Genomic DNA, 213704 nt, shown 5'->3' with positions numbered 1-213704 from the left:
TGAATGGGCTTCCAACGCTTTCCGATAAGAACGGAATAACGGCGACGGCATCGTACGTTGCGCCAAGAAACGTCATCCAGCCACGTACAGGAAGCCCTGCGCGGCAAGGTCGGCCTTTAAGCCCGTCTGCGCGCCGCCAATATTGGGCGCACCCGGACCACCCAGCTTCGATTGGTAGGTCAGCAGTTGCGTAAAGCCGTACAAACCTGGCGGAGGTGCCGCTGCGGCAGCTCCCACTGCTCCGGGATCTCCGAATTCATGTGCATGCGAACTGCTCGTGATTGCCGAAGCCTTCAGCAAGCCTGCGACTACCGACTTTGTATTTTGCGTTCATGTATTTCCATCCCCTCTATGACCGCGTGGTCGGTAGGTCCGCCAACGCTACGTGGTTGTTTGTTGAAGCAATTGGATTGGAGAGCAATTCAGTTCACGTATCAACTCGCTGGGGCAGAGCTATTCTTTAAAACTCTGCGAAGAGTTAGAAAAGAAACATGGATACAAGAATTTGTATTCTAGATACTACTTTGCATTAACTAGAGTTACATGAGTCAGTTCGAGCGTGCGCTTGCGACGGCCGTAGACACACACCAGGTCCAGGCTCGCTCATGAACTCACAATGCCGGCGCTCTCAAATGCCTTGCGGATTTTTTCGACCGTATCGAAGTGTGCACAAATCGGTCCGCCTAATCCCTCGAGGCGCCTTATGGTCGAGATCGCTACACCAGCGTTGCATGCGTCTTCGGCGGCTTCTCGCCGGACTCGCTTGCGGGCCGTATCGAAGGCTGCGGGTCGAAGGTCGTCATCACGGCGGATGAGGGACTGCGCGGCGGTCGCAAAGTTGCATTGAAGTCCAATGTGGACGAAGCCATCGAAAAGTCCGGCGACGCCGTCAAGTCGCTGATCGTCGTCAAGCGCACCGGCGGAAACGTTGCGTGGAACGCCGGCCGCGACGTCTGGTATCACGAGGAGACAGCCAAGGCGTCCGCGCATTGCCTGCCCGCGGAGATGAAGGCGGAGGACCCGCTGTTCATCCTCTACACCTCGGGCTCGACCGGCGCTCCCAAGGGAGTTGTGCATGCGACGGGCGGCTATCTCGTGTTCGCCTCGATGACGCATCAATACGTCTTCGATTATCACGACGGCGACATCTACTGGTGCACCGCCGATGTCGGCTGGGTCACCGGCCACAGCTATATTTTCTACGGGCCGCTGGCGAAGGCGCGACCACGCTGATGTTCGAGGGCGTGCCGAACTACCCGGATAACTCCCGCTTCTGGAACGTCATCGACAAGCACAAGGTCAACATCTTCTACACCGCGCCGACCGCGATCCGCGCGCTGATGCAGTCGGGCGACGAGCCCGTGAAGAAAGACATCGCGCGCAAGCTTGCGCCTGCTCGGCTCGGTCGGCGAGCCCATCAATCCCGAAGCCTAGGAATGGTATCACCGCGTCGTCGGCGAGGGGCGATGCCCCATTGTCGACACCTGGTGGCAGACCGAGACCGGCGGCATCCTGATCACGCCCTTGCCCGGCGCGACCAAGCTCAAGCCGGGCTCGGCGACGCGGCCGTTCTTCGGCGTGGTCCCCGAGATCGTCGATGCCGAGGGCAAGACGCTGGACGGCGCGACCGAAGGCAATCTGTGCATCGCCAAATCCTGGCCGGGCCAGATGCGCACGGTCTATGGCGACCACGCCCGTTTCGAGCAGACCTATTTCTCGACCTACAAGGGCAAGTACTTCACCGGCAACGGCTGCCGGCGCGACGCCGACGGCTATTACTGGATCACCGGCCGCGTCGACGACGTCATCAACGTCTCCGGCCACCGCATGGGCACCGCCGAAGTCGAGAGCGCGCTGGTGGCACATGAGAAGGTGTCGGAAGCGGCCGCCGTCGGCTTCCCGCACGACATCAAGGGTCAGGGCATCTACGCCTATGTCACTTTGATGCAGGGCCAGGGGCGAGCGAAGCGTTGCGCAAGGAGCTCGTCGCCTGGGTGCGCAAGGACATAGGCCCGATCGCCTCGCCCGACCTGATCCAGTTCGCGCCGGGCCTGCCGAAAACCCGCTCCGGCAAGATCATGCGCCGCATCTTGCGCAAGATCGCCGAAGACGAGCCGGGCAGCCTCGGCGATACCTCGACGCTCGCCGATCCCGCTGTCGTCGACGATCTCGTCAAGAACCGGCAGAACAGGAAGAGCGGGCCGGCTTAATCGGCGACGAACATCGGTGCGATTGTGATCCGGCATGCGCCACTGACCCGCGCAGCCATTCGAAGCCGACTTGACGGAGGAATGATGAGGCTTGTTGTCCTAGGACCACCTGGCGCCGGTAAGGGAACGCAGGCGGGCAGGCTGTCTCAAACACTCGGGATCCCACAGCTCTCCACTGGTGACATGCTGCGCGCAGCCGTATCTGAGGGAACCGCGATCGGGCGACACGTGGCGGAGATCATGGAGCGGCGACCTCGTCCCGGATGGTCTCGTGGTCCGGCTGATCGCCGAGCGCATTACAAAGCCTGACGCGCAGCGTGGTTTCGTCCTGGACGGATTTCCGCGCACGGTGCCCAAGCTGAAAGTCTTGACCATCTCCTAAAGGGTCAGGAATTGAGCCACGTCCTCGAGTTGAAGGTCTGCGAGAAGCACTTGCTGGATCGGATCCTGGGACGAGCCATGCAGGCCCGCGAAAGTGGGAAGGCGGTGCGGGCCGACGACAATGATGAGGCGCTCAGCGCGCGTCTGACAGCGTACGCGAACGAGATCAGGCTGCTGACCGACTATTACGCTGCCAAGGGATTGCTCAGAACGGTCGACGCGTCGCAGCCAGTTGATCATGTTACGGCGGCGCTTGTTCGAGTAATTGAGTGAGCGAAGTTGCCGCAACCCGGGGCGACAAATCTCCGGATAAGTTCAAGCAGGTCGGGCGCGGAGCTCTCTCACAGGCGCCGACCATCTGGTGTTGACGGCGGACGGGAGCGGGGTGAATTTCCAGGTGACGGTGCCGAAGATCCTGGTGAGCAACCCGGACGGACTTGCCGCGATGGCCTATCTCAAACGCGACATGGCGATCCTGGCGATAGCGGTCGAGAGTGGTCCGATCATACCAAGCGGTTGGCTGCGCGCGTTCCGGACCTTGACATCTTTTCGCATGGTCTGGTCGAGCGTGAAAACGGTAGCTGGGAGATCACTGCGAAGGGGCGAGCCGTGTCATAGAGGCCCGTCCTGGCATCGATCCGGCGGAGCCCGTTCAAGACTGTCGGATCCACTGCCGTAGCTTATACGGCAAACGGGACGATTCAGCTGCTCGCTATGGTTTTATTTCCGTTTGCAACGCTTGAACAAGGCATGCGCTCATTCCGCGGAACGCGTGTTATCCTCAAGCTGCGCAATGACCCAATCTGCAAAGGCTCGTACCGCAGATCTCTGTCGACTGGCGCGCGGGTAGATTAGACGGTGACCGACGTAGCGGATGTCGTTTGCGCGCCCTGCCAAAGGAGCGACCAATCGTCCGTTCGCCAGCTCGCGTTCAGCAAGAAGCGTTGATTCCAGCGCCACTCCCAATCCCTCTGCAGCCGTCGCGATCGCGAGAAAGCTGCGATCGAACCTCATGCCGTGGAGCGCAGGTGCTTCCAATCCGTTCGCAGTGAACCATTGGTGCCACTGAACCTGCTTCACGTCAGAGCGGATCAGCGTCTGATCGAGGAGATCGGCAGGCTTCCTGATCGATTTCGCGAGGGTAGGCGAGCAGAGCGGGGTGACCGTCTCCTCCGGGAGCGGAACAACCTCCACACCCTCCGCGCGCGGCGGACCGTAAACAATGTCGATATCAAAATCATCGTTGCTGAAGCGAGCGTAATCCGTGCTCGCAGCTAGGCGGACTTCGAGCTTCGGATAAGCGGCGAGAAACTGTGCAAGTCGCGGGGCAAGCCATTGCGCGGCAAAGCTCGGCGCGGAATGGACGCGCACCAATTGCGGCCCGCGCGCGGCGACTTCCTCGAGACCGCGGCGGAGCTGATCGAACGCCGCTCCGGTATGGCGCATCAGGTTTTCGCCGGCCGGCGTGAGCCGTACGGATCGCGCGCTCCGCTCAAACAATACCGTCCGAAGCGTGTCCTCCAGCTTGCGGATGGCATGACTGACCGCACTCGGTGTCAGGTGAAGCTCATTCGCCGCATCGCGAAACGATCCTGTGCGAGCAGCAGCTTCAAAGGCGCGAATTGCCGATATCGGGACGTTTGACAGCATCCCATAAGTGAACCAGATTCATCCATCCGTGACAACTGTGCGTTTGTCTGTTGCCCGTCCGCGGTGCATTCCTAGCCTTGCCAAGGAAAAACAAGGAGTGGAGGGAACTGATGCTGCTCAGCGGTAAGACGGCTATCATTTCGGGCGCAGCCTCGCCCCGCGGCATCGGGCTTGCCACGGCGCGCCGGTTCGCTACCGAGGGCGCGCGGGTTGCCATTCTCGATATCGATGCTGCAGCTGCAGCGGGTGCAGCGAGCACTCTTGGTACAGAGCATATCGGGCTGCCGTGCGACGTCGCTGACAAGTCATCATGCGAGCGGGCGGTCGCTCGCGTAGTGGAAGCATTCGGCGGCATTGACATCTTGATCAACAATGCCGGCATCACCCAGCCCGTCAAGCTTTTGGAGATTTCGGCGGCCGACTGGGATCGCATTCAGGACGTCAATCTGAAAGGGGTTCTTTTCCTCTCCCAGGCCGTGATCCCGCATATGCGTGCACGGAAGTCTGGATCAATCGCGTGTATGTCGTCCGTCTCGGCTCAGCGCGGCGGCGGAATCTTTGGAGGACCGCACTATTCGGCTGCGAAGGCAGGCGTGCTGGGTCTCGCCAAGGCGATGGCGCGCGAGTTCGGCCCCGACGGCATCCGCGTCAATTGCGTCACGCCCGGTCTGATCGGCACCGATATCACCGCCGGGAAGCTGACGGACGAAATGAGGGCGAAAATCCTGGAAGGCATTCCGCTCAATCGTCTCGGCACGGCAGAAGATGTCGCCGGCATCTACACTTTCCTGGCTTCGGATCTCTCCGCCTACGTCACTGGCGCCGTGATCGACGTCAATGGCGGCATGCTGATCCACTGAGGCGGAACAAGGTCCAGATCGATGGAAACCTCTACCAAGACGCTAACTAATACGCCGACGCTCGCGGATCGGGCCTACAACGTTCGACGCAATGCGTTGCGCATGGGGGAGGTTCAGGGCCAGGGCTATATCGCACAGGCGCTGGACATCTCTGACGTTCTCGCCGTGGCTTACTTTCACGCGATGCGCTACCGTCCTGAAGATCCATCATGGGAGGGGCGGGACCGCTTTCTGCTCTCCAACGGGCATTATGCCATTGCGCTCTATGCGGCTTTGATCGAGGCAGGAATCGTCCCCGAGGAAGAACTCGAAACCTATGGCAGCGATGAAAGCCGTCTGCCGATGTCGGGCATGGCCTCCTATACGCCGGGAATGGAAATCTCGGGCGGCTCGCTCGGGCTTGGGCTCAGCATCGCTGTCGGCATGGGCCTCGGCCTCAAGCGCAAGAAATCCGACGCGCGAGTTTATACGCTGTTCTCGGACGGCGAGTTGGACGAAGGCTCCGTCTGGGAAGCCATCCAGTCGGCGGGCCACTACAAGCTCGACAATCTGATCGGCATTGTCGATGTCAATAACCAGCAGGCGGACGGCCCGTCGACGCAGGTGATGGCGTTCGAACCGCTGGTCGACAAGCTTGAGGCCTTCGGCTGGTTCGTGCAGCGGATCGACGGCAACGATCTCCATGCCGTGATTGCCGCATTCGATGCCGCCAAGTCCCATCCTGAGCCCAAGCCGCGGATGATCATCGCCGACACGCTGATGGGCAAGGGCGTTCCCTTCCTCGAGCAGCGCGAAAAGAACCATTTCATCCGCGTCGAGCAGCACGAATGGCAGCTCGCGCTGGCCGCGCTGGAAGCCGGGAGGCAGGCATGAAGACCGTCAGATCAGCGCCCCTGCCGGGCAAGCCGCGCCTGACCACCTCAGCCATGATCGCCTCGATCGCGGCCGAGGGACAGAAAACGAAGCCAGCGCCGTTTGGCCATGCGCTGGTCGAGCTCGCGCGCAGCCGTCCCGATGTGGTCGGCATGACGGCCGATCTCGGCAAATACACCGACCTGCACATCTTTGCGAAGGAATTTCCGGACCGCTATTACCAGATGGGCATGGCGGAGCAGCTTCTGTTCGGCGCCGCTTCAGGCCTTGCTGCCGAAGGTTTCATGCCGTTCGCGACCACTTACGCCGTGTTCGCATCCCGCCGTGCCTACGATTTCATACATCAGACGATTGCGGAGGAAGACCGCAACGTGAAGATCGTGTGCGCATTGCCCGGCCTGACCTCTGGCTATGGCCCGAGCCATCAAGCCGCGGAGGATCTCGCGCTCTTTCGCGCCATGCCGAACATGACTGTCATCGACCCATGCGATGCGCATGAAATCGAGCAGCTGGTGCCTGCGATCGCGGCGCATGAGGGGCCCGTCTACATGCGCCTTCTGCGTGGTCAGGTGCCGGTGGTGCTGGACGAGTACGACTACAAGTTCGAGCTTGGCAAAGCCAAGCTGATCCGTGACGGGAAGGACGTTCTGATCATCTCATCCGGCATCATGACCATGCGTGCGCTCGAGGCATTGCAAACTCTGAAGAACGACTGTGTCGATGCTGCGGTACTCCACGTTCCGACCATCAAGCCGCTCGACGCCGAGACGATATTGCGTGAAGCCGGCAAGTCAGGCCGCCTGGCCGTCGTTGCCGAAAACCACACGATGATTGGCGGTCTCGGCGAGGCGGTCGCCGCACTCCTGATGCGTTCAGGCGTCCATCCGCCTTTCCGCCAGATTGGATTGCCGGACGAATTTCTTGACGCCGGCGCACTTCCGACACTGCACGACCGCTACGGCATTTCCACTGCCGAAGTCGCAAGGCAGATCAAGCAGTGGCTTTAGCGCACAGGCACTAAGCACCAGTCAGGCCAAATCCGAGTGAAAAGTTGCGACCGCTGCATGTTGCGGCGGACGAGCGATGGCTGTTGCGCAAACGCGGGCGGTCGAAGAGCCCGGACAGCTGAAAACCAGCAGCGGCTCATGCAGCCGGCACAACGTTAATACAGGATCAGGAGGAAAACATGACTGTTTCGAAGCCCGGAAGCATCAGCCGCCGTTCGCTCTTGATGGCGGCTACGGCCGTACCTCTCTGCGGGATTCTGACCCGCCCGGCATCCGCCGCAGAGTTCGTGTACAAGTTCGCGACAGGACAGGATCCGACGCATCCGGTGAATATCCGGGCGCAGGAAGCGATCGACCGCATCAAGGAAGCGACCAGCGGCCGGTTGGAAATCAGGTTGTTTCCAGCCAACCAGCTCGGCTCCGACACCGAGCTCATGACGCAAGTCCGCAGCGGCGGCGTCGAGTTCTTCAATCAATCCTCTTCGATCCTTGCCACCCTGGTGCCTAGCGCCGGCATCGTGAACACGGGCTTCGCTTTTGCCGAGTACGGCAGCGTGTGGAAGGCGATGGACGGCGATCTCGGCACTTACATTCGGGCGCAGATTGCGAAGACGCCGATCATGGCGGTCTCGAAGGCCTGGGACAACGGCTTCCGCCAGGTGACGTCGTCGGGTCGCGAGGTGCGGGCGCCGGATGATCTGAAGAATTTCCAGATCCGCGTTCCGCCCGCGCCGCTGCTGACCTCGCTTTTCAAGGCGCTCGGCGCCGGGCCGACGCCGATCAATTTCAACGAGGTCTATTCCGCGTTGCAGACCAAGGTCGTCGACGGCCAGGAGAATCCGTTGCCGATCATCGCAACCGCGCGTCTCTATGAAGTGCAGAGCACGTGCAGTCTGACCGGACATGTCTGGGACGGCTACTGGATCCTCGGCAACAAGCGGGCCTTCGAGCGCCTGCCCAAGGACGTGCAGGAGATCGTGACACGCGAGCTCGACCGCTCTGCCCTTGATCAGCGCGCCGACATCGCCAAGCTCAGCCAGTCCCTGCGCACCGATCTCGCGGCCAAGGGCCTCAAATTCATCGACGTCGATCGTGCCGCCTTCCGCCAGGCCTTGTCCAAAACTAGCTTTTATGCCGACTGGAAGGGCAAGTTTGGCGAGGAGGCATGGTCGCAGCTCGAAAAAGCCGCGGGCCAGCTATCATGACCAGCATGAGTCATACGCCGCATGTCGATGCCGGTGCGGCGGCCGGCAAGTCTCAAGCGGCCTCGCGGAGCTGGGTGGTGACGGCGAACACCGTGCTCGGCCATGTCGTCGCCGTCCCGGCGGCACTGCTCGTGCTGGCGGAGATCGCGGTGTTGTCCGCGGCGATCGTGGGCAGATACGTATTCCGCTCGCCGATCGTCTGGTCCGACGAACTCGCCGGCATTCTCTTCCTATGGCTTGCGATGCTCGGATCGGTGATTGCGTTCCAGCGCGGCGAGCACATGCGGATGACCGCGGTCGTCGGCGTTCTCAGTATGGAAGCTCGTGCATTCCTGGATGTCGTCGCGGCCGCGGCATCGCTGGCGTTCCTCGTCCTCGTCGTCTGGCCGGCCTATGAGTTCGCCGCCGACGAGGCATTCGTCACGACGCCGGCACTCGAGATCGTCAACAGTTGGCGTGCGGCGGCCTTGCCAATCGGGATCGCGCTGATGCTGATCGCAGCGGTCCTCCGGCTTATTCGAATCGCGAGCCTGCGCAGCTTGCTGGGTTCCCTGGCGATCGTCGCCGGCATTATCGGGACTTTCGTTCTGCTGGGGCCGGTCTTGAAGCCGCTCGGCAATCTGAACCTTTTGATCTTCTTCGTCTTCGTGGTCGGCGCGATGGTCTTTGCGGCCGTACCGATCGCGTTCGCATTCGGCCTTGCTACCGTCGGCTATCTCGCCCTGACAACCAGCACGCCCGACGTGGTGATGATCGGGCGCATGGACGAAGGCATGAGCCACTTGATCCTGCTCGCCGTGCCGCTGTTCGTCTTTCTCGGTCTGCTGATCGAAATGACGGGAATGGCGCGCGCAATGGTCAGCTTCCTGGCTAGCCTGCTCGGCCACGTTCGGGGCGGACTGCACTATGTGCTGGTGGGAGCGATGTATCTGGTCTCGGGCATCTCGGGCTCCAAGGCTGCGGATATGGCGGCGGTAGCTCCGGTATTATTTCCCGAGATGCGGCAGCGCGGGGCCAAGCCGGGCGATCTCGTGGCGCTCCTGGCCGCGACCGGCGCCCAGACCGAAACAATCCCACCCTCACTCGTCCTGATTACGATTGGCTCGGTGACAGGTGTGTCGATCTCAGCGCTGTTCACCGGCGGGTTGCTTCCGGGTGTGGTGCTCGCAGTCATGCTCGCGGCCGTAGTGTGGGGGCGATACCGCCGCGAGGACCTGTCTCACGTCAGAAGAGCGACAGGGCGGGAGATCGGCCGCGCCTTCGTCATCGCGATGCCGGCCCTCGCCCTGCCATTCGTGATCCGGACGGCTGTCGTCGAGGGCGTCGCGACCGCAACGGAGGTTTCGACGATTGGCATCCTATATTCGACCTGCGCGGGCCTCTTCATCTACCGCCAGTTCGACTGGCGCCGCATCTATCCGATGTTGGTCGAAACGGCTTCGCTGTCGGGAGCAATCCTGCTCATCATTGGCGCCGCCACCGGGATGGCCTGGGCGCTGACCCAGTCGGGATTTTCTGCCTCTCTTGCCAAGTTCATGACTAGCCTTCCCGGCGGCGTCCCCGTCTTCCTGGCTGTCACGATCGCGACGTTCGTAATCCTGGGCAGCGTCTTGGAAGGTATTCCGGCCATCGTTCTGTTTGGCCCGCTGCTGTTCCCGATCGCGCGGCAGGTCGGGGTGCACGATGTCCACTACGCAATGGTGGTCGTCCTCGCCATGGGCATCGGTCTGTTCGCGCCGCCATTCGGGGTCGGTTACTACGCAGCCTGTGCCATCAGCCGCATCAACCCGGATGAGGGCATGAAGCCCATCGTCGGCTACATGATCGCGCTTCTGATTGGAACACTTGTCGTCGCCGCCGTGCCCTGGCTATCGATAGGTTATATTTAATGAATAGGCGACAATCCTCCGGAGCCCACTCGCGCCTCGGCCCTGCAGCTTCTCACGGTGCGGCTTCTCTGCAATCGTAACTCTCTGCCACGCTGCTATTGCCTCCGACATAATGTGGGTAGTTGGGATAGCGGCACATCGGACGGGAGGCCTTCAGCGCAAAGGGCGGCGTAGCCCCCTTAACGGTTTGGATCAACGCGTCGGCCGGAGCGATGCCGTCGCTGGCCCAATGGTCGAGTGGCTCAAGCAAATCGACCATGGTGGGGATCGCGACGCCATCCGGTACGGTGGCGCCATTGCCGGTGTGGGTCGAGCCAGGCGAAAGATAAAGGCGCGCCGAGGCATCGACTGTGGTCCGACCGAGTTTAGTCACGACTGACTGGAAATAGTTGATACCCGCAAGTGGGCTCTGCGCGAGGTCGGCCAAGTTCTCTCGCATGATCAGCTTGCCGCCATGGGCAAAGAACGCAGACAGATCAGGATCGGTGGAATCGAGCAACTTCGAGACCTCCTCGAGGCGGGCGCGAAACCTTTCCGGGCGATAGCTTCGCACATCGAATTTTTCGTCCCGCGCGACCACGAAACGCAGAGCGTTCGCGGCATAGATCCACTGTTGCGAAGCCGTGACCACGTCAAGTGGCTCGGTTGGCGGCGCAGTGCCGACCACCCAGCGCGCCATGGTCGATCGGTCGGGGTCGGGTGTTGTCTCGTTGCCATAGAGCCATTGCGGATAGATGGTGATGCTGTTCGCCATCGCGAACGGGAAGGGGTGCGGTGTATGAACCGCCTGGATGGAGGCGATCTGCGGGTCCGACAGGCAGTTGTCGCCCTTATCCATTCCATCAGGGCAGCGCAATGCCACGAGATTCACCTTGGGCTGGCAGGCGAATGCATTGCTGACGATACCATCGCGAAGGCCGTCAAGCTCGTCGCAAGCCTTCATCACGAACTTTGCCAGCATTTCGGTCTTCGCTGGATTGAGCCAGCCCCCCTCGAACTGCGGCAGCACGTGCGGGATGTAGGACTGGAAGAGCATCGACAACTGCACCACCGGCACGACACTGACGACGCCGTCATAGTCGGCCGGGAAGCGCTGAGCCATGGTGAGTCCTTCGCGGCCACCCTCGGATCCGCCGAAATAGTAGATCCGCACCGGCCGCCTGCGATAAAGCGCTTGGCTCAGCACGACGGCCACATCGCGCACCTTCTTGTAGGATGCATAAGCATAGTTGGTTAGCATTTCGTCGTTGAGCGCGAACTTGCCGATCGAGTCGCGAGGAAAGCTCGAAGATTGATGGCCGGAATCGGTGCCGACCGTCGCATAGCCACGCGCAAGCGGCAGGATGTCGTCGGGCGCAGCATCGCGGAGGGGCGCCAGACCGGTGATGAGGCTGCCATTGTAGCCGCCGCCCCCATATTGCACCAACTTACCGTTCCAGGCTGCCGGCAGGTTAAGCTCGAAGTTGATCAATTGGGCCGTCGGGTCAACCGGGGCTATGGTGCCCAGTACTTTGCAGAAATCGGGTGTCTTCGCCTGCGCTGCTGCTGGCACGAAGCTTACAGAGGCGACGACGGCATTCCCGCTGGGAAGCCCGATCAATGTGGCAGGAATGGTCCGATCGGCAAGTCCTTTGCAGCCGTCCTGAAAGGACTCGCCGGCGACCGAGCGTCCGCCGGCCAGGAGCACAATCATCGCGCCAAGCGCCAGACCGAAAGCGGGGGGCGATCGGAGCCGCCTTGCTTGAGCAGAGAGGCCATTGTTTCTGCAGATCATGATTTCACTTCCTAGCGATGTTTCTGTTGCGCAGAGCCGGGACGCACGCATGACTTGTCCCGCGAAGACACCGAGCTGTCAAATGTCTGATACGGACGCAGGATGGTTTTTGTCGAAACGCTCAACGCTTGGCAGCCACGGCGAATCAAACTCTTGACACCGCACCGTGACGATCGTGCTGCAGGCGCTGGCACGGCGCGTGGCTCGCATCAAGCCCGCAGGTGAGGCTACACCACATCTGAACAATACCTTGAGAGGATGGAAGACGCTGCCCGCCCGGCTCATCGCGCGTAACCGATTAGCCGTCACATCAGGACATAACTTCCGCGTGCTTTCGTGAATATCACTTCCTCGCAACTGTAGCGACGGACTGATCGACTTTGCTAGCGGCCGCTGCCCCCGCACACGTCGAGCGGTATTCCGGATATCAAGTCGATCGGGCGCCGGCGTATGGTGTTGGTGTCAGCCGCGCACGCGCCCGATCTGTGTCAGACGTCGCTCAGAGAGCGCCTTTTCTGCTGCCTGGCAAATGCGATTGCTCAGCGTTCCGATGCCCTCGATTTCGACTTTGCATATGTCACCGGCTTCGAGAAACAGGGGTGGATTGCGTGTGGCGCCAATGCCAGCGGGGGTGCCGGTTGCAATCAGATCACCAGGTTCAAGCGTCATCGTGGACGACAGATCTGCAATGATGCGAGCGACGTCAAATATGAGGTCTCCAGGGCTTCGATCTTGCACGACTTCACCATTGACGCGGGTAGCGATCCGCAAATCCTTGGCCCCCAACTCATCCGCAGTCGCAACGACCGGGCCGACCGGGCCGGTCCCACCGAAATTCGATAGTCCACTGAGGGGTACGCAACTGGAAGTCCCGGTAGCTCAGGTCGTGGAACGCCGAGTAGCCGAATACGTAATCGAGTGCCGTCTCTCTACAGAGGCATTTCGGACTTGCCTGCCGACGACAACGATCAGTTCGCCTTCGTGGCGGAGCTTGCTCGAGAGTGGACTGAGGGGAAACGCCTGGTTGTGCGAGGCTAAGGAAGCGGCGGTCGGCAGAAATACCACTGGATGCTCCGGTACGGGAGCGCCGGTCTCCTTCGCGCGACCATGAGTAATTCAAGCCAAGACACAAGATTTTAGAAGGCCTTTCAATGGGCAGCCGATAGATCTGCTAAAAGGAAAGACGGGCAGCGCGCCGCCCACTGCGGCCGCGACGACCATGGGCGAACTCATCAAAAAGGGTGATCGAGCCGGCGCTGTGGCGGTCTCGAAGTTGCGGTTCGACGTCAATGCACAGCGCCTTCCGCAGCCGACGATATCTGGGCCGAACGAGGTGCCGAGGGAGCCAGGGCCAACAGTGTTTGCCGGTTCAGACCGGGACGTTGCGGACTTCGCGGCGAACAGCAATGGAGCGCACAAGGCAATCGCGGTCGAGGATCTGGATCGATGCAGCGAAATAGGCCAAATACATTCTCGAATTCAGACCGCTTCCCGAAGGGCATTTACATTGAAAACCAGGACATCAGGAACAGCGTGGCGGCATGCCAATGTTGGCCGCCTGCTCAACAACGCCGTGCGGCGCTTCGAAGGCCGCGTGCTCGAATTGATGGGCGAGCGGGGCCATGGCGAGACGCGCATCGCTCACGTCAGCCTGACCCGCAATCTCGACGTGGAGGGGACACGCCTCACCGAACTTGCCCGCCGCGCCTCCATGAGCAAGCAGGCGATGGGCGAACTGGTGGATCAGTGCGCCGAGCTCGGTCTCGTCGATCGTATCGCCGACCCCACGGACCGGCGCGCGCGCATCGTCATGTTTACACCGGCCGGGCGCAAATGGCTGGATGCCTTTCGCGATGCCGTCGATATTGCCGAGCAGGAGATGCGCGCCGAGCTTGGCAAGGCCGCAATGGACGCGATCCTGAAGGGCTTGGCGGCCTATGGCGAAAGCTTCGATACGCTCGATGAGCCCGATTAGTCAGGCTGCTTGACGACTTAGTCAGGTTACCTTACCATGCAGGATAATGCTGGTAGGGAGAAGCGTCTTGGAAACACGTCTGACGGCCGCGGTGCTCATCGTCGGCGGAGGGCCATGCGGGCTGATGCTGGCCAACGAGCTTGGCCGGCGCGGCGTCACCGCGATCCTGATCGATGAAAAGCCGGGGACCGCGTTCAATCCGCAAGCCAATGCGACGCAGGCGCGCTCGATGGAGCACTACCGGCGGCTGGGTTTTGCCGAGGAGGTCAGGCGCGAAGGGTTGCCGGCCGATTATCCGACGGACGTCGCGTATTTCACGCGCTACACAGGCTACGAGCTGGCGCGCTTTGCATTGCCGTCATCCTCGCGCGCGGGCGAGCTTATCAAGGGCATGTCGGGCTCCTGGAGCGCAGCGGAGCTGCCGCACCGGGTCTCGCAGAAATATGTCGAGGCGGTGCTGAGGCGTCACGCTGAACGGCTTCCCGGCATCAAGCTCAACTACGGCCACCGGCTGGTCAGCTACGTCGAAAGCGATGACGGCATCGTCGGCGATATCGAGTGTCTCGACGACGGCGGCCGCTTTCAGGTTCGCGCCGACTTCCTCGTCGGCGCCGACGGACCGCGCTCAATGGTGCGGCAGTCGCTCGGCATCGTCTACGGCGGCGAGACCGGCACGCAGCGCGATTTCATGGGCGGCCGCATGTTGGCCGTCTATCTCCGCTCGCCGGAGTTCTACGCAAGCGTCCCCCATGCCAAGGCGTGGATGTACAATTGCTTCAACGGCGACCGCCGCGCCTTCATGGCGTCCGTGAACGGGCAGGACGAATTCGCCTTTCACACCCAGCTCCGGCCCGGCGAAGACGAGAGCGCGATCACGGGCAACGAGGCCAAAGCCGCGTTCCAGCGCGCCTGCGGCGCGCCGATCCCGTGCGAGGTCCTGTCCTTCTTGACCTGGACCGCAGGTCACGCGCTGGTCGCGAACGGGATGCAGCGGGGCAGGGTGTTCCTCGGCGGCGACGCCGCGCATCTGTTCACGCCGACCGGCGGGCTCGGGTACAACACCGCGATCGAGGATGCAGTCAATCTCGGCTGGAAGCTTGCCAGCGTGGTGAAGGGCGCGAGCCCTGTCTCGCTGCTCGACAGCTACGAAATCGAGCGGCGCCCGGTGGCGCTGCGCAATACCGACTATGCCCGGCGCTTTGCGGACTCGCTCGGTCTCTTCGCACCTGCGCCGGAGATCGAGGATGCCACGGACGAGGGCAGCGAGGCGCGACGGATCGCCGGCGCTTATCTCGAGCAGCATGCCCGTGCCGAGTTCAACATCCCTGGCGTCACCTTCGGCGGGCGCTACGATGGCTCGCCGATCATCGTCTCGGATGGTAGCCGGCCGCCGGCGGATGCCGCGAATGTCTACGTGCCCAGCGCTTGTCCCGGCGGTCGCGCGCCGCACGCCTGGCTGGACGACGGCGTGTCTCTGTACGACCTGTTCGGATTCGAATGGACGCTGCTCCAATTCGGCGAAGGCGCCTCGGCGCGCGCGGCGGTCGCGGATGCCGTCCGCAACCTCGGCATCGACGTGAAGCTCGTCACGCTGCCGGCGTCCTTGCGCGACCTCTATGAGGCGGACCTCGTCCTGATACGTCCGGATCAGATCGTTGCGTGGCGCGGTAGCGCGTCTCAAGCGGGAACGATCGGACACGTCCTTGCCCGCGCGCTCGGGCGTAGCGCAAGCAAGGTCGCCCGACTGGCAAGCTGATCGGTTTTGCGCATCCAATCTGCGGACGCGCGGCAATAACAACAAGACGACAATAACACCGGAGGAGGAAACATGACCACTGGAGCATTCGAGGACTACGACGACGATCGTGCAGCCGCCCTCCGCGCCGGGCAGACGGCCGGCAGCCGCCGGCGCATCCTGATCGCTGGCACCATCGGCACCGCCATCGAATGGTACGACTTCTTCATTTATGGCCTTATCGCGCCGCTGGTGTTTGACCAGCTGTTCTTTCCGAAGTTCGACCAGCTCACGGCGAGCATTGCAGTCTTCGCGACGTTCGCCGTCGGATTTCTGGCGCGTCCGCTCGGCGGGCTGGTGTTCGGCCATTTCGGAGATCGCCTGGGCCGCAAATCGGTCCTCTTGTGTACGCTGCTCCTGATGGGGATCGCGACGATGTCGATCGGGCTGCTGCCGACCTACGCCGTCGCCGGCGTGGCCGCGACCATCGCGCTGGTCTTGCTGCGCTTCCTCCAGGGCTTTGCGCTCGGCGGCGAGTCGACCGCGGCGATCCTGATGGCGATCGAGACCGCGCCCGGCCACCGACGCGGCCTCTCCGCCGCTGTGATCCAGGCCGCAGGCCCTGTCGGCGTTGTGCTCGCCTCGTTTGCGGCACTCGCGATCTCGCGGCTGCCGCAGGCAGACCTCTTGTCATGGGGCTGGCGCGTTCCGTTCCTGATCAGCGCAGTGTTGGTGGCGCTCGGCGTCTACATGCGCTGGCGCATCGAGGAAAGCACGACGTTCCGCGAGGCGGAGGAGACTGCATCGGTGCCGGCCGTCGAGGCGTTGCGCGGGCACTGGCGGCCGATCCTGATCGTGTTCTTCGCCGAGATGGCCCAGACCTCCTACTTTTACCTCACCGCCATCTTCACCATTTCCTTTGCGACGCGCCAGCTCGGCGTCCAGAAGGACGTGATCACGCAGGCCGTGCTGCTCGCCAATCTGGTCGGACTGGTTGCCATGCCACTCATCGGCGCCTGGTCCGATCGGATCGGACGCAAACGCCTGTTCCTGGCGGGCGTCGTGCTCGCGGCCGCCTCGATGTTCGCGTTCTACGGCGTCGTTGCAAGCCGCGAAACGCTGCTAGTGACGAGCGCGGTGATCCTTGCCGCGGGCATCATCCATCCGCTGATGTTCGGCACCGAAGGAAGCTATTTCCCCGAGCTGTTTCCGACCCGGATCCGCTTCACCGGCGTTTCGATCGGCAAGCAGCTCGGCACGGTGCTCGGCGGCGGCATCGCGCCGCTGGTCGCCACCAGCCTGTTCGCGCAGACGGGCTCCACTTACGCGATCACGGGCTACTACGTTGCTCTCGCATTCGCGGCGGTGATCGCGCTTGGTTTCGCGCAGGAAACCAGCAAATCGCGGCTACTCGGCTGAGCCGGGCCAACTTTCAGGGAGATTATCATGGACGTCAGTCTTCTCATCAACGGCCAGGATCGGGCCGCTTCCGGTGGCAAGGTGTTCGAGCGGCGCAACCCGCTGTCGCAGGAGGTTGCCAGCCGCGCGGCTGCCGCGGCGGTGATCGATGCCGACGCCGCAGTGGCCGCGGCCGCGGCCGCCTTCACCGCGTGGTCGGCGCTCGGCCCGAACGCGAGGCGCGCGCTGCTGTCGAAGGCGGCAGATGCGCTCGATGCAAAGCGTGATGCCTTCATCAAGATCATGATGGCGGAGATCGGCACGACGGAGGTCTGGTCGGCCTTCAATGTCAAACTTGCCTCCGGCATGCTGCGCGAGGCAGCGTCGTTGACGACGCAGATCGCAGGCGAGGTGATCCCGTCCGACAAGCCCGGCTGTCTCGCAATGTCCGTCCGCCAGCCGGCCGGCGTGTGCCTCGGCATCGCGCCATGGAACGCTCCGATCATCCTCGGCGTCCGCGCCGTCGCGACGCCGCTCGCCTGCGGCAACACGGTGGTGCTCAAAGCCTCCGAAATCTGCCCGGGAACGCACCGGCTGGTCGGCGAAGTGTTCAGGGATGCAGGCTTCCCGCCCGGCGTCGTCAACGTCGTGACCAATGCACCGACCGATGCTCCCGCCTTGGTCGAACGCCTCATTGCCAATCCTGCCGTGCGGCGGATCAACTTCACCGGCTCGACCCGCGTCGGCCGTGTCATCGCTGAGCTCGGCGGACGCCATCTCAAGCCGGTGCTGCTCGAGCTCGGCGGCAAGGCGCCCTTGGTGGTGCTCGACGATGCCGATCTCGACGCGGCGGTCGCGGCTGTGGCGTTTGGCGCCTTCATCAACCAGGGCCAGGTCTGCATGTCGACCGAGCGCGTGATCGTGGACGAGGCAGTGGCCGCGTCCTTCGTCGAGAAACTTGCCAAGAAGGCGAGCGCGCTTCCCGCCGGCGATCCGCGCTCGGGTCCGGTCGTCGTCGGCTCGATGATCGACGAAGCGCCGGCCAAGCATGTCGTCGCGCTGATCGACGACGCCATCGGCAAGGGTGCCATCAAGCTCGCGGGCGGCGAGCGCAAAGGGACGGTCGTCCCGGCAACCGTGCTGGATCGTGTCGCGCCCGGCATGCGCATCTACACCGAGGAAAGCTTTGGCCCCGTCGTCTCGGTGATCCGCGCGAACGGCGTCGACGAGGCCGTGCGGCTCGCCAACGACACCGAATACGGTCTGTCGGCCGCCGTGTTCGGCCGCGACGTCGCCCGCGCGTTGACGGTGGCGCAGCGCATAGAAAGCGGGATTTGCCACGTCAATGGCCCGACCGTGCATGACGAGGCGCAGATGCCGTTCGGCGGCGTGAAGGGCTCCGGCTATGGCCGCTTTGGCGGCCAGGCCGGCATCGCCGAGTTCACCGACCTACGCTGGATCACCATCGAGACGCAGCCTCAGCACTATCCGTTCTAAGGGCTTGAGAAGCGAAGTACCCAAAGGAAACTCCCAATGAATTCCAAAGTCCTGACGGTTCGGGAAGCCACCCTCGGTGTGCTTCGCTCCTTCGGCGTCGATCGCGTCTTCGGCAATCCCGGCTCGACGGAGCTCGCTTTTCTCGGCGACTGGCCCGATGACATCGACTACGTGCTCGGCTTGCAGGAAGGCTGCGTCGTCGGCATGGCTGATGGCTACGCGCAGGCGACGGGCCGGCCGGCTTTCGTCAATCTGCACTCGGCGGCCGGGCTGGGCCATGCACTCGGCAATCTCTTCACGGCGTTCCGTAACAAGACCCCATTGGTCGTGACAGCGGGGCAGCAGGCGCGCAGCCTGCTGCGAATGCGGCCTTATCTGTTTGCCGAGGATGCCGAGCAGTTTCCAAAGCCCTACGTGAAATGGAGCGCGGAGCCAGCGCGCGCCGAGGATGTCCCCGCGGCGATTGCGCAGGCCTTTCTCGTCGCCATACAGCATCCGCGCGGTCCGACCTTCGTGTCCGTCCCGTCGGATGACTGGGCGGGGCCTGCTGTCGCTCCGCCGGTGCGCCACATCGCGACCGAATTTGCGCCCGACGCGGCGGCGATCGTTCGGCTCGGTGCTGCCATCGCCGCAGCCAAGAGACCTGTCTTCGTCGTCGGGCCCGACATCGACCGCAACGGCTGTGTCGAGGCGATGGTCGCGGTCGCCGAGCGGGCGAGGGCGGCTGTGTGGGCAAGCCCGATGTCGAGCCGCTCCAGCTTTCCGGAATTGCATCCGCAGTTCGCGGGCTTCCTTCCGGCGGCCCCGGGAGGGCTCGCCCGCGCCTTGCGCGGTGCCGACCTCATCGTCGTGGTCGGCGCACCCGTGTTCACCTTCCATATCGAAGGACAATGCGAATTGCTCGATGACGGAACGCCGGTCTGGCAGATCACCGACGATCCGACCGAAGCTGCGGCGGCGGCGGTCGGCGATACCATCATCAGCACGCTCCCAAATGCGCTCGCGGCACTTCAGTCGGCACTGCCCGAAGTCGCAGGGCGCGAGGCGCCGGCCGCGCGGGCATTGCCTGCCGTGCCTGCGGCGCAGAATCCGATTCCGCCGGCCTATGCGCTGAGCCGGTTGTCGGCGCTGATGCCGCCCGATGCGATCGTGGTCGAGGAGACGCCGTCGCATCGTCCCGCCATTCAACAATTTCTGCCTATGCGCGGCGCGGACAGCTTTTACACCATGGCGAGCGGCGGGCTTGGCTACAGCCTGCCGGCCTCCGTCGGCGTTGCCTTGGCGAAGCCGGGGCGCCGCATCGTCTGCCTGATTGGTGATGGATCGGCGATGTACTGCATCCAGGCGATCTGGACCGCTGCGCAACGCGGCCTGCCCATCACCTTCGTGGTGATGAACAATTCTGGCTATGGCGCAATGCGTGCATTCAGCCAGATCATGCAAGCCCATCGACCGCCTGGGATCGACCTGCCCGGGCTCGATTTCGTCGCTCTCGCTAGAGGACTTGGTTGTTCCGGAAAGCGCGTCACACTGGTCGAGCATCTTGAGGTGACGCTCAACGAGGCTCTCACGGCAAAGGGACCAACGCTCCTTGATATCGTCGTCCACGGTGCCACAATTGACCTCTTTAGCTATGGACCCGCAAACTGAACAGGAGTATCGCACCATCTTCGCCGAGGGGTTGATCCTACCGGGTGGCACCCTTGCGGATTGCCTTTGGCAAGTTATACTAAGATATTGAATTCGTTCGCGCATAACATAGATTATGGAATATATTCCTATTTCCCGAAAGCTGAAATTCGCCCTCGAACTCGGTTTCTTATGACGCAGCCGCTTGTCTTCGCCGGATAGCGTCGCGTCGGCTTCGTTTCCGGATGCGTCGAACCGGCGCGATCGACGGCATCGGTGACGGCGTCGTGGCTGGCGTCGGCTCATCGACCGGGCGGACATCAGGCAGCTCCGTTGCTCGGGCGGGTGCGGGCCGGGCCTCCATAGTCTCGAGAACCGCACGTCCCTTGTCAGTGATACGCCAGCCGCCGTTCATCCGCTCGATAAGACCTTGGGAGAAGATGTCCAGGTCAGGCACGCGGGCTGCCAATCGCTTCGTGCGTTCGGCCCAGTCCCGTCCGCTGGTCGCCAGAATCGCCATATCGCGCTTGATGTCCTCCATGGCGGCGAACCCGTCTGGATAGCTGACCAGCACCTTGAGAACCGTCACCTGGAAGTTCACTGCCCACCCGACCCCGGCTTCCGCGAACTTACTTCCGCTACATCTTAGGGGCATTCGAGACCCCCTGTCGACTCATGACATCCATCCGCTGGTTTGTCTCGGAGATGCGGGTTACGTGGTGATGGCTTAGACTCCAGCGCGGAACGGTCATGCCCGGCGTCGGGAATTTGGTTACCTCAGCCAATGATCGACCGACTGGTCCTCACGCAGGCAGGACCGATAATACGGATTCCGTGGAAAACTCGTCGGCCTGACCGCTGATTCACGAGCCGGATGTGGACATTGAGTGCCTCGACATCGCAATCGCGCGCGGATGGTGTTGAATCCGGCCGCTCCGATGACAGGGGAAGTTCATGAGTTTCAAAGCAACTGCCGCCGGCGCTTCGCACGAGCCGACCCTGCATTGCCCCAACTGCAATCACGAGATCCGGCTGACCGAGTCGCTGGCCGCTCCCCTCCTCGCTGAAACGCGTCGGCGCTTTCAACAGCAACTGGCCAGCAAAGATGCCGAGATGGAGCGCAAGGCCGAGGCGCTGCGGCTGGAACGCGAGCAGGTAGCGAAGGACCGCGAGCAAATCGAAGACCAGGTTGCGAAGCGATTGACTGCCGAACGCGCCCAGCTGGCCGCGACCGAAAGCAAGAAGGCGCGGGAGGCGGCCGCGGCCGAGCTACAGGCGAAAGAAGCGGAAGCTGCGGAGCTGCGAGCCACCCTACTCTCCAACAACACGATGCTTGCTGAGGCCCAAAAGCAGCAGGCCGAACTGATGCGGCAGCAGCGAGCGCTCGAAGAGGAAAAGCGCGAGCTCGACCTGACGATAGAGAAGCGCGTGCAGGCCTCGATCACTGAGATCCAGATCAAGGCCAGGCAGGAAGCCGACGAGGCTGCGCGCTTGCGCGTTGCCGAAAAGGACCAGACCATCGAGTCGATGACACGCACGATTGAGGAACTTAAGCGCAAGGCCGAACAGGGATCACAGCAATCTCAGGGAGAGGTTCTCGAACTTGAGCTTGAAGAGCTTCTGCGCGGGCGCTTTCCGACCGATTCGATTGAGCCAGTTGCCAAAGGTGAGCTCGGCGCGGACGTTATTCAACAGGTGAATGGCGCTATCGGCCAATCTGCCGGCATCATCCTTTGGGAAACCAAGCGCACCAAGGCATGGAGTGACGGCTGGCTCGCCAAATTGCGTGACGACGAGCGTCGTTCCGGCGCCGACGTCGCTCTGATCATCTCCCATGCGCTGCCGAAACATATCGAGCAATTTGACCTGGTCGACGGTGTATGGGTAGCTCATCCGCGCTGCGCTGTGCCGGTCGCCGTGGCGCTCCGCCAAGCTCTGATCGATGTGAGCAGCTCGCGCCTCGTGCAGCAGGGTCAGCAAACCAAGATGGAGCAGGTTTATCACTACCTGACCGGCACGAAGTTCCGGCAGCGGGTCGAAGCTGTCGTTGAGAAATTCAACGATATGCGCGACGATTTGGACAGGGAGCGCAAGTTCATGGGCCGGCAATGGGCCAAGCGTGAAACCCAGATCCTGGCCGTCGTCGAGTCGACGGTCGGCATGGTCGGCGATCTTCAGGCGATCGCCGGCAAGGCCATGCCGGAGATACCGAGCCTCGAAGTGCCGCGGCTAGAGTCCTTGGCGGAGTCTGAGCGGAGAGCGAGCTAATAGTTGGCAACGCCGATGCCCGTCCCTGGCCCCTAAGGCAGCTGGGGGAACGCGACGATTGCGTCCGCGATCCTAAGGTTCGATCCCGCGCTCACACGAGCCGCAGGCGCCGCTCCTAAACCGGCGCTCCTGATCGGTCGATGAACCTCGATCGCTTCGGCCATCGGCGCTTGCAGCTGGTCGGCCTAGTCAGGTTGCTACGATACCGTCGTTCGAAAACCTAGTGAAGCGGAGCGGTCCATTCCTTCAGGAGTCTCGCATGGGCTACTGAAGCCGGATGCGCCTACCGGTCGGGCACCGCCTCTTGCGGTTTGTCGGCCTGAACGGACGTCTGCAACTAAGCGGGCGCGACCTTTTTGCACCCTGCCCTGACGGTTGAGTAACAGCCACGCATGGCGCACACATCGCCAGGCATGTATCAGTCGCCGGGATCGCTCATCCTACCGCAAGACAAACAGATCACGCCGTTCGATGGGACATTCTGCCCGCAGGACGGACAGATCCAACTTGCGTCTCCGGATGTCGACGTGATGCCGGCTCGACCGCTCGGCGCTCTTACAGTGACAAGATGCCCCCACTTTTCGACCACTTCCCAACCCGGTGCAATCTGCATATACACGTCCGGCTCTGCAGCCGCGCTCTTTCTGACGAGGGCAGGCAGCGAAGCGAAAAGCTCGATGATGTCCGACTCGGTGATATCACCCCTCTGCACGGCAGCCTCAACCTTCGCCAATAGTTTTTCCTTCTTCTCGTCAGCGACGATCGCATTCGCGGTGTGTCGCGCAAGGCTGGCCTTTAGGCGAACCGACGAGATAATAAGGATTAGGGCCGGCGAAGGCTCAAAGACCTGGTTCGACTTCAGCCGGTTACAACCTAGGGCAGGAGGGAACCAAGTTCTCCAGACCCGAAAAATCGAAATCGGCTGGCAGGGAATATCGATTGACGATCATCTTGTGCGCTTCGTCCGAAGCCACAGCGTCAAGCGGAATCAAATGGTCGACTTGAACGTCCTTAAACAGCAGCTGCTCGGAGCACCACGTGCAGCAGCCATGTGACGCTTTCCAGAGTCCAAAGCGTTCCGGGCGAGATAGCTGCTTTCGTGGAGTCATTTGGCTGTATCAATTTCTTCAAATCGTTAGAACGGCGCAATAGTACGACCATCCAGACCATTGGTCAGGCGGTGTCCGCCCCCGCACTGCCGAGACTCTCGATTATCTCTCTGATCGGGAGGACCTTCTCGAAAACTTTCTCGAACGCCTCATAGAGCGCTTTGCTCCAGTGCTCGCTGTCCTTGGCGTCAAGAAACTCGATCAAGGGACCGATTCGAGAATGGCCTTGCGGCGGTCTTCCAGCTCGCGCAGGTACACCAGGCGCTCCTCCAGGGTGCGCAATTGCGCGTCGTCGAGCGCACCGGTCGCTTCCTTGCGGTAGCGCGCGATGAAGGGAACCGTGGCACCGCCGTCGAGCAGCGTCACCGCCGCCTCGACCTGCTCCGCCCGCACCCCAAGCTCCTGCGCAATTTTCTGGTTGATGTTTGCCACGCGAGACTTCCTCTCTATTCCAAGCACGCGACGCAGACCGAAATCCGGCCGCGGGACGCCGCTTATGGACCATGCGGGGTTGATTCATCAAGGGACTGCGACAGACCGTCGACAAGGGATTTTTTTGTACGTTTATCGAAGGGGTCCGCCTGATAGTGGAAGACCGCGTTGCGAAACCGACGAAGCCGACTTTCGTAATCGTTCGCTCCCAGCAGCGCATCTATGGCTTCCTCTTTCAGCTCGAGCGGGCGATACCCCTCGATCACGACGTAGAAAAGCCCATAGAAAACGGCCATCGTCTGTATCTGGGACCATTTCTGCGCTTCCGCAAGATTTCCAGGTTCATGCGGGACTTCACGGCATCGGCGGTAATCCAGTGTTTGTGAAGAGAAGCTATCGGGAGGCTCACCGTCTTGCGATCATTGCCGTCGGTCGTCATGTGGTGGGCTCTCTCCGGGAACGAACTGGCGCAGGCTATTGAACTCCAACGGCTACCACTAGTTGCAGCTCCATGGTAGGCTCTTCGCGGCAGCGGGAGGTAAGGCTTGCGAATCGTTCGCGTCCAGATAGTCAACTTTAGAGGGATCAAGCAGCTCTTATGGCATCCAGCGCCTGGCACCAATTGTTTAGTCGGGCCGGGCGATTCGGGGAAAACTACCGTTCTCGATGCCATCGAGCTAGCGTTTGCACCGCGCAACGGGGTCACCTTTGACGACACCGATTTCTACGCCGTTGACCCAAAGGCCAATCCAGTCGCCATCACGGTTACGATCGGAGATTTGCCCACTGAATTCCTGAAAGAGGACCGGTACGGGCATTACTTGAGGGGCTGGGACGAGGCCGGGAAGAAACTCGACGACGAGCCTGACGAAGGACATGAGCTTGAGCATGTGCTTTCGGTGAAGCTCACCGTCGATCAATCCCTGGAGGGGGACTGGGCGCTTTTCAATCAGCGGGTTGAACAAGGCGAGCAGAGTACTCGCGCTTTGGCGTTTCAAGACCGACAGGACATCGCCCCGAGCCGGCTGGGCCCCTACGCGGACCGTCATCTGGCCTGGGGCCGGCAGTCCGTGCTCAACCGAATAACCAAGGGGCCTGCGGCATCCCGTGGACTTATGGCAGAAGCGGGCCGTGTCGCGCGGCAGGAGTTCTCAAAGGACTCGAAAACTCTCTTCGCGGAGACGATTGGCGAGGTGAAGCGCGTGGCGCAACTGCTGGGCGTGCCGGTCGGCGATGCCCTGCATGCGATGCTCGATGTTCAAGCTATGGGGCTGTCGGGTGGCGGCATCTCGCTGCACGATGGGAATCTGCCGCTTCGCCGGCTCGGCGTGGGATCATCACGGCTGTTCACAGCAGCGTTGCAGGATTACGTCAGAGCGAAGGCATCAGTGGCACTGATCGATGAGGTCGAACACGGGCTTGAGCCTCATCGCATATCCAGGCTGCTGCGGCAGTTGAAGAAGGAAAAAGCTGACGGTCAGACAAAGGCCCAGGTGTTTATGACAACGCATTCCCCGGTAGTCCTGCAGGAATTGAGCGTTGAGGAGCTAAACGTCGTCAGGCGCGATTCCGAGACTGGCTTTGTGACTATCGTGCCTGCCAGCAAGCCCTATCCAGGGTTGGATGTTCAAAGCCAACCGCGAGCCAATCCGCAGGCCTATCTGGCGCCAACCATTTTGGTTTGCGAAGGCAAGACGGAGGTCGGGCTGGTTCGAGGGCTTGATGACTTCTGGGTCGAAAAAGGGCTCTTGCCCTTTTCAACAGCCGGCGTCGTGCCGATTTCGGGTGGCGGAGTGGACAAGGCACCGCCGATCGCGGGCTATTTCCGGTCACTCGGCTATCGGGTAGGTCTGTTACTGGATAGCGACTGCGAGCCGCGTGATACAGCGATCTTAAACAAACTCACCTCTGCTGGTGCGAAGATCTTCCGTTGGGCGCCAGGTCACGCGACCGAAGATCACCTTTTTCGGGATCTGCCGGACAAGGCCGTGGTTGCACTCATTAAAGCGGCTGCAGCGCTCCAGGAAAGCGAGCAGTCGTTTCTTGACCGTCTTGCCAAGAGGTACTCCAAAAAGCCATTTAAAACGGTCTCGGACGTTGAGAAAATTGCGTCAGACGTCGACCTTCGCATCGCCCTGGGTGAACTTACGAAATTACGAACGAAGGGCAAATCAGATGGACGCGAGCGCGGATGGTTTAAGGACATTAGCCATGCTGAGTGGATCGGGCGCAAACATGTCGGGCCTCATCTCGGCGAGCTAAAGGGCAAGTTTCCTGAAACGATCGCCGAAATCCGCGCTTGGGTAGATCGTGAGCAATGAGCTTATCGTCGAGAGGGTTCTGAGTTCGAGGCTCGGATCCGTAGTTGCGCCTGCCGGCTGCGGCAAGACGGATTGCATTGCCGACGTGGTGAAAGCCGCAGGTGGCCCAGCCAAATGCCTCGTTCTTACCCATACGCTGGCAGGCGTCGATTCTCTGCGTCAGCGTATGAAGGAGAAAGGCGTCCGCGTCCGTCAAACGGATCTGGAGACGATTGCCGGTTGGTCATTGAGATTTGCGGCAGCATTCCCCAAGAGATCCGGCCTCGCAACGCGAGAGCCTCGCGGAGACGAATGGCCGGCCGTCTACGCGGCTGCCACTCGTCTTATTCAGGGCGGTTTCGTCACAGGCGTTCTGAAGGCGTCGTATCAACGGGTGCTCGTGGACGAATATCAAGACTGCACCGTCGAACAACACGCCTTGATTCTTGCCTTATCTCAATATCTGCCGACTTGCGTATTCGGAGACCCGCTGCAGGCCATCTTCGGTTTCCGCAACGAGCAGCTGGCCGATTGGAAAACCGTCATCACTGACTTTCCACCGATCGGCGCGCTCAACGAGCCGTGGCGGTGGACACGAGTGAAGAACAAAACGCTCGGATGTTGGCTCATCGGCATCCGGGACCATCTGGAGAAGCTCAACCGCGTCGACCTGGCCGCCGCGCCGACGTGCGTATCGCGCATCGCACCTCAGTCGTCAAACAAGAGAGACGTGCTTAAGGCGAACATGTCCGCGGGGCGGTCCGTCAAACTCCGCGGAGCGGAGACGCTGATCGTCATTGGCGACAAGGCAAGCGAGGTTATCCGGGGATCGCTGGCTGCCCAATTGAAATGCTCCGCAATCGAACCGGTGGCCTGTCAGACCCTGGGCAGCTTTCTTGAGCAGCTCCAAGTCTGCACGGCAGAAGATCGGCTGACTGCGGTGCTTAACCTGGCAGCCAGCGCCATGTCCGGCTTGGCGAGGGTCGGCTTTGAGCGCCGCGTGATCCGCATCGCCGGAGGATGGAAGCCAAGGAACAAACTCACCGAGGCGGAGCGCGCGGCACTCAATCTCCTGGCATCGGACAAACTCTCGCATGTGCTCAGCCTGCTGGAGTGCCTGCGCCGGCAGCCTGGTGTCACCTCATTCCGGAGGGAACTGCTGTCAGCCGTGCAGAACACCCTCAGGCTAGTGGTCAACGGTGAGCATTCATCTCTCGAAGATGCGGCCTGGCACGTTCAGAACAAGATGCGGCATGCCGGGCGGCGGCTGGCGCAGCGATCCGTCGGCAGCACACTGCTGGTGAAGGGGCTGCAGTTCGATCACGCCATCATCGTTGCGCCGGAGAAGCTCAACCGTAACGATCTTTACGTGGCGCTCACCCGAGCCTCGCGGACGATTACGATCGTCTCACCAACGCCATTGCTCACAGCGAGAGTTAGCAGGCCTGCCGGCAGCAAAAAGGCGCGCTGAGCGGGCCGGATTATTAGAAACTATTGTTGGCCTGCAGCTTGTGGCGGCGCGTAAGAGTCTGGCCGCTTAAAAAGCGTTACGCCATCCGGCCCCGTGGCCGTTTCAGGCAGGAGACATTTCGCCAGCCGGCCTTGGGTGATCTCGAACAGCGGCTTGAGGTCGCGGGCATGTCCCTTGCGGCCAGGCGGCGCAATGACATTGACCGACTTTTTTGGGAAATGCTCGCTAACGGTGCGAATGGCCGGCGCCAGATCGGAGTCTGCGCTGATGATCAGTGCGCGCTCGTAGGCGTTCAGGAAGGCGTCGGCAACCAGCTGAACAGCAATCGCGACGTCGGTTTCCTTTTCTTCGTGGGCGATCCACGTTGCGCCACAGCTGGCACAGCGCCGATGCTTTTCCTTGAAATGGCCGACGATGCATTCCACACCGGCATGCTGGAGCGCAGCAACGTACTGCCTGTGCCGACCTACCGCGCCATATTTCCAGGTGGCGTAGGCCGTGAAGTACTTCACTGCCACGAGCGTTTCATTTTCGCCGCAAATGCCGGCGGCGAGAGCCTTCAAATCAAGCCACTTGAGGTGGGGTTTTCCGAGTTCATCGATGGCATGGTAAAGGTTGAAACCGTCGACATAGGCAATTACTGGGCGCATCTGGGTACATTACTGCAAAAATAAAAAGGCCGGAACCGGTTAAGGTGTCCGACCTGTCCACCCGGATATACCGAGGTGGGAGAGAATAAGTTTTATATAGGGCGAATCGCCCTATATGTCAACCTGAAAGTGAACTAACGGTTCCCGTCCACGGCAGCCAAGCCTCTGAAATATAGGTCGGATTCGTCCTTTCCCCAACACCAGCTGGGCCGCAAAATCGTAAACCCGATTCTGAGCAGGCACCAAGGATGCGCGCATGTTCAATGATGAATGGAAGTCGCACTGTGTCCAGATCGGCGAATGCGCCACGGCGATCTTCGCAGCAGCCGACCTCAAGATCACGCCGAAGGGATTCGCTGATCCGTCGTTCCTTGCTTTGGCGCTGCTGGCCCGGACTGCATCTAATCTCAAGGCAGCGCTGATCCTGCTCGATGCCAGGCAGATTGTGGAGGCCCGCACGATCACACGGTGTTGCCTGGAAAACCTGTACTGGGTCGTCGGGCTCGCAGAGGACGGCGACAAGTTCGTCAAGCAAATGCGGGACGATGAGCTGAGCCACAGGCGGGCCATCGGCCAGGCTATCTTCGCGGGCGACTACACCCTCGATCAGCAGGTTGAACAGCGCCTGCGCGACCAAATGCGCGACCTGAACCGGAACGGCTTTGTCACGAAGATGCTCAGCCCCAAGAGCGTGGCTAGCATTCGAGAGGATTTCAAGCAGACCTACATCTTCTATTCGCAGCTGTCTTCGGACTCCGCGCATCCATCGGTGTCCGCGCTTAATCGCTATGTCGTTTCCCGCAATCATCCGGAAGGGCCGGGGTTCGACACTGAGCCCGTGGTCCGGCCCGCGGAAATCGAGGAAACCTATGAGTACCTGTCGATGGCCGCGCTGGGAGTCTGCGTGGCCGTCAATCAAATTATCGGTGGCACGTCCGGCGGCCAAAAGCTTAACGCGGTTGCCGAACAGCACACAGCTCTCTCCAACCGTTCAAGGGCGGGAAAAGACGCCGGCAAGGCAGAGGGCAACGAAGTCAGCGATACCCTCGCTTGAGCTTGCGCGCCCCAATGCGAAATCAGTGCAATCTCCGCTAGGCCACGCGTGGCATGCATTTCGGTTCGTACAGTCCCGCCGCGGCCGATGCGCCCCCACTCTCGTACAAGCGAGCACTAAAACCGCGCCATGTTGCGGCGAACATTGACACAGTGAGCATGTCATACGACCTCCTTTCCTTCTTTTTCTTTTCGCAAGGCACGCTAGGCGGTCGACGCGCTGCACCCGAGAAGCGCGCCAATCTCGCAGACTGCGCCCCTCACCTTGCAGATCCCGCGCATGCGCGATCTGTTGCTGGCTGAGCTTGAACTTGGGCCCGAAGCTCCGGCCTAAAGCTCGCGCACGCCCCCTAGCCCTCTCTCGTCCTCGCCAGGATGAAATCGCGCTCAAGCTGGGCGAAAGCCGAAAGCATCCTCAGCATGGTTGCGGCTTGCGGCGAGTTCGTGGTGGCCCACGGCTCGGTCAGGAATTCGAATGTTGCGCCCCTCGCCTCGACCTCGTGCACGAGAAGGTCGCGCGATGAACGCGCAAGGCGGTCGATCCGCGTCACGGCCAGCACATCGCCGCTATAGAGTGCCGCGATGACACGGGCGAGCTGTGGCCGGTCGGCCCTCACCCCGCTCATCATTTCACTGAAGACCTTGACAAGCCCGCGGCCCTTACAGCGTCAACTTGCCCAGCGTGATCTTGCTCGGTGGCAGAGACGCGCGCAAAGCCGTATTTCAACACTGCCAATTTGCAACAGACTTATGCAACGATCAAAGCCGTTGCGAAGACTGATGACTACCAGTGTTAGATTTATTTTGCGTAATGCAACACGACGACCGCACACAACTCATCTGGTCCTTCGCTCTTGACCGCTCTATATTGATACTGCATCGGAATGGCGACCCAGATGGGTGACGCAAAGTCAAAAAGCAGGAAGTTGGCTACGCTCTTGGCGAGTGAAACGCGGTGCATCTATTGCGCAAACAAGCCAACCACGGTTGAACACATGCCGCCCATTGGCATGTTCAAGGGGCGTTCGCGACCGAACGGAATGGAGTTTGCTGCTTGCGAGGATTGCAACAAGGGCACCTCGGGTGCCGACATCGTCGCCGCCTTCTATGCGCGCCTGAGTCAGTCAGATAACCCCGGAATGCTGGACGAGGCCATCGGCCTCAGGCGCAAGATGACGATGGTCGCGCCCGGTGTTTCAGAAGAGTTTAATGGCCCCAGCTACCGACAATGGCAAAGAACTCCATCGGGGCTTTTCCGCGAGATGACCGCGACTCGCGTAGATGGACCACTCACGAAGTCTGATCTAACCGCCTTCTCGGCAAAGCTGGCTATGGCACTCTATCGGGAGCACATTGGTGTGCCGCTGCCGTTGGATGGCGGCGTACGGGTCGCCTATTTTCTGAATGCAGGCCTTTCCCAGAAGGCCGGCGACGGTATGCTCAGCAAGCTTCCCCTCCCTGGCACGCTGCGCCAAGGCAGGTTCGTGGTGCCTGATCAGTTCGCCTACCGCTACAATTACGATGGCAAATCAATAATTGCCGGCTTAGCAGGGTTTAATTCCAACCTGCATATCCTGATGATCGCCACTTCGAACCCGGTTTTTTATGACTTCCCTATCGCCAAGGGACATCTGCAGTTAGTTCGGCCGGGAGAGCTGAGAGGCCTGTTACCTCGAACTGTAACTACGAGCGCAGCCACGGAGCAGCCTGCGGTCCACGGGCCGATCATTCGCTAGCTGCTCATTCGCTAGCTGCCTGGAAATCTCCAGCGGAGACCTGCAATCACGTCCATACCCTGATAATGGCGGCGGCATGAGCCGAGCCACGACGAGCCCGGGAGGCGGCCAGTCAATGGCCGCCTGTTAATTGCACCGAGTCGTCTCCGAATAGCTTATTTTCGTTAGTCTTGTACAGACGATTTTCGTCTATTATATTCCTAACGAATATGATCAACGGAGCCGTCTATGGAGAAGCCCATCATCGTACCGGCGCAGATTCGCGCGGCACGCGCCATGTTGGAATGGTCGCAGGAAGAGCTGGCCGAGAAGTCCGGGGTCAGCCTCAGCACCGTTCGGGATGTCGAAAGCCAGCGGCGACCGCTCGATACATCCGCGGCCGCCGAAATCCATCGCGCCCTTGAGAACGCCGGCCTGATCTTCATCCCAGGCGCGGCCAACGCTGGGCCCGGTGTCAGGCTGGTCGCCGGTCGGCCGCAGGTGATTCGGCCGCCCACGGTCATGACCATGTGGGATGGCCTGCCCTTTACCGTCGAATGGCAGGGCAAGGCCGTCACCGTCTATCTGTCGCAGGAGGCAATCGACGATCTGGGCCGCTTTCGCGAAAAGCGGCCCAACGCCGACTATCTCAAGGTCTTCGAGAAGTATCGTGGCGGTATCTTGGACGATGTGGCCAGGGCGCTTGCAGCAGGTAAGGCCACTGACAAGGGCCTGCGTCTGACCGGCGGCGACATCTCGGCGCTTGAGTGAGGGGCGCCAAGATTGCCCGCAGAATTTGCGGCGCGTTGCTGGGTCAGCCGATGTGGTGAGATTGGCCTCCCTTGATTCTCCTGAGGCCACCATGCCAACCAAAATCTTCCGGATCATCGAAGGCGAGGCCGAAGGGCCGCTGGCGATGCGGGTGTTTCTCATCTTCGCCCTCGCCGCCCTCGGGTTTACGGTCTGGGGCTTGCGGTCGCGATCAATGGATACGTTTTGTCGGCTCCGGCGCTCTCCCGTCTAGGCCAACTCGGCGTATTACATCGTTAGTAATTTATTCAGCAATTGGGCGTAGCGTTTCAGCCCATGAGCAAACCAGTCATTTCCTTCCGCCTTTCCGAAAGCGAACTGCAGACCCTCGATGAGGCCTGCCGTCGCTTTAGCGAAAGCCGTTCACAGGTGGTCACCCGGGCAATCAAGTCCCTTCTGACCGAATACGTGGAGCGCGACGGCAAGCTGATCCGACAGCCGTACTGGATGCCGAACATGGACGGGAAGTTCAATGCGAGTTGATCCCAACCGGCTAATCCTCGTGCTTGCTGTTATCGTCCTCGCCGGCATGGCAGGTGCATGGAACTACCGGCTTGAAATCGGCAAGGAAGGCCTGAAGTTTGAGACCAATACGGCAAGGGCTGCTCCTCGCCAGATAGACTAAAACCTATCGCCTAGGGCTACTGGCAGAATTGGCAGCCGGTATCGGAAGTTTTGAGGCGAGATCGCCCGCAAACATATGGCAGGCGAACGCAAATTCCTGGAATTCTGCGGCCTCGAACTGCACTTTTTAGCCAAGAGCATATGAGCGCGTACGCGTTTCGCGTTTGACCATGTCGGGACGCTCATATCGGTCGATAATAGCTCCGGCTTGCAGTTCGACCTCGGCACCTTCTTTATCGAGGTAGAACATCTTCAGCCGAGGCAGCATTAGATTCAGATGGCCGCTGGCATCGATGTCAGGCTTTCCAACGACACCTGCGCGGTGTTCGAGGCAGTTGCGAACCTTCTGAAACGATTTGAAATCGTCATCAAAGGTCATTGGAGACTTCAAGCCAGTATTGATCTCGGCCAGCAATGCCGGGAATGGTACGAGCGAAGCCTGCCAAGAAGCCGCGCAAGGCGTCGGCCGGCAGAAAGAGATGCTAATGCCGATCGAGGGTAAGAAGCAGACGAAGGAAGCGGCGGCCAAGCCGCAGCGGAAGTCGGCCTAGGTGACTGGCTTCGGCGGTTTGGCGGGGCGCTCGCCGCCAGAAATCTAAACCGCGCGGCGAAGCGCTCTCAAGCCGCCCTCGTCAACTGGTTGTCAACGACTAGAAAATATGATTCGAGGCTCTTCTTTGAGGGCAAGGAATGAAGCTGTTTACCGCCGGATATGAGGGCAGCACGCCGAACGATCTGTTCGCTTGCCTCCAACAGAGCGGCGTCAAGCTGCTGATCGACGTCCGGAATGTCCCGATCTCTCGGAAGCGAGGCTTCTCTAAGACGGCGCTGGCGGCAGGCTTGGCATCCGTTGGGATTGATTACCTGCACCTCAAGGGGCTTGGCGATCCCAAGCCAGGCCGGGTCGCTGCTCATGAAGGTCGATACACCGACTTTCGTAAGATCTTTGGTGCCCACATGCGAACTAGTGCGGCGCAGCAAGCGCTAGCTACAGCTGTATCAAGCGCCTCTCTCAATCTTGCCTGTTTACTTTGCTTCGAGCGTGATCATACAAATTGTCATCGGAGCATTGTGGTCGAATCGATGGTCGGCCTAAAGTCTTTTTCAGTAGTGCATTTGAAGCCCAGCGCTCCGTCTGACTCTATCATGGCGAAGGAGCACATTTTCCCTCGTGCCGGAGCAGTTGCCCACAGCGGGTGAAGCGGAAGCAGTCATCATCGTCAAGGCAGCGCCGCAGGTCGGCCGCCGACACGGAGAGACTGTGTGCTGTGCCGGCATCGACATTTACGGAAATTGGCTTCGGCTTTATCCGGTAGCTTTTAGGACTCTCGATCATTCGCGCCGATTCGGCAGATGGGATCTCATCCGTTTTAAGTGGCGGCTTCCGAAGGATGACCACCGCTTGGAGAGCCGCCGAATTGACCAAGACTCGATCGAAATTGTCGGGGCACTCAAGCCATCCGAGCGGAGCAAGTTTCTGAGCAAGGCGATAGTGACCAGCCTTAACAGCGAACGTCAAGCGCGAAGAAGTTTTGCGCTGCTTAAGCCGCTTGAAGTGAATTCATTTCGCTATGAGAAGAAGAGCAAGAGCGATATCGACGAAGAGAAGGAGACGTTCGATGCTATACGCGCTCAGACTGATCTATTCTCGAAGCACGTCGTTCGCACTTACACTCCCTGCCCGTATCTCTTCAAATACCGGTACCGAACGGACGACGGTGTTCGCGAAGGTACCTGCCAGGACTGGGAGATAGAAGCCACCTTCCATAAGTGGTCGCGCCGCTACGGCGAGGCCAAAGCTCTTGCTGAAATGCAGCGCGTCTTTGGAAAGGAGTATCCGTCCAATGGCATGCTTCTCGCGATGGGCACACACTCACTACATCCCGATACATGGCTCATCAATGGCGTGGTGCGCCAAGACGACATATCACAGCATTCGTTGTTCTAGGTTCGCCGGCTACTCAGCCCTTGAGTCCTTGGTTAAAGCGGGAGTTCAATCCCCTTCAAATCCATAATCGGTGATCTTGAGACTTGTAACGTTATCGCGCACAACGCTCTCCACGTCTTCTGGAAACCCATCGGGTGTCTCGGCATCGATGTCTAGGGTCAATGTAACCTTGGTACCGCGGACGCGATCTAATTCGCTCAAAATGGATTGCGCAATATTGCTGACCTGCGGGGTCGGGCGATTAGGATCGAGCACGATCTTGGCGTAGAAGCGCCGAGGGCGAGTAGCGCGGGGAGTGCCTGCCGGCAGCGGCTGAGAGACGAAAGGCTGACCTGGACCATTCGCCCCGCCAGTATTGATTGGCTGTGGACCAGTCTGAGGCAGCTGCTTGGCCAATTGTGCATCCGCGACCTCACGGCGGACCAGCACAGCATCCGAATTCACATCGATGCTAACCAGCTGGGCGAGCTTTAGGCCGACATACTCCCCCTTGGCCTCATCGAACCGGTCCGCAATGGCGTACTTGGCGTCCGACCGTGCCAATGCCTCGCTGATCGCTTTCGCAAGCACCTGCGGTTCGCGCAGCTTTGAGAGATAGGTAAACTGAGCAAACCAGTCGCGTAGTTGGCGGACCGCGACGTGGGATTGGCTCGGCTGCCACACCTTGCTCAGGTCGTTGTCCAATACGCCGAGATGCGCGGCTATAAGCCCATCGTCTTCACACTTCTTCCACGTTAGTTGGGCCAACGGCGCCGGGTCGCTGCCGCGGTTTGTCAGCGCAACTAGTTCCAGATCAAAACCGCGAGCGACGTAGGCACTCCCGGGTTGAGGCTCTTGTGGCAACATCAAATGCTTCCACCCACGACGTACTGAATTCAGGGCTGCGGCCTCTTGCTCAGTGAACTTCTTTTTCGCATCATCCTCTTGCGCAGGAGGTAATTGCAAGATCCCCCGGGCGTCCCGCAGAATAGATGCCCAAGCAAGCTTCTTCCGCACGACGCTTTGGATGTCTTCAAGAGCCGCTTGATCTGCCGCCAGGAACACTAGCCGATTTCGGTTGCGACGCTGGCCGGGGCCTTTGTGCTCAACAATGTCTGCCGCGACGGTCATCGCCGGGCTATCTTGGTCGCGTCCGCGGTGCCAGGCCGACGGCGGAAGCAGAACTAGGGCCGTCTCGTAGGCGTCGTCGATGCCAAGAGGATCGTCGGGAGCCCCATGAACACGCAAGAAGCCCGTGCCTTTGTACCGCTCCTCTGCGCGGATCAACGCAACGATTTCTGTTTCAACATCGGGGCCCGCTAATCCCTTGGCACGGTCTTCCGCTTCCTGATTGAGGGAGGCGATGGGGGAGAACCAGTAGTTCTCGCCCGCGCTATAGAGGTAGGCTGCGTTCTCACCGAGCCGTCGAAGTGCCTCCGAGAACTGGGAAGGCTGCTCGCCCGGGATAGCGCAGGCTAGCCGGAGACGGGCAACCTCCATCCCCCTATTGGTCGATCCGTGTGGTGACGTACCCATAAATAGTGCGGTCGCGGCGCGGGTCACGGCCTTGTTCTTACCAATTGCTGGAGAGCGCGCCTCGATCTGCGCTGGCTTCGACAGATCACCGGCAACTTCCTTCGAGATCACCGCATCGTATCCTGTTGGAAGCGGCACGAGTGCGTTGGCGCGCACCTTATCGTCGGTCAGCGGCACGTCGCCTGGCAGGATCATAGGTGCCGCATGGCCGTCCCGCCAAAGTCGGTAAACGATCTGCGCCATCATTTTAAGAACGCCACGAGTCCTCTGAAACTTTTCAAGCCCACCCCAATCACCTTGCAAAATCAGAAACAGCTCGGGATGAACTGGGTACGCCGCGTTGAGCTGAGCTTCATAGGCCCTGTCACGCACGCCACTCGGGAACTCGCCCGCATTGTTCTTGTAGTAGTTCGCGAACGCCTTAACGGCTTGCTCACGGGCCTTCTCACCTTCAGGATCCAGTTCCTGAAACAGTCGGCGGCGGATGATCTCAAACGTCTCGGTGCCTTGCGCTGGCGCCCAAGCGGACTGCACACGACCGAAAACCTTTTCGAGAGCTAACAGGGCCTCGCGACCACGCTGATTGCCTACCTCCGCAGCACTTTCTGGCAGCGAGGCAACGACCAACACGCCCGGTACTGCACTTGCTGCCTCAGTTAGTGATTGCAAGAACGAAACAAAGCCGTCGTAAGGAATACCATCGAGATTTCGCGCATAGGCAACTACCTCGTCGAGGAGAATGAGGCACGGCGCCGCTAACTTCAAGATTCCAATCATTGCCTCGGAGCCGGGATTGGTTCTCGCCTCATCTGAGGACCTGATGGTCTCATAGGCTTTCCAGCCTCCAAGCTTTACCGCGATCAGGCCCCAAAGACATTTGACAGTCCGCGCGCCCTCCACAATGAAAGGCTGATTGGCGCCGGCAGCCGTGCCGACAAACACGACTGGCTTGGAGCGCATCGGCAAGGTTGCCACCGCTGCATCCTTGAATATGTCAGCAAGACCAGGAAGCGTCTCGGGGCTTTTGGCGTTCGCAAGATGGTAGAGCGCCAGCATGGTGTGCGTCTTGCCTCCGCCAAACGAGGTCTGCAGCCCGATTACAGGATCGCCGCCCTTTCCGGCCAACCGCTCGATTGCGCTCTGAAGTACCTTCCGTAATCCACCCGTGATGTAAGTTATGCGATAAAATTCGCGTGGATCTCGATAGGTCTCAGCCCCCTCTCCGCGGCTCACGGTTGACAGGTCCGCAGCGAACTCAGCTTCCTGGAACCGCGCAGCCATTACGTCGGCATGAGGCGGAGCCACATCCCGCCAGGGCTTCCAGGCGTACTTGCTATCGCCGAGATCTAGCGTCTGTTGTTGGTGGATCGCGACCGTCTTGGCGGCAACCTCAGTCGTGACGCCCATAGCATTGGCCATCGCCTTGGTCTGGTCGTCGAGTAACGCCTTGATGCCCACGGCAGACTTCGGCTCGATAGCTTCGACGACGGCCTGGATTGAGCGGAGATAGGATATTGCGTCGGTGTCCGAAATTGTGCCACTAGCGTGCGCCATATCATTGCGGGCGGCGAGGGCAAGCGAGACGTGATTGCGTACAATCGGCTTGAATCCATCACGGAATGCGTGCTGCCAATTGTCGACCATAGTCTTCAAAAGCGCGTAAGCGTCGAGCGGCTTCGAAGCGTCAGTGCCGGCGGCCATAGATAGGTTCTGCTGCCAATTGCCACGGTAGGCCTCGCGCATACGCTTCTCTACATAGGGCTGCAGCACCTTAGTTAATAGGAGAAGAGCTTGGTTGATGCGTTGGTTCGAAGCAAAGCCGTTCATCGTGTTTCCCCCCAGATCACGCAGAGAAGAGATCGCGGCGGGCGCCGGTCTCGGCTAATTCAGCGGCGCGCTTCTCGATCACATCCCATTCCTGGTGAAGCTGGTTGTAGACACGGCCTTCGGCCGCCCACTGCTTTTGCTCGCAAATATCATAAAGGCGACGAGCCAGCGTATGCGCAGGGTCAGCCAAAGCCCCTAGTTTGTTGTAGAGCGCAGCCGCAGCGTCGATTCCCCCGGCTTCGGCAGTTAACCGCTTGATAAGATGTTGGCAGGCTTCCCAGACTGTAGCGCGGGTGTCTTTAGCTGGGTCCCAATCGTCCGGAAGTTCATTGCGCCTGATGAGGCGGGCGTGGCCACCTGTAGCCTCAAAAAAGCCAGCGTTCTTGACGCCATCCAGCGAAACGTTGACAGCATTAGTCATGTTGATTGCTTCGCCGGACTTACCCTTTTCAAAGCCCTTTGCGGCGAACCAATCAAGGGCGAAGCGCGTTTCGCTGTCATAGTCAGCATCGCTGTGGGAGGTGATCTCCTCGCGCACCTGATTGATAAGCTTTAAAGCATCCTTGACGAGCATGGGTGCGCCATCAGTGCCGAGCACGTTCGCATAACGAGTGAAAATTCCGATACCCGGACCGATAGCGGCCTGCTGAATGTCGGTCGGGCCTACACCAGTGTGTCGGATTTCAGCGAGGGCCATCGGCATCTCACGACGCAGCGAGCGGAGAAAGTCTGCCCGAGTTATCGTTGATGCATTTTTCTCGCGACGGCGGCAAACCAAGACGATGGAGGACGCTAGGGCATTTGCGTCACTTGCAACAGCTCGTCCCTCACTTTCGCTTCGCACGGGCCAGGTACCGTCGATCACTATTCCAGCGTCAGTCACGGCTTGGAGAAAGCTAGCCCATCCGGCAGAGGTTAGTGCGCCCTCTCCAGCCTCTTGTTGCTTATAGGCGTAGTAAATTGCAGCCGGCCAGCAGTCCATGGCAGAGGAAAATCCCTGCAACGTCTTGCTCATACCAGCCATAAAATGGTGTTCTGCCGCTTCCTTATCGTCATGGCGATAGGCTGAAGCAACCAGTTCGTCCGCTTTCGGCGTGAGAACGCGGCGGAAAAGGTTCGGATGCAAACTCGAAAGCGATCTCCTCAGCCATACATAAAAGAAATCGGACAGATCTGCGTATGCTACGTTATCGTAATAGGGTGGGTCGGTAGAAAACACGGTTCCTTGCTCAAAGGAATTCAGCTGCGCGTCCCGCGTGCTCACGGTGGCAGGGAAGCGCGCGTAAGAAGCCTCCACGCAATCTGCAATTGCCTTTGCACACGTGAGGATGGAGGAGCTGGATTGACCGAATGGATTGCCTTCCGCGAAATCCCATGTCATCGCCAATGCCTGCTGAGACATGCTTTGGCCCATCGCATTGTCCTTGGGCAACCATCTGTTGAGGGAAGACCCGTAAAAGACCATTCGGCTCACGACCAAACCAAGGTAGGTCGCAACGGCGTCGGCGTAAGCTACGGGGCCCCGGCCATCGTCCGCGAGACTGCGATGATCGCTCGCATTAGGGTCTGTACCTAATTAGCGATCTCTGATTCCTTCGCACCAAGTTGATTCGGGATGGGGGACTTCGGTGCGCAAAGGGCTGTTCTGGCTGAACGACAAGCAGTGGGCTCAGATCGAGCCGCATCTGCCAACGAACCAGACCGGCCCGGCGCGCGATGACGATCGACGCATCATCAGCGGTATCATTCACATGCTTCAGTGCGGCGCACGCTGGCGCGATTGCCCGCCCGACTATGGTCCTTACACGACGATCTACAATCGTTTCAATCGCTGGGCTAAGCGCGGACATTGGCAGGCGATCTTTGAAGCGCTCGCCCGCTGCGGCAAGGATGGCGTGACCTTGTCCATCGACTCCACCTCGATCAAGGCGCATCGCTCGGCGAGCGGTGGAAAAGGGGGGAGCATGAACAGGCGATCGGACGCTCGCGCGGTGGGCGGACCACGAAAATCCACGCGCTGAGCGACCCTGATTGCAGACCTTGCGCATTTCATCTCACTCCGGGACAAGACGCAGATATTGCCGCAGGGCCGGCCCTTTTGAAACTCGCGCCGCCCATGTCTGCCCTCATTGGGGACAAAGGCTACGATGGCGACGGCTTTCGCGCCGAAATCGCCAATCGCGGCGCAAAGCCCGTCATTCCAAACAAATCCAACAGGGTGACCCTCCACACCTTCAGCAAACGCGCCTACAAAGGGCGCAATGTTATCGAGCGCTGTTTCTGCCGGCTCAAGGATTTCAGGCGTGTCGCAACTCGCTACGACAAACTTGCCAGGAACTTCTTGGCTGCCGTGCACCTCGCCGCCATCGTCGCCTATTGGATCAATTGAGTCTGAACCCTAGGACCGGACCAGTCCTTTCGCGCAGCCGCCTCAACATTCTTTCGCACCTCTGGAATGAGGTCTGAGAACGTTGCGAGCGCGATTAGCTGGCGCGATGTAAAATAGTCTGCAAACGTCTTGAATTTGAAGCGGCGGCCTTGAGCATTGCTGGCGAATGTACCGCGGCATTCGTGCGTGGGGAGGTTCATCACGTCACTCTGGTCAGCGACCAACTTTCTTGCCACTTCTGCCGCGACCACTTGATCAAGCGTCGGCGGAAGATAGACGCGACCTCTCCCGCGCTCGGCAACCACCGCCATGAGGCGTTCCGACATTCGTCCTGCCTGCGCCTCTGCGTCAATATACTCGCCAATAATCGGTGCACCGGTTAGCAGGCAAGTGAAGGTCGCCCTCCCGGCCTTCGTACCCTTTTTTGCCTTTTCGATATCGGCCTTGCTCGGCTTCTCCTCGATCTCGAAGTGCCAACGCATCCCGCTGTGATCGACTACAGGCCTAACGATCACTTCCTTGCCCGCTTTCGATGACAGCAAGAAGGTCGAGGCGAGTGGAACATCGATGCCTTGGGCACGCGGATCAGGGCTTCGCACAGTGCGTGTCCACAGCCATGCAGTTACTATTCCCTGTCTATCTCCACTCACCTGAACTTCAGGATAAAGGTGCCCGATCTTCGCCTCGGCTTGCTCGCGCATCCAGCGCCCATAATATCGTATATCTTCCGCGAGCCCTTGCGCGCGTTCCCAATGCCGCAAGTGGTCGACCTCGGGGTTAGCTGCTTTGCGATTTGCGAACTTTGGCGGAAATTCGATGAGCGCTTTGCCGATTAGCACCGCGACAGGGTTCAAGTCCGAACTGTTCACTCTTAGGCCGAGGCGCTGAGCTTCCAGCGGAATCGAGCCAGCACCAGAGAAAGGATCGCAGACCGGCGGCGCATACTGCTGAACGTAGTCTACAATTCGCTGCGGCCCTATCTCTGCAAGAGGGGGCAATTTGTCGTTTCGTGCCCGGGCGACAGATCGAGCAATCTCATATCGAGCTTCGGTCAAAACCGTCTCGTTGAGCGAATTATCCCAACTGATCAATCTCTCGATCAACTTATGGAGCCGATCCCGCTCAGCCAGCCTCTCCTCGGCCGTCGGAAACTCGTCAATACAGCTGTCCGGGTCATCAACAAGTTGCGAAAAGAGAACGGCGCGGCAAAGAGCAATTGGTCTTTGGGCCCAATACTTATGGATTGCGGTCGGAAATCCCTTGGGGGCTTTCTGCTTACGACGCAGAGCCTCTTTGTTAATCGCCTCCAGGGGAATAGAGACCTCGATCAGTTTTTTTCGAGCTTGGGTCATTTGTTCGCCTGGATTTAAGCTGAGCGGCAATATCAGGTTCGAGGCTCATACGACGGACGGACGCTTATGTCGCACCCTTTTCTGAAGGGGCCGGGCGTTCGTGAGCACGATCGAGGGCGCCAACCATCTGAAAACGTTAACTCCTGCCATCTGGGAAGAATATGGTGTTTCTGTTCTGCTGCTGCATAGTCGGCGCGTGTGGCAATCGGCTGTCTACTGTCGACAACGTTGGCCGTTCCGACTTCGAGCCCGAGACCCTTGCGGATGAGCGCGATCTCGCCGCGAATATTGCATTGTTTGTTGCATCACCCGAGTTTTGCGATTCCTCAAAATCACTGTGATCCAAGACTCGTCTACAAGCGGCTTCATACCTACTTCCCGTTTGAGATGATCAGCATGGCGCCGTTCCCCGCCTTACGAGCTTATCGAGGGGGAAGATCGTGGCGCACGCGTCCTGGGTCGGCGCGCTGTCGAAGGGCCTGCGTACATAGACCGGCTGGTTCGCGAACCCGCTCACGGAGATAGGCACTATCGCCAAGACGAAATGCTCCTCGGCGTTCAGGGCCACAATCATCTCGTTAGTTGTGACCGTAATGGTCTCACCGCCCTCTATGCGGCCCTTGACCTCGATGAAGTGCAAATGCCCGCTTTTGGGATCGCGGCTCTCAATGTCGAAGCCCACTTTGGCGGCCGACACGTCGCGCGGTTCGCGCCCGAGGGCGCGCTCTGCGGCAAACACCGCCTGCATGGCCAGCCGCTCCACTTCAGCCCTCGCAATTTCATCCTCGGCGAAACCATTTGGCGCTAGACCAGATTTGGATCGCAGGAGGCCTATCGGTATCACCAAGGCGGCGCCTTTCACTTGCGGCGGCAGTGCCTGAATGTCGCGCTCCTCGACGAGCTGGCGCAGGCGCCGGTCTAATCGTTCTGTGAGCGTTTGCGCATAAACCCTGGCGTTGCCGGAGTTGAGCCGCCCGCCCTTTCCAGCCTGCTCTTTCAGCGCCAATTCCTCGGCCCGGCCATCCCAGTAATTGATCTCACGCTTGAGCCGAGCCCTTACCTCACCTTCAACTCGATCGATCTCTGCGAGCCTGCGTTCACGCGTATCATTAAGGTGCTGCGGCACGAGATTGGCTATGGCAAAGTGCATCGCCATTTTCTCGACGTCGCCCTTCAACCACTCGGCTTCGACCAGCTTGCTTGCGGCATTGGTCTCATCAGGCTGGAGGGGACGAAAGTCCAGATAGGGAGCAGGACCAGCATCCAAAGCGTGGCCTTGCTCATCGAGCATAACGAACTGCATTTTGCGCGACACCACGCTCGGCTGGCCATTTCGGCCCGGCCGCCCATCGCGGATAGTATGCTCCAGTGTCACCAGCACGCGAGCGCTGGCGCGGCCCTCATCGGCTTCATCCACCAAGATGGCGCCACGCTTTAGGACATCGCCCGCCTCTTCCAACGTGACGGCGATGGTCACGTCCAGGAGACCTTGCCCTGGGGTGATGATGGCCGCCTGCGGCTTGTGAGTGTCGCGATATGCCTTATCAAAACAAACGCGTTCGTAACGTTCTGCGATAGGGACCACGCCACCAGCGAAGCGATCCCGGTCGCGGAGACGCCCTGGCACACGCGTTATCTCATAACGCCCGGTCTCGCGCCGTCTGATCTGCCCGCCGAGCCGCACGAATGCCTTTTCAAAGAATGCGCGAATGTAATGGGGTTGAAGGCGCCGGGACGCCGCGCGCTCCATCTTTTCCCTAATTTCCATGACTGTGCGCGGGTCGAGCCCCTCGGAGGTGAGTTTCCGCTCGCGAATCAGCGTCTCAATCTTGTCTCTGTCGACGACGCCATCCACAGCTGTAAACAAGCGCTGCTTGTGCTTGGGATCGTCACCATAAAGCACGGCCTCCATGAGCAGCTCTCGAAGGGGTTTGCCTTCGAAGAGTTCCCCGAGGACATCATAGACGCTATCGCGCCCCCCCAGGGCCTCACGCGCCCGCTCCAGCTTCTCAAGCAGCCGGGCGTAAACCTCACCTTCCCTTGTGTCGGCAGAAACGAGATTCCAGAGATGACAGACTTCCGTTTGGCCGATGCGGTGGATGCGTCCGAAGCGTTGTTCCAGGCGGTTCGGGTTCCAAGGCAGGTCGTAGTTGACCATAAGATGTGCGCCGCGCTGCAGATTTACGCCCTCGCCGGCCGCATCGTTTGCAATGAGAATCCGCACCTCTGGATCATCGTTGAATGCCGCAATATTGGCCTTCCGCACGTCACGTGGCACGCCGCCGTGGATGACGACTACTGCCTCGGATTTGCCGGTACGTTGCCTGATCTTGTCCGCCAGGTATTCGAGCGTGTCGCGTGGTTCGGTGAAGATCAGCAGCTTACGACGTTGACCGGTCGCCTCGTCCACCATCGGTGATTTATCGAGGATTTCGCCAAGTTGACGCCATTTGGCATCCTCTCCCGACTTCCTCAATTGGTTAGCAAGCTTTTCGAGGTCACGAAGGATAAACAACTCGGCCTCAAGCTCGGGAATGGTCTGTGCCGCAGTTGCACGATCCGCAATCTGCTGTTCGGCATCCTCCAACTCGGCACCACCGACCTCGTCGAGATCAGAATCCTCGTCATCATCAAACAGGGATGAGAGTTGCTCCTGTTTCTGAAGCCGGCCTCCCCTCGCGATGATGCGCTCCTCTGCCAACCTAGCTTCGAGCCGTTCGCGGCGGCGAAGAAGTGAGCGATAGATCGCCGCGGGAGATGACGCGAGCCGGCGCTGCAAAATCTGCAAAGCAAAGCCAACGTTGTTCTTCCGCTTGTCATCACCAAGATTGTTGAGGTTGCGCATCTCATTGCGCACATATTGAGTGACCGCGGCATAAAGCTGAGTTTCGAGTCCAGAGAGCTGATACTGGATAGTAGAGGCCCTCCGCTCCGGGAAGAGCGGCGAACCGTCGAATTTTCTTAGCTCTTCCTTGGTGAGGCGACGCATGAGATCTGATACGTCGACCTTGCGGGCACCCTCGCGCGGCCGTCCTTCGAAGCGGTCAGCATCGAGAAGACCCATGAAGAGCTGAAAGTCCGCGTCACTGCCATTGTGAGGTGTCGCAGACATCAGAAGGAAATGGCGCGTATGACCGCCGACCAATTGTCCGAGTCGGTAGCGTTTCGTGTATTTTACCTCGTTGCCAAACAGGCTCGCCGCCATACGATGCGCCTCGTCACAGATGACGAGATCCCAATCTGGCGCGGCCTGCAATTTTGCCTGAAGCGTCTCCGAGCGTGCGGCCATGTCCAGCCGCATGATGAGGCGATTGCGCTCGACGAACGGGTTCCCGGTCACTGAGGTCTCAACCTGCTCGCGTGAGACTATATCGAAGGTGAGATCGAACTTTTCTTTTAGCTCATCCTGCCACTGCTCGACTAAGCTGCCTGGCGCGATGATGAGGCAGCGTTCCAGGTCCCCACGAATGATCAATTCCTTGATCAAAAGGCCGGCCATGATGGTCTTGCCGGCGCCGGGATCGTCGGCGAGCAAAAACCGCAGTGGCTGTCGAGGCAGCATCTCACCGTACACGGCTGTAATCTGATGCGGTAGCGGCTCGATGCGCGAACTATGGACCGCTAGATAAGGATCAAACAGGTGCGCTAACCGGATGCGCTGGGCCTCAGATGCGATCCGATAACTATCTCCGTCTCCATCGAAGCTGAATGCCCGGCTTGCCTGAACCAGCTCAAGCCGCGTTTCGGCCTCCCGAAACAGCACGATTTCAGCCGGCCCATCGGGCCCGCGATAAACGACGTTCAGAGCGTCAGAACCGATCCACTCGGTACGAACAATCTCCACGAGGGAAGCGCCCGCTAGGCCGCGCACTTTCGCGCCTGCAATAACTTGATTCAAGGAAAGCATGGAAAGCGGCTATCACATCTTTCGCGGTAAAAACAGCAATGGTATCTAAACGCTTTGCCCCACAATTTTCTGGGCAAAGGCGCCACCGAAGGTTGCTTGTTCCAAATGCAATCACTAATTTCGAGTCGTTGGTAGCCGTTTCTTACCCGAGACGACCTCCAGACGGTGATCTGTCAGTTGCCCAGCGGGACGCGCGTCAGCGTGGCAGCCGCGAAGCTCCACCTGCCAGCACAAGCGTCCATGACGCTGCGTTGGCGTGACAGAGCAACGGAGGGACCGATGCCCAGGGTGCATAAAAGTAAGAGCAGGGCTGAGGGCCTTTACGACGGGGCGGCGAAGGGCCGGAAACGGAAAACCGGCACCGTGTGTTCGCGATTTGTTCTCATCGCGAGCCTGGCGGCGATGGCGTGTCTGCAGGTCCGGCTTGACCTCCAGACGGTCATCTGTCAGGGGCCCAGCGGGTCGCGCGTCAGCGTGGCAGCCGCGAAGCTCCACCTGCCAGCACAAGCGTCCATGACGCTGCGTTGGCGTCCCGTTCAATCAGGCTTAGGTGCACCCACATAGTCTCGACCCTAGGCCTGGGAGAACGATGTCCGCCTCAACGCCGAGCCGCATCCTTTCGAAATCAAAGCTGATGCACGCGTGGCGGCTGTCACCGGACAGTACGTCCAAAGCTGGCGCCCCCGGAGTGGATGGCATCACTGCAGCCCAATTTGCGACCCGACTCGAAACCAACATCGCCTCTCTCGCAAGAACGATCCGTGATCGACAGTATGGTCCATCGAAGTTGAGAGGAATGGCGATACCGAAATCAACGTCTAACGAAAAGAGACTGATCTGCATTCCAACGATCAAGGATCGGATCGTTCAACGAGCGCTCGTGAAGCATTTCACCGCGGGAAAGAAACTCCCGATCTACAACTCTTCGTCTTACGGCTTCATCGAAGGGCGCGGCACGAAGGCGGCCATTACTCGGGCACTTGAACTTAGATCGCAATTTGGATGGTGCCTCAAGACAGATATAGAAAGCTTTTTCGATCGTATTCCTCGTGGCCCTCTCAAGGACAAGATAGACCGCACTCTGCCTCGTAGTAGCGTCGCGCCTTTGGTCAAGAAGTTTATCGACTGCGAAATACGCGAGGAAAGTCGTTTACGCCCGATTCTCAAGACGCGTGGTATTAGGCCAGGCGTTGGCCTTCGCCAAGGAATGCCGCTCTCTCCGATTCTAGCCAATCTAATCTTGTCGCCGTTCGACAACGATGTCCAATCCGTGAAGATGGAGATGATACGGTACGCTGACGACATCTTGCTCTTCTATGAGACAGAGCAGAAAGCTAGGGACGGGCTCAAGTTCATAACGGATCGTTTGAGTCGCCTCGGATTCTCGATACCCGAGCTGTCCGATCGATCGAAGACCCGTCTCATCGGACCGCAACAACCCGTCGATTTCTTAGGGCGCCAAATAGTATTTCTCACCTCCGAGCAGCGATTTGTCTCCAAGATCTCAAGAGGGCACATTGCGAAGATCAGAGCGGACCTTGAAGACCAATTCAACTTTGAAACCAGAGCCAAAGAGGGGAGTGACTTTCAGGAAACAGTAGTTGATCTCTCAAGATCCGTTTCTGCGTATCTCGGAGCATATCGAGACGCGTACAACTTTCCTGCGCTGCAATCAGAACTGAGCTTTTGTACCCGGAAGATCATGGAAGGCATCTATGAAGACGTGTTTGGGAAATCGATTCTAGACAACGTAACGGAGCGGGGCAGAACTTTCCTCGGAATCGGAAGCCTGGATCAGGTGGAGGCATCGAGCGATTTCGATGACACGGCGACCGATGAAATCTGTTCAGCTCAGGAGGCGTCAGGCGCTTCGCGGTAGTAAGTTGGTGCAGCGACCTGAGTTTCAGGAGGAGATGGAAAGGAATTTCTCCATGGAAGAGGACAGCCTGACTCCAGGTGATTTTTACGAAGGTGTTTTGCTTGAAACGTGCAGGGACGAAAACCGGTCAATCACACGTCCGCGCGTTCGTCCGTTAGAATATTTCCCAAGCTGGATGCGCGTGGAGTTTCCGCGAACTTTACGTGAGAAATACCCTATTGGTACGCGATTTCGAGCCGACGTGACCGTTGGACAAAAGCACTGGAGCAACGGCGTCGCCAAGGGGCCGCCCTATCTGGCTGCAAGGCCATCGTCCATCGTGCGCGACACAAGCTACACGCCGGAAGTAAAGCTAATCGCCGTGCCCAAACCGGGCACGATCAGTGGTCGGGCGCATGACTACGAACTAGTGGCGATTGATCAGTCGTCCGCACCAAGCATTCTAGAACTTCGTGAACAAGCGTACGAAATGGCGGATATGTCGCCGCCTCAAGCGCGGCGCGAGGCATGGCAAAGGACCCGAAGCGCGATCATCGCCCAATACGCGCTTTGTCGATCACGTGGCAATTGTGAAGCATGTAATCACCCAGCTCCATTCATGCGTCGCAACGATCAGCCTTATCTCGAAGTCCATCACATTCGTGCGCTCGCGGAACGAGGCGCAGATCATCCTCTAAACGTGGCCGCTGTCTGCCCAAACTGCCACAGCCGGGTTACGCATGGGAAAGACGCAGAAGATTACAATGCTTTGATTGCGCAGAACATCAAAGAAATCGAGGCGAGATTTCAGAGTGAGGTCTAGGTCAGAATGGGAGCAATGCTAGCGGCTCTGCCGAAAGTCGATCTGACGATTTTCTGCAACTTTGCTATTGGAACTCGCCGAAGCGGCGCCTCAGCGATGTTTTTCGAGGCGCTTCGATAGCTGCCGGTGATCAGATCGAGCTTGAACAATATCTGACTCTCCGGAGTCCAATTATCTTGTCCGCTCATCGTCTTCCTTGTGGCCGCGGGGGTCGGCATCGAGCCCCTGCTCCGAACTGCGGCGCCGGCCTGGGGTGAGCTGCGCAAGCTCATTCTTCAACGCATGGCGTCGGGTTTCAACAGCAGGCATGTCGTCGACGAATTGCCGGATCTGTCGCGCTAGCGCGTGATCCGCTGCCACTCCAGAGCGCTGCAGCTCGGCGGCATAGCCGAGATATCGCCGCCGGATCGCATCCTGACGTGACTTAATCTGTTCGTCCCAAGGGTGTTTGGCAGCCCTGCCGCCCCTCACCTCCGAAAGCACCTCCTTGCGGGCGAGCCGATCGACATCGGGCGTGATCTTTCGCTTGCGCATAGCGAGGACTGCCCCGCGGTCGGCCTTTCGAACCCGTCCGCGGGTTCGCCGCGGTGTTGCCTCGGCCGCGATCCCGCGAAGCCGGAGTTCGCCGGCGAACCGCTCCCGCCAGGCCTGAAGATCCGCCTTACGGGGGTTGAGGCGCTTGCCGTCGTGGCCGAGGGACCGAACGGTCAAGTGCACATGGGGATGCTTGTCGTCGAGGTGCTGGACAAAGACGTAGTCGTGATTGTAGCCAAACGTTTCGATGGCAAATGCCCGGGCTGAATCCTTGACGGCGACAGCATCGGTGCCAGCCGGCATCGACAGAATGATATTGACCGAAAGCGACCCATCACGGCGGCGCTTGTCGTCGAGACCGGCATCATCCTCCCAGCGTTGCTGCAGATCTTTCAATCCGGAACGACCCGCCAGCGTCGCGCCCTGCTCTGTTTCCCCATCGAGCTCGCCGTTTCGCGTGATGTATGCGAGGTGCGACTTGAGATGCGCCACACCCTTGGTGCGACCGGTGATCTTGACCATCACCTCTGGTGCTCGGCGTACGATACGTTCGAGCTTTGCACGCATCGCCGGCGTAAGGCGGCCCGGAGCGGCCGGGTCGGGGACATCCCACTCGGCCCGCCGTGGACGCCGATTGGGCGTTTCCCAGACATACGAGATCGGGGGAAGTTCGGAGGCCAGGTCGGTCGGCCGCGGCGGGCGCCGGCTCATCGCCGTCCATCCCAGTAGTCGGCGTTGCCGTGCAGCGCATTACGTAGTCGCGCGAGCTCTGTTTCAATGACCAATTTGGCCTCTTGAATTGCGGATAGATCCGGCTCAACCGCCCTGCCCTGCAGCACACTGGTGTTTGCGGCCCGCGCGATCTGGTTGATGTTGCCGCCGATCCGGTTGAGCTCGCGAACAATCGCGCGAAGCGCGTCATACTCGTTCGGAGAATGCTGCACTGGCGACCCCAAACGCGAACGCACCAGGGCGACGATCCAGCCGGTCCGCGTCATGCCGCGCTGATGCGAGACTTCAGCCAGCTGTCGCATCTCGCTCTCGCGAAATCGTACCGTCACTTTTTCCGGCCGTCCGACCGGCAACGCCAAGATGCGCGGCGCTGGTGTAGCCAGGGCCTCAGCAATGAGGCGCCGCAGCAGCGCGGATTTGCCGCCTTGGGTAGCCGCAAAAGCTGAGAACTCCGCCGCGACTTCGTCGGAGACGCGAAGCGAGATCAGAGCCATGCAGTCCGATCCCAATCGCGATGTAATACATCGCTGGCGCGAAGCCTATCCTGCACTAGAGAGCAAAAATTTTTGCTCCTAGATGTTGGTTCAAACCAACGCTCTCCGCATTCAGCGCTCGTCAACGTAAAGTGATCAAGGGCCCCTACCCCCAGCTCGCGGCGCTCTCTTGGCGGAGTAGGTCTTGCGAATACCGATACGCCTGTAAGCGAGGAAACGAAGGCACTAAATGATACCGGCACTGTGGACCGCGACTTTCCAGCAGCCTGCGGCCTCTCTCCGGCGCTATGGGGAGCGCGTTCGGCCTTCGGCTGCTGCGCTAACGCGCCATCCTTCGGATCGGAAAGTCGCTCCGCCGGCGCACACCGGTAGTCTGCCGCCCCGGCGGCGAAAGTGTCGAACCAGTTCATCTCGACAGGATCTCCTCGATTGTAAGTGCCGATGTCGGAAATTCTTCTTCGTTGTCCGCACCATCGACCAACACCACGGCGTGACGGGAACCCTGAGTCGCGGGTCGATCGACAACAAGCTGCCCGGTTCGATCCTGATACCGAACCCTGATTGCCAGCGACGCTGCCGGTTTCGATTGTGAAACGACGCGAGCTTTTGGCGGTTGATCCTCGGTTGCTGAATCTCGCTCTTTCACATTCACAGCGTTGCGCGGGAGCACTGCTTCCGGGAGGGGATCGGAGTTTTCGGATCGAGGTCGCTCAACCGGAAATTCGTTCCGGGGATTGGCGCGGCCGCCCTGCCCGCGAACGTCCCGGGCCAGCTGTCGAGCCTGTGCGTCGGTAAAGCTGTCCTGCGTCGCGCATCGCCGTTCGATCTCGTCGGGGTGCGTGCGCCAGGCCTGATAGAGTTCATAAAGAGCACGGATCGAACTGCCCTCAAGTCGCGCCCGAAGGAAGTCTGGCATGCTTTGGACCGAGGCGTAGCGTGACACCCAGTCTTTTGGCTTGCCGAGCTTGCGCGAGATCTCCGCCTGGGTATCGCCGGCGCCCAATCGGTCTGCGATGAACCTCGCGATCTCAGGCGCACGCAAATCATCCCGCTGGATGTTCTCGATCATCTGAGCGTATCGGTCGGGCAAATCGAGGTCTTGAATGAACGCGGGTATTTCACGCAAGCCCGCGCGCTGCGCTGCGCGGCACCGACGCGCGCCCATGGCGATGACGTAGCGTCCATCTTCACTAGAACGGCGAAGCACAATGGGTTGCAGCACGCCATGTTCGGCAATCGATTGGGAGAGCTCCTCCAATTCCTGTTCGCTGAAGGTGCGGCGTGGTTGATCCGGATCCTCGTCAATGCAATCAATCGCGACCAAGAGGGGGCGCCCGGCTGCTGCGCCAGGGTTTGCCGCGACGTCGACGAGCTCCTTGAAGCTGAGATCAAGCGTCATTCGTGGTCTCCTGATCGAGCCGTTCCACGATCTTGGCGAGAACGGCACGGATTTCCCGACCGGCTTCCTGCGCCGAGCGACGCTTCAAGCTCCACACCGGCACCCGTTCCGCGACGGCTTCGGCATAGCCGTCCCGTGCAACGATCTGGCCTGGGAACACGTACTTGCCCGCTTCGCGCAACAACTGCTCCAAGTGTGTTCGTTGACGCGGCGACTTGGTATTAAAGTTCGACGGCAGCAGACCGAGGAATCGCGTGTCCTGACGACCGTAGCGTCGTTGCACACCGATCACGGTCTGCATCAGGGCTTTGACGCCCTTTACGGAATAATCTTCCAGGTAAATCGGCGCCAACACATGCGAGGCGGCGACCAGGCAGGCGACGCTGCGAAGGCCAAGCGATGGCGGGGTGTCGATCACACAAACATCGAACCGGTCGGCGGCCTCAGTGAGATTCTGCTGCAGGGTCATAACGGCTGCAGCATTGCCGCGATCGATATCTGTCAAAGAGCTGTCGGCCGGCGCCAGTGTGATGCCGTTGTTTTCCGCAGCGACAAACCGGGTCGCCGGCTTGAACAGGTCGGCCGCCGAAATCGACCCTGTATGCTGCTTGAGCGTGTCGGTCGCGTTGCCCTGCGCATCAACATCGATCATCAGAACCCGGCGGCCCGCTTCCGCCATGAACCAGGCCAGATGCACGGCAAGCGTCGTCTTGCCGACGCCGCCCTTCTGGTTGTTGATGACGATCGTGTTCACCGGGTCGACCTCGGTGCAACCATCTGCGCCGGTTTCATCCATGTTTCTCCAGACCTTGCTTCGCCTGCCGGCTCGGTCCTGATTTGACCGGCCTCTTCATCCAGGGTGTTGGTTTGAACCAACGCCCACTGCGAACCAGCACGCGGCAGAATCCTGAAAGCCAGGCACAAAATCCCCTGCCAGAAGAGTCAGGTAGGACGAGCCACATAGGAAAGAGGCGCTCAGTCGAAATGAGTTCGCATCGATTGGGCAGGCGCGCACCGGAGTTGAAGCAAGACAACGAAAACCAAATGCGTGTGGCCCCTACGTGTTGGTTCAAACCAACACGTTCTGAGGCAGCGCTACCTCGCATCTCTGTATAGTGTGGGAAGACGAGACGGAGCCGACGCCTACCAAACCCGGACGGCGGTTAGAACTGCGCGGCGCCCTCGGGCGCAAATACGGCATCAACCTGCTGATGCTCTACCAGTTGATCGGCAAGATGCGCGAAGCCGATGGCGGCGGCGGTGCGACGAGCAAATGTTCGAAAGTGGCGTCCTGGATCTCGTTCTGGATCTCGTTCTCGGCGACCAACGATCCCGAGACAGCGGCCCATATCTCGAAGCGCTGCGGCGACACGACCGTGGAGGTCGATCAGCTCAGCCAGTCCTCGCAAATGTCGGCTTCGTCGCGGACACGATCGAAGCAACTCGCTCGCCGCCCGCTGATCAGGCCGCACGAAGCAGCGCATGCGACCTACGAACAGATCATCTTCACGGCCGGCAATCCGCCGCTGCGATGCGGTCGCGCCGTCTTGTTCCGGCGCGCCGACATTCAGGACTGCGTCGGTGAAAACAGGTTCTACCGGAAACAAGGCTCCGGGACTTGATTGACGATCGAGAGATGTGTCGACGGCCTGCGAGAGGATCGTCACGCGCATGCGCGGAGACCGGGTGCGGGCTCCGGGAGCGCCGCGTTGGCGGCGCGAGTAGAGCCGTCCCCGAAGGGGCTCGCCCCATGCCCTCAGAGCGGTTAGCGCGAGGAAGATGGTTCCGGGAAATTGGCGCGCAGGTACTCGGTCGCCGCCTCCGCCGTCGCGAACGAAGCGAGTTCCAGCATCTCCTCGTCGGGCCGCTGCGGCTGCCGGACCACCGTGACCCGGCCTTCGTCAAGACAGGTACGGGGCTGCTCGCGGAACCGCAGCCATTCGGCCTGCTTGGCTTCGGCCAACGCGCAGGCAGTATCGTAGTCATCCGCAATGCCAAGATGGGTCGAGCGGTCCCATGCTCCGCCGTTCAGGCACCGAACCTCGATGCGACCATCCGGACGGGTGAGGCCGTAGGACGATCCCACCACTGATCGAGCTGTGCCTTGCTCCGCGCTTCGTTCGGCGTCGCGTCAAAGGCCTTGGGCAGTTTCGGGTCGAGTGGAATCCGGCTCGGCATGGCGTCCTCTGATCCGAAGGAAAATGCCAGAGAACGGGCCAGAATGGGAGCTGAATCTGGCCGGGCCGACACGCCAAATGGCTCATGCTCGTCGTCGGCGCCGCTACAACAGCCCCGCATCGAGGGATCGCGCGTGCACCTGCAATCGACCTATCAGGAAAATGAATCAATCGCGCTTGTTCGATTCAACAATCCAATTGGACACAGATTCCAGATGACGGGAGAATCGCTGCATGCCTCAGCTTCCGCCGGACCCTGTCTATCTTCGTCGTGTCGACGCAGCCCGCAATATGCGGCGGTTCTATCTGCTGTCCTTGCAGCCAACCCTGTTCGGCGGCGTGGCGGTGGTCCGCAACTGGGGCCGGATCGGCACGAGCGGTCAGACAATGATGCAAACCTTCGACGACAGCGCGAGAGCCGGCGAGGCGTTTGACCGGCTCGAGCGAACAAAGCGACGCCGGGGCTATGCCCCCGCGGTAGAAAACCGCTGATCGGCGGGCGATGCGTCGCCGGACGTGGTTGGCTGGTTGCGTTGCCGGATCAGCTCGGCGAGTTGCGCTTCGAGCGCCTTGCGCTCCGCGAGACTGAACAGGCAGTCGCGCAGCTCGGCGCGCAGTTCCTCGATAACGTCGACCGTCATGACCTTCTCTCCGTTCGAAGGAAAGAAGGCCCCGCCTCGCGGCGGAGCCCTCTTGGGAGGCTCAGTCCCGGTTCGGCCGGGACCAGATCAGTTGGAGGCCCTCCACACCCTCGACTTCGGTCAGGGTAGCGTAGATCGGAGCGGGGAAGCTCGGATCGTCCAGCTTGACGGAGAGGTAGTCGCGCTCGGTGTCCTTGGCGATCTTCTGCCAGGCCGCACCCAACTCGACGTTACCCGAGTAGATGCGGAAGTGCGGTCCCTTGTCGGAAGGATTATCGACGCGGATCAGCTTGGCCTTGACGTTGAGGTTGAGCGTCTTGATCGCGCCGGAGAAGCCATTGCCCGTGGAGGTGAAGGTGCCGATGGTAGCCATTGTCTCATTCCGTTGGTTTTATCGGGCCGCGCCCATCGCGACCTCGATGGCGGTCGTGAGACCGGAGGCGATCGACCCGCACCTGAAAGGCCGAAACGAAGTGGAGGGCGGCCGGCAGCGACTTTCTTGTCTCGCGAGGAATGGCGCGCAGCGCCAGGGGAAGAAAGTCGAGGACGGCCGTTGCGGGGACAAGATCGAGGGCCCGCACAGCGGGACCGTCCTTCGGTCAGACCAGCCGTAATCGAGGACGCAGATGGGCTGCCCGTCGTGAAAACAGTTGGAATGAAGACAGGCCCTCGGCAACATCACATCGCGCGGTCACGAGCACGGGCGACAAGATCCGATTGTCCTGACGAGGCCGGCTGAAGACCGCATCTCCTGCGTAAAGGGTCCGGGGAGCAGCAGATGCGAGTCGGAGTTCGCCGCCGCCGCAAGGTCGACAAACACCTACCGACGAACTTGGCATGCCCGGACATCCTGCGTCTGCTGCATCGATGCTGCGATCTTCGATGAGGGCAACAGCGTCCACGATCCGGCCGGAGCATCACGGACGCTGCCTCCGCAAGTTTGCGCCGAGAGGCCGCGCGCGCTCGGTTGGCGCGCGGACGGAGTGCGTGACCCAAACTGGACTAAAACGGACTCGAAGCACCGTGCCACCGAATGTGGCGATCACGCTGCGCCCGGGGAGCAGACCCCACACTGCTTTCGCACTCGTTCGGCCATAGGTCGAGGCGCCCGACGGTCAACAGCCCTCGGGAGGATCCGGCCTCGTCCCACGGCGCGCAGGAGCGATGCCGAAAGACCTGGCCGCTGACACCGCAGCGCCCGAGCGAAGCGCACGATCGGCATCAACAGCGTCGGTCCCGGCGTCGGGATGTTGATCGCAGATTTGACGCTGGCGCGCGGAAACGTGCAACCGATGGACGCACTCTTCAGCGGGATCGGATAAGGCCTCTCGGGCCGAACGACATCGCTGCGCGGCCGGAAGCCAATCCAGCCAGGTCCACCCATGGCTCACGCTCGTCGCTTTTCGTGGCGCTGGGAGTTGATCTGCGACATCAGGATCGGACCAAGAGAAAACTCTCCGACCTCCGCTTTCCGCGTCAGCCCGCGCAAGTAGCCGCCAGCTGATCTGATCGTGGTGCCACGCTGCAGGATGCAGGCGACGACGACCGCCGCTTGCATTTCACCCAGGACGGTTTGCGCCTCCTCCCAGGCGCTCGGGCTGATCCCCAGCATTGATCTCACAACGGCCGCGGTGGCGAGGAAATCGCGCCAGTTCGAAATCCCACCCTTCGCATAGTCGACGATGTCAGGGCATGCACCGAGGACCATTCCCAACGGATACGAACCCTCGGCGACTCGCGACGGTTGAGGTTTAGGCTCAGCTCCCGCCGCCCTGCCTTCTCGAAGGCTAGGTTCAAGATCAATTAAGGCATCGGTATTTGAATTCTGTATGTGGCGCTCAGAATGGGACTCATTGGCGCTCGGATTCTTGGATTTGATGTGCGCTTCCAGAAGATTGAGCACCTCGTCAGCAAGTTGAGACAGCTCGTCGGCGATTGGCTCAAGCTCCTGGCGCGTCGCGGTGCGTGGAATCTGAGCTACCATTGCACGGAAGGCGGCATGCACCTCCTGCCAATCAGCAGGCCCCTGCCCTGCCCTTCGCGTCGGGACACCTTCCTCGATGCCGGTTGCGATCATCTTCGCAATGTCGCGCCGGCACAGCGTGATCCGCTCACGCACGAGCTTGAGCGCGCGGGCTTCTGCTTCGATATCGGCCGCCAGGCTCTCGAACTCTTCCGCGCGCACGACGAGCGGTGACAAATCGAAGCCGAAGGCGAGCTCGATTTCACCGGCATCGTCCTTCCGCGCATAGCGCTTGCCATTTGGGCTGTCGCGCCGAACGATCAGTCCAGCGTCGACCAGGACAGCGAGATGACGCCGCAGCGTCGACGCCGGCATGCCGTGCGCCCGCCGACTGAGCTGATTGTTTGACGGGAAGACGATCAGATCATCCTCTCCTGTCAGCGCAGTCTCAGGATGGAAGGTCAGGAGCGCGTTTAGCACCGACAGCGATCGCTCCGACACGCCAAGGCGCGGCCGTGCCGTGCAGATGGCGTGGAAGATCTTCCATTTGTGGACGATCTTTTCGGGAGGGCGTTCTGTTGCGACCATCTGGCTTGCCACATGGGCAAGCGTCAACGATCGCCGCCCAAAAGGCGTCGTTGGAGAGTGTGACTGCATGTCTTTGCCTCAGCTGGGCAAAGGAAACCTGCTCGCCGAAACGACGATTAAATCGCGTAGAAACTCTTGACTGCGATTCGCGAAAGTGATTCTCTGTCAGTCGCCAAACTTGAAGAGAAGGGCTTCCGGAACTCCGTTTCGGGGGCCTTTTTCTTTTGCCTGGTCTGCTCCTGGTTCGTGTTTACGGGACGAGGCCGTCAGGCCTCGGTGGTTTCCTGACCACTGCTCGTCTTGGTAAAGGCGTCGAACAGGGCCGGAAGTTGGTCGACAAGAAATGCGGCAAATGTCGCCGAGACATTCTTGTCCAGGGTAACCTTCAATTCGCGCTCGGCCTGACGCACGTGCGCAATCTTGTCGCCGGATACGGAGAAGACCGGCTTCTCTTCCGATGGCTTCGATGTCCCCGCGGAAGATGGACGGCTTGCCGCTGTGAATGCTGCAAGAAACCGGGCGTCGGTTTCTCGCTCTGCAAATTTCGGTTCAGCCATCGCCGCTCTGACGCGTTTGAGTGCTGCGGCATCCTTGACCAGCTCGGCGAATGACTGCCAGCGACCGCGGCCGACTTTCGGAGCCTTCCCGATTGCTTGAACAACATCGGTTGGAACCGACCGGGCCACGGCAAGAAGCTTCGAAGCCTCCGCTCGATCGATCGACAACGCATCTTGCACGATTGACCGGCTATGCCCGGCATCTTCGATATGCATCGCGAAGGTGGCGCGCTCAATGAAACTCAGATCTTCGCGTGGTGCGTTCTCGAGCCCTTGCGCCACGACAAGCGCTTCATCCGATAGCGATCGCACGATCGCTTTGACGGGAATACCCAACTCCCGCGTAGCGCGGACGCGGCGATGACCATAAGCGCTCTGGTATCGCCCTTTTACTTCAGGATGCTCCCGAACGAGAACGGGCACTTCTTGGCCGCGCTGTGAGATCGACTGCTTAAGTGCATCGAACGAGCTATCGTCCTGATCGCGAAAGCGATCCGCCAGCGGCGACGGATCGATAAGGGAGGGGTCGATTTCAAGGATCATCGCCCCGGATGCGATCTTGTCGCGCAGCTCCTCGTTCTCTTTTTCGACTCCGGAAAAAGTGTCTTTCAACGAGCGCACCGAACCCGAGGAGACCCGCGGCAGGGCAGCAGGCATGTTGTCAGCTGACAACGCGGGTGACTGCGGCGCCGTGAAAAGGCTCTTGATCGTGTCAGTACGTTTGCTCATCGACCCCACACCTTCTTAAGAAGTTGCGCGATTTCGGCATTGACCGCGTCGACCGATTCCAATGCCCGGTCGTAGGCGCCCCGCCCTACGGCGCCGCGCTCCAGCTCATAAAGTGATTGCTTGGTGAGACCAGCATTGGCGATCGCGGTCGATTTCCACACAGTGGCCTGGAGCACGTCCGATCCAAACAGGGTCCGGAGGAGAGCCACGATTTGAGCTTCGGGCACATCGTTAGGATCGTGACGCGTGATGACATACCGGATGAAATCGTGATCGAGGCGCCCACCCGCTTCCTCGATGACGGACATGAGGTCCGACGTCATCAGGAGAAATTGGCTCATTGATGCGACATCGACCATCTGAGGATGGATGGTCACGAGCATCGCGGTCGCCGCGTTCAGCGCGCCCATGGTCAAGTAACCAAGTTGAGGTGGGCAGTCGATGACGACGACGTCGTAATCGTCGGCGACCTGGTCGATGGCGCTGGCGACACGGCGAAAGAACAGGTCGTGTCCGCGTTCACGCCGCTCGACCATTGCTCGGGGCGTGGTGTGCTCGAACTCCATGAGCTCGAGATTGCCTGGCACAAGACCGATCCCGTCAAAGTAGGTCGGCCGAACCACCTCACGCATTGGCCGCCGGTGCTCGTCATACCGTATGGCGCCGTAGAGGGTTTCGTTCGCGGCGATGTCGAACTCGGGTTGGTACCCGAACATTGCGGACAACGAAGCTTGCGGATCGAGGTCAATCGCGAGGACCCGAAAGCCGGCAAGGGCGAGGTATTGCGACAGATACAATGCCGTCGTTGTCTTGGCGGAGCCGCCTTTGAAGTTTGCGACGGTGATGATTTGGAGCTTGTCGCCTGGGCGCCGGCGCGGCAGAAATTCTAGTGCTTCTCGGGGCCGCGCGGTCGCTAGATACTCGCGCAACTCATGAATTTGACCCAGAGTATAGGATCGCCGCCCCCCGGTTCCTGTCGCTGGGGTCGGCCCAAGTCCGTCGAGGGAGAGCTGCCGAAGGTACCCATCGGAGACGCCCGCAATCCGCGCGACCTCCCCTGAGGTGAACGACCGGAGCGATTTGCTTGCCGAAGGCGGGAATAGTGTCGTCGCGAGCGAGCGAAGCTGGCCCGAAAGAATGCCGGCATGCCGAGAGATCCGCGCAGACGCAGTCTCGCTCATCGTAACCGAAACTTCCGCTAAGATCGCCATTTGCCTTCTCAAGACGGTTTCTGCGCGTCAGACGCCTAATCTCCGTCTGGAGAGATGGCCACGATTCTATGATTTGAGCAAGAAATAAAGGGTTAACGAGTTCTTAACGCTGGGTGGCGTGCGTAACGGCGAGGTGCAGCTTTTTGGGCGCGCCGCCCTGTTGTTGTCAGCTGACAACGAGGGCCCCGGCCAGCAGAACGAGCCTCTACTATAGCGCGATTCGGCGAGGCTGCGCGTCCACAAGCGTCATTCAGTACGATGCCAGCCGCTGCTCCGATCAGTGTTGCTATCGTGCGGATGCGCCGGGGCGTCTTTCCATGCGCGTCCCCCCTCGCTTCTGGGGTCGCGTCAGCGGGCACGGGCGCTTGACGAGCAGTCGATTCATGCAGCGCGCCGGGGATCTCTGTATTCCCCGTTTCCCAGCAAGCCGTTGCCCCGGCGGATCGCTTTCCTCGCAAGATTCTGTGGTCTCGCACCCCAATTCCCAGGACCGGCGGCTCCCCGAAAAGCACCCTCCCCGTCTCGTTGAAGCGCCGGGGCCGTGGCGAGCGAAGGGGTTTTGCGGTGTTGGCTCGCTAGGTCCAGCAGCGCACCGGCCGTTCGCAGTGTGGACCGACGAGCCCACTGCGGCACTTCGCTGGGCCGCGGCTCGCCAGGGCAACAAGCAAGCCCGCACGGTAGCGGGTCTCCGCCAATCAGCCGAACGAACAAGCACAGAGTAATCGACTCAGTGCATTCCGGGTCGCAGTTCCCGGACCACCAGCCGCAAGACCCGACCACCCACCTGGCGCGGCGCGGGCGCCTCATCATCGGCTGCACCTGCGATCTGTTTCGTTAAAGGAAGCCAATGCGCAGTCAGGTTAGCACCTTAACCGGCACGGTCGTGGGCGGTTCGAGCCTGGGGCCGCATCCGATCTCGACGCCAGGCCCCCAGATAAACCATCGCGAGCCTTAGTTCGAGGCGAGCGCGCAGCATCGGATCGCTTCCTGGACGAACGTTTCGATAGCACGGGGAGGGTAGTCCATCGGGACGCCGCGCAGATTGTTGTCAGCTGACAACAATCTTCTTAGTCCAGACCTGCGCACCGGATGGCGGCGTCGCGGTCGGGCAGGCGGAGCTCCGCCGGACCTTGGGTGACCACGGCCGGCATCGAGGTCGAGCCATGACCGTGGGTCGTCGGGAAGGACCAGCCGAAGAGCTGGCTGAGCTCGCGCTTCGATCCCGCCCCTCAGGAAGTTGATCCAAAGGATCCAGTGTCGGAACGGCACTCCGTCGGCACACAGCATGACGGCTTTACAATCCAAACTCGCGAGTTTGCATGAACGCCGAATGAAGCCGATTGGACGGAAAGTCGCCTCGCGCTGCCGTCTTAGGTAGCCCACCGACCCTAGAGAATTGTTGTCAGCTGACAACAGGAGCCTGGGCCTATCAAGGAAATGGATGTTGTCAGCTGACAACAATCATGCCTGCGGCCGCCGACGCGCTTCTTTGCAGCCCTCGCGCACTGATGAATTCGGGAGCTGGGACGAGGTCATCCTTCGGCCGGAGTCCGGTAGAGGTTATGGCGTGTGGTCTTGATCGGAAACAGCAACCAGAATGGCTGGTAGGTCGCATTCATAGATCGCTAACCATAGGAAATCTACGGCCAGCGTGCTCTTTAGGACCCTCTTCATGGCGGGAATATCCCGGCCTTCACGCCGTGTATCCGGAATGTTATACAAGGATACACGATACGCGCTAGAGGAACGCCCCATGGCCTTCCATATCAAGAATCCGGAGACCGACGCGCTGGCCCGCAGGGTCGCGGCGCTGAAGAAAATCGGACTGACCGAGGCCGTGCACACGGCACTCGCCCATGAACTTGAGCGCGAGCAGGGCAAGCCGTCATTAGTCGATCTGGGCGTCCAGTTTTGTCGCGATTTGAAGGCAAAGGGCAATCCGCAGAGCGGCAAGCCTGCTGACAAGGCGTTCCGCGACAGCCTGTACGAGGATTCCTGATGTTCATTGACGCTTCGGCGCTCACCGCGATGCTGACCGACGAAGACGAGGCGCGCGAGTTGCTGGCGCGCGTGCAGCAAAGCACAACCCGGCTGACTTCGCCGCTGGCCGTGTGGGAGGCGGCGATTGCCATAGCCCGCGTGCTAGATCTGCCGATCGCCGCGGCAGCCGAAGCGGTCGAGAGTTATCTCGCGCTGATCGAAATCAAAATGGTGAACGTTGCGCCCGAAACAGCCCGCATCGCGCTCGAAGCATACGACCGCTACGGCAAGGGTCGGCACCCTGCACGGCTCAATTTTGGGGACTGTTTCGCCTACGCCTGCGCCCGCCATCTCGGTGAACCGCTGATGTTCAAGGGCGCCGATTTTCCGCAGACCGACATCGAGGCGGCCTGACAAGCGCTACTATCGAAGCGAGCCTGAGCGTGGCAGAAGCAATGAACGTTGATTCGCGGCGAAGCCACCGGACCTGCGCTGGGAAACCAGCCCGATAGCCGTGACGACAGTCGACTTGGCCGACGAGGACATCTGAGCGCGGACGGCGGCCGACGGCGTCCGGAAGAGGGCAGGGGAGCTGACCAGCGGCGCACCTTTCTCGGCGATTTGGCGCCGACCGGTGCTAGCCTGGCTTGAGGTCGCCAGAACAACTCGTTGATTTGCGAGCGGACGGTCCGCAACTGACGTCGCTATGACGGAAGCGAAAGCCATGTTAGCTTCCGTTTCGCTGGTTCCCATTAAGGTTATCAGGACCTTGCTGCCCACCTATAAAATCCCCGATCCGCTGCCCTGGGCCAAGCTCGCCGGGCCGCTCGCCGCCGCCGAGGATGCCGTGGCCCGCTTCGACGAGCGGCTGGCCAAAAGCCCAATCCGCGACGGCGCAATCAGCCGGACACACTTCACCGATGCCTGCGCCAGTTTGTGGCTGGACGGCGAACTTGTCCACCTGGAAGACCTCGTGCTCCACGACGCCGGCATGGACGTCCGCGCTCCCACCCATGAGCTGACCCGCGCCCATGCCGTGCTGCGCGCCCGTCGGCGCATCGCCGAGGCGAAGCCCGATTGGGCGCTGTCGGCTCCGGGACTCTCCAACCTCCGCGGACGGGGCGAGCGAGAGCAGGAGACGAGCAACCGGAAGGAAGGTGAGGGAGTGTTTGAGATCGACGAGGCCCCCGAGCGGGAGGAGGTGGGTCTCGAATTGCCCCTCGGTGTCCTCGAGACCGCCCCCCATCTGGCCGCCGCTTTCGACGCGGTCGACGCAGCGAACGCCAGGGCGGAACGCAGGCTTGCCGACGAGACTCGGTTTCGGCCGGAGCGGGATTCTCTCATCTACGATCCCGACTGGGATGAGGAGGAACGCCTCGATCACTGGCGCGATGTGGTCGACCAGACTCGCGGCTTGCCGCCGACCCTGGCGGGGGCGATTGCCGCCGACGCCTGGGGTGCGATCGAACCGCTCGAGCACACGCCTTGGCTCGGCCGCCTGCTCGCCGCGGCATTGTTGAGGGACCGCGGCAAAACGCGATCGCATCTGCCGTGCCTGCATGCTGGGCTGAAAAGCATTCCGCGTGAGCGCCGGCGGCCACGCGACGCCGCAGCGCGTTTGGTCGTGCAACTCGAGGCCATGGCGGCCGCCGCCGAGTCTGGCCGCAAGGATCACGACCGCTGGCTGATGACCAGAAACTTGCTCGCCCGAAAACTCGCCGGCCGTCGCGCCACTTCAAAACTGCCGGCTCTCCTCGACTACGTGCTGACGAGGCCGATCGTCTCGGCGGGCATGATCGCGGCGGAACTCGGGATCACTCCCCGTGCTGCCCAAAACCTGGTCGCCGAGCTCGGCCTGCGCGAGGCAACCGGGCGGGGACGCTACCGGGCGTGGGGCGTCCTGTAGAGGCGAAAGTCCGTGCTGTGAACGCTCGGCAGAAAGGCCGCCTCGTCCAGATGAAAAAGGCACCCACAAAAATGCCGCGCGGTTGAAATCCAGCGCAGCGGCCGTCTCCAGCGCCCGCGGGTGTGACGAAAGCTCCGGTCACGCTCGAGACGCTGACCAAGGCCTTTATTCGGCCGGCACGCACGCGAAACGAAGGCTTGAAGATTTAGTTTGATCGTCCTTATCGTAGCCGACCTACGATATAAGCAATAAATCGAAACTTGCCCGTCCAGCTGGTGGCACGATACTGTACGGAGCCGCCTCAATCGTCGTTTGTAAGTTCGTCGGGCCACATCTGCGCGCCATGGAGCACGCGCAAGATGCGAACGGTATCGCCGTCGACCAGGTACGCCGCGACATAAGATGTACGCGGAATGACCAACTCGCGCGTCCCAGCGACACGCCCCGGCCGACCGCTATCCGGAAAGTCGAGCAGACGCCGCGCGGCATTGGCAATCTGTTCGTCGACATGAACCGCGGCACGAGGATTCTCGGCCTCGATGTAGCTGAAAATGCCGTCGCGATCGGACAACGCGAAGCGCGACCAGACCAGTTTCACCGTTTCTGCTCCGGCGATTTTCGAAGCGCAGCGGCACGACGTTGAGCGAAATGCGTTTCCACCTCGGAATCATCGATATCGGGCCGGGTGTCGGCCAGCGCCTGGCGCACCTTCTCACGAAACCAGGTATCGTAAGCTTGGCTGTTGCTCACGAGCTCCAGCGGAAGCATTCCTTCATTGGCCGTGCGCGTCAGCAGGATCCGCACGGCGTCGGATACCGTGAGACCCATATTTTCCAGAACGGCAGTGGCCTTTTCCTTCACGTCCGCATCGATGCGGGTTTGGACCAAGGCATTCGAAGCCATAGCGATCTCCATATTCGTAGCTAGATGTAATACATTTGAATGACATGCACCAGAGACTATCACGGCTCCGTGAGCCGAGGCTGTGACAGCGGGCAGGGGCCAGGACGGCCTACAGCTCATCTGCACCTCGGTGGCATAGATCGGAGCCGGCCCAAAACCTCGTCGCCGAGCTCGGCTTGCGCGAGGCGACGGGGAGAGGTGACGGTGCCGTGAGGGCTCCGCACTCAACGCGCTGTCGCCCTGCGGGGCCGCGGCGAGTCCGAGGCGGGGAGTGAGGCATCCTTTAGGGCGCAGTCAGTGCGGTTCTCCGCCATGAAGCAGGTGGCGATAGCCGTGCTCGGCCATCCAGCGAGCACGCGCCAGATGGGTTTCCCAGGCGCGGCGCGCCCGGTCAGGCTCACGGTGAGGATCAATGTGCAGCACGATCCGCGATACGTCTTTCCAGTCAGCGCCGTCCGCGGCAGCGTGGAGCAGACGGAGATAAGTGATCAGGTGCTGCTCATCATAGCCGGTCGCGATCGGCGTGGTCGGCGCGTCATCGGCGACATCAGGATCGAGAAGTAGCTTCTGCATCATGTATTCGCCCGAAGGTTTGCCTGCGGAGACTAGGAGCGTTCATGTCGTCGTGAATAGACCCGAATTGCGCACCACGTGGTGCTTGATCGGCGTCACCGATCACAGTGCTGGCCGAACGCGATGGTGCTGACCTCGGTGAATGGGCGACACGACATTGCACGGAGCTCGGAGGGCTAGTCTCGCCCAGGTGACGCGCTCACCTGGGGCCGTTGTGGGGTGATCCCAGTGAAGTATCGGTCCAACGCTCCCAAGCCTTGGGAGCAAGACGGCAGCAACCACCTTGTCGTCGGAATAAGCGGGCTGGCCTGCCGAACCACCACGAGCCAGTGCGCGGGATGCGCCGTTCCACGTCGCCCCATATGGCCAAGCAGCGCTTTTAGCCTCGCAAACAACGCAATTCCCGGAACTTTGCGTCACGCAGCGGAACCTGGGCCGCCTGCAGTAAAACTACGGGCGTCACCTTCGATGGTCGTGGGAGCCAGATCGCGCTAAATAGCGGGGTGGGGGGTCTTCTCACGGGTCGAACATGACGACGATGCAACCCTTCCGATCGCCCAAAGCCCTGATGGCCGGCGCACGAGATGCCTGGCATCGGCTGTTCGAGCATTCTCCGATCCCGATACTTCTGCTCACGCCGGACCTGAAGATCGTTGATGCCAACGACAGCTATCTTCGAGACGTCTTCCGCTCACGGGACACGCTTGCCGGTTTGGACATGTTCGAGGCATTTCCCGACAACCCGCATCTCGCACGCGCAGACGGGGTGAGCAACCTGGCTGCATCATTCGGGAAGGTGCTTCGCGAAAAGCGCGGGCAGGTGATGCCTCTGCAACGGTATGACATCCGACCTGACGGACGGCCTTGGCAGGTACGTTATTGGCATCCCAAAAACTGGCCGGTCCTTGATGACGCGGGATCAATCGTTGGGGTGGTCCATCATGTGACCGACGCCACCGCCTCGGTCCTGGCAAGAAAGTCTCTGCGAGCCGATCCGGCTGCTTTCCCCTCGGACGCGCTCTTGCGATCCGCAGACCAGGCTATTTTCGAAGCGCGAGAGGCCGTCAGGGAAACGCGAGAGGCAATTTTGACGTCGCGCGCCCTGCTTGAGGAGAGCTTGCCGCCCGCCACTCCAAAAGCCGACGGACTGCGCAGCGGGAGCACCGAGTAGCAAGCTATGCTCACCTACTCCAAGGAACGCGTCGAGGTTCAAAGCGTGCTCAATTCTGCGCTTACCGAAGCTCTGCGACTGAGCGAGGCCGAGCTCGGTAACGTCCAGCTGATGGATTGGGATGCGGGATGCCTGGAAATCGCTTCTCAACGCGGTTTCGGCGATGAGTTTCTGACTTTTTTCAAGAAGGTCACAATTGATGGCGGTTCGGCATGTGCCCGCGCACTTCGAGGTCGCGAGCCCATCATCGTCGAGGATGTGTTGTCGGATTTTGCATTTACGTCTTGCCGGACCATCGCGTGCAGCGCCGGTTTTCGCGCGGTTCAATCGACGCCGATGGTTTCGAGCAGCGGGGCCTTCATCGGAATCCTCTCGACCCACTTTCAGTCGCCGCATAGGCCGAGCGATCCGACAATGGCAGCCCTGAAAGAATTGGCAGGTTCAACCGCGAACGCCATTGTCCGCGGCCGGTCCAAGATGAATGACGTCAAGACCACGATCGAGCGAAGCATTGAGAGAATGGAAGAGTCCTATCGGCTTCTGGCGTTGACGGATCGGACGACAAGATAGCGGGCGTCCCACGCCAACTTCGCGGCCGTCACCGATTGTCGAGGATGGACCAACTCCCGCGCCCCTAGCGCTCGGTCGATGACCGTGGGGTCGCGACGGCGCGGACTAGCGCAAATTTTTGCGGTGCATCTTAACCTTCGTGAATCCGAGAGCGCGCGGTGCCGGTTATCTTCTGCCTCCACCGACTGAGGGGCAATGTCCGATGTTCGACGCCCAGACTACCGCGCTGCTGCGCGCGGTCCTCGACGATGTCTGTCAAACCGTATCGCGCTACGAAACGAGCGCCCGGACGCACGTCGCCGCAAAGATCCTCGAAGCGGCCAGGCAGGGTGAAGCGACACCCGATAGTTTGATGCAGGTCGGCCGCAGGGCGCTCAGCGAGGCCCCCACGATGTGGCGGTGAGGGGTTTTGATCGCCGAGCTTCGCAGAGAGCCTCCAGCCTGTCGCCATGATGGGGAGAGAGCCGCCGGTTGCTGACGTCAGGAATGGCAAATTCGTCGTGGGCGCACCACCTCGACAATAGGCGTCCAACGGGACGGGGAGGTGTAATGTCGACAATCGCAAAGCTGCTTGCGCGGAAGCAGGCGCTCATGGAGCGGCTGGAGAGCGATCCCGGACCGAACGAGCGCGAGGAAATCGAACGGCTGCTCGCCCAGGTCGACACCGCGCTCAGCTTGCTTCAACCGGGAGATGCCGCCGCGCCGAGTTAGGGGTGATATCGGCCCTCCGTTCAAAGCGCGCTTAGATCGTCCGGCACCTCGCCGAACTTCCGGATCAGCTTGGCGTCGCTGAAGTCGCCGCTCGCCGGGTCTCCCGTCCGCGAAAACGCGATGGCGCCGACGTGTCCGGGCTTGCGAGCCAGGGCTTCGGCCTTCATCACCGCGGCGTTCGGGTTGAAGCATTCCACGGCTTCCCCTGCTGCGAGGCCGTCGTCGGCGAGGACGAACGGCAGCGCGACGTAGTAGGTCACCTCACTCATGTCTCTCATCCTTGCCGATGGCCCGATCGGCGGCGAGATCAAGATCATCCTCGGCGGGTGCTGCAGGTTCGAGGGCTGCGGGCGCGCCACATGTTCTTTGTTTGTTCCTAAGGAGTCAATGGGGTCGTCGGCAGACTCCGTTGGCGCCCGCGGGTCGCGCGTGAAATCTCCGCCCCGGAAGCGTCCGCGTGTCGGAACCCGGTCGCCTCGTTCGTCTTGAATCAGGCCCGCCCCAACGGAGTTCTGCGTACCATGGCCCCGCGCGCCAACTGGAAAGGCTTCCTCAGACTGTCCCTGGTCACCTGTCCGGTGGCGCTCTATCCGGCGACGTCCGAGTCCGAGAAGATCTCCTTCAACCAGCTGAATAGGGCAACCGGCCATCGCATCAAATACCTGAAGGTGGACGCCGACACCGGCGACGAGGTGCCCAACGAGGACATCGTCAAGGGCTACCAACTCGAAAAGGACCAGTTCATCGAGGTGACGAAGGACGAGCTCGAGGAGATCGCGCTGGAGTCCACGCGCACGATCGAGATCGACGAGTTCGTCGACAGGTCCGACATCGATCCGCGCTACCTGATCCGCCCCTACTACCTGCGTCCGGACGGCAAGGTCGGGCACGACGCCTTCGCGGTCATCCGCGAGACCATCCGGGAGATGGACAAGGTCGCGATCGGCCGAGTCGTGCTGACCAACCGCGAGCACATCATCGCGCTCGAACCGCTGGACAAGGGCCTCGTCGGCACCCTGCTGCGCTACCCCTACGAAGTGCGCAGCGAGCAGGAGTATTTCGACGAGATCCAGAACGTCAAAGTCACGAAAGACATGCTCGATCTCGCCAAGCATATCGTCAATCAGAAGGCCGGCTCATTCGACCCCGAGAAGTTCGAGGATCACTATGAGACCGCGCTGATCGACCTCATCAACCAGAAGCGCTCCGGCAAGCCCATCGTGCCGAAGGAGCGGCCCGCATCGACCAACGTCGTCGACCTGATGGAGGCGCTGCGCCGATCGGTCGGCAAGGAGGCGGCGCCGGCGAAGGCGAGCAAGCCAGCCAAGAAGCCGCGCAAGGCATCCAGCGGTCAGAAGGAGATGCTGATGCCGCTCGAGGGCAAGAAGCCCAAGGAAGCCGCCGCCAAGAAACCGGCAGCGCGGCAGCAGCGGAAGTCCGCGTGATCCAGCGTCCGCCACGCCAGATCTTGCGCTTCAGTGGGCGACCTCGCGCAGCAGCGCTGTCGGATAGAAGGGCTTTGAGAAGAACGTGACGCCCTCGGGGAGCGCCGATGCGGGAGGTTGGCCGGAAATAACCACGACGCGCATCTGGGAATCGCCCGAACGCGCGACGCGGGCGAGCTCCAGGCCGTCGACCTTGCCGGCCAGGTTGACGTCGCTGACGAGCATAGATGGATGGCGCATCTTGAGGGCCAACAGCGCGGTTTCGGCATCCTCGCATTGGATCACGTCGAAACCGCTTTCCTCGAGAAGCAATCATCTCGCGTTGAATTTCGTCGTCTTCAACCACCAGCGCGGTGGCGCGGAAAGGCTTCAACTGACCCATGCTGACCTCCCGGGTTTTAACTTAGGTTAAGTCCGGTGGGGTTGCCGGGGTTCGGCCGGGCGCCCGAAAAAGTGGACCGGTTCCGACCCGGAACTCGGATGCAGCCGGAACGTATGCCCAGAAAGCTGAAGACCTAACAAACCTCGCTGGACTTCTACGATCCCGCGGATCGCGGCGCCCTCGATGAACGCGGCGTTGGAAGCGCGGGACGTCGGCAACTCCCTAAGGACCGAAGGCGCCGGTCCAAACTCGACGAGATTCTTGAGGCGCTTTGCGCGCTGGATGGAGGACCGCGGCATCCCATCCGGCGGCGAGCGGATGCGGCTCCGAAGGATGCGCTGCGACCTGAAAGGAGTACATCGAGGGCACCGCCCACGTCTTGATTTTTCGATCCGTGATCCCTTTTATTTTTTCTTACGGACGCCATTGCGCACGGAGTAGCGACCCATGCCCAACAGAGCACCTCACAGTCCCCCCGATGTTTCGGATCTACACGGTCACGCAGGAGGATACCGAAACGCTGGCACGAGCCCGCGAAACCCTGAGGCGATCGATGCAAATCCTTCGCGAAAGTCGAAATACGACGAGTCGCCGCGGCTACCGGAAGCCATCGCCGCCTGCTTTTGACGGGGAGCGCGAATCCAGGGAGCCGACCGCGGTTTTAAGTTGAAAGGCCCGATCGATCTGCCGATAGTTCGTCCATCACTGGCCAAGACCCGGCCCTAGGCGCCAGTGGCTGAGAGACGACGCGCGCTCCCGCCTGGTGCAAGGGGACCGCGATGGCTCGGCTCAGCACTCAAACACAGGTACTGCTCGATCGCGTCGACAAGGCAATCGCAGTATCGGAACTTATTCTGTCGGAAAGAGCGCGTCTGCGATCTGCCAGCCAAAGAATGGCTGCGGTAATCGATTGGGAAACGGGCGGTCTCGGACGCTCATCAACCACGGCGAGGTGGCGTGATGAGTAGGGCCTGTCGCGTCCTGATCGTCGAGGACGAGTATTTCCTTGCGACTGATCTGGAAGAAGCGCTCCGATCGGAAGGCGCGGAGATCGTCGGTCCGATCTGCGAGTTCTCGCAAGCACTCGCTCAGGTTAGCAAAGACGGCTTCGACGCGGCAGTGATCGACATCAACTTGCGCGGTCAATCGGCTTATCCGATCGCCGACAAGCTGATCGAGCAGCGAATTCCGTTCGTTTTCGCCACAGGCTATAACCGAGAGGTTCTTCCTGATCGGTATTGGGAAGTGAAACGATTTGAAAAGCCCTATGACGCGTCCGCTATCGCAAACCATATCGTGCGATTGTATTGCCAGCGGCAAAGCGCATCAGACAAACACAGCACACCGGTAATCGCGAACCGTCAGCAGCAGCCCGCCGTTGAGCACTTCTGGAGGCGACTCGGTTCGCTCCCGCGCTCAGACGCTGAGAGCGTCATTTAACCTACGTTGTTGCCGAGAGCCGCGGACACTTGCAGCATTTCGGGCAACCTGGCCAGCCGCCCTGGCCCGGGCCATGCAAGGGTTTCTCCCCCGGACTGGGACCTTTGCGCCGCTCAAAAGGTGCTCTGGTGAAAAAGAGACGGCGGTTCAAACAGACGACATCACTGCAGACCCGCTTGAACCAGGAAGCCGTTAGGCTGAAGCGGAAGGCGCGCGGCATGCGGCCGGGGAAGGAGCGCAGCATCCTCATTGGCAAGGCGCGGCAGATGGAGGAAGCGGCGCAGATCGCGGACTTCCTTGCTGTGCAGCAGACGAGCGCTGGGGGCTAAGCCCGCTCCGGAGCGCACTCCGGGCAGGTGTCGCCGATCGAATTTAGGACATCGTCCACCTCGGCGGCGGCTTCGCCCGGAGAGATGCCCGGCGGCGGGTCTCGGCGGGCGATGTCGAACGCTCGCTCGCGCGCGTGCGGGTCGGCGCTGTCCTGCATCCAGCCGTGCGCCTCGCATTCTCGGATGGCGCCGGTCTCTTGCAGCACGTTAATCGCCCAGCCGCGCAGCGTGCGGACCCGCGGTCTTTCCTTCGTCATCAGCATCGAGATCGCTCCCGTCGGCGGGCGAATCTTTCAGCCGCCCGCGTCGTTCCAAGCGGTTAGCACAGGGCAGGGATTCGCAATCGGGAGCACTGGCGCTTGTCCACCTGTTCCGTCCTGCCGTTGACCCGAACGCGCCTAGCCGTCCGCTTCGCCCGGTGCCGGGGGCGCGCACGGCGCCTGCGGGGGCGCGAGCTCTTCGGCGCGCTCGATGATCTGCTGCCGTAGCCGCGGGTCGTCGATCCGAAAGAAGGCGCGCAACAGCCTCAACGCCTGGACATCCAAGAAGCCGGCCGATCTGAATACCTCGTCGTCCACCACTCACCCGCGCGCTTTGCCCCTTCGGCATAGTAATTCGGTCGCAGGCGGAAAAGGCGGCACGGCGATCAATTTGTTGGTGCGCGACATGCCGCAGCTGTCGATGGATCTCTATCTTGTGCTTTGCCATCGCGCCCGAATGGGTCGCTACTGGGCGTACCGCACGTGGATCAGCCTCCGGGCGCCTACGGGCGAAGGCCCCGCCTCGCGGCGGGGCCACCTGCGCGGCGTCTCAGTCGCGGCTCGGGCGAGACCAGATGAGCGAGAAGCCTTCCTCGCCTTCGACCTCGACCAGCGTCGCGTAGATCGGGGCCGGGAAGCTCGGGTCGTCCAGCTTGACCGAGTGGTACTCGCGGCCTGTGTCCTGGGACTTCTTCTTCCACATGGCGCCGAACTCGATGTTTGCGCCCGCGAAGATGCGGTAGTCCGGGGCCTTGTCCGAAGTGCGTTCGGCCGGAACGATCTTGGTCTTGACGGTGCCCAGAGCGAGGGTCTTGACGGTGCCGACGAAGCCGTTGCCGTTGACGGTGAAGTTGCCGATGGTAGCCATGTTCGCGTCCTCTTTCGTTCTCGGGCCGCGACCATCGCGACCTCGATGGCTGTCGTTGACCGGAGGCGATCGGGCCGCACCCGAAGGGCCGCCACGCAGTAGAGGGCGGCCAGGGCGAGGCTTTCTTGTCTCGCGAGGAATGGGCGCGCAGCGACCAGGGGAAGAAAGCCGAGAACGGCCGTTGCGGTCTTTTTGATCGAGGCGGAGCGCAGCGACGACGGCCTTCGGTTAGACATGCCAAATCGAGGACGCATCGGGCGCGACAGGCCGAACGATGAGGATACGACTGAGCGACACGCAAGCCACACCGCACGACGACGGGCGCATTGGTGAAAGACACTCGCGCGCGCCGCGTAAGCTTTCGTATAGTCCGGCGGACGCAGTAACAACCACGGACTGTCGCATCGTGGATGACATCGCCCTTCTGCAGCTTCGGAAAGACGCTGGCCCAGAAGCAGACGGGCATCTCGGAAGCCAGAAGGATCCGCCCGGCGCATCTCGCCTACGTCTCAGGATGGGGGGAAGCACCGCCTCTCCGGTCACCAGCACACGCATGACGATGCACATAAGAAAGGCCCCGCCGTGAGGCGAGGCCTTCGTCATTTTCTAGAAAGGTGAACGATGAACGCAAGCAGCCGAGGCGCGGATCGTTGCGCCTCATGCCGCTTGGTCAATCTCGGCTGGCTTGGGTTGAAGATCGTGCAGATAGGTGACTGCCCGCTGAGCGTGGGCGGCGGCGGAGAAGATGAAGCGCTTCTCGTTTGACAGCACCTCCAACCACGACGCAAGATAACTTGCGTGATCGGCGCGCGGCTCGAGTTCGGGCACGATACCGAGATCCGCACTGAGGAAACAGGCGCCAAGTTCGGCGACCAACTCTTCGCGGGCGCGCTCGCTCCGATCTTTGGTGTAGCGGCTGAGATCGCGATTGACGCGATGCGCCGGCGCAGTCCAATGCACGCATTCGTGCGCGAGCGTGGCGGCGTAGCTCTCCGCGTCACGGAAGCTCTCGAATGGCGGCATCTGGATCAGATCGAGCGCCGGCGAGAAAAATGCCTTGTCGCCGCCATGTCGGATAGTTGCGCCCGTATTGGCGAAGAATCCGTCCACATGCGCAATGCGCTGCCCCGGCGCGATGCTTGGCGCCGGGCGCCCGTAATACTGATCCGGCAAGTCGTCGATCTGATCGACGCAAAATACCGTATAGGCACGCAGGAACGGAACGGTCCGTTCGACGTCGTCGCCACGCTCATCCGTCTCGGTCTTGGTGAACTTGTTGGCATAGACGACCATCGTCCCGCTCTCACCCTTACGAACGTGACCGCCGAGTTCGAGCGCCTGCTTGAAGGTCATCCAGATCGGTGACGTGAAGCCGCGCGCGACGGCTTCCGACCACAGCAGCACGACGTTGATGCCCTGATAGGGCATGCCGTTGTGGCGCAGCGGCCGCGTGATCCGCCCAGCGGCGTTGGCCGCATTCCATGGCTTAACCCACGGACGTACGCCGCGCTCAAGATCCGCGACGATGCGATCGGTGACCCGGGCATAGATGTCGGCGCGGGGTTTCGTTTCCTTACCTGGCATGATCCTAGTCTCCGCTGAAGACCGCGCCCATCGCGGCCCGTCACGGCGGTCCGCTGCGAAGGCCTACGGGGTCGCGCATCCGGTGGCGCTAATGGTCTGAGTGGCGACAGAGACGCCGGACCGGAACGTCAGTGGAGGACGGCAAAGCCGTTGCGCTGCCACGCGGGCCGGAGCATCGACCGAACGCCGCTACGGGCCGCGAGGGGCAGTCCAACCCGATCGATTTCTCTTTGCTCGTTTGCGCGGTCGCGCCGTGCGACATGAAAAAAGGCCGGCCCGCAGGGACCGGCCGGCATTGAATTGTGAAAGAGAATGGCGGGGCCGAAGCCCCGCCGGCGGCATCAGTCGAACGCCGACATCTGTGCCTTGGCCGCGTTCCGGCCGACGGTGTCGGTGGTGTTGTCGACGGGACGCTCGAAAGGCTTCCAGGTCTCGCCGACGACTTTTTCGTAGGCGGCAACAGCGCCCTCGGCGGCCATGCGAAGCGCGTGAGACTGCACGCCCATGTCGGCGGCGAATTCACGCTTGCGCTGTGCCTGGCTATCGAAGCCGACCGGACCATCGAGGTCCTCATCGCGGCCGTCGTTGGCGAGCTTGGCGGTCGCATCTCGCGCTTCGGTGACTGCGCGGGTGTAGAACTGGCCAGCGCCGTGCGCGGAGCCGACATAAGCGCCGACGATCCGTTGAAGGTGAATCTGCATCGCGCGTTCACCCAGGCCGTCCTTGAGCGCGTCGGCGGTTTCGATGATGAGCCGCTCATGCAGATCGCGGATGCCGTCGCTATCCAGGATCGCAAGACCGAAGCTTTCGGAGATGCGCTGCGCCTGTGCCGCGTCGGGGCAGGCGAGCCGGACCATTTCGAGAGTCGTGCCCTTGCGAAGCGGGATGACTCGGGCGCTGGCGCGAGAGGAACGAGCAGATTTGGTCATTGGTGAATTCCTTATCTGGTTTCGCCGTCGGTTCGATCCGGCCCCTGCCGGACCTCCCTTCGGGTGCGGTCGCCGAGCGCCGCCGGGATGAGGGCCGCTTCAAGGTCCGGGGACCGCCAGGCGAGCGAGGTCCGGCTGCGGACAAGCAGGGTCCAGCTTGCTGGGGCCATGCGCCGGACGCGGCCGGGCCTTGCCGAGATCGGCAGTCTCCGGTCGCTTGCGACTTGGCCTTGAAGCGGACCGCCGGGGGCGCAGACCGCAGCAAACCCGAGGGGAGAGCCGACAGGGTCCGGGCCGGGTTGGCGAAACCTTGGAAAGGTTCGAGCCAGCAGATCGTCAGTTTCGCGCCGTGCTCGAGACGTTCGTCTGAGCGAGCCACAAGGTCGGCTTCGGCCCCGCTAGGCCGCAGCGTCATGGCGCTTGCGCGGACGACAGTCGGCTGGACTGCGACATTCGTCCTTGCACTCCGGGTCGTCACGAGCGGAGCGAGACTCCGGCGCGCATCGAGCCCGCAGCGTCTCGATCGCGGCATCCTGCCGGGCGAGCTTGCGCGACAGCGCGTCGATCTCCGGCTGGCGCTCGGCGGTGATCGCCGCAAGGTTCGAACGATAGCGTTCGAGGAAAGCGCCCGGGTCAGGCGGCTTGCCGCGACGGTATCCGGACCGCTTGCAGCCAAGCCGCGGGATCAGTGCCGTCATGCGGCGGATGATCTGCCGGTCGATCATGTCGAGCTGGCGCTGCGTCTGGCGACGCGCCTCCTCCATGCGCGAAAGCTCGGTGAGGCGTTCGGGGGAAGCCTTCATGGCGACGTCCTTCCCTGCCAACCGATGAAGCTCGATGGTCCGGAATAGACGGGGTGGCGGATCTCATCGACGACGAAGCCAAAGCGGCCAGTCCGGTACTCGTTGGACGGGACGAGGAAACGTCGCTCCTCGGTGCCCGCGCCGCGGCGGCCGCCCGGCGTGGCGACGACTTCAACAAAGCCCGGCTGCTGATCAGACGTGATCGCCGACACGACGATCCAGTTATTGGCGTGCTCCTTCTCGAAAGCGCGCCGATCCTTCTCACGGGATTCGCCGGGCTGGAGCACAGTCCCGAAGATCGCCTCCCACGCATCGGGCCAGCTATCCTTGATCGTGCGCTCGGCGCAGCGTCGCTCGTAGCCGGTGAACAGATGCGGGAAGGTGATCGCCACCATCGCCCAGGCCGCGTCTTCCTCATACCAGCCGTCCTGCGCGCACAGTACAGGGGCGACCTTGCGATTGCGCTCGGCCGAGAGATGGAAGCCGCCGTGGCCCGCCGTCGAATGGCGGACAACGCCTTCCGCATAGACGGTTGCACCCTGCGACGGTCCCCATGGCGTGTTCGCATTGGAACCGGTGTCGCGACGGCCGAGCGCACGCTTCTCGCGCTGATGCTCGGCGTTCTCCACGACCTTTGTCCGGAAGGCCGCCTCGTCGGCGAGCCCGCCGGAATGACCGTAGAAGTCAGAGCGCTTCCATTCGGCAATCGGCCGGTTGATGCGCCAGCCGGTCGCAAGATAATGGCGGCCGTCGCGTCCCGGCAGCATGGCGAACACCGTGTCGCCGACGCGAGCGACGAGATCGCCGTCGCCGTTGCGGCCGAACTCGACCTCTGGAAATCCAGAATCCGAGTCCGACTCGGTGGTGAGGGGGGAGGGCGTAGTCATTCGGCCGTCCTCCCCTCCATGACGTCGGCTGCCGGCGCATCGGCGCTCACCTCGTCGAGAACCGCATCCGGATAGCCGTGACTTTGCAGCCAGCATTCGGCGTCGGTGCGGCTGCTGGCGAGATAGACGAGTTCGGCGTCCTCGCCGGGTCGGCTGAGCACGCGAACGGCACCGACCCTCGGGCGTTCGGTCACGACGAATCCCAGGTCGCTGTCGACCGAGAAGGTCCGGTGGACGCGAAGCACCACGACACCGCCGCCGGCATAGTCGCCGGCGTGCAGGGTGATGGTGGCGCCGGTGACGGTGTTGCCGACGCGGCGTCCTGCCTCCTTGCGGATCAGCCGGCCGCCGCTGTTTCGGTGTTCCCAGGCCGCGAGCTTCCTGCGGTGCCGCTCCGGTGGCCGCCGCGTGCCGTCGGAAAACCGTATGATCGCGCCGAGCGGGGCGAGGTCGTAGATCAATTGGGCGGACATGGGTGTCCTCCTGTTCAAGGGTGTTGGAAACGAAGCCGCCGCCGGCTGGGCCGGCGGCGGGCTGTCATTCGGATTGTCGATGGAGGCCAGGCTATTCAGCCGCCTCACGGAACGCCTGGTCACCTAAGGCTTCGCCGCTGTCCTCGTCGCCAGCGTCCGGGTCTCCGAGCTGGTCGTCGGCCTCATCGGCGGCGGTGACGGCGTTCTTCGCCAGCCAGGCCAGCAGGTTGACCTTGTCCGGAGCGAACAGCGCTGCCGGATAGACGAAGCGGCCTTCCCTAAAGTGCTCGACCAACGCGGCGCGGGTGTCCTTCACCTTTTGGCGCGGGAGAACCGAAGCGTCCTTGCACGAGCCTTCGAGCGCGGTGCGCGACAGGCACGACAGGAAGTCGTCGGTGCCCATATTCGGCAGGAAGCTGTCCGCGCCAACCACCTCGCCGGCGACGCGCGCAACGATGCCGCTGTCGGTGCGATTTTCTCGGCACGAGAGAACCTCAACGAGGATCGAGCGCGCCGCAACGCGCAGTGTGTCCATATCGAGCACAAGCTTGCCATCCTGATCGAACAGCGTTGCGGCATGGCGCGCAATGCGCCGGTTGCCGTAATAGGTGCCGCCGCTACCGGAATCGACCGAGACGTTCTGGCCGGCGAAGGCGAGGATCAACAGCGCCATCAGCGCGTCATCCTCGACGGGCGCGCGCGCCAGTGCCTCATGGAGAGCATCCGTTCGGAAGTCGCCGATGATCTCGACGCCCTTGCGCGTCACATCGGGACGTGGCTTCGAGACCTCAGTGCTCTCGTCGGCAACGTCTGTGCCGGCCGCCGTGCCCTTGTCCTTCGACTTCTTCGCCGCAGGCATGCGGTAATGCACGCTCGAGACCCGGCCGTCACGGTCGAGATACATCGCCGTGCAATCCGACTTCGACGGTTTGCCGTAGACGCGCTCCGCCTTCGGCGGCAGCTTGACCTCGCCCCAGTTCGTCGTCTCGGCGATGACGCCCTTCTTCGGCAGGTTGTTCGCCATCCACTCCTGCTGCGCGCCGAGGAACGCCTCGACATCCGTGGTGTAGCGGCTATCCTCGTCCGCCGGCGCGAACAAGTCCTCGACCCACTGGATGCCATAGGCCTGGGCGAGGTCGTCACCGAAGCTGGCGTGACGAGCGTACATGCGGGCCTTGGTCAGGGCCTGCGCCACGCTCCCCCACGACACCTGCGGATCCGCCTTGGAGGGCTTGTGCTTCTTCCAGACCTCCTTCTGCTCATCGAGCGACGCCGAGGCGATGGTACGAAGCTGACGTTCGTCTGGCATGTCGCCCTTGGCCATGTGATCGAGCATGATCGGCAGCACGTTTGCGAGCAGGCGGAGCTTCCTGATCTGCCGGACGGGCAGGGTTAATGCGACGCCGATTGCCTCTTCGGTCCAGCCGAGCGCGACGAGGCGTTCGATCGCGCGCCACTGGTCGACGGGATTGAGCGCTTCACGCGCGATGTTCTCGATCATCGAGCGCATCGCACCGTTGTCGTTCGCCGCCTCGTCAACGAGGACATCGATCTCCTCGAGGCCGGCGGCGATCGCCTGCTTCACGCGGCGATGACCGGCGTTGATGACATAGCCGTTGCCGCCGCCCGTCTCTGGCGTGATGACGGGCGGCTGGACGATGCCGACGGCCTTGATTGTCGCAAGCAGCAGGGCGTCGGCCTGCGGCGTCGACTTCGTCTGGCGCGTGCGGTCGGGATTTTCGTTCAGCGCACGCGGATCAATCTTGATGAGTTGCATGGGATTTCTCCTGTTCGGGTTCGCGGACCCCGCCTTGCGGGTCCTTCCTTGTCTTCTTCCCGAAGACACCCCCCGATCCCGCGGAGCGGTCGGGCCGGCACAACTGCGGCCGAGCATCCCTGCCAGGCCGGACAAGCAGGGCTAACAGCCCTGCGAAGGACGACGGGCTGGGATCGCGCAGGCGGCGGTTGAGCGTCAGCGCTGCCGGCCTGGCCGATCTGCGAGCGGGGTTTCCCTTCCTCCCTCTTCACGCTGCGATTGCGCTCCCGCCCGCGCCCTCCATATCCGTCGCAAGGGCATTCTCGACCTCCGCCAACTGCCGCCGCTTCTCGGCGAGATCGGCTGCGAATGCGAATTCACCGTCCTCGCGCGACCGGTACGAGGCGAGCCGGCGACGTGCGTCGGCGAGACGCTGGCTATAGCGCTCCCGCTCGCCCTCGAAATCGTCGAGCACGTGCTCAAGGCGGGAAATGGCGCCGAGCGGAGTCACCGTGACGGGCAACTCGATCTCATGCTGTTCCCCGGTGCGGATCAGCGAGGTGCTGTAGCGATAGCCGTCGCGGCCGTAACGCTCGCCTGAGTACGCGAGGTCGAACCCGCCGATCGAGGCGATGATGGTCTCGCCCTCCTGCTGGAGCTGGACGAGGGTCAGGATTTCCTTCATCAGGGCGCGGCCGGCCTCCTTGCGCTCGACATAGCGCTTGCCGGCCATCGTCGCGGCGAAGGCGTCGCCGGCGGTCGGAACAAGGCGCTCGATATCCTTGCCGACCTCCGCGATCCGCCGCGTGCAGAACTCGATGTCGCGTTCCGCGTCTCGGATCTGCCGACGGACGGCGTGCTGGTCGTCGATATGCGCCGCGCGCAGACGCTCGAGCCGGGCAATGTCGGCTTCGAGCCCAGCCTTTAGCATCAGCCGCTGGTCGCCGCTCGCGATCGCCTTGGCCATCGCGAACTGGTTGGCCTGGCCTTCGCCGAGGTCCTCGAGCCGTCGGATCGAGGTGTCGCCGGAGAGCGCCGCGGCGATGAAGCGAGCCTTGCGCTCGTTGTTCTGCCACATGCTCGCGTCGAGCGAGCCTTCGGTCGCATAGGCGAAGATGTCGATGGTCTCGTGCTGGTTGCCCTGGCGCTCGATCCGGCCCTCGCGCTGCGCGATCTGCGACGGCAGCCACGGCACGTCGAGATGATGGAGGGCCTTCAGGCGAAGCTGCGCGTTGACGCCCGTCCCCATTGTTTCTGAGGAGCCGATCAGGAAACGGACCTTGCCGGCGCGTACGTCACCGAACAGACGCTGCTTGGCCTCGGACTTCCTAAAGTCCTGCATGTAGGCGATCTCGGACGGGGGCACGCCCATGCGGACGAGCTCGTCTCTGATCCAGCGATAGGCCGAAAAGCCGCGCGTCTTCTCGACGCTGATCGTTCCGAGGTCGGAAAAGATCATCTGCGCGGCACCCGGCAGCTCATACGGCCTGCCGTCGGCGCGCACGTAACTGTTGTCTGACGTCTCCCTCCAGATGCGGAAGGCGTTGCTGACGAGAAGATTCAGCTTGTTGTTCGGCTCGTTGTCGCTGTCCGGATCGACCAGGCGTAGGTCAATCGCCGCATGTCGTCCGTCGGTGATGACCGAGAGCAAAATATCGTCACCCGGCTCCGGCGGCCGGTCGCGCGTCTCGATCGCCTTGATCCGCGCGTCGAGCAGTGCCTGGTAGCGCTTGAACGCCGGCGTCGGCTTGGCCGTCACGATCTGGCGCTTGCCCGTCGAGATCGCCGGAACCCTCACGTACTGCCGCAGATCCGCCGGCATCACCACGTCGGCGAAGGACCGGAACATGGCGATCAATTCAGGGACGTTCACGAAGGTGGCGAAGCGTGTGACCGGCTTGTACCTGCCGGAGGGCTGGAGCTCGAGTTCTGTCGAGACGTCGCCGAAGGTCGAGGCCCAGGCGTCGAACTCGTGGAGCTTGCGGTCCAGAAGTGCGCCGTACCCGAGATAGCGCTGCACCGAGAACATCTCGCCAAGGGTGTTGGTAATCGGCGTGCCGGAGGCGAGCACCAGCGCCCGCCCGGGGTTCTTGGTCTCGACGAAGCGCGATTTCACATAGAGGTCCCAGGCGCGCTGTGAGCCGTTGGGATCGACTCCCTTCAGCGTCGACATATTGGTCGCGAAGGATAGTTTGCGGAACTCCTGCGCCTCGTCAACGATGATCTGGTCGACGCCGATCTCGGAGATCGTCAGGAGATCGTCCTTGCGGGTGGCCAGCGCCTCCAGCCGTTCCTTCAATCCCTCCTTCAGGCGCTCGAGGCGCTTGCGCGAGACGCGGTCGTCGCTCTCGACCTTGGTGAGCAGCGTCTCATAGAGCTCAAGCTCGTCCTGGATCATCTGCTGCTCGAAGGCGGACGGCACGCCGATGAAGCGGAAGGCCGAATGGGTGATGATGATCGCATCCCACGTCGCGGTCGCGGCGCGCGACAGGAAGCGATGCCGCTTGTCCTTGGTGAAGTTGGTCTCGTCGGCGACGAGGATGCGGGCACCGGGATAGAGCGCCAGGAACTCGCGCGCCGCCTGCGCCAGGCAATGGCCGGGAACGACAAGCATGGCCTTGGCGATCAGGCCGAGCCGGCGCTGTTCCATGATCGCGGCCGCCATCGTCATCGTCTTGCCGGCGCCGACGGCATGGGCAAGGTAGGTCGCGCCCGAGGCGATGATGCGCCAGATGCCGCGCTTTTGATGTTCGTAGAGAACGAAGGCGCCCGAGGCGCCCGGCAATTTCAGATGCGATCCGTCGAAGGCGCGCGGCACGATGTTATTGAAGCGGTCGTTGTAGACCCGCGCCAGTCGGTCGGTCCGATCCGGATCGGACCAGATCCAGTTCTGAAAGGCGGTCTTGATCCTGAAGAGCTTCTCTTTCGCCGCCTCGGTGTCGACGACGTTGAGGACCCGGCGTTCGCTGTCCCCGTCCTTGATGGTGTCGAAGATCTGCGGGACGGAGGAGTTGAGCGCATCAGAGAGAAGCTGCCCGGCGTGCCGCCGCTCCGTGCCCCATTCCGACGTGCCGGCGGCCATCCAGCCGAGCTGCCGGGCCTCTACGGTCCACGACGCCAGTTCCGGCATGTGGTGAATCCTGATCTCCGCGCCCATCGTTTCCTTGACGAAGGCGACGATGTCGGCAACGGGAATCCACGGCGCGCCAAGGCGTGCGGTGATGTCCGAGGGCCGGAGGTCGGCAGGCTGCACATCCCGCAGGGCGGTCACGTTGCGCGCATAGGTCGGGTCGAGCGCAGCCGCCGCTTCCGCAACCTTCAGCTTGTCGCGCACAGCACCCGACAGATAGGCGTCGGCGGTCTGCCACGAGCCGCCGCTGGGATCACGGAAGATGGCGCTGCCGAGCTCGGCGATGGCGTCGTCGGCGTCACGGTGCACAAGCTCCGCGATGTGGTCGGGGTCGAAATGGCCGCGCTCGTTGAGAACGACGGCCAGCGCGTCGGCGGCGCTGGTGATGACGGGCGGCGCCGGTGGAGCGATCACCCGCTCGGTGAAGATCGGACCCGGCTTCGCCGTATCCGACTCGAGGTCGTAGTCTTCGATCGAGGCCACCAGCCAACAGTCCGGATCGTCCAGGAATGGCTGGAGGTTCGGCCTGCGGTGCGTTTCGCGGACCTCACCGGTCTCGCCGTCCTCGGCGGTCGACACGATGGTCGTGTTGATCGGCCCGAAGGTGCGCACGAAGTTCGACCAGACGATGCGCAGCCTGACCTGCGCGTCCTTCCACGGCCGGTCGAGCTCCTGACACTTCAGCACGTCGCGGACCGCGTCGCGGATCGGGATCAGCTTCTGGATGATCCGGGCGTGCTTCTCCGGAACACCATCGGCACTGCGGCCCTTGCGCAACCTGACGGCGACTGGCCGGCCGTCAAGGATCTGCATCAAGCCATGACGGCTATCGAGCAGATAGCTGCCCTCGCGCGCCGTAAGGCTCGCCGAGCTCTCCGCCTTCGCCGGCACGGCCTCGCATTCGTCGTCAGGGTTGATCGCCTCCGGTTCGCCATCGTAGATCGCGACCGGAAGGAGGCCGATCGCATCGTCCAGCGCGGTCGCGAGGTCCTCGCCGTCACTCGGCACACAGGTGTAGGTCTCACCGAACGGGCCGGAGGTCAGCGCGTGCGCGCCGAGCACAAGGTGGCGATGGCACGCGAACCAGCGGTTGGCGCGGATTGCGCCCTCGTCCTCGGTCGCCGGGCATACTTCCTCCAGGTCGAGCCAGGACAGGTCGCCTTCGGGCTCGCCGTGCTTGCGCCGCCGGAAGAACAGGATGTCGACCACGACGTCGGTGCCGGCACCGGCGCGGAAGCTGCCTTCAGGCAGACGTATGGCACTGAGGAGATCGGCGTGCTTCGCGATCAGCGCGCGCGCCGAGCCATCCGCCTTGTCCATCGTGCCGTGCGACGTGACGAAGGCGGCGAGCCCGCCCGGCTTCAGCAGCTTGATCGCCTTGACGATGAAATAGTCGTGGAGCCGCAGACCGAGCGAGCGCAGCGCGCGGTCCGAGCGGACGGTGCGATCGGAGAAGGGCGGATTGCCGATCACGAGGTCGAACCGTGCCGGCAGCTCGGTGCGCGCGAAATCACCGGTGACGATCTGCGCCCGGGGCTGCAATAGCCGCGCGATGCGCGCCGTGACGGGATCGAGCTCGACGCCGGTGACGTGGGAGACCCCGCGCAGGACCTGCGGCATCAGCGCCGGAAACAAGCCGGAGCCGATGCCGGGCTCAAGCACGCGGCCGCCGCACCAGCCGAGGCGCAGCAAACCCGCCCACATCGCCTGGACGATGAACTCTGGCGTGAAATGGGCATACTGGGTGCAGCGTGCCAGCGAAGCGTAGTCAGCCTCATCGACCGCATCCTGCAGATCGGCCCCGATCTCGTCCCAGCCCTTCGCGAATTCGGTTTCGCCCGGTCGGCGGAGGACGCCATTGGCGAGCTCTGAGGCGCCGAAGCCGGTAAAGCGGATCAGTTGCCGCTGCTCCTCCACTGTCGCGGGGCGCTCCTCGGCCTCGATCTGTGCGGCGAGCCGAACTGCGGCGATGCTGTCGCGGGCGCGCTGCTTCCAGCCCCTTGCGAGTCCGCGCTCGCCGGAAAGATAGAAATTGTCGCCGCGCTTGCCGGGACCGTCATTGGAGCGCTGCGCCGATTCGATCGGCGGCCTTACCGAGGCCGGCGTGGACGGCGGCGGATCATCCTCATGATGGTCGTCACCGCCGAAATCGGAAGCGAAGGCCGTGACGCCAAGGCCGAGGCTGGATGAAAGGGCGGTATTGCCGAAGAGGTCGAGGGTGAAAGGATCGTCATGCGCCATGGGAATGTTCTCCAGTTGGGCGCGCGCCGCCGTCTGCCGGCGCGGGCTGCGACGGACGGCACGGCGTTGCGGGAGTTGATGAGTGGGGCCGGCGCCGAGCCGGGTGCTGAAATGCGACGCCCGGCGCGAGGCTGGGCTGCCGCGGGGCGGGCAGGGGAGGTCGGGCTAGGCCGCAACCGTCTCCGGCAGATGGCGGAACTGCACCGGCAGCTTGGCCGCGATCTCTGCCTCGGTGAGGTCGTCGAGCAGCTTCAGGACTGTGCCGCTCTGGCCGGCATAGACGAGCACGGTGCGGCGGCCGCGAATGGCCTGCGGCCAGCGCTCGCCGGCATAGCCGCGATAATCGTCATGCGTGCTCGACCAGATGTGCTCGAGCCGCTCGTCGCGCGTCATCGCGCGCAGGGGCCGTGACTCGCGCTCGATGATCGCAGCCTTCATGCGCTCCGGCGACAGTCGATCGGAAAGATCGCAATAGCCATGGAACCAGCGCCGCTTTCCGTCGATGGCAAGGGCGAAGAAGATGCTGGTGACGCTGCCCGTCATGAATTCGCGCATCGCGAACATGTCAGCGCGCATGAACAGCGGCGGCAGGATCTCGAGCATGTAGTCGTGCTCCCGATCGTTGATCTCGAACCACTCGCCGGCGAAGAGATGTTGACCTTCACCTTCGGCCATCGCCGGGTCACCACGATGGCGGTTGAACAAGCGGTGCATTTCGTGGCGCGTCGCAACGCCCTCGAAGACTTTGCGGATACTGGGGGAGGTGTGCATGGGCGGCTCCTCTTGGCCTGGCCGGACTGACAGCGCGAGCGATCCGCCTGATCCCTTCGTCACTTCAGTCCTTCATCACACCTCCTCGCCGGCCGCATCGACGGTCCGGCGGGTCAAGGGCCGCGGAACGCGGGCGAAGCTTCCCCTTGACGCGCCGGCCGGGCGTGCGGCAGCGCTTCATTCCCATTTCATTTTCCCTCCCTCATTGTTCGATCACCTTTTCCTTTCGCTTAACGCCGAGGGATCAGGGACCCCAGTCATCAGCTGCCAGGGCACTGCGCCACCTAGCCTGCGTGGCGCTCTCGTGAGCCACTTCGAGAGGAAGCCGTCAGCCTCTTAGATCCTCATTCCAATCGCCTGCGCACGGCCGCAATCGGGCGTACCCCGCACTGGCATCCGCGGCGATGGCACGAACACGATCGGCGTAGATGTCGCCTTGCCGATTGTTGTCGGTTGCTGCCACAAGCCAAGCGTTGGCGCGCTTGGCCAGGCCGCGGATAGCGCCATCGGTCGCGGGCGACCAACCGCCTCCGGTGCTGACATAAAGGGTATCGGTGCGCAGGTCCTCGATAGCGGCGAGGCTCATCGCATCGATGGCCGCCTCGGTGATGCAGATCCGCTCGGCCTCCTCCGACCCGAACCGAAACAGCTCCTTGCCGCCGTCCGTAGCGAAGCCCCGCCATGCCGGTCCGCGCTCCTCCCAACCCGTGAGCGCTCCAATGGAATCGTTATGCGCCGCCCACATGCTGCCTTGGGGGCCCTCTCGCAACCGGTCGCAAGCGACCGCCTGCTTCACGATGTCGGCTGGTAGTCCGCGCTCGCCGGTGAGATAGCGCCACGCCGGCGAGCCGGGGTGCGGCCCGACGCGATATCCCCACCGCTCTACAATGGACCCAAGGGCCTTGGGCCTTGCCGGGCGCTGCCACGCAGGTGCAGCCGGAACGAAACCAACCACGTCAGCAACACGGTCACACGCCTGGACAAAACCGTCGGCGCCGAGGTGTTCGGCAAGCGAAAACACGTCCCCTTTTGCTGGCGACAACGGATCGAACCAGCCGCGGCCTTGGTGAATGACGATGATGATGTTGCTGTCGCGTCGAAATTTGATCGCGCGCCGGGTGCTTTCCTTGAGATCGACCTTCCAGCCGTGTTTCTCCAGCAGGGCTGCGCAGCCAACCTTTTCGCGGAGCTCTTCGATTTCTCTCTTGTCCATGTCTGCTCCGGCGTCGCGCAGGCGACGTCCGGCCCCTTCTTTTGTTGGTCTCACTGTTCCTGGCCTTGCGGCACATCCCCGACCGGCCGCGAAGCCTGCCGGGCGCAAGGGCGCGCGGACAAGCTGTCGGATTTGTCAGATAGCTGGGCGCGGCGTAGCTTCCCTTGCAGCCGGCATGGCGCCAGCGGCAGCCGGTCACCCGGCTCAATGAGCCGGGCACCACGGGTCGTATTCATGGACGATGGCGTCCAGATCGCCGTCGTACTCGCTGGAGACCATCACACCGAATTCGTTCTCAGTCTGGAAAAGGATGACAGGCACCATGAGCGTGTGGGCCAGATCGAAGGCGTGGTTCTGAGCGAGGGTGAGATTGTGCGACATGAAGGGCTCCCGTCTTGCGGCGGGGACCATCCCCGCTCGACAGGCGCCGACGTGTTCGGGGGCGGCTGCGGTCACCTCGTAGGCGAAGCCGAAGAGGTCGCACGCTTGCGTAGCGAACCCCTTGTGGGTTGATCGTGGAAGGCCGCACCAGAACCAAGGAAAGCCCATTCGAGAGCGGGTTGGTCCTTCACCGAAAGCATGTGAGCCGAAAGGCACATGGTTCGGCCCGCGGATGCAGTGTCGGCCTGATTGACTGCGAGAACAGACGCCGTCGTTTTGTCTGGAGCGAACTTGATTTGACCGCCTGGAGGTTGCTCCGCGGACGTTTCGGCTGCCGTTCGATGTCATCGAGGCCAAAGGCATCGCTTGCGTTTCAGGTCCGACGCTCACATGCGGGGTTCCGGTAGATTCGGCAGTTGGCTCGTTCGGGACTCGGGCCGTTTCGCGTCAGGGATGGCAGCCCGCCAGGGGGAAGACCCGCCTGCGGGGCTTCAGCGCAGCCAACAGCCCGGCCCGCAGGGCGACGCCACCTCCGTCGTAGTCAGAGGCGCACAACAGCCGATCTATTTCCCGAGACCGGTCGTTAAGCACCCTCAATGGCTTTCATCACCGGCATTAAACTTCTGAATCGAGAGGCCTGATCGATTCGATAAATTAATTGGACGGTGCTTTCGACAGTTGCGATTTTTGGGCATGTCTGAACTCACGGTGCCATACCTCGTGCTCCAACGGTGCGATCCGGCCTGCAACATGGCCAGGTTCTATGTCCTCACGATCGAACCGACTCTGTTCGGTGATACGGCGTTGGTGCGCGAATGGGGGCGTCTCGGCCAACGCGGCTGCCGGCGGATGGATCTGTTTGCCGGAAGGGTCCAGGCTGTCGAAGCGCTCGAGACTTGGCTCATCCGTAAAAAGCGCCGTGGTTATATTCCAAAGAACCCCGCGCCTTGAATGCAACCGCCTGATCTAGGCCGTGCGCCTGCCCCCAGAGATGTCCGCTTCTCCACCGATGGCAGCGCAAAAGTCGAGCTTATCTGACTTCCGGGTTGGGCCACAACCGACATGCTGTTTGTCACTTTTGTTTCGCCATTGGCTTTGCGAGCTCACGGGCGCTGTCGATGACGAGCTGCACAACCGGGCTGACGGTGCGGTCTTTGATCGTGAGCATCCCGTTCGGTCGACGGTCCGCCGGCAGTTCAATGGACAAGACCTTGAGCGCCGCCTCCCTGGCGAGAAATTTCAGTGTGGAAGCCGGGAAAACCGTGATGAACCGCCCCGTCTCTAGCAAGCTTACCCGCATATGGGGGGCATCGGTGACGACCGTCGCCTGAGGATACGCGAGCCCTCGGGTAAGAAAGGCTTGCGTAATGATGGAGCCGATCACGCTCTCCCGCGGCGGAAGCACCCAACGCTCCTCCGCCAGATCGGAGAGCTGGATATTGCGCCGGCGCGTCAATGGATTATTTGCGCCCGCTGTGATGACGTAGCGATCTTCAAAAAGAAACTCGAAATGCAGCCGCTCATCGGCAATCGGGCCGCGACTCCGCACGAACGACAGATCGACTTTGCGTTCGTTCAAGTCGCGATGCAGCGCGTCGATGTAGCCGGTCACGAGCTCAAATCTGATCCGCGGATGACGCCGCGAGAGCCGGTCTATGAGCGCGGAAACGAAGCTCGCCGCCAGATCAGCTGTGCTTCCAATCCGCACCTCTCCGGCGGTGGGGTCGGCCAGAAATTCGATGCTCTTCACACCCCGCCGCAGCTCGTCGAAGGCGGCGGCACCGCAATCGATCAGGGCGCGGCCGCACGCGGTCGGCTCGATTCCGCGCCGGTGGCGATCCAGCAGGCGGACGCCGAACGCCCGCTCGAGCTCCGCGATCGATCGCGAAATGTTGGGCTGGGTGGTGTTGAGCAGGACTGCCGCCTTGCCCATGCTGCCGGCCTGAACTACCGCCATCAGCACGTGGAGATCCTGCAGCTTCATTCGCTTTCCGATGCGATCGCTCATCTGCATGCGAGTACCCATATCCATTTCGAGATGGTCTCATCAGACAATAGCCTTATGCGGTTATGACAGCATCAACTATTCTCCACCGTTGAAGAGAGCCAGCGTGGGCATAGGTTCGACGGAGCAAAGCCCGTGACTTCCTCCCGACGTCAATTTTTACGCTTCGCAGCGGGGATAGCCGCACCGCCGCTGCTGTCGGGCCCGGCATACGCCGACGCCTATCCCTCTCGGCCGGTCCGGATCATGGTCGGCTTCGCCGCCGGCGGCCCAAACGACATTCTCGCGCGTCTGGTCGCAGATTGGTGGTCGGAGCGGCTCGGCCAGCAATTCATCGTCGAGAACCGGCCCGGGGCAGGAAGCAATCTCGCCACCGACGCTGTCGTGCGCGCGCGTCCCGACGGCTACACGCTGCTGCTGGTTGGTTCACCGAACGCGATCAATGCCACGCTCTATGAAAATCTCGATTTCAATTTCCTGCGCGATATCGCGCCGGTCGCGGGCCTGACCCGTGGCGCCCTGGTGATGGTGATCCACCCATCGGTTCCTGCCTATAAAATTCCGGAGTTCATCGCCTATGCCAAGGCCAATCCGGGGAAACTCTCCTACGGTTCGGGAGGCGTGGGCGGGATCACCCACATCGCCGCGGAATTGTTCAAGCAGGCCGCCGGCGGGCTCGATCTTCAGCATGTGCCCTATCGAGGCGTGGCGCCCGCCATCACGGATCTGCTCGGTGGGCAGGTGCAGGTCGTCTTTGTCAATGTGGCGCCGTCGATCGGTTACATCGAGAGCGGCAAGCTGCGCGCGCTCGGGCTGACGACGGCGATGCGATCCGAGGCATTGCCGGATGTGCCAGCGATCGGCGAATCCGTGCGCGGCTACGAGGCCAGCTCAGTGTTCGGCATCGGCGCGCCGAAAGGCACCCCTGGCGCGATCATCGACAGGCTCAACAAGGAGGCCAACACCGCTCTGGCCGATGCGGGGTTCAGGATGCGCCTGCGCGGCCTCGACGCGACCGGACTGGGCGGCTCGCCCGCCGATTTCGGCAAGCTGATGGCCGATGAAACCGAGAAGTGGGCCAAAGTGATCAGCCTCGCGAAGATCCGACCGGAATAGCGGGGCAAAGTTTTACATGCAGGGGACATTCAGCAAGATTTGTGCGAAGCAAGGCGGCGCGTTCGATTGCTATCTGGTCGTGCCCGGGACTGAAAAGCAGGTGGCTTCAATCGTGCTTGCCTCTGCTATTCACGGCGTGGATACCGACATGATCGCCATCGCCGACGAGCTGGCGGCATACGGGGTCATCGTCGCAGTGCCGGATCTGTTCTGGCGTTCGGTCGCCGGACCGCTGCCTCGGAACGACCCGCGTGCGGCCGAGCGCGCGCAGCCGCGCCTCGAGCAAATCAAGGCCGGCGAAGACGATATGATCGACACATTGAGACACCTCGGCACGATCCCGCAATTCAACGGCCGGGCGGTGGTCATGGGATTTTGCTACGGCGGTCCGTATGCGATCCTCGGGCCGAAGCGACTTGGCTACGCCGCTGGCATCTGTTGCCACGCGTCCCAGATGCTCGACTATCTTCACGAGCTTGGCGGGCTTCGCGAGCAAGTCTGCTTCATTTGGGGCGACGAGGACAATCGCGCACCAACCGAGGTGCTGCAGGCGTATCGTGATGCAACGGCGCGCATGGAGAACGTCGAAGTGCACATCTTGCCCGGGATACGCCACGGCTACATGATGCGGACAAGTCCCTCCTTCGACCGGGTAGCATATGATTTTTCAATGAGGCGCGCCTGTGAGATTCTTCAACGTCTCCAGTCGCCGTCCGAGGCTCGTAACTTTTAATTGCCCGGCTATCCTGTGCATGGTCGGAACCCGACTTGCCATTCACGGGGAACAGCATGGCGCTCTCGTTGCCTTATTGATTGCTTTCTGTTGTTATTTTCCGTCCGGACCTGTGTTTGCGGACGACACATCGAAGCAACTGGTCGGGAGCTGGAAGTTGACCTCTTGGACCATTCAAATTGTCGGCGGCGACGCCACCGAACCGTTTGGTCCTAACCCGAAAGCCAGGGCGCTCTTCACGCCGGACGGATTTGCGGCCTTCATGATCGTTGGAGCGAACCGGAAGCCTGCAACAAATGACGAGGAAGCAGCGGTGCTGCTCAGGTCGTTGCTTGTTTACACCGGCAAATTCACCATCGACGGAGACAAGTTCACGACCAAGGTAGACATATCGGGCAACGAACTCCTTACCGGGCTGGATCAGGTGAGATTTTTCAAGTTGGAAGGTAACCGGATGAGCCTCCGAACGGCTGAACAAGTCAGCTCCGTTGGCACCTATCAGGGCAAGAAAGTCGTCGGCACTCTGACCTGGGAACGCGAACCCTAACCGTTTAGTCGCATTCCTTGCCGCTGACGGAGCCACCAACACGGAATGTCGCCTTTGGGTCGATTCCGTTGAAAAAAGCAGCAGTTGCGACTCAGAGATAGCGGTGATTCAGTCTGTCTAATCGGCAGGACTGAAGATCATGATGGGACATCGGCAAGTCGAACAGGCTGCTTTGTTCTACGAGTTTTCGCTCGAGAGGCACGTGCCTTCCGACCACTTGATTCGCTCGATCGATAGATTTGTCGATCTTGAACAGATTAGGCAGGACCTGGCGCCCTTCTACAGTACGATCGGCCGGCCTTCGATCGATCCCGAGCTGATGATACGGATGCTCTTGATCGGCTATTGCTTCGGTATCCGATCGGAGCGACGTCTATGCGATGAGGTTCACCTCAATTTGGCCTACCGGTGGTTCTGCCGGCTCGGCCTAGACGGTGCGGTGCCGGATCACTCGACGTTCTCCAAGAACAGGCATGGTCGGTTCCGAGAAAGCGATCTGTTCCGTCGCGTGTTCGAGAATGTCTTGCGACGTTGTATCGAGGAGCGGCTGGTCGGCGGTGAAGGATTCGCCGTCGACGCGAGCCTGATCAAGGCCGACGCCAATCGGCAAAAGGGGATTGAAGGCGACAAGGGACTCCCGCCGGAGGCGGCAGGCCGAGCGGTTAATGAGTATCTAGCTGTGCTCGATGATGCCGCTTTCGGTGCAGCGACGGAGGTCACGCCGAAGTTCGTATCGCCTGCCGATCCAGCGGCGCGCTGGACGGGCGCGCACGGCGGTCAAGCCTTCTTCGCCTACTCGACAAACTATCTGGTCGACGTTGAGAATGCGATCATCGTCGATGTCGAGGCAACCACCGCGATCCGGCAGGCGGAGGTGTTGGCTGCCAAACGGATGATTGAGCGCTCGCTCGAACGGTTCGACCTGTATCCCACCCGGCTCCTCGGTGACAGCGGCTATGCCTCGGCCGAGATGCTCGGCTGGCTGGTTTACGAGCACGGGGTCGAGCCGCACGTGACGGTGTTCGACAACTCGGCCCGCGCGGACGGGACCTTCTCGCGCGAGGACTTCACCTATGACCACACCGGCGACGTCTATACCTGCCCCGGCGGCAAGATGCTGACCACAACCGGAACACTGGTGAATGATGGCGCAACGATGCTCTACCGGGCGAGCAAGCACGATTGCACCGACTGCGCCTTGAAGGCTCGCTGCTGCCCTAAGGACTCGGTCCGCAAAGTGTCTCGCTCGATCTACGAGGGCGCTCGCGACATGGCGCGCGAAGATAGCACGATCATGGGAGGGGCGTACTTCACGCCGATTGCGCAAGAAGATCGAGATGCTGTTTGCGCACCTCAAGCGCATTCTCAAGCTCGACCGTTTGCGATTACGAGGTCCAAACGGCGCACGCGACGAGTTCACTCTCGCAGCCACCGCACAGAACCTTCGCAAGATGGCCAAGCTGATCGCGATGCCTGTCGCTAGGCCACCATAGGACCACTCGATCTCATCTCGCTTCAACGATTATAACGGAATACTGCCGGCCTTTTTCAACGGAATCGGTCAAAACCGGTCGTGCTCTGTAACAGCGGAATAGTTCTGCTTCGCTCTAGTCAACGGACTCCGCGAGTTTGTCGCTACATGGCCCAGCATCCTGCGGGATCCCTCGGTGTTGAAACTTCCCAACCGGAAAGCTGTTTTCCGCATTACGGGAGCAATCCCAGCCGAAACGCGAGCGCCACGGCGTGCGGGAGGGTTGATGCAGCAAGATTTTGCCTGGCATTGTCGAGATGAAACTTTACTCCTCGCGGCTTGATCCCAAGAAGCTCCGCTACATCCTGCATTGTCTTGCCGTCAGAAATCCAACCGAGACACTGCCGCTCGCGCTGAGTCAGCACGCATTCCTGATGCCCGACCGGGATCGGGCGTCCCATTCTGGCGGCGCTTACATGTGCATGGTACGTGTGCCCTACCATCTCCAACATGTCCCGCGAGGTCTCGATGAAACGATCGAGTCCAAGGCTGCGCTCGTCCACCGCAAGCGTAAACGCCGTGAACCGATTTTGGCTCGAGGGAATACGGATCGTCAGGCCGGTTCTGATCTTGAAGCTGAGTGCATCGTCAAACAGACGGCGCTCTTTCGGTGATCTGGCGCTCCGCGCCTCACGTCCATCCCAGAAGAAGACCCGGCTTGTATTTCGCGGCTCCTGAAGAACGGGATCGATGTTGTGATACCCTTCCCGAAAATAATGGCTCGTCCAACTCTTTGGATAGGATGAGATCAGATTGGGTCCATTCCCGCGGTGGCCAAAATAGGCGAACCAACGGAAGCCCAATGCATGCGCGGTCCGTTCCGCGACGCGCCGAAAATCATCTTCCGTATGGGCCGAGTGAAGACAATCGACGAATTCATCGTATGCTCTTTTGACATCTTTCATTGCGCCACTTCAGTCACTTCTTAAGTTCCCACAACGCGAACAATCTAACGATTCGCGCTTCACGTGCAGGCCGTATTGTGACGTTGCGGCAGCTTTGCGGCACGAACAATTCAAAAAACGGTCCGTCAGAGCTACAGCAGCAACCACGAGCATAAAGACAGAGGAGAAACAGCTTCTGACTTGTAGCCCAAAGCAACAATTTTTCTCGATCTACATATGCGAAGGAATTCTATTCCTTGCGCTGTCAGATTTGCGCATCACGAATTTATAGAGTTTCCAAAGTGCGCGCAGATAGCCGCGCCTTGCGAAAACGGTTCGTGACCCAACAGATCCATAGCGCCCTGTCAGAACTGGCAGCGCAACGCCGTGACCGTGACTGCTTTCTTGATCTCGAAGCTGTGATTCGTAAGTTTGAGGTTAAGAATGAAGGTCATTGTGCGTACTCGTGCGGCACTCCTGCACGACTCCGAACTGACAATGGGAATGCATCGCCTGCGAGGGCGCGTCTTCAAGGATCGGCTCGATTGGGACGTGTCCGTTTCCAACGGATTGGAGATCGATCAGTACGACACGTTCAAGCCGACTTATCTCCTGGCACTTGAGCAGAACAACGTTGTGGGTTGTGTTCGCCTGTTGCCCACCACAGGGCGCAACATGCTCGCGGATACGTTCCCGGTGTTGCTGGATGGCAACGCGGCGCCGAAGGCGACCAGGATCTGGGAGAGCTCGCGCTTTTGCGTTGACACCAAGAGTGTGGCGGCAACCGCAGAGAATGGTCTGCGCAAAGCGACGTTCCTGCTGTTCGCAGCAATGATTGAATGGGGTCAGCACCGCGACCTTCAGGCCGTCGCAACCGTCACCGATCTGCGCATGGAACGCATCCTGCGCCGGGCCGGATGGCATCTCGATCGCCTGGGCACGCCTCGTCAAATCGGGCCGACGAAAGCGGTCGCTGGCTTGCTGCCGATCACTAAGGAGGCTCTCGGCGCAATCCGAGCGGCCGGGCAGATTTCTGGGTGTGCAATTGACGCGCCATCGAGCCTGGCGATCGCGGCCTAACATCGAACCTCCTCAGCTCCCGACAAAAAGGCTCTCACCATGGATCCCGCTGCATTCGCGGCTCTGGTCGAACGATGCGCCCCGACCGCAATGGCTCGGCCCCTGACGGCCATCGTGCGGCAGGCGAGCTCGTTCGAGCCGCTGCTCATCACGATTGAAGGGCGCAAGCCGATTCCGATTCAGGCGACTGATCGTGACGAAGCCATCCAGCTCGCGACCGAAGCCATCGCCTCGGGCCAGCAGGTCCGAACTGGTCTCGCTCAACTTGATGCCAAGGAAACAAGGAAGGCAGGACTGACGGCTAGTACCACGTTCGATGCGTGCCAGCACATCGCTGGCCTTGGCAGATTGTTCGATGCGCGGCTGCAAGTGGCAAGCATAAAAAGCGCAGACCGCGAGCAGGCGATTGCCGAGGTTATCGCGAGCTTCGCGGCCAAGGCTCCCAGCCAAGCGCCCGAATCTCGCACCCAACCGATGCCGTCTGCCGATGGTGATCGCCCTATCGGCAATACGACAATCAATCCATCCGCATCCGCAGCCGGCGAGCACCCGCGCTGGGACGTTTATCGCTCGGGACTAGGCACATCAGCCTTTGTTTACGAACGATGAGAACGGCCGTCTTTTCCTCTCAACACAATAGGCGGTCCGGGCCAGCGCCCCGGCTGCATCGCCGATCGGAGCCGTACCATGACTTCTCCTCTTAAACACTCCGCTGCCCTGCTTTGCATGGGGGCCGTTCTCAGCATCGCCTTGGTTGAGCCGGCGCTGGCGCAGACCGCGAACATCGAAGGCGTGCTGCAGAACATCGTCAACATGCTGACCGGCAACGTCGCTCGGCTACTGGCGACGCTGGCGGTCATCATTGTCGGCATCGCCTGGATGTTCGGCTATCTCGATCTGCGCAAGGCGGCCTACGTCGTGCTCGGCGTCGCCATCACTTTCGGCGCCTCCGAGGTGGTCTCGACGTTAACCGGAGGTCACTGATGAGCGAGGCCGCGCGTCTCACGGAGGACACCTTGTTCCTCGCCTGCACGCGTCCCGCCATGGTCGCCGGCGTCACCATGGAAGCCATGGCGCTCAACGTGATGTTCTCCTGCATCCTGTTCTTGGCAGCCGGGAGCATCGTCTACGGCCTGGTCGCGATTCCGATCCATGGACTTTGCCGCATCATCTGCCGGCACGATCCCAACATGTTCCGGATTCTGCTCGCCTGGATCGAAACCCGAGGCCGCGCGCGCAACGCCGCATTCTGGGGCGGCTCATCCTGCACGCCGCTCAAACTCCTGCGGCGATATCGAACAAGGGACCTCGGTTATGCGTAACAGGGCGCTGAAAACCCGGGAGATCGAGCCCGACGTCTACCTGCCGTTCGGCCGGCATGTCACCAACACGGTGATCAGTCTCACGACCCGAGCCCTGATGACGGTGATCCGGATTGACGGCACCTCGTTCGAGACCGCCGAGACCTCGGATCTGAACGATCTGCACGGCAAGCTGAACCTCACCCTGCGCAATGTTGCAGATCCGCAACTGGCGCTCTGGAGTCACGTGGTGCGCCGCCGGACGTCGGTCTGTCCCGACGGCACCTTCCGGTCGACTTTCGCAGCCGCGCTTGACGCACAATATCGAGAGCGGCTTTGCAAGGAAGCGCTGTTTCGCAACGATCTCTATCTGACCCTGGTTTGTCACCCCGGCCGTGCGGCAACAGATACGGCGGCTGCGTTCTTTCGGCGGCTCAGCCGAAGCACCTCAGATTCTGCCGAGGCCGACAGCGCCGCCCTGAAGCGGCTTGACGACGCAACGCGAGACATCGTTGCGGCCCTCGACCGTTACGGCGCCCGGGCAGTCGGATTGGTCGAGCGCGAGGGCATCACCTTCTCAGAACCGATGGAGTTGCTCCACGCTCTCACCTCTGGGGAATGGATGCCGATGCCGTTGCCGCAAGGACCGATCGGTCCCACGCTCTATTCCAACCGTGTCATCTTCGGCCGCGAAGCGCTCGAGATCCGCGGCGCCGGCGGATCGCGGTTCGCTGGCATGTTCGGCCTGAAGGAATATCCGGCATCCACCAAACCTGGCCTGTTGAACGCGCTGCTTTCCGCGCCGTTTGAGCTCATCGTCACGCAATCATTCGCGTTTTTGGCGAAGGCGGACGCCAAGACGGTCCTGACGCGGAAGCAGAACCAGCTGGTCTCGGCCCAGGATCCGGCCGCCTCACAGATCGACGAGCTCTCTGACGCGCTCGACGACCTCGAATCCAACCGTTTCGTGCTTGGAGACCATCACCTTTCGCTCCTGGTCTACGCCGATACGCCGTCCCAGCTGCAGGACCACATGAGCGTGGCGCGGCGCTCGCTCGCCGAAGCGGGTGCGGTGGTCGCCCGGGAAGACCTCGGACTTGAAGCAGCTTATTGGGCGCAGCTTCCTGGGCTCTTCAAATACCGGGCGCGCACTGGCGCGATCAACTCGCGAAATTTCGCGGCATTCTCTCCGTTCCACACCTATCCCACAGGGAAGCCTGCGGGCAACCATTGGGGTCCGGCCGTTGCGATGCTCAAGACCGCGTCCGGCTCGCCCTTCTACTTTTCATTTCATCATGGCGACCTCGGCAACACCTTCATCTGCGGCCCCTCAGGGTCGGGTAAAACCGTCGTGCAGAACTTCCTGCTGTCACAGGCGGAGCGGTTAGGCGCGTCCTACGTCTTCTTCGACAAAGACCGTGGCGCGGAGATCTTCGTGCGCGCCCTCGGTGGCGCATATTTAACTCTCAACAACGGTGCCCCGACCGGATGCGCGCCGCTCAAGGCGCTGGAGCTGACGCCAGCGAACCTGTCTTTCCTGGGTCAACTTGTTCGGAAACTCGTCACGCCGGACGACCGCCCACTGACCGTGGTCGAGGAGGAACGGATCGATTCCGGACTGCGAGCGCTCGGTCAGTTGCAGCAATCGGAGCGTTCATTTGGGACATTGCGGGCTTTTCTTGGACAGCAGGACCGCGAGGGGATTGGCGCGCGGCTGGAGCGATGGTGCCGGGGCGCTCCGTTCGGCTGGGTGCTCGATGGCGATCAGGACGCCATCGGCTTAGAGGCCGCGTTCATCGGTTTCGACATGACCGATCTCCTGGATCATCCCACGGTGCGCACGCCGCTGATGATGTATCTGTTCCATCGCGTGGAGCGGCTGATCGACGGACGACGCCTGATTATCGACATCGACGAGTTCTGGAAGGCGCTTGGAGACGAGGCGTTTCGTGATCTCGCCAACAACAAGCTCAAGACCATCCGCAAGCAGAACGGTGTCATGGTGTTCGGCACGCAGTCACCACGCGACGCGTTGGCATCGCCAATCGCGCACACCATTGTCGAACAGTGCCCGACCCAGATCTTCCTGCCGAATGCGCGGGGCACGCGCTCGGACTATGTCGACGGCTTCCATCTGACCGACACGGAATTCCGCCTGATCAAGGAGGAGCTCGCGCCCGAAAGCCGGCGCTTTCTGGTCAAACAGGGGCACAACTCGGTGGTGGCGGAACTTGATCTCCGCGGTTTCGACGACGCGCTCGCCGTCTTGTCGGGACGCACCGAAACCGTCGAGCTGCTCGACCGCGTCCGCAAGCAGGTCGGCGACGACCCTGCACAATGGCTGCCGGTGTTTCACGCGGAGCGGAGGAAAATCCCATGACAATCCAGCGTGGGCCGGCGGCGCTCGCCTGCCTGTCAGTCATCGCCCTACTGACGGCCTCACCCGCCGGGGCGGAGATCGTGTTCGACCCAAGCGTCTATGCGCGGCAGTTTGAGCAGCTGACGGAGCTGAAGAAACAGGTCGACACCCTGACATCACAGCTCAAGGTCGCACAGGATCAATTAAGCCAGGCCAAGCAGCTCTACGACAGTTTCAATAAGCGGACAAACGTCAACGACATCGGCGCGCTCCTGAACACGCCACAGTTCCGGAAAGTCCTGCCCCAACAGTTCTCGGACATCGAACGTCTTGTTGCAGGGCAGGGCGGCGGCAACTTCGCCGATGCTATCAATCACTATCTTTCGCAGAACCGCGCGTATTCCGGCAACAGCGGCAACTCCTACTACCAGAGCGAACTCGACCGGATCGCCCGACAGACTGGTGCGAAGCATTCCCTCGGCCAAGCCGTATACGACACCGCCTCGCAGCGGATTGATGCGCTCGAGGAGCTCCGGGCTCGCATAAGCTCAGCGACCGACGCCAAGGAGGTGCTCGATCTCTCGGCCCGGCTGCAGGCCGAACAGGCGCTCCTGCAGAACGATGTGCTCCGAATGCAGGGGCTGGCGATGATCCAGCAGGCCCGCACAGATATGGATGGGCAGCGGGAGCGGGAGAGACGGCGACAACTGGTCGACGAAATGAAGGCGGCCCTGCAATGAAGTCGAGGCTTGCCATTGTTTTCCTCACCGTGGCCGCCGCGTGTCTTACAGGCTGCAACGATGCCAACAAGAGTCAAGAAGCCAAAACCGTCGGCTGGTTCTTGGATCATCGGGATGAGCTTTCGATAGCTCTCAAAACGTGTCGCGACAATCCGGGCGAGCGCGGGAAAACACCCGACTGCATCAACGCCAATGAAGCCCGCAAGAAGGCCTTCGTCAAAGAGATGAAGGACGCCCTGAAGTAAGGACCGCCACGATGACCATAAACGTCTTCGACAGCTTCCTGAAGGAGTTCGAGCACCCGATCACGGCATTCGTGTCGACTTCGGTCTCGAACCTCGCCTCTTACATCGACGGTCCACTTCGCACCGCCGTCACGCTCTATGTCATCCTCTACGGTTTTGCGGTAATGCGCGGCGCGATCTCCGAGCCGATCATGGAGTTTGCCTGGCGCGCCATGCGTATCGTGGTCGTGGTATTGCTAGCAACGAATTCCAGCGCATTTCAGCAATACGTCACAAGCCTGTTCTTCGACTCTTTGCCGAAAGAAATCGGCAATGCGTTAGCGGGCTCAGGATTGAATACCAGTTCGGGAGCGCCCTTCGATCAACTTCTCTCCAAAGGAATCGATGTCGCCAATAAGATCTACGATCAAGCGGGAATAACCGATGTGGCGCCGGCACTGATTGCGGGCATTCTCCTCGTTTTTGTGGCGGTTGGTTCTTTCTTACAGTTCGCTATTCTTCTCTATGCCAAGGTTGGTCTAGGCGTTGTCATCGCGCTCGGCCCGATCTTCATTGCCTTGGGACTGTTTGAGGCAACGCGCCCCTTTACCGAAGCCTGGCTTCGGCAGCTCGCGAACTTCGTGATCCTGCTGGTCCTTGTTGTCGCGCTGGTCGGGTTGATGCTGTCCACTGTCAGCGGCTTCATCGACAGGTTTGGCACCAACGCAGGCACGGCGGGCGAGATGGTGGTTGCCGCGGTCGCCATCAGTGCGGTGCTGGGTCTCTCGGGATACATCTCGCTTCAATTGCCGATCATCGCAGGTGGTCTCGCCGGGGGCGGGGCATCGCTTGCAAGCCGACTTGTCACCAGCCCGATGATTGCCAACGCCACGGCCGCTGCTGGCGGCGCCTATGCCGGCGCTCGCTGGTCGGCCGGCCGCGGCCTCGCCGCACTCAGAGCCAGCCGTCAAGGCGGCAGCATGCGGCGCGCTCAATCCCAGGGGACTTCGACAACGTAAGCAAAGATCGCCGGCATCAGGCGACGATAGAGACAGGGGCATCAGAACGATGTGGCGTCGACTATTCATTATTTGTGTCATCGCATGGCAGCTTGGCGGCTGCGCCAACTGGTCAAAGGGGCCGCCGTCCTGTGATGGCCTGGCTCGGCGGCCGCTCAATCGTTCGCTCTGGGATTGGGAGTCCAGTGCGCCTCCAGCGCCACCTGAGCCGCAAGCTTCGCCGTCTGCACCCCTCATCCGGAAGCGTGAGGGCAACTCGGTAGCAACTCCGACCCATCTCGCCGCATTCGGCCGCTGGGACAACATTGCAGCCTCGTATCGCGCCTGCGGCAAGGAGGCGTGAGATGGTCGGGCATGACGATCTGAAGAGCTATTTCGAGAATGCGCGGCGGTGGGAACAGGATCTGTTGCTCTCGGCCCATCGCTCGCGGCGAACAGCCTGGGCGGTTGCCGCGGGCGCCTGCATCTTGGCGGTCGCCTCAGTCGGTGCGGTCGCAGCGCTGGCGCCGCTGAAAACCGTCGAGCCGTTCGTCATTCGTGTCGACAATGCCACCGGCATTGTCGACACCGTCTCGGCCCTTAATTCGACTCCGGCCCGCTACGACGAAGCCGTCACCAAGTATTTCCTTGGACGCTACGTCCGCGCGCGTGAAGGTTACAGCTATCCGGAGGCGGAAACGAATTTTCGGACGATTTCGTTACTTTCGGGGCAGGGCGAGCAGGCGCGCTTCGCTGCCTGGTACCGCGGGTCCAATCCCGAAAGCCCGCAAGTCGTTCAGGGCCGCTTCGGGGTTGCCACGGTCCGGATCAAAGCGATCTCTCTCCTAGCCGACAATGTGGCGTCTGTGCGGTTCATGAAAGAGAGCCGCAAGGGCGAGGAAACCCATGTGACCCACTGGGTCTCGACCCTAACGTTCACTTACGCCAACGCACCGATGTCATCCGCCGACCGTCTGATCAATCCGCTCGGCTTCTTGGTTTCGGAATATCGCGCCGATCCGGAGGTCGTGCCATGAAACGTTTCGCGCTTCTGATCACATTCGCTCTCGGATTTGCGGCACCCGTGCTGGCGCTACAGCAGCCCGTGCCCGGTCAACACGATGCGCGCGTGCGCACTGTGACCTATGACCCGGCCAATGTAGTCCGCCTCAACGGCGTCATTCGTGCCTCAACCCAGGTCGTGTTTGCGGATGACGAGGAAATCGCGCACGTCGCGATTGGTGACGCAATCGCATGGGAGGTTGCACCTGCAGGTTCAATCCTGTTCCTCAAGCCCCGCGAAAAACATCCACCGACCAATCTGCAGGTCGTCACGACCCGCCCCGATGGACGCAAACGCTCCTATCAATTCGAGCTGTCGATCGCCGAGATGACGCTGGCCGACAGTTACTTCGTCGTCCGCTTTGCCTATCCTGGCGACGAGATCGAGCGTCGGCGTGTTGAGGCGGCCGCTCGGGGCGCCGAGCGGGAAGGAGCGCTGATCGATCAGACCTTTGACCTGCATCATGCGTATGGCGCGCGCAACTGGCGCTTTTCGGCACAAGGCTCGATCGACCTCGAACCCGAAGCCGTCTTCGATGACGGCAAAGAAACGACCTTTCGCTTCGCAGGCAATCGCGAGATCCCGGCGATCTACCTGATCAACTCGGACGGCTCGGAAAGTCTGGTGCCCAAGGATGTCCGCGGTGAGCTGGTGGTGGTTCACGCCACGGCTCGCGAGTTTCGGCTTCGCAAGGGCGACATCGTCCTCTGCATCTTCAACGAAGCGTTCGATGCTGTCGGCGTCAATCCCGGCACCAACACCACAAGCCCCTCGGTCGAGCGGCGGGCGAAGAGATCATCTCCAACCCTTAAGGCACGATGAGGCGGGTGCAACATGACCGAGCTTGAACATGAGACGCTTGCCGGCGAGCGCGGAATTACTCCGGTGGGGGGAAGGGACAGCAGTCGAACGGCGATGCTCAAGCGCGGCTTCGGCGCGCTCGCGCTCACCGCATTCGCCTTCCTGATTATCTGGGGAACCTGGAAGAGCGACAAGCCCGTCAGCGAGTCCGCCCGCAAGCTCATGATCCGCCAGGCCGCGGCCTTCGAGCCCGTCGCGGAAACACCCGCCGCGCCGGTCACCACCGCATCCATTCCGGTCGCACCTATCTCAGCCGCACCGACGGCGCCTGCGCCCGTGACGGACCAGATGCTGGAAAGCGCGCGGCGCGCGCCTGTGCTGGCCTACAACCGGCCAGTGACATCGGGACGTCCGTCCCGCGACGTCCCGACTGGAGGAGTGCCTGTTGATCCCTACGAGTTTGGGCGGGCCGAGCCACGCAACGAGCTTGCCGACAAGCTCAAACCCACGCCCATCGAGGGCGTGCGGGCAGCGCGGCTGCCCAATCGCAATCTTCTGGTCACACAGGGCACGTCGATTCCGTGCGTCCTCGAGACCGCGATGTCGTCGGATGTGGCCGGCTTCGTCTCCTGCGTCGTGCTGCGCGACGTGATGTCGGATTCCGGCAACGTTGTGCTCATGGAAAAGGGTACGCAAGTGGTCGGCGAGTATCGTGGCAATGTCCGGCGCGGTTCCAAACGGATGTTCGTTCTATGGACTCGCGCCAAAACTCCGACAGGTGTCATCGTGGCGCTGGCCTCGCCCGCCACGGATGCGCTCGGCCGGGCGGGGTTCGATGGCGACATCGACACGCACTTGTGGGAGCGCTTCGGCTCGGCGCTATTGCTGTCAATCGTCGGCGATGCCTCTTCGATCGGACGCCAGCAGCTGCAAGACGGATCGATCCAGATCAACAACACGGCTGGCGCGACGAACACCGCCGCCGGCATTGCCGTCGAGCAATCCATCAACATCCCGCCAACGCTGAGCAAGAATCAGGGCGAGCTCGTGAACATCTTTGTCGCGCGCGACCTCGATTTCTCGTCGGTCTACCGGCTCAAACGGATCGAAAGCCGCACCCAGATTCTCGACCGCACCCTCCCGGGAGGCCTCGTCGGACCGGCAATGGTGACGAAATGACCACGGCCGCGTCGATCGAGCGGGACGGTGGTCGGCTGGTGCTGGCGCGCTACCTCGAGCCACTGGCGCCATACCTGGCAGACGACACCCTCACTGAAATCGTCGTCAACCGCCCGGGCGAGATTTTGGTGGAAGGGCCCGGCGGTTGGACCAGGCATGAAGCCGCTGCCCTCACGCAAACGTACCTCTCACATCTAGCAACCGCGGCCGCCAGTCACACCCGTCAGGACATCGGCCCGGAATACCCGATGGTCTCGACAAGCCTACTCGGCGAGGAGCGCTGCCAGATCGTCGTTCCGCCAGCCGTGCCTGTTGGCACGATCAGCCTCACAATCCGTAAACCCTCGACATTGACTATGAACCTGGACGCTCTTGAGCAGGTAAAGCTGTTCGATGAGGTCCGCTCCGCCAGTGACGAGCTGGACGCTGACGAGCATCGACTGCTCGCTCTGAAAGAAGCCGGCCAATGGCGCGAGTTCCTTGAGCTTGCGGTGCGCACCCGCCGCAACATCCTGATCTCGGGGGCGACGGGTTCCGGCAAGACCACTCTGTCTAAGGCACTGATTGCGGCGATCCCGGCGCATGAGCGGCTGATCACCATTGAAGACACCGCCGAGCTGGTCATCCCGCATCAGAATTGCGTCCGGCTGCTCTATGCCAAGGACGGGCAGGGTATGGCCAAAATCGGCCCTCGCGAACTCCTCGAGTCGTCCTTGCGCATGCGGCCCGACCGCATCCTGCTGCAGGAGCTTCGCGACGGCACCGCCTTCTTTTATCTCCGGAATGTGAATTCGGGGCACCCGGGATCGATCACGACCGTTCACGCGGACAGCGCCCGCCTTGCCTTCGAGCAAATGACACTGCTGGTCAAGGAGAGCGCGGAGGGACGGGACCTCCATCGCGACGACATCCGTTCGCTCTTGCTGCACTTAGTCGACGTCGTCGTCCAAATGCAGAAGCGTAACGGCCGCTACCGCATCTCGGAAATCTACTATGACCCCGTTCGCAAACGCGACCACGCCCGTTAAGGCAGCCCGGAGCACGGCGCTTGCGCTTTTGGCCGGTGCAGTCTTCCTGCTGGTCGCCTCGAACGTTCTGCTGCTCGGGCTCAGACTTCACGATGGCGGCTTTCACTGGTCGGAGATCGCCACGGGCTGGCCGCGCTATGGCGCTGACCCACGCTTCGACCGCTGGCTGACACTGTCGACCCTCGCCGGCTTGATTGTCGTCTTTGGTCTGCTCGGCGCCATTCTCCGACAGCGTCCGCTTCCCCTTCACGGCAAAGCCCGTTTCGCAACCGAGCGCGAGATCAAGGCTGCCGGCCTGCGATCGAAGGAGGGTCTGCTGCTCGGCCGCAAAGATGGACAAATGCTTTGCTTCGGCGGATCGGAACACGTCCTCCTCTACGCCCCAACCCGCGCCGGGAAGGGCGTTGGCTATGTCATTCCTAACCTGCTCAATTGGCCGGATTCGGTTGTTGCCCTCGATGTCAAGAAAGAGAACTGGGATCGTTCGGCAGGCTTTCGCGCTGGGCACGGCCAGGAGGTCCATCTCTTCGACCCGCTCGACGAGAACGGTCGCACCGCGCGTTACAATCCCCTGGGCTATGTGCGCAGCGATCCCGCCGACCTCTATGACGATCTGCAGCGCATCGCGGTGATGTTGTTTCCGGCCGAGAGCCGCGGCGATCCGTTCTGGTTCGAGGCGGCACGTTCGGCCTTCGTAGCGATTGGCGGTTTTGTCGCGGAAACGCCGGGCCTACCACTGACGATCGGTGAGATCCTGCGCCAGCTGTCAGCGACTCAGGATCTCAAAGCTCATTTCGACAAGACCATCGCCGAGCGCAAGATGGGTTCTTCCCCGCTATCGCGGCACTGCATCACGGCGCTGATCGATTTTCTCGCTGCCTCCGAGAATACGTTGAACTCGGTCCGCAAGACTGTGACGGCCCGCCTTGGCCTCTGGCTCAATCCCCGCATTGATGCCGCAACCTCGGCCAATGACTTCGATCTGCGGCAGCTGAGGCAGCAGCCCATGTCGATCTATCTCGGCGTGACGCCCGACAATCTCGATCGCATGGCGCCGCTCCTGAATCTGTTCTTCCAGCAGGTGGTCGACCTCAACACCCGCGAACTACCCGAACAAAACCCCAAACTCGCTCGCAAGGTGCTGCTCTTGCTGGACGAATTTCCGGCGCTGGGCAACGTCAATGTGCTGGCGAAATCGGTCGCCTTCGTCGCCGGGTACGGCATTCGCCTCCTCACTGTCGTCCAGAGCCCGGCGCAGCTCCGCGCGATCTACGGGGTCGATGCGGCCCGGAACTTCATGACCAACCACGCGGTGGAGGTCGTGTTTGCTCCCAAGGAGCAGGACGTGGCGAATGAGCTCTCGGATCGCATTGGCTACGATACGGTGACTGCACGCAGCCGCAGCGGACCGAAAGGACTTAACAGGCGGTCTACCAGTGAGACGGTATCCGAGCATCGTCGCGCCCTGATGCTGCCGCAAGAGCTGAAGCTTCTTCCGAAATCCAAAGCCTTCATTCTCGGCACCGGCATTCGCCCCATTATCGCCGACAAGATCATTTATTATGAGGATAAATCTTTTCTGAAACGATTGCTGCCGGCGCCTGTCCCGCAGATGCTCAAAGGTCGTTCAAACGCACTGCTCGACGCTGAGATCAAGGAGCTGCGCTCCGAGATTGCCGAGTTGCGCGTGGTACTCAGAGCGCGGCCCATGACCGATGAGGAGGTGGCCGACCCCTCCACGATCCCTGCCGACGCAAGTTTTGATTTCGGTAACGTGGATGTCGACCTCGAAGGCCTCTCCGAAGACGAGCTGAAAGCCTGGACCCTGAACTACATCGACGCTCAGGTCATTCCGCAGACGCAGCGGACCGGCCGCAAGCAGAAGCGTGAGCAGCATGAACGACAGGCATAACGTGAGCGAGGAATTCAGCCTAGAGCGGCAACGTCGCGCGGGGCGTGCTTCCGCTCGAGAAATGGAGGAAGACGGGTCCGTAGCAACAACCCCCAACAAGCCTTCGTCCGCGGAGGTCACCGATAGTGCGTTTCCGGACCGTATCCGTCGGAAATATTACGTGGTGGCCAGTGAGTCCGAAAAGGATGGATCTGGCCGCGAAGCGCGGCTGTATGCCGATGAGCGAAAAGAGTATCTTGCGTTCAAGTCTACTGACGATCGCCTCGTCACTCGCATAGCTACCGCCGAGGTAATCCGGGACATGGTCAGCGTGGCACAGCATCGCCAGTGGGAGGCACTTCACGTCCGTGGTTCCGTCGAGTTCCGGCGCGAGGCGTGGCTCGAGGCTGGCGCGCGCGGAATAGAGGTGCAGGGCTATCAGGCAAACGAGCTTGATCGCCAGGCGCTCACTGACCGACGAGCCGCATGGGATCGAGCCCAGGCCCGGACCAACGGTTTAGAGGCTCGCTCGGCCTCCGACAGGTCACTGCAGGCGGATAGGCTCGACCACGACAAGGGCGTTTCCGGACGTCTGATGGAAGTCGGTTTCGGCCCGTATCGCAACCGGGCCGACGCGGAACCGTCCACCTATGTAGCCATCGAACTGGATGATGGCCGGCGACATCAGGTCTGGGGCGCCGGCGTTGTAAACGACGTCGCAGACAGTGGCGCCAGGCCTGGCGACCGCATCTCTCTGCGAAAGGATGGCGTCGAACCCGTCATCAGGGCGATCAAAGTCATAGACGCCGCCACAGGAATCGCAGGCACTGAACGGCGGAAGATGTGGCGCAACATGTGGAGTGTGACAGTGGAGGAACGCCGTGCGGACCGACCGGCGGCCGCGCATGATTCCGACCTGCTGGCGGCCCAATCCCAGATGGTCGTCATCAACAAACTTGTCGAACGCGCTCTGCCGAACGATGAGCATGCCCGCCAGAGCATTATGGCCTTCGCCAAGGAGCGGATCGCGCACCATGTCGAAAACGGTCGTTCGTTTGCACGCGCAAGTGTCCTAGACTCTGTTCAGGAGCGCCAACGAGCGACAACCGACAAAGACCAGGTGCATTACGAGGGGGCAAGAATGAAGGAGCGAGAGCGCTGATATCCGCCATCCTATGCTGGCGGCAGCCCCAGCCGACCCAGCGTCGTTACGCATCTCCTTGAAAGGCTGTAGGCGCTGCTGCGCGGGTCCCAATAACCTTACAAGGGCAGCACGGCCACGTACGCAACTGCGTCGCTGAGTCTCCGTCTCAAAGGAAGCAACTCACTCGTTACGACCGGATACGTTTCACTCCGTCGAGCAATATCTCAAGTGATCGCGGACAGACCGTGCTTGATTGAAGTTCAGAACAACGTCGTTGAGGAGGCGACGATGACCGCAAAGCACCTTTTTGCTCTTGGCGCATCGATGCACGCCGCGACGCTCACCGGTGGTGCCGTCGCCCAGGAGGCCGACGAACAGTACGTACAGATTGCGCAGATCGAGGTCGATCCCGTCCAATTGGACGCCTACAGGGCCGCGGTGCAGGAGCAGATCGATGCAGCAATTCGCAAAGAGCCCGGCATCCTGGTCCTGTACGCCGTGTCCGAAAGAGACAACCCCACGAAGGTCAAGGTCTTCGAGATCTATCGGAACAGGGCCGCCTACGAATCTCACCTCGCAACGGATCATTTCAAGACGTACAAGGCTACCGTCGAAAAGATGGTGAGATCGCTCAAGCTAATCCAGACGACGCCGATCATGCTGGGCGCGCAAACGAAATGAGACGAGCCGACCGGGTCCTGAACCCGATGACGTTGCCGGAGATCACGCGCTATCTCCGCCAGAACGCTCGCTCGCCCGGGCCACCTGACGGTAAAGCCGCAGAGATCAAAGCAGCTATTCATCCCGAGCGGTATGCTCAAACATCCGATTCCAGTATTTGGGAGCGGCGAGCCAGTAATTCGTGACAGCACGCCGACATCGCGTGCTGCGCGTGCGAACTGATTGTGGTGTGGTCGACTGCGCAGTGATGCCGACCCGTCGTCGCCAGGGCGAACAGGTCCGCGGCAGGCAAGTCGCGATGGCCTAGCCGGCCATAAGAATTCGCTATGGCGGCAGACCGCAGTCGTGCTTCCCCTGTCATCGAACGTAAATCTATTTTTACCGTCGACCGCAGCAAAAAATTCCCAGGGCAAGACCACTGAAGTGGCAGAGTTCGCGGACGCATCATTTTGTAGCAGCAACGGAGCGGGGAAATGACGATCGAGTTGAGCCGTCGGGGATTTTGTATCGGAACCGCTCTGATTGGGCTTCAGACCATGTCGTCCGGTGCCTTCGCCCGGGGCGAGGATGGCACCGTCAAGCTCGGCTTGGTCGCGCCAATGAGCGGTCCGAATGCCCGCTACGGCGCTTTCTCGCTGCGCGGCGCCGAGATGGCCGCGAAGGAGATCAACGCAGGTGGCGGCGTCGGCGGCCGCAAGATCAATGTCATGCCTGCGGATAGCCAGGGCACGCCGGTCGAAGGCGTTTCGGCGACCCGGCGCCTGATCGACCAGAGCCAGGTCGACTACATCATCGGCGACGTCTCGAGCTCGGTGACGCTCGCAATGCAGCCAGTAGCCGAGGACGCCGGCGTGCTGCTGCTCAATGCCGCCTCCTCGAACCCGAAGATTACTTACAAGGCGGGCGTCGGCGGCTTCAAATGGACCTACCGCAACTATCCCACCGATGAGAACCGCGCCCTGATCGTGCTGCAATACGCTGCCGAGAAGAAAGGCTTCACCAAATACGCCGTGCTCTCCGTCGATACCGACTATGGGCGCGCGGCCATCGAGTTCACCAAGAAGTACCTGCCTCGCTTCAAGAGCCAGATCCTGACGGAAGACTATTATAAGGAAGGCGAGGTCGATTTCCGCAGCGTGCTCTCCAAGATCCGCGATTCCGGTGCTCAGGCCATCATCATGTACGGCAACGCGGATAGCACGCCCATTGTCGGGCGCCAGATGATCGAAGTCGGCATCGCCGGCAAGATTCCGCTGATCGGCAATGCCGAATTCAATACGGCGAGCTCGATCAAGGCAGCGCCGAAGGCGCTCGAAGGAGCCATCGAGGCGGCGGCCTGGCTTCCGGCGTATGATTCTCCGAAGAGCAAGGCCTTCGTCGAGAAGTTCGTTACCGAGTACGGCGAGGCGCCGAACAATCACGCCTATGTGCATTGGGAGACGGTTCATCTGCTCGCAAAGGCGATCGAGCAGGCTCAGAGCATCGATCGCGAGAAGGTTCGCGCCGCGCTCTCCGCCATCCACTACGAAAGCGCAGTTGGCGAGGTGACCTTCGACGATCACAATCAGGCCCGCTTGCCGATGATCCTGCTGGAGATTGAGCACGGCAAGCCCGCGATCAAGGGAGCCTACTCGGCCGAGATCGACTATCCGAAGTAAGACGGCGCAACGGAACGCACATGTTCTACACGATCATCGAGCAAGTCGTTAACGGCATCGTGTCCGGATCGGTCTATGCGATCGTTGCCGTCGGCATGACGATGATCTTCGGCGTGCTGCGCGCCATCAACTTCGCCCATGGCGAATACTATATGCTGGGGACCTTCGGGGCCTGGTTCGCGATCGACTATTTCGATCTGCCCTATCCGGTGGCGATCGTGATCGGCGTGGTGGCGACGGCGATGATCGCCGTTGTGGTCGGCAATTTCGTGATGCAACGCATCGTGGGGGCGCCAGCCGAGGCTGGCGTGCTCGCAACTCTCGGTGTCGCGTTGATCCTGCAGAACACGGTTATCCTGGTGTTCGGTGGCAGCTACAAGTTCTTCTCCGGCGGCTACATCGAGCCGGTGAGTATATTCGGCTTCACGCTGGCCGAGCAGCGCATCCTGATCATCATCGTCGGCCTGATCGTGTTCGTTGGCCTCGAATTGATGGTCACCTACAGCAGGATGGGCAAGGCTATGCGCGCGGTGTCGCAGAACATCGAGTGCTGCGCGGTGGTCGGCATCGATGTCCGCCATATTGCTCTGTGGACCTTCATCCTCGGCGCCGGCCTTGCGGGGCTGTCCGGCGTGCTGACGGCGCCGGTCAATGTAAGTGTCTATGGCGGCATGGGAGAGCTCATCACCTTCAAAACGCTTCCGATCATCATCATGGGCGGGCTCGGCAATGTCCGCGGCACGTTCGTCGCGGCGATGATCCTCGGTATCGCCGAGAGCCTTGTTGCCACCTACGTCGGCCTGCAATTTCGCGACACCGTGGGCTTTGCGACCCTCATGCTGGTGCTGATGTGGCGACCGCACGGGCTGTTCTCCGCGCAGGCGCGCTTCTGATCGCATGGATGTGACATGACCGAGATCGTCCGGGACCAGACCATGACGCAAGCCGGAAGCCCGGTTGCGACGACGGGACGCGATCTTCGCATTCCCTTCGGCCTCGCGCTGATTGGGCTGGCCTGTATCGCACCGCTGTTCCTCGGCAATTATCCGCTGCATGCGATCATCATCGCGTTGATCTTCCTGCTGCCGGCGCATGGTCTCAACCTGCTGCTTGGCTATACCGGGCTGTTGTCGCTGGCGCAGGCAGCGTTCTTCGGCATCGGCGCCTACACGTCGGCGCTGCTGGCGGTGCATTTCGGCACGCCGTTCTATCTGAATTTCCTCGCTGCGGGCCTCGTGACCGGCGCCATCGCGCTGCCGCTTGGCATCCCGGCGCTGCGGTTGCGCTCGACGTCGTTCGTGATGTGCACGCTCGGTTTCGTCATCATCGGCCAGGCGATCGCCAAGAACTGGATCAGCCTGACGCGCGGCGACATGGGCCTGGCGGCAATTCCCAAGCCTCACTTCGCGCTCGGGCCGGCCTCATTCACGGTATCAGGGACCGTCGGTTTCTATTATTTGGTGCTTGCCATCGCGGCGCTGGCGACTCTCGCCGTCTATCTGATCGTGCGATCGCCTGCCGGTCGCAACATGATCGCCATTCGCGAGAACGAGACGCTGGCCGAATCCGTCGGAATCCCGACCTGGCACTACAAGCTCGTCGTCTTCATGATCAGCGCCGCCTTCGCCGGGCTCGGCGGCAGTCTCTATGCGCATTATTTGACCGTCGTCAGCCCATTGACCTTCCAGATGTACTACTCGACGACAATGCTGATCATCGTGCTTGGCGGCGGGGCGGGGACCATCTCGGGGGTGATCTTCGGCAGCCTACTATTCGTCGGCCTCACCGAAGCGCTGCGCGTTGCGCCGGAACTGCGCATGATCGCGTACGGCTTCTTCCTGCTCGCGCTCGTGTTCTGGTTCCCGAACGGGTTCGCCCCGTTGATCGGTCGCTTCTGGTCATTTCTCGAGAGGCGCAAATGAACGGGCTGCCGATCCTCGACATCTCCGGGCTCTGCAAATCCTACGGGGCCGTGCGCGCGGTCGACGGCGTCGATCTGCATGTCAATCGCGGCGAGATCTGCGGGCTGATCGGCCCCAACGGTTCCGGCAAGTCGACCTTCTTCGACTGCGTGACTGGACTTGCGCGGCCAAGCGCAGGTGCGGTGAAGCTCGACGGTCAGGACATCACCGGCTGGTCGCTGAACGATATCGCGCGCGAAGGACGCATGCTGCGCTCGTTCCAGAAGACGGTGGTATTCTCGGCGCTCGATATCGAGGAGAACCTCGTCATCGCCGGTCAGATGTTCACCTTCCCCGGAATCTGGTCGACCTTCGGCATCGGCGCCGCGGCGCGCAACCGCGTCGCGGCGTTGCGGGAGCGGGCGCGTGAGCTGATCAAGATCGCTGGCCTTTGGGACGTGCGCTTCCAGCCCGCGGGCAAGCTCTCGGGCGGGCAGCAGAAGCTGATCCAGTTCGCCTCGATGCTGATGCCCGAGCCAAAACTCATCCTGCTCGACGAGCCCATGGCCGGCATCAATCCAAAACTGATCGAGCGCGTGGTCGAGAGCATTCGTCTTGCTAACACCTCGTTCGGCGTCAGCTTCCTGATCATCGAGCACAATATCGACGTTGTCACGAGCCTGTGCAGGCGCGTGGTCGTGCTCGACCAGGGCCGCAAGCTCGCCGAGGGAACACCGGACGAGATCGTGCAAAACCAGGCAGTGCGGGAGGCCTATCTCGGTGGCTGAACCCTCTCTCTCGATCAAGGGACTGCGCGCGGGCTACGGCTCGCTCGATATTCTCAACGGCGTCGATCTCGACGTTCCGCAAGGGCAGTTCGTTGCGCTGATGGGTCCGAACGGCGCCGGGAAGTCGACCCTGCTCAAGACCCTGTATGGCATGACCACCGTCAAGGGCGGCAGCATCAACTGGCGGGGCAAGGACATTGGCACGCTGAAGTCGCGCGCGATCCTGGCCGAAGGCATCTCATGGGTACCGCAGGGCCGCTGCAATTTTCCGGTCATGACGGTCGACGAAAATCTGCAGATGGCCGCCTACACGCTGCGCGATGCCAGAGTGAAGGCGGAGCGCGACTATGTCTACGATCTCTTTCCGATCCTGAAGACCCGCCGCAACACGCTCGCGGGCAATATGTCCGGCGGCGAGCAGCAATTGCTCGAGGTCGCGATGGCCGTGCTGCAGCGACCAAAAATCCTGCTGGTCGACGAGCCCTCGGTCGGGCTGTCGCCGACCGCGATCGGTATCGTGTTCGACGAACTCGCACGCATCAACGCGGCCGGCCAGACCATCCTGCTGGTCGAGCAGAACACCAAGAAGGCCATGCAGGTCGCGCAGCGCGCCGTCATCCTGCGGCTCGGCAAGGTGATCTGGGATGGCCGGCCCGCCGACATAACGCACGAAGAACTCGGCGAGCTGTTCCTCACCGGGCGCATGCGCGGCGAAACCAACGTCGAGCACTGACACACTTTGCAACTCAAAGGACGACCACAGTGACGATCTTCGTGCCGGCCGCGCGCGTCTCGCGCATCAAGATATCCCCGACCACCGCAGCGTCTGCGCGCGTGCGCGAACTTAAGGCCGCCGGCCGCGACATCGTCGACATGGCGATCGGCGAGCCCGATTTCGACACTCCCGACGACGTCAAGGCGGCGGCACATGCGGCGATCGACCGTGGAGAAACGAAATACACCGCCGTCAACGGCACCATCGCGCTGCGCAAAGGTATCATTGCCGACTACAAGCGGCGCCTTGGGCTGGAGTATGCCGACAACGAGATCTGCGTTGGCGGCGGCGCCAAGCAGATCCTGTTCCTCGCGCTGATGGCAAGCGTGGAGGAGGGGGCGGAGGTGATCATTCCCGCACCCTATTGGGTCTCCTATCCCGACATGGTCATCGCCAATGACGGCAAGCCGGTCGTCATCCGCTGCTCGGAAAACCAGGGATTCAAGCTGACGGCTGATGCGCTGGAAGCTGCGATCACACCGAAGACGCGCTGGCTGATCCTCAACGCGCCATCGAACCCGACCGGCGCGGCCTATTCCCGCAGCGACCTCGAAGCGCTCGGCGCCGTTTTGCTGCGCCACCCCAACGTCCTCGTGCTCTCCGACGACATATACGATCAGATCTGGTATCGCGACGAGCCGGCAACGACGCTCGCCGCTGCAGTACCGGCCCTGAAGGATCGCGTCCTGCTCACCAACGGCGTGTCCAAAACCTACGCCATGACCGGATGGCGGATCGGCTATGCCGCAGGTCCCGCGCCGCTGGTCTCGGCGATCAACAAGCTGCAATCGCAGATGTCGTCCTGTCCGTCATCCATTAGCCAGGCAGCTGCGGCCCATGCGCTGACCGGCGACCAGTCCTTCGTACGCGACAGCGTCAAGCTCTACAAGGAGCGCCGCGACTATGCCTGTGCGCGGCTCAATGCGATTCCTGGCCTGTCATGCCTGGTGCCTGATGGCGCCTTCTATCTCTATCCCGGCTGCGCCGGCGTGATCGGCAAGACCACGCCCGAGGGCAAGGTTATCGAGAACGATCTTGACTTCGTGCTCTATCTGCTGGACGGCGTCGGCGTCGCCGCCGTGCAGGGGGCGGCCTATGGGCTCTCGCCCTATTTCCGCCTGTCGATCGCGACCTCTATGGAGGCGATCAAGGACGCCTGCGACCGTATCGAACAGGCCTGCCGGGCGCTGCGCTGAGAAACCGATTGAAATCAATGGGCTAGATAAGGGATACTGCCGGTCAGGAGCGTGGTTCCAGAGCAGCATTCCATCCTCATGAGCGTCGATTTCAGGAAGCTGAAGAGCTTCGTCAAGGTGGTCGATGCCGGCAGCGTTTCGCGCGCTGCCGGCCTCTTGCGCACCGCGCAACCGGCGCTGTCGCAGCAGATCGCGGCACTGGAGAGCCATTTCAAGCACAAGCTGCTGCTCCGCAGCAATCACGGCATCGTGCCGACCGAAGCCGGCCTGATCCTCTACCGTCATGCGCAATTGTTGCTGAAGCAGATCGAGCAGGCCCAGATCGATATCGACCAATCGACCAAGGCGCTGGCGGGACGGGTGTCGATTGGCTTGGCGACTTATTCGGCGTCGAGCACGCTGTCCCTGCCGATCTTGAAGGAGATGTCGGCGCTGCATCCGCAGATCATCGTCCATATCAATGACAGCTTTGGTCATGTCTTGAGCGAGCTGATCATGACCGGCAAGATGGACATGGCCATGATCTACGGCTCCGGTCCAATCAAGGGCGTCAAGTTGCAGCCGCTGTTTCGCGAGGAGCTGTATCTGGTTTCGCGCGCCGAGACGACGGCGAAGACGCCGACTGACGAGCCGTTGCCGCTATCGGCGTTGGCCGACGTCAAACTGCTGCTCCCGAGCCAAGGCCATTTCCTGCGCCGCCTGATCGACGAGTCCCTGGCGAGGGCGCGGGTGACGCCGAATGTCGCCTCGGAGATCGAATCGGTCTCCGCGCTTGGTGCGGCCGTGACCGAAGGGCTGGGCTCGACCATCCTGCCGGCCTCGGTCGCCGCCGCCAGCGCATCGAGCTTTGCCGGTGTCGAGGTGCGACGGCTGGTGCGTCCCGCGATCGAGGCGACCGTCTCGCTGTGCGTCTCCGACCATCTTCCGCTGTCGGAGCCAGCGCTTGCCACGCGATCGGTGCTTCTGACCGTGGTCGAGAAGCTGATGCGCAGCCATCCGCAGGGCATTAAGGCGGCCTAAGCAATACCGCTGAACGTCGAAGCCTGCGCTTTGCCGGTGCCCGGGCACTGGTTTCGCTAGGCCATAAACAAAACCTATGGCGGCAGACGTGAGTTGTGGTGGTCGTGTGCGACCGCTTTTCCTACGCTCGAAGACAATCGCTTCGAGGAAACAAATGGCCAAGCTCGCATTCGACACCGGAGGAACTTTCACCGATTTCGCGCTGCTCGACGACAACTGCGAATTGCATCTTCACAAGGTGCTGAGCACGCCGGCGAATCCTGCCGAGGCAGTGGTTCGCGGCGTCTCCGAACTGCTCGCGGAATTCGGCAGCGTCGTCGATCTCGATCATCTGCAGGTGCTCGGCGCAACCACCGTCGTCACCAATGCGGTGCTGGAGCGCAAGGGCGTCAAGACCGGCTTCATCTCGACCGCCGGCTTCCAGGACATGCTGCGCATTCGAAACGAGGGACGTTACGATCTCTATGATCTGAATCTCAAGTACCCCGATCCACTGGTGACGCGCGCGAACAGCTTTGGTGCGGTCGAGCGGATGTCGGCCAACGGCGAAGTGATCACGGCGCTGGAGGAGGACACGGTCCGCGAGATCGCCGGACGCTTGCGCCACGAAGGCATCAAGTCCGTCGCCGTTTGCCTGCTGCACGCTTACAAATATCCTGATCATGAGCAGCGCATCGCGGCGTTGCTGCGCGAAGAAGATCCCGATATCTTCGTGTCGCTGTCATCAGAGGTTTGCCCGGAGGTCCGCGAGTTCGACCGCGCCTCGACGACCGTCGTCAACGCGTATACGAGGCCGCAGATGTCCGGCCACGTCGCCCATCTCGAGCGTGAGTTCGCCGCAACGGGCATCAATCGCCAAGTGCTCTGGATGACCTCGTCGGGCGGTCTCGTGCCGAGCAGCCGCGCTGCGGAGCTGCCGGTGCGCCTGATTGAATCGGGCCCGGCTGCCGGCGCCGTTGCTGCTGCTGAATTCGGCCGCATCGCCGGGGAGGGCAGTGTGCTGTCCTTCGACATGGGCGGCACCACCGCTAAATTGTGCCTGATCCCGAACGGCGAGCCGACCGTCGGCACCGACCTCGAGGTCGCGCACTATCATCGCTTCCGCAAGGGCTCGGGCTTTCCGCTCAAAATCCAGTCGATCCGGATGATCGAGATCGGCGCCGGCGGCGGCTCGATCGCGGCCAAGAATCCACTCGGCCTGCTAGACGTCGGGCCGCGCTCGGCGGGCGCGATGCCTGGGCCGGCCGCCTATCAGCGCGGCGGCACCGAGCCGACCGTGACGGATGCAGACATCCTGCTCGGCTATATGGGCACCGAATCTTTCGTCGGCGGTTCGTTCAAGGTTTCGAAGGACGCGGCGTTGACGGCGATGACGAAGCTTGCGGCGTCGCTCGACGTCAGCGTTCCCCGCTGCGCCTTCGGCATCCACGATCTCGTCAATGAATCCATGAGCAAGGCGGCCGCCGTGCATGCGACCGACCTCGGCGTCGATCCGCGCAGCCTGCCGATGGTCGCGTTCGGCGGTGCCGGCCCCGTGCATGCCTATGGCATCGCGCGCAAGCTCGGCATCAAGCGCATCATCTGCCCGACAGGCGCCGGCGTCACGTCGGCGATCGGCCTCTTGATTGCGCCGGTCGCGGTCGATCTGTCGGCGAGCTTCCCGATGCAGGTGGACAATTGGGACTTTGAGACAATGGATCGCCTGCTTGGCGATCTCTCCGCGCAAGGTGCAGAAGTCGTCCGCGCCGCCGGGGTCGCGCCGGAGACGATCGTGAACAGCTACACGGTCGACATGCGCCATGTCGGTCAGGGCCACGAGATAACGGTCGCGCTGCCCAATCGCAGCCTGCCGCGCGAGAAATTCTTCGAACAGCTGCTCAGCAATTTCTACAAGCTCTATCGCGAGCTGTTCGGCCGCACCGTCGCGGGCTCGTCCGTCGAGGTGATCACCTGGCGCCTGCGCTCCAGCGGTGAGAAGGATCGGGTGACCCGTCCGCACACTCGCCATGCTGCCGAGGCGAAGAAGGGCACGCGCTCGGTCTATTTCAGCGAGCGCGGCGGCTTCGTCGAAACGCCGGTTTACGATCACTACAAGCTGCCGGTTGGCGAAGCCATCCAAGGGCCTGCCATCGTCGAGCAACGAGAGTCGACCGCCGTCGTCGGGCCGAGCGGCACGGCGCACGTCGACATCAACGGCAACCTCGTGATCAATATCGCCTAGGGAGGACGCCACCATGTCCGTGAACGCTGCCGATTTCAACGATCCCATCAATCTGCAGGTGATGTGGAATCGACTGATCTTCATCGCCGACCAGGCCGACATCGTGCTCGGCCGCACCGCGTTCTCGCCGATCGTGCGCGAGAACCACGACTATGTGACGGTGCTGCTCGACAGCCGCGGCCGCGCGCTCGCGCAATGCACTTGGTCGATCCCGGTGTTCATCACCTCGCTGCCGGTCGCCGCGCAGAAATACTTCTTGCCGAAGTTTCCGGCCGAGACGTTGCAAGAGGGCGACGTGCTCGCCACCAACGATCCCGAGATCGGCACCGGCCATCTGCCTGACGTCACCATGATCACGCCGATCTTCAAGAAAGGCAAGGTCGTGGCCTATGCGGGCTCGATCGCCCATCTTCCTGACATCGGCGGCGCGCCCTTACACTCCGAGGCCAGCGACATCTTCGAGGAGGGCATTCGCTTCCCAATCGTGAAGCTGCACAAGGCCGGCGTTCCCAACCAGGACGTCCTCGAGATCATTGCCGCCTCCGTCCGCCTGCCGACCGAGGTGATGGGCGACCTCGAATCCATGATCGCGGCCAACAACGTGATGGGCCGCGAGCTGGTCAAGTTCCTCGACGAGTATGATCTCGACGGGATCGACGAACTCGCGGACGCGATCCACACCCGCTCCGAAGCGCAGACCCGCCGCGCGATCCGGCAATGGCCGAACGGCACCTACAGCGCCGAGGTGCTGCTCGACGGCTACGATACCGACGTCACGCTCAGGGCGGCCGTGATCGTCCGCGACGATTCCATTCACGTCGACTACACCGGGACATCCGAGCAGATTCTTCACTCGATCAACTGCCGCACCAATTATCGCTATGCTCACTCGGTCTATGCGTTGAAATGCCTGCTCGACCCCGACACGCCGAACAACGAGGGCTGCATCACGCCGATCACGGACGAGGCGCCGCTCGGGTGTATCCTCAATCCGGAGGAATGGACGGCAGGCAATTCGCGCAACCTCATCGGGCATGTGATCCCATCCCTGATCTTCAAAGCGCTCGAAGGCGTGGTGCCCGGCAAGGTGATGGGCGACAGCGGCGGCGCGCCGATTTGGGCCGCCAATTGCGTCGGACGGCGTGACGATGGTTCGCAATATGGTTCGGTGCAGAATTTCCATGGCGGGCAGGGCGCCCGCGCTGAATTCGACGGACTTGACACGCTGAGCTTCCCGTCGAATTGCAAGGTCACGGCGATCGAGATGTTCGAGATTGCGGTGCCCGCGCTCACGGAGTGCAAGGAGCTGATCGCGGATTCCGGCGGCGCCGGCAAGAGCCGCGGCGGTCTCGGCCAGCGCGTCGTGCTGCGCAATCTCGGACGCAATCCCATGAACATCTACCTGGCGTCGGAGCGCGTGCGCCATCCCTGCTTCGGTGTGGTCGGCGGCAAGTCGGGCAGCGCCGGCAAGGTTTACCGGAATGGCGAACCGCAGTTTCCCAAGGGCAAGGTCGTCCTCAAGACCGGCGATCGCTTGGAGGTTGAGACGCCGGGCGGTGGCGGTTGGGGCAAGACGTCGGAGCGCAGTGCGGAATTGATCGAGCTCGACCTTGCGGAAGGGTTGATTACGACGGCTGCCGCGAGGCAGATTTACGGCTATCAGCCCTCAACCGTGGCGGCGACCGCCGCCGAATAGGACAATCATGGGTCTGCTCGATGGGAAGATCGCGCTCGTGACGGGTGCGGGAACAGGGATCGGGCGCGAGACCGCGATCCTGCTTGCGCGGGAAGGCGCGGCGGTGGTCGTGACGGGGCGCCGTATCGCGCCGCTCCGTGAAGTTGTGTCCGTGATCGAGAAGGCGGGTGGCAAAGCCGTCGCTCGCGCGCTCGACGTCGCGTCGCGGGATGCGATCCTCGAGACTGTCGCCTGGGTGAAAGGCCATGTCGGGTCGGTCGACATCCTCGTTAATAACGCCGGCAGCGCGAGCAAGGTGCTGAACGCGCGTTTCATCAGCGAGGCGGAGTGGAACGCCACGGTCAACGTCAATCTCACGGCTGTGTTCAACCTGACGCAGGCTGTGCTGGATGACATGATCGCCAAGAAGGATGGCACGATCATCACGGTCTCCTCGCTGGCCGTCGTCAATCCGAACCTGCTCGGCGGAGCGGCCTACGGTGCAGCCAAGGCCGGTGTGAAGAACTTCATGACGTTCCTGCACAACACGTTTCGTAACCAGGGGATCCGAGCAACGACGATCCTTCCAGGCGAGACCGACACCCCCATCATGGACAACCGTGCGCGGCCGCCGCTCGAGGGCGAGCGGGCGCTGATGCTCAATCCGCACGACGTCGCCCGCGCGGTGCTGCTCTGCGCCAGCCTGCAGAAGGGCGCTGTGGTCCCCGAGTTGCACATCTGTCCGACTTTCATGCGCGATACGTCCGCGGACATCGAGACGGCCCGTTGGGTCGGTGCACCAGCGGGCCTTGCCGACAAGCCGAAAAGCTAGCGAAGAGGATCTCCCATGAACGGAGCCAAGTTGCGCGAGCGCCTTGCCAAAGGCGAGGCGCTCACCATGTTCACGCCGCATCACTCGTCGTCGGGCCTGGCAGTCCGCCTGGTCGAGCTCGGTGCGGATGCCATCTTCGTCGATTGCGAGCACGGCACCTGGAGCTTCGAGGATGTCCGGGTCACCGCCCAGGCCATCCGCGGTGCCGGCGGCGCCGCGATCGTTCGCCCGCATTCTCATGAGCGGCCGGTCCTGATCCGTTATCTCAATGCCGGTGCCGACGGCCTGATGGTGCCGATGGTCGACACCGCCGAGCAGGCGCGCGCGATCGTCGATGCGGTGCGCTACGCATGCCCGGCCGATCACGAGAAGCGGTTGGTCATAGCCATGATCGAGACGCCCAAGGCGATCGACGGCATCGACGAACTGGTCGCAGTGAACGGAATCGATGTGTTCTTCATCGGGCCCGGCGACCTCTCGCAGAACATGGGCTATCCGCCCGCGCCGCCGTTCGGGCAGCCGCGGCCGCAAGCGGTGATGGAGCGGGTTGCTTACGCCGTGAAGAAGATCTGCGCGGCCGGCAAGGTTGCCGGAACGCTCGTAACGTCGGATGAACTGCCTGCGCTGCTGGAGCAGGGGGTGCGGTATTTTTACATTCACTCCGACCCGTTCCTGCGTGTCGGCCTGGCTGGCGTCAAGAAGCTGCTTGCGCGCTGAGGCACACGCAGCGAGAGAGGGTCCCGTGGCATTCGAATTATTCAATCTCGCCGGCCGGCGCGCGCTGGTGACGGGATCGTCCCAAGGCATCGGGCTCGCTATCGCCCAAGGGCTGGCCGAGCACGGCGCCTCCGTGGTGCTGAATGGCCGCGACCGCAATAAACTGGATGCGGCCGCGGCAAGCGTCAGGGCCGGCGGCCATGACGTGGCAGTGACGAGCTTCGATGTGACCCGGTCCGACGCCGTTCGCGGCGGAATCTCACGTATTGAAGAGGCGATCGGGCCGATTGACATTCTCGTCAACAATGCCGGCATGCAATTCCGTACTCCGTTGGAGGAATTTCCGGCCGAGAAGTGGGAGGAGTTGCTCAAGACCAACGTTTCAAGCGCCTTCTACGTTGGCCAGGCAGTAGCACGCCATATGATTCCGCGCGGTAAAGGCAAGATCATCAACATCGCGTCGGTCCAGAGTGAATTGGCGCGGCCCGGGATCGCGCCGTACACCGCAACCAAGGGAGCAATCAAGAACCTGACCCGAGGCATGTGTGCCGATTGGGCCAGATATGGTCTCCAGATCAATGCGATCGCGCCCGGCTATTTCAAGACTCCCCTGAACCAGGCTTTGGTGGACAATCCCGAGTTCTCGGCATGGCTCGAAAAGCGCACGCCGGCGTCGCGCTGGGGCAACGTCGACGAGCTGATCGGCGCCGCCGTATTTCTGTCCGGCGAGGCGTCGTCCTTCGTCAACGGCCATACGCTCTATGTCGATGGCGGCATCACGACCTGTCTGTGATCAAGCGTCCCGTCGCCTCTTAATCAATTTTGCGGCCCTACACCGGGCTCGAAAGGAGTCCATACCATGTCGACGAAGCCCGAAGTGCTGATGATCGGAGCCTATCCTGCCTGGGATATGGAAGATCTCGACGCGCGCTACGTCGTGCACAAACTGTGGGAAGCGACGGATCGCGACCGCTTGATCGAAGAGCATCGCGATGGCATTCGGGCGATCGCCACGCGTGGAGAACTCGGCGCGTCCGCTGACCTCATGAAACGGTTGCCGGCACTCGAGATTATCTCATGCTATGGCGTGGGGACCGACGCTATAGATCTGGTCCACGCCAGGGTAAATGGAATCCGGGTGACCAACACGCCGGACGTGTTGACCGCCGATGTTGCCGACATGGCCATCGGCCTGTTGCTGGCGGTTGCGCGGAAGATTCCGCAGGCCGACCGGTTCGTGCGCGAGGGACGTTGGACCAAGGGCAATATGCCGCTGGTCACTCGGGTCACCGGCAAGAGCGCGGGCGTGGTCGGAATGGGCCGGGTCGGTGCGGCTGTCGCGAAGCGACTCGCCGCGTTCGATTGCGAGGTTGCCTATTTCGATCTCGCCAGACGGGCTGATCTTCCCTACACCTTCGTCCCCGATCTGGTGGAATTGGCCCGCCGCGCGGAGTTCCTGATCGTGACGCTGGCTGGTGGCGAGAGCACGAAAGGCATCGTCAATGCGCGCGTACTCGATGCGCTCGGGCCTGACGGTATTCTCGTCAATGTCTCCCGAGGATCGACCGTGGACGAAACGGCTCTGATCCGAGCGCTAGAAGCCAAGGCGATCAAGGGAGCAGGCCTTGACGTGTTCTGGAATGAGCCAAATATCGATGAACGGCTTTTACCCCTAGAAAATGTCGTCGTTCAACCGCATCACGCCTCAGGCACGACAGAAACACGACGCGCCATGGGCAAGCTGGTTCGCGACAACCTAGCGGCACATTTCTCGGGCTCGGCGCTGATCACACCCGTGGCCTGAGGAGAAAGCGATGAAAGTCGTCGTCATTCATGCCGCTCACGACCTCCGGATCGAGGATCGTGAATCCGAAACTCCCGGACCCGGCCAGGTCGAGGTTGCCATCGAAGCGGGCGGCATCTGTGGCTCCGACTTGCACTATTTCAATCATGGCGGCTTCGGCACGGTGCGGATTCGCGAGCCGATGATCTTGGGCCACGAGGTCGCTGGTACGATCAAGGCGATCGGCAGGGGCGTCTCCAAACTCGGCATCGGTGATCGGGTCGCCGTTTCTCCGAGCAGGCCTTGCAATGCCTGTGAGTACTGCCTGCGCGGTCTGCAAAACCAATGCCTCAATATGCGCTTCTATGGTAGCGCCATGCCGATGCCGCACATTCAAGGGGCATTCCGCGAGCGTCTCATTGCCGAGGAGTGGCAATGCTACAAGGTGCGCGACGGAGTTTCGATCAACGAGGCCGCCTTTGCCGAGCCGTTCGCCGTAGCTTTGCATGCGGTTGCGCGCGCTGGATCCTTGCTCGGTAAGCGCGTCCTCGTCACCGGCTGTGGTCCGATTGGGGCCCTGACAATCATCGCCGCTCTCGCGCACGGGGCACAAGAAATTGTCGCAACCGACGTTATAGACCCGGTGTTGAGCAACGCGAAGCAGATGGGAGCCAATCGTATCATCAACGTCGCGACTCATCCGGAGAAGCTTGCTGCCTATGCAGCAAACAAGGGTTACTTCGATGTGCATTTTGAGGCATCAGGAAACGAGCGCGCCATCCGTTCCGGGCTCGAGGTCTTGAGACCACGGGGCGTGTTGCTGCAGCTGGGACTCGGAGGCGATATCTTGTTTCCTCAGAACACGATCGTCGCGAAAGAGATCGAGGTTCGCGGGACTTTCAGGTTTCATGAAGAGTTTGGTCTCGCTGTCGACCTGATCAATAGGCGGGCCATCGATGTGAAGCCGCTTCTCACCGGCTGCTACGGTCTTGACGAGGTACAAACCGCCTTCGCCCTTGCTGGGGACCGGAGCCGGTCGTTGAAGGTCCAATTGAGTTTCTGAAGATTGCTGCGTTTCCCGGCCGCTGCCTCCGACGGCTCCGTGCGCGACTCAATCCTCAGTGAACCTACTCCTTAAGGAGATCTAACATGAACCTCTACAGCGGGCCCGTCTTCGAGATGGCGCGGGAGCAGTTTCATCTTGTTGCCGACCACATCGGGATCGAGGAGAAGGCACGCGACCGCCTGCTGTATCCCAAACGGGCTATCGCGGTTTCGATTCCAGTAAACATGGATGACGGACAAACGAGAGTCTTCCAGGGCTATCGTGTTCAGCATCACCTGACACTCGGCCCAACAAAGGGCGGCACTCGCTTTTCGCCGGATCTTGATGTCGGCGAGGTCGCTGCCTTAGCCATTTGGATGAGTTGGAAATGCGCCTTAGCCGGGCTTCCTTATGGCGGCGCCAAAGGCGGGGTGGCCTGCGATCCGCAGGAGCTCTCTTCGCGCGAACTCGAGGCCGTCAGCCGTCGCTATATGCAGGAGATGATCCCGTTCGTTGGACCAAACACCGACGTGATGGCACCCGACATGGGCACCAACGAGCAGGTAATGGCCTGGTTTATGGACACCTACTCCATGTACAACGGACACGCCATCAATGAAATCGTCACAGGAAAGCCGGTGGCGATCGGCGGCACTGCGGGAAGGCGGGAGGCGACGGGGCGCGGAGTTGCGCACCTTGTGAACCGAGCGCTCGAGCAGATCCAGGTCAGGGCATCCAGTGCCACGGCGATCGTTCAGGGGTTCGGCAACGTCGGCAGCATTTCGGCCTATATCCTTGCCCGAGAGATGGGTGTGAAAATCGTCGGCCTCGGTGACCACACCGCGGCCTACTATGACGCCTCTGGCCTGCCGTTAGAGGCCATCGAACGCCACGTCAGGCAGCACAGAAATCTGGCGGGCTGGTCGAAACAGGCGTTGATTGATCCCTCTGAACTGTTGAGCCGCAAGTGCGACATTCTGGTCCCCGCCGCGACCGAGCAAGTGATCACAGCTGCCAATGCCTCGAAGCTATCGTGCCGCGTTCTGGCCGAGGGTGCGAACGGACCCACGACGCCAGATGCCGACGCCATCATTGAGCAAAGAGGGGACATCTTCGTCATCCCCGACATCCTCTGCAACTCCGGCGGTGTGATCGTATCCTATTTTGAGTGGGTTCAGGACGTACAGCGGCTGTTCTGGACTGAGCGGAAAGTCAATGCGCGCTTGAACGACATTTTAGATGTTACCTTCGAGCGCGTCCTTAACCGTGCCAAACAAGATGGCGTATCGCACCGCATGGCTGCAATGGCGATTGGCGTCGAAAAGGTGCGCGAGGGCAAGAGGTTGCGTGGACTTTTTCCGTAACTGCCAAGCGCGATCTGCCGCTCACGCCCGCGGGGCGGGTGTCTTCCGATGAATACTGGGAACGGCTGCACACCTGGGCTTCGCGCGTCATACGGGAATCGATGCCGGCAGGAGTCCATCAGCTCGCGCTTCTCTACGGCCTCCTGCAACGAAAGAAGGTTCGTCAGATCCAGTTCCACAATGTGCAGGGAGCTCAGAACGATTTCGTCAAGGTCTATCACGACGAGGGCGATGTAAACCTATTGAACATCATACGTCTGCTCCGCGATACTCGATGGTAAGGTTCGCTGCTGGCGGACCACAGTCCCAAACATCCGGATGATCCTAAATACGTAATGAGATTGTTCGAACAGCGGCCGAACAGAGCACTGCGCAATTACCGGCGCACATAGGGTCGATCGGCCTCTGTCGAGTCCGAAGCCGAATACGGCGTGCCTGCTGATACGCTCAGCATCAGGAACAAGGCCCTGTGTGCATCATATCTGGCGGCCAGCCGGCTGCGTTGTGAGCCCGCCATGACCGGCGTGCCTTGCTCGTTCAAAAGGCACCATGACCAGCTCCGGCGGCGCCGCCTGAGTGAAATATCATAAAAAGAAAAAGCGTCAGACATCAGAAATAATTCTATCTGGCGCTAGGCCGGTTCTGCAAGAGGGACGCACTTCACTCGTCTGTGCTTATGAGATCGCGCCCAGATACATGTCGTTGCCAGCAGCTGATAAGTTAGATGACAGTTGTATATCCGGCGCGATGAAATTCGTCATGAAATGCGATGTTATGGCCGTTTTCGCCTTCGACTTACTTGCTTTTTTGACACCTCGCTTACGAGGTCTTCCGCATAAATTTGCCGCCCCGGGGCAAAGATGTATATTGTGGTGCTTTGCTAGCAATTCGAACTCTTCCTCATCCTATGATCCTTTGATAGGCCTTTCGGAGTGGCCCGTGCCGAGCGAAGCAACCATTGCTCTTCTTCGCACCGTGCTTGAGGAGTCTGCAGGGGCGTGCCGGCCAATGAGACCGGCCTTCGTGCGCACGTCGCTTCCAAGATGCTCGACGCCGCGGCGAGGAGTGAGATCGCGGCCGAGCGGCTAAAGCAAGTCGCGCTTGATGCCATGCGCTCTGCCCCGACGATGTGGCGCTAGCAAGCGCTGTCACCAGAGTACTGTGCGCGCTCAGCAACCAATCCTGCCACGTTCCCACAAAGCGAACTCAGGCTTGAAAAGAGAACTACAGCATTAGGCTGATTGACACCCTCGCTTGGGCAATCAACTCCTCACGACCTCTCCTCGTTTGTGCATTGTTGTCAGCGCGCAGAAATCGGCGCTTGTTTGCCTCTTCCCCAAAAGATGAACAACGAGAGGCTAAAGAGTAAGATGTTGAGCGGCACACCGCGCTTGACGGTGTATGCCGCACTCGGGTGCAGCTTGCTGCAGAGTGCGGCGATTATCTTCCACCTTTCGCGTGGCGAAGCCGGCTCTTTACGCTCTTTGGAAGCATGAAGCTGCTTATGCCTGTCGGACGAGGACTTGAGCTACCCATAATCCTGTTCTGAGGAGGGCTCCAGGCGCTGAATTCGACTGATCGCAGGAAGAATTACGCCAATGCCACCGAGAATGTCCAACAGTCCGGTGTGTGGCCCGGTTGTGGCGGTTGAGCTCGTTGGAAGTGCAAAAACCAGCTGGAAACCTGACCCGGCCAAATCCACATTGCAGCCAGCCAGTCGGTCATTTCATGTCTCTCGATGATTTGTACGTTATGCGGCTTGCCCGTTCAAAGAAGTGGCTGCGACCGTCTCGCCGAAGCGGAAACTCGACAGGGCCCAACTCCCGAGAAAATCGGGTTGATGATAGACGAGTGCAGCTGGCTCCTCTTCGGCGGCACCAAGCGCTACCATCAGCGGTATCAGGTGATCCTCGCGGGGATGTGCGATGCGTGCATCGGGCGCCAGAGTCCAGTTGACGACACGCTCACGCCGCTCGTCAGGCGATGAGTGGAGTAGTGTCTGCTGCAGCCACTGGTCAAACCGGCCGGATGGCGCGATTGCGGCAGGCCCCCTCAAGCCCAGATTATGAAAACTTGAGCCACTTCCCAGGATGACGACGCCATCTCGTCGCAACGGCGCAAGCAGACGTCCGAGCGAGAAGTACGTTTGGGGATCCAGATCGTGCCTGACCGACAACTGCACGATCGGCATGACAGCGTCCGGGTAGAAAGGCTGCAAAAGGCTGACCGTTCCGTGGTCGAAACCACGCTCCGGATCACACGCACAAGGAAAGCCGCCGGCCTGAAGCAAGGCCTGTACAGTCATTGCGAGCTCGGGCGATCCTGGCGCCCCGTACTTGATCTGGTAAAGATGTTCGGCAAATCCATGATAGTCGAACACCATGTTCGGTTGCGCGGCCGATGAGACGGCGAACTCCGCCGTCTCCCAGTGTCCCGATATCACAAGCACGGCGCGCACTCCGTCATCCCACTCGCCGCGGATGGAGATCAGCGAACGCTCAAGCGCGCTGAAGCGCTTTCGTATCGCCCCTTCCATGTACGGCCAAGGGCCGCCGCCATGCGAAAGATAGTACGTCGGTAGGAACCTTGCCGCCGCCACGATCAGGCTCTCGCCAGTTGCTGCGGCCGGACAAACAGCCCCTCAAGGCTCCACGCGCCCGCACCGGCAAAGGTCAGGTAGAGGAAAATGAAGCAGAACAGGATCGCCGCATCGCCCTGATTGACGGCAGGCCAAAAGCTCTGGGTTGCATGAAACATGAAATAGGCAACCGCCATCTCGCCTGCGCAGATGAATGCTGCCAGGCGGGTGAACAATCCCACCGCAATCAGGGCACCCCCCGTAACCTCAAGGATGGCCCCGACGATCAAGATGCCGGGGAGGGGATTGGGAGCGCCCGGAATGGCCGCCGGGAAGGCAAACAGCTTCATCAACCCGTGTTCCATCAACAACAAGGCAGTGATGATCCTCATAGCGGCAAGAACGCGGGGGGACCAAGCTTCGAAATCAATCACTGGGCTATTCTCCGGGATTGCGGGACCAGAGCCCGAGTGTGATCTTTTCCGCCGGATTGATCATCTGCAATATTGTTGAGGCATCATTTCCTGTCCTTTGATAATAGTCCGTCGCGAGACGGAGAAATCTATGGACACGTTGATGAGCCTTCGGGTGTTTTGTGCCGTGGCGGAGCTCAAGAGCTTTACCTCTGCAGCGAGCCGTCTTGGTGTCTCGCCCGCTATGGCCAGCAAGCACGTTGTCAGCCTGGAGGAGCGCCTCTCCGTGCGCCTGCTCCATCGTACGAGCAGGCATATCAGCCTCACGGAGACCGGCGCGCTGTTCTTCGAGCAGGCTCGTCAGATGGTTGATGGGTTTGACGAACTGGAAGCGGCCGTAAGCCAGACATCCGTCGCTCCAAGAGGACGACTGCGTTTGACGGCTCCGGTCTGGATGGCGGGACCGCTCTTCGCAAAATTATTGTCCGACTACAGGGCTCTCTATCCGGACGTGCTGATCGAGGTCGACCTCGATGGTCGCCTCGTCAATCTTGTGGAGGAGGGGTTCGACCTTGCGCTGCGGGTAACCGCCTCCCCGGACCCCGGTTTGATCGCCCGAAAGATCGCCGATGCCCCGTTTTTTTTGGTCGCCTCGCAAAGCTTTCTCGATAAGCGGGGACGTCCGGCCGCATTGGACGATCTGCGCGGCGCTCCGCTGCTAACTTATAGCCTGGTTCACGGCGATGGGGTGGTGGCTATGGAGACCAACCAAGGGCGCAAGACAATAAAATTCACCCCCGTCATGCAAAGCAGCAACGAAACTTTGATGCACCATGCATGCCTCGAAGGGATGGGTTTTGCTTTCTTGCCGAAATGGATGATCTCCCATGATCTCGCCGCCGGGCGATTGGAGCCGGTCTTTCCAGAAGAACTAATCTTCGCCGGCAAGCTCCTCGCCGTCTACCCGACGCGCAAATATCTGTCAGCCAAGGTGCGCACGTTCATTGACTTCATCGCGCGCGACCCGCGGCTCAAGTAGCCGCTCACAAGGCAAGGCCGAAGGTGACGACAAATATTGTCTCCCCGATCAGATCGATCACCTTTGCAAAGGACTCGGACGTCGGCGCTGCCAGACGTCAGGCGGCATGAAGAATGCCCTACAGGCTCAGCAACAACCCGTGTCGACCCAGACGCTGTCTGTTACCAAGGACACAAGGCATTTTGTCACTTTGCTCGGTGGTCTGGCATGCGGCGTGATTTTTCGGATTGCGTTTGAGGGACTGCCATCTAATCCTAATCTAAATTCACCCATCCCTGTCCGTAGGGACAGACACGAGGGTCAAAAGGCTAATATTGACTCGCCTCGCCATGTCCAGGGAGACAGGTCTTAAGTACCGCGCCACGAGTTGACATCGACCCGGCCCAGTTTTGGAGCGATCCCTATCCGACGCTGGCGATAATGCGGCGCGAAACACCAATCGCGTTCGTCTCTCAGCTTGGCTCGACGCTTTTGACCACACGCGAGGATATCTCAATCTCTGAGAAACAGATCGACGTATTCTCGTCCCATCAACCCGAGGGACTGATGAACCGCCTCATGGGCCACAACATGATGCGAAAGGATGGGGAAGCGCATCAAGTGGAGCGCCGCGCCTTCTTTCCCGCGGTATCGCCGAAAGCTATGACGGCGCATTGGAAGACACATTTCCAGGAACATGCGGATCATATCATTCGCGCAATCGAACCGGGCAGCCGCATCGACCTCATGCGCGATATCGCTCTGCCCTTCTCCGATAAATGCCTGAAATCCATCACTGGCCTCACCAATATTGGTTTTGCCGAGATGGATACCTGGTCGCAAGCGATTATCGAGGGGATCGTCAATTGCGCGGGCGATCCTGGGATTGACGCGCGTTGCCATGCGGCGACATCGAGCATTGATGCTGCGATTGACGACATGCTGCCAGTCATGCGCAAACATCCAGACCAAAGCCTGCTCGGCGTGCTCCTTGCCTCGGGTATGGCGATAGAGAGCGTACTCGCCAACGTGAAGCTCGCAATCTCTGGCGGCCAGAATGAGCCGCGCAAAGCCATCGCGGGAACCTTATGGGCGGTCCTGACCCATCCCGACCAGCTTGACCTCGTCCGCACGGGCGAGGTGTCGTGGCTACAGGCCTTCGAGGAATATGCCCGCTGGATATCGCCCATTGGCATGTCGCCGCGGCGAATCGCAAAGCAGTGGACCATCCGCGAGGAGACGTTTGAAACTGACCACCGTGTGTCCCTGATGTTCGGTTCGGCCAATCGGGATGAATCCTGTTTTGCGCCGACCTATTCGACATACGCCGCGACGTAACCAAGAGCGTGGCGTTCGGGGCTGGGCCGCATTTTGTGCCGGTGCCTGGGCCTCCCGCGCCATGATTGCGGAGGTCGCGCTACCGACACTCTTCTCGCGCGCACCGAGAATCGAAATCGCAGCCGACGAGCCGGTGCGGATAGGCGGCTGGGCTTTTCGCGGATTGCTCAATTTGCCCGTACATGGTTATAATAGGCGAACCGGGCCCTTGGATCAGCCAAGCCCTCGAACAAACGCGCCTGAGTACGACCGCTGACAACCAAAGCCGCTTACCCTCGGCATCGAGGATCCATAAGAGCCAGGGTCAGGGGCGGGATCGTCGCCGCCTTGCTGGGGGAGGACAGGTGGTGTCTCGTACAATCAGCTCTGTCGGGATCAAAGTTGAACTAAACGGCGCATCCCTGTTGCTGATACGCTGCAGCAGCAACTGGACGGCCGCCCTTCCCACCTCGCCTCGGGGGATTGCGACCGTCGTCAAAGCTGGACGCCACAGAGTTGCTTCAGCGATGTCGTCAAAGCCTACGACGGAAAAGTCCTTTCCCGGCGTCAAATTGCGCGAGCGCAGGCCCAGCATCGCTCCGAAGGCGACGATATCGTTGAAACAGACGATGGCCGTAGGCGGCTCAGGCAGATCGAGAAGCTGGAGCAGGTGAGCCATTCCGACATCGCGCGTCTCTGCGCCTGATAAAACCAGGCGAGGCTCCAGTGGGATGCCATGTTTAGCAAGAGCTTCACGATAGCCAGCGAAACGGTCGCGGCCCGTCGAAATGTTTTCATTTGAACCGATCATTCCGATACGCGTGTGGCCGAGCTCGATAAGATGGTCCATGGCCTTCATCATGCCACCGCGATGATCCGGCGATACGTAGTCGACTTTCGCCCCAGGCACGGTACGCGAAACAAGCACACATGGCAGGTGCAGAGCATGCAAGGAGTTGATGAAAGCCGCATCCGTTCCGACAGCCGGGACCATCAGTAAGCCGTCGACATTGTATTCGCGGACCGTGTCGATAAAAGCGCTTTGGCGGGCGACCGATTCCCCCGAATTGGACATAAGGACAATGCGGTTCTCGGCCGTAAGGGAATCCTCGATCGCCGCAACAATCTCGGCAAAATAGGGGTTGGTGAGATTGTTCACAGCCAGCGCGATCATTCGCGTATGCGGAAGTCTAAGGCTGGCCGCGCCTCGATTATAGACGTAGCCGAGGCCCTTGGCGACCTCCAGCACCTTCTCGCGGGTCCGCTCCGGGATACTGGGACTGTTCCGCAGGACGAGCGAGACAGTCGCCTTTGAGACGCCGCTAGCCTTGGCAATGTCCACCAATGTCGGTCGCGACTCGCCAGATTTAGCCTTGGCCTCCACTATCCCGGCGTCCCTTATCTAACTTCTTGATGTTGAAACAGCATTCACAGAGGCGGACGCCAGTCAAGTGCTTGGCGCTATCCTATCCCGTACAGCTTCAACATCGTGCGCATGCGATCTGCCGCGCGCTCCGGATCTGCAAATAATCCAATCGAGGCTGCAAGCCGAAACACACGGCAAAGATGCAGAACTGAACGGGCGCCTTGCTGGGCCCCCAGCATGGTGAAGTGATCCTGATGCCCGCTTAGATAGGCGAGGAACACTATACCCGTCTTGTAGTATTGGGTCGGCGCCCGGAACAGCTCACGCGACAGCGCAACAGTCGGATCCAGAATCTCGCGGAAAGCTTTGGTGCCGGCGGTTCGATCCTGATTGCCTAGCGCCAACAGGGCAGCTGAAGCTGCCGGCGCAATCGCGTCGAAGATACCGAGCAAGGCGTGACTAGACCCTTGGTCGTCTCCGGCTATCAGCTCCGGATAATTGAAATCGTCGCCGGTGTACATTTTGACTGCCTTGGGCAATCGCCGGCGCATCGCAATCTCCTGCTTCTCGTCAAGAAGCGAGATCTTGATGCCGTCGATCTTGCTGGCGTTATCCTCGATCATGCCAAGGCAGACGTCCATCGCGGCGGCCACCTCGTTATGGCCCCAATACCCCGCTAGCGCCGGATCGAACATCTCGCCAAGCCAATGCAGGATCACGGGCTGGTCCGCTTGGGCGAGCACGCGTTTGTAGACTTCAACATAGTCGCCAGGACCGCGCGCGGCGCGAACCAAGGCGCGGCTCGCCATGATAATTACCCGCCCACCGAGACGCTGCACGAATGAGAGCTGCTCCGAATAGCCCTTGATCACCGCATTCAGATCGGCGTCGGGCGCCTCGATATGATCCGTGCCGACACCCGAGAAGACGATCGACCCCGGCCTGGCCTTGGCGCTCTCGACTGTATTCCGGATCAGAATTTGTGCGGACTGCCAATCAAGCCCCATGCCGCGTTGAGCCGTGTCCATGGCCTCCGCGATACCCAAACCAAGATCCCAGAGGTAGTCGCGGAAACGTTGGGTCGCTTCAAAATCAATCGCGATATCGCGCATCGGAGAAATGTCGGCGCGCGGATCGGACACGACGTGGCCGGCGGATAGTGCAATCCGCGCAAGAGGCTGGTTCGGCTTTGCCGTTCGCCATGTTGCTGAAGGAGGCATGACGAAGTCCTCCATGCCCCCGTCATCATGAGGCAGTCGAATGAGAGTCATTGAGCCTTACCTCCTTTGTCATTCCTGCGGCGCACGAGAAGCGTCGTTTCGCCTTCCTGGACGATCGTGTCGTCCTGCTTTGTGACTTCAAAGGCGAGTGTGAGAATGCCCTGGCCACTATGCGACAGTCGTGTGCCCGCGATTCTTACGCCGGCGCCGATCCGGTCGCCCGAGAAGATCGGCGCCCGAAACTTCCAGTTCCAGCCAAGCGACGCAATTGCTAGGATCCGGACCGCAGACCGGTTCTTGAGCCCGTCTGTCAACGCCAAGCCCAACAGGCCGTGCGCGACGCGCCCTGGAAATCCAACAGATCTTGCAAACTCATCGTCCATATGGACGTCAAAGAAGTCGCCGGACAGTCCTGCAAAGCCGACGATGTGCGCATCCGTTACCACGAGGCGTCCAGTCTGGTAGTGGTCGCCGACGACGAGATCCTCGAACCAGTATTCGCCCGCGCTCAGTGCGCGCTCTTCGCCGGCCATCACAAGCTCCTGAGCGCGAGCCCGCCATCGACGCGGACCACTTCGCCGGTTGAATAACCGAGCTGACCGCTTGCAAGCATTGCCGCGGCCCTTCCAATATCTTCGGGCTCGCCCCAGCGCTTGATCGGCGTTAATCCCTCACCGATCAGGCGGTCATACTTCTCCCGAGCAACCGCTGTCATCTGGGTGCGGATGATCCCGGGCCGGATCTCGTACGATCCGATGCCATGCTCGGCCAACCTGACCGCAAAGAGCCGAGCCATCATGGAAAGCCCCGTCTTAGAGATGCAATACTCGCCCCGATCGGTCGAGGCGAACTCAGCATTGATCGAAGACACGGTAATGATGCTGCGGAATGCGGGTGACTTCACGCCGACCATTCGGCGCACAATCTCTTGCGTCAGAAAGAAGGGCCCTCTCAGGTTGATCGCCATGACGCGGTCGTAACTTTCGGGGGTCATTTTCAGGAGATCATCGCGGACGGCTACGGAGACACCGGCATTGTTGACGAGGCATTCAAGGCCACCAAAGGCATTCCAAGCCCGATCGGCGGCATCGGCGTGATGCCTCACATCGGAGATGTCAAAGGGCAGGGGCTCGGCTTCGCCACCCTGGTCGCGGATAGCCGCAACGGTCTCAGACAGATCCGTCGAATTCGGCAGATCGTTTGCAATCACTGCGAAGCCTGCGCCAGACAGAGCAAGCGCGATCGCGCGGCCAATGCCGCGTCCGGCCCCGGTCACCAAGGCCCGCGGCCTTCCCTCATGCTTCATGGGCGTTCGTCGCTCCCCTGGTTCGGCGGCTCTCGAATGGCGCTTGCCAAGGCCCGAGAGACCTGCTACTAGATCGTTCTACTAGATCGATCTAGTATATCGTTCTAGCATCACAAGCAAGCAAAATTATCAAAGCCGCGGAGGGCCCAATGGATCGTCGTGTAGATCGCCGAACAATTGTCGCTGGAATGGGGGCGCTGGGGCTGATGGCCGTGGGCGCGCGAGCGCAGGGCCTCGGCCCAATGCCGTCCTCCCCCGTTGCGCTGAACGTGATCGACGTCGCGGGCAATCTTGCGCTGAGCCAGAAATCGATCGACGCCTACCGGCAGCAGAACGCAAAACTGGTCTCACGGATCGCCTACACGAAAGCGCCCGCCCCGGAGCTTGCCAGCAAGCTCAAGGCGCAGCAGTCGGCCAACCGCGTCGACATCGACATCGTGCTCACCGGCACCGACGGACTCTTTGCCGGTATCGAGCAACAGCTCTGGCAGGAGTTGCTGCCGCAATATGCAAACGCTCTGCCCAAACCGGAAGACATTTACGATGCCGGCCCACTCAAGATGCAGGCTCTCGCAAAAGGGCAGGGCATGGAAATCGCGTACACGCCGTCCGGACCCTTGTTCGAGTACATGCCAGACCGCGTGAAGAAGGCGCCCAAGACGGCTGACGAACTGCTCGCATATACTCGCGAGAACAAGAACCGCTTTCTTTATGCGAGGCCGGCCAACTCCGGCCCCGGCCGCACGTTCCTGATGGGACTTCCCTATCTGCTCGGAGACAAGGACCCCTCTGATCCGCTGAAGGGGTGGGACAAGACCTGGACCTATCTGAAGGCATTGGGCGAGAACATCGAATATTACCCCTCAGGGACCGGGCAGACGATGAAGGAGCTCGGCGACGGAACGCGGGACATGATTGTCTCGACCGTTGGCTGGTACATCAATCCGCGCGTGCTCGGCATTGTGCCGAAGGAGGCGGGTCTCTTCGCGCTGGACGGCTTCCACTGGGTCTCGGATGCTATGTTCTTCGCCGTGCCAAAAGGCGTCGCGCCGGAGAAGATGCCCGTCATCATCGACCTGCTCAAGCACATGCTCAAGCCGGAGCAACAGGCTTTCGCCTATGACGACGGCTACTTTTACCCGGGCCCTTCAGTGAAGACCTCGACACTCGCCATGGCCCCGAAGGAGAGCCAGGACGTGATCAAGGAGTTTGGCTGGCCCGACTATGATCGCCTGATTGGCGCCGCTCCGCTCGAGATCCAGCTTCCTGCCGATCAGCTTGTCGCCGCATTCCGCCGTTGGGACGAGGAAATCGGCGGCGCCAAGCGCAAGTAACCTCCCACGACTGGGGCTGCCCGACATGGGGCAGCCCCGCTCTTTTCTTATGGACAATCAACACCTCCCGCGCGGTCGGCACACAGGATCAACTCCATGACCATTGCTCTTCAGAAATTCGACGAGCTCCGCCTCGAGCAGGTCCGTCGCGAATTCGGAACCTTGAATGCACTCAAGGATGTGACACTCACCGTCAAACGCGGCGAGTTCATCGCGCTGCTTGGCCCCTCCGGGTGCGGGAAGTCGACGACGCTCAACTGCATTGCCGGCCTGCTTCCGGTCACCGGCGGATCCATTTGGCTCGACAAGCGCCGCATCGACATCTTGAGGCCGGAAGAGCGTGGCTTCGGCATGGTGTTTCAGAGCTATGCGCTTTTTCCTCATCTCACAGTCAAGCAGAATGTCGGCTTCGGCCTGAAAATGCGTGGGGTTTCGAAAGCAGAAATCTCGCGGAAGGTCGATGAAGCCTTGGCCCTCGTGCGCCTGACGGGACAGGCGCAGAAGCTGCCCGGCCAGCTGTCGGGCGGTCAGCAGCAGCGCGTTGCCATAGCTCGCGCCATCGTCATCGAGCCACCACTCGTCCTCATGGATGAGCCGCTATCCAATCTCGATGCCAAGCTTCGTCTCGAAATGCGCGCCGAGATCCGGCGCATTCACAACACGCTCGGAGCGACAACGATCTATGTGACACATGATCAGGACGAGGCTCTCTCGCTTGCCGATCGCATCGTCGTGTTGAAGGACGGTGTCATCCGTCAGGTCGGAACGCCGAACGACCTCTATGAGAAGCCGGCTCATATCGATGTCGCAGACTTCATGGGCTTCCGGAACCGCATCAAGGGCCGGGTCATCCGCCAAACTGGGGCTAAAGCAACGCTGGCGGTCGGCGACAGCGAAGTCACCGGTACGATGCGCGTCTCGGTGCAAGACGGCTCCCAAGCCTACGCCGCGATCCGCGCAGACGATCTGACCACCGGTGATCCCGGGGCCAACGCGTTCGCCGCGCAAGTGGAGACCATTGAATACAGAGGCCGTGAGTTCGTCGGAACCGCGCGGACTCCCGACGGCATCGATCTCGTCTTCAGGTCAGATCACGCGGTGAAACTGGGCGCGCAAGTCCATCTGCGGGCCGCTCCGGATCGCGTCCTCGTCTTCAGCGAATAGGAGACGCACATGGCTATTGCTACAATTGCCGAGAAGCAAGAGGTCGAAGCTGGCCCAAGCCTACGCCAGCGGCTAGCCGCACGCGGATTGGATGCCGTGACGCTTTTGGTGCTTCCTGCCTTCGTGCTGCTGGCGCTGCTCTTTCTCTACCCGTTTGCGTACGGCTTGGTGCTATCCTTCGAACCAAAGGCGGGCTCCGCCTGGTCGAACTATACGCGCTTCTTCACAGACCCCTATCTCTACGGCACAGTCTGGAAGACGTTGCTTCTGTCGGTCCCGGTCACTGTCGTCAATCTGCTGATCTCGCTGCCGGTCGCATTCCGCGTGCGGTTAATGTATCGACAACGGCTGCTAACGACCATCCTCGTCGTTCCGATCACACTCGGCACCGTTCTGATCGCAGAGGGGCTGCTGAACTATCTGGGACCGCAAGGATGGTTTAATCGCGTTCTCCTGGCGATCGGGTTGATCGATCATCCGTTGCGCCTCGTTCACAACTACTGGGGCGTCTTCGCCTCGCTCGTCATCAACGGCTTCCCTTTTACGTTCCTGCTAGTGCTGTCATATGTGACCGGCATCGATCCCGTGCTCGAACAGGCGGCGGCCACATTGGGGGCGAGCGCGCGGCAGCGCTTCACTGACGTGTATCTGCCGATTTTGATGCCTGGGCTTGCAATCACCTTCTGCCTCAGCTTCGTCCAGGCCTTTTCCGTGTTTCCCTCGGCTATCCTGCTTGGTGAGCCAGCAGGAGAAACCCGGGTGATTTCGATCGCGGCTTATCAAGCCGCCTTTGAAGAGTACGACTATTCCATGGCGTCGGCCATCGCGATGATCATGGGCTTTGTTCAGCTCGCGATCGTCATGGGCATGATGGCGACCCGCGGTCTGTTCTATCGCGGGCCGGCCTCAGGAGCAAAAGGATAAGGTCATGATCCGAGACACTTCGCTTGCCTCCAAGCTCTGGATTACCGCGGTCTGGGCATTCGTGGCGTTCTTCGTCCTCAACCTGCTCGCAATGATTGCCTCGGTCGTCACCAGCTCCTTCGCTACCCGCTGGCTCGGCACCTGGTTTCCTGCTGGCTGGACGACGCGCTGGTACGCCTCCGCCTGGAGCGAGTTTCAGCTTCAGGACGTCCTGATTGTCACGTTCGAAGTGGTTGGCGCGGTCGTTGTCGTATCGGGACTTTTGGGTGTTACCGCTGCCTATGCGCTCGCGCGCCGCGATTTCGTGGGCAAGAAGTTGGTCATGCTGGTGATCCTGCTTCCGCTGATCGTGCCACCGATCACCTTCGGCATCCCGCTCGCGACCGTGCTTTATCAAACCGGACTTGCCGGTACGTTCTGGGGTGTCGTTGCGGCCAATCTCGTTCCGACGGTGCCGTTTGTCATCCTGGTCATGATCCCATTCATTGAGCAGATTGATCCCAGGATCGAAGCGGCTGCCCGGGTCTTCGGCGCAAACACCTTCAAACTGTTCGTCCACGTGCTGATGCCGCTCTTGCTTCCCGGCATCCTGGCGGCATTGCTGCTCGTTCTCGTCCGGACCATTGCCATGTTCGAGCTCACATTCCTCGTGGCGGGACCGACAAGCCAGACGCTGGTCGTTGCTCTCTACTACGCGGTCTTCGCCGCCGGCGTGCGCGCGGTCCAGTCAATCGATGCAATGGCGGTCGTCTACATGGTGACGACGCTGATTTGGCTCATCATTGCGCTCAGGTTCGTCAATCCCACTCAGATTGTCACGCGCGCCAAACAGCAGCCGGCTCATTAGGCCCATTTGACGTAGGAGAATAAAGGTGAAAAACAAGATCATCACGGCGGCGAAAGCTGCAACCCTCGTTCGCGATGGCGATGTCGTTTGTATCGGGTCGTCTGCGGGGCTCAATTGTCCCGATCGCGTGCTCGCGGCAATCGGCAAACGATTCCAAGCTGAGGGGAGCCCACGCGATCTCACCGTGCTGTCGCCCATTGCTGCCGGCGATATGTATGGAATCAAAGGGATCGACCATTTGGCCCAGAAGGGCCTGCTCTCGTCAATTCTGGCCGGGTCATACCCAAGCGGACCGTCGTCGCTCCCGTCTCCTGCGATCTGGGAGATGATCGGTAAAAACGAGGTTGCGGCTTATAACATCCCGTCCGGCATCATGTACGACATGGCACGGGATGTTGCCGCCAAGCGGGCTGGTGTTCTGACGAAGGTGGGACTTGATACGTTTGTCGATCCCAGGCTCGGCGGCTGCAAGATGAATGAAGCTGCGTCTTCCCGCGGGGAGATCGTGCACCTTGTCGAGTTTGCGGGCGATTCCTGGCTGCATTTCCCCAATCATGCTCCGCATGTCGCGATCATTCGGGGTACCACTGCCGACGAGCGTGGCAACATCTCGATGGAGCACGAAGGCGCTGTGCTCGGAATGGTCGATCTCGCACTGGCAGCGCGCAACTCCGGCGGAATCGTCATCTGCCAGGTGAAGCGCACGACTGCGGCCGGCTCCCTTCCTGCCCACAACGTCCACGTGCCTTCGACTCTGGTCGACTATGTCGTGGTGGATCCGGAGCAAGCGCAGGCGACGGAGATCAGGTACGATCCTGCCATTAGCGGCGAAACACGCCGTCCACTCGCCTCGTTCGAGCCCGAGCCCTGGGGTGTCGACAAGATTATTGCGCGCCGGGCCGCCTTGGAGCTCGCAGATGACAGCGCGGTCAATCTTGGCTTTGGCATCTCGGCCATGGTGCCACAGATCCTTCTCGAAGAAGGCCAGGCAGAGGCGGTAACCTGGGCGATCGAGCAGGGCGCCGTGGGTGGAGTGCCACTAACGGGCTTTGCGTTCGGATGCGCCGCCAATGCGCAGGCGATCTTCCCGACGCCGCAGCAGTTCACTTATTTCCAGGGAGGAGGCTTTGACTGCTCTCTGCTGTCCTTCCTGGAGGTGGACGCGTTCGGCAACGTCAACGTATCCCGACTTGCTGCACGCCCCTACTTGACCGCGGGATGCGGCGGCTTCGTGGATATCACCGCGAATGCCCGGAAAATCGTCTTCAGTGGCTACTTCACCGCAGGCGGCCTTAAGGTGTCCGCGGGCGACGGTCGATTGCGCATCGAGCAGGAGGGCAAGATCGCGAAGTTCATCCCCGAAGTGAGCCATGTGACGTTTAGTGGCCGGCGCGCCGTCGATCGTGGGTGCGACGTCACTTACGTCACCGAGCGGTGCGTGCTGAAACTCAAGGCGAGCGGCCTGACCGTCGTTGAGATCGCCCCGGGTCTCGACCTCCAGCGCGACGTCATTGCGAAAGCAGGGACGCCCCTCGCAGTTGCCGACGATCTCAAGCTCATGGACGAGAAGCTGTTCCGTCCAGAAGCCATGGGCTTGAAGATGCGAGGCCGTTCCAGTCACGAGCCATCGTCCAAATGCGCCGAGTAGGAGAACAGAGCATGTCAACCACGCTGGTGACGAACGACGCTTTCGAAGCGAGCATTCCCCGTCCGGGCGTCTTGCTTATCCGGATCGTTTCCAAGCCAATGGGAGCCTTCACAATCCAGGCGCGGCGGGATCTGCGAACCTTTCTGGAGCGCGCTCACGTGGATCACGCGGCAAGATGCGTTGTGCTCACCGGAACAGGAGCGGCATTCTCTGTCGGCTCCAACATCCGCGAGTTTGAGGCGACACCGGAGTGGATCGAAGCCGCTCGGCTCGCCGAAACCGGCCTCAACGAGACGATTGAACTCGGCCCGGTCCCGGTGATTGCGGCCTGCAACGGCTACACGCTCGGCGGCGGTGCCGTCATGGCGCTGGCATGCGACATCCGCATCGCCGGTCGCAGCGCGAGCTTCGGCGTGCCGGAAGCCAAGCTTGGCGCGATGCCGACGGCCACCGGGACCATGCGGCTGCCGCTGCTCGTCGGCCGCGGCCAGGCGCTGCGCTTGATTCTGACCGCGCAGCCGCTCGATGCGGAGGAGGCCTACAGGATCGGGATCTTCGATGAGCTCGTCGAGGACGATAAGCTTCTCGAGCGCGCGCTTGAGATGGCTCGTCAGATCGCGGCTGTCTCCCCGAAGGCGGTCAGCGCGTCCCGGCGATGTGTTTCCACAGCCCTGCGCCTTGGATATCACGCGGGCCTCGCGCTGGAAGCCGAAATCACCGTCCCCTTGGGGCTGTCGGACGATGCGATCGAAGGCAAGGCCGCCTTCGTGGAGAAGCGTGCCCCCAGGTTTAAGTAAAAAGCGAGATTTTTGATGCTCGATCGCCCGATCCGACCGCTGCCACTGTCCCGATGTTCAATCAACACCGCAACGCTTGGACATCGCTCTTCCATCCGAGACGTTATCGACCGCATCGCGCGGCATGGCTTTGGCGGCATTGCGCCCTGGCGGCGGGATCTCGAAGGACAGGACCACCGCCTCATTGGCAGGCATCTTCGCGATGCCGGGTTGTCCTTGAGCGGTTATTGCCGAGGGACCTACCTCCCTGGCGCAGATCGTAGTGCCTTTGAGGCGAACGTTGAAGACAACCGTCGCGCCATCGACGAAGCAGCGGCACTCGGTGCGCCCTGTTTCGTCTTGGTCGTTGGAAGCCTCCCGCAAGGGACGAAAGATCTCGCTTCGGCTCGGTCGCAGGTCATCGAAGGTTTAAGCGCATTGCTGCCTTATGCGCGAGAAGCGGGAGTTGGCCTTGCGGTCGAGCCCCTTCATCCGATGTACGCAGGTGACCGCTCATGCATAACTAGCCTCGGCGAAGCTCTGACGGTTTGCGAGACGCTCGACCCATCGCGCAAGGGCGGAATCGGAGTTGCCATCGACGTCTATCACGTCTGGTGGGACTGGCGTTTAAAGGACGATATCGCAGCAGCGGGGCAGGCCAAGCGCACCATGGCCTTTCATGTCTGCGATTGGCTTGTTCCAACGACCGACCTTTTGCTTGATCGGGGAATGACGGGCGAGGGGGTGATCGACCTCAAGACTATTCGCGCTCAAATTGAGGCGACCGGGTATGCCGGTTTTATCGAGGTCGAGGTTTTCTCAAAGCGCTGGTGGTCGACGCCTGAGGATGACGTTCTAGCCGCTTGTGCCAGGGGATTTGCATCAATCTGAAAAGAGATTGAAATGCTTCGGGAATCACTGTGAATGACTGGTGGCCGAGATCAAATGGACACGCGCGCTCGCTCCATTCTTGACGCATTGATGCAAGCCGCCCTTCGCAGCGCGGGCCCGGCGGGAAAGTTCGCCGGCCGCCTTCCTGATCCCCCCGCCGGCCGTACCATCGTCGTTGGCGCAGGCAAGGCCGCCGCAAGCATGGCTCAAGCCTTCGAGGCCGAGTGGCCGCACCCCGTCGAAGGGCTTGTCGTCACGCGCTATGGCCACAGCGCCAAGACGCGATCAATCAAGATCGTTGAAGCCTCTCACCCCGTGCCTGACGCTGCAGGCCAACAGGCGGCTCAGAAAATACTGGACCTTGTGAAGAGCGCCACTCCTGACGATCTCGTTATCGCTTTGATTTCGGGAGGGGCTTCCGCGCTGCTGAGCTTGCCTGCGTCCGGAATTACCCTTGAGGAGAAGCAGGCGCTGACATCGCAGCTACTCCGTTCCGGTGCGCCAATCAGCGCCATGAACGAAGTCAGGAAGGCGCTTTCTGCCATCAAGGCGGGCCGCCTTGCTGCAGCGAGCAGGGCACCGATGGTGACGTATGTCATTTCGGATGTGCCCGGTGACGATCCGGCGGTTGTAGGGTCCGGACCGACCATCGCACAAGGCTCAGTCCCGACGGATGCCACCACGATTCTTGATCGTTTCGGAATCACCGTGCCAGCCCATGTGCGGCACGCCATGTCGGCGAACGCCGCCCCTGTGACGATTCCGAATCCAGTCCACGTCATCGCGACGGCAAAGATGGCCCTCGATGCGGCCGCGCTTGCCGCGCGCCGCCTCGGCGTCCCGCCTCTCATTCTGGGAGACGCAATTGAAGGCGAGGCGCGAGAAGTCGGCGTCGTGATGGCCGGCATCGCGCGTTCTATCTTGAAGTACGGCAGGCCAGCCAAGCGGCCTTGCGTGTTACTGTCCGGCGGCGAGACCACGGTCTCGATGCGCGGAAAAGGAAAGGGTGGCCGGAACACCGAATTCCTGCTTGCGCTCGCATTGGCGCTCGATGGAGCCGAGGGCGTTTCGGGGATTGCTGTCGATACCGACGGGATCGATGGTTCGGAACAGAACGCAGGAGCCTGGTTTGATCCGAGATTTATCCCATCCGCTCGAGAGGCCGGTCTGGATCTTGCCGCTCTTCTCGCCGGCAACGATGCATATAGCGCCTTTTCTGCAATGGATCGGCTCGTCACAACCGGGCCGACTCTGACCAACGTCAACGACTTCCGCGCGATTCTAATTCGATGAATATCCTTGCGCGCCATAGAGCATCCAGCAAACGCCACACCTGAGACGCCGTGAGGCTTTTTCAGTATCGGCGAGCTTTCAATCGCTCAAACGCTAGCTATGTCTTCGTTTTTTCCAACCTTCATTCCTCGTGCGGCTTGGGCTTCATACGCACCAGCGCGCTCATAAGACGCTTCGTCTTATCAGATCGTCATCATCACTTCGGCCGACCATCATGGCTTGTAAAGCTCCCAAATTCGTCCAAACGCATAATCGCGTGCGAGCAAATCCATGCTTTAGCTTTCTCCACCGCGGCAAACCATCTCGCTCTGATGAGCGCGAAGCGTCGAGAAGCCTCCCGTCCCTCTGCATTGGGACAGACATGATTTAGGAATTCAGCTATCGCTCTACGAGCGGTCGGCCACATGCTGCGGCCGGCTTGATAGTGGCACGGCCTCAACAGCCGTCAGAGAGGCAGCAGAATGAGGAACGTCGGCACGGCATCCGCAATTTATCCCAGTGCGGCTTATGCGTGGTATGTCGTTTTTATGCTGCTCTTGGCAGGTATGACATCGTACCTTGACCGCTATCTGCTCGCATTGCTGATTGCTCCGGTTCGCGGATACCTGAAAATCACCGATACGCAGGTGAGCCTTCTCCAAGGCCTTGCATTCGCGCTTTTCTACGTTGCCGCTGGCCTACCGTTTGGCCGGCTAGTCGACCGCACCAACCGCCGAAATGTCATTCTCGTTGGGGTTCTGGTCTGGAGCCTTTTCACCATCGGCTGTGGCTTGGCGGAGACCTACGCTCAGATGTTCGTGGCGAGATTGGGCGTTGGTATCGGCGAAGCCTGTCTTGGGCCCGCGGCCTTCTCTCTGATCGCCGATTATTTTACCCGCGAACGGCGCGGGCGGGCGATGAGCGTCTATAACCTCTCCAATTATCTCGGCGGGGGAGCTTCCCTGCTTATTGGAGGCCTTATCCTTAAAGGCCTCACAGCTACCGCCACGGTAGATCTACCGCTATTAGGAGTAGTTCCAACCTGGAAAGCCGCGTTCTTTGTGGCCGCAGCGCCCGGGTTTGCGATTGCTGTTCTGTTGCTGACCGTCAAAGAGACCTCTCGCAAGGAAGTCGCACATCCGGCATTGACCGATGGTGCGATGCGCCTTGGCATCTATCTTCCGCGACACGCGAGGGTCTATTGCGCACTCTACCTCGTTTTTACGCTGAACGCCTTTGTCGGACTGACCTTCGCTTCCTGGGGACCGACTTTCTTTACGCGGCGGTTTGGCCTGAGCCCGGCCGAGGTCGGTCTCATCACCGGCCCCATCGGTATCGTCTTTGGCACTGCAGGCGCTCTTTTGAGCGGCATCCTGGGGGATTGGCTCGTCGGCAAAGGCCGCACGCGGTTTCTCATCCCGCTCATCTTCTGGCCGATCATGACGGCCGGCGTGATCTGCCTTTGTCTCGCTCCCAATCTGGCAATTGCACTTGCGGGGGAGGCGATCGTACTTTTCGGGAGCGGATTGGGCCTCGTCGCCGGCCCTCCGACCTTCCAGGACGTGACGCCTAATCAATTGCGAGGGCAAGTGCAGGCGCTTTATTTCATGTTGTCCGGGCTTCTGGGACTTGGCGTTGCACCGACTGCTGTTGCGCTGGTCACCGACTTTGTGTTCGGCCGTGATGATGCGATCCGCTACTCATTACTGGTTGTGCTAGTGCCCGTGGCGCTGCTCGCCTTTGTGGTCTGCTTTTTGTCCCAGTCGCGATACGCGCATCTTCGAAATGAGACTTGGCCGTTCGCCTACCCCTCGATTCAAAAACAGAATTGAACCAAGAGGCCGTCAATTCCGTAAAGCGCGCGTCGAGCTAGTGCCAAGCTCCGACGTCCTGATCGCATCGGCCCTTCGCACCCTCGGGCCTGCCGAGACTGTCGACGATAGGTCCGAAGAACAGCCGCAGATCCTGCTGCAGTTGTGGAAACGGGGGCGGCTTAAGACTAGGCTGAGTCCGGCGCAGGAAGCCCGTCCACAATCCACGCTTTTGGGTGACTGCGGCGAACGCCTCAGTGAGGCCCACAGGCATCTCGGTCGGGAACGCCGTCTCTCGGCGCCTGGTCGTTCCGCTGATCGCCTCTACTAAGATCGGCAGATCGAAGGGGAGCGTGCGCGTCGTGATCCAGATGTCGTAGAAATCTTTGATCCGGCCGTTTACCTCGCCGAAGCGGACGATCGCCTCGAATTTTTCGGCGATGGCGGTTTCAGGTGGGTACATTAGGATACCGGTGATGGCGACGACGAGGACGCGCTGCTCGATGGCGCCGCCGCCGAGCGGTTGCCGAACAGCCGGCTGTCCTGCCAGATCAAGATCACGCCGGGTCTCGACGGGCTCGTGCTGGAACTGCCGGGGCGGCAGGTCTGACTTCCAAGCGCGTCGCGAGCGACCGCTGCGGCGGATCAAACAGGGGGAACTGATGAAGCGACTGAAATGCACGCTCGCGTTTGTGGCGAGCCTGTGACCGGCCCGGCGAGCGCCGAGATATCCGACAGTGTCGTACGCGTCGGCGTTCTCAACGACATCTCCGGCATCTTCCAGGACACCAACGGCATGGGCTCGGTCGAGGCCGCGCGCAGCGACCGAGGATTTCAACGGCGGCGGCAAGAACATCAAAGTCGAGATCGTCTATGCCGACCACCAGAACAAAGGCGGACGTCGGCAACGCCATTGCGCGAAAATGGCTCGACGTCGAAGGCGTCGATGCTATCGTCCACGGAATTCCCCGGTCGGCTGTTTCCATCAACTCGCTGTTGCGAGACAGTCGCATGACCTTCCTTGCATCATTGACGGTCAGCTCCGATTTCACCATGCTCGCGCAACACCCTCCAATGGGTCAACGACGCCTGGGCGACCGGCAATACCGTGGCGGCAGCGTGGTCTCGCGTGGCAGCGCGCTCAATGCTTTAGCACGACTTTGCCCTGAATGCCGGCGGCGACCGATTCCTGTGCAGCGCCAATCTCCGTGAGCGGTAAGGTCTTCGCAATCGGAATCATCAACAAACCACGCGATGCCGCATCGGCTACAGCTTCGAGCGTACTCGCGTCGGTGCGATGATAGAGTTCGTGAATGGTCACACGATTGCCAGCGTTCGCACCTTCCGGTACCGGAACGATGCTGGCGATCTGGCCCCCATCCCGTACGTGCCGGATGACTTCGGTAGCAACGGGTGCTGCAGCGCTGATCGCGTAGTCGAACATCGCTCTGCTGCGCGGCTCGGCGATATCGAGAGCTTCCCCCGCGACCCGACGTGCCTCCTCAAGCCTTGAAGGCCGTACGCCTGCCACAGGGGTTGCTCCGATTTGTTGAAGGTATTGAATCGCGGCGCGTCCGACTGCGCCCAAGCCGCCGGATATGAGGACGCGGTCTCCAGCCTTCACGCCGAGAGCGTCGACCGCCTGCCGTCCGGTGAGACCAGCCTTTGGGAGAGCCGCGCCTTGCTCGAATGTGAGATTTGCCGGAAGCCTAGCGAGAGCCGTAGCTGGCACAACCCCATACTCGGCGTGAGAGCCTCTGCCGTTCGGCGCGAAGTCAGCGATCACCCGATCGCCAACCGAGATTTCTGTTACACCGGATCCAACCTCGACGACCGTGCCGGCAGCGTCACCACCCAATATGGCGGGAAGTTGCAAGGGAATGAACTGAGCCACATAGCCTTGACGGATGATCAAATCGAAGTGATTGACCGCGGAGGCTTCGATCTTGATCAAAACTTCGCCGGGTTGAGGCTTGGGCGTTGGGACCTCGCCAATCACGAGCTGGCCGATGTCACCATAGGATCTGAGCAGAACAGCTTTCATAGTGGCTTCCTATTTCGAGCAGCCGCAACTGCGGACAAAACGCAACGCTGTGCGGCAACCTCGTTCGATTGCCCGATCGAGCTGACCGGATTGTGTCACGCGGCAATGCAAGTGATCGTCTGGCGGCCCAAGCCGGTGATCTCCCCAACCATCAAATCGCCCGGCTGCAGGAAGCGGTTGTAGTGGGTGCCGTTTCCAGCCGGAGAGCCGGTGCAGATCAGGTCGCCTGGCATCAAGCGCACATAGCGCGAGATATATTCGATCTGCCGACTAATATCGAAGATCATGTCGGCGGCGGCCTCATCCTGCATGATCTTGCCATTGATGCTGAGCGTCAGGCGCAAATGGGATGGATTGGTGACGAATTGTGCCGGAGCCAGCACGGGACCAAAGGGGAGAAATCCCGGCTGACCCTTTGCGCGTAACCAGTCGGTGCCGAGCTGCTTGTAGTCCGTGCGGGCAATCAAGCTGCGCGAGGTCACATCATTGATGATGGCATAGCCGGCAACATGGGACATCGCCTCATTTCGCGAGATGTTACGGCCGCCCCGCCCAATGATGACGCCGACCTCAATCTCCCAATCCGGCTTCTCGTCCGCCGCAGGCAGGACCAGCGCGTCATACGCGCCCGCAATTGCCGAGACTGGCTTGGTGAATACGTAAGGGTCACCAGTTGCTGCTCGCTCGTCCATCATGCCCTCTGCCCAACGTCTGAGGCCGGCTGCGTCTAGCCCTTCCGGTCCCACCCCCATATCGAGCGTCAGGTCCACGACATGCTTGCGATAATTGGCTCCGGTGCAGAAAACCTGATGGGGCAGATCAACCGGCGGGCAGATGGTAACGTCGGCAAATTCATGGAAGCGATCATGGACGAGTTCCTCCGTCACCGCCGCCCGCAAGTTGTTAAGGGCTTCCAGAGCAGGGTCCCAGTTCTGAAGAAGCTCGAGAATGCTCTTTGCCGCAAGGTGCTCAGAGCCAGCTATCGGGCATATGCGAAGGAGATCCTCGAGCGCCATGACACGCTCGCCAATGGCCAAACCTGCCCGCGGCCTCTCGGTACTCTTGCGAAACGTCGCGAGCGCATATTCCTGGAAGTTCATCGGTTGTGCTCCCGCCAATGACCAATGCTTTCGAGGAGATCGAAATCGACAAGATCCGAGTAGGTGAGATCGCCCCCGTGCAGCCGCGCGCGCTTTCGTTGCGCGATGAGGAGATCAACACCCTCCCGCTCCGGAACGAGAGAGTTCGGGACGAAGGAGATCATGTCCTCTGCAAGGGCTCCGGGTAGGCCAGTCTTTGTCAGATGCCAGACCGCGACATCCTTGTTTGTCAGCGCCAGTGCGCGCGCATGGTCTATCTCGGCAAGCCAGATCGCCATGCCTGCACGACAACGCTCATACGAGCTGCGTCGCATGACCAGTCCTTGGCCAGGGAAGGCTGGATATTGGTCGTTCACGCGCGACAGGACCTGCGCCCCCCGTGCTAAGGCCATCTGGTCGAATGGCGGACCGAGCAGGGTCGCATCCCCGCTTCCAGCTAACAATGCTTCAAAGCGTTCACGTACGCCGCCCGCACGTTTGAGTGCATAGGATCCATCGGGCAAACCGCATTCGTCCAGCAAAGCTCTAGCGGCCACGACGAAGCCGTTCGCAGGCGCATCGACGAGAAGAGTTTTGCCTCTTAGTCCTTGGATTCCCGTTACACCGGCACGGCTGACAAGGGAGAGGGGAATCGTTCGCTCGATCTGTGCGACGATACGGAAATCTCCCCCGCCCGCGCGCAGATTCCAGTCCATCACGTTGTCCATGGCCGTGATGGCTGCATCTGCCGCGCCGCTCAGAAGCGCCGCGAACTGGTCATCTGAGGATTTGGTGGCAACGCCGTCGACGTAAAGGCACCCCGCCGTCGATGAGCTGCGAGCGCGTGCAACGATCCCCACGGCTGGCTCGACGAACCAATGGACGGTGATAGGCATGCCAGGCCCTCCTCCTGGCCCAGGTAAACGATACGTCTCGTTTTGTAAAGGAGGGCCGGATGGGTATTTTGGTTTAGCGCATCTTTGCGGCCGCTTGCCTGAAGATGTCTCGTAGCCAGATGATGCCGGGATCGCGGCTGCGATAGTGGTGCCACTGCATCTGCTGTTCAAAACGCTCCATCGAAAAGGGGATTTCCAAGATCGAAATCGGCAGTTGGCTTGCCCAGAGCTTGGCCGTGCGGCGGTGGACGATTGCAATGCGATCGGTTCCGAGGACGAGATGGGGCACCGAGGAAAAGGCAAACGTCGAGACCTCGGTTCGCCGTGCAACGCCCAATTGATCCAGAAGGACGGAGTCCAGAGCCCCAGACGTCGGCGAGGAAAGATATCGTACGTGCCCGGCTGCTGCGAACGACTTCCGGCTAAGCGGCCTCTTGCCGTATTTGCCGCGGCGCCACGCCACGCAACAATAGTCATCTTCGAACAACTTGATCGAGGGGTGTTCCGGAGAGCAAACGATGCGCGGCGCAATCAGCAGATCCGCCTCGCCCCGCTCAAGGAAGATGTTCGGCCGTTCGGTCTGCCGCAGGAATTGGAAACGGATATGATCGCCGAACGCGGCCGTGAGCTCCAAGACAGGCGGAATGATGGTGTGAAGTGAGTAGTCGGACACGAGCAGGCGGAATTCCCGATCGGCCTCTTTGGGATCGAACGCAGCCTTTCTGGCCAAAGCGGCTTCAATGCGCGTGAGAACGTCGGAAATTTCTGGGCGAAGTGTTTCCGCGCGTACCGTCAATTCCATTTTCTGACCGACGCGCACGAGCAGTGGGTCATCAAAGTACTGCCGAAGCCTTCCCAGCGCATTACTCATCGCGGATTGGCTGAGATTCATCCGCTCTGCCGTTTGGCTGATCGATTTTGTGACGATGAGATGGTCGAGCGCCACCAGCAAATTCAGATCGAGATTGTTGAAGCGCAAGGCGGCCTCCCGGATCTATGGATCGTATCAATATATGTGATTTAAACTATCCATTTCCGTGATGCAGCGCGAGCCCCTATTCTGGGGGTGAGGCGGACGATGCCGTCGTGAATGCGTTCCGCGCCAAACGCCGGGAGCTTTCACAAAAAAGGAGGAGGACTAGCGTGAAAATCATTGGCCCTGATGAGCTCGTGTTCGGCGTCGACAACGTAGAGGCATGCGCCGCGTTCATCACCGATTACGGATTGAAGCACGTTGGCGACAAGGATGGCTCCGGCTTCTACGAGGCGCTGGATGGTACCGGCCTTTCGATTCATGCCAAAGATAGCCTCCATCTGCCGCCGCCGTTGCCGACCGGCAACATGCTCAGAAAGACGATCTACGGCGTCGAAGATCAAGGCACGCTCGACCAGGTCAAGTATGAGTTGAGCAAGGACCGGCAGGTTCAGGTTCAGCCGGATGGCACGGTAGAGTCGGTCGATGATCTGGGTTTCGCGCTGGGATTCCGCCTGACGCGCCGCCGGAAGCTGGATCTCCTTCCCGAGCGCATCAATTCGCCAGGTGCCGCTCCACAACGCGGCATCAACGAAATCGGAGCCGACGAGGACGCTGCGGCATCGCCGCGAACCCTGTCGCATGTGGTTTATTTCGTGCCTGATGCGGCAAAGATGGAGGCATTCTACACCCAGCGCCTCGGCTTCACCGTCATGGACCGGTTTACGGGTGGCGGTCCGTTCTTGCGTCCGGCCTCGAATACCGATCATCACACGCTGTTTCTGATTCAAACCCCGGAATACATGAAGGGACTTGAGCATTTTGCGTTTCACATGCAAGGGCCGACCGAACTGATGCTCGCGGGCTCGCGCATGGTGAAAAAGGGCTATCAGTCGTTCTGGGGGCCGGGCCGCCACAAATTCGGCTCCAACTGGTTCTGGTACTTCAACAGCCCGATGGGTACCCACGCCGAGTTCGATGCCGACATGGATGTCCTGGATGACAAGTGGGAGCCGCGCGAACTACCGATGAAGACTGAGCATTCTCAAATCTTTTTGCTCGAACACCGAGAGAAGTGGGCTCCGGGCGGTTGAGGTACAACATCTGCAAGAGGAGCGCGGTCCGGCATTTCTCTCGCTTCTTTCAGAGATCGAACGAAGCCGCGGCCGGTAGGGCGCCAAGGCCTTGTCTTCCGTTCGTGCGACTTGTGATTTGAGCTCAGATGCAATGAAGCAGTTCACGCCGGCGCTTTGCCATCTCTCAGATCTGAGGGATGGCGAGGCTTGCGGGTTTGATCCTTTCAAGAAGGGGCGCGATAGCGTTTTCGTTGTGCGGAGGGGGGAAAGGATCCACGCCTTCCTCGACATTTGTCCTCACTATGGCCAGACCCCGCTACCTTGGAAGAAGAACGCGTATCTGACCAAGGACGGAAGCCGCATTCTATGCAGCGCGCATGGTGCGACATTCGACATCCCAACTGGTCTTTGCGTTCTCGGACCGTGCCTCGGTCAATCGCTGACCTCAGTCGAGGTCTCAATTTCTGAGGGGGGAGAAATTCGGCTCTTGCTCGATCCCGGGGGCGGTGCCGGCGGCGAACGGCTCGCGTCCGATTGACATGTCTCAGTCGCCGCCCCTTGCGCCCAACCCAAAATTGGGCGATATTGGGCGAATGGACGACATCACTGATTCTCGCCAACCTGCCTTTGAAGTGCTGCGGAAATACCTGAAAGAGCGCGGCTTCCGTCCCAATGAGCAATTGCCTCCCGAGCGGCAGCTCGCCGAAGATCTGAAGCTGACCCGTAGTCGCCTTCGGACCTCTCTGGCCCGGCTCGAGCGCGATGGGGTGATCTGGCGCCATGTGGGGCAGGGGACGTTCATGAGCGCCTCACCGGACCCTCAGCTACGCCCTGCGGCCACTGGGACGGGTCCTGACCTGGAAACGAACCCGTCAGAAATTCTGGAAGCCCGCCTTACCCTCGAGCCGCAGATCGCGTTTCTCGCGGCGCAGCGCGCGACCGGGACCGACGTTGAACGAATTGGGGCAATTCTTCAGAAGTCTAAGCAAATCGAGCCTTGGGAGGAATGGAGCGCCCTCGACAAGGACTTTCATCTGGCTATCGCCCGAGCGTCCAAGAACCAGTTGCTTTTGAACATCCTGGTCATGATCCAGGAGAGCCAGACCCAGAGGAATTGGGGGCGCCTGTCAGATTTGCCCACCGCGGTAGCTAGGCGCGCCCACATCACGCAGGAGCATGAGGCGATCTTTGGCGCAATCGAATCTCGCGAGGCGCGCGATGCAGCCACCCTCATGCGCAGCCACCTTGAGGAAGTCCGCAAGGCTTTGCTCGGTCCATTCGCGCCGCTCTAGACTAGGGCGCAAAGCCCACATTGCAACCTCCTAGGGCCCGGCCAGCGCGCTGGGCCGATCCCCTAAGCTATTCACAATCAGGCCTCGACACAGATTGGTTCATTGACTCTGCCAGATTGGTCGACTATTGATCGATATTGGGTGGATATTGGTTGACCAAGGATGGTGCCGTGGCTATATCTAACAAAGCCGTGAGCTTTGTCTCGGCTTCAGCGGTTTCGGAAATCCTGGATTGGAGACAGGTCATTGAAAGCCTCTCGCAGGCCTATTCCGTTGCGCATGGGCCGATGGTCAGTCCGCTTCGCACCGTGGCGCGGAATGGCCGCGTCTGGTTGCGAAGCCTGTCTGCGATTCCGCCGGGCGCACGCTTCATGGGTGGCAAGCTGTTCGGCATGGGGCCTAAGCCCGCGATCAATTATCTGATCCCTTTGTTCGAACAGGAAACCGGCGAGCTCCGTGCCCTTGTTGATGGAGCCTTCATCACCAGTTTCCGTACCGCCTCGACATCGGCGGCAGCACTTGAGGTGCTGGCGCCGAAAGACGAATTGATCGTTGGGGTCATAGGTAGCGGCCAAGAAGCCGCGGCGCACGCGCGTGCGATTCACGCCATCCGCAAGATCCGTGAGCTGCGTATCTTTAGCCCAACGCCGGCCAGCAGGGCCCGCTTTGCAGACGCATTTCAGGCAGAAACCGGCGTTCGCTGCCTGGCGACAGATACTGCTGAGGATGCCGTGAGACCGGCGACGCTCGCTGTTGCGGCCGCGCGCTCGCGGGATGAGTCGCCCATCCTCTACGGCGATTGGCTGGATAACTGCCGGGCCGTCGTCTCGGTCGGCTCCACAGTCCCCGAGCAGCGTGAAATCGACACCAGCGTGGTCGCGCGCTGCGATCTCATCGTATGCGACGTGCTTGACGAGGTGATGCACGAGACCGGTGACATGATCGCTGCGAAGGAGGCCGGCGTCAGCTTCGAGCACAAATGCGTGTCGCTCAACGAGCTCCTGTGCGGAACGATCGAGGACAGGGTCAAGGCCGCGCGCATGCCTATGTTCAAGAGCGTCGGCGCCGGTATCCAGGACATCGTCTGCGCCGAGCTTGCATATGAGCTCGCCAGCAAGGCCGATCGCCTGGTGACGTTGCCGATCGAATTCTACAGAAAAACAATCTAAGTCGCAGACCTGCGTTCGGTTAGCCGACCGCAGAGACTGACGGTTGCATATTCGCCAGCCCGAGGGAGAGAAAAGTGGCATCCTATTCGAAAAGCGAGACGCGCGCCTGGACGCGCGAAAGAATGGTCGGCGCCGTAAATTGCACGATTCCCTCCTTCACGAGCGATCTGAACGGCATCAATGAAAAGGCGATCCGTCACGATGTCGCGCTCGCCAAGGAGCACGGCTTTGTCGGTTCGCTGGCCATTGGTGAGGTCAATATCACGCTGCGTGAATATCTCGATTTCGTCCGGATCATGAAGGAGGAGGCCGGCAAGGACTTCTACGTCATGCACCATGCGAGCTGGAATACGCTCGGGCAGAACATCGAGGCCGCCAAGCTCGCTGAACGAGCCGGAGCAGACTACGTGCTGCTGACCTATCCTGCCAATTTTTATCCGCAATCCGAAGAGGACATCTTCCAATACACCAAGGCGTTCTGCGATGCGACCAATCTCGGCGTGCTCCTGTTTCCGATGGCAATCTGGGGATTCTCCCGCCTGCATCCGGCTGACATTTCGTCGAAACTGATCCGGCGCTTGCTCGATGCCTGTCCCAACATTGGCGCGATCAAGGCGGAAGGTGGTCACCCCTCGATCATGAGCGTGATCGAATGCCATCGCCTCTTTGGCCAAGAGGTGGTCATCTCGATGCCCCTAGAGTGGGATCTCATCCCGCTATCCCAGCTCTTTCCAATCCAGCTTTCCGCCACCTCCGACCATGAGTTCTGGGGACCATTGATTCCAAGGGTCATGAAGCTTCTGCGCGAGGGCAAATATGACGAGGCAACCGAGATCTACTGGCGCATGCATCCCGCCCGCAAGGTCAAGAACCAGATGACCCAGTCGATGACGGGCTCCTTCATGTTGAACCGCATGCAGTGGAAATTCCAGGGGTGGTTGCAGGGCTACAATGGCGGTCCGCTCCGCGCGCCGACGCCCCGGCTGCACGAAAATCACATGCTTGCACTTCGGAATGCTCAGAAGGCCTCGGGTCTCAATCCCAGCGAAGACCCGTTCCATGAATTCTTCATTGGCCGCAATCCCTCCTGACCAGGCGATGACATGACGATTTCGAGTAAGTATCAGTCCGGAAGCCATCCGATCCTGATTGGAGAGTGGCGTGATGGCGAGGCCGGTGCGACGATCGAGGTCCGAAATCCCTCGAACGACGAAGTGATCGCCCAGGTGGCCAATGCCAGCGTCGCCGATGCGCTGGCCGCGGTCGACGCTGCCGCGGCCGCTGCGCCAGCTTGGGCGGCCACCTCTCCGCGGCAGAGGGCCGAAATCCTGCGCAGATGCTTCGAACTGATGATCGAAGAGGAGAGGGAGCTGGCGCGCCTGATCTCGCTCGAAAACGGTAAGGCTTACCCGGACGCGCTCGGGGAAGTGCGCTACGCCGCTGAGTTCTTCCGCTGGTATAGCGAGGAAACGCCAAGGATCATCGGAGAGATGAGCCTGGCGCCTTCGGGGCAGAACCATATTCTGGTATCCTATGAGCCCGTCGGCATTGCCGTGCTGGTAACGCCGTGGAATTTTCCCGCAGCCATGGCGACGCGCAAGATGGCGCCCGCTCTCGCCGCCGGCTGCACCTGCGTCCTCAAGCCTGCCACGGAAACACCTCTGACTGCGCTCGCAGTCGCGGAAATCATGCTTAAAGCGGGCGTCCCGAAGGGCGCGATCAACGTGATCGTAACCTCCCAGTCTGGTAAGGCGGTCAGCGCCGTGTTGCATGACCCGAGAGTGCGGACCGTCTCGTTCACGGGCTCGACCGAAGTCGGTCGCGTCCTCCTCAAGGAAGCCGCCGATCAGGTGCTGACGAGCTCGATGGAGCTTGGCGGCAATGCTCCGTTTCTCGTTTGCCGCGACGCTAACCTCACTGACGCCCTCGATGGCGCCATGGTGGCGAAGATGCGCAACGGCGGAGAGGCGTGCACGGCGGCAAACAGATTCTACGTCTCGCGCAACCTCTATGAGGGCTTCACCGAAGGGCTGGCCAAAAGAATGGCGGCACTCAAGATCGGCGACGGGGTCGACGAGGACACTCAGCTTGGCCCCATGGTGAATGCCGAAGCGGTGGTCAAGATCGACGAGCTTGTGCGGGATGCTGTCGCGCGCGGCGCGCGCATTGTAACGGGTGGGCACCGGCTCAATCGTCCCGGCCATTTCTATGCCCCCACTGTGCTCGCCGATGTGCCGGAAGATGCAAATATTCTGAAACACGAAATCTTTGGCCCCGTCGCACCAATCGTTCCCTTCGACGATGAGGCGCGCGCCGTGAAGCTCGCCAACGATACGGACTTCGGGCTGATCTCTTACGTTTATACCGAGGATCTGAAGCGCGGCTTACGCCTGTGCGGGCAGATGCAGAGCGGTATGGTCGCGCTCAACAGGGGACTGGCATCCGACCCTGCCGCGCCGTTCGGTGGCTGCAAAGCAAGCGGTCTTGGTCGCGAGGGTTCGACTGAAGGCATCAAGGAATATCTTGAAACCAAGTACATCGCAGTTTCGCTGTAACGAACGATGGAGAGATGATGACTGTTCAGTAGGCGAGTCGGATTGACCTCGGCGACGCCGCTGAAATCGACGTGAGGGTCAGCGTCCCGCTGAATGTTGCGGCCAAGAGCAGGTTTAACTGCCGACCGAACACCAGCCCTTTGGGTAGATACGCATTGGCGGTCTGCACGGAGGCGCAGGTCGCCATTTAAGATGAAAAAGAAGAAGGAGGAAACATGACCGCGGTGAATAAGGTTATCGTCGTGGGTGGCGGAATTGGCGGCTTGACGGTCGCCCATGCGCTTCAGCGGATAGGCGTAGCCACCAGAGTCATTGAAATAGGCGATAAGCACGACCGGATTGGTACCGGCATCACGCTGCTCGGGAATGCCTTGCGGGCACTCTCCGAATTGGGGTTGGTAGAAGCCTGTCTTGAAGGCGGCTACGGTTGGGACGTTGTCTCCGTGCGTGATGCTGGCGGAAATATCCTGAGCGAGCAGTCTTCACCGCGGATTTGGAATCCCGATCGTCCAGCTGCACTGGGGATCATGCGGCCGCGCCTAGGGCAGGTCCTTGAAGAATTCGCAACGAACAGTGGCGCGAGGATCGACTTCAAGACAACGATCACTCGGATTGATCAGGACGACGACGGGGTTACGGTTCAACTCTCTAACGGCGATGTCGATCGGGCCGACCTTCTGATCGCGGCAGATGGTGTCTATTCCAAATCCCGCCAGAAGATCTTCGGCGAAGACTTCAAGACGCATTATGCCGGGCAAGGAGTGTGGCGTTACACGGTTCCTCGCACCGACGCTATCAATGGCTTCGTCATATATCGTGCTCCGACAGGCAGAATGGTGGGCGCCCTGCCGCTATCGAAGGAATTGTGCTATCTTTTCTCCTTAGAAAGCACGGATGAAAAGCTTCGCATTCCGAAAAATCAAGTATGCGACTATCTCCGTAATCTTCTCGCTCCATTTACAGCGCCCGAATTGGTCGAGGCTGCCAAGATGATCGGCGAGGACAAACACATAAGCTACCGCCCATTTGATGTCTTGATGATGCCAGCGCCGTGGCACCGCGGCCGCGTCGTGCTGCTGGGCGACGCGGCGCATTCACTAACGCCGCAGATGACATCCGGCGGTGGTATGGCAATCGAGGATGCGCTGGTTCTGTCTCAGGAACTGAATCGGCATAACGATTTGGAGACTGCGCTCGACGCCTACAGTCACCGGCGTGAGCAAAGGGTCAGGCGCGTATACGATACCGGATACGCGATTTGCCAGGAAGAACGAAAACCGGAGCATGGCCGGGAATATGCTTTGGGTCTTCTTCGCGACGGCTACGCTTTTCTGGCTTCGCCCGTTTGAGGTGGGACGGAGTGCCGACAGATGGCGCAGAGACAGAATCGCCTCGGATGGTCGCGGAACCTCGTGGACTGCGAATCAGCGCAATGAATGCGTCTATCTAGACGCGATCGAATGCATCTGCCAGTTGCCAAAGGCAACAATGATAACTCAAGCCCGATCGGAAACACTACTAGAGGAGGAATGAATGACGAGACAAGCGGGGTCGTTGCAGGGATGGATTTTGACTTCTTCTCCGTGGATGACCGTGTTTGGAGTTGTTCTGCTATCGCCGGTTCTGCCGTTCATGATGAAAGATTTTGCGCATCTTCCGAATGCCCAGGTTTTGGTTACGATCGTGCTTGCCGGACCAGCAGTCATCATAGCGCTTCTTTCACCCTTTGTCGGAGTTCTGGTGAGGCGTTTCGGACGCAAGAACTCCTTGGTGGCAGCCATCATCGTCTACGCGATCGCTGGATCCGCACCGGTATGGCTCAATGACATCTATTACATCATCGCAAGCCGCATGGTCGTCGGCGCTTCAGAGGCGATATTGACCGCGGTCGCGACCGTGTTGACGGTAGACTACTTCTCCGGGCGCGCTCGCGAGCGATGGTTAGCGTTCCAGTTCGGCTCCGCATCGGTGATTGCGGTGATCGCATTCGGCCTCGGGGGTGCCTTGGGCGGATTGGCATGGGGATGGCATACGCCGTTTCTCGTCTACGGCTTCATGATCGTGCTGCTGCCGCTTTTCATTTTTTTCCTCTGGGAGCCGGCGAACCCGATCGATCAGTTCAGCGAGGCGGCCCAAGGCTCGAAATCATTTCCCTGGAGGCAGATCGCGCCGCTCTGGTTGATGACCATGGTCGCCTCCATCGCCTTCTACGTAGTGCCGGTCCAGCTCAGCTTCATTCTCAATTCTCGTGGACTTTTGACCCCCGAAAGTATCGGTATCGCGAGCGCCATCGCCAATCTCGGCGTTCCACTCGGGTCCTACCTCTTCCAGGCCTTTGCGCGTCAACCCGTGATGCGTTTGTTGAGCTGCGGTTGGGTGTTGCTTGCAGGCGGATTCGCGCTCGTTTCGGCGGCTTCGACCCCGCCGATCACAGTCGTCGGAGCGTTTATCGCCTGTGTCGGTGGAGGCCTTGTGATCCCGCTCCATCTAACATGGATCATGTCCAGGCTCCCTTTCGAACAGCGCGGGTTGGGTTCTGGCGGATTCGCGGGCGCATTCTATATCGGTCAGTTCTTCAGCCCGATCATTGCTGGCATCCTTGCCGCGGGCGCAGGTGGGCTTGACGCTGCTGTAGGCATATTGGGCTGGGTCGCTGGGGCGGCCACGCTCATCATTCTTGTTTGCAGCCTGACCCCGTTGGGCGGAAACATCAGGCTAGAACTGGCAGAAGCAAAGTAGATGAACACGGGGTTGATGGCTCATTCCCATTCGCGATCGGGTGGACGCCGGTCAAGCCCACCACTTCCGCGTATTGCGTGCGCCCTGTCACCGTCAAGCAGGACGTCTGCGGAAGTATGCGATGTCATGAATGTCACAGACTGCTCGCTTTCGCGGCTGACCTAAACCGATGTTTCTGCGCAAGGATGCGCCGTTGGGCACATCGGCTGAGGGCCAGATTTATTGGCGGAGAAACATCGCTATCCTGATCAAACCAATTCTGGCGGCGCCAAAGCGATCATTAATAGATAGGCGCAGGCCAAAGGTCGGCGTAGCCGATGAGGCCTTCAACATTTGTCGTGGATGCCAAATATCCAGGATCGTTGCCTTCACTGCCGCACGAACTGAGGCGAAGCCAGTCGCAGCACGATTGCGAACAGTTCGTTCTGCGAGGAGATGCCAAGCTTGCCGTATGCGCGCTTGCGGTACGTCAGCACGGTTTGCAGGCCGATCCCTAGATCGGCCGAAATCGTCTCCGAGCCGAGGCCGGACAAGATGCGCACGCAAACCTCCTTTTCGCGAGGCGTGAGCCGGATGAGGGGCGGGCGCGAGAATAGCGCCTCGAGTCTTTGGAATGGATCCTCGTCTAGCAGACTTTCGCCCTGAAAATGGCGGGCCACGGCCGCGGCGACCGTCGGCGTAATGCGGGACAGACGCCCGACTTGGTCTTGGATAAAAGGGCCCCGTTTCCTGGTCCTATAGAGGTTGACGTAGAAGCAGGAATAATCAACCCATATCGCGGCTGCAACTTTGTCGACGATGCCGGCATCTTCAAAAAACATCTTGGCGTAATTCGCATTGTACATCCTGCGAGAGAATGCCGGAAGCAGGATGGGAAAAGCGCTCGCTGCTTTGCCAAAGATCACATCTCGATTGGGATCCGCGAGATGAAAGTGGTCGGCATAGGCAGCTCCAAGCTCGCCGGCGATAGAAACGCTGCCGATGTCAAGCTGCGGCCGGACTGAACGCTCACCATGGAAGGCGAACACCATGCAGTGGTCGACACCTGCGATGCGCGACAATGCATCCATCAACGCACAGGAAAAGGCAGGCCGCCCGATCGCAAGTACGGCAGCCGTGACGTCACTCAAGTCTTCCGTCTCCGAGAGCCGGAGGGTTTGCATGGCTTCCTCCTCTGTTTTTTGAGCGCGCCTGGGCTTCGGTACCCGACAGCACAAGCAAGGCGTCTTGACGCGCCAGTTTCGAAACGATACGGTTAGTAACTAAAACAAGCAAGAACAAGAGTTGATGTGGGAGTCGACGCGAGGGAGGAATAACCGTGAGCGACGATGTTGGGTCACCAAGCGAGCTTTGGCGCGGCCGCAAGCTGATTGCAGGCTGCATGCTCGGCATGATGATGAGCGTCTCATCGATCTATTTCTACACGTCCGGGCTGTTTCTTAAGCCCATCGCAGCCGAATTCGGCTGGACGCGCGGGATGGCATCCCTAGGGCCGCTGGTCGGTATTCTGGTGATCGGTATCGCCAGTCCCTTTGCCGGCCGTCTGGTTGACCGCTTTGGCGCCTTCCGGATGGCGCTGCTCTCGGCAGGCGGCCTAGCGGTCTCGTTCCTGCTGCTGGCAATGGCGACCGCAGGTCTGGCGAGCTTCCTTGCCCTGACGCTTCTTCTGGCCGTTCTCGGCAGCGCGACCACACCGGTGTCTTACGGACGCATGGTCGTCGGCAATTTTCCAAGGCGCCTGGGGCTCGTCTATGGGATCGTGTATTGCGGCCCGGGCCTTGGCGCGCTTCTGTTTCCCTCGCTCGTCGGACCTCTTCTCGGTGCCTACGGCTGGCGCGGCGCTTACCTCGGCCTGGCCCTTTTGACCCTGGGAACGATCCCGACCATAGCTCTGTTGCTGAGGAACCAGAACAGCAGCGAAAGGGCTGAGTCAAGCCGGACGCAGCGGAATTGGGCACTCTATGCGGACCGTCGCTTCATGTTGCTTGCCGCCATTTTCCTGTTGGCCTCGACCGGGATCTTCGGAACAATCGTCCATTTCGTCCCGATGCTCACGGATCGTGGCATTGCGCCAGCGACAGCAGCCAAACTGGCCGGGCTGATCGGATTTGCCGTTATTGTCGGCCGCTTGATCACTGGATTTCTGCTCGATACCGTCGAGACTAATCTGCTTGCGGCCAGCATTTTTCTGCTGTCGGCCTGCGGGGTGCTGATGCTGGCCTCGGGCAATTCGGATCTGATCCTGCCGGGCACCTTGGCGATGGGGTTCACTATCGGCTCGGAGTTCGATCTAGCGCTTTTCCTGGTCGGCAGGCGCTTTCCTCCGGCGCACTTCAGCACCTTATTCGGCGGAATCTATCTGGCAGTGTCGATCGGCGGGGGCGGGGGACCCATTCTGGCTGGCGTGCTCTTTGACGCGGCCGGCAACTACCTGCCATGGTTCGTGGTCGGCGCAGGATGTCTACTGGTTTCCGCTCTTCTCTGCCTCATTGGCCGTCTCGCGGTGTTCCGAGATCAGTCGGTCGCACCACACACCGCTTAATGTTGCACAGTCTTTCGCCGACCGGTGATCATCACATTCCCTAGAGCCACCGCGGCCTAGCACTCCGAAATGGACCGTAACACTTCATGAATCTGGATCAGCAGTTCCTGCGTCAGCATGAAAAGGGCAGTGGTCTGCCCATCGCGGTCAACTCGACCGCGCTGGCGACATCCCTGGAGACCAAGCTGGAGGTGATCGATCTCTCAGGACCTCGCCTTGAGTTGTCATTCAAGGTAGGCACGCACTTCTTGCAGGCCGAGGACGTCGTTCACGGCGGGGCGCTCACGACAATGCTGGACTTTGCCATGGCCTATGCCGCGCTGCTGGCGATCCCCGACGGGCTTTCCGTTGCAACCATAAATATGAATGTCGCCTATCTCAGATCGGCAAAAATCGGCGGATACCGCGCGCTTGCGGAAATCGAGCGCTGCGGAAAAAACGTGGTCTTTGCCCGCGCTCAGCTTCAGGACCGTGACAAAAGAGCCATCGCAACGGCGACCTCCTCGCTTGCAATCGTGAGGCCCAGGCGCAAGCTCGCCATGAGCGGGGTTGCTGGCGCCGAGCCCGTGTGAGGAATGCGGGATCGCTACAGGCTATTTTTTGCCCTTCGGCCGGGCCCGTTTGGATTTTGGATCGCTCGAGAACAAGGTTTCCACGCTTCCGCAAAGCATCTCGATAAACTGCTCATTCAGCGGCTCACCAAAGATCAAGCGGCGATAAATCGGCGAGTACAGCATCTCGACGGCCCACGCCGCATCGACATCAGACCTGAACAGTCCATCGCGCTGGCCTCGCTCGAACGTCTCCTGGACCAAGCGCCGGCGGTTCTTGGCAAATCGCTCGTTGAATTCCGCCAGCAGCGCGTTGTTGTCGTGGCCCTCGCATAGAATCTGCACGACAAGCTTGCCGGCGCGGCCAGCGAAATAATGGACGAGCGAGGTGAGATGACGTTTGATGGCCGTCCGCGGATCGACGGCCGTCGGCATCGGCGTGTTGCTGAAATGCGATTCCATGAACGCATCAATCACCAGTGCGCCCTTACCCTCCCACCAGCGATAGATTGTCGCCTTCGAAACGCGCGCCTCTCGCGCTACGGCTTCGATCGCGAGGTCGGCAACGGAAGTCGTCTGCAGCAGGCTCATGGTGGCGGACAAGATAGAACGTCGCGATGCGAGATCGCGCGGCCTTCCGATCGGCCTTGCATCCGAGTTGTCCGGATCTTCGGCGAACTGTCCGCGTGCGGCTTTGGATACGCGGCGTGTTTGAATAGTTGATGCCATGAATGCTGCCGAGATCCACACAGTTTTTAACCTGACCCGTCTGCCTAGCACGGCCTCACCTCGTTCGACAAACACTTCGCGCTCACTCCGTGGGGGGAGCTAAAACTTCCAGCTTGACAGCAATGGCACAAACGATACGGTGCGTTCCGTATAACAAAAAGGGAGGAGCAACCATGAAGCTCGGACGCATTTCGGTCGACACTCCGTTCGGCCCGGTCAGCCGACTTGTCGCGGCCGAGCCTTCGAAGAGCCGGGTTGTCGATCTGGCGAGCGCGGAGGTGCTGCGCCGGCAAGCGAAGGGCGCAACCCGCGAGGCTGCCCAGCGACTCTCATCAGCGATCTTTCCTCCCAGCATGTCCGCTGCCATTGCGCTGGGTGAGGTGTTCCTGGAAACCGCGCATGAAGCGGTCACCTCGCGCGCAGACGACGCAGCAACAGCCATCTCGAACGTGAACTGGCTTAGCGCCGTCGATCCACCCGTCATTCGTGATGGCCTCACCTTCGTCACGCACATCAAACAATTCCACGAGCGTGTTGGCGTTGAACCTACCGAAGCGCTGCTCGAGATTCCCGGCTATTTCAAGGGGACGCCATTCACCGCGGTGGGGCACGATGCAGAAGTCCCGAAGCCGTTCTATACTGACTATTTCGACTATGAGCTGGAACTTGGCTATGTCGTCGGTCGCATCTGCCACAATCTGACGCCCGAAGAGGCACAAAAAGCTCTGTTCGGCGTCACGATCTTCAACGACTACAGCGCACGTGACGTTCAGAAGCTGGAGATGAAGATCGGAATGGGGCCCGGGAAGGGTAAGGATTTTGCCTTCGGGATCGGGCCCTGGATCGTGACGATGGACGAGATCGGCCGTCTTGATGATCTGGAGATGGCGGTTCGCATCAACGGCAAGGAGTGCTCTCGCGGCAACAGCAAGGAGACCATCTGGTCACCCGGCGAGTCATTGGCCTACATGTCAATCTCCGAATACGTCCAGCCAGGCGATCTGTTCGCCTCGGGCACGGTCGGCAATGGATCGGGTCTGGAGATCGGCCGCAAGCTCGAGCCCGGTGATGTGCTGGAGCTCGAAGTTTCTCGCATTGGAACGCTCCGCTCCAAGATCACCGCGCCGGAAGAGAAGCGGTGGTGGCCGGAGAAGCGCAAGAAATTCTGGTGAGGCTTGCCGTCACCTGACCGCTCCGGGTCGAAGATCGCTTCCTATACCTGAACTCGTTCGAAGCTAGAGAATTGCCCATGGCTAAGCCCGTTCGTCGTATTGTGACCGGACACGGCGAGGACGGCCGTTCCGTCATCATTTCGGATGGCGCGGCACCAAACGTTCGTGTTGTGCCTGGAACCCCGGGTCTTGCAGGTACGGTCGTTTGGGCTTGCGACAAGACACCTGCCGACCTCATGAAAGAGGCGGAAACTGCTCCCGCTGATCGCCAGCTCGCGATCGAGCCGCCACCAAGCGGCAACATCCTTCGTATTGCCGAATTTCCGCCCGATAGCCTCTACTCTCGCGAGAAGCTCGAGGAGTTCAGGCAGGGCATTGGTAGTCCTGACGCCTTCGATACCAAGGCGCGGCATTTCTTCTTCCACAAAACACATACGCTCGACTATGCGATCGTTCTGGAAGGAGAGATCTGGGCGATGCTCGATGAAGGTGAGACGCTCATGCGCGCAGGCGACGTTTTGATTCAACGCGGGACCAACCATGCATGGTCGAACCGCTCCGATCAGGTCAGCAGGGTTGCCTTCGTGCTGATCGATGGCGCACGCGAATAGCCGAGGGAGCGCATCGCATGTCCCATCCGACGATCATTACCTGCGCATTGACCGGTGCCGGTGACACGGTCGGCAAGAGTTCAGCGGTGCCCGTCACACCGAAGCAGATCGCCGATCAAGCGATCGATGCGGCCAAGGCAGGCGCAGCTGTCGTCCACATTCATGTGCGCGATCCTGCCACTGGCGCGCCGTCGGTTGACTTCGACCTGTATGCAGATGTCGTAGACCGCATCAGGACGTCGTCGACGGATGTCGTCATCAACCTGACAAGCGGGCCGGGGTCGCTCTACACGCCAGACGGTGGTTTGTTGCTTCAGCCGGCGCCCGGGGTCAATCCACCGATGACACCGCAGCAGCGGCTCGACCATATCCTCAAGCTCAAGCCGGAAATCTGTAGCCTAGACGTTGCGACGTTGAACTTCGGTCGGATTGCGATGGTCAATCTCGTAGACGACCTCGAATTCATGGGGCGAACGATTTTCGAGGCGGGCGTCAAGCCGGAGATAGAGGTCTTCGACCTTGGACATATTCGGCTCGCCAAATATCTCTTGGAAACCGGCGTGCTGAAGGCTCCCGCCTTCTTCCAGTTTTGTCTCGGCATATCCTGGGGCGCCCCTGCCCAAGCCGACGTGCTTCAATTGATGCGCAGTCTGCTGCCGCCTGGAGCGCTCTGGAGCGCCTTCGGCATCTCGCTCGATCAGTTCAAAATCGCAGCCGCGGCCTGTGAGCTCGGAGGTCACGTCCGCGTTGGCCTCGAGGACAATCTCTACATCGCCAAGGGGAAGCTTGCGTCCAGCAACGCAGAACTTGTCGAAGAGGCGGTCCGGGTTGTAACGCGCGGCGGATCGAGGCCGGCCACTCCGACCGAGGCGAGAAGGATCTTGCTCGGCAGATAAAGCAAAAGGGGGACGTCTTGCTCGTTGAACAACGTCCAAAATCCTGTCGCTTTACTTGATCCGGAAAACTTGGAACCGATTAAACGGCGCAAGGCGATCGCAACGCTACTTCTTTCCATCAGTGTCGGGCTGATCATTCCCCACATGGCGTACCAAAGCTGTTTGGCTCGGCACAAACCTCGCTGAAGGACCCGTTGGGTGCCATAGCTGGGTCACTCGAACTGTTCTTCACGTCACGGCGCCAGCTCTTTTTGCCTGGCTGGTCGCCTGCTTGAGACTGGTAGCGCCGCTTGGTCATCATCGGCTTGGGGCCGCGCGCGTCACCTGTCTCTTCGTCGCCCAGATGATCCGCCCAACAAGCGGTTCTTCGCCAGCATGAGGTACATGCGCAAACCTCGAGAACGGCTTTCTCGTTCGTCGCGACGGGCGAGGTGATCTGACTTGTAGGCCGCATTCTCCCCCGGCTGAGCTTGAGCCTTAGTGAGGGCACCACCTGCTCTATCGACGAGCTCGCCGGCAACGAATCCATCCCGCTAGGGATCGCGATAAATGCAAGATGAACGAGTTGCTCGCTCATCCGCAGGCCCAATGACAGCAATGGCGATCCATTGCAATCAGCCTGGACGAGGACGAAGGGCGGAGGGAGTTCGAGGGGCGCGCATTCCCGATGATGAGATGAGACGCTCTCTGGCGGAGTTCAATAGTGCCTTCTCGTAAGCCCGACAGGTCCGTCGCGATCCTGCCGAGCCAAAGCGATTTGCGGCGGACATGGATCTGCTTTTGCACTCGTTTGGCCAAGGAATCGAAAGCACCGATGAGCCGCTCCGGAGCGTAAGTTGATGAAGCTCGACCTACTTCTCTCCGCTCAATCGGTCGCCGGACAATGCTTCGGTGAGGTCTATTCCGGTGGTCTGGCAGCGACACCTGTAAGAAGTATAGCGGCGTATTCATCAATGACCTGATCTATGTCAGCCGAACGTGGCCAGACATGCGCGCTGATCACCGAGTTGCAAAGGCCGAGCAGCGCGAAGGCCGCATATTCCGCGTTCAATGTCGGGCGGAACTCGCCGCTTGTCACCCCAGCGGTGAAGATGTCCTGCACGAGCTTCTGATATTCGCGCGACAACGCGACAATCCGCCGCCGCTCATCATCGGGAAGTTCGTGGCGGTGGCGCAAGAACACGCGGATATAGTCCCCATACGGCCTCTCGCGAAGCGGCGAGAGTTGAACCTGTATCGCAGCCCTGACTTTTTCCGCAGCGCTGGTGCTCTCGGCAACCGCCTTGCCGAGAGCAGCGATGAAGTTCGTTACTCCCGCCTCGCATACGGCGAAAAGCGCGGCCTCCTTGGACGGCACATAATAGTAAAGACTCGCGCTCCTCACTTGCAGAAGGTCGGCAATGTCCCGGATGCTGGACCCTTCATAGCCTCTTTCGGCAAACGCCGTCGCCGAGGCGTCGAGCACCTTCTGATACATGTGGGCCCATCGTCGCGTCGTCTTCGATTCCGTACCAAGAGGTTTGACAGCCATAGGCGACCTGTGTTTTTCTATCGACTAATCGATAGACTCGAAAAAGACTAATGCAATCAATATCTGACTGCTCAGAAGCTGTAACGCTTCGGGGCCCGTCGGGCAGGGAAGAAATAGCAGTCGGTTCCGCTCATGGCCATGACGTGCCAATGGGCGAGGCGGGAAGCATTGGGAGGACGTGCAATGAGAAAAGCATTCATCGGCGCTTGTCTGCTGGCCGTTTCTGTTCTTGCAGTGCAGCAAGCGCGCGCGGAGATCAAGGTCGGCATCGTCATCTCAGCCACCGGCCCGGGATCCGCGCTCGGGCAACCACAGCTCAAGACTGTCGCTGCGCTGCCCAAGCAAATCGGCGGCGAGAAAGTTACCTACATCACCTTGGATGACGAGTCCGACCCTACTAAGGGAGTCCAGAACGCCCGCCGCCTGGTGATCCAGGACGGCGTTGACGTGCTTGTTGGATCCTCGCTGACGCCGGTAACGATGCCGATGCTCGACATTGCGCTCGAGTCGAAGACGCCATTGCTCTCGCTTGCTGCTGCCACAGCCATCGTTCAGCCTATGGACGAGAAGCGCGCCTGGGCGTTCAAGGTCGTTCCCAATGATGATCTGATGGCGGCCGCAATTCTCAAGCATATCGCCAAATCCGGCGTGAAGACGCTCGGTTATGTCGGCGTCTCTGATGGATATGGAGAGGGATACTACAAGGAGGTAAGCCGCCTTGCTCCGACCCTGGGCCTCACGGTGACGACGCACGAAGTCTATGCGCGAGCCGACACAAGCGTCACGGGACAAGTGCTCAAGGTGATGTCGACCAATCCTGATGCGGTGTTCATTGCCTCCGCAGGTACCCCCGCCGTCTTGCCACAACAGGCCCTTCGTGAGCACGACTATGGCGGAAAGATCTTCCAAACTCACGGTGTGGCGACGGAAGAATTCATTAAGCTCGGCGGCGCGAACGTCGAGGGCGCGGTATTTGCCGGCGAAGCCTTTACCATCGCCGCCGATCTTCCATCTGGTGACCCTTTCCGTCGGGCGACGGAGGAGTTGACGGCGGCTTACGAGACAGCCAACGGGCAAAAGCCGAACCTTTTTGCGGCGCATCTGTGGGATGTCATCGCGCTGATCGGCAAAGCCGCGCCGAACGCACTGAAGGGGGCTAAACCGGGCACAGCGGAGTTTCGGGCAGCGCTTCGGGACGAGCTCGAACGCGGGCAGAACGTGTATCTCAACAATGGATTGTCCAACATGAGCAAGGCCGATCACAACGGCTACGACGAGCGCTCCGCCTTCCTGATCAAGGTCGAAGGCGGCAAGTTCCGTCTGATGCAATAGCGCCGACGCTCGTGGGAGACGAATGAATGAGCATTACCATTGAACAGCTGCGAACTGGAATTCCGTCGGTTGCAGGGTGGGGCAAGCTCGAATACACGGATTGGATCGACGAGAGTGAGTCCTGGAAGAGGGGCTGCTATCTTGGGGAATGGTCGTTTCTAGATGAACTGCACGTCTCAGGCCCCGATGCTCTGAGACTGTTCTCCGAATTTGCGGTGAACAGCTTTGCGAAGTTCGAGATCGGTCAGGCCAAGCACATCATCTGCTGCAACCACGACGGCAAGATTATCGGAGAGGGCATCTTGATGCGCCTTGGAGCCGACGAGTTCGAGTTTCAGGCGCTGGGTCCGGTTACGGCCTGGCTGGAATATCAGCTCCGGAAGGGTGGTTACAACGCCGAATGGGACTACCGCGTCAGCAAGTTCAAATTTCAGGTCCAAGGTCCCGCCTCGGTCGAAGTGCTCGAGAAGCTCGTCGGGCCGCGCCTGCGCGATGTTCGCTTCATGCACCAGCACTCGTTTGCCATTGCAGGCCATGCCACGCTCTTTCTGCGGCAAGGAATGGCCGGCGAGATCGGTTTTGAACTCCAGGGCCCGCTACCTCATGCAAACAGCGTTCGTCGAGCAATCCTGGAAGCCGGGCAGCCTGCGGGCATCCGCCGCCTCGGATCCCGCACCGCTATGATCAATCACCTGGAAGCGTGCTTCCCGACGGTGACCCATGATTATCTGCCTGCGGTTTGCGAACCGAGCGAGAGCGCGTTCTACGATGACCTTGCGGCCCGCGAGCGGCACGGCGCTTTGAACTTCAGACGCTGGACGCTGGATGGTTGCCTGAAAGCAAAGGGGAGCTTTCAGGCCGACCATGTGTCGGCTTATTATCGCAGTCCGGTGGAGCTTGGCTGGACCAGAAATATCAGGTTCGATCATGACTTCTACGGTCGAGAAGCCCTGGAGCGTGAGACTGCAGATCCACACCGCAAGATCATGACGCTGATCTGGGACGCCGAAGATTGTGAAGATGTCCAGAATTCCCTCTTCCGAGCTGATGAAGAGCCATACGATTTCATGGACATGCCACGTCAGCAGCGCTTCTGCATGGACGCCCATTCGGTGCTCGCGGGTGGACGAGAAGTCGGAGTCGCAACATCACGTAGCTTCAGCTTTACATTCCGGCAGATGATGTCTCATTGTGTGATCGATCTCGACAAAAGCGAGGTCGGCACCAAGGTCGAGGTTGTCTGGGGTAATCCTGGCAAGCGGCAAAAGCACATTCGCGCCACCGTCGCTCCATCTCCCTACAAGAAAGACAATCGACGTACAGATCTGAGAGCAGCGCAACTGGCCCCGTAGGCAGCTTCAGTCCCTTGGCTGGGCTTCCGGTCTGATCATCGCATCTAGAACTTATAACAAACCATTCGATTAGCGCGGCGACCCTCATTGAGACTTTGTCATGTATCTGACCCAGATGCTCCGAAGAGCTCTCCAGATTCAACCCCATCATCCGGCCACAGTCGATGGTCGCTGCCGGCGCACCTGGGCCGAAACAGCCGACCGGGTCTGCCGCTTGGCAGCATTTCTACAGGCAAGAGGCCTGGAGGCAGGGGACCGCGTCGCAATCGTCTCACTCAACAATCACCGGTATTTTGAGGCGTTGTTTGCCATTCCCTGGGCGGGCGGCGTTGTGGTGCCCATCAATACCAGGCTCACGGCGCCAGAGATCGAATACCTCCTCATTGATTGCGGAGCGCGGACTCTTATAGTGGATCGTCATTTTCGAGACATCATCGACGCTCTTCCTGCGGCGAAAGGGATGCAAACAATCCTGGATTTCGATAGCACGCCAGGCCAGGGCAATGTCCTTGCCTATGACGCGGTGCTCTCCGCAGTCGGGCCCGCACAGGACGCGTTGCGGGGAGGGGAGGATCTTGCCGGCATCTACTACACAGGCGGAACCACCGGCCGTCCCAAGGGCGTGATGCTGTCTCACGCCAACCTTGTTACCAATGCCATGAACATGACAATCGGCATGGGTTTCGATGGCGGGTCAGTGTATCTGCACGCAGCTCCCATGTTCCACCTGTCTGACAGTTGTTCGACATACGGCGTGACCATGCTCGGCGGCCAGCACGTTTTCATGCCGAGGTTTGAGCCGATAAGTTTCCTTCAATCCGTGCAGGCTGAGCGGGTCACCAACGTTACCCTGGTCCCGACCATGATCAACATGATCGTCCGTCACGAGCGCTTCGATCAATTCGATCTGAGCAGCTTAAGGCGCGTTTGCTTCGGAGCCGCTCCCATGTCGGATGGTCTCCTCCAGGAGGTATTGCAGCAGCTGCCGCATGTTCGATTTCAGCAAGCCTGGGGCATGACTGAACTTTCACCGATCGCAACATTGATGGATGCGAAGTTTACGACTTCTGATCATCTGCAATCAGGTCTATTGCGCTCTTGCGGACAAGCGGTTGCAACCGTTGACGTTGCGGTCATTGACGAACAGGGCAACGAAGTGCCCCGGGGCAGCATCGGAGAAATCGTCGTCCGTGGACCAACGGTGATGAAGGGCTATTGGCAGCAGCCTGATGCGACCGCAGCGGCACTTCGCGAAGGCTGGATGCATTCAGGTGACGCCGGGCGGATGGATGCAGATGGCTTCCTCTACATCGTCGATCGTCTGAAGGATATGATCGTTACGGGAGGGGAGAATGTCTATTCCGCCGAAGTCGAGAATGTGATCTCACTTATGCCCGACGTCGCCGAGGTCGCCGTCATAGGCATTCCAGATGATACTTGGGGCGAGGCGGTCCACGCTTGTGTCGTACCGCGAGCTGGTGCAAGCCTTTCTGCGGAGAACATATTGACGTTTTGCAAAGACCGTCTCGCGAATTTCAAATGTCCTCGTAGCGTCGAAGTCAGGCTCCGCCCGCTGCCGCTGTCTGGAGCTGGCAAGATTTTGAAGGCCGAGTTGCGCAAGCCGTTTTGGACCACTCGCAGCCGTGCCGTGAATTAGGTCAAAGCGCACAGTGCTGTTGGCTCACATACAGGCCGAAACGAGCAGCGGACATTGTTCCGGATAGGATGGTCGAGAATGAATTGATCGCAGCGTTCTATCGCAGCAACCCGCCAATTGACAGTTTCGGTACGCCTCGTAGCATAACTTGGAAAGGGAGCCTTTCGTGGAAAGTCGTGCAAACGGCGCGAGAAGGTGCGACGCAGACCCGCAGCGCGTCTTTTCATGAGAGAACCGCACATCAAGGTTGCATCATTCAGCTTGCAACATTTGCAGGCCGATTGACACGCTGTAGCTCGCGTTGTTCGTTCCTTTGCCCAGATGTGGAACGCCGAGCTGTCCAGCACACCATGTCTCGTGCAGCAAGCCGATATTACTGGGGTCCGCCGACCATACGTTCGGACGAAAGGCCATATTGCTGCTCAACAACGGAATGCTGCGCGTTTAGGAGAGAGCAACGCATTTCGAAGTGCGGCCCCCTAGTCTAGCCGTGCACGGCGTCGCTCAACGCGCCACGGGTCCGACTCGAGGGAACAACTACTTCGGCGATTCGAGAGCCGGCTTTAGATATGATTTAGGCCGGTCCAGTATGATACATTGGGCGCTTGCAAAATGTCGGCTAGCCATTCAACGTTTGCTAGCTTGACCCTCCGGCTTGAGTACCCGACGCACCGCAGTCGCCGACCCAAGCGAAATTCCGCAAGTGAATTCCTGATACCGTGTCATAAGCGAGCCGGAAGATATACGAAGCCTGAAAGTGACTTTTGGCGCTTTTCAGGCTTCAGCTTTCCCAAAGGGCTACATGTCGCTTGTCACTCGAGTGAACGACCAAAAAGTAGGCCTAGTCGGAATGGGGCGGCCCGGCGCGGCGGCTGCCAAACGGCTGGCACCGTCCGATTGCGAGATCGCCTATTTCGAAGTTAGTAGCCGGTCCGATCTTCCCTATTGCGCTTATGTCTGAGCTCGTCGATTTGACGCGTCGGACCGAGTTGTTGGTCGTTACGCTCGCCGGGTGAAAGCACGAAGAGCATCACAACGCCGATGCATCTGATGCATTGGGCCGAACGGCATTCTGATCGACCGTCAAATGAAATAGCGCTTCTCCGAGCCTTGAGATTCCGAGCGAGCCTCGCCGTGTTCTGGAAGAGCCGTGGATCGATAAGGCTTTGACTCTGCTCAAGGGTCGCAAAGAGAGTACCGAAAGCCCGGCGCTGTCGCGCAACTATAAACAACCGCAGCAATCAACAAAGGGAAATCACCACAGATCCCTTCAGCTCGTCCCCAGGTCCGAGAACCACGGTCCCGGTGTCAGCACACCCCCGAGCGAGCAGGTTGAATCCGTCCGCGACGTGGCTGACGGGCTCTGCGCAAAGATGTGCCGCATCAGCCGGCCGATGCAGCACAAAATGAGAAAATGCCGGATCCGCCCGCATCTCGATCCGGTCTCCATTCGCGCGGCGAATAATGCAGATCCCGCGCCAGCCGCTGCGATAAAGCGTCACCTCACCCGACGGCAATGAACCTGCCGTTGGGCCACCAGAGTCGGCCTGCGGCAGCGAGGCCAGATAGTCCGCCGTCACCGGCCAGTCGATCGGTGCTTCAAATTCTATGTTGTCCTCGAATTGGTATTCGAAATAAGGATGCAGGCCAATCCCGCCCGGCATCGGCGTCTGCGCCTCGTTTCGAAGACTCAGGCAAAATATGGCATGCGTTTGTTCAAGATCGACCTTAAAAGTTGCGCTGAACGGCCAAGGCCATTCGGCGCCTCCTTTATACGCGTATCGCATCGTCACTTGCGATGACGTCAGTGAGGTCGTCTCCCAAGGCATCCTGTGCGCATGCCCATGCAACGTATGCGGCTGCGCGTCGGGATGGGGCGCTAGCTCGTACCGCTTACCCTGGAAAAGAAGAACCCCGTCCCTCACGCGATTGCTATAGGGGACGAGGGGATAGATACCACCCTTCGGCCAGCGCCATAACTGAGCCGGTCCTACCCCAGCCGGGAACGGGCGCAGGACCCGTCGCGGCAAGCCGCCACCGTTGCTGCTGCACAGCTCGAGAAAGGTCACGCGTCCGCCAGCGGACGCCGAGAAGCCAAGTCGAGCCGCACCGGCTATCAAGAGCGGGCTGGTGATCATACGATGCAATTCAAACCATTTGAGACAGATCGTTTGGTCGCCCTTTCGCTGCCACGGCCTTAATGCTCAGCTGATTCCGCGACGAACGCTGCCAGCTCCGGCGTCGCCGGCGTCCGCAGGATGTCCGACGATCCCATTTCGTGCACCTTGCCATCGCGCATATAAAGGACGCGGTCCGCCACCTTGCGGGCAAAGGCCATTTCATGAGTCACCAGGATCATGGTCATGCCGTCGGCTGCGAGCTGCTCCATGACACGCAGGACTTCGCCCGTAAGCTGCGGGTCGAGCGCTGAGGTCACTTCATCGAACAGCATCAACTTGGGCTCCATAGCGAGGCTGCGGGCAATTGCTACGCGCTGCTGTTGCCCACCGGAAAGCTGCTCCGGATAGCAATCCATTTTCTCCCGCAGCCCCACCTTGGCGATCACGGTATCAGCAATTTCGCGGGCCTGCCGCTGCTTCATGCCTTTTACCATGCGGGGGGCTAGCATGATGTTTTCGGCCACGGTCAGGTGTGGGAAGAGGTTGTAGCTTTGAAACACGATTCCGACGTCGCGTCTCAGCGACTTTAAGTCGATGTTGTCATCATGGAGCTCGTGGCCGCAGATCAGCATCGAACCGCCTTGGATGGTCTCCAGGCGATCCATGCAACGGAGCGCCGTGCTCTTGCCCGATCCGCTCTGGCCGATGATGGCGGCGACCTCGCCCCTGTTTACCTCAAAGGTGACACCCTTAAGGACTTCCAGCTCGCCAAAGCTCTTGCGCACGTCCTTTAGTTCAACGATTGGCGACATTGAGTTTCCTTTCGAGGGCTCTGCTTTGAACCGACAGCGGATAGCAGATCGCAAAGTACATCAGGGCAGCGATGCCGAAGTAGAGAAACGGCTCAAATGTTGCGTTGTTGATGATCTTTGCGTTGTAGGAGAGCTCGGCGTATCCGACCACAAGTGAGGCGATCGACGTGTTCTTGACGATCTGGACCAAGAAACCGACTGTTGGAGGAATGGCGATGCGCAGAGCTTGTGGCAGGATGACGGCCCTCATGCGCTGCCAGCGCGTCAGGCCGAGGCACTCTGCCGCTTCCCATTGCGGCTTCGCCACCGCCTGAATGCTGCCGCGCCAGATCTCGCCCAGATAAGCGCTGCTGTAGAGCGTAAGTGCGAAGGTCGCTGCCGCCAGCGGAGACAAGGAGTCGTTGCCCACAATGCTCGGCCCGTAAAAACACAGGCCCATGAGAACGAGCAACGGAAGTCCCTGCATGATTTCGATATAGGCCGCGGCCCCGCGCGAGATCGCCCAATTCCGCGAGATGCGTGCCAGAGCGACGATGAAGCCGGCGATGCCGCCGAACAGGAAAGTTAACAGGCTCAAGATGACGGTCGCCCATAGACCCTGGAGCAACGAGAGGATGTAGGCGCTATTCATCTGCCATCTCCATGCTCACAACGGGGTTCCGCGCTTGCGGCGGCGAGGAAACATCGCAAGTCCGAGGAGAGCAAAACCCCCACGTACCAGTATGGCGAGAATTAGATAGATGACGCCGAGCACGACGAAGATCTCGAAATTGCGATATGTCTCGCTCTGGATGCGGTTGGAGATCCCGAATAGCTCCTCGACGCCAACCGAGGACACGATGCTCGATGCCAGCATCAACAGAACATACTGGCTCGACAGCGCGGGATAGACGCGCTCCAGCGCCGGGCGAATAATCACATGCAGATAGGTTTGGGTGCGCGACAGTCCAAGGCAGGTCGCAGCCTCAAGCTGGCCGCGATGGATCGATTCAATGCCCGCACGCACGATCTCGGTTGTATAAGCTCCGATGTTGACCGTCAGCGCAATGGTCGCACCAACCAGGATGGGCAACCGAATTCCCATGCTTGCAATGCCAAAGATCAGGAAGTAGCACTGCACGAGCAGCGGTGTATTGCGGATGAACTCCACATACAAGGAGACGATCCAACGGGCCCAGGCTGGCCCGCCAGTCCGGGCCACGGCGCAGGCACCACCTAAAAGGATGCCGAACACCGTGCAGAATAAAGTGAGCCGTAGCGTCGTCAAGATACCCTCCAACAGGAGCGGCCAATAAGCCAGCACGGCTGCGAAGTCGAAATTGTAAGTCATAGGACTTTGCTCGTTTGAAGGGCCGTTGGCCATGTCATTGAGACGCGGCGATGACTTCCGGGGGAAAGTCGGCGCCCTGAAACTTCTTGAAGATCGCTTGGAGTTTTCCGTTGGCGATGTTCTTCTTCACCCAGCTGTCGACCCATTCCTTCAGATCCGTATCCTCCTTACGCATGCCAACACCCATACGCGCGGTCCGAAGCGGCAGCTTCAGCTCGAGCTCTTTGGCCGGGTTCTTCTTATTGATCAGGTCGACAAGGGTTGGCACCTGCGCGACCACGTCAAACTGATTGGACACGACTGCCGTCATCGTCGTTGCTTCATCCTCAAAGCGCACGATTTCCGCACCTCGCGGCGCCGCCGCTGTCACATCCGCATCGTTCGTCGTGCCGCGTGTGACGGCAATGCGCTTTCCCGACAAATCGGCGAACGCCTTGATCTGCATGCTCTTCGGTGCTGCCACATAGGACGTCGCTCCAGAATATGGTAGCGAGAACGCGATTAGCCTCTTCCGCTCATCAGTGATCGACAAGGCTGAAATGACTGCGTCTGCGCGATGCGACATCAGGAAAGGAATGCGATTGGCGCTGTTTGTCCCCACGATCTCCATCTTCACGCCGAGATCAGCGGCCAAGAGCTTAGCTGTTTCGACTTCCGATCCGGTTGGATTGAGGTCTTCATCCTTGAACGCCCAAGGAGGGACGCTGAGATCGACGGCGATGCGAATGACACCCGCGGACTTGATCTTCTCGAGCGTCCCGGCTATCGCTGTTTGCCCCATGAGGGCCAGCGAGATCGCAGCAGCTGTCAAAACATTAGCAAGGGTCTTCATTTCAATCCTCCCGATGGCAATTGACTGTTCGAATTTGGACGGAGCTGCCGCCCAGATTTTCGTCTAGAAGAGGTCGATTCGGCCTCGGCATTCGGAGCGCATCCGATTCCGTCCCGGCGTTCTTCTCGTCGAGGCGGTGCCAGGCAGAGCGACCGCTCAGCGAGCAGGCGACATCGATTGTTTCGGCCCGATCGCCTCGATGGCGTTCGCAAGTGTCTCCTCCAGAGTGCAATTATTGTTGTTATGATTGCGCGAGACGTTAGCGAGCGCGGCTTTCAACGTGAAGCCCGTCTTTCACGACCGCGAGAAATCGTCTCACTTCGTGAGACTGTCGCCGTTATTGGGCCGTCCGATGCTCAATGACGAAAGGTCATGAAAGAAAATAGAAGCTCGATCTGTCCATCCAGCATGTGCGTGCCGTCTCGCGTGGCGCAGCCCATCTTGGCTGCCTGCGACAATAGCCTCGTCGGGACCGGATCGGTGATGACGTCGGCAACAATCATGTGCGGGGCAAGTTGAGCGGGATCGACTGGTAGCGGGTCGCCGTCCTGCAAGCCTGCCGACGTTGCATTGACGACGATGTCGCAATCGCCAGGAACGGCAGTATCGATGGAGACCTTGCCTGGATATGCCTTACTGAGCCTATCGAACAGGCTGTTTTGGTTTGACGCGTCGACGTCATGGAAAGTCAGCTGGCGAGCGCCTTCTTCCAGCATGGAGACACCGATCGAGGATCCTGCGCCGCCCGCGCCGACCATGAACACGTTCTTGCCGGCGATGGCATGGCCCGCCTTCTTCAATCCGGCAGTGAGACCGGCGCCATCGAAATTGTCGCCGAGCCAACTGCCGTCCTGTTCTCGTCGCATGGCGTTGATCGCCCCGAGGACCTTGGCGCGATCGGACAGGCGGTCGCAATGCGCGATCGCCCCGAACTTGTGTGGCAGCGTGATAAGAATGCTGTCGATGTTGGGCATTGCTTTGAGGGCCGCGACAGCCGTGTCGAGGTTGCCTCTCTCGACCTGCAGCGGCACCAGCACGCCGTCATAACCGGCATCCTGCATTCGCTTAGTCAGCCACCCCGGCGCCAGCACCTGCGAGATGGGCGAGCCTATTAGCGCGTGAACGCGCGACTTTCCGGTCAGTGAAGTTGTCATGCAACAGGTCCGGCGCTGCAGGACAATGTCGGCGGAGGCGAGGGTGGCACCATGGCATAGCCCCTGGCCTCATAGTCGAAGTCATGCAGCTTGTTGACGGTCTCGGCCTTGTTCACTGGAGAGGCATAGTAGGCCCGGATCTCGGTAATCCGTGTGACGTCGTCGTTGAAAACGTACCATTCATCGCCGCGCAGCACCTCGCCAAGTGCCGTCTTCCAATGGGTCCATTCGATCACCGCTTCGCGGCCGTCCGAGCCGGCCAGAACCTTCTCAATAGTCCAGCGCGATCCCATCGTTTTGACACACCAGACCCAGCCCTCGGCTATCGCCTTAGCGCCGCGCCAGGGCGCACCAGGCAGGCCGGGCGGGAAATAGTGGACAGCATTGCTCGTGAAGCAGTCCAGCAACGCCTGGTGATCGGCATCGTTGCAGGCTTGGAAGTATCGGCGGATCAAGGCCTCCGCCTGTTCGGGTTTCGTTAGTGCACCCATCGCTCTACTCCGCCGCCCGCCGGGCTCGCCATTCCGCGTATTCCTTCAGCGTCGCCTCGTTCGGCGGGTAGGTGCCCCAAAGAGGCGCGCCAGCATCGATCTTGGTGAACAGGAAGCGCTCGCGCAGCTCCTGCTCATGAGACTCCTCCGCCACCTCCTCGGCGATGGCCCGCGGGATGACGACGACGCCATCGCTGTCCCCAACGATGATGTCGCCGGGATAAACGGCGACATCGGCGCAGCCGATTGGCAATTGCATGTCAACTGCTCGATGATAGGCAGGGCGCGTCGAGGCCGTGTTGGCCCTGCAGTAAGCCGGAAAGGGCATCTTGGAGATTTCTGTCCCGTCGCGGAATGCGCCGTCGGTAATGGCTGCCGCAACGCCTCTGCGCATCATGCGCGTCATCAGCATGTTGCCGGCCGATGCGGCACGCGGATCGTTGCGGCTGTCGATCATCAGGACCTGGCCTGCGCCAATCGCCTCCACGGCCTCCCACTGGATGTTGTCCTCACCACGCTTGCGGAGGTCAGACAGATCCCAGTCCTTGTCTTCCCGCGAGGGAATGAAGCGCAGGGTGAAAGCCTCCCCGGCAAACGCACCAGCGCTCGGATTGAGCGGCGTGATACCGACCAGGAATTGCTGGCGATAGTTGCGCTTGAAGAGCTGCGTGGTCAGCGTCGCTGTCGAGCAGGCCTTCAGCTTTTCGAGGGTTTGGGAAGCAATCGGAGCCATGCGTGTCTACCTCCAGGGAGCTGACTCTTAACCAGCGCAAGCAGTGCAATGCTTGCCTTCTGGCATCACCATAGCTGCAGCAGTGATCGGCGGAAGGCCTATCGAGCTTGCAGCGAGCGCGCCGTCTCACATGTTGAGATCAGGTGCGGGGCGCGTAGCGCTTGACGACATCGAGATCCGGTTCGAAGCCGATGCCGATGCGATCAGATGCGCTGACAACCCCCTTCACCGGCTCCGGTGTGCTCGCGAGCCACGTTTCTGGCTCCACGAACAGGAACTCGATCAGCGTCTTTTCCTGCATCAAAGGCAGCATCGCTAGGGTCGCAAAATATCCCGGCCCGAAGTAAGGCGTATGTGGCATGACGCTCTTACCGTGTCGCTCGCAGGCGGCCAGGATGTTGGCGAATTCGGAGATGCCGCCAACTTTGGTCATACTTGGCTGTGGATATGTAACAGCGTTGATGATCCGCATGAAATCAAACGCCGTGCTGGCGTTCTCACCGCTGCCAACGGGGATTGCGGCCTTCTCAATCTCTTCCATACTCTTGTAGTCGTCAGGCGGGAATACCGGCTCCTCCACCCACAAGGTGTCGCAAGCAAGGAACGTCTCCCGCAAAGCGATCGTCTCCTGCATCGACCAGGCGCAATTGGCATCAACCATAAGCGCGACACCGGGCCCGATGACCTCGCGCGCGTGCCTGATCACATCGGGGGCGATCTCGTGGAGCTTGATGTGCCGGTAGCCGCGCTCGACCGCCCGCTTGCATTGCTCGGCGACAAGAGCCTTGTCGCCATACCTGACGAGGCTCGCATAGGCCGGCCGCTGCGTTGGCGCTTTCGCCCCGAAAAGCCGCCATAGCGGCACGCCCTGCCGTTTCGCCTTCAAGTCCCACAGTGCGATGTCGACCCCGGACAGCGCAAACAAGGTTATGCCGTAGCGTCCAAAGAGATGAAGTTTCTTTTGCACCTCCAGGTTCCAGGCAGCGATATCGTCGATGGCAGCCTCGGTGACAAACGGCGCGATCATGTGGTCGACGGCCGCATGCACCGCCTCCAGGCAGAAATAGGCAAAGGCATCGCCCCAGCCGACATGCCCATCCTCATCTTCGATGCGGATCAGCACCATGTCGAGGCGATGCCAGCGGGATGGTGTGCCGCCCGTGCCCAGGCCGCCGTCGGCGAACGGAATGCGCACCGGGAAGCTCTGCAGTGAGATAATCTTGGGTACGGTGTTGCTTTCGGGCATAATGCGAGTGGCCTGGTTCAACGCCTTGCGACCGGATCGGCGCTGCCGCGCTCGCCGACATCGATCGACAGGAGGTGTCCCGAAAGAGGAGCATTGGCGAGGCTTTCGCGCGACAGGCCGGTGCGGGCACTGGTCACGAAGAGCTCCGACATGCAGGCTCCTCCAAAGGCGATACCGGTTGGTCTTGGCACGGGAAGGGCGACCGTTCGCTCAATCTCTCCGCTCTCATTGAGCTTCACGACGCTCCAGCCGTCCGACAATCCAACCCATGGGTTAAAATGCTCGTCGACGGCGAGGGCGCAAGGAGCGCCCGCGACCTTCGGAATATCGGCGAATTTTCGCTTTCGCGCCGCCTTTCGCTCCAGCAGATAGACGCATTGACGCGATGGCTCCGTCGCGAACAGACCGGCATCACCGCAAAAGGCGATGTCGCTCACCTGGCCTTGCATTTCGAACACTGTTTCCATCCCCGATTGCCTTCGCCACGGTCCAACCAAGCTCATGTTGGCCTCGGCGTTGTAGGCTGCTGCCCAGATCTCACCAGCCTCCGAGACGCGCAGCACTTTGAAGGAGATACCGGGCGTTCCTTCAATTCGCTCCTGGCCGCCCGATAGATTGTCGATCACAATGTCATGGCCGACTGAATAGGCGACGCCGCCCTCGATAAGGCACAGCGAATTGATGCTCTCAGAGAGTGCCTGTAGTGAGACGATAAAGGGACGCACGCCGTCGGCGCGGATGGCAGGCGCCAACAGATCGGCCCAAACTAGCCTCTGCGCGCGCGCATCCCAGCGCGGCGCCGCGCCCACAAAGGCTGTGCTCTTCGTCCACACTTTGTAATTCCCCGGATCATGCCGAGCGCTCTTGATGGCAGGTGCGAGCAGGCTCGAAATCCGTCTTGCGACATCGACGAGCTCTTGCCCTAATCGTTCGGCGCGCTCGGCGGTGATGCGAAAAGTTGGGCCAGCCACACTGATGGCCGCAAGCGGCTTGCCGGCGGGATCGAGAATAGCCGTTCCGACGCACCGGGTGCCGAGAACTATCTCTTCATCATCGATCGCATAACCACGCGCGCGGACGATGGCCAGATGTGCCTTCAACTGCTCGCCGTCACAAATCGTCTTCTCGGTAAACTTGGCAAGCCCCTCGCGGACCACCAAGTCGAACTGCGCGTCGGAAAGATGAGCAAGGATCGCCTTGCCCTGGCTCGTGCAATGCATCGGTTTAAGCGCACCGAGCCTCGCATTGGATCGCTCCGAATGTGCGCTCTCGAAGCGGCCGAGCGAGAGCACGTGGTGACCGTCTTGAACCGCGAGATAGGCGGTTTCACCGGTCAGATCGCGTAAGCGCCTCAGCTCTACGGACGCAATTGACGCAAGGTCAGACGACGACCAGGCATTCTGGGCGAGATCGAGAAAGTTGAAACCAAGCGTGTAGGCCTGGGTGCGCGGATCTGCCCGGATCAGTCCACGCGAGATCAGCGCCGCGAGGATGCGATACAGGGTCGCCCTGGGGATGCCCGTCTGGTCCGCAAGACGTGTCTGGTCAAGGACGCCGGGTGATCTGCCGATCAGCTCGAGGATATCGCAGGCCTTCCCCAGAAGCGCCGTCCCAGCGACATTCTTAGGATGGATCAGTTCCGGCGACCACTCGACTTCGTGTTCAGACATGGCTCAATTTTAGTTTCACGACACGAGACCATCTAGTCTGCCGCAGGCTTGGTGCGCCTCACTTCAGTCCGGCTGCCCATATGGTGAGACTCGCCGGGGCGGCGAGGGCGAGCCTCTTAGGGCTGCACCTGCAAGGGCCGGCGGATACCGCCGCCCTCGTCCCGAAAGGCAAGCTCGCGCAAACGCGGCAAAACAGGATTGCGATTGTCGCTTCTCCAGATGGCGTGCAACTCAGCAAAGATAGAGCGTCCAAGTCGGATAGGCCGAAACACGACATTGTCGAAGCAGGCATTGCGGGTCTCTCCGGGAACAATCGCAAGACCCAACCCCGTGCTGACCAGCGCGAGGATGGCTTGTGCCTGGCTCATTGACTGCACGACATTCGGTCGGATGCCGGCGGCTCCAAACGCCATGGTCAGCAGCGAGTTCATGTAGGGGCCAGCGCTCGAATACATGATGAAGGGTTGCCCATCGAGCTGCTCGAGCTCGGGGCGGCGCCGCCCCGCGAGCGGGTGTTCGAGTGGCAGGGCAAGCGCCAGCTCCTCACGGAACACGCATGCGCTTCTGACCGTCTCGGCCGTCTGCAATGGGCGTACCAAGCCGAAATCGATTTGCCCTGATTTGAGAGCTTCGAGCTGCTCGCGCGAGGTCAGCTCGACAAAGCTTGCTTCGATGTGGGGTAGTTCGCTGCGCAGGCGCGAGGCAAGCCAAGGCAAATATCCGTAAGTCGTGGCACCCACGAAGCCGATCGTCAGGGCACCACCAGCCAATGCGGCTGCTCGTCGTGCCGCCTTCACCGCAGCCTCCCGCTGCTGAAGCAGCCCCCGCGCTTCAGCGAGAAAGGCCCGTCCAGCGCCGGTCAGCTCAACCGACCGGCTCGTTCGCTCAAGCAGCGTCACATCGAGCTGTTGCTCGAGCATCTGGATGTGCCGGCTGAGTGGCGGCTGCGTCATGTTGAGGCGCTTAGCCGCTCGCCCGAAATGAAGCTCGTCGGCAACCGCAACGAAGGCACGAATTTGTGCAAATTCGATCATTGATACCTTTAAGGTATTAGTTCGATCCAAAATCGAGTTTAGACGTGAATTAATCCTGCGTCTAGGTTGGGCTCCGTGATCGACGAGAGATCGATCCGGGAAAACCTCGAGGGGAGGATCGCATGTCAGGGAGCAGAGTGGCGCGCTTCCAATTTCGTTTCGTGATCTTGGCACTCATCACGATGTTGCTGGCACTGAGCAGCGGCGATCGGGCGACGCTCTCGATGGCGGGCCCCAATATGTCCAAGGCTCTTGGCATCAGCCCGGTCGAGCTCGGCTGGATGTTTTCCGCTTTCGCGTGGGCCTACGTGCTGGCTCAGGTGCCGGCTGGCTGGATCACGGACAAGCTCGGCGCAAAGCTCAGCATCCTGGTCGGATTGGTCCTCTGGTCGGCCGTCACGTTCCTGATGAGCGGCGTGGGCTGGCTCGCCTATCCGTTTCTGGCCATGCTCGCCCTACGCTTCCTGCTCGGCGCGTTCGAGTCTCCGGTCGGGCCGGCTGCTGGGCGCATCATCGCTGCCTGGTTTCCATCGAGCGAGCGCGGCATTGCTGGCGCGATCTTCAACAGCGCACAATATGTCTCCCTCGTGATCTTCACGCCTTTGATGGGCTATCTAGATCATCGCTTCGGCTGGGAGCACATCTTCACCGTAATGGGCGTTCTGGGGCTCGCATTCTCCGCCCTCTGGTTCGTCGCCTACTATCCGCCTGCCGAACATCCAAAAGTCGCGTCAGCTGAACTCGATAACATTCGCTCTGGTGGCGGTCTTGTCGACCTCCGCGCCGCTCCTGTGCGCTCAGCCGAGAGCGCAGGCCCGAAATGGTCGGATCTCGCCGAAGTCTTCCGCAGCCGCATGCTCGTCGGCATCTTTCTCGCGCAGTACGGCATCACATCTATAACTTGGTTCTTTGTCTCCTGGTTTCCGAGCTATCTCGTCAAGGCACGCGGCTTCTCGGTGCTCGATGCAAGTTTAGTGGCGACCATCCCGGCGGTCGCCGGCTTCGTTGGCGGCGTCGCGACCGGTTTCTTCTCCGATTGGCTTCTGCGCAGGACCGGCTCGCTGAGCATCGCCAGGAAGACGCCGATTACGATCGGCCTTTTGATGACGATGCTGATCATTGGCTGCAATTACACGGACTCGACCGCGTTGATCCTGGTCCTGATGAGCGCCGCCTTCTTCGGCAAGGGCTTTGGATCGCTGGGTTGGACCGTAGTCGCCGACACCGCGCCAAAGGAAGTCATAGGGCTGACCGGGGGCGTATTCAACGCCATCGGCAACACCGCCGGTATCACGACGCCGGTTGCGATCGGCTACATCCTCGCGGCGACGGGCTCCTTTAACGGCGCATTGCTCTATGTCGGCCTGCACGGCCTGCTCGCTGTCATCAGCTATTGGGTCATCGTGGGCCCAATTCAACGTGCCGTCATTCGGGAAAGGCCGGAGCTTCCTCGCGCTGCACCAGTTCCAGCCGAGTAGACGCCTCGCCAAGAGAGAAATTCACCTAAAGGAAAGAGAACGAACAGATGAATTTCATGCAAAACACGGCCCGGATCATCGCTAACCCGCTCGCGGCGGGGCTGGTGCCCGGCGAAGCAACGACCGACCGGATCGCGTGGGTCAAACTCTCGCTGGTCTTCCTGCCGCTCTCAGCGCCGATCAGCGATGCCAAGGTCCTTACCGGGCGTCAGAAGCCACTTACCGAGATCGCGTTCCTGTTCGCGGAGATCGAAACTGAGCAGGGCCATAGTGGCATCGGCTATAGCTATTCGAAGCGCGCAGGAGGCCCCGGGCAGTTCGCTCATGCCAAGGAAATTGCCGGTGAACTCCTAGGTGAGGATCCCAATGACATCGCGCGCATCTGGGACAAGCTCGTCTGGGCCGGCGCTTCCGTCGGCCGCAGCGGATTGTCAACGCAGGCAATTGCTGCCTTTGACATTGCGTTGTGGGATCTCAAGGCCAAGCGAGCGAAGCTGCCGCTGGCCAAATTGCTCGGCGCCCACCGAGATTCGGTTCGCTGCTACAACACATCCGGCGGCTATCTCTCCATGCCGATTGAGGAGGTCACGGAGCGCGTCTCGATGGCACTCGAAAAGGGCATCGGCGCCATCAAGCTCAAAGTCGGCCAGCCCGACCCGATGGTTGATCTCGCCCGCATTGAGGCAGTGCGCAAACATATCGGCGACGTACCGCTGGCGATCGATGCCAATCAGCAATGGGACCGCACGACCGCACTGAGGTTTGGCCGCATTGCCGAGCAGTTCAGCCTGACCTGGATCGAAGAGCCGCTGGATGCTTACGATTGCGAAGGGCATGCCGCGCTCGCCAAGGAGCTTGCAACCCCGATTGCCACGGGTGAGATGCTAACAAGCGTCGATGAACATTACGAGCTGATCCGGCACAATTCGGTCGACTTCATTCAGCCCGACGCTCCCCGCGTCGGGGGCATTACTCCCTTCCTGAAGATCCTCGCGCTTGCCGACCATAAGAAGCTGCAGCTCGCTCCCCATTACTGCATGGAGATCCACCTTCATCTGACGGCCGCTTACGGCCGCGAGCCCTGGGTCGAGCACTTCGAGTGGTCGGAAGCCATGTTCAACGAAAAGCTCGACGTCGCGAACGGCCGCATGATCGTGCCAAACCGGCCGGGCCTCGGCTTCAGCCTCTCGGAGCAGGCTCGAGCATGGACGCGCGCCACCTATGAGGCCGGCAAGCGCTCATAGTGAGCTGCAAAACTGGCCCGGGCCGTCCGGGCCAGCTTTTTTTCGGCGTCCGTCGCGTCACCCAAATTTAAGGGAAAGTTCGCGGTAGGAATCGTCCTCTGTCGCTCGGATACGCCACGTTACGATGGGACTTCGCTTTCCTCCCAACCTCGCTTGCAGCCGGTCGGCCTCCACTTGCGTGCGGGCGATGAACGGCCAGCTACTGGTAGTCTTGATCTGATCGGGGGTCGCGATCAAATGCGCGGCGCCTGGTGTTTATGTCGGCACCAAACTCCTGTGCACTCGCCAAGGTCTGGTGCGCGGTGAAGGTGGCTTCGGCAAAGCGGGCCTGCGAAGGCGCTTCCGTCCTTCGGATGAGCCGGCCTGGACATAGACCGGCCGACCCCGCGATGTCCGCGAGATGCTTTGGTCCGCGAAAATGGTCCTTAACCTGTTAATCAACTTGGACCAAAAGACTGGCGAGGCAACTTTGTAAGCAGGTGGTGATCGACCCGGAGGAACGAAGACACGGCGTCGGCAGAGGAGATCTCGCACAGCAGGTGTTACGTCTTGTCCTCGTCGGTGGCCACGAGGTCTTCTAGAAGATTGAGGAGTTGCTCGACTTTGTGATGTCCTAGTCGCCGGTCCAGCTCTTGATAGAGGGCGCGGCTCTCCGGTTGAATTTGCTGGACAAGATCGCGTCCCTTCGGCGTGATCGAGAGTAGGGTTCGCCTGCTGTCCCCTTCGAACCGGCCTGTCTTGATCAATCCGCGTCTTCCGAGAATCTTCATTATACGGCTCAGACTAGGAGCAAGAATGGAAGCTCGGATCGACACTTCTCTGGCATCCAGATAACGTGACTCGTTCAGAGCGCGCAGGACTCGGTACTGCTGTTCGTTCAGATCATAGTTGGCAAGCAGAGGCCTGATCTTGCTCATGATCACCTCTCGGCCGCGCAGAAGAGCGATAGGCAAGGTCCGGCTCATAGGCCTGGGGTGCAACTTCTCTCGCGTGGTCGAGTCCATTTAAGCAACTTCCTCCAAGTCCCAACAAAAGTTGATCCTGATTTGTGCATGATGCGGCTGGCCGCTTCAAGAGAGACCTCGATACGGCCGCGCGGTATTGACAGGTTTGAGCCTGATAGTTAACCTGTTAATCAATAGCTGCATTTGCGGCCCAAGGTCGACTTCTGTTCCAATGGCGCGACGCCAGGACAATGGATGACTCTGAATTAGAAACAAAATTCGTGATGAGTGGAGGATGCAGATGTCGAAGTTGGACGAACACCTTGCCAAGGCGGAAGGTTACCTTGGACGGTTTCGCGAAACCGGCGTCCTCAATCATATCAATGGCGAAGCCGTACCGGCGGCAGACGGCTGCGTGTTCGAGTCTCTCTCTCCTATCGACCTGAAGCCTCTCGCAAACGTCGCGCATGGCAAAGCGCTCGACGTCGATCGCGCAGCGAGAGCTGCGAAGGCGGCATTCCGGGAATGGGCTTCAGTGCCAGGTGGTGAGCGCCGTAAACTTCTTCACGCGATCGCGGATGCGATCGTGGCGCGGGCGGAGGAGATCGCGCTGATCGAATGCGTTGATACGGGTCAGCCTTACCGATTCATGTCGCAGGCGGCTCTCCGCGGCGCTGAAAACTTTCGCTTCTTTGCGGACCGCGCACCCGAAGCGCGGGATGGCAAAGCTCTTCGCGCCGTCGAACAGCTCAATCTGACCGGGCGCGCTCCAATCGGGCCGGTCGGGATCATCACTCCGTGGAACGCGCCATTCATGCTGTCGACCTGGAAGATTGCACCAGCGCTGGCTGCCGGGTGCACCGTCGTCCACAAGCCGGCCGAGTTCTCGCCGTTGACTGCGCGATTGCTCGTAGAGATCGCAGAGAGCGCTGGACTGCCGAAGGGCGTTTGGAATCTCGTCAACGGGCTGGGGGAAGATGCAGGCAAAGCGCTCACGGAGCACCCGGACATCAAAGCGATTGGTTTCGTCGGCGAGAGCCGGACGGGTGCGATGATCTTGAAGCAGGGTGCGGACACGCTCAAACGGGTCCACTTCGAGCTGGGTGGCAAAAACCCGATCGTCGTGTTCGCGGACGCCGATCTGGAGCGGGCAGCCGACGCCGCCGTTTTCATGATCTATTCGAACAACGGCGAGCGATGCACATCCTCGTCCCGGTTGTTCGTCGAGAGGAGCATCTATCACAAATTCACAAAGGCGGTCGCCGAGAAGGCGAAGCGCATCAAGATCGGGCACCCCCTAGATCCCGACACGGTCGTCGGTCCTCTCATCCACCCGGCCCACGAGAAGAAGGTCCTGAGCTATATAGATCTCGGACTGTCGGAAGGCGCGAAGATCGCGGCCGGTGGTGCAAAGGTCTCCGGCCCGGGCGGTGGGTGCTACGTCTCGCCGACCTTGTTTGTCGACGCGAACAACCGGATGCGCATCGCGCAAGAGGAGATATTCGGTCCCGTCTTGACCGCCATTCCCTTCGATGACGAGGGCGAGGCGCTCGCACTTGCCAACGACGTGCAATACGGTCTGGCCGGATACCTTTGGACCTCCGACGTCATGCGAGCCCTTCGGTTCAGCGAAGAGCTCGACGCAGGCATGATTTGGGTGAATTCCGAGAATGTTCGGCACCTGCCGGCGCCGTTCGGAGGCGTGAAGGGGTCCGGCATCGGTCGAGATGGCGGCGATTGGTCGTTCGACTTCTACATGGAGACGAAGAACGTCGCCTTCGCGACGGCGCCTCGTCGGATATCCAAGCTGGCCAATTGAATAAACGCAGGAAGTGGGGAGAACAATGGCAATACCCGCCGCGAATCTGTATCCGCCAGTCAACATCGTCCGCCTGAGCCACGTGGAATTCGTCGTGCGCGATCTGAAGGCAAGCCGGGCGTTCTATGTCGACACGCTGGGCCTGCAGGTAACGTTCGAAGACAGTCAGATGATCACTCTCCGCGCGCTGGAGGAGCGAGGACATCATTGTCTGATCCTGAGAAAGGGCGATGAGCCTGCCGCCAGTCATCTGAGCTTCAAGCTTTTCGACGAAAAAGATCTCTATGCGGCGCAGGCATTTTTCGAATCGCGCGGACTTCCCGTGCAGTGGATCGACCGTCCTTTTCAATCGCGTACATTGTTGACGAGCGATCCGCACGGCACGCCGCTCGAGTTCTACGCAAAAATGGACCGGCTCCCTCCGATCCATCAGAAGTACGGATTGTACAAGGGAGTGAAGCCTCTCCGCATCGACCACTTCAATTTCTTCATGAGCAACGTCGATGAGGCGGTCGCCTTTTACAACGAACTCGGTTTCCGCACGACCGAGTACACCGAGGACGAGGTGACGGGCCGTCTATGGGCCGCCTGGATGCATCGAAAGGGCGGAGTTCACGACATCGCGTTCACCAATGGGCGCGGTCCCCGTCTTCATCATGTCGCGTTCTGGGTGCCGACCCCGCTGAACATTATCGATCTGCTCGATCTTATGGCCACGACCGGTTACGTCTCGAACATCGAACGAGGCCCAGGGCGGCACGGCTTGTCGAACGCCTTCTTCCTGTATGTTCGCGATCCGGACGGGCACCGCGTCGAATTCTATTGCTCCGACTATCAGACAGTTGATCCCGATCTCGAGCCGTTGAAATGGAGCCTCAAAGATCCGCAGCGTCAGACGCTCTGGGGCGCTCCGGCACCTCGGTGTTGGTTCGAAGAGGGCACACCGTTCCAAGGCGTCGCCATCAAGGAGCCCGACCTGAAGGCTACGCCCATCGTAGCGCCGTGACCAATTCATGCCGCGACCAGCTTCGTTTTGATCGAAAGACAACGAAATGAGCGAACCCACCGTCAGACTTGTGAGCTTCTGCCATGCCGGCAGGCGGGGATACGGACTCGTGAAGGGCGATGGTGTCGTCGACCTGTCGAGCCGCTACGGCCAGCGGTGGCGCGATCTGCGCGAGGTCGTGGCGGAATGCGCCCTGGAGCGCTTGGTGACAGATGCGTCTGGCCTTTCTGCCGATCTAGAGCTGTCCTCGTTGCGGTATGAGATCCCCGTGCCGTCGCCGGAGAAGATTATCTGCGTGGGCGTCAACTATCCCGACCGCAACGAGGAGTACAAGGACGGCCAGGCCGCGCCGTCAAATCCTTCGCTCTTCGTACGATTCCCCCGATCATTCGTCGGACACGAGCGGCCATTGCTTAGACCTGCCGAGTCTCAGCAATTGGATTATGAGGGCGAGGTTGTGATCGTAATCGGTCGCTCCGGGCGCCGGATCCCCGAAGCGCAAGCGCTGGACCACATAGCGGCACTTTCGCTTTGCAACGAGGGTACGCTTCGTGATTGGGTCCGTCACGCGAAGTTCAACGTGACGCAGGGCAAGAATTTCGACTGCAGCGGCTCGATCGGGCCATGGCTGATCCCGTTCCGCGACGAGTCTCAAATCGCGGACATCAAATTGGAGACGCGCGTCAATGGCGAGTTGCGCCAATCTGACCGTACGTCGCGGATGATCTTCTCCTTCCGAAAGATCATCAACTACGTCTCGACTTTCACTACGCTCGTTCCCGGCGACGTTCTTGTGACAGGAACGCCGACGGGAGCGGGAGCGCGCTCCGATCCTCCACGATGGCTCAAGCCAGGCGATGTGATCGAGGTCGCTGCGGAAGGCATCGGAACGTTGCGGAACACGGTAGAGGACGAGAAGTAATCAATGTTGACGGACGATGAAGTCAAGGATGCTGTCGCCAGTCTGGACGCCGCCGAGCGCAGCAGGACCCAAATAGGACTGCTGTCGCTCAAATATCCGAATATGACCATGGACGATGCGTACCTCGTCCAGGCAGCATGGAATAAACAGAAGATCGAGGCGCGCCGGAAGGTCATCGGCTGGAAGATCGGTTTGACGTCGAGAACGATGCAGGCCGCCTTGAACATCGATATCCCGGATTCCGGGGTCCTTTTTGACGATATGCTGTTCGATGATGGCGCGACGATCCCCGGTGACTATTTCATTCAGCCGCGCATTGAGGCCGAGATCGCGTTCTTCATGAGCAAGTCTCTTAAGGGCCCCCACGTGACGTTGTTCGATGTCCTCGACGCGACGGCGTACGTCATGCCGGCTCTCGAAATCCTGGATACGCGGATCGTGCGCTCCGACGCGACCACCAAGAAGACGCGGACCATCGTCGATACAATCGCGGACAATGCCGCCGATGCCGGAATAATCCTGGGCGGGCGGCAGGTACTGCCTATCGAAGTGGACTTGCGTTGGATGGGGGCAATCGTCTCGCGAAACGCGATCGTCGAGGAAACGGGGCTCGGAGCGGGTGTCCTGAACAATCCTGCTCGCGGCATCGTGTGGCTTGCAAACCGGTTGGCCGGCTACGGCGAGCACATCGAAGCCGGGCAGGTAGTGCTCGCGGGATCGTTCATTCGGCCGATCGAAGCTCGACATGGCGACACGATCCATGCCGATTTCGGATCATTCGGATCCGTGAGTTGCCATTTCGCCTAGCGCGGCTCCCGCGCATCACGACCTCCAATGCGGATAAGATCATGGCCGACACTTCGAAACCCATTCTTTATGGCTACTTCCGCTCCACGGCAGCTTATCGGGTTCGGATCGCAGCCAACCTGAAGGGTGTGGATGTGCAGCATCGGTATGTCCACCTTCGGAAAGGAGAACAGAAGGGGGACCAGTACCGCAACGTGAATCCGGCGGGCTTGGTCCCGTACTGGGTGGAAGGCGAACTGCAGCTCGCGCAATCGCTGGCCATTATCGACTATCTCGACGAGCGTTATCCGGATCCACCGTTATTGCCCTCGGACAGCAGGTCGCGCGCCATCTGTCGCGAAATATCCCAGGTGATCTGTTGCGATATCCATCCCATTGGCAACCTGCGTGTGTTGAACCGTCTCATTGAGATTGGGGTGGAGGACGAAGTTCGAGCCGAATGGTCACGGCACTGGATCAGGCTGGGATTCGACGCCGTCGAGGCCCGGCTCCGGAGGCTGCCGGGCCCGTTCGCGTTCGGCGGCGCGCCGTCGCTCGCCGACATCTGCTTAGTTCCTCAGGTATTCAACGCCAGACGCTTCGGCGTCGACCTCGAGCCATATCGGCGCATCCGCGAAATCGACGCTGCTGCAGCGTCTGTCGAGGCTTTCGCGACAGCGAGGCCGGATCGGCAGGCCGACGCTGACTGACCCAAACCGACGCGGCCAGCAGCCCGGTTACAACACCCGACCCGAGGTTCCGATTTCCTCGCTCGAGCCTACATCTTGTGCTGTTATGCAGAGATCGATTTCATTCTTAAGAATGGTATCGACCTCATGACCTGCAGGACATCCATCGGATAAATACAAGGCCGCAAAGACGGCCCATACAGGAGGAAATCATGCAGTTAGTTGAATTTCGGCCTTGGATTCCGCCGGTGTGGTCGAAAATGGCTTTTGAGGATTGGTCGGGCCGCGTCAGGGACGTGTGCGGCCGTTACGAGCCGCGCCGTACCACGGGGCAGACCGAGGTGACGGGCGGCGTACACTTGTACGACGCCGGCGGGCTCGAAATTGCCCATATAGCCATGAATATCGCTGCTGTGGATCGCACGGCGCGCGATATCAGGCTCGACTACGGCGAAAATCTCTTTCTGATCTTTCAGCTTGAGGGGACCTGCGGGATCGAGCAAAGCGACAGCCGCTCCATCCTCAATCCCGGCGATTGTGCTCTTGTCGATTCCTCCCGGCCCTCCGTGTTTTGGCTTGGGGGGAGTTTTGCAAATCACCTGTCCGTGCACCTTCCTCGTCAGATGTTGCTTGGGACGGGGCCTGAACGGTCGCAGATTGCCCCTGTTCTCTACAGTTCTGACCCGATGTCGGCTGTGCTCCGTGGTCTGGTCGCCAAGATCGGCGCCAGGCCGGAGAGCCAAAGCAAGGCGGCCAGTCTGCGGCAGCTTCTTTTCGACGCCGTTCGCCAGGCCTTCATCTCGGACGAAGAAACTGAGATCCCGGTCCCGGAGGAGGGCGAGGCGAGGTTGGAACGGGCCTTGTTGATCATAGAGCGGTATCTCACCGACGAACGGCTGACGCCGCGCTGGCTGGCCAACCGCCTCGGCATATCGCTCCGAACACTCCAGCGGGAGTTCTCCGAGTTGGATCACAGCGTCACCACCTATATCCGTCATCGCCGTCTGTGTCTCGCCCGGGACCGCTTGCGAAGATCGGGTTTCGAAGGCGATGCAATGCGGATCAGCGAGATCGCGCTCGATTGCGGTTTTAGCGATATCTCCTATTTCAACCGCTGCTTTCGCGAAGCTTTCGATTGCAAGCCAGGCGACCTGCGAGTCCCTGGACGGGGGGTGGCGTCTGAGTCCAAGTAAAGTGACGTTCGCCTCCAAGACGGAGTGCGGCCGGCACCAGATACTGGGCGCAACAACAATGATCCTGACTGCTCAGGTGATCATGAGGAAGCGCACGGATGAGGACTTTCCCCCTTCTCATTGGAGGCCGCCCCATTGAGAGTGCCACGCACCGCGACGTGATCAATCCGGCGACCGGCGCACCGATGGGACGGATGCCGGTCGCAACTGCGGCCGATCTCGACATGGCGGTGGAGGCTGCTGGTGCGGCCTTTCGCACCTGGAGTGCCCGTCAAGACTCAGAACGCGCGAAGGCCGTTCAGGCTTGCGCCCGCGCGATCGAGGCCCATTCCGAGGAATTGGCTCAGCTGCTCACGCTCGAGCAAGGAAAGCCGCTTAACGGGCTTGGCTCCCGGTTCGAGATCGGGGGGGCGGTCGCGTGGACAGACGCGACGGCACAACTAAGTCTGCCGCCGGAACTCGTGGAGGACGGACCGCAAGGGCGGGTCGAAATCCATCGCAAACCGATCGGCGTCGTAGGGTCCATCACCCCCTGGAATTGGCCCGTGATGATCGCCTGCTGGCATATCATGCCGGCAATCCGCGCCGGCAACACCGTCGTCATCAAGCCCTCGCCGCTCACACCGCTATCCACTATCCGCATGGTGGAAATTCTCGGCGGCGTATTGCCGCCCGGCGTCGTGAACGTTGTCACTGGTGAAGATTCGCTGGGCGGGCTCATGTCGGCCCATGGTGGTATCGGCAAGATCACCTTCACCGGCTCGACCCAGACGGGGCGCAGAGTCATGGCGGGTGCCGCTGAAACGCTCAAGCGCCTTACGCTCGAACTCGGGGGTAACGATGCCGGCATCGTCCTGCCTGATTGCGATCCAAAGAAGATCGCTGAAGGTCTGTTCTGGGGTGGCTTCATCAATTTGGGGCAGACCTGTGCCGCCCTCAAGCGCCTCTATGTCCACGACAACATATATGAGTCCGTGTGCGCCGAACTTTCGGCTTTTGCCGCCGGCATTCCAGTTGGAAACGGTTTAGAGGAGGGCTCGATCCTGGGCCCCGTGCAAAACGCTCGCCAGCGCGACATCGTGGCTTCCTGTGTGGAAGATGCCGTCGCCAAGGGCGGACGGCTGTTGCTCGGTGGACGGCCCGCGACCGGCGCCGGATACTTCCATCCGATCACGCTGGTGGCCGATGTCGGGCACGGCTGTTCGCTGGTCGACCGCGAGCAATTCGGCCCGGCTTTGCCGATCATCCGCTATTCCAGCATTGAAGAGGCGATCGCGATGGCAAACGACTCGCCGATGGGGCTGGGAGGTTCGGTCTGGAGTTCGGACATCCATCGCGCCAAGGAGATCGCGTCCCAGCTCGAGACCGGCTCGGTCTGGATAAACCGTCATGGAGCGATCCAGCCGAACGCGCCTTTCGGCGGCGTCAAGCAGTCTGGCATCGGCGTCGAATTCGGTCAGGAGGGGTTGAAGGAGTTTACGACGATCCAGACGATGTTCTGCTGAACACGCACTGTGATTTTCGGCGGATCGAGGACAAAGCGCGATGGACGATCTGGACTATATCATTGTGGGTGCCGGTTCGGCGGGCGCCGTTCTGGCCAACCGGCTCACGGAGGATTCCTCTACGCGCGTGTTGCTGCTTGAAGCGGGCGGACGCGACAGTCATCCCCTGCAGCTGATGCCGATCGCCTTTCTCAAGGTGATGGAAGATCGGGCCTCGAACTGGAATTTCGAAAGCGAGCCGGAACCGGGACTGAACGGCCGCCGCTTGGCTATTCCGCGCGGCAGGACGCTTGGCGGGACGTCGTCCATCAACGCGCAAATCTGCATTCGCGGGCATCGTCGCGATTACGACCGCTGGAGCGAGGAGGGACTGACCGGCTGGAGTTACCGCGAAGTACTGCCGTATTTTCGCCGGCTGGAGAACAGTTGGCGAGGCGAGTCGACGTATCACGGCGTCGGAGGTCCGATTTCAGTGTCTCCAATGGATTATCCAGACATGCTGTTCGAGCCGCTGGTCAAGGCTGCTGCTGCTTCCGGCATTGCGCTGAGCGACGATGCCAATGGTGAGCGGCAAGAGGGCATCAGCCGGATGGAGGCGACGGTCGGCTCCGGCAAGCGGTCGAGCACAGCCCGAGGCTACCTTTATCCCGCCATGGATCGGCCCAATCTCGTCATCGAGACCGGCGCCTTGGTGCGCCGCGTCATCGTGGAAAAGGGGCGCGCTACCGGCGTCGAATATCGTCGCGGCGGCGAAACGTTTCGAAAACATGCGGCCCGTGAAGTCATTCTTGCCGGCGGGGCCTACAATTCACCGCAACTCTTGATGCTGTCCGGGATCGGGCCTGCTGACCATCTTCGTTCGATTGGCATAGACCCGGTTCTCGATCTGCCCGGTGTGGGCGAGAATCTCTGCGAACATCCCAACATCCTCAACATCTACAAGGCGCGCGGCAAACCCGGTTTGACGAAGTTCCTGCGGATGGATTGGGCGACGGCGCTGACGGCGCGCTGGTTTCTGCGGCATGACGGCATTTTCGCGTCCAACGGCGCGGCGGCGAATGTGTTCCTCCGGACCAGGGAAGGACTGGATCGTCCTGACATCCAGCTCATCTGCATGACGGTCAGCAACACGGCCAGCCTTTGGTTCCCCGCTCTGACGGCCCCGCCGATCTATTGCTTCTCGGTACGTGTCGGCGCCCTTCATCCCAAATCGCGCGGCCGCGTCACCCTTCGATCGGCGGATCCGGCGGACAGTCCGCGCATCTTCAACAATTTCTACGATGATCCGGAGGACATGGCGACCATGGTGCGCGGCATCCGCGCCTGTCGTTCGATCTACGCTCAGCGGCCGATGGCTGACATGGTCGAACGCGAGCTCTATCCCGGTCCCCAGGCCCAGAGCGATCAAGACATCGCAGAGGCGATCCGGCGCGAAGGAGGGCATCGCTCGCATCCAGTCGGCACCTGCCGAATGGGTACCGATCGGCTGGCCGTCGTCGATCCTGAACTGCGGGTTCACGGCATCGATGGTCTGCGGGTCGTCGACGCGTCGGTCATGCCGGAATTGCCGGGCGGCAACACCAATGTGCCGACCATCATGATTGGCGAAAAAGCTTCGGACATGATCCGGGGCCGCAAGCTCGCGCCGGCAACGGACGTGTAAGTCGATTTGCGGTGAAACACGCATCAGCATTCGAACGAGGAGAAGACACAGAAATGCGCAAGATCGTCGTGCTCTATGGCCAACCGAAAGATCCGGATCACTTCCGGGCCTATTACGAACAGAAACATCTTCCATTGGCCGCCCAACTGCCCGGCCTCAGAGCCAGCCGGCACAGTTTCGATATTGCCGCGCCCGAGGGCCCAGCGCCCTTCTTCTGCATGTGGGAGGGCGAGTTCGACAGCGGCGAGGCCTTGGCCGCCGCAATGGGTTCGAACATCGGCCAGCGGGTGGCGGCGGATACGGCGAACTATGCGACCGGTGGGCTAACCCTTTTTCATTGCGGACCGGTCGAAGGCAAAAGGCCTTGATATGGCCCAGGAATAAATGTGCGAACGAACTCGAACACAAATCGGTTGGGAGGAGTGGATGCGCATGATGAGATTCGCCCGAATACTGGCCTGCACTGCGGCAATGCTCGGTTTGACTGCCCAGGCTCAGGCCACCGATCCGATCCGCATCGGCGTGGTGCTGACGACGACTGGAGGAGCGTCCTACCTCGGCGAACCGGAAGCCAAGACGTTGAAGATATATGTCGATCAGATCAACGCCGCGGGCGGAGTGATTGGCCGCAGGATCGAGACGATCGTCTATGACGATGGCGGCGATGCCAACAAGGCCCGCACGTTTGCGACCCGACTCGTCGAGCAGGACGGCGTCAAGCTCGTCATCGGCGGCTCCACGACCGGCACGACGATGGCGATGCTCCCCATTTTTGAGGAATCCGAGACATTGTTCATGTCCCTGGCTGGCGGCGTCAGTATCATCGAGCCTCCCCGCAAATGGGTGTTCAAGACGCCGCATACGGACCGCATGGGCTGTGAAAAGATCTTCGCAGATCTGAAAGCACGAAAGCTGACGCGTATCGCCTTGATCGCCGGCACCGACGGGTTCGGCGCGTCGATGCGCACCCAGTGTCTTCAGGTGGCGCCGAACTATGGCGTTGAGATTGCCGTCGACCTCTCCTATGGCGCCCAGGACACCGATATGACACCGCAACTGACCACGGTGAAGGGAACGAACGGCATTCAGGCGATCGTTAACACTGGCGCCTCGGGGCAAGGACCCGCGATTCTGACCCGTAACTATGGCCAGCTCGGCATGCAGAATATCCCCCTTTATCAGAACCCCGGGGTGGCCTCGAAGAGCTTCATCAAGCTGTCCGGTCCTGCCGCGGAGGGGGTACGCCTGCCGGCTGCTGCGCTGCTCATCGCGGACAAGCTTGCCGATAGTGACCCGCAAAAGAAAGTTGTTCTCGATTATCAGCGCACCTACGAAACGGCGGCTAAAGATCCGGTATCGACCTTCGGCGGCGGGGCATATGACGGCTTGATGTTGTTCGTCGACGCGATCAAGCGTGCCAACAGCGCCGAAGCCTCTAGCATCCGTGACGCTTTGGAAAATACCAAGGGGTTCATCGGCACGGCGGGCATCGTGAACATGGGGCCGAAGGACCATCTCGGTTTGACTTTGAACGCCTTCCATATGCTGGTGATCAAGGATGGAGATTGGCAGATCGTCGAATAGACGATTGGCGAGATGCGACGATGCACGGGGGCCGGAACAGGCATGAGCACTTTTCTTCAATTGCTGTTTTCCGGCTTGACGGTCGGAGCCATCTACGGCGTCGTCGCTCTCGGCTTCACGCTCATCTATGCGGCATCCGACATCATCAATTTCGCCCAGGGCGAGTTCGTCATGATCGGCGGCCTTGGCACGATCTTCCTGATCGCCCTCGGTCTGCCACCGATCATCGCGGCCTTGGTGGCGATACTGCTGGCCGTCGTCGCCAGCCTGTTCCTGCACAGCCTGGCGCTGCAGCCGGCGAGAGATGCGTCGCCTGTCACGCTCATCATCATCACGATGGGCGCATCGCTGCTTCTCCGTGGCCTCGCCGAACTGACCTTCGACAAGCAGTTTCATGGTCTCCCGAGCATCAGTGGCGATAATCCCATTGCGGTGTTGGGCGCCACCATACTGCCCCAGAGTCTTTGGGTGCTGGGCGGCGCGGTGGCGATGTTCGGCGCCTTGTGGCTGTTCCTCAGCCGCACCACGGTCGGCAAAGGAATGCTTGCCACCGCATCCAACTCCCTCGCGGCAAAACTCGTCGGCATCGACACCGACATCACGCTGGGCCTCGCCTTTGCGCTGTCCGCTGCGATCGGTGCCATCGCGGGCATCCTGATCGCCCCGATCACGCTGATGCGTTACGATATTGGTGCGATCCTGTCTCTCAAGGGCTTCGCGGCAGTCATGCTGGGGGGCATCGGCAATCCGATCGGCGCCGTGGTCGGCGGCCTGATGCTCGGCTTGCTGGAATCCTTCACCGCCGGGTTGGTCAGTTCGGTCTACAAGGATGCCGTGGCCTTCATCGCGCTGATACTGGTTCTGCTGGTCCGACCGCAGGGTCTGATGGGCAAGCGTTTGATCGAGCGGGTGTGACCACATGCGCCACCTGCTTGAGTCTCGCTATGCGAGCCTGTTGTTCCTGGCTGTGATCGTTTGCGGGCTACCGCTGGTTCTGCATCCCGGCTATCAGACCCGCGTCGCAGCCCTGATCTGGATCTCGGGCATCGCCGCGGTCGGACTGCACATTCTGATGGGACAGGCCGGCCAGGTCAGCCTCGGACAGACAGGGTTCATCGGGATCGGCGCTTACTCGGTCGGTCTCCTGCCTACTCTCTTGGGCATCCCGTCGCTCGCCGCGGCCGCGATCGGCATCGTCGCCGCGGGCCTTATCGCCTATCTCGTCGGCAAGCCGTTGCTGCGCCTGCAAGGACATTACCTGGCCGTCGCCACGCTTGGCTTCGGTCTCATCGTGGCGCTGGTCCTGACCTCCGAAGTGCAACTGACCGGTGGACCCGACGGTTTGCGGGTGCCGCGCTTCACCATTCTGTCTACGCGCATCGTCAGTCCGGCCAACTGGTATTGGATCGGCGGCGTCGGCCTCCTGATCGCCGTGGCGCTTGCGATCCACCTCCGTGAAAGTCCCACCGGACGTGCACTTCGTGCGCTCCAGGACAGCGAGACGGCGGCGCGGACCCTGGGCATCGACGTCGCCGCACGGAAGCTCCAGGCCTTCGTCATCGCAGCGATCTACGCCGCGACCGCGGGGGTCATGTTGGCCCTGATGAACGGCTTCATCACGCCGGACGTCGCCAGTTTCTTCAGCTCGGTGGAATACGTCGCCATGGTGGTTATCGGCGGCATCGCATCTCCCATCGGCGCGGTGGTGGGCGCGACCTTCCTGACGGTCCTGCCTCAAGTTCTCGCCGGCTTCAGCGAGTACGAGGACCTGCTGATCGGATTGCTCATCATGTTGTTCATGATCTTCCTGCGAGACGGCATCGTTCCGTCCCTCGCCGCGATCGTCGCGAGGAGACGGTCATGAGCCTCCTGACGGCCACAGGCATCAGCATCCGGTTTGGCGGTCTCACGGCCTTGCAGGATATTGGCTTCGCTCTGGACCCCGGTGACGTTCTGTCCATCATCGGTCCAAACGGAGCAGGCAAGACGACGCTCTTCAACATCGTCAGCGGTCTCTACACGCCGAGCACCGGCAGCATTCACCTCGACGGCAAGGACATCACCAACGATTCCCCCGAACGTCTCGCAAGGCTGGGGATGTCGCGCACGTTTCAGAACCTGCAGATATTCTTCAGGATGACGGCCCTGGAGAACGTCATGACTGGGCGGCACAGATGGGAAAGGACGTGGATCCTGGGGGATCTATTCGCGATGCCCGGCACTTGGCGGCAAAATACCGAAAGCCGGCGCGTCTCGCTCGCGCTGCTAGAGCGGGTGGGATTGTCGGGCCAGGCCGATACGCTCGCCGGAAACATGTCATACGGTGCGCTAAAGCGGCTCGAGATCGCGCGCGCATTGGCGACGGAGCCTCGTGTGCTGCTGCTCGATGAGCCGGCCGCCGGCTGCAACGCCGTCGAAACGGCCGAGATCGACGAGCTGATCCAGCAGATCGCCAGGTCTGGCGTCGCCGTCGTTCTGGTCGAGCACGACATGCGTCTGGTCATGAAGATTTCCTCCCATATTCTCGTGCTTGCTCAAGGCCGCACCCTGGCGGAAGGTCGGCCGGAATTCATTCGCTCCCATCCCGAAGTGATTGCAGCGTATCTGGGTGCCGCAGCAGCCGGAGCTGGCCGTGCTTGAAGTCGACAATCTGAGCGTCTCTTACGGACGCATCCGGGCTCTGAAGGGCGTCAGCCTGCGGGTCGACCAGGGAACGGTGGTCTCGCTGATCGGCGCAAACGGCGCCGGCAAGACCACCTTGTTGCGCGCGATCTCCGGCGTGCTGCCGATCGAGCAAGGTTCAATCCGATTTGAAGGAAAGCCGATCGAGAGACTGAAATCGCACCGCCGTGTCGCAATGGGCATCGCTCATTCCCCGGAGGGGCGCCAGATATTCAAATCGCTCTCGGTGGAGGACAACTTACGTCTCGGCGCTTACAGGCGGAACAGCGGTGCCGTCGAAAAGGCAATTCTCGACATCTACGAAACCTTTCCGATCCTCGGGGAACGACGCGTGCAGATGGCAGGCAACCTGTCCGGAGGTCAGCAGCAGATGCTGGCGATCGGGCGTGCGCTTTTGTCCGCGCCCAAGCTGTTGCTGCTGGACGAGCCGTCTCTGGGCCTTGCGCCTCTGATCGTGGAACAGATCTTCGCGGTGTTGGACAGGCTCAAAAGCGCCGGCGTCACCATTCTGCTGGTAGAGCAAAATGCGTCTCTCGCTCTGGCTCATTCCGACTACGGCTATGTCCTCGAAACCGGGCATATTGTCCATGCTGCCGGATCCGAGCAGTTGCGGGAGGACCCAAGAGTTCAGGAATCCTATCTGGGCATTTGATCCGCGGGCGCGCCACTTAGGCGTCCCATCTTACCGGCATCGACACCGGGCCGCGGAACACCCAACCTCGAACGACGGGAGCATCGTCTTCCCGCAGCCGAAGATTCGGTAGACGATCGAACAGCATCGGTACCGCTATCTTGCCGACCAGATGCCGTGACACCCAGGCGCCGGCGCAAAAGTGAGGACCTGCACCAAAACCCAGATGCGACTGCTTGGGCCGCGAAATGTCGAAACGATCGGGCTCGACGAAGCGCCGTTCGTCGCGGTTGGCGGCGCCGACGCAAAGGCCGATCTGGGTTCCTTCGGCGAGCGCGACGCCCGATAGATCAGTCGGGCGAGTCGTGCGGCGCGGATACATGCCGATCGGCGAGATCCAGCGGACGGCTTCCTCGAGCGCGGCTGGCCATAGCTCAGGCCTGGCGAGCACGGCGTCCCGCTGCTCGGGATCGCCGAGCAGACCGAGCGCAAGCGTGAGGATCGCGTCGCGGGGCTCGTTCAATCCGCCGCCGATGATCACCTTGACGTTCGCCCGAATTTCCTCGATCGGCATCGGATGGTCTGCGTGGACCATCGAGGACAGGATCGAGGGATTAGGATGGTTGCGGTGATAGTCCAAGACCGCCTCGATCGCCTCGTCGACGCCTTTGCCTGCGGCCATCGCTCTTCGGTCGATCTCGGCATCGCGCGCATAGTTACCCGCTCCGTCGATGAGAGATTGCGACCACAGAGCCAATGTCCGCCAGGATACGTCCTCGAATCCGAGCATCCGCATCAGGCTGAGCGAGGCCATCGGGGCAGCGAGAGCGGGAAACAGATCGGCCTCGCCTGCGTCGACAAAGGAATCGATCAGCTCTTTGCAGATTTGGGTGAACAGTGGCGCCCAATGCTCCTTGATTGTACCCGGACGGAAGGACGGCTCGATCGCCTTGCGCCCGATGGCGTGTTCGACCCCGTCCTTGCGCATAAATGTCGGGCCCATGACCCTGTTGACCAGAGAGGTGGGATTGTCAGCCGAATAGGTGGCCGGGTCGCGTTCGATCTTCGCGATGTCGTCGAAGCGCGTCACGACGATCAGATTCGCCGCCTTTAGGAAGACGGCCGGCGCTGTGTCCCGCATGCGCCTGAAGCCCGGATAGGGGTCCACAAGCAGATCTTCGTAGGCGATGTCATCGATGACGGAAACAGCGCTCGCCACGGTCTCCTCCCTGAATATTTGTTTCGAGGAGGGTATCGCCCGATGATGCTTGGTACAATTCAATGGGCCAAATATCAGCTATCGAAATGTCGCATAACCTCCTAAGCTGCAATCTATGTTTTTGCGAAAGTTGTTCGACATGAACATTGTCATCGATCCTATCGACGTCGGCGCGTTCCGGACGCTGGTCCTCGTCTATGATCTCGGTTCCTTCTCGGTTGCCGCGCAACGCCTGGAGGTCAATCAGTCGACGATCAGCTACACGGTCAATCGCCTGCGAAAGGTCTTTCAGGACCGACTCTTCGTTCGTCAAGGCAATGGCATTGCTGCCACGGAGCGCTGTGACGGTGTGGTGCAGTGGGCGAGGGTGATGCTGGAGGAGATCGAGAGGCTCACAACGCCGACCGACTTCGATCCCGTTGCCGCGGCCGGAACGGTCACGATCTCCTGCAACCACCATGAGCGTCAGACCCTGATGCCGGAGTTCGTGATCCGGCTGCGCAGTGCTGCACCCCAATTGAGGCTAGCGCTCATCGAGGCGGCCGCGCACGGCGATACGCAGCTCCGGCAAAACATGTGCGACATTGTCATCGGTCCGGCCGGCATCGTCGGCGGCAATCACTACAGGCGGCGCATCCTCGCCGACGAATATGTGTGCGTCATGGACGCGGCCCATCCGCTCGCGCGCCGACGGATCTCGCTTTCGGCCTATTCCAAAGCCGAGCACATCTTCGTCACATACAGTGGCGAATGGCGGCCGCTGTACATTGAGGTGCTCAAAGCCAAGGGGATCGAGCTGCAGCCGGCCGTCACGCTGCCGACGCAGGATTGCTTGGAGCGCATCATTCCCGGCAGCACCCTGGTCGCGACCGTCCCGCGCCAACTGGCGCGGACGTTCCGAAGGGAATTGCACATCGCGCCGCTTCCGTTTCAGGTTCCGATCAGCATCGACATGTATTGGAGCGCCAGAACGGCCCGATCGGGCCTCCACAAATGGGTACGCAATCTACTTGCCGAAACGGCGAAAGCAAGCTCCGGCGGCCGAAGCGGTTTGTTGCGATCTCGTGTTCACATCCATGGCGGTCATTTATTAAAGACGTGAAGGTCCTGCCCAGTGGTGGTTTACTCGGTGGGACAAAGCCGTTCCCGCTTGCACCTCAAAACACGCAATCGCTGACAACTTTCAAATGTGCAGAGAAATGCGAAGGAGCCGATTGCGCGACAAAAACCGCACATTTTGCTTGCCGTCAATCTACTTCAACGAGATCGATAGCATCAACCGGTCTGCCTGAAGTCCAAGAGAACGCAATAGCTTGGAGACTACTCTCGCTGCCAACGAATTTAAGATTCGTTTTAGAAGGAATACTTTTGCAAGACAATATGTTCCATCCAATGGTTATCCGCGGAGTGCAAGAGCGCTTCGCAGGCTTGGCTCACGTGCACGGCATGTACAGACTTCAGTTTAGTCCCAAGGTTACACTCGACCATTTGTGCGAAAAGGAGGGCTCGTACTCACATCGACCATAATCAAAACCCTACGAAAACTGTCTACCGAGCGAGCTATTTACACTTGCGACAATGTTACATTGCAGTCGGATGGCGCGCCAACGTTGATGGATTTGCCTTGTTGGTTTGCTCCTTGCAGTGCTGTTAACCCAGACGTATCCGCAGGACGCCTAAAGCGATAGCCCTGCTCGACAAACGACAAGATTTATTACGCTTGCATTGGGGGAAAAGAGAAAATGCGGCCTTGCGGTGAGCCGAATAGCTAGATTGCCGCGGATAGGCTCTAGTTGTCGCGGACACTTTCAGTCCGCGTGTATGTTGGCCTTCTTGATCAAAGCTCCCCATCGCTCTCTCTCGTCTCGCATGTAGCTGGCGAACTCGTCCGGTGTGCTTTGCCTGACGTCCATACCAGCCTCCTCAAGCTTGTGCTTGACTTCCACTTGCTGAATTGCGGCTAAATAGCTCGTTCGCAGCCTTTCAACGATTTCAGGGGGAGTTCGTGCCGGGGCCACAAAGCCCTGCCAAGCCCACACCTCGAAATCGGGATATCCGCTCGCCGCCATCGTGGGCACGTGGGGAAGTCCTGCAAGCTCCTCTAAGGAGGCAACCGCCAGCGCCTTGATTCCCGGCGTGGTCAGTTGCGATCGCGCGCTGGCGAAGTCTACGAACATCAAGCCGATCTGTCCCGCCACGAGATCCTGCAGCGCGGGCGCCGCCCCGCGATAAGGCACGTGATGGAGTTCGATCTCCGCGGCCCGCGCAAAGAGCTCGGACGCCAGATGAAAGGGGGTACCGATACCGCCGCTGGCGTAGTCTATCGAGCCCGGAGACTTCTTGGCAGCTTCGACCAGTTCGGCCACCGAGTGTACATTGACCTTGTTCGTGTTGACCAGCAGCACTACAGCGAAGCGGCCCGTCAAACTTATCGGAGCAAAATCCCTTTGCGGATCATAGGGTAGCTTCTTGTATAGACTCGGATTGATGGCATAGGTGGCGACATCGCCGAGAAGCAAAGTATAGCCGTCAGGCTCTGCGTGAGACACCACTTCGGCGCCGATGATGGAGCCGGCGCCCGGGCGATTCTCCACTACAATCGTTTGACCAAGCGATTGCGCCATCGATGAGCCCACGACGCGCGCGAAGAAATCGGTTCCCCCGCCGGGCGGATACGGCACGATCAGGCGTACCGGCCGGGCGGGATAGGAGGATTGGGCAAAAGCGACCTTCGCAGAGAGGGTCCCAACTGCGAGCAAGCCCAACGTGAAGTTGCGTCGTTCCAGCTGCATTACACACTCCGAAATCCGAAGAACAAGTGTTTGCTCCTACCGGGATCATTACTAACGAGCCGCCCGCATCAGGATAAATGGCATTGTCACCCGAAGAGAATCATGGCCACGAGTCTCTACCTTGATAACTGTCGGGATCCCTGCGATCCGAATGCGCAGGGACCCGCTAGTTTTCTTCCGGGGCTATGAGGATTGAATTGGCGACCGCGATGTGTTCAGGCTCCGGCCGGTTGGGGGACCACGTCGAGATCCTCGGCGCGCACTTGCAAATTGGTGACGGCTGCTCGATCGGCCGGGTAGAAGCGCGACCCCAGCACGAGCAGCAGCGCGGCGAGGCCGGAGGAAACGGGCATGATCGCCATGGCCGCCTGTAGTCCGAACGCGTCGGACAGGGCGCCGCTGAGCAGAAGGCCGAGACCGAGGCCGAACAGGTTTTGAATCACCGCAACCACGGACCCGGCAGTCGACCGCAAGGCGGGGTGCACGACATCTATGACCACAGCTGGCACGGGGCCGGTCGTCCCGGTCATCACAAAGGCGCCGAGCACAAGCATTGCGATTTGCAGTGGGCCCGGGTTGAGTGCGCCGAAGGCGGTCGCGAAGACGATCAAGGTGACAACGCTGCAGGCGGCTGGGGTCAGCATCCGGAAGCGCACATCGCGGTCAGCGAACCGGTCCGCCACGTTCGCCCAAACCACCGCACCAGCGGTCGCACAGATGATGATAGCTGCGGCCCAGACACCGCTGCGATCGGCAGGCTGGCCGTAGATGCGGTTGAAATAGCTCGGCAGCCACGCAATGACGGTGGATGCTGTAATGACCTGCAGAGCCCCGGCGAAGCAGGCGGCTAAACCGGAGCGCGCGCAAAATAATCCGGCCGCGATCGCCCAGACTATCCCGGCTTCCTGGGATGCTCCAACTTTCAACTCGGGCGCGCGGTAGTCGCGCACGTACATAAAGAGCACTGCGACCACGAGTCCAGGCACGCCGACGATCCCGAATGCCGACTGCCAGCCCCACCGAGCGGCGATCACGCCGCCGAGTACTACACCGAGGACCGCGCCAAAGGAGGCAGCCGCCAGAAATCCCCCAATGATGGTGGCGCGCATACGTGTCGGAAACATGCTCGAAAGGATAGCGCCCGCGGCGGGCCCGTAACCGGCTTCGCCGAGGCCGATGAAACCACGCGCGATCAGGAGCTGCTGATAAGTGGTCGCGAACCCGCAAGCGATCGTCGCCAAACTCCAGACTATCCCCATGGCGACGACGCTCTTAACGCGGCTCCAGCGATCAATGAGGAGCGATAGCGGAAAGGTGAAGACCGCGATCGTAACTGAAACCACTGACGTCAGCGCACCCAGCTGGGTGTCGGACAGTCCCCAATCCGCCTTCAAATAAGGAAACATCGAAACGATGATTTGCCGATCGATGAAGTCGAAGGTCATCAGCAAAAACGCCAATGCAAAAGCGATCCAAGCTTGCCGCTTAGGGACGAGATAGCCGTGTCCCGCCTGGGCGGGTCCGGTCATATGCATGGGGTAAGTCTCCCTTTAAGCGTTTCCTGCTGATGTCGTTTTTTTTGCCGCAGAACCGAATAGCGAGCGATTCTGCGGCGCGTTGCTAAAACCCCCGCAACTTCTTGAATAGAAATTCTACCAAGGATGCTTGCGGTTTGCATCGAACCGCTTGCTCAGATCGCGCCAGCAGTCGGCGTAAGTCTCGTCCAGTTCTTTGGACGTGGCCGCGTAGCGGGTCAGGCGCTGTGGGAAGCGCGTCTCGAACATGAACGAGAGCGTACTGGAAAGCTTCATCGGGGTAAGTTCGGCGTTGCTGCCGTGCTCGAAGGCCTTGCTGTCCGGCCCGTGAGGCAGCATCTGGTTGTGCAGGGAGATGGCGCCCGGTGGAAAGCCGTCAGGCTTGGCGTCGTAGACCCCGTAGATCAACCCCATGAATTCAGACATGAGGTTGCGGTGGTACCACGGCGGGCGGAAAGTCTTCTCCGCGACCATCCAACGCTCGGGAAAAATCACCAGATCGACGTTCGCCGTGCCGGGAGTTTCCGACGGCGCTGTCAACACTGTAAAAATCGACGGGTCTGGATGATCGAAGAGGACCGCTCCGACCGGAGAGAAGTGCCGCAGGTCATACTTGTAGGGCGCATAATTACCGTGCCATGCCACAACATCGAGCGGCGATTGATCGATCTGCGTGGTATAGAGTTCGCCACCCCATTTGACGATGAGCGTGGAAGGCTCTTCCTTGTCTTCATACGCAGCGACTGGCGTCTTGAAGTCGCGAGGATTGGCGAGGCAGTTCGCCCCGATCGGACCGCGATCCGGCAATGTGAACGTCGAGCCGTAGTTCTCGCAAACGAAGGCGCGCGCCGGTCCGTTTAGCAGTTCGACAGCAAAAATCATTCCGCGAAGAATGACGCAGATCTCGCCTGGTTCAATGTCGATGGTTCCGAATTCGGTGCGGAAGCGGAGCTTTCCTTCCTGCGCCACGACAAGCAACTCGCCGTCAGCGTTGAAGAAGTACTCATTCTTCATTGAGGCCGTGACGAAGGCGACGTGGGCTGCCATGCCGACTTGCGTATCGGAATCTCCGGCGGTCGTCATTGTGCGAAGTCCGCTGACGAACGTCAGTTCTTCCGAGGGGATCGGCATGGGTTTCCAGCGCAACTGTCCGATCGGCAGTTCGCTTTCATCGCGGGCCTGAGGGGCAGTCCTGATGAGCCGCCGATCGATCCTGGTGAAACGGCCGGTATGCCTCACCGACGGCCTGATCCGGTACAGCCAGGAACGCTGATTGGTGGCTTGCGGAGCCGTGAAGGGCGAACCCGAAAGCTGCTCGGCATAGAGTCCGTAGTTGACCTTCTGGGGGGAGTTCTGCCCTACCGGAAGCACGTCCGGCAGCGCCTCGCTCTCGAACGTATTGCGGAAACCGGTCATGTACCGCGGCGCGGAATCGCTCTCGGTGGCTTTGCTGAACTTGCTAGATGACGTTTGAATGTTCATGCGATCTCTCCTATTTAGTTGCAAACGTGACCGTCAATTTTGCAACTATCAAGCATGAAAAAGCTCGTTCTGGAGGAGTTCATACCCTATCGGCTGAATAGGCTGGGGACGGCCGTCTCTGAGCGGCTCAAGGGGGTCTATTCGAAGAAATTCGGCCTGACGATTCCGCAATGGCGCGTCCTTGCAACTTTGGGGCAGTTCGAGCGGTTAACGGCAACCGAGATCGGTAGGCATTCCGCAATGCATAAGGCGAAGGTTAGCCGGGCGGTCCGGGATCTGGAGATACGTCGATGGTTGACCCGGCTTGAAACCGTGGAAGACCGCAGGTTCGAACTGCTGGTTCTTACTCCCGCGGGTCGAAGGGCTTACGATGCTATAGTTCCCGACATGGCGAACTTTGAGCAGAAGATGCGCAGCACGATCGGCTCGGAGAAGGCGAGGGTCGTTCTCGAAGCTTTGGATTGCCTCGAAAAAGCTCTCGATGTGAAAGCGAGCCGCCGAAATTGAGAGATGCGTAAAATGGCTTCTTTGCTATCGATCTTCAGGGGCCGAGTTTCGGTCAAAAGATGGAGTTATGCACGCCGCCGTCGATAATCAGGCTCTGACCGATCGTGTAGTTGGCGAACTCGCTGCAGAACAGTGCACAGAATGCACCGACATCGTCGGCCTCGCCAAATCTGCCGGCAGCAATCTGCAGCCTGTCGATGATCTTCTGCACTTCCGTCTCATACGAATCCGTCTTACCTGGCTTGTCCGACTTGAAGCGGTCCCGAATCCCGCCGGTGTGGTGCATTCCTGGCAGGATGTTGTTCAGGATGACATTGTCTTTGGCCAGTGGCTTGGCCATGGCCACGGTGTAGTTGGCCAGCGCAGATCGCGGAGGACCGGACAGGAGCCGGAAGTCGATGGGTGCTCGGGCCGCGAGGGTCAGGATATTTACGATCCGTCCCCATTTGCGCGATCGCATGCCTTCGATGGCACCCTTCATCAACTCGATCGGCCCAATCATCCCAGTCGCGAGAGCCTGCTGCCAGTCCTCCACGCTGATTTCTCGATAATCGGGCGTGAATCGTGGCGGCGAGCAGGTGATCACCAGAATGTCGGGTTCCGGAGAAGCGGCGAGCAGCCGAGCCCGCCCTTCCGCGGTGCTATGATCGGCCACCACCCATTTCACGGGGGTATTCGCTTTGCCTTGGATTTCTGTCGCAGCAGCAATCAGCCTTTCCTCGTTGCGTGCCGAAATGATCACGTCAACTCCCTCGCGTGCGAGCGCGAGTGCGCTGCTCTTGCCGAGGCCGGCGCTAGCTCCCGCGACAATGGCCTTCCGGCCGCGAATACCCAGGTCCATGCTTGTTTCCTTCTATTGTTGTCTCATGTTGTTGTCTATTCAGTGCCCGTTGGAGACGTAGCGAGAACTGACATGGAAATTCTTTCTGGCATCATTGCCGGCTGGATAATCGTCGAGTGGTTGGCTCGAATGACCATCATCTAGCCTTTGCGCTGTTTCGGCTTTTGCACGCGAGACTGTTCGCTCCGCTCGGCGGCAGTAGCGAGCGTTCGAGCACGCGCGAGCAACTTGTCCACCATTGCCTCGAAGGCTAACTTTTCGGTGCAAGACAGCGGCTGGGTAAGGTATCTTTCGCGATCGATCGCCAGCGGCATGATCTTTCGGTAAAGGGCGCGGCCGGTCCGGGTTGAGCGGAAGATCTTCAGTCTGCCATCAGTCGGCGACTGCTCCCGGACTATATAGCCTTTCTCTTCGAGCAAGGACGAGGCGCGGCTCACCGCCATAGCGTCCAGCGTAGTGTACTCTGATACGTCCGACGAAGAGATGGGCCCGTTATCGGCCAGCGCGGCCAGAATACGCCATTCCTGCCGGCTCAGCCCAAAACGCTCCTCGTACAGTTCGGAGAGTGATCTGGAAATTTGATCGGCCAGAACGACAAGCCGGTAGGGTAGGAAGTCCTTCAATCTTACCAGTTCGTCGTCTTCGGAATCGCTGTTGCGTGCGGAAGCGGCGTCGCTCATTTACGGCAGGTCCTCATCTAACCGAGATTTCTAACGGATGTTATTAATTCCCGATCGTGACTACAAGGGCTCACCAGTTCGGCGCTCGTTGACCGCGATCCGGGACATAGCGATTGTTAGAAGGATAAGGGCGCCATGCCGATCAAACCGTGCATCATGTTGGGGATCGCCGCAGGCACGCCAGTAAGACCGTCCAGATCTATAGGAACCTTCTAGACACGTTTTTTGGTACCGCATCATTCCCGCTGGGCGGCAGCTGCGCCTTCCCACTCCTCCAAAGGGAGCCGGCAAACGTTGGCTAGGAAGCAGCGCCGCAAGGGCGGCGGCTCCGAGTTGACTCAGGTACTAACAGGCGTTATGAAACTCATAACATCGGTTATAAAGTGGTGGAGGCGCGAATGCGTCGCGAAACATCGCGGCGTTTCGCGATGTCGCCCTAAAGGGATGAAGCGGATGAGCGACGTAACGCCGAGCCTCCAAAACCACGAGCAGGCTTTAGCAACGTCGAGCTTGATTGCGGTTTCCGATTTCGGGTCCATCCGGCACGAATGCGAGTGTTCGGGGTAGGGCCCGTGATGCTCAAAACCTACAAGTTCCCGAAATTCGAGTACCGACCGTCGCCGGAACAGCAGCGGGGTGTTCCAGCTCGACATACGGTAGTGGTCGTCGGAGCGGGCCCTGTCGGCTTGACCGCGGCGTTGGAACTCGCTGCGCGCGGTATTCCTGCAGTCGTGCTCGATGACAACGATACCGTGTCCATCGGGTCGCGTGCGCTGGCCTATGCGAAGCGATCGCTGGAAGTGTGGGACCGTCTAGGTTGCGCAGATCGTCTGATCGAAAAGGGCGTGAGTTGGAAGGTCGGCAAGGTCTTTTTCCGGAATGAGCTTCGCTATCAGTTCGATGTGTTGCCTGAGACTGATCACAAGATGCCTGCGATGATCAACCTCCAGCAGTACTATCTGGAGGAGTCATTGATCGAGGAGATCAGCCGAAAGCCTTTGGTCGATCTGCGGTGGAAGCACAAGGTCGTCGGCCTGAGGCAGGCGCATGATCACGTAATTCTCTCGGTGGAGACGCCCGACGGCGTATTTACGACGACCGCCGAGTGGGTCTTGGCTTGCGACGGCGCTAATAGTGACGTTCGCGCGATGGTTGGCGCGACATTTTCCGGGCAGGCCTTTCAGGATCGTTTTCTCATCGCTGATGTCGTAATGAAAGCGGAATTTCCGCCCGAGCGGTGGTTCTGGTTCGATCCGCCATTCCACCGAAATCAATCGGCGCTGCTGCACAGGCAGGCAAGCGACGTCTGGCGCATCGATTTTCAGCTCGGACGCGATGCCGATCCCGATGAGGAGAGAAAGCCGGAACGGGTCGTCCCGCGCATTCGCGCCATGCTAGGCGACGAGCACGATTTCGAGCTCGAGTGGGTATCCATCTATCAGTTCGCGTGCCGCCGCATCGACGATTTCCGGTACGGTCGGGTGCTTTTCGCAGGCGATTGCGCGCACCAGGTTTCCCCGTTCGGGGGTAGGGGCGCCAACACCGGCGTACAGGATATCGACAATCTCGGTTGGAAATTGAAGTTGATCATCGACGGGGATGCGCCGATCAGCCTAATAGATTCTTACAACGAGGAGCGAGGTGTCGCCGCAGACGACAATCTCCTCAATTCCACGCGTTCGACGGACTTCATCACGCCGAAGAGCGTGACCAGCCGGCGATATAGAGACGCGGTACTGGAGCTCGCGGCGGAAAACGAGTTCGCTCGCCCATTGCTTAACTCTGGGCGCCTGTCGCGTCCGACTCCCTATCTGAACTCCTCGCTGAATACACCAGACGAAGATATCTTCGATAGCAAGCTGGCTCCCGGCACGAATTGCGACGATGCGCCGATCCGTCGGAACGGCGAAAACGCATGGCTGCTGAACGAGCTCGGGGATGGCTTCATGGTGCTGACGTTCGGATTTTCTCCCGGGTTGAAGTTCATCGCTCAAGGGACGGCTAAAGCGCGCGTTCTCGTTGTCGGACGCGATATCGACGATCAAGGCGGCATTCTCTCGGCGCGTTACGATGCTCGCCCTGGCACCACCTATCTGATCCGACCGGACCAGTATGTCGCGGCGCGCTGGCGGCAATTCGACGCCGACAAGATCAAGAGGGCGCTGGCTCGCGCCATCGGAAGTTCCGGGAGATGAAATGGATTTGCTGACGACGCCAAATATCGCTGATCCGGACGGGTTCTATCAGGAGCTCATCGACTCGCAGCGGGACATGGATGAAGAGGAGGCCGAGCTGATGAACTGCAAGCTGGTGCTCATCCTGGCAAACCATATCGGCGACAGGGGCGTACTTCGCGAGGCCATCGAGCGTGCCCGCGGTTCATCGAGCCAAACCGGCTCAAAGACAGGCGTGGATTGATGATGACAGAATCGACCAACGATCTCGATCAGACGCATGATCCCGCGCTGCGGAGCTGGGTCGACGCCGCAAACGATGAGAATGGTGACTTCCCCATTCAAAATCTCCCGATCGCAGTCTTCCGCAGGGCCGGATCTGGCGAGCAGTTTCGAGCGGGTATCGCCATAGGCGACTCGCTAGTCGATCTGTCCGCGTCCTGCCTTTCGCCTCATCTGAGTGAACCGGGACGGGCCGCGTTGAAGCTCGCCTCGTCGTCCCGCTTGAACGAGTTCATGGCGGCTGGACGTCCGGCGCAGCGAGCCTTGCGCAAAGATCTTTCTCGGATGCTGCGGCACGATTTCCCCGAGAAAAAGAGCGTTGCGGAAGCCCTGGTGGGACTTCGTGAAGTCGAATTCAAGATGCCGGCCCGAATTGGCGATTTTTCGGACTTCTACTGCTCCATTCATCACGCCACGAATGTAGGAAAGCTGTTTAGGCCCGAAAACCCGATCTTGCCGAATTATCGCTGGCTTCCTGTCGGGTATCAGGGGAGAACATCTTCGATCCTTCTATCAGAGCAATCGATCGTTCGCCCGAAGGGCCAGATTCTCCCGCCGGGTTCCGCCGAACCCGTCTACTCCGATTGCCGACGGCTCGACTACGAAGCCGAGCTCGGAGTGTTTGTCGGGGCAGGCAGCGCGCTCGGCGCGCCGATCTCGATCGACCGTATTGAAGACCATCTTTTCGGCGTTTGCTTGCTGAACGATTGGTCCGCCAGAGACATCCAGTCTTGGGAGTACCAACCGCTTGGACCATTCCTGGCGAAGAGCTTCGCGACGTCGATCTCGCCTTGGATAGTCAGCTTCGATGCCCTCGAGCCGTACCGCAGGCCTCATCGCAGGCCGGACGGAGATCCGGCTCCGCTACCGCATCTGACATCGTCCACCGACGCGAAACGGGGCGCGATCGATATCAAGGTTTCGATCGACCTTCTTAGCGCGACCATGCGCGCCCGGGGATTGTCGCCAGTTCGGCTCTCATTGTCGAACTACGCGGATGCGTACTGGACCATAGCACAGGTCGTCGCGCATCAAACCTCGAACGGCTGCAACCTGGCGCCCGGCGATCTTATTGGCACGGGAACGATATCCGGGCCGTCGCCCCAGTCGAGAGGATGCCTGTTGGAGCTCAGTGAGGGGGGCCGTTCGCCGGTGTCGCTGCCTTCCGGCGAGGCGCGGGTGTTCCTCGAGGACGGCGACACCGTGATCCTTAGGGCGTGGTGCGAGGCAAAAGGACGCGTCCGGATCGGCTTCGGAGAATGCCGAACGACTATCGGCAACGCCGTGTGATTTCATAGCGCCTCAACAGAGCACTCCTCGAAGAGAATAGGGAGTTCGGGATGAACATCGTAAGAAAGATCGGTTGGACGGGACTGATACTTATCGTCTCGACGGTCATCGCCATGGCTGCAGATCCAATCAAGGTCGGCGCCATCGTGTCCACGACGGGCGCGGCATCATTCTTGGGCGAGCCCCAACTCAAGACGTTCCGTATGGAGGTCGAGCGGCTCAACAGCGCGGGCGGGCTGCTGGGGCGTCCGCTCGAGCTGGTTGCCTACGATGACGGAAGCGAGGCTGCGAAAGCCAACACGTTTGCAAAACGGCTAATCGACGATGATAAGGTCGATGTCCTCATCGCAGGAACCACGACCGGCGCGTCCATGGCGATCATACCGTTGGTCGAGAAGGCGCAAATTCCATACATCTCGCTTGCCGGGGGAATTTCGATCGTCGAGCCCGTGAAAAAATGGGTCTTCAAGACGGCGCATACCGACAGAATGGCGGTCGCCAAAGTATTCGAGGATATCAAGAAGCGACACCTGTCCAGCGTTGCGCTGCTGTCCGATACAAGCGGCTTCGGTCAATCCGGCAGAAAGGAGGCGCTTGCTCTGGCGCCGCAATCCGGAATCGAGATCGTGACCGACGAAACATACGGACCCAAGGACACTGACGTCACGACGCAACTAACGAAGATACGAGGATCTAACGCACAGGCTTTGTTCGTATTCGGCTTTGGAGAGGGTGCCTCGATCGTCACCAAGAACGTCGCTCAGCTTGGCATCACGCTTCCTCATTACGAATCTCACGGAATCGCATCGCGGGAATACATCCAGCTCTCCGGCGCGGCCTCCGAAGGCGTGCGCTTTCCCGCTGCGGCCGTGGTCGTCGCCGACCAACTGCCCGAAAGTGATCCTCAGAAGGCGGTCGTGACGGATTACGCGGCACGGTATAAAGCGCGTTACAAAGAGGACGTCTCCACGTTCGGAGGACACGTGTACGACGCCCTCCAGATTTGGACGAAGGCGGTGGAGCGCGCGCAATCCACGGATCATGCAAAGGTCAGAGACGAAATAGAGAAAACCAAGAACTATGTCGGCACTGGTGGTGTCGTGAACAT

General features: G+C 60.6%; 191 protein-coding genes and 13 pseudogenes (1 of these 204 only partly in view). 128 read left to right on the top strand and 76 right to left on the bottom strand.

Annotated features, from left to right (window positions below):
* Positions 1–735: 735 nt before the first annotated feature.
* The 3 pseudogenes from acs to P6U27_RS38490 form a co-directional block, all read left to right on the top strand.
* Positions 736–2210 (top strand): annotated as a pseudogene (acs, locus tag P6U27_RS38500) (acetate--CoA ligase); the annotation flags it as partial.
* A gap of 84 nt (positions 2211–2294) precedes the next feature.
* Positions 2295–2864, top strand: a pseudogene (locus P6U27_RS38495) (adenylate kinase).
* A gap of 112 nt (positions 2865–2976) precedes the next feature.
* A pseudogene (locus P6U27_RS38490) lies at positions 2977–3203 on the top strand (hypothetical protein); the annotation flags it as partial.
* 144 nt (positions 3204–3347) lie between these two features.
* On the opposite strand, the gene P6U27_RS38485 reads toward P6U27_RS38490, so the two are convergent.
* Entirely contained in the window at positions 3348–4241 is an 894-nt protein-coding gene (locus tag P6U27_RS38485) for a LysR substrate-binding domain-containing protein (RefSeq protein ID WP_407194640.1), read from the bottom strand.
* A 110-nt stretch (positions 4242–4351) separates the two neighbouring features.
* Between P6U27_RS38485 and P6U27_RS38480 the strand changes: the two genes are divergently transcribed.
* The 5 genes from P6U27_RS38480 (at position 4352) to P6U27_RS38460 (ending at position 10075) form a co-directional block, all read left to right on the top strand.
* On the top strand, positions 4352–5101 hold the full coding sequence (locus P6U27_RS38480; protein ID WP_407123340.1) for an SDR family NAD(P)-dependent oxidoreductase: 750 nt from the start codon (positions 4352–4354) through the stop codon (positions 5099–5101).
* A gap of 21 nt (positions 5102–5122) precedes the next feature.
* Positions 5123–5974, top strand: a complete 852-nt coding sequence (locus P6U27_RS38475) for a transketolase (RefSeq protein WP_407194639.1) — start codon at positions 5123–5125, stop codon at positions 5972–5974.
* Entirely contained in the window at positions 5971–6981 is a 1011-nt protein-coding gene (locus P6U27_RS38470) for a transketolase family protein (protein WP_407123342.1), read from the top strand. Before P6U27_RS38475 ends, P6U27_RS38470 begins: the two co-directional genes overlap by 4 nt.
* 179 nt (positions 6982–7160) lie before the next feature.
* A complete protein-coding gene (locus P6U27_RS38465; RefSeq protein ID WP_407194638.1) occupies positions 7161–8186 on the top strand; it encodes a TRAP transporter substrate-binding protein in 1026 nt (341 codons plus the stop codon).
* Positions 8183–10075, top strand: coding sequence for a TRAP transporter large permease subunit (locus P6U27_RS38460; RefSeq protein WP_407123344.1), 1893 nt, complete (start codon positions 8183–8185; stop codon positions 10073–10075). The genes P6U27_RS38465 and P6U27_RS38460 overlap by 4 nt, the downstream gene beginning before the upstream one ends.
* Positions 10076–10127: 52 nt before the next feature.
* Here P6U27_RS38460 and P6U27_RS38455 read toward each other — a convergent pair whose 3' ends face one another.
* Positions 10128–11849: a tannase/feruloyl esterase family alpha/beta hydrolase gene (locus P6U27_RS38455; RefSeq protein WP_407194637.1), complete on the bottom strand. Its 1722-nt coding sequence runs from the start codon at positions 11847–11849 to the stop codon at positions 10128–10130.
* Positions 11850–12015: 166 nt separating this feature from the next.
* Between P6U27_RS38455 and P6U27_RS38450 the strand changes: the two genes are divergently transcribed.
* Positions 12016–12189, top strand: a complete 174-nt coding sequence (locus tag P6U27_RS38450; protein ID WP_407123346.1) for a hypothetical protein — start codon at positions 12016–12018, stop codon at positions 12187–12189.
* 122 nt (positions 12190–12311) lie between these two features.
* On the opposite strand, the pseudogene P6U27_RS38445 reads toward P6U27_RS38450, so the two are convergent.
* Positions 12312–12965: pseudogene (locus P6U27_RS38445) on the bottom strand (fumarylacetoacetate hydrolase family protein).
* A gap of 391 nt (positions 12966–13356) precedes the next feature.
* Between P6U27_RS38445 and P6U27_RS38440 the strand changes: the two are divergent.
* The 5 genes from P6U27_RS38440 to mdlC all read left to right on the top strand — a co-directional run bounded on the left by P6U27_RS38440 (position 13357) and on the right by mdlC (position 20104).
* Positions 13357–13824, top strand: a complete 468-nt coding sequence (locus tag P6U27_RS38440) for a MarR family winged helix-turn-helix transcriptional regulator (RefSeq protein ID WP_407123519.1) — start codon at positions 13357–13359, stop codon at positions 13822–13824.
* A gap of 46 nt (positions 13825–13870) precedes the next feature.
* Entirely contained in the window at positions 13871–15580 is a 1710-nt protein-coding gene (locus tag P6U27_RS38435; RefSeq protein ID WP_407194636.1) for an FAD-dependent oxidoreductase, read from the top strand.
* Between the two features lie 72 nt (positions 15581–15652).
* Positions 15653–16978: an MFS transporter gene (locus P6U27_RS38430; protein WP_407194635.1), complete on the top strand. Its 1326-nt coding sequence runs from the start codon at positions 15653–15655 to the stop codon at positions 16976–16978.
* A gap of 27 nt (positions 16979–17005) precedes the next feature.
* Positions 17006–18454: an aldehyde dehydrogenase gene (locus P6U27_RS38425; protein ID WP_407194634.1), complete on the top strand. Its 1449-nt coding sequence runs from the start codon at positions 17006–17008 to the stop codon at positions 18452–18454.
* 36 nt (positions 18455–18490) lie between these two features.
* The gene (gene mdlC / locus P6U27_RS38420) at positions 18491–20104 is read left to right on the top strand and encodes a benzoylformate decarboxylase (protein ID WP_407194633.1); all 1614 of its coding nucleotides are present in this window, start codon (positions 18491–18493) and stop codon (positions 20102–20104) included.
* A 169-nt stretch (positions 20105–20273) separates the two neighbouring features.
* Here mdlC and P6U27_RS38415 read toward each other — a convergent pair whose 3' ends face one another.
* A complete protein-coding gene (locus P6U27_RS38415) occupies positions 20274–20684 on the bottom strand; it encodes a hypothetical protein (protein ID WP_407194632.1) in 411 nt (136 codons plus the stop codon).
* A 353-nt stretch (positions 20685–21037) separates the two neighbouring features.
* On the opposite strand from P6U27_RS38415, the gene P6U27_RS38410 reads away from it, so the two are divergent.
* Both P6U27_RS38410 and P6U27_RS38405 read left to right on the top strand, forming a co-directional pair.
* Positions 21038–22351, top strand: coding sequence for a DUF2130 domain-containing protein (locus P6U27_RS38410; RefSeq protein WP_407194631.1), 1314 nt, complete (start codon positions 21038–21040; stop codon positions 22349–22351).
* A 677-nt stretch (positions 22352–23028) separates the two neighbouring features.
* Positions 23029–23406: a hypothetical protein gene (locus P6U27_RS38405; protein WP_407194630.1), complete on the top strand. Its 378-nt coding sequence runs from the start codon at positions 23029–23031 to the stop codon at positions 23404–23406.
* 118 nt (positions 23407–23524) lie between these two features.
* On the opposite strand, the gene P6U27_RS38400 is transcribed toward P6U27_RS38405, so the two are convergent.
* From P6U27_RS38400 to P6U27_RS38390, 3 genes and pseudogenes are all read right to left on the bottom strand, one after another.
* Complete coding sequence (locus tag P6U27_RS38400) at positions 23525–23665, bottom strand: hypothetical protein (RefSeq protein ID WP_407194629.1); 141 nt, start codon at positions 23663–23665, stop codon at positions 23525–23527.
* Between the two features lie 2 nt (positions 23666–23667).
* Positions 23668–23892: pseudogene (locus P6U27_RS38395) on the bottom strand (Tex-like N-terminal domain-containing protein); the annotation flags it as partial.
* A gap of 62 nt (positions 23893–23954) precedes the next feature.
* Positions 23955–24188 (bottom strand): hypothetical protein, encoded by a 234-nt coding sequence (locus P6U27_RS38390; protein ID WP_407194628.1) that lies wholly within the window; start codon positions 24186–24188, stop codon positions 23955–23957.
* Positions 24189–24437: 249 nt separating this feature from the next.
* Here P6U27_RS38390 and P6U27_RS38385 point away from each other — a divergent pair, with 249 nt between their 5' ends.
* Together P6U27_RS38385 and P6U27_RS38380 are read left to right on the top strand one after the other, a co-directional pair.
* Positions 24438–26213 carry an ATP-dependent nuclease gene (locus P6U27_RS38385; RefSeq protein ID WP_407194627.1) on the top strand — a complete coding sequence of 592 codons (1776 nt, stop codon included), beginning with the start codon at positions 24438–24440 and terminating at the stop codon, positions 26211–26213.
* Positions 26203–27663 (top strand): UvrD-helicase domain-containing protein, encoded by a 1461-nt coding sequence (locus P6U27_RS38380; RefSeq protein WP_407194626.1) that lies wholly within the window; start codon positions 26203–26205, stop codon positions 27661–27663. Before P6U27_RS38385 ends, P6U27_RS38380 begins: the two co-directional genes overlap by 11 nt.
* A gap of 20 nt (positions 27664–27683) precedes the next feature.
* On the opposite strand, the gene P6U27_RS38375 is transcribed toward P6U27_RS38380, so the two are convergent.
* The gene (locus P6U27_RS38375) at positions 27684–28313 is read right to left on the bottom strand and encodes an NYN domain-containing protein (protein WP_407194625.1); all 630 of its coding nucleotides are present in this window, start codon (positions 28311–28313) and stop codon (positions 27684–27686) included.
* Between the two features lie 256 nt (positions 28314–28569).
* Between P6U27_RS38375 and P6U27_RS38370 the strand changes: the two genes are divergently transcribed.
* Positions 28570–29367 carry a DUF5677 domain-containing protein gene (locus tag P6U27_RS38370; RefSeq protein WP_407194624.1) on the top strand — a complete coding sequence of 266 codons (798 nt, stop codon included), beginning with the start codon at positions 28570–28572 and terminating at the stop codon, positions 29365–29367.
* 349 nt (positions 29368–29716) lie between these two features.
* On the opposite strand, the gene P6U27_RS38365 is transcribed toward P6U27_RS38370, so the two are convergent.
* Positions 29717–29983 (bottom strand): recombinase family protein, encoded by a 267-nt coding sequence (locus P6U27_RS38365; RefSeq protein WP_407194623.1) that lies wholly within the window; start codon positions 29981–29983, stop codon positions 29717–29719.
* 279 nt (positions 29984–30262) lie between these two features.
* On the opposite strand from P6U27_RS38365, the gene P6U27_RS38360 reads away from it, so the two are divergent.
* The 4 genes from P6U27_RS38360 (at position 30263) to P6U27_RS38345 (ending at position 32516) form a co-directional block, all read left to right on the top strand.
* Entirely contained in the window at positions 30263–31102 is an 840-nt protein-coding gene (locus P6U27_RS38360; protein ID WP_407194622.1) for a hypothetical protein, read from the top strand.
* A gap of 228 nt (positions 31103–31330) precedes the next feature.
* Entirely contained in the window at positions 31331–31852 is a 522-nt protein-coding gene (locus P6U27_RS38355; RefSeq protein WP_407194621.1) for a multiprotein-bridging factor 1 family protein, read from the top strand.
* Positions 31853–32167: 315 nt separating this feature from the next.
* Positions 32168–32374 carry a hypothetical protein gene (locus P6U27_RS38350; protein WP_407194620.1) on the top strand — a complete coding sequence of 69 codons (207 nt, stop codon included), beginning with the start codon at positions 32168–32170 and terminating at the stop codon, positions 32372–32374.
* Complete coding sequence (locus P6U27_RS38345) at positions 32364–32516, top strand: hypothetical protein (RefSeq protein ID WP_407194619.1); 153 nt, start codon at positions 32364–32366, stop codon at positions 32514–32516. The genes P6U27_RS38350 and P6U27_RS38345 overlap by 11 nt, the downstream gene beginning before the upstream one ends.
* A 126-nt stretch (positions 32517–32642) precedes the next feature.
* Here the strand turns inward: P6U27_RS38345 and P6U27_RS38340 are convergent, their stop codons facing one another.
* Complete coding sequence (locus tag P6U27_RS38340; protein WP_407194618.1) at positions 32643–32894, bottom strand: hypothetical protein; 252 nt, start codon at positions 32892–32894, stop codon at positions 32643–32645.
* A 311-nt stretch (positions 32895–33205) separates the two neighbouring features.
* On the opposite strand from P6U27_RS38340, the gene P6U27_RS38335 reads away from it, so the two are divergent.
* Positions 33206–33715, top strand: a complete 510-nt coding sequence (locus P6U27_RS38335; protein WP_407194617.1) for a DUF488 family protein — start codon at positions 33206–33208, stop codon at positions 33713–33715.
* Positions 33699–34463 (top strand): hypothetical protein, encoded by a 765-nt coding sequence (locus P6U27_RS38330; RefSeq protein WP_407194616.1) that lies wholly within the window; start codon positions 33699–33701, stop codon positions 34461–34463. The genes P6U27_RS38335 and P6U27_RS38330 overlap by 17 nt, the downstream gene beginning before the upstream one ends.
* A gap of 45 nt (positions 34464–34508) precedes the next feature.
* On the opposite strand, the gene P6U27_RS38325 is transcribed toward P6U27_RS38330, so the two are convergent.
* Both P6U27_RS38325 and P6U27_RS38320 read right to left on the bottom strand, forming a co-directional pair.
* Complete coding sequence (locus tag P6U27_RS38325; protein WP_407194615.1) at positions 34509–37805, bottom strand: DUF499 domain-containing protein; 3297 nt, start codon at positions 37803–37805, stop codon at positions 34509–34511.
* A 16-nt stretch (positions 37806–37821) separates the two neighbouring features.
* On the bottom strand, positions 37822–39219 hold the full coding sequence (locus P6U27_RS38320; RefSeq protein ID WP_407194614.1) for a hypothetical protein: 1398 nt from the start codon (positions 39217–39219) through the stop codon (positions 37822–37824).
* Between the two features lie 214 nt (positions 39220–39433).
* Between P6U27_RS38320 and P6U27_RS38315 the strand changes: the two are divergent.
* Positions 39434–40194: pseudogene (locus P6U27_RS38315) on the top strand (IS5 family transposase).
* Here the strand turns inward: P6U27_RS38315 and P6U27_RS38310 are convergent.
* Complete coding sequence (locus P6U27_RS38310; RefSeq protein WP_407194613.1) at positions 40179–41576, bottom strand: DUF1156 domain-containing protein; 1398 nt, start codon at positions 41574–41576, stop codon at positions 40179–40181. The pseudogene P6U27_RS38315 and the gene P6U27_RS38310 sit on opposite strands and share 16 nt — an antisense overlap.
* A 361-nt stretch (positions 41577–41937) precedes the next feature.
* Positions 41938–45453, bottom strand: a complete 3516-nt coding sequence (locus P6U27_RS38305) for a helicase-related protein (RefSeq protein ID WP_407194612.1) — start codon at positions 45451–45453, stop codon at positions 41938–41940.
* Positions 45454–46042: 589 nt separating this feature from the next.
* On the opposite strand from P6U27_RS38305, the gene P6U27_RS38300 reads away from it, so the two are divergent.
* On the top strand, positions 46043–47332 hold the full coding sequence (locus P6U27_RS38300) for a reverse transcriptase domain-containing protein (RefSeq protein ID WP_407194611.1): 1290 nt from the start codon (positions 46043–46045) through the stop codon (positions 47330–47332).
* Complete coding sequence (locus tag P6U27_RS38295; RefSeq protein ID WP_407194610.1) at positions 47289–48134, top strand: HNH endonuclease; 846 nt, start codon at positions 47289–47291, stop codon at positions 48132–48134. Before P6U27_RS38300 ends, P6U27_RS38295 begins: the two co-directional genes overlap by 44 nt.
* A gap of 171 nt (positions 48135–48305) precedes the next feature.
* On the opposite strand, the gene P6U27_RS38290 is transcribed toward P6U27_RS38295, so the two are convergent.
* The 4 genes from P6U27_RS38290 to P6U27_RS38275 all read right to left on the bottom strand — a co-directional run bounded on the left by P6U27_RS38290 (position 48306) and on the right by P6U27_RS38275 (position 52089).
* Positions 48306–49379, bottom strand: coding sequence for a relaxase/mobilization nuclease domain-containing protein (locus P6U27_RS38290; RefSeq protein WP_407194609.1), 1074 nt, complete (start codon positions 49377–49379; stop codon positions 48306–48308).
* A complete protein-coding gene (locus P6U27_RS38285; RefSeq protein ID WP_407194608.1) occupies positions 49376–49894 on the bottom strand; it encodes a MobC family plasmid mobilization relaxosome protein in 519 nt (172 codons plus the stop codon). The genes P6U27_RS38290 and P6U27_RS38285 overlap by 4 nt, the downstream gene beginning before the upstream one ends.
* Positions 49895–50300: 406 nt before the next feature.
* The gene (locus P6U27_RS38280) at positions 50301–51293 is read right to left on the bottom strand and encodes a ParB/RepB/Spo0J family partition protein (RefSeq protein ID WP_407194607.1); all 993 of its coding nucleotides are present in this window, start codon (positions 51291–51293) and stop codon (positions 50301–50303) included.
* The gene (locus P6U27_RS38275; RefSeq protein WP_407194606.1) at positions 51283–52089 is read right to left on the bottom strand and encodes a ParA family protein; all 807 of its coding nucleotides are present in this window, start codon (positions 52087–52089) and stop codon (positions 51283–51285) included. The genes P6U27_RS38280 and P6U27_RS38275 overlap by 11 nt, the downstream gene beginning before the upstream one ends.
* 361 nt (positions 52090–52450) lie before the next feature.
* On the opposite strand from P6U27_RS38275, the pseudogene P6U27_RS38270 reads away from it, so the two are divergent.
* Positions 52451–52915, top strand: a pseudogene (locus tag P6U27_RS38270) (type IV secretory system conjugative DNA transfer family protein); the annotation flags it as partial.
* A gap of 143 nt (positions 52916–53058) precedes the next feature.
* Here P6U27_RS38270 and P6U27_RS38265 read toward each other — a convergent pair.
* Positions 53059–53379: a hypothetical protein gene (locus tag P6U27_RS38265; protein WP_407194605.1), complete on the bottom strand. Its 321-nt coding sequence runs from the start codon at positions 53377–53379 to the stop codon at positions 53059–53061.
* A 325-nt stretch (positions 53380–53704) separates the two neighbouring features.
* On the opposite strand from P6U27_RS38265, the gene P6U27_RS38260 reads away from it, so the two are divergent.
* Positions 53705–53962: a WGR domain-containing protein gene (locus tag P6U27_RS38260; RefSeq protein WP_407194604.1), complete on the top strand. Its 258-nt coding sequence runs from the start codon at positions 53705–53707 to the stop codon at positions 53960–53962.
* Here P6U27_RS38260 and P6U27_RS38255 read toward each other — a convergent pair.
* From P6U27_RS38255 to repA, 5 genes are all read right to left on the bottom strand, one after another.
* Positions 53935–54111: a hypothetical protein gene (locus tag P6U27_RS38255; RefSeq protein ID WP_200844608.1), complete on the bottom strand. Its 177-nt coding sequence runs from the start codon at positions 54109–54111 to the stop codon at positions 53935–53937. The genes P6U27_RS38260 and P6U27_RS38255 overlap by 28 nt on opposite strands.
* Before the next feature lie 61 nt (positions 54112–54172).
* Positions 54173–54484, bottom strand: a complete 312-nt coding sequence (locus P6U27_RS38250; protein ID WP_407194603.1) for a DUF736 domain-containing protein — start codon at positions 54482–54484, stop codon at positions 54173–54175.
* Positions 54485–55498: 1014 nt separating this feature from the next.
* A complete protein-coding gene (gene repC / locus P6U27_RS38245; protein WP_407194602.1) occupies positions 55499–56731 on the bottom strand; it encodes a plasmid replication protein RepC in 1233 nt (410 codons plus the stop codon).
* Positions 56732–56928: 197 nt separating this feature from the next.
* The gene (gene repB, locus P6U27_RS38240; protein ID WP_407194601.1) at positions 56929–57948 is read right to left on the bottom strand and encodes a plasmid partitioning protein RepB; all 1020 of its coding nucleotides are present in this window, start codon (positions 57946–57948) and stop codon (positions 56929–56931) included.
* A complete protein-coding gene (gene repA / locus P6U27_RS38235; RefSeq protein ID WP_407194600.1) occupies positions 57945–59159 on the bottom strand; it encodes a plasmid partitioning protein RepA in 1215 nt (404 codons plus the stop codon). Before repA ends, repB begins: the two co-directional genes overlap by 4 nt.
* Before the next feature lie 1753 nt (positions 59160–60912).
* Here repA and P6U27_RS38230 point away from each other — a divergent pair.
* From P6U27_RS38230 to P6U27_RS38220, 3 genes are all read left to right on the top strand, one after another.
* The gene (locus P6U27_RS38230) at positions 60913–61158 is read left to right on the top strand and encodes a type II toxin-antitoxin system VapB family antitoxin (protein WP_061880551.1); all 246 of its coding nucleotides are present in this window, start codon (positions 60913–60915) and stop codon (positions 61156–61158) included.
* Positions 61158–61553, top strand: a complete 396-nt coding sequence (locus tag P6U27_RS38225) for a type II toxin-antitoxin system VapC family toxin (RefSeq protein WP_407194599.1) — start codon at positions 61158–61160, stop codon at positions 61551–61553. Before P6U27_RS38230 ends, P6U27_RS38225 begins: the two co-directional genes overlap by 1 nt.
* Before the next feature lie 292 nt (positions 61554–61845).
* A complete protein-coding gene (locus tag P6U27_RS38220; protein WP_407194598.1) occupies positions 61846–63045 on the top strand; it encodes an RHE_PE00001 family protein in 1200 nt (399 codons plus the stop codon).
* 301 nt (positions 63046–63346) lie between these two features.
* Here the strand turns inward: P6U27_RS38220 and P6U27_RS38215 are convergent, their stop codons facing one another.
* The 3 genes from P6U27_RS38215 to P6U27_RS38205 all read right to left on the bottom strand — a co-directional run bounded on the left by P6U27_RS38215 (position 63347) and on the right by P6U27_RS38205 (position 64521).
* Positions 63347–63643 (bottom strand): type II toxin-antitoxin system mRNA interferase toxin, RelE/StbE family, encoded by a 297-nt coding sequence (locus P6U27_RS38215; protein WP_057198569.1) that lies wholly within the window; start codon positions 63641–63643, stop codon positions 63347–63349.
* A complete protein-coding gene (locus P6U27_RS38210) occupies positions 63640–63948 on the bottom strand; it encodes a type II toxin-antitoxin system RelB/DinJ family antitoxin (protein WP_407194597.1) in 309 nt (102 codons plus the stop codon). The genes P6U27_RS38215 and P6U27_RS38210 overlap by 4 nt, the downstream gene beginning before the upstream one ends.
* A 294-nt stretch (positions 63949–64242) precedes the next feature.
* A complete protein-coding gene (locus P6U27_RS38205) occupies positions 64243–64521 on the bottom strand; it encodes a DNA -binding domain-containing protein (RefSeq protein WP_407123505.1) in 279 nt (92 codons plus the stop codon).
* Positions 64522–65050: 529 nt separating this feature from the next.
* Here P6U27_RS38205 and P6U27_RS38200 point away from each other — a divergent pair.
* The 4 genes from P6U27_RS38200 to P6U27_RS38185 all read left to right on the top strand — a co-directional run bounded on the left by P6U27_RS38200 (position 65051) and on the right by P6U27_RS38185 (position 66973).
* On the top strand, positions 65051–65692 hold the full coding sequence (locus P6U27_RS38200; RefSeq protein ID WP_407194596.1) for a PAS domain-containing protein: 642 nt from the start codon (positions 65051–65053) through the stop codon (positions 65690–65692).
* A 6-nt stretch (positions 65693–65698) separates the two neighbouring features.
* Complete coding sequence (locus tag P6U27_RS38195; protein WP_407194595.1) at positions 65699–66262, top strand: GAF domain-containing protein; 564 nt, start codon at positions 65699–65701, stop codon at positions 66260–66262.
* A gap of 202 nt (positions 66263–66464) precedes the next feature.
* Positions 66465–66665, top strand: coding sequence for a hypothetical protein (locus P6U27_RS38190; RefSeq protein WP_407194594.1), 201 nt, complete (start codon positions 66465–66467; stop codon positions 66663–66665).
* A gap of 146 nt (positions 66666–66811) precedes the next feature.
* On the top strand, positions 66812–66973 hold the full coding sequence (locus P6U27_RS38185; protein ID WP_407194593.1) for a hypothetical protein: 162 nt from the start codon (positions 66812–66814) through the stop codon (positions 66971–66973).
* A gap of 20 nt (positions 66974–66993) precedes the next feature.
* Here P6U27_RS38185 and P6U27_RS38180 read toward each other — a convergent pair whose 3' ends face one another.
* Entirely contained in the window at positions 66994–67242 is a 249-nt protein-coding gene (locus P6U27_RS38180) for a hypothetical protein (protein WP_407194592.1), read from the bottom strand.
* A gap of 252 nt (positions 67243–67494) precedes the next feature.
* On the opposite strand from P6U27_RS38180, the gene P6U27_RS38175 reads away from it, so the two are divergent.
* Positions 67495–68418: a Ku protein gene (locus P6U27_RS38175; RefSeq protein ID WP_407194591.1), complete on the top strand. Its 924-nt coding sequence runs from the start codon at positions 67495–67497 to the stop codon at positions 68416–68418.
* Positions 68419–68448: 30 nt separating this feature from the next.
* On the opposite strand, the pseudogene P6U27_RS38170 reads toward P6U27_RS38175, so the two are convergent.
* Positions 68449–68800, bottom strand: a pseudogene (locus P6U27_RS38170) (response regulator).
* Between the two features lie 960 nt (positions 68801–69760).
* Here P6U27_RS38170 and P6U27_RS38165 point away from each other — a divergent pair.
* Entirely contained in the window at positions 69761–70240 is a 480-nt protein-coding gene (locus tag P6U27_RS38165; RefSeq protein WP_407194590.1) for a response regulator, read from the top strand.
* 176 nt (positions 70241–70416) lie between these two features.
* Positions 70417–70569 (top strand): hypothetical protein, encoded by a 153-nt coding sequence (locus P6U27_RS38160; protein WP_407123466.1) that lies wholly within the window; start codon positions 70417–70419, stop codon positions 70567–70569.
* Here the strand turns inward: P6U27_RS38160 and P6U27_RS38155 are convergent.
* The 13 genes from P6U27_RS38155 to P6U27_RS38095 all read right to left on the bottom strand — a co-directional run bounded on the left by P6U27_RS38155 (position 70566) and on the right by P6U27_RS38095 (position 85865).
* Complete coding sequence (locus tag P6U27_RS38155; RefSeq protein WP_375865705.1) at positions 70566–70832, bottom strand: hypothetical protein; 267 nt, start codon at positions 70830–70832, stop codon at positions 70566–70568. The two genes, P6U27_RS38160 and P6U27_RS38155, sit on opposite strands and share 4 nt — an antisense overlap.
* A gap of 135 nt (positions 70833–70967) precedes the next feature.
* The gene (locus P6U27_RS38150) at positions 70968–71147 is read right to left on the bottom strand and encodes a hypothetical protein (protein ID WP_407194589.1); all 180 of its coding nucleotides are present in this window, start codon (positions 71145–71147) and stop codon (positions 70968–70970) included.
* A gap of 232 nt (positions 71148–71379) precedes the next feature.
* The gene (locus P6U27_RS38145) at positions 71380–71697 is read right to left on the bottom strand and encodes a DUF736 domain-containing protein (RefSeq protein WP_061880546.1); all 318 of its coding nucleotides are present in this window, start codon (positions 71695–71697) and stop codon (positions 71380–71382) included.
* A 657-nt stretch (positions 71698–72354) separates the two neighbouring features.
* Entirely contained in the window at positions 72355–73281 is a 927-nt protein-coding gene (locus P6U27_RS38140) for an ArdC family protein (protein WP_407194588.1), read from the bottom strand.
* A gap of 341 nt (positions 73282–73622) precedes the next feature.
* The gene (locus P6U27_RS38135; protein ID WP_407194587.1) at positions 73623–74210 is read right to left on the bottom strand and encodes a hypothetical protein; all 588 of its coding nucleotides are present in this window, start codon (positions 74208–74210) and stop codon (positions 73623–73625) included.
* 398 nt (positions 74211–74608) lie between these two features.
* On the bottom strand, positions 74609–75013 hold the full coding sequence (locus P6U27_RS38130) for a hypothetical protein (RefSeq protein WP_407194586.1): 405 nt from the start codon (positions 75011–75013) through the stop codon (positions 74609–74611).
* Entirely contained in the window at positions 75010–75900 is an 891-nt protein-coding gene (locus tag P6U27_RS38125; protein ID WP_407194585.1) for a DUF7007 domain-containing protein, read from the bottom strand. Before P6U27_RS38125 ends, P6U27_RS38130 begins: the two co-directional genes overlap by 4 nt.
* Entirely contained in the window at positions 75897–76373 is a 477-nt protein-coding gene (locus tag P6U27_RS38120) for a hypothetical protein (RefSeq protein ID WP_407194584.1), read from the bottom strand. Before P6U27_RS38120 ends, P6U27_RS38125 begins: the two co-directional genes overlap by 4 nt.
* Before the next feature lie 91 nt (positions 76374–76464).
* A complete protein-coding gene (locus P6U27_RS38115) occupies positions 76465–78150 on the bottom strand; it encodes a ParB/RepB/Spo0J family partition protein (RefSeq protein ID WP_407194583.1) in 1686 nt (561 codons plus the stop codon).
* Between the two features lie 247 nt (positions 78151–78397).
* On the bottom strand, positions 78398–83500 hold the full coding sequence (locus tag P6U27_RS38110) for an Eco57I restriction-modification methylase domain-containing protein (protein WP_407194582.1): 5103 nt from the start codon (positions 83498–83500) through the stop codon (positions 78398–78400).
* A 165-nt stretch (positions 83501–83665) separates the two neighbouring features.
* A complete protein-coding gene (locus P6U27_RS38105) occupies positions 83666–84271 on the bottom strand; it encodes a DUF1419 domain-containing protein (protein ID WP_407194581.1) in 606 nt (201 codons plus the stop codon).
* 328 nt (positions 84272–84599) lie between these two features.
* On the bottom strand, positions 84600–85484 hold the full coding sequence (locus P6U27_RS38100) for a DUF3991 and toprim domain-containing protein (RefSeq protein ID WP_407194580.1): 885 nt from the start codon (positions 85482–85484) through the stop codon (positions 84600–84602).
* Between the two features lie 204 nt (positions 85485–85688).
* The gene (locus tag P6U27_RS38095; RefSeq protein ID WP_407194579.1) at positions 85689–85865 is read right to left on the bottom strand and encodes a hypothetical protein; all 177 of its coding nucleotides are present in this window, start codon (positions 85863–85865) and stop codon (positions 85689–85691) included.
* Between the two features lie 693 nt (positions 85866–86558).
* Here P6U27_RS38095 and P6U27_RS38090 point away from each other — a divergent pair.
* Entirely contained in the window at positions 86559–86816 is a 258-nt protein-coding gene (locus P6U27_RS38090; protein WP_407194578.1) for a WGR domain-containing protein, read from the top strand.
* A 121-nt stretch (positions 86817–86937) separates the two neighbouring features.
* On the opposite strand, the gene P6U27_RS38085 is transcribed toward P6U27_RS38090, so the two are convergent.
* Complete coding sequence (locus P6U27_RS38085) at positions 86938–87849, bottom strand: LysR family transcriptional regulator (protein WP_407194577.1); 912 nt, start codon at positions 87847–87849, stop codon at positions 86938–86940.
* 267 nt (positions 87850–88116) lie between these two features.
* Between P6U27_RS38085 and P6U27_RS38080 the strand changes: the two genes are divergently transcribed.
* From P6U27_RS38080 to P6U27_RS38065, 4 genes and pseudogenes are all read left to right on the top strand, one after another.
* Complete coding sequence (locus tag P6U27_RS38080) at positions 88117–88986, top strand: tripartite tricarboxylate transporter substrate binding protein (RefSeq protein ID WP_407194576.1); 870 nt, start codon at positions 88117–88119, stop codon at positions 88984–88986.
* Between the two features lie 16 nt (positions 88987–89002).
* Positions 89003–89719, top strand: coding sequence for a dienelactone hydrolase family protein (locus tag P6U27_RS38075; protein ID WP_407194575.1), 717 nt, complete (start codon positions 89003–89005; stop codon positions 89717–89719).
* Between the two features lie 19 nt (positions 89720–89738).
* Entirely contained in the window at positions 89739–90266 is a 528-nt protein-coding gene (locus tag P6U27_RS38070; RefSeq protein ID WP_407194574.1) for a lipocalin-like domain-containing protein, read from the top strand.
* Positions 90267–90405: 139 nt separating this feature from the next.
* Positions 90406–91759: pseudogene (locus P6U27_RS38065) on the top strand (transposase).
* Between the two features lie 211 nt (positions 91760–91970).
* Here P6U27_RS38065 and P6U27_RS38060 read toward each other — a convergent pair.
* Positions 91971–92702, bottom strand: coding sequence for a LuxR family transcriptional regulator (locus tag P6U27_RS38060; RefSeq protein ID WP_407194573.1), 732 nt, complete (start codon positions 92700–92702; stop codon positions 91971–91973).
* 423 nt (positions 92703–93125) lie between these two features.
* Between P6U27_RS38060 and P6U27_RS38055 the strand changes: the two genes are divergently transcribed.
* From P6U27_RS38055 to P6U27_RS37905, 31 genes and pseudogenes are all read left to right on the top strand, one after another.
* Positions 93126–93761, top strand: coding sequence for an acyl-homoserine-lactone synthase (locus P6U27_RS38055; RefSeq protein WP_407194572.1), 636 nt, complete (start codon positions 93126–93128; stop codon positions 93759–93761).
* Between the two features lie 39 nt (positions 93762–93800).
* Complete coding sequence (locus tag P6U27_RS38050; protein WP_407194571.1) at positions 93801–94370, top strand: type IV secretion protein; 570 nt, start codon at positions 93801–93803, stop codon at positions 94368–94370.
* 78 nt (positions 94371–94448) lie between these two features.
* The gene (locus P6U27_RS38045) at positions 94449–94745 is read left to right on the top strand and encodes a TrbC/VirB2 family protein (RefSeq protein ID WP_036029551.1); all 297 of its coding nucleotides are present in this window, start codon (positions 94449–94451) and stop codon (positions 94743–94745) included.
* On the top strand, positions 94745–95083 hold the full coding sequence (locus P6U27_RS38040; protein WP_407123484.1) for a type IV secretion system protein VirB3: 339 nt from the start codon (positions 94745–94747) through the stop codon (positions 95081–95083). The genes P6U27_RS38045 and P6U27_RS38040 overlap by 1 nt, the downstream gene beginning before the upstream one ends.
* Entirely contained in the window at positions 95076–97442 is a 2367-nt protein-coding gene (locus tag P6U27_RS38035; protein ID WP_407194570.1) for a VirB4 family type IV secretion/conjugal transfer ATPase, read from the top strand. The genes P6U27_RS38040 and P6U27_RS38035 overlap by 8 nt, the downstream gene beginning before the upstream one ends.
* Positions 97439–98161, top strand: a complete 723-nt coding sequence (gene virB5 / locus P6U27_RS38030; protein WP_407194569.1) for a P-type DNA transfer protein VirB5 — start codon at positions 97439–97441, stop codon at positions 98159–98161. Before P6U27_RS38035 ends, virB5 begins: the two co-directional genes overlap by 4 nt.
* Positions 98158–98406, top strand: coding sequence for an EexN family lipoprotein (locus tag P6U27_RS38025; protein ID WP_407194568.1), 249 nt, complete (start codon positions 98158–98160; stop codon positions 98404–98406). Before virB5 ends, P6U27_RS38025 begins: the two co-directional genes overlap by 4 nt.
* An 11-nt stretch (positions 98407–98417) precedes the next feature.
* The gene (locus P6U27_RS38020) at positions 98418–99404 is read left to right on the top strand and encodes a type IV secretion system protein (protein ID WP_407194567.1); all 987 of its coding nucleotides are present in this window, start codon (positions 98418–98420) and stop codon (positions 99402–99404) included.
* A gap of 344 nt (positions 99405–99748) precedes the next feature.
* Positions 99749–100420, top strand: coding sequence for a virB8 family protein (locus P6U27_RS38015; protein WP_407194566.1), 672 nt, complete (start codon positions 99749–99751; stop codon positions 100418–100420).
* Positions 100417–101268 (top strand): P-type conjugative transfer protein VirB9, encoded by an 852-nt coding sequence (gene virB9 / locus P6U27_RS38010; RefSeq protein ID WP_407194565.1) that lies wholly within the window; start codon positions 100417–100419, stop codon positions 101266–101268. The genes P6U27_RS38015 and virB9 overlap by 4 nt, the downstream gene beginning before the upstream one ends.
* Positions 101269–101280: 12 nt before the next feature.
* The gene (virB10, locus tag P6U27_RS38005; protein WP_407194564.1) at positions 101281–102426 is read left to right on the top strand and encodes a type IV secretion system protein VirB10; all 1146 of its coding nucleotides are present in this window, start codon (positions 101281–101283) and stop codon (positions 102424–102426) included.
* Complete coding sequence (gene virB11 / locus P6U27_RS38000; protein ID WP_407194563.1) at positions 102423–103454, top strand: P-type DNA transfer ATPase VirB11; 1032 nt, start codon at positions 102423–102425, stop codon at positions 103452–103454. The genes virB10 and virB11 overlap by 4 nt, the downstream gene beginning before the upstream one ends.
* A gap of 190 nt (positions 103455–103644) precedes the next feature.
* On the top strand, positions 103645–105366 hold the full coding sequence (locus P6U27_RS37995; RefSeq protein ID WP_407194562.1) for a type IV secretory system conjugative DNA transfer family protein: 1722 nt from the start codon (positions 103645–103647) through the stop codon (positions 105364–105366).
* Positions 105350–106507, top strand: a complete 1158-nt coding sequence (locus P6U27_RS37990; RefSeq protein ID WP_407194561.1) for an LPD7 domain-containing protein — start codon at positions 105350–105352, stop codon at positions 106505–106507. The genes P6U27_RS37995 and P6U27_RS37990 overlap by 17 nt, the downstream gene beginning before the upstream one ends.
* A gap of 270 nt (positions 106508–106777) precedes the next feature.
* Positions 106778–107170 carry a putative quinol monooxygenase gene (locus P6U27_RS37985; protein WP_407123224.1) on the top strand — a complete coding sequence of 131 codons (393 nt, stop codon included), beginning with the start codon at positions 106778–106780 and terminating at the stop codon, positions 107168–107170.
* A gap of 473 nt (positions 107171–107643) precedes the next feature.
* Entirely contained in the window at positions 107644–108828 is a 1185-nt protein-coding gene (locus P6U27_RS37980; RefSeq protein WP_407194560.1) for an ABC transporter substrate-binding protein, read from the top strand.
* 20 nt (positions 108829–108848) lie between these two features.
* The gene (locus P6U27_RS37975; protein ID WP_407123226.1) at positions 108849–109721 is read left to right on the top strand and encodes a branched-chain amino acid ABC transporter permease; all 873 of its coding nucleotides are present in this window, start codon (positions 108849–108851) and stop codon (positions 109719–109721) included.
* 42 nt (positions 109722–109763) lie between these two features.
* Entirely contained in the window at positions 109764–110750 is a 987-nt protein-coding gene (locus tag P6U27_RS37970) for a branched-chain amino acid ABC transporter permease (protein WP_407123509.1), read from the top strand.
* Complete coding sequence (locus P6U27_RS37965; RefSeq protein WP_407123227.1) at positions 110747–111517, top strand: ABC transporter ATP-binding protein; 771 nt, start codon at positions 110747–110749, stop codon at positions 111515–111517. Before P6U27_RS37970 ends, P6U27_RS37965 begins: the two co-directional genes overlap by 4 nt.
* On the top strand, positions 111510–112250 hold the full coding sequence (locus P6U27_RS37960) for an ABC transporter ATP-binding protein (RefSeq protein WP_407123228.1): 741 nt from the start codon (positions 111510–111512) through the stop codon (positions 112248–112250). Before P6U27_RS37965 ends, P6U27_RS37960 begins: the two co-directional genes overlap by 8 nt.
* Before the next feature lie 29 nt (positions 112251–112279).
* On the top strand, positions 112280–113488 hold the full coding sequence (locus P6U27_RS37955; protein WP_407123229.1) for an aspartate transaminase: 1209 nt from the start codon (positions 112280–112282) through the stop codon (positions 113486–113488).
* A gap of 78 nt (positions 113489–113566) precedes the next feature.
* Positions 113567–114508, top strand: coding sequence for a nitrogen assimilation transcriptional regulator NAC (nac, locus tag P6U27_RS37950; RefSeq protein WP_407123230.1), 942 nt, complete (start codon positions 113567–113569; stop codon positions 114506–114508).
* A 154-nt stretch (positions 114509–114662) separates the two neighbouring features.
* Positions 114663–116729: a hydantoinase/oxoprolinase family protein gene (locus P6U27_RS37945; protein WP_407123231.1), complete on the top strand. Its 2067-nt coding sequence runs from the start codon at positions 114663–114665 to the stop codon at positions 116727–116729.
* 13 nt (positions 116730–116742) lie between these two features.
* Entirely contained in the window at positions 116743–118425 is a 1683-nt protein-coding gene (locus P6U27_RS37940) for a hydantoinase B/oxoprolinase family protein (protein WP_407123232.1), read from the top strand.
* 7 nt (positions 118426–118432) lie between these two features.
* Positions 118433–119236, top strand: a complete 804-nt coding sequence (locus tag P6U27_RS37935) for an SDR family NAD(P)-dependent oxidoreductase (protein ID WP_407123233.1) — start codon at positions 118433–118435, stop codon at positions 119234–119236.
* A 15-nt stretch (positions 119237–119251) separates the two neighbouring features.
* Positions 119252–119953, top strand: coding sequence for an HpcH/HpaI aldolase family protein (locus tag P6U27_RS37930; RefSeq protein WP_407194559.1), 702 nt, complete (start codon positions 119252–119254; stop codon positions 119951–119953).
* 25 nt (positions 119954–119978) lie between these two features.
* The gene (locus P6U27_RS37925) at positions 119979–120746 is read left to right on the top strand and encodes an SDR family oxidoreductase (RefSeq protein WP_407123510.1); all 768 of its coding nucleotides are present in this window, start codon (positions 119979–119981) and stop codon (positions 120744–120746) included.
* Positions 120747–120812: 66 nt separating this feature from the next.
* Positions 120813–121757, top strand: coding sequence for a 2-hydroxyacid dehydrogenase (locus P6U27_RS37920; protein ID WP_407194558.1), 945 nt, complete (start codon positions 120813–120815; stop codon positions 121755–121757).
* A 10-nt stretch (positions 121758–121767) separates the two neighbouring features.
* Entirely contained in the window at positions 121768–122799 is a 1032-nt protein-coding gene (locus tag P6U27_RS37915) for an L-idonate 5-dehydrogenase (RefSeq protein ID WP_407123236.1), read from the top strand.
* Between the two features lie 86 nt (positions 122800–122885).
* On the top strand, positions 122886–124145 hold the full coding sequence (locus tag P6U27_RS37910; protein ID WP_407194557.1) for a Glu/Leu/Phe/Val family dehydrogenase: 1260 nt from the start codon (positions 122886–122888) through the stop codon (positions 124143–124145).
* A 1385-nt stretch (positions 124146–125530) separates the two neighbouring features.
* Positions 125531–125614: pseudogene (locus tag P6U27_RS37905) on the top strand (DoxX family protein); the annotation flags it as partial.
* A 281-nt stretch (positions 125615–125895) separates the two neighbouring features.
* Here P6U27_RS37905 and P6U27_RS37900 read toward each other — a convergent pair.
* Together P6U27_RS37900 and P6U27_RS37895 are read right to left on the bottom strand one after the other, a co-directional pair.
* Positions 125896–126744 carry a DODA-type extradiol aromatic ring-opening family dioxygenase gene (locus P6U27_RS37900; protein ID WP_407123239.1) on the bottom strand — a complete coding sequence of 283 codons (849 nt, stop codon included), beginning with the start codon at positions 126742–126744 and terminating at the stop codon, positions 125896–125898.
* Between the two features lie 2 nt (positions 126745–126746).
* A complete protein-coding gene (locus P6U27_RS37895) occupies positions 126747–127115 on the bottom strand; it encodes a DoxX family protein (protein ID WP_407123512.1) in 369 nt (122 codons plus the stop codon).
* A gap of 172 nt (positions 127116–127287) precedes the next feature.
* Here P6U27_RS37895 and P6U27_RS37890 point away from each other — a divergent pair, with 172 nt between their 5' ends.
* Both P6U27_RS37890 and P6U27_RS37885 read left to right on the top strand, forming a co-directional pair.
* Entirely contained in the window at positions 127288–128175 is an 888-nt protein-coding gene (locus tag P6U27_RS37890) for a LysR substrate-binding domain-containing protein (RefSeq protein WP_407123241.1), read from the top strand.
* A gap of 372 nt (positions 128176–128547) precedes the next feature.
* A pseudogene (locus P6U27_RS37885) lies at positions 128548–129748 on the top strand (cytochrome P450).
* Positions 129749–129796: 48 nt separating this feature from the next.
* Here the strand turns inward: P6U27_RS37885 and P6U27_RS37880 are convergent.
* From P6U27_RS37880 to P6U27_RS37865, 4 genes are all read right to left on the bottom strand, one after another.
* Positions 129797–130855, bottom strand: coding sequence for a LacI family DNA-binding transcriptional regulator (locus P6U27_RS37880; RefSeq protein WP_407194556.1), 1059 nt, complete (start codon positions 130853–130855; stop codon positions 129797–129799).
* Positions 130856–130932: 77 nt separating this feature from the next.
* Positions 130933–132108 (bottom strand): dihydrodipicolinate synthase family protein, encoded by a 1176-nt coding sequence (locus P6U27_RS37875; RefSeq protein WP_407123243.1) that lies wholly within the window; start codon positions 132106–132108, stop codon positions 130933–130935.
* Positions 132105–132590 carry a MaoC family dehydratase gene (locus P6U27_RS37870; protein ID WP_407123244.1) on the bottom strand — a complete coding sequence of 162 codons (486 nt, stop codon included), beginning with the start codon at positions 132588–132590 and terminating at the stop codon, positions 132105–132107. Before P6U27_RS37870 ends, P6U27_RS37875 begins: the two co-directional genes overlap by 4 nt.
* Entirely contained in the window at positions 132590–133363 is a 774-nt protein-coding gene (locus tag P6U27_RS37865; RefSeq protein WP_407123245.1) for a 3-ketoacyl-ACP reductase, read from the bottom strand. The genes P6U27_RS37870 and P6U27_RS37865 overlap by 1 nt, the downstream gene beginning before the upstream one ends.
* Before the next feature lie 149 nt (positions 133364–133512).
* On the opposite strand from P6U27_RS37865, the gene P6U27_RS37860 reads away from it, so the two are divergent.
* From P6U27_RS37860 to P6U27_RS37820, 9 genes are all read left to right on the top strand, one after another.
* Positions 133513–134697, top strand: a complete 1185-nt coding sequence (locus P6U27_RS37860; protein ID WP_407123246.1) for an extracellular solute-binding protein — start codon at positions 133513–133515, stop codon at positions 134695–134697.
* 96 nt (positions 134698–134793) lie between these two features.
* The gene (locus P6U27_RS37855) at positions 134794–135861 is read left to right on the top strand and encodes an ABC transporter ATP-binding protein (RefSeq protein WP_407123247.1); all 1068 of its coding nucleotides are present in this window, start codon (positions 134794–134796) and stop codon (positions 135859–135861) included.
* 9 nt (positions 135862–135870) lie between these two features.
* Complete coding sequence (locus P6U27_RS37850) at positions 135871–136785, top strand: ABC transporter permease (RefSeq protein ID WP_407123248.1); 915 nt, start codon at positions 135871–135873, stop codon at positions 136783–136785.
* A 4-nt stretch (positions 136786–136789) separates the two neighbouring features.
* On the top strand, positions 136790–137632 hold the full coding sequence (locus P6U27_RS37845) for an ABC transporter permease (RefSeq protein ID WP_407123249.1): 843 nt from the start codon (positions 136790–136792) through the stop codon (positions 137630–137632).
* Positions 137633–137657: 25 nt separating this feature from the next.
* Positions 137658–139280, top strand: coding sequence for an acyl CoA:acetate/3-ketoacid CoA transferase (locus P6U27_RS37840; protein ID WP_407123250.1), 1623 nt, complete (start codon positions 137658–137660; stop codon positions 139278–139280).
* Between the two features lie 11 nt (positions 139281–139291).
* Complete coding sequence (locus tag P6U27_RS37835; RefSeq protein ID WP_407123251.1) at positions 139292–140077, top strand: enoyl-CoA hydratase/isomerase family protein; 786 nt, start codon at positions 139292–139294, stop codon at positions 140075–140077.
* A gap of 15 nt (positions 140078–140092) precedes the next feature.
* Entirely contained in the window at positions 140093–140947 is an 855-nt protein-coding gene (locus tag P6U27_RS37830) for a sugar phosphate isomerase/epimerase family protein (protein ID WP_407123252.1), read from the top strand.
* Between the two features lie 54 nt (positions 140948–141001).
* A complete protein-coding gene (locus P6U27_RS37825) occupies positions 141002–142240 on the top strand; it encodes a glycerate kinase (protein ID WP_407123253.1) in 1239 nt (412 codons plus the stop codon).
* 461 nt (positions 142241–142701) lie between these two features.
* A complete protein-coding gene (locus P6U27_RS37820) occupies positions 142702–144051 on the top strand; it encodes a spinster family MFS transporter (RefSeq protein ID WP_407194695.1) in 1350 nt (449 codons plus the stop codon).
* A gap of 37 nt (positions 144052–144088) precedes the next feature.
* On the opposite strand, the gene P6U27_RS37815 is transcribed toward P6U27_RS37820, so the two are convergent.
* Entirely contained in the window at positions 144089–144535 is a 447-nt protein-coding gene (locus P6U27_RS37815; protein ID WP_407123513.1) for a nucleotidyl transferase AbiEii/AbiGii toxin family protein, read from the bottom strand.
* On the opposite strand from P6U27_RS37815, the pseudogene P6U27_RS37810 reads away from it, so the two are divergent.
* Both P6U27_RS37810 and P6U27_RS37805 read left to right on the top strand, forming a co-directional pair.
* Positions 144512–144640, top strand: a pseudogene (locus tag P6U27_RS37810) (ferredoxin); the annotation flags it as partial. The gene P6U27_RS37815 and the pseudogene P6U27_RS37810 sit on opposite strands and share 24 nt — an antisense overlap.
* A 52-nt stretch (positions 144641–144692) precedes the next feature.
* A pseudogene (locus P6U27_RS37805) lies at positions 144693–145150 on the top strand (ABC transporter substrate-binding protein); the annotation flags it as partial.
* A gap of 21 nt (positions 145151–145171) precedes the next feature.
* Here the strand turns inward: P6U27_RS37805 and P6U27_RS37800 are convergent.
* The 4 genes from P6U27_RS37800 to P6U27_RS37785 all read right to left on the bottom strand — a co-directional run bounded on the left by P6U27_RS37800 (position 145172) and on the right by P6U27_RS37785 (position 149028).
* On the bottom strand, positions 145172–146074 hold the full coding sequence (locus tag P6U27_RS37800) for an NADP-dependent oxidoreductase (RefSeq protein ID WP_407123255.1): 903 nt from the start codon (positions 146072–146074) through the stop codon (positions 145172–145174).
* A 95-nt stretch (positions 146075–146169) separates the two neighbouring features.
* A complete protein-coding gene (locus P6U27_RS37795) occupies positions 146170–147174 on the bottom strand; it encodes a fumarylacetoacetate hydrolase family protein (protein ID WP_407123256.1) in 1005 nt (334 codons plus the stop codon).
* Positions 147171–148049, bottom strand: a complete 879-nt coding sequence (locus tag P6U27_RS37790) for an ABC transporter substrate-binding protein (RefSeq protein WP_407194694.1) — start codon at positions 148047–148049, stop codon at positions 147171–147173. The genes P6U27_RS37795 and P6U27_RS37790 overlap by 4 nt, the downstream gene beginning before the upstream one ends.
* A gap of 73 nt (positions 148050–148122) precedes the next feature.
* The gene (locus P6U27_RS37785; RefSeq protein ID WP_407123258.1) at positions 148123–149028 is read right to left on the bottom strand and encodes a LysR family transcriptional regulator; all 906 of its coding nucleotides are present in this window, start codon (positions 149026–149028) and stop codon (positions 148123–148125) included.
* 164 nt (positions 149029–149192) lie between these two features.
* Between P6U27_RS37785 and P6U27_RS37780 the strand changes: the two genes are divergently transcribed.
* The 8 genes from P6U27_RS37780 (at position 149193) to P6U27_RS37745 (ending at position 157853) form a co-directional block, all read left to right on the top strand.
* The gene (locus tag P6U27_RS37780) at positions 149193–150116 is read left to right on the top strand and encodes a VOC family protein (RefSeq protein ID WP_407123259.1); all 924 of its coding nucleotides are present in this window, start codon (positions 149193–149195) and stop codon (positions 150114–150116) included.
* A 133-nt stretch (positions 150117–150249) separates the two neighbouring features.
* Positions 150250–150636 carry a Rieske (2Fe-2S) protein gene (locus tag P6U27_RS37775; RefSeq protein ID WP_407123260.1) on the top strand — a complete coding sequence of 129 codons (387 nt, stop codon included), beginning with the start codon at positions 150250–150252 and terminating at the stop codon, positions 150634–150636.
* A 55-nt stretch (positions 150637–150691) separates the two neighbouring features.
* Entirely contained in the window at positions 150692–151390 is a 699-nt protein-coding gene (locus P6U27_RS37770) for a FadR/GntR family transcriptional regulator (protein ID WP_407123261.1), read from the top strand.
* 152 nt (positions 151391–151542) lie between these two features.
* Positions 151543–152559: an ornithine cyclodeaminase family protein gene (locus tag P6U27_RS37765; protein ID WP_407123262.1), complete on the top strand. Its 1017-nt coding sequence runs from the start codon at positions 151543–151545 to the stop codon at positions 152557–152559.
* 74 nt (positions 152560–152633) lie between these two features.
* Positions 152634–153650, top strand: coding sequence for a dihydrodipicolinate synthase family protein (locus tag P6U27_RS37760; protein ID WP_407123263.1), 1017 nt, complete (start codon positions 152634–152636; stop codon positions 153648–153650).
* Positions 153651–153662: 12 nt separating this feature from the next.
* Positions 153663–155114, top strand: coding sequence for an NAD-dependent succinate-semialdehyde dehydrogenase (locus tag P6U27_RS37755; protein ID WP_407123264.1), 1452 nt, complete (start codon positions 153663–153665; stop codon positions 155112–155114).
* Between the two features lie 215 nt (positions 155115–155329).
* On the top strand, positions 155330–156463 hold the full coding sequence (locus P6U27_RS37750) for an FAD-dependent oxidoreductase (protein ID WP_407123265.1): 1134 nt from the start codon (positions 155330–155332) through the stop codon (positions 156461–156463).
* Positions 156464–156647: 184 nt separating this feature from the next.
* The gene (locus P6U27_RS37745) at positions 156648–157853 is read left to right on the top strand and encodes an MFS transporter (protein WP_407194693.1); all 1206 of its coding nucleotides are present in this window, start codon (positions 156648–156650) and stop codon (positions 157851–157853) included.
* A 368-nt stretch (positions 157854–158221) separates the two neighbouring features.
* Here P6U27_RS37745 and P6U27_RS37740 read toward each other — a convergent pair whose 3' ends face one another.
* Positions 158222–159016 carry a helix-turn-helix transcriptional regulator gene (locus P6U27_RS37740; protein WP_407194692.1) on the bottom strand — a complete coding sequence of 265 codons (795 nt, stop codon included), beginning with the start codon at positions 159014–159016 and terminating at the stop codon, positions 158222–158224.
* Positions 159017–159171: 155 nt separating this feature from the next.
* On the opposite strand from P6U27_RS37740, the gene P6U27_RS37735 reads away from it, so the two are divergent.
* Both P6U27_RS37735 and P6U27_RS37730 read left to right on the top strand, forming a co-directional pair.
* The gene (locus P6U27_RS37735) at positions 159172–160395 is read left to right on the top strand and encodes an MFS transporter (RefSeq protein WP_407123268.1); all 1224 of its coding nucleotides are present in this window, start codon (positions 159172–159174) and stop codon (positions 160393–160395) included.
* Between the two features lie 86 nt (positions 160396–160481).
* Positions 160482–160967, top strand: coding sequence for a PaaI family thioesterase (locus P6U27_RS37730; RefSeq protein WP_407123269.1), 486 nt, complete (start codon positions 160482–160484; stop codon positions 160965–160967).
* A gap of 21 nt (positions 160968–160988) precedes the next feature.
* Here the strand turns inward: P6U27_RS37730 and P6U27_RS37725 are convergent, their stop codons facing one another.
* Positions 160989–161549 carry a TetR/AcrR family transcriptional regulator C-terminal ligand-binding domain-containing protein gene (locus P6U27_RS37725; RefSeq protein ID WP_407194691.1) on the bottom strand — a complete coding sequence of 187 codons (561 nt, stop codon included), beginning with the start codon at positions 161547–161549 and terminating at the stop codon, positions 160989–160991.
* 299 nt (positions 161550–161848) lie between these two features.
* Here P6U27_RS37725 and P6U27_RS37720 point away from each other — a divergent pair, with 299 nt between their 5' ends.
* From P6U27_RS37720 to P6U27_RS37710, 3 genes are all read left to right on the top strand, one after another.
* Entirely contained in the window at positions 161849–162847 is a 999-nt protein-coding gene (locus P6U27_RS37720) for a fumarylacetoacetate hydrolase family protein (protein ID WP_407123271.1), read from the top strand.
* Between the two features lie 77 nt (positions 162848–162924).
* On the top strand, positions 162925–163458 hold the full coding sequence (locus P6U27_RS37715; protein ID WP_407123272.1) for a cupin domain-containing protein: 534 nt from the start codon (positions 162925–162927) through the stop codon (positions 163456–163458).
* Between the two features lie 17 nt (positions 163459–163475).
* On the top strand, positions 163476–164354 hold the full coding sequence (locus P6U27_RS37710; RefSeq protein WP_407194702.1) for a 3-keto-5-aminohexanoate cleavage protein: 879 nt from the start codon (positions 163476–163478) through the stop codon (positions 164352–164354).
* A gap of 898 nt (positions 164355–165252) precedes the next feature.
* Here P6U27_RS37710 and P6U27_RS37705 read toward each other — a convergent pair.
* Positions 165253–165831, bottom strand: a complete 579-nt coding sequence (locus P6U27_RS37705) for a TetR/AcrR family transcriptional regulator (protein WP_407123274.1) — start codon at positions 165829–165831, stop codon at positions 165253–165255.
* Positions 165832–166068: 237 nt separating this feature from the next.
* Here P6U27_RS37705 and P6U27_RS37700 point away from each other — a divergent pair, with 237 nt between their 5' ends.
* The 4 genes from P6U27_RS37700 (at position 166069) to P6U27_RS37685 (ending at position 171187) form a co-directional block, all read left to right on the top strand.
* Positions 166069–167217 (top strand): ABC transporter substrate-binding protein, encoded by a 1149-nt coding sequence (locus tag P6U27_RS37700; protein WP_407123275.1) that lies wholly within the window; start codon positions 166069–166071, stop codon positions 167215–167217.
* A 26-nt stretch (positions 167218–167243) separates the two neighbouring features.
* Entirely contained in the window at positions 167244–168569 is a 1326-nt protein-coding gene (locus P6U27_RS37695; protein ID WP_407123276.1) for an aminomethyl transferase family protein, read from the top strand.
* A 100-nt stretch (positions 168570–168669) separates the two neighbouring features.
* A complete protein-coding gene (locus P6U27_RS37690) occupies positions 168670–170226 on the top strand; it encodes an acyl-CoA synthetase (protein ID WP_407123277.1) in 1557 nt (518 codons plus the stop codon).
* Between the two features lie 802 nt (positions 170227–171028).
* Positions 171029–171187: an NAD(P)-dependent oxidoreductase gene (locus tag P6U27_RS37685; RefSeq protein ID WP_407123278.1), complete on the top strand. Its 159-nt coding sequence runs from the start codon at positions 171029–171031 to the stop codon at positions 171185–171187.
* A gap of 280 nt (positions 171188–171467) precedes the next feature.
* Here P6U27_RS37685 and P6U27_RS37680 read toward each other — a convergent pair whose 3' ends face one another.
* The 11 genes from P6U27_RS37680 to P6U27_RS37630 form a co-directional block, all read right to left on the bottom strand.
* Positions 171468–172364, bottom strand: coding sequence for a hypothetical protein (locus P6U27_RS37680; RefSeq protein ID WP_407123279.1), 897 nt, complete (start codon positions 172362–172364; stop codon positions 171468–171470).
* 59 nt (positions 172365–172423) lie between these two features.
* Positions 172424–173158 carry an amino acid ABC transporter ATP-binding protein gene (locus P6U27_RS37675; RefSeq protein ID WP_407123280.1) on the bottom strand — a complete coding sequence of 245 codons (735 nt, stop codon included), beginning with the start codon at positions 173156–173158 and terminating at the stop codon, positions 172424–172426.
* Entirely contained in the window at positions 173142–173789 is a 648-nt protein-coding gene (locus P6U27_RS37670) for an amino acid ABC transporter permease (RefSeq protein WP_407194690.1), read from the bottom strand. Before P6U27_RS37670 ends, P6U27_RS37675 begins: the two co-directional genes overlap by 17 nt.
* A 15-nt stretch (positions 173790–173804) precedes the next feature.
* Positions 173805–174488, bottom strand: coding sequence for an amino acid ABC transporter permease (locus P6U27_RS37665; RefSeq protein WP_407194689.1), 684 nt, complete (start codon positions 174486–174488; stop codon positions 173805–173807).
* 34 nt (positions 174489–174522) lie between these two features.
* Positions 174523–175320 (bottom strand): transporter substrate-binding domain-containing protein, encoded by a 798-nt coding sequence (locus tag P6U27_RS37660; protein ID WP_407194688.1) that lies wholly within the window; start codon positions 175318–175320, stop codon positions 174523–174525.
* A 356-nt stretch (positions 175321–175676) separates the two neighbouring features.
* A complete protein-coding gene (locus P6U27_RS37655) occupies positions 175677–176474 on the bottom strand; it encodes a shikimate dehydrogenase family protein (RefSeq protein ID WP_407194687.1) in 798 nt (265 codons plus the stop codon).
* Positions 176471–176965 (bottom strand): nuclear transport factor 2 family protein, encoded by a 495-nt coding sequence (locus P6U27_RS37650; protein WP_407194686.1) that lies wholly within the window; start codon positions 176963–176965, stop codon positions 176471–176473. Before P6U27_RS37650 ends, P6U27_RS37655 begins: the two co-directional genes overlap by 4 nt.
* Positions 176966–176969: 4 nt before the next feature.
* A complete protein-coding gene (locus tag P6U27_RS37645; RefSeq protein WP_407194685.1) occupies positions 176970–177698 on the bottom strand; it encodes a ribonuclease activity regulator RraA in 729 nt (242 codons plus the stop codon).
* Positions 177699–177837: 139 nt separating this feature from the next.
* Entirely contained in the window at positions 177838–178944 is a 1107-nt protein-coding gene (locus tag P6U27_RS37640) for a mandelate racemase/muconate lactonizing enzyme family protein (RefSeq protein WP_407194684.1), read from the bottom strand.
* Between the two features lie 17 nt (positions 178945–178961).
* A complete protein-coding gene (locus P6U27_RS37635; RefSeq protein ID WP_407194683.1) occupies positions 178962–180614 on the bottom strand; it encodes an IclR family transcriptional regulator C-terminal domain-containing protein in 1653 nt (550 codons plus the stop codon).
* A 116-nt stretch (positions 180615–180730) separates the two neighbouring features.
* Positions 180731–181648 (bottom strand): LysR family transcriptional regulator, encoded by a 918-nt coding sequence (locus tag P6U27_RS37630; protein ID WP_407194682.1) that lies wholly within the window; start codon positions 181646–181648, stop codon positions 180731–180733.
* Positions 181649–181770: 122 nt separating this feature from the next.
* On the opposite strand from P6U27_RS37630, the gene P6U27_RS37625 reads away from it, so the two are divergent.
* Together P6U27_RS37625 and P6U27_RS37620 are read left to right on the top strand one after the other, a co-directional pair.
* Entirely contained in the window at positions 181771–183126 is a 1356-nt protein-coding gene (locus P6U27_RS37625; RefSeq protein WP_407194681.1) for an MFS transporter, read from the top strand.
* 56 nt (positions 183127–183182) lie between these two features.
* The gene (locus P6U27_RS37620; RefSeq protein WP_407194701.1) at positions 183183–184370 is read left to right on the top strand and encodes an L-talarate/galactarate dehydratase; all 1188 of its coding nucleotides are present in this window, start codon (positions 183183–183185) and stop codon (positions 184368–184370) included.
* Positions 184371–184912: 542 nt separating this feature from the next.
* Here P6U27_RS37620 and hpaR read toward each other — a convergent pair.
* Entirely contained in the window at positions 184913–185335 is a 423-nt protein-coding gene (gene hpaR / locus P6U27_RS37615; RefSeq protein ID WP_407194700.1) for a homoprotocatechuate degradation operon regulator HpaR, read from the bottom strand.
* A 280-nt stretch (positions 185336–185615) separates the two neighbouring features.
* Here hpaR and hpaE point away from each other — a divergent pair, with 280 nt between their 5' ends.
* The 14 genes from hpaE (at position 185616) to P6U27_RS37545 (ending at position 199815) form a co-directional block, all read left to right on the top strand.
* Positions 185616–187133 carry a 5-carboxymethyl-2-hydroxymuconate semialdehyde dehydrogenase gene (gene hpaE, locus P6U27_RS37610; protein WP_407194680.1) on the top strand — a complete coding sequence of 506 codons (1518 nt, stop codon included), beginning with the start codon at positions 185616–185618 and terminating at the stop codon, positions 187131–187133.
* A gap of 25 nt (positions 187134–187158) precedes the next feature.
* Complete coding sequence (hpaD, locus tag P6U27_RS37605) at positions 187159–188139, top strand: 3,4-dihydroxyphenylacetate 2,3-dioxygenase (protein WP_407194679.1); 981 nt, start codon at positions 187159–187161, stop codon at positions 188137–188139.
* Between the two features lie 46 nt (positions 188140–188185).
* Positions 188186–189061, top strand: coding sequence for a fumarylacetoacetate hydrolase family protein (locus tag P6U27_RS37600; protein WP_407194678.1), 876 nt, complete (start codon positions 188186–188188; stop codon positions 189059–189061).
* A 3-nt stretch (positions 189062–189064) separates the two neighbouring features.
* A complete protein-coding gene (gene hpaH, locus P6U27_RS37595; protein ID WP_407194677.1) occupies positions 189065–189868 on the top strand; it encodes a 2-oxo-hept-4-ene-1,7-dioate hydratase in 804 nt (267 codons plus the stop codon).
* 41 nt (positions 189869–189909) lie between these two features.
* Positions 189910–190557, top strand: coding sequence for a maleylacetoacetate isomerase (maiA, locus tag P6U27_RS37590; RefSeq protein ID WP_407194676.1), 648 nt, complete (start codon positions 189910–189912; stop codon positions 190555–190557).
* A gap of 191 nt (positions 190558–190748) precedes the next feature.
* Positions 190749–191729 (top strand): helix-turn-helix domain-containing protein, encoded by a 981-nt coding sequence (locus P6U27_RS37585; protein WP_407194675.1) that lies wholly within the window; start codon positions 190749–190751, stop codon positions 191727–191729.
* A gap of 98 nt (positions 191730–191827) precedes the next feature.
* Positions 191828–193234 carry an aldehyde dehydrogenase family protein gene (locus P6U27_RS37580; RefSeq protein WP_407194674.1) on the top strand — a complete coding sequence of 469 codons (1407 nt, stop codon included), beginning with the start codon at positions 191828–191830 and terminating at the stop codon, positions 193232–193234.
* A gap of 40 nt (positions 193235–193274) precedes the next feature.
* Positions 193275–194897, top strand: a complete 1623-nt coding sequence (locus tag P6U27_RS37575) for a GMC family oxidoreductase (protein ID WP_407194673.1) — start codon at positions 193275–193277, stop codon at positions 194895–194897.
* Positions 194898–194950: 53 nt separating this feature from the next.
* The gene (locus tag P6U27_RS37570) at positions 194951–195265 is read left to right on the top strand and encodes an EthD family reductase (RefSeq protein ID WP_407194672.1); all 315 of its coding nucleotides are present in this window, start codon (positions 194951–194953) and stop codon (positions 195263–195265) included.
* Between the two features lie 67 nt (positions 195266–195332).
* On the top strand, positions 195333–196481 hold the full coding sequence (locus P6U27_RS37565; protein ID WP_407194699.1) for an ABC transporter substrate-binding protein: 1149 nt from the start codon (positions 195333–195335) through the stop codon (positions 196479–196481).
* A 42-nt stretch (positions 196482–196523) separates the two neighbouring features.
* Positions 196524–197396 (top strand): branched-chain amino acid ABC transporter permease, encoded by an 873-nt coding sequence (locus tag P6U27_RS37560; RefSeq protein WP_407194671.1) that lies wholly within the window; start codon positions 196524–196526, stop codon positions 197394–197396.
* 4 nt (positions 197397–197400) lie between these two features.
* Positions 197401–198345, top strand: coding sequence for a branched-chain amino acid ABC transporter permease (locus tag P6U27_RS37555; protein ID WP_407194670.1), 945 nt, complete (start codon positions 197401–197403; stop codon positions 198343–198345).
* A complete protein-coding gene (locus tag P6U27_RS37550) occupies positions 198342–199121 on the top strand; it encodes an ABC transporter ATP-binding protein (RefSeq protein WP_407194669.1) in 780 nt (259 codons plus the stop codon). The genes P6U27_RS37555 and P6U27_RS37550 overlap by 4 nt, the downstream gene beginning before the upstream one ends.
* Positions 199114–199815: an ABC transporter ATP-binding protein gene (locus P6U27_RS37545; protein ID WP_407194668.1), complete on the top strand. Its 702-nt coding sequence runs from the start codon at positions 199114–199116 to the stop codon at positions 199813–199815. The genes P6U27_RS37550 and P6U27_RS37545 overlap by 8 nt, the downstream gene beginning before the upstream one ends.
* A gap of 16 nt (positions 199816–199831) precedes the next feature.
* On the opposite strand, the gene P6U27_RS37540 is transcribed toward P6U27_RS37545, so the two are convergent.
* The gene (locus P6U27_RS37540; protein WP_407194667.1) at positions 199832–201013 is read right to left on the bottom strand and encodes a cytochrome P450; all 1182 of its coding nucleotides are present in this window, start codon (positions 201011–201013) and stop codon (positions 199832–199834) included.
* Positions 201014–201152: 139 nt separating this feature from the next.
* Between P6U27_RS37540 and P6U27_RS37535 the strand changes: the two genes are divergently transcribed.
* Complete coding sequence (locus tag P6U27_RS37535; RefSeq protein ID WP_407194666.1) at positions 201153–202115, top strand: LysR family transcriptional regulator; 963 nt, start codon at positions 201153–201155, stop codon at positions 202113–202115.
* Positions 202116–202821: 706 nt separating this feature from the next.
* On the opposite strand, the gene P6U27_RS37530 is transcribed toward P6U27_RS37535, so the two are convergent.
* The 3 genes from P6U27_RS37530 to hmgA form a co-directional block, all read right to left on the bottom strand.
* A complete protein-coding gene (locus P6U27_RS37530) occupies positions 202822–203805 on the bottom strand; it encodes a Bug family tripartite tricarboxylate transporter substrate binding protein (RefSeq protein ID WP_407194665.1) in 984 nt (327 codons plus the stop codon).
* Between the two features lie 215 nt (positions 203806–204020).
* On the bottom strand, positions 204021–205340 hold the full coding sequence (locus tag P6U27_RS37525; RefSeq protein WP_407123282.1) for an MFS transporter: 1320 nt from the start codon (positions 205338–205340) through the stop codon (positions 204021–204023).
* A 117-nt stretch (positions 205341–205457) separates the two neighbouring features.
* Positions 205458–206822 carry a homogentisate 1,2-dioxygenase gene (hmgA, locus tag P6U27_RS37520; RefSeq protein WP_407123283.1) on the bottom strand — a complete coding sequence of 455 codons (1365 nt, stop codon included), beginning with the start codon at positions 206820–206822 and terminating at the stop codon, positions 205458–205460.
* A 54-nt stretch (positions 206823–206876) separates the two neighbouring features.
* Between hmgA and P6U27_RS37515 the strand changes: the two genes are divergently transcribed.
* Positions 206877–207329, top strand: a complete 453-nt coding sequence (locus P6U27_RS37515; RefSeq protein WP_407123284.1) for a MarR family winged helix-turn-helix transcriptional regulator — start codon at positions 206877–206879, stop codon at positions 207327–207329.
* Between the two features lie 52 nt (positions 207330–207381).
* Here P6U27_RS37515 and P6U27_RS37510 read toward each other — a convergent pair whose 3' ends face one another.
* Positions 207382–208170 carry an SDR family oxidoreductase gene (locus P6U27_RS37510; protein WP_407194664.1) on the bottom strand — a complete coding sequence of 263 codons (789 nt, stop codon included), beginning with the start codon at positions 208168–208170 and terminating at the stop codon, positions 207382–207384.
* 140 nt (positions 208171–208310) lie between these two features.
* Complete coding sequence (locus tag P6U27_RS37505; RefSeq protein ID WP_407194663.1) at positions 208311–208850, bottom strand: MarR family winged helix-turn-helix transcriptional regulator; 540 nt, start codon at positions 208848–208850, stop codon at positions 208311–208313.
* Between the two features lie 575 nt (positions 208851–209425).
* Here P6U27_RS37505 and P6U27_RS37500 point away from each other — a divergent pair.
* The 4 genes in view from P6U27_RS37500 to P6U27_RS37485 are tightly spaced (at most 50 nt apart) and all read left to right on the top strand, a layout consistent with a single transcriptional unit that may run on beyond the window.
* A complete protein-coding gene (locus P6U27_RS37500; RefSeq protein WP_407194698.1) occupies positions 209426–211045 on the top strand; it encodes an FAD-dependent oxidoreductase in 1620 nt (539 codons plus the stop codon).
* Position 211046: 1 nt separating this feature from the next.
* Positions 211047–211268 carry a DUF2783 domain-containing protein gene (locus P6U27_RS37495; RefSeq protein ID WP_407123287.1) on the top strand — a complete coding sequence of 74 codons (222 nt, stop codon included), beginning with the start codon at positions 211047–211049 and terminating at the stop codon, positions 211266–211268.
* Positions 211268–212596, top strand: a complete 1329-nt coding sequence (gene fahA / locus P6U27_RS37490) for a fumarylacetoacetase (RefSeq protein ID WP_407194662.1) — start codon at positions 211268–211270, stop codon at positions 212594–212596. The genes P6U27_RS37495 and fahA overlap by 1 nt, the downstream gene beginning before the upstream one ends.
* A gap of 50 nt (positions 212597–212646) precedes the next feature.
* A protein-coding gene (locus P6U27_RS37485) for an ABC transporter substrate-binding protein (RefSeq protein WP_407194661.1) crosses the window boundary here: on the top strand, positions 212647–213704 show its 5' portion. It continues 85 nt past the right edge of the window; 1058 of the gene's 1143 nt are visible here — the first part of the coding sequence; its start codon is at positions 212647–212649; its stop codon lies beyond the right edge, outside the window.

Source organism: Bradyrhizobium sp. STM 3566, from assembly GCF_045571445.1.
Taxonomy (GTDB): Bacteria; Pseudomonadota; Alphaproteobacteria; order Rhizobiales; family Xanthobacteraceae; genus Bradyrhizobium; species Bradyrhizobium vignae.
The sequence above is the reverse complement of the archived record's forward strand: the minus strand, read 5'-3'. Positions and strand labels throughout refer to the sequence as shown.

Excerpts from the sequence above, each read along its gene's own strand:
- P6U27_RS37685 (WP_407123278.1), top strand. The coding sequence starts at position 171,029 with ATGTCGCTTGTCACTCGAGTGAACGACCAAAAAGTAGGCCTAGTCGGA.
- P6U27_RS38015 (WP_407194566.1), top strand. The coding sequence starts at position 99,749 with ATGGTCGGGCATGACGATCTGAAGAGCTATTTCGAGAATGCGCGGCGG.
- P6U27_RS37730 (WP_407123269.1), top strand. The coding sequence starts at position 160,482 with ATGAATCTGGATCAGCAGTTCCTGCGTCAGCATGAAAAGGGCAGTGGT.
- P6U27_RS38300 (WP_407194611.1), top strand. The coding sequence starts at position 46,043 with ATGTCCGCCTCAACGCCGAGCCGCATCCTTTCGAAATCAAAGCTGATG.
- P6U27_RS38225 (WP_407194599.1), top strand. The coding sequence starts at position 61,158 with ATGTTCATTGACGCTTCGGCGCTCACCGCGATGCTGACCGACGAAGAC.
- P6U27_RS37550 (WP_407194669.1), top strand. The coding sequence starts at position 198,342 with ATGAGCCTCCTGACGGCCACAGGCATCAGCATCCGGTTTGGCGGTCTC.
- P6U27_RS38175 (WP_407194591.1), top strand. The coding sequence starts at position 67,495 with ATGGCCCCGCGCGCCAACTGGAAAGGCTTCCTCAGACTGTCCCTGGTC.
- P6U27_RS38110 (WP_407194582.1), bottom strand. The coding sequence starts at position 83,500 with ATGGCGCATGACGATCCTTTCACCCTCGACCTCTTCGGCAATACCGCC.
- P6U27_RS38060 (WP_407194573.1), bottom strand. The coding sequence starts at position 92,702 with ATGAAAGATGTCAAAAGAGCATACGATGAATTCGTCGATTGTCTTCAC.
- P6U27_RS38130 (WP_407194586.1), bottom strand. The coding sequence starts at position 75,013 with ATGAAGGCTTCCCCCGAACGCCTCACCGAGCTTTCGCGCATGGAGGAG.
- mdlC (WP_407194633.1), top strand. The coding sequence starts at position 18,491 with ATGAATTCCAAAGTCCTGACGGTTCGGGAAGCCACCCTCGGTGTGCTT.
- P6U27_RS38115 (WP_407194583.1), bottom strand. The coding sequence starts at position 78,150 with ATGCAACTCATCAAGATTGATCCGCGTGCGCTGAACGAAAATCCCGAC.
- P6U27_RS37630 (WP_407194682.1), bottom strand. The coding sequence starts at position 181,648 with ATGATCGAATTTGCACAAATTCGTGCCTTCGTTGCGGTTGCCGACGAG.
- P6U27_RS38425 (WP_407194634.1), top strand. The coding sequence starts at position 17,006 with ATGGACGTCAGTCTTCTCATCAACGGCCAGGATCGGGCCGCTTCCGGT.
- P6U27_RS37820 (WP_407194695.1), top strand. The coding sequence starts at position 142,702 with ATGAGGAACGTCGGCACGGCATCCGCAATTTATCCCAGTGCGGCTTAT.
- hpaD (WP_407194679.1), top strand. The coding sequence starts at position 187,159 with ATGGCAATACCCGCCGCGAATCTGTATCCGCCAGTCAACATCGTCCGC.
- P6U27_RS37795 (WP_407123256.1), bottom strand. The coding sequence starts at position 147,174 with ATGAACTTCCAGGAATATGCGCTCGCGACGTTTCGCAAGAGTACCGAG.
- P6U27_RS37875 (WP_407123243.1), bottom strand. The coding sequence starts at position 132,108 with ATGACTCTCATTCGACTGCCTCATGATGACGGGGGCATGGAGGACTTC.
- nac (WP_407123230.1), top strand. The coding sequence starts at position 113,567 with ATGAGCGTCGATTTCAGGAAGCTGAAGAGCTTCGTCAAGGTGGTCGAT.
- P6U27_RS37845 (WP_407123249.1), top strand. The coding sequence starts at position 136,790 with ATGATCCGAGACACTTCGCTTGCCTCCAAGCTCTGGATTACCGCGGTC.
- P6U27_RS38305 (WP_407194612.1), bottom strand. The coding sequence starts at position 45,453 with ATGCTTTCCTTGAATCAAGTTATTGCAGGCGCGAAAGTGCGCGGCCTA.
- P6U27_RS38080 (WP_407194576.1), top strand. The coding sequence starts at position 88,117 with ATGGTCGGCTTCGCCGCCGGCGGCCCAAACGACATTCTCGCGCGTCTG.
- P6U27_RS38195 (WP_407194595.1), top strand. The coding sequence starts at position 65,699 with ATGCTCACCTACTCCAAGGAACGCGTCGAGGTTCAAAGCGTGCTCAAT.
- P6U27_RS38320 (WP_407194614.1), bottom strand. The coding sequence starts at position 39,219 with ATGGGCCAAAGCATGTCTCAGCAGGCATTGGCGATGACATGGGATTTC.
- P6U27_RS38155 (WP_375865705.1), bottom strand. The coding sequence starts at position 70,832 with ATGCTGATGACGAAGGAAAGACCGCGGGTCCGCACGCTGCGCGGCTGG.
- P6U27_RS37510 (WP_407194664.1), bottom strand. The coding sequence starts at position 208,170 with ATGGACCTGGGTATTCGCGGCCGGAAGGCCATTGTCGCGGGAGCTAGC.
- P6U27_RS37920 (WP_407194558.1), top strand. The coding sequence starts at position 120,813 with ATGTCGACGAAGCCCGAAGTGCTGATGATCGGAGCCTATCCTGCCTGG.
- P6U27_RS38370 (WP_407194624.1), top strand. The coding sequence starts at position 28,570 with ATGTTCAATGATGAATGGAAGTCGCACTGTGTCCAGATCGGCGAATGC.
- P6U27_RS38460 (WP_407123344.1), top strand. The coding sequence starts at position 8,183 with ATGACCAGCATGAGTCATACGCCGCATGTCGATGCCGGTGCGGCGGCC.
- P6U27_RS38105 (WP_407194581.1), bottom strand. The coding sequence starts at position 84,271 with ATGCACACCTCCCCCAGTATCCGCAAAGTCTTCGAGGGCGTTGCGACG.
- P6U27_RS37800 (WP_407123255.1), bottom strand. The coding sequence starts at position 146,074 with ATGAAAGCTGTTCTGCTCAGATCCTATGGTGACATCGGCCAGCTCGTG.
- P6U27_RS37530 (WP_407194665.1), bottom strand. The coding sequence starts at position 203,805 with ATGCAGCTGGAACGACGCAACTTCACGTTGGGCTTGCTCGCAGTTGGG.
- P6U27_RS38475 (WP_407194639.1), top strand. The coding sequence starts at position 5,123 with ATGGAAACCTCTACCAAGACGCTAACTAATACGCCGACGCTCGCGGAT.
- P6U27_RS38145 (WP_061880546.1), bottom strand. The coding sequence starts at position 71,697 with ATGGCTACCATCGGCAACTTCACCGTCAACGGCAACGGCTTCGTCGGC.
- P6U27_RS38050 (WP_407194571.1), top strand. The coding sequence starts at position 93,801 with ATGGATCCCGCTGCATTCGCGGCTCTGGTCGAACGATGCGCCCCGACC.
- hpaR (WP_407194700.1), bottom strand. The coding sequence starts at position 185,335 with ATGAGCCGGACCTTGCCTATCGCTCTTCTGCGCGGCCGAGAGGTGATC.
- P6U27_RS37970 (WP_407123509.1), top strand. The coding sequence starts at position 109,764 with ATGACGCAAGCCGGAAGCCCGGTTGCGACGACGGGACGCGATCTTCGC.
- P6U27_RS37940 (WP_407123232.1), top strand. The coding sequence starts at position 116,743 with ATGTCCGTGAACGCTGCCGATTTCAACGATCCCATCAATCTGCAGGTG.
- P6U27_RS38275 (WP_407194606.1), bottom strand. The coding sequence starts at position 52,089 with ATGGATGAAACCGGCGCAGATGGTTGCACCGAGGTCGACCCGGTGAAC.
- P6U27_RS37990 (WP_407194561.1), top strand. The coding sequence starts at position 105,350 with ATGAACGACAGGCATAACGTGAGCGAGGAATTCAGCCTAGAGCGGCAA.
- P6U27_RS37700 (WP_407123275.1), top strand. The coding sequence starts at position 166,069 with ATGAGAAAAGCATTCATCGGCGCTTGTCTGCTGGCCGTTTCTGTTCTT.
- P6U27_RS37650 (WP_407194686.1), bottom strand. The coding sequence starts at position 176,965 with ATGGGTGCACTAACGAAACCCGAACAGGCGGAGGCCTTGATCCGCCGA.
- P6U27_RS38200 (WP_407194596.1), top strand. The coding sequence starts at position 65,051 with ATGACGACGATGCAACCCTTCCGATCGCCCAAAGCCCTGATGGCCGGC.
- P6U27_RS37850 (WP_407123248.1), top strand. The coding sequence starts at position 135,871 with ATGGCTATTGCTACAATTGCCGAGAAGCAAGAGGTCGAAGCTGGCCCA.
- P6U27_RS38025 (WP_407194568.1), top strand. The coding sequence starts at position 98,158 with ATGAAGTCGAGGCTTGCCATTGTTTTCCTCACCGTGGCCGCCGCGTGT.
- repB (WP_407194601.1), bottom strand. The coding sequence starts at position 57,948 with ATGAGCAAACGTACTGACACGATCAAGAGCCTTTTCACGGCGCCGCAG.
- P6U27_RS37830 (WP_407123252.1), top strand. The coding sequence starts at position 140,093 with ATGCTCGATCGCCCGATCCGACCGCTGCCACTGTCCCGATGTTCAATC.
- P6U27_RS38430 (WP_407194635.1), top strand. The coding sequence starts at position 15,653 with ATGACCACTGGAGCATTCGAGGACTACGACGACGATCGTGCAGCCGCC.
- virB9 (WP_407194565.1), top strand. The coding sequence starts at position 100,417 with ATGAAACGTTTCGCGCTTCTGATCACATTCGCTCTCGGATTTGCGGCA.
- P6U27_RS38470 (WP_407123342.1), top strand. The coding sequence starts at position 5,971 with ATGAAGACCGTCAGATCAGCGCCCCTGCCGGGCAAGCCGCGCCTGACC.
- P6U27_RS37825 (WP_407123253.1), top strand. The coding sequence starts at position 141,002 with ATGGACACGCGCGCTCGCTCCATTCTTGACGCATTGATGCAAGCCGCC.
- P6U27_RS37645 (WP_407194685.1), bottom strand. The coding sequence starts at position 177,698 with ATGGCTCCGATTGCTTCCCAAACCCTCGAAAAGCTGAAGGCCTGCTCG.
- P6U27_RS37715 (WP_407123272.1), top strand. The coding sequence starts at position 162,925 with ATGGCTAAGCCCGTTCGTCGTATTGTGACCGGACACGGCGAGGACGGC.
- P6U27_RS38325 (WP_407194615.1), bottom strand. The coding sequence starts at position 37,805 with ATGAACGGCTTTGCTTCGAACCAACGCATCAACCAAGCTCTTCTCCTA.
- P6U27_RS37770 (WP_407123261.1), top strand. The coding sequence starts at position 150,692 with ATGGACGACATCACTGATTCTCGCCAACCTGCCTTTGAAGTGCTGCGG.
- P6U27_RS37675 (WP_407123280.1), bottom strand. The coding sequence starts at position 173,158 with ATGTCGCCAATCGTTGAACTAAAGGACGTGCGCAAGAGCTTTGGCGAG.
- P6U27_RS38465 (WP_407194638.1), top strand. The coding sequence starts at position 7,161 with ATGACTGTTTCGAAGCCCGGAAGCATCAGCCGCCGTTCGCTCTTGATG.
- P6U27_RS37710 (WP_407194702.1), top strand. The coding sequence starts at position 163,476 with ATGTCCCATCCGACGATCATTACCTGCGCATTGACCGGTGCCGGTGAC.
- P6U27_RS38075 (WP_407194575.1), top strand. The coding sequence starts at position 89,003 with ATGCAGGGGACATTCAGCAAGATTTGTGCGAAGCAAGGCGGCGCGTTC.
- P6U27_RS37495 (WP_407123287.1), top strand. The coding sequence starts at position 211,047 with ATGGATTTGCTGACGACGCCAAATATCGCTGATCCGGACGGGTTCTAT.
- hpaH (WP_407194677.1), top strand. The coding sequence starts at position 189,065 with ATGTTGACGGACGATGAAGTCAAGGATGCTGTCGCCAGTCTGGACGCC.
- P6U27_RS37555 (WP_407194670.1), top strand. The coding sequence starts at position 197,401 with ATGCGCCACCTGCTTGAGTCTCGCTATGCGAGCCTGTTGTTCCTGGCT.
- P6U27_RS38070 (WP_407194574.1), top strand. The coding sequence starts at position 89,739 with ATGGTCGGAACCCGACTTGCCATTCACGGGGAACAGCATGGCGCTCTC.
- P6U27_RS38035 (WP_407194570.1), top strand. The coding sequence starts at position 95,076 with ATGCGTAACAGGGCGCTGAAAACCCGGGAGATCGAGCCCGACGTCTAC.
- P6U27_RS37775 (WP_407123260.1), top strand. The coding sequence starts at position 150,250 with ATGAAGCAGTTCACGCCGGCGCTTTGCCATCTCTCAGATCTGAGGGAT.
- P6U27_RS37835 (WP_407123251.1), top strand. The coding sequence starts at position 139,292 with ATGTCAACCACGCTGGTGACGAACGACGCTTTCGAAGCGAGCATTCCC.
- P6U27_RS37695 (WP_407123276.1), top strand. The coding sequence starts at position 167,244 with ATGAGCATTACCATTGAACAGCTGCGAACTGGAATTCCGTCGGTTGCA.
- P6U27_RS37600 (WP_407194678.1), top strand. The coding sequence starts at position 188,186 with ATGAGCGAACCCACCGTCAGACTTGTGAGCTTCTGCCATGCCGGCAGG.
- P6U27_RS37915 (WP_407123236.1), top strand. The coding sequence starts at position 121,768 with ATGAAAGTCGTCGTCATTCATGCCGCTCACGACCTCCGGATCGAGGAT.
- virB11 (WP_407194563.1), top strand. The coding sequence starts at position 102,423 with ATGACCACGGCCGCGTCGATCGAGCGGGACGGTGGTCGGCTGGTGCTG.
- P6U27_RS37870 (WP_407123244.1), bottom strand. The coding sequence starts at position 132,590 with ATGGCCGGCGAAGAGCGCGCACTGAGCGCGGGCGAATACTGGTTCGAG.
- P6U27_RS37895 (WP_407123512.1), bottom strand. The coding sequence starts at position 127,115 with ATGAGGATCATCACTGCCTTGTTGTTGATGGAACACGGGTTGATGAAG.
- P6U27_RS37935 (WP_407123233.1), top strand. The coding sequence starts at position 118,433 with ATGGGTCTGCTCGATGGGAAGATCGCGCTCGTGACGGGTGCGGGAACA.
- P6U27_RS38090 (WP_407194578.1), top strand. The coding sequence starts at position 86,559 with ATGTCTGAACTCACGGTGCCATACCTCGTGCTCCAACGGTGCGATCCG.
- P6U27_RS37890 (WP_407123241.1), top strand. The coding sequence starts at position 127,288 with ATGGACACGTTGATGAGCCTTCGGGTGTTTTGTGCCGTGGCGGAGCTC.
- P6U27_RS37535 (WP_407194666.1), top strand. The coding sequence starts at position 201,153 with ATGAACATTGTCATCGATCCTATCGACGTCGGCGCGTTCCGGACGCTG.
- P6U27_RS37580 (WP_407194674.1), top strand. The coding sequence starts at position 191,828 with ATGAGGACTTTCCCCCTTCTCATTGGAGGCCGCCCCATTGAGAGTGCC.
- repC (WP_407194602.1), bottom strand. The coding sequence starts at position 56,731 with ATGCAGTCACACTCTCCAACGACGCCTTTTGGGCGGCGATCGTTGACG.
- P6U27_RS38410 (WP_407194631.1), top strand. The coding sequence starts at position 21,038 with ATGAGTTTCAAAGCAACTGCCGCCGGCGCTTCGCACGAGCCGACCCTG.
- P6U27_RS38185 (WP_407194593.1), top strand. The coding sequence starts at position 66,812 with ATGTCGACAATCGCAAAGCTGCTTGCGCGGAAGCAGGCGCTCATGGAG.
- P6U27_RS38180 (WP_407194592.1), bottom strand. The coding sequence starts at position 67,242 with ATGAGTGAGGTGACCTACTACGTCGCGCTGCCGTTCGTCCTCGCCGAC.
- P6U27_RS37670 (WP_407194690.1), bottom strand. The coding sequence starts at position 173,789 with ATGAATAGCGCCTACATCCTCTCGTTGCTCCAGGGTCTATGGGCGACC.
- P6U27_RS37640 (WP_407194684.1), bottom strand. The coding sequence starts at position 178,944 with ATGCCCGAAAGCAACACCGTACCCAAGATTATCTCACTGCAGAGCTTC.
- P6U27_RS37975 (WP_407123226.1), top strand. The coding sequence starts at position 108,849 with ATGTTCTACACGATCATCGAGCAAGTCGTTAACGGCATCGTGTCCGGA.
- P6U27_RS37660 (WP_407194688.1), bottom strand. The coding sequence starts at position 175,320 with ATGAAGACCCTTGCTAATGTTTTGACAGCTGCTGCGATCTCGCTGGCC.
- P6U27_RS37705 (WP_407123274.1), bottom strand. The coding sequence starts at position 165,831 with ATGTATCAGAAGGTGCTCGACGCCTCGGCGACGGCGTTTGCCGAAAGA.
- P6U27_RS38250 (WP_407194603.1), bottom strand. The coding sequence starts at position 54,484 with ATGGCTACCATCGGCACCTTCACCTCCACGGGCAATGGCTTCTCCGGC.
- hmgA (WP_407123283.1), bottom strand. The coding sequence starts at position 206,822 with ATGAACATTCAAACGTCATCTAGCAAGTTCAGCAAAGCCACCGAGAGC.
- P6U27_RS37755 (WP_407123264.1), top strand. The coding sequence starts at position 153,663 with ATGACGATTTCGAGTAAGTATCAGTCCGGAAGCCATCCGATCCTGATT.
- P6U27_RS37635 (WP_407194683.1), bottom strand. The coding sequence starts at position 180,614 with ATGTCTGAACACGAAGTCGAGTGGTCGCCGGAACTGATCCATCCTAAG.
- fahA (WP_407194662.1), top strand. The coding sequence starts at position 211,268 with ATGATGACAGAATCGACCAACGATCTCGATCAGACGCATGATCCCGCG.
- P6U27_RS37625 (WP_407194681.1), top strand. The coding sequence starts at position 181,771 with ATGTCAGGGAGCAGAGTGGCGCGCTTCCAATTTCGTTTCGTGATCTTG.
- P6U27_RS37790 (WP_407194694.1), bottom strand. The coding sequence starts at position 148,049 with ATGCCTATCACCGTCCATTGGTTCGTCGAGCCAGCCGTGGGGATCGTT.
- P6U27_RS38045 (WP_036029551.1), top strand. The coding sequence starts at position 94,449 with ATGACTTCTCCTCTTAAACACTCCGCTGCCCTGCTTTGCATGGGGGCC.
- P6U27_RS38095 (WP_407194579.1), bottom strand. The coding sequence starts at position 85,865 with ATGTCGCACAATCTCACCCTCGCTCAGAACCACGCCTTCGATCTGGCC.
- P6U27_RS38285 (WP_407194608.1), bottom strand. The coding sequence starts at position 49,894 with ATGGCTCTGATCTCGCTTCGCGTCTCCGACGAAGTCGCGGCGGAGTTC.
- P6U27_RS37910 (WP_407194557.1), top strand. The coding sequence starts at position 122,886 with ATGAACCTCTACAGCGGGCCCGTCTTCGAGATGGCGCGGGAGCAGTTT.
- P6U27_RS38360 (WP_407194622.1), top strand. The coding sequence starts at position 30,263 with ATGGGTGACGCAAAGTCAAAAAGCAGGAAGTTGGCTACGCTCTTGGCG.
- P6U27_RS38455 (WP_407194637.1), bottom strand. The coding sequence starts at position 11,849 with ATGATCTGCAGAAACAATGGCCTCTCTGCTCAAGCAAGGCGGCTCCGA.
- P6U27_RS38280 (WP_407194607.1), bottom strand. The coding sequence starts at position 51,293 with ATGACGCTTGATCTCAGCTTCAAGGAGCTCGTCGACGTCGCGGCAAAC.
- P6U27_RS38125 (WP_407194585.1), bottom strand. The coding sequence starts at position 75,900 with ATGACTACGCCCTCCCCCCTCACCACCGAGTCGGACTCGGATTCTGGA.
- P6U27_RS38375 (WP_407194625.1), bottom strand. The coding sequence starts at position 28,313 with ATGCGCCCAGTAATTGCCTATGTCGACGGTTTCAACCTTTACCATGCC.
- P6U27_RS38055 (WP_407194572.1), top strand. The coding sequence starts at position 93,126 with ATGAAGGTCATTGTGCGTACTCGTGCGGCACTCCTGCACGACTCCGAA.
- P6U27_RS37575 (WP_407194673.1), top strand. The coding sequence starts at position 193,275 with ATGGACGATCTGGACTATATCATTGTGGGTGCCGGTTCGGCGGGCGCC.
- P6U27_RS37500 (WP_407194698.1), top strand. The coding sequence starts at position 209,426 with ATGCTCAAAACCTACAAGTTCCCGAAATTCGAGTACCGACCGTCGCCG.
- P6U27_RS38140 (WP_407194588.1), bottom strand. The coding sequence starts at position 73,281 with ATGCCAGGTAAGGAAACGAAACCCCGCGCCGACATCTATGCCCGGGTC.
- P6U27_RS38435 (WP_407194636.1), top strand. The coding sequence starts at position 13,871 with ATGCTGGTAGGGAGAAGCGTCTTGGAAACACGTCTGACGGCCGCGGTG.
- P6U27_RS37620 (WP_407194701.1), top strand. The coding sequence starts at position 183,183 with ATGCAAAACACGGCCCGGATCATCGCTAACCCGCTCGCGGCGGGGCTG.
- P6U27_RS38135 (WP_407194587.1), bottom strand. The coding sequence starts at position 74,210 with ATGACCAAATCTGCTCGTTCCTCTCGCGCCAGCGCCCGAGTCATCCCG.
- maiA (WP_407194676.1), top strand. The coding sequence starts at position 189,910 with ATGGCCGACACTTCGAAACCCATTCTTTATGGCTACTTCCGCTCCACG.
- P6U27_RS37505 (WP_407194663.1), bottom strand. The coding sequence starts at position 208,850 with ATGAGCGACGCCGCTTCCGCACGCAACAGCGATTCCGAAGACGACGAA.
- P6U27_RS38205 (WP_407123505.1), bottom strand. The coding sequence starts at position 64,521 with ATGCAGAAGCTACTTCTCGATCCTGATGTCGCCGATGACGCGCCGACC.
- repA (WP_407194600.1), bottom strand. The coding sequence starts at position 59,159 with ATGGCGATCTTAGCGGAAGTTTCGGTTACGATGAGCGAGACTGCGTCT.
- P6U27_RS37740 (WP_407194692.1), bottom strand. The coding sequence starts at position 159,016 with ATGCAAACCCTCCGGCTCTCGGAGACGGAAGACTTGAGTGACGTCACG.
- P6U27_RS37690 (WP_407123277.1), top strand. The coding sequence starts at position 168,670 with ATGTATCTGACCCAGATGCTCCGAAGAGCTCTCCAGATTCAACCCCAT.
- P6U27_RS38230 (WP_061880551.1), top strand. The coding sequence starts at position 60,913 with ATGGCCTTCCATATCAAGAATCCGGAGACCGACGCGCTGGCCCGCAGG.
- P6U27_RS38405 (WP_407194630.1), top strand. The coding sequence starts at position 23,029 with ATGATGTCCGACTCGGTGATATCACCCCTCTGCACGGCAGCCTCAACC.
- P6U27_RS37930 (WP_407194559.1), top strand. The coding sequence starts at position 119,252 with ATGAACGGAGCCAAGTTGCGCGAGCGCCTTGCCAAAGGCGAGGCGCTC.
- P6U27_RS37585 (WP_407194675.1), top strand. The coding sequence starts at position 190,749 with ATGCAGTTAGTTGAATTTCGGCCTTGGATTCCGCCGGTGTGGTCGAAA.
- P6U27_RS37980 (WP_407194560.1), top strand. The coding sequence starts at position 107,644 with ATGACGATCGAGTTGAGCCGTCGGGGATTTTGTATCGGAACCGCTCTG.
- P6U27_RS38295 (WP_407194610.1), top strand. The coding sequence starts at position 47,289 with ATGAAATCTGTTCAGCTCAGGAGGCGTCAGGCGCTTCGCGGTAGTAAG.
- P6U27_RS37745 (WP_407194693.1), top strand. The coding sequence starts at position 156,648 with ATGACGAGACAAGCGGGGTCGTTGCAGGGATGGATTTTGACTTCTTCT.
- P6U27_RS38165 (WP_407194590.1), top strand. The coding sequence starts at position 69,761 with ATGAGTAGGGCCTGTCGCGTCCTGATCGTCGAGGACGAGTATTTCCTT.
- P6U27_RS38350 (WP_407194620.1), top strand. The coding sequence starts at position 32,168 with ATGAGCAAACCAGTCATTTCCTTCCGCCTTTCCGAAAGCGAACTGCAG.
- P6U27_RS37945 (WP_407123231.1), top strand. The coding sequence starts at position 114,663 with ATGGCCAAGCTCGCATTCGACACCGGAGGAACTTTCACCGATTTCGCG.
- P6U27_RS37860 (WP_407123246.1), top strand. The coding sequence starts at position 133,513 with ATGGATCGTCGTGTAGATCGCCGAACAATTGTCGCTGGAATGGGGGCG.
- virB5 (WP_407194569.1), top strand. The coding sequence starts at position 97,439 with ATGACAATCCAGCGTGGGCCGGCGGCGCTCGCCTGCCTGTCAGTCATC.
- P6U27_RS37655 (WP_407194687.1), bottom strand. The coding sequence starts at position 176,474 with ATGACAACTTCACTGACCGGAAAGTCGCGCGTTCACGCGCTAATAGGC.
- P6U27_RS38340 (WP_407194618.1), bottom strand. The coding sequence starts at position 32,894 with ATGACCTTTGATGACGATTTCAAATCGTTTCAGAAGGTTCGCAACTGC.
- P6U27_RS38120 (WP_407194584.1), bottom strand. The coding sequence starts at position 76,373 with ATGTCCGCCCAATTGATCTACGACCTCGCCCCGCTCGGCGCGATCATA.
- P6U27_RS37750 (WP_407123265.1), top strand. The coding sequence starts at position 155,330 with ATGACCGCGGTGAATAAGGTTATCGTCGTGGGTGGCGGAATTGGCGGC.
- P6U27_RS37680 (WP_407123279.1), bottom strand. The coding sequence starts at position 172,364 with ATGATCACCAGCCCGCTCTTGATAGCCGGTGCGGCTCGACTTGGCTTC.
- P6U27_RS38085 (WP_407194577.1), bottom strand. The coding sequence starts at position 87,849 with ATGAAGCTGCAGGATCTCCACGTGCTGATGGCGGTAGTTCAGGCCGGC.
- hpaE (WP_407194680.1), top strand. The coding sequence starts at position 185,616 with ATGTCGAAGTTGGACGAACACCTTGCCAAGGCGGAAGGTTACCTTGGA.
- P6U27_RS38345 (WP_407194619.1), top strand. The coding sequence starts at position 32,364 with ATGCGAGTTGATCCCAACCGGCTAATCCTCGTGCTTGCTGTTATCGTC.
- virB10 (WP_407194564.1), top strand. The coding sequence starts at position 101,281 with ATGACCGAGCTTGAACATGAGACGCTTGCCGGCGAGCGCGGAATTACT.
- P6U27_RS38220 (WP_407194598.1), top strand. The coding sequence starts at position 61,846 with ATGACGGAAGCGAAAGCCATGTTAGCTTCCGTTTCGCTGGTTCCCATT.
- P6U27_RS37865 (WP_407123245.1), bottom strand. The coding sequence starts at position 133,363 with ATGAAGCATGAGGGAAGGCCGCGGGCCTTGGTGACCGGGGCCGGACGC.
- P6U27_RS37965 (WP_407123227.1), top strand. The coding sequence starts at position 110,747 with ATGAACGGGCTGCCGATCCTCGACATCTCCGGGCTCTGCAAATCCTAC.
- P6U27_RS38355 (WP_407194621.1), top strand. The coding sequence starts at position 31,331 with ATGGAGAAGCCCATCATCGTACCGGCGCAGATTCGCGCGGCACGCGCC.
- P6U27_RS38485 (WP_407194640.1), bottom strand. The coding sequence starts at position 4,241 with ATGCTGTCAAACGTCCCGATATCGGCAATTCGCGCCTTTGAAGCTGCT.
- P6U27_RS38255 (WP_200844608.1), bottom strand. The coding sequence starts at position 54,111 with ATGACGGTCGACGTTATCGAGGAACTGCGCGCCGAGCTGCGCGACTGC.
- P6U27_RS38390 (WP_407194628.1), bottom strand. The coding sequence starts at position 24,188 with ATGGCCGTTTTCTATGGGCTTTTCTACGTCGTGATCGAGGGGTATCGC.
- P6U27_RS37720 (WP_407123271.1), top strand. The coding sequence starts at position 161,849 with ATGAAGCTCGGACGCATTTCGGTCGACACTCCGTTCGGCCCGGTCAGC.
- P6U27_RS38100 (WP_407194580.1), bottom strand. The coding sequence starts at position 85,484 with ATGGACAAGAGAGAAATCGAAGAGCTCCGCGAAAAGGTTGGCTGCGCA.
- P6U27_RS38210 (WP_407194597.1), bottom strand. The coding sequence starts at position 63,948 with ATGGCTTCGAATGCCTTGGTCCAAACCCGCATCGATGCGGACGTGAAG.
- P6U27_RS37570 (WP_407194672.1), top strand. The coding sequence starts at position 194,951 with ATGCGCAAGATCGTCGTGCTCTATGGCCAACCGAAAGATCCGGATCAC.
- P6U27_RS38480 (WP_407123340.1), top strand. The coding sequence starts at position 4,352 with ATGCTGCTCAGCGGTAAGACGGCTATCATTTCGGGCGCAGCCTCGCCC.
- P6U27_RS38040 (WP_407123484.1), top strand. The coding sequence starts at position 94,745 with ATGAGCGAGGCCGCGCGTCTCACGGAGGACACCTTGTTCCTCGCCTGC.
- P6U27_RS37855 (WP_407123247.1), top strand. The coding sequence starts at position 134,794 with ATGACCATTGCTCTTCAGAAATTCGACGAGCTCCGCCTCGAGCAGGTC.
- P6U27_RS37515 (WP_407123284.1), top strand. The coding sequence starts at position 206,877 with ATGAAAAAGCTCGTTCTGGAGGAGTTCATACCCTATCGGCTGAATAGG.
- P6U27_RS38190 (WP_407194594.1), top strand. The coding sequence starts at position 66,465 with ATGTTCGACGCCCAGACTACCGCGCTGCTGCGCGCGGTCCTCGACGAT.
- P6U27_RS37560 (WP_407194671.1), top strand. The coding sequence starts at position 196,524 with ATGAGCACTTTTCTTCAATTGCTGTTTTCCGGCTTGACGGTCGGAGCC.
- P6U27_RS37525 (WP_407123282.1), bottom strand. The coding sequence starts at position 205,340 with ATGCATATGACCGGACCCGCCCAGGCGGGACACGGCTATCTCGTCCCT.
- P6U27_RS37565 (WP_407194699.1), top strand. The coding sequence starts at position 195,333 with ATGAGATTCGCCCGAATACTGGCCTGCACTGCGGCAATGCTCGGTTTG.
- P6U27_RS37985 (WP_407123224.1), top strand. The coding sequence starts at position 106,778 with ATGACCGCAAAGCACCTTTTTGCTCTTGGCGCATCGATGCACGCCGCG.
- P6U27_RS38020 (WP_407194567.1), top strand. The coding sequence starts at position 98,418 with ATGACCATAAACGTCTTCGACAGCTTCCTGAAGGAGTTCGAGCACCCG.
- P6U27_RS38290 (WP_407194609.1), bottom strand. The coding sequence starts at position 49,379 with ATGAGCCGGCGCCCGCCGCGGCCGACCGACCTGGCCTCCGAACTTCCC.
- P6U27_RS38335 (WP_407194617.1), top strand. The coding sequence starts at position 33,206 with ATGAAGCTGTTTACCGCCGGATATGAGGGCAGCACGCCGAACGATCTG.
- P6U27_RS37665 (WP_407194689.1), bottom strand. The coding sequence starts at position 174,488 with ATGACTTACAATTTCGACTTCGCAGCCGTGCTGGCTTATTGGCCGCTC.
- P6U27_RS38260 (WP_407194604.1), top strand. The coding sequence starts at position 53,705 with ATGCCTCAGCTTCCGCCGGACCCTGTCTATCTTCGTCGTGTCGACGCA.